The sequence below is a fragment of the Pseudomonas chlororaphis subsp. piscium genome, assembly GCF_003850345.1.
GTDB lineage: Bacteria > Pseudomonadota > Gammaproteobacteria > Pseudomonadales > Pseudomonadaceae > Aquipseudomonas > Aquipseudomonas piscium.
The window spans coordinates 2,009,710-2,240,395 of the sequence record NZ_CP027707.1 but is presented as its reverse complement, the minus strand read 5'-3'; the positions used below and the strand labels follow the sequence as shown (position 1 = coordinate 2,240,395).

Annotated in this window: 198 protein-coding genes, 6 tRNA genes and 1 other RNA gene (2 of these 205 running past the window's edge); 88 read left to right on the top strand and 117 right to left on the bottom strand. The window is 62.3% G+C overall.

Features of this window, described 5'->3' with window-relative positions:
- The 7 genes from purF to truA all read right to left on the bottom strand — a co-directional run.
- Positions 1–846: the 5' portion of an amidophosphoribosyltransferase gene (gene purF, locus C4K38_RS10230; protein WP_007921973.1), read on the bottom strand. 660 nt of this gene lie to the left of the window's left edge; only the first 846 of its 1,506 coding nucleotides appear in the window; it begins with the start codon at positions 844–846; the stop codon falls past the left edge of the window.
- Positions 847–887: 41 nt separating this feature from the next.
- Positions 888–1,445, bottom strand: coding sequence for a CvpA family protein (locus C4K38_RS10225; protein WP_053278199.1), 558 nt, complete (start codon positions 1,443–1,445; stop codon positions 888–890).
- A 98-nt stretch (positions 1,446–1,543) separates the two neighbouring features.
- Positions 1,544–2,209: an SPOR domain-containing protein gene (locus tag C4K38_RS10220; protein ID WP_053278198.1), complete on the bottom strand. Its 666-nt coding sequence runs from the start codon at positions 2,207–2,209 to the stop codon at positions 1,544–1,546.
- On the bottom strand, positions 2,193–3,500 hold the full coding sequence (gene folC, locus C4K38_RS10215; protein WP_053278197.1) for a bifunctional tetrahydrofolate synthase/dihydrofolate synthase: 1,308 nt from the start codon (positions 3,498–3,500) through the stop codon (positions 2,193–2,195). Before folC ends, C4K38_RS10220 begins: the two co-directional genes overlap by 17 nt.
- Entirely contained in the window at positions 3,497–4,417 is a 921-nt protein-coding gene (gene accD, locus C4K38_RS10210) for an acetyl-CoA carboxylase, carboxyltransferase subunit beta (protein WP_025804169.1), read from the bottom strand. Before accD ends, folC begins: the two co-directional genes overlap by 4 nt.
- Before the next feature lie 268 nt (positions 4,418–4,685).
- Positions 4,686–5,309, bottom strand: coding sequence for a phosphoribosylanthranilate isomerase (locus C4K38_RS10205; protein WP_053278196.1), 624 nt, complete (start codon positions 5,307–5,309; stop codon positions 4,686–4,688).
- A gap of 64 nt (positions 5,310–5,373) precedes the next feature.
- A complete protein-coding gene (truA, locus tag C4K38_RS10200) occupies positions 5,374–6,198 on the bottom strand; it encodes a tRNA pseudouridine(38-40) synthase TruA (RefSeq protein WP_053278195.1) in 825 nt (274 codons plus the stop codon).
- A gap of 229 nt (positions 6,199–6,427) precedes the next feature.
- On the opposite strand from truA, the gene C4K38_RS10195 reads away from it, so the two are divergent.
- Positions 6,428–7,087 carry a M24 family metallopeptidase gene (locus C4K38_RS10195; protein WP_053278194.1) on the top strand — a complete coding sequence of 220 codons (660 nt, stop codon included), beginning with the start codon at positions 6,428–6,430 and terminating at the stop codon, positions 7,085–7,087.
- A 78-nt stretch (positions 7,088–7,165) separates the two neighbouring features.
- Here C4K38_RS10195 and C4K38_RS10190 read toward each other — a convergent pair whose 3' ends face one another.
- The 6 genes from C4K38_RS10190 to leuC all read right to left on the bottom strand — a co-directional run bounded on the left by C4K38_RS10190 (position 7,166) and on the right by leuC (position 15,718).
- Complete coding sequence (locus C4K38_RS10190; RefSeq protein ID WP_053278193.1) at positions 7,166–9,769, bottom strand: motility hub landmark protein FimV; 2,604 nt, start codon at positions 9,767–9,769, stop codon at positions 7,166–7,168.
- Positions 9,770–9,971: 202 nt separating this feature from the next.
- Positions 9,972–10,982 carry an aspartate-semialdehyde dehydrogenase gene (locus C4K38_RS10185; protein WP_053278192.1) on the bottom strand — a complete coding sequence of 337 codons (1,011 nt, stop codon included), beginning with the start codon at positions 10,980–10,982 and terminating at the stop codon, positions 9,972–9,974.
- A 184-nt stretch (positions 10,983–11,166) separates the two neighbouring features.
- Positions 11,167–12,279, bottom strand: coding sequence for an aspartate-semialdehyde dehydrogenase (gene asd / locus C4K38_RS10180; protein ID WP_007921989.1), 1,113 nt, complete (start codon positions 12,277–12,279; stop codon positions 11,167–11,169).
- Positions 12,280–12,333: 54 nt separating this feature from the next.
- Complete coding sequence (gene leuB, locus C4K38_RS10175) at positions 12,334–13,416, bottom strand: 3-isopropylmalate dehydrogenase (RefSeq protein ID WP_025804174.1); 1,083 nt, start codon at positions 13,414–13,416, stop codon at positions 12,334–12,336.
- Between the two features lie 228 nt (positions 13,417–13,644).
- Positions 13,645–14,289 carry a 3-isopropylmalate dehydratase small subunit gene (gene leuD, locus C4K38_RS10170; RefSeq protein ID WP_007921993.1) on the bottom strand — a complete coding sequence of 215 codons (645 nt, stop codon included), beginning with the start codon at positions 14,287–14,289 and terminating at the stop codon, positions 13,645–13,647.
- Between the two features lie 10 nt (positions 14,290–14,299).
- On the bottom strand, positions 14,300–15,718 hold the full coding sequence (gene leuC / locus C4K38_RS10165; RefSeq protein WP_053278191.1) for a 3-isopropylmalate dehydratase large subunit: 1,419 nt from the start codon (positions 15,716–15,718) through the stop codon (positions 14,300–14,302).
- A 145-nt stretch (positions 15,719–15,863) separates the two neighbouring features.
- Here leuC and C4K38_RS10160 point away from each other — a divergent pair, with 145 nt between their 5' ends.
- The 3 genes from C4K38_RS10160 to C4K38_RS10150 all read left to right on the top strand — a co-directional run bounded on the left by C4K38_RS10160 (position 15,864) and on the right by C4K38_RS10150 (position 21,914).
- Positions 15,864–16,754, top strand: a complete 891-nt coding sequence (locus C4K38_RS10160; RefSeq protein WP_053278190.1) for a LysR family transcriptional regulator — start codon at positions 15,864–15,866, stop codon at positions 16,752–16,754.
- 81 nt (positions 16,755–16,835) lie between these two features.
- On the top strand, positions 16,836–20,114 hold the full coding sequence (locus C4K38_RS10155) for an EAL domain-containing protein (protein WP_053278189.1): 3,279 nt from the start codon (positions 16,836–16,838) through the stop codon (positions 20,112–20,114).
- A 108-nt stretch (positions 20,115–20,222) separates the two neighbouring features.
- Positions 20,223–21,914 (top strand): molecular chaperone HscC, encoded by a 1,692-nt coding sequence (locus C4K38_RS10150; RefSeq protein WP_053278188.1) that lies wholly within the window; start codon positions 20,223–20,225, stop codon positions 21,912–21,914.
- On the opposite strand, the gene C4K38_RS10145 is transcribed toward C4K38_RS10150, so the two are convergent.
- The 13 genes from C4K38_RS10145 to uvrB form a co-directional block, all read right to left on the bottom strand.
- Positions 21,911–24,595 carry a DUF805 domain-containing protein gene (locus C4K38_RS10145; protein ID WP_053278187.1) on the bottom strand — a complete coding sequence of 895 codons (2,685 nt, stop codon included), beginning with the start codon at positions 24,593–24,595 and terminating at the stop codon, positions 21,911–21,913. The two genes, C4K38_RS10150 and C4K38_RS10145, sit on opposite strands and share 4 nt — an antisense overlap.
- A complete protein-coding gene (locus tag C4K38_RS10140; protein WP_053278186.1) occupies positions 24,592–25,290 on the bottom strand; it encodes a DUF1266 domain-containing protein in 699 nt (232 codons plus the stop codon). The genes C4K38_RS10145 and C4K38_RS10140 overlap by 4 nt, the downstream gene beginning before the upstream one ends.
- A gap of 186 nt (positions 25,291–25,476) precedes the next feature.
- Positions 25,477–25,923 (bottom strand): Hsp20 family protein, encoded by a 447-nt coding sequence (locus C4K38_RS10135; RefSeq protein ID WP_007922004.1) that lies wholly within the window; start codon positions 25,921–25,923, stop codon positions 25,477–25,479.
- A 119-nt stretch (positions 25,924–26,042) separates the two neighbouring features.
- Complete coding sequence (locus C4K38_RS10130; protein WP_025804183.1) at positions 26,043–27,002, bottom strand: tRNA dihydrouridine synthase; 960 nt, start codon at positions 27,000–27,002, stop codon at positions 26,043–26,045.
- A gap of 119 nt (positions 27,003–27,121) precedes the next feature.
- Positions 27,122–27,559, bottom strand: a complete 438-nt coding sequence (locus C4K38_RS10125) for an acyl-CoA thioesterase (RefSeq protein ID WP_007922008.1) — start codon at positions 27,557–27,559, stop codon at positions 27,122–27,124.
- A gap of 48 nt (positions 27,560–27,607) precedes the next feature.
- Positions 27,608–28,441 (bottom strand): alpha/beta fold hydrolase, encoded by an 834-nt coding sequence (locus C4K38_RS10120; protein ID WP_053278185.1) that lies wholly within the window; start codon positions 28,439–28,441, stop codon positions 27,608–27,610.
- A 29-nt stretch (positions 28,442–28,470) separates the two neighbouring features.
- Complete coding sequence (locus tag C4K38_RS10115) at positions 28,471–29,010, bottom strand: TetR/AcrR family transcriptional regulator (RefSeq protein ID WP_053278184.1); 540 nt, start codon at positions 29,008–29,010, stop codon at positions 28,471–28,473.
- Between the two features lie 182 nt (positions 29,011–29,192).
- Positions 29,193–29,268 (bottom strand) — tRNA-Glu (locus tag C4K38_RS10110).
- 80 nt (positions 29,269–29,348) lie between these two features.
- A tRNA-Ala gene (locus C4K38_RS10105) sits at positions 29,349–29,424 on the bottom strand.
- Between the two features lie 53 nt (positions 29,425–29,477).
- A tRNA-Glu gene (locus C4K38_RS10100) sits at positions 29,478–29,553 on the bottom strand.
- Positions 29,554–29,632: 79 nt separating this feature from the next.
- Positions 29,633–29,708, bottom strand: a tRNA-Ala gene (locus C4K38_RS10095).
- Between the two features lie 237 nt (positions 29,709–29,945).
- Positions 29,946–31,427 (bottom strand): glutamate--tRNA ligase, encoded by a 1,482-nt coding sequence (gene gltX / locus C4K38_RS10090; RefSeq protein WP_025804186.1) that lies wholly within the window; start codon positions 31,425–31,427, stop codon positions 29,946–29,948.
- Between the two features lie 301 nt (positions 31,428–31,728).
- Positions 31,729–33,744: an excinuclease ABC subunit UvrB gene (uvrB, locus tag C4K38_RS10085; protein ID WP_007923725.1), complete on the bottom strand. Its 2,016-nt coding sequence runs from the start codon at positions 33,742–33,744 to the stop codon at positions 31,729–31,731.
- 336 nt (positions 33,745–34,080) lie between these two features.
- Between uvrB and C4K38_RS10080 the strand changes: the two genes are divergently transcribed.
- Both C4K38_RS10080 and C4K38_RS10075 read left to right on the top strand, forming a co-directional pair.
- On the top strand, positions 34,081–35,277 hold the full coding sequence (locus C4K38_RS10080; RefSeq protein WP_053278183.1) for an amino acid aminotransferase: 1,197 nt from the start codon (positions 34,081–34,083) through the stop codon (positions 35,275–35,277).
- Between the two features lie 120 nt (positions 35,278–35,397).
- Positions 35,398–35,592 carry a hypothetical protein gene (locus tag C4K38_RS10075; RefSeq protein ID WP_053278182.1) on the top strand — a complete coding sequence of 65 codons (195 nt, stop codon included), beginning with the start codon at positions 35,398–35,400 and terminating at the stop codon, positions 35,590–35,592.
- A 6-nt stretch (positions 35,593–35,598) separates the two neighbouring features.
- Here the strand turns inward: C4K38_RS10075 and C4K38_RS10070 are convergent, their stop codons facing one another.
- On the bottom strand, positions 35,599–35,832 hold the full coding sequence (locus tag C4K38_RS10070; protein ID WP_053278181.1) for a hypothetical protein: 234 nt from the start codon (positions 35,830–35,832) through the stop codon (positions 35,599–35,601).
- A 270-nt stretch (positions 35,833–36,102) separates the two neighbouring features.
- Between C4K38_RS10070 and C4K38_RS10065 the strand changes: the two genes are divergently transcribed.
- Both C4K38_RS10065 and C4K38_RS10060 read left to right on the top strand, forming a co-directional pair.
- Positions 36,103–36,178: transfer RNA gene (locus tag C4K38_RS10065), tRNA-Asn, on the top strand.
- A 563-nt stretch (positions 36,179–36,741) separates the two neighbouring features.
- A complete protein-coding gene (locus tag C4K38_RS10060; RefSeq protein ID WP_053278180.1) occupies positions 36,742–37,899 on the top strand; it encodes an MFS transporter in 1,158 nt (385 codons plus the stop codon).
- 47 nt (positions 37,900–37,946) lie between these two features.
- Here the strand turns inward: C4K38_RS10060 and C4K38_RS10055 are convergent, their stop codons facing one another.
- Entirely contained in the window at positions 37,947–39,485 is a 1,539-nt protein-coding gene (locus tag C4K38_RS10055; RefSeq protein ID WP_053278179.1) for a nucleobase:cation symporter-2 family protein, read from the bottom strand.
- Positions 39,486–39,722: 237 nt separating this feature from the next.
- Between C4K38_RS10055 and C4K38_RS10050 the strand changes: the two genes are divergently transcribed.
- Both C4K38_RS10050 and C4K38_RS10045 read left to right on the top strand, forming a co-directional pair.
- Positions 39,723–40,142 (top strand): hypothetical protein, encoded by a 420-nt coding sequence (locus tag C4K38_RS10050; protein WP_053278178.1) that lies wholly within the window; start codon positions 39,723–39,725, stop codon positions 40,140–40,142.
- 61 nt (positions 40,143–40,203) lie between these two features.
- Positions 40,204–40,626, top strand: a complete 423-nt coding sequence (locus tag C4K38_RS10045) for a DUF4952 domain-containing protein (RefSeq protein WP_053278177.1) — start codon at positions 40,204–40,206, stop codon at positions 40,624–40,626.
- A 12-nt stretch (positions 40,627–40,638) separates the two neighbouring features.
- On the opposite strand, the gene C4K38_RS10040 is transcribed toward C4K38_RS10045, so the two are convergent.
- Both C4K38_RS10040 and C4K38_RS10035 read right to left on the bottom strand, forming a co-directional pair.
- A complete protein-coding gene (locus C4K38_RS10040; RefSeq protein WP_053278176.1) occupies positions 40,639–41,475 on the bottom strand; it encodes an arylamine N-acetyltransferase family protein in 837 nt (278 codons plus the stop codon).
- A gap of 292 nt (positions 41,476–41,767) precedes the next feature.
- Entirely contained in the window at positions 41,768–43,330 is a 1,563-nt protein-coding gene (locus tag C4K38_RS10035; protein WP_053278175.1) for a sensor domain-containing diguanylate cyclase, read from the bottom strand.
- A gap of 265 nt (positions 43,331–43,595) precedes the next feature.
- Between C4K38_RS10035 and C4K38_RS10030 the strand changes: the two genes are divergently transcribed.
- Positions 43,596–44,084 carry a hypothetical protein gene (locus C4K38_RS10030; protein ID WP_053278174.1) on the top strand — a complete coding sequence of 163 codons (489 nt, stop codon included), beginning with the start codon at positions 43,596–43,598 and terminating at the stop codon, positions 44,082–44,084.
- A 51-nt stretch (positions 44,085–44,135) separates the two neighbouring features.
- On the opposite strand, the gene C4K38_RS10025 is transcribed toward C4K38_RS10030, so the two are convergent.
- Positions 44,136–44,990, bottom strand: a complete 855-nt coding sequence (locus tag C4K38_RS10025; RefSeq protein WP_053278173.1) for a LysR family transcriptional regulator — start codon at positions 44,988–44,990, stop codon at positions 44,136–44,138.
- Between the two features lie 95 nt (positions 44,991–45,085).
- Between C4K38_RS10025 and C4K38_RS10020 the strand changes: the two genes are divergently transcribed.
- From C4K38_RS10020 to tal, 3 genes are all read left to right on the top strand, one after another.
- Positions 45,086–45,724, top strand: a complete 639-nt coding sequence (locus tag C4K38_RS10020) for an FMN-dependent NADH-azoreductase (protein ID WP_053278172.1) — start codon at positions 45,086–45,088, stop codon at positions 45,722–45,724.
- 227 nt (positions 45,725–45,951) lie between these two features.
- Entirely contained in the window at positions 45,952–46,953 is a 1,002-nt protein-coding gene (gene dusA / locus C4K38_RS10015; RefSeq protein WP_081001448.1) for a tRNA dihydrouridine(20/20a) synthase DusA, read from the top strand.
- Positions 46,954–47,141: 188 nt separating this feature from the next.
- Complete coding sequence (gene tal, locus C4K38_RS10010) at positions 47,142–48,068, top strand: transaldolase (RefSeq protein WP_025804199.1); 927 nt, start codon at positions 47,142–47,144, stop codon at positions 48,066–48,068.
- Between the two features lie 75 nt (positions 48,069–48,143).
- Here the strand turns inward: tal and rssC are convergent, their stop codons facing one another.
- A complete protein-coding gene (gene rssC, locus C4K38_RS10005; RefSeq protein WP_025804200.1) occupies positions 48,144–48,626 on the bottom strand; it encodes an anti-sigma factor antagonist RssC in 483 nt (160 codons plus the stop codon).
- On the bottom strand, positions 48,626–49,807 hold the full coding sequence (rssB, locus tag C4K38_RS10000) for a two-component system response regulator RssB (RefSeq protein ID WP_053278170.1): 1,182 nt from the start codon (positions 49,805–49,807) through the stop codon (positions 48,626–48,628). The genes rssC and rssB overlap by 1 nt, the downstream gene beginning before the upstream one ends.
- Before the next feature lie 278 nt (positions 49,808–50,085).
- On the opposite strand from rssB, the gene C4K38_RS09995 reads away from it, so the two are divergent.
- Positions 50,086–50,385, top strand: a complete 300-nt coding sequence (locus tag C4K38_RS09995) for a PilZ domain-containing protein (RefSeq protein WP_053278169.1) — start codon at positions 50,086–50,088, stop codon at positions 50,383–50,385.
- 59 nt (positions 50,386–50,444) lie between these two features.
- Here C4K38_RS09995 and C4K38_RS09990 read toward each other — a convergent pair whose 3' ends face one another.
- Positions 50,445–51,128, bottom strand: a complete 684-nt coding sequence (locus C4K38_RS09990) for an MlaA family lipoprotein (protein ID WP_053278168.1) — start codon at positions 51,126–51,128, stop codon at positions 50,445–50,447.
- A 202-nt stretch (positions 51,129–51,330) separates the two neighbouring features.
- Between C4K38_RS09990 and pcrP the strand changes: the two genes are divergently transcribed.
- The gene (gene pcrP, locus C4K38_RS09985) at positions 51,331–51,951 is read left to right on the top strand and encodes an HAD superfamily inactivated hydrolase PcrP (RefSeq protein WP_053278167.1); all 621 of its coding nucleotides are present in this window, start codon (positions 51,331–51,333) and stop codon (positions 51,949–51,951) included.
- A gap of 113 nt (positions 51,952–52,064) precedes the next feature.
- On the top strand, positions 52,065–52,328 hold the full coding sequence (locus tag C4K38_RS09980; RefSeq protein ID WP_007926964.1) for a DUF4404 family protein: 264 nt from the start codon (positions 52,065–52,067) through the stop codon (positions 52,326–52,328).
- 45 nt (positions 52,329–52,373) lie between these two features.
- On the opposite strand, the gene queF is transcribed toward C4K38_RS09980, so the two are convergent.
- Both queF and copI read right to left on the bottom strand, forming a co-directional pair.
- Positions 52,374–53,204, bottom strand: a complete 831-nt coding sequence (gene queF, locus C4K38_RS09975; RefSeq protein WP_053278166.1) for an NADPH-dependent 7-cyano-7-deazaguanine reductase QueF — start codon at positions 53,202–53,204, stop codon at positions 52,374–52,376.
- 68 nt (positions 53,205–53,272) lie between these two features.
- Complete coding sequence (gene copI, locus C4K38_RS09970) at positions 53,273–53,827, bottom strand: copper-resistant cuproprotein CopI (RefSeq protein ID WP_053278165.1); 555 nt, start codon at positions 53,825–53,827, stop codon at positions 53,273–53,275.
- A gap of 155 nt (positions 53,828–53,982) precedes the next feature.
- Here copI and C4K38_RS09965 point away from each other — a divergent pair, with 155 nt between their 5' ends.
- Complete coding sequence (locus C4K38_RS09965; protein WP_025804207.1) at positions 53,983–54,663, top strand: heavy metal response regulator transcription factor; 681 nt, start codon at positions 53,983–53,985, stop codon at positions 54,661–54,663.
- Entirely contained in the window at positions 54,663–56,024 is a 1,362-nt protein-coding gene (locus C4K38_RS09960) for a heavy metal sensor histidine kinase (RefSeq protein ID WP_053278164.1), read from the top strand. Before C4K38_RS09965 ends, C4K38_RS09960 begins: the two co-directional genes overlap by 1 nt.
- A 62-nt stretch (positions 56,025–56,086) precedes the next feature.
- Here C4K38_RS09960 and C4K38_RS09955 read toward each other — a convergent pair whose 3' ends face one another.
- The 3 genes from C4K38_RS09955 to C4K38_RS09945 all read right to left on the bottom strand — a co-directional run bounded on the left by C4K38_RS09955 (position 56,087) and on the right by C4K38_RS09945 (position 59,337).
- Complete coding sequence (locus C4K38_RS09955) at positions 56,087–57,331, bottom strand: lipoprotein-releasing ABC transporter permease subunit (RefSeq protein ID WP_053278163.1); 1,245 nt, start codon at positions 57,329–57,331, stop codon at positions 56,087–56,089.
- Positions 57,332–57,395: 64 nt separating this feature from the next.
- On the bottom strand, positions 57,396–58,079 hold the full coding sequence (gene lolD / locus C4K38_RS09950; RefSeq protein WP_164485326.1) for a lipoprotein-releasing ABC transporter ATP-binding protein LolD: 684 nt from the start codon (positions 58,077–58,079) through the stop codon (positions 57,396–57,398).
- Positions 58,080–58,086: 7 nt separating this feature from the next.
- Positions 58,087–59,337: a lipoprotein-releasing ABC transporter permease subunit gene (locus C4K38_RS09945; protein WP_025804210.1), complete on the bottom strand. Its 1,251-nt coding sequence runs from the start codon at positions 59,335–59,337 to the stop codon at positions 58,087–58,089.
- A gap of 94 nt (positions 59,338–59,431) precedes the next feature.
- Between C4K38_RS09945 and C4K38_RS09940 the strand changes: the two genes are divergently transcribed.
- Both C4K38_RS09940 and C4K38_RS09935 read left to right on the top strand, forming a co-directional pair.
- A complete protein-coding gene (locus C4K38_RS09940) occupies positions 59,432–60,019 on the top strand; it encodes a PilZ domain-containing protein (protein ID WP_053278162.1) in 588 nt (195 codons plus the stop codon).
- Between the two features lie 61 nt (positions 60,020–60,080).
- Entirely contained in the window at positions 60,081–60,803 is a 723-nt protein-coding gene (locus C4K38_RS09935; protein WP_025804212.1) for a glycerophosphodiester phosphodiesterase, read from the top strand.
- Positions 60,804–60,845: 42 nt separating this feature from the next.
- Here the strand turns inward: C4K38_RS09935 and sthA are convergent, their stop codons facing one another.
- On the bottom strand, positions 60,846–62,240 hold the full coding sequence (gene sthA / locus C4K38_RS09930; RefSeq protein ID WP_007926939.1) for a Si-specific NAD(P)(+) transhydrogenase: 1,395 nt from the start codon (positions 62,238–62,240) through the stop codon (positions 60,846–60,848).
- A gap of 201 nt (positions 62,241–62,441) precedes the next feature.
- On the bottom strand, positions 62,442–63,419 hold the full coding sequence (locus C4K38_RS09925) for an FAD:protein FMN transferase (RefSeq protein WP_053278345.1): 978 nt from the start codon (positions 63,417–63,419) through the stop codon (positions 62,442–62,444).
- Between the two features lie 373 nt (positions 63,420–63,792).
- Here C4K38_RS09925 and tcuC point away from each other — a divergent pair, with 373 nt between their 5' ends.
- Positions 63,793–65,091: an MFS transporter gene (gene tcuC, locus C4K38_RS09920; RefSeq protein WP_053278161.1), complete on the top strand. Its 1,299-nt coding sequence runs from the start codon at positions 63,793–63,795 to the stop codon at positions 65,089–65,091.
- Positions 65,092–65,236: 145 nt separating this feature from the next.
- Here tcuC and C4K38_RS09915 read toward each other — a convergent pair whose 3' ends face one another.
- Positions 65,237–66,700, bottom strand: a complete 1,464-nt coding sequence (locus tag C4K38_RS09915; protein WP_007921292.1) for a glyceraldehyde-3-phosphate dehydrogenase — start codon at positions 66,698–66,700, stop codon at positions 65,237–65,239.
- Between the two features lie 350 nt (positions 66,701–67,050).
- Between C4K38_RS09915 and mfd the strand changes: the two genes are divergently transcribed.
- Genes mfd through C4K38_RS09900 form a run of 3 tightly spaced genes read left to right on the top strand, consistent with a single transcriptional unit; the run spans position 67,051 to position 73,779 of the window.
- The gene (gene mfd, locus C4K38_RS09910) at positions 67,051–70,500 is read left to right on the top strand and encodes a transcription-repair coupling factor (protein ID WP_053278160.1); all 3,450 of its coding nucleotides are present in this window, start codon (positions 67,051–67,053) and stop codon (positions 70,498–70,500) included.
- A gap of 10 nt (positions 70,501–70,510) precedes the next feature.
- Entirely contained in the window at positions 70,511–71,074 is a 564-nt protein-coding gene (locus C4K38_RS09905) for a CsiV family protein (RefSeq protein ID WP_053278159.1), read from the top strand.
- Between the two features lie 11 nt (positions 71,075–71,085).
- A complete protein-coding gene (locus C4K38_RS09900; RefSeq protein ID WP_053278158.1) occupies positions 71,086–73,779 on the top strand; it encodes a DEAD/DEAH box helicase in 2,694 nt (897 codons plus the stop codon).
- 105 nt (positions 73,780–73,884) lie between these two features.
- Here C4K38_RS09900 and C4K38_RS09895 read toward each other — a convergent pair whose 3' ends face one another.
- The 3 genes from C4K38_RS09895 to C4K38_RS09885 form a co-directional block, all read right to left on the bottom strand.
- A complete protein-coding gene (locus tag C4K38_RS09895; protein ID WP_053278157.1) occupies positions 73,885–74,628 on the bottom strand; it encodes an S-methyl-5'-thioinosine phosphorylase in 744 nt (247 codons plus the stop codon).
- Between the two features lie 11 nt (positions 74,629–74,639).
- A complete protein-coding gene (nagZ, locus tag C4K38_RS09890; protein ID WP_169915215.1) occupies positions 74,640–75,638 on the bottom strand; it encodes a beta-N-acetylhexosaminidase in 999 nt (332 codons plus the stop codon).
- Between the two features lie 204 nt (positions 75,639–75,842).
- Complete coding sequence (locus tag C4K38_RS09885) at positions 75,843–76,550, bottom strand: TetR/AcrR family transcriptional regulator (protein ID WP_007921300.1); 708 nt, start codon at positions 76,548–76,550, stop codon at positions 75,843–75,845.
- A 252-nt stretch (positions 76,551–76,802) separates the two neighbouring features.
- Between C4K38_RS09885 and lexA the strand changes: the two genes are divergently transcribed.
- Positions 76,803–77,411: a transcriptional repressor LexA gene (lexA, locus tag C4K38_RS09880; RefSeq protein ID WP_007921301.1), complete on the top strand. Its 609-nt coding sequence runs from the start codon at positions 76,803–76,805 to the stop codon at positions 77,409–77,411.
- Positions 77,412–77,421: 10 nt separating this feature from the next.
- Entirely contained in the window at positions 77,422–77,895 is a 474-nt protein-coding gene (sulA, locus tag C4K38_RS09875) for an SOS-induced cell division inhibitor SulA (protein WP_007921302.1), read from the top strand.
- 104 nt (positions 77,896–77,999) lie between these two features.
- Here the strand turns inward: sulA and C4K38_RS09870 are convergent, their stop codons facing one another.
- From C4K38_RS09870 to C4K38_RS09830, 7 genes are all read right to left on the bottom strand, one after another.
- Positions 78,000–78,233: a hypothetical protein gene (locus C4K38_RS09870; RefSeq protein ID WP_044465990.1), complete on the bottom strand. Its 234-nt coding sequence runs from the start codon at positions 78,231–78,233 to the stop codon at positions 78,000–78,002.
- Positions 78,234–78,510: 277 nt separating this feature from the next.
- Positions 78,511–79,035: a DUF6586 family protein gene (locus tag C4K38_RS09860; RefSeq protein ID WP_025804223.1), complete on the bottom strand. Its 525-nt coding sequence runs from the start codon at positions 79,033–79,035 to the stop codon at positions 78,511–78,513.
- Between the two features lie 140 nt (positions 79,036–79,175).
- On the bottom strand, positions 79,176–81,788 hold the full coding sequence (gene topA, locus C4K38_RS09855; protein WP_025804224.1) for a type I DNA topoisomerase: 2,613 nt from the start codon (positions 81,786–81,788) through the stop codon (positions 79,176–79,178).
- Positions 81,789–81,902: 114 nt separating this feature from the next.
- The gene (locus C4K38_RS09850; protein WP_023968538.1) at positions 81,903–82,139 is read right to left on the bottom strand and encodes a DUF1653 domain-containing protein; all 237 of its coding nucleotides are present in this window, start codon (positions 82,137–82,139) and stop codon (positions 81,903–81,905) included.
- Positions 82,140–82,228: 89 nt separating this feature from the next.
- On the bottom strand, positions 82,229–83,404 hold the full coding sequence (fadA, locus tag C4K38_RS09845) for an acetyl-CoA C-acyltransferase FadA (protein WP_009047962.1): 1,176 nt from the start codon (positions 83,402–83,404) through the stop codon (positions 82,229–82,231).
- Between the two features lie 29 nt (positions 83,405–83,433).
- Positions 83,434–85,581, bottom strand: a complete 2,148-nt coding sequence (gene fadB / locus C4K38_RS09840; protein WP_053278156.1) for a fatty acid oxidation complex subunit alpha FadB — start codon at positions 85,579–85,581, stop codon at positions 83,434–83,436.
- A 566-nt stretch (positions 85,582–86,147) separates the two neighbouring features.
- Positions 86,148–86,585 (bottom strand): hypothetical protein, encoded by a 438-nt coding sequence (locus tag C4K38_RS09830; RefSeq protein WP_053278155.1) that lies wholly within the window; start codon positions 86,583–86,585, stop codon positions 86,148–86,150.
- A gap of 104 nt (positions 86,586–86,689) precedes the next feature.
- Here C4K38_RS09830 and C4K38_RS09825 point away from each other — a divergent pair, with 104 nt between their 5' ends.
- Positions 86,690–87,127, top strand: a complete 438-nt coding sequence (locus C4K38_RS09825; protein WP_007921319.1) for a universal stress protein — start codon at positions 86,690–86,692, stop codon at positions 87,125–87,127.
- An 87-nt stretch (positions 87,128–87,214) separates the two neighbouring features.
- On the opposite strand, the gene C4K38_RS09820 is transcribed toward C4K38_RS09825, so the two are convergent.
- Positions 87,215–89,134 carry an ATP-binding cassette domain-containing protein gene (locus C4K38_RS09820; RefSeq protein ID WP_053278154.1) on the bottom strand — a complete coding sequence of 640 codons (1,920 nt, stop codon included), beginning with the start codon at positions 89,132–89,134 and terminating at the stop codon, positions 87,215–87,217.
- Positions 89,135–89,347: 213 nt separating this feature from the next.
- On the opposite strand from C4K38_RS09820, the gene C4K38_RS09815 reads away from it, so the two are divergent.
- Positions 89,348–91,276 (top strand): transglycosylase SLT domain-containing protein, encoded by a 1,929-nt coding sequence (locus C4K38_RS09815; protein WP_053278153.1) that lies wholly within the window; start codon positions 89,348–89,350, stop codon positions 91,274–91,276.
- A 61-nt stretch (positions 91,277–91,337) separates the two neighbouring features.
- On the opposite strand, the gene C4K38_RS09810 is transcribed toward C4K38_RS09815, so the two are convergent.
- A complete protein-coding gene (locus tag C4K38_RS09810; protein ID WP_164487000.1) occupies positions 91,338–93,113 on the bottom strand; it encodes an ABC transporter transmembrane domain-containing protein in 1,776 nt (591 codons plus the stop codon).
- Positions 93,114–93,460: 347 nt separating this feature from the next.
- Between C4K38_RS09810 and C4K38_RS09805 the strand changes: the two genes are divergently transcribed.
- Positions 93,461–93,640, top strand: coding sequence for a PA1571 family protein (locus C4K38_RS09805; protein WP_007921326.1), 180 nt, complete (start codon positions 93,461–93,463; stop codon positions 93,638–93,640).
- Between the two features lie 81 nt (positions 93,641–93,721).
- On the opposite strand, the gene pdxB is transcribed toward C4K38_RS09805, so the two are convergent.
- Positions 93,722–94,867 (bottom strand): 4-phosphoerythronate dehydrogenase PdxB, encoded by a 1,146-nt coding sequence (gene pdxB / locus C4K38_RS09800; RefSeq protein ID WP_053278151.1) that lies wholly within the window; start codon positions 94,865–94,867, stop codon positions 93,722–93,724.
- A 179-nt stretch (positions 94,868–95,046) separates the two neighbouring features.
- Here pdxB and C4K38_RS09795 point away from each other — a divergent pair, with 179 nt between their 5' ends.
- Complete coding sequence (locus C4K38_RS09795) at positions 95,047–96,453, top strand: MATE family efflux transporter (RefSeq protein WP_053278150.1); 1,407 nt, start codon at positions 95,047–95,049, stop codon at positions 96,451–96,453.
- On the opposite strand, the gene tusA is transcribed toward C4K38_RS09795, so the two are convergent.
- Together tusA and rlmM are read right to left on the bottom strand one after the other, a co-directional pair.
- On the bottom strand, positions 96,450–96,701 hold the full coding sequence (gene tusA, locus C4K38_RS09790) for a sulfurtransferase TusA (protein ID WP_007921329.1): 252 nt from the start codon (positions 96,699–96,701) through the stop codon (positions 96,450–96,452). The genes C4K38_RS09795 and tusA overlap by 4 nt on opposite strands.
- Positions 96,702–96,780: 79 nt before the next feature.
- Positions 96,781–97,854 (bottom strand): 23S rRNA (cytidine(2498)-2'-O)-methyltransferase RlmM, encoded by a 1,074-nt coding sequence (rlmM, locus tag C4K38_RS09785; protein WP_023968531.1) that lies wholly within the window; start codon positions 97,852–97,854, stop codon positions 96,781–96,783.
- Between the two features lie 207 nt (positions 97,855–98,061).
- Between rlmM and acnA the strand changes: the two genes are divergently transcribed.
- The 3 genes from acnA (at position 98,062) to C4K38_RS09770 (ending at position 103,493) form a co-directional block, all read left to right on the top strand.
- Positions 98,062–100,803 carry an aconitate hydratase AcnA gene (gene acnA, locus C4K38_RS09780; RefSeq protein ID WP_053278149.1) on the top strand — a complete coding sequence of 914 codons (2,742 nt, stop codon included), beginning with the start codon at positions 98,062–98,064 and terminating at the stop codon, positions 100,801–100,803.
- 161 nt (positions 100,804–100,964) lie between these two features.
- Positions 100,965–101,756, top strand: a complete 792-nt coding sequence (locus C4K38_RS09775) for a CPBP family intramembrane glutamic endopeptidase (RefSeq protein ID WP_053278148.1) — start codon at positions 100,965–100,967, stop codon at positions 101,754–101,756.
- Positions 101,757–101,927: 171 nt separating this feature from the next.
- The gene (locus tag C4K38_RS09770; RefSeq protein ID WP_053278147.1) at positions 101,928–103,493 is read left to right on the top strand and encodes a methyl-accepting chemotaxis protein; all 1,566 of its coding nucleotides are present in this window, start codon (positions 101,928–101,930) and stop codon (positions 103,491–103,493) included.
- 166 nt (positions 103,494–103,659) lie between these two features.
- On the opposite strand, the gene C4K38_RS09765 is transcribed toward C4K38_RS09770, so the two are convergent.
- A complete protein-coding gene (locus C4K38_RS09765; RefSeq protein WP_053278146.1) occupies positions 103,660–104,358 on the bottom strand; it encodes an alpha/beta family hydrolase in 699 nt (232 codons plus the stop codon).
- A gap of 99 nt (positions 104,359–104,457) precedes the next feature.
- Between C4K38_RS09765 and ccoN (C4K38_RS09760) the strand changes: the two genes are divergently transcribed.
- From ccoN (C4K38_RS09760) to C4K38_RS09675, 18 genes are all read left to right on the top strand, one after another.
- The gene (ccoN, locus tag C4K38_RS09760; protein WP_025804237.1) at positions 104,458–105,882 is read left to right on the top strand and encodes a cytochrome-c oxidase, cbb3-type subunit I; all 1,425 of its coding nucleotides are present in this window, start codon (positions 104,458–104,460) and stop codon (positions 105,880–105,882) included.
- Positions 105,883–105,892: 10 nt separating this feature from the next.
- Positions 105,893–106,501: a cytochrome-c oxidase, cbb3-type subunit II gene (ccoO, locus tag C4K38_RS09755; protein WP_025804238.1), complete on the top strand. Its 609-nt coding sequence runs from the start codon at positions 105,893–105,895 to the stop codon at positions 106,499–106,501.
- A gap of 3 nt (positions 106,502–106,504) precedes the next feature.
- Positions 106,505–106,729 carry a cbb3-type cytochrome oxidase subunit 3 gene (locus C4K38_RS09750; RefSeq protein WP_023968526.1) on the top strand — a complete coding sequence of 75 codons (225 nt, stop codon included), beginning with the start codon at positions 106,505–106,507 and terminating at the stop codon, positions 106,727–106,729.
- Positions 106,726–107,679, top strand: a complete 954-nt coding sequence (gene ccoP, locus C4K38_RS09745; protein WP_053278145.1) for a cytochrome-c oxidase, cbb3-type subunit III — start codon at positions 106,726–106,728, stop codon at positions 107,677–107,679. Before C4K38_RS09750 ends, ccoP (C4K38_RS09745) begins: the two co-directional genes overlap by 4 nt.
- Positions 107,680–108,156: 477 nt before the next feature.
- Positions 108,157–109,599 carry a cytochrome-c oxidase, cbb3-type subunit I gene (ccoN, locus tag C4K38_RS09740; protein ID WP_053278144.1) on the top strand — a complete coding sequence of 481 codons (1,443 nt, stop codon included), beginning with the start codon at positions 108,157–108,159 and terminating at the stop codon, positions 109,597–109,599.
- On the top strand, positions 109,599–110,207 hold the full coding sequence (gene ccoO / locus C4K38_RS09735; RefSeq protein WP_009042961.1) for a cytochrome-c oxidase, cbb3-type subunit II: 609 nt from the start codon (positions 109,599–109,601) through the stop codon (positions 110,205–110,207). The genes ccoN (C4K38_RS09740) and ccoO (C4K38_RS09735) overlap by 1 nt, the downstream gene beginning before the upstream one ends.
- Before the next feature lie 5 nt (positions 110,208–110,212).
- Positions 110,213–110,398, top strand: coding sequence for a CcoQ/FixQ family Cbb3-type cytochrome c oxidase assembly chaperone (locus C4K38_RS09730; RefSeq protein WP_003175465.1), 186 nt, complete (start codon positions 110,213–110,215; stop codon positions 110,396–110,398).
- Positions 110,395–111,372 (top strand): cytochrome-c oxidase, cbb3-type subunit III, encoded by a 978-nt coding sequence (gene ccoP / locus C4K38_RS09725; protein WP_009047944.1) that lies wholly within the window; start codon positions 110,395–110,397, stop codon positions 111,370–111,372. The genes C4K38_RS09730 and ccoP (C4K38_RS09725) overlap by 4 nt, the downstream gene beginning before the upstream one ends.
- A gap of 164 nt (positions 111,373–111,536) precedes the next feature.
- Positions 111,537–111,791, top strand: coding sequence for a type II toxin-antitoxin system Phd/YefM family antitoxin (locus tag C4K38_RS09720; protein WP_053278143.1), 255 nt, complete (start codon positions 111,537–111,539; stop codon positions 111,789–111,791).
- The gene (locus tag C4K38_RS09715) at positions 111,791–112,201 is read left to right on the top strand and encodes a type II toxin-antitoxin system VapC family toxin (RefSeq protein ID WP_053278142.1); all 411 of its coding nucleotides are present in this window, start codon (positions 111,791–111,793) and stop codon (positions 112,199–112,201) included. The genes C4K38_RS09720 and C4K38_RS09715 overlap by 1 nt, the downstream gene beginning before the upstream one ends.
- A gap of 205 nt (positions 112,202–112,406) precedes the next feature.
- Complete coding sequence (gene ccoG / locus C4K38_RS09710) at positions 112,407–113,822, top strand: cytochrome c oxidase accessory protein CcoG (RefSeq protein WP_053278141.1); 1,416 nt, start codon at positions 112,407–112,409, stop codon at positions 113,820–113,822.
- Between the two features lie 11 nt (positions 113,823–113,833).
- The gene (locus tag C4K38_RS09705; protein WP_025804245.1) at positions 113,834–114,373 is read left to right on the top strand and encodes a FixH family protein; all 540 of its coding nucleotides are present in this window, start codon (positions 113,834–113,836) and stop codon (positions 114,371–114,373) included.
- A 68-nt stretch (positions 114,374–114,441) separates the two neighbouring features.
- Positions 114,442–116,892 carry a heavy metal translocating P-type ATPase gene (locus tag C4K38_RS09700; RefSeq protein WP_053278140.1) on the top strand — a complete coding sequence of 817 codons (2,451 nt, stop codon included), beginning with the start codon at positions 114,442–114,444 and terminating at the stop codon, positions 116,890–116,892.
- 24 nt (positions 116,893–116,916) lie between these two features.
- Positions 116,917–117,147 (top strand): cbb3-type cytochrome oxidase assembly protein CcoS, encoded by a 231-nt coding sequence (gene ccoS / locus C4K38_RS09695; RefSeq protein ID WP_025804247.1) that lies wholly within the window; start codon positions 116,917–116,919, stop codon positions 117,145–117,147.
- Positions 117,140–117,823: a sulfite exporter TauE/SafE family protein gene (locus C4K38_RS09690; protein WP_053278139.1), complete on the top strand. Its 684-nt coding sequence runs from the start codon at positions 117,140–117,142 to the stop codon at positions 117,821–117,823. The genes ccoS and C4K38_RS09690 overlap by 8 nt, the downstream gene beginning before the upstream one ends.
- Positions 117,824–117,979: 156 nt before the next feature.
- Positions 117,980–119,362 (top strand): oxygen-independent coproporphyrinogen III oxidase, encoded by a 1,383-nt coding sequence (gene hemN, locus C4K38_RS09685; protein WP_053278138.1) that lies wholly within the window; start codon positions 117,980–117,982, stop codon positions 119,360–119,362.
- 307 nt (positions 119,363–119,669) lie between these two features.
- On the top strand, positions 119,670–120,404 hold the full coding sequence (gene fnrA, locus C4K38_RS09680) for a Crp/Fnr family transcriptional regulator FnrA (protein ID WP_009047936.1): 735 nt from the start codon (positions 119,670–119,672) through the stop codon (positions 120,402–120,404).
- A gap of 84 nt (positions 120,405–120,488) precedes the next feature.
- Positions 120,489–121,037 (top strand): adenine phosphoribosyltransferase, encoded by a 549-nt coding sequence (locus C4K38_RS09675; protein WP_053278137.1) that lies wholly within the window; start codon positions 120,489–120,491, stop codon positions 121,035–121,037.
- 96 nt (positions 121,038–121,133) lie between these two features.
- On the opposite strand, the gene C4K38_RS09670 is transcribed toward C4K38_RS09675, so the two are convergent.
- The 4 genes from C4K38_RS09670 to dnaX all read right to left on the bottom strand — a co-directional run bounded on the left by C4K38_RS09670 (position 121,134) and on the right by dnaX (position 125,826).
- Complete coding sequence (locus C4K38_RS09670) at positions 121,134–122,282, bottom strand: acyl-CoA dehydrogenase family protein (protein ID WP_053278136.1); 1,149 nt, start codon at positions 122,280–122,282, stop codon at positions 121,134–121,136.
- Positions 122,283–122,415: 133 nt separating this feature from the next.
- Complete coding sequence (recR, locus tag C4K38_RS09665; protein WP_025804252.1) at positions 122,416–123,018, bottom strand: recombination mediator RecR; 603 nt, start codon at positions 123,016–123,018, stop codon at positions 122,416–122,418.
- Between the two features lie 294 nt (positions 123,019–123,312).
- On the bottom strand, positions 123,313–123,651 hold the full coding sequence (locus tag C4K38_RS09660) for a YbaB/EbfC family nucleoid-associated protein (protein WP_007922383.1): 339 nt from the start codon (positions 123,649–123,651) through the stop codon (positions 123,313–123,315).
- A gap of 66 nt (positions 123,652–123,717) precedes the next feature.
- Positions 123,718–125,826 (bottom strand): DNA polymerase III subunit gamma/tau, encoded by a 2,109-nt coding sequence (dnaX, locus tag C4K38_RS09655; RefSeq protein WP_053278135.1) that lies wholly within the window; start codon positions 125,824–125,826, stop codon positions 123,718–123,720.
- A 140-nt stretch (positions 125,827–125,966) separates the two neighbouring features.
- Between dnaX and C4K38_RS09650 the strand changes: the two genes are divergently transcribed.
- The gene (locus tag C4K38_RS09650; RefSeq protein WP_053278134.1) at positions 125,967–126,740 is read left to right on the top strand and encodes a substrate-binding periplasmic protein; all 774 of its coding nucleotides are present in this window, start codon (positions 125,967–125,969) and stop codon (positions 126,738–126,740) included.
- A 3-nt stretch (positions 126,741–126,743) separates the two neighbouring features.
- Here C4K38_RS09650 and C4K38_RS09645 read toward each other — a convergent pair whose 3' ends face one another.
- The gene (locus tag C4K38_RS09645; RefSeq protein WP_053278133.1) at positions 126,744–128,444 is read right to left on the bottom strand and encodes a putative bifunctional diguanylate cyclase/phosphodiesterase; all 1,701 of its coding nucleotides are present in this window, start codon (positions 128,442–128,444) and stop codon (positions 126,744–126,746) included.
- Between the two features lie 601 nt (positions 128,445–129,045).
- Here C4K38_RS09645 and C4K38_RS09640 point away from each other — a divergent pair.
- Together C4K38_RS09640 and C4K38_RS09635 are read left to right on the top strand one after the other, a co-directional pair.
- Positions 129,046–129,360 (top strand): helix-turn-helix domain-containing protein, encoded by a 315-nt coding sequence (locus tag C4K38_RS09640; protein WP_007922376.1) that lies wholly within the window; start codon positions 129,046–129,048, stop codon positions 129,358–129,360.
- Positions 129,361–129,502: 142 nt separating this feature from the next.
- Positions 129,503–129,877, top strand: coding sequence for a VOC family protein (locus C4K38_RS09635; protein ID WP_053278132.1), 375 nt, complete (start codon positions 129,503–129,505; stop codon positions 129,875–129,877).
- On the opposite strand, the gene C4K38_RS09630 is transcribed toward C4K38_RS09635, so the two are convergent.
- Entirely contained in the window at positions 129,811–130,794 is a 984-nt protein-coding gene (locus tag C4K38_RS09630) for a DMT family transporter (RefSeq protein ID WP_053278131.1), read from the bottom strand. The genes C4K38_RS09635 and C4K38_RS09630 overlap by 67 nt on opposite strands.
- A 102-nt stretch (positions 130,795–130,896) precedes the next feature.
- On the opposite strand from C4K38_RS09630, the gene C4K38_RS09625 reads away from it, so the two are divergent.
- The gene (locus C4K38_RS09625; RefSeq protein WP_053278130.1) at positions 130,897–131,763 is read left to right on the top strand and encodes a LysR family transcriptional regulator; all 867 of its coding nucleotides are present in this window, start codon (positions 130,897–130,899) and stop codon (positions 131,761–131,763) included.
- A 155-nt stretch (positions 131,764–131,918) separates the two neighbouring features.
- Here C4K38_RS09625 and C4K38_RS09620 read toward each other — a convergent pair whose 3' ends face one another.
- Both C4K38_RS09620 and ffs read right to left on the bottom strand, forming a co-directional pair.
- On the bottom strand, positions 131,919–132,686 hold the full coding sequence (locus tag C4K38_RS09620) for an OB-fold protein (protein WP_170181102.1): 768 nt from the start codon (positions 132,684–132,686) through the stop codon (positions 131,919–131,921).
- Positions 132,674–132,770, bottom strand: an RNA gene (gene ffs / locus C4K38_RS09615) — signal recognition particle sRNA small type. The genes C4K38_RS09620 and ffs overlap by 13 nt, the downstream gene beginning before the upstream one ends.
- 671 nt (positions 132,771–133,441) lie before the next feature.
- On the opposite strand from ffs, the gene C4K38_RS09610 reads away from it, so the two are divergent.
- Complete coding sequence (locus tag C4K38_RS09610) at positions 133,442–133,828, top strand: DUF6124 family protein (RefSeq protein ID WP_053278129.1); 387 nt, start codon at positions 133,442–133,444, stop codon at positions 133,826–133,828.
- Between the two features lie 112 nt (positions 133,829–133,940).
- Here C4K38_RS09610 and C4K38_RS09605 read toward each other — a convergent pair whose 3' ends face one another.
- The 5 genes from C4K38_RS09605 to C4K38_RS09585 form a co-directional block, all read right to left on the bottom strand.
- Positions 133,941–135,107: a zinc-binding metallopeptidase family protein gene (locus tag C4K38_RS09605; RefSeq protein WP_053278128.1), complete on the bottom strand. Its 1,167-nt coding sequence runs from the start codon at positions 135,105–135,107 to the stop codon at positions 133,941–133,943.
- A 289-nt stretch (positions 135,108–135,396) separates the two neighbouring features.
- A complete protein-coding gene (ligA, locus tag C4K38_RS09600; RefSeq protein WP_025804261.1) occupies positions 135,397–137,763 on the bottom strand; it encodes an NAD-dependent DNA ligase LigA in 2,367 nt (788 codons plus the stop codon).
- A 128-nt stretch (positions 137,764–137,891) separates the two neighbouring features.
- Complete coding sequence (zipA, locus tag C4K38_RS09595; protein WP_053278127.1) at positions 137,892–138,740, bottom strand: cell division protein ZipA; 849 nt, start codon at positions 138,738–138,740, stop codon at positions 137,892–137,894.
- A gap of 261 nt (positions 138,741–139,001) precedes the next feature.
- Positions 139,002–142,490 carry a chromosome segregation protein SMC gene (gene smc / locus C4K38_RS09590; RefSeq protein ID WP_053278126.1) on the bottom strand — a complete coding sequence of 1,163 codons (3,489 nt, stop codon included), beginning with the start codon at positions 142,488–142,490 and terminating at the stop codon, positions 139,002–139,004.
- A gap of 2 nt (positions 142,491–142,492) precedes the next feature.
- Positions 142,493–143,152, bottom strand: a complete 660-nt coding sequence (locus C4K38_RS09585) for a GntR family transcriptional regulator (RefSeq protein ID WP_009042939.1) — start codon at positions 143,150–143,152, stop codon at positions 142,493–142,495.
- A gap of 268 nt (positions 143,153–143,420) precedes the next feature.
- Between C4K38_RS09585 and xdhA the strand changes: the two genes are divergently transcribed.
- The 4 genes from xdhA to guaD all read left to right on the top strand — a co-directional run bounded on the left by xdhA (position 143,421) and on the right by guaD (position 149,554).
- The gene (gene xdhA, locus C4K38_RS09580; protein ID WP_053278125.1) at positions 143,421–144,875 is read left to right on the top strand and encodes a xanthine dehydrogenase small subunit; all 1,455 of its coding nucleotides are present in this window, start codon (positions 143,421–143,423) and stop codon (positions 144,873–144,875) included.
- Positions 144,868–147,267, top strand: a complete 2,400-nt coding sequence (xdhB, locus tag C4K38_RS09575) for a xanthine dehydrogenase molybdopterin binding subunit (protein WP_053278124.1) — start codon at positions 144,868–144,870, stop codon at positions 147,265–147,267. The genes xdhA and xdhB overlap by 8 nt, the downstream gene beginning before the upstream one ends.
- A 115-nt stretch (positions 147,268–147,382) precedes the next feature.
- Positions 147,383–148,225, top strand: coding sequence for a xanthine dehydrogenase accessory protein XdhC (gene xdhC / locus C4K38_RS09570; RefSeq protein WP_025804267.1), 843 nt, complete (start codon positions 147,383–147,385; stop codon positions 148,223–148,225).
- A gap of 24 nt (positions 148,226–148,249) precedes the next feature.
- Positions 148,250–149,554: a guanine deaminase gene (gene guaD / locus C4K38_RS09565; RefSeq protein ID WP_053278123.1), complete on the top strand. Its 1,305-nt coding sequence runs from the start codon at positions 148,250–148,252 to the stop codon at positions 149,552–149,554.
- A 93-nt stretch (positions 149,555–149,647) separates the two neighbouring features.
- On the opposite strand, the gene C4K38_RS09560 is transcribed toward guaD, so the two are convergent.
- On the bottom strand, positions 149,648–150,412 hold the full coding sequence (locus C4K38_RS09560) for a GntR family transcriptional regulator (RefSeq protein WP_007932193.1): 765 nt from the start codon (positions 150,410–150,412) through the stop codon (positions 149,648–149,650).
- 299 nt (positions 150,413–150,711) lie between these two features.
- Here C4K38_RS09560 and C4K38_RS09555 point away from each other — a divergent pair, with 299 nt between their 5' ends.
- The gene (locus tag C4K38_RS09555; protein WP_053278122.1) at positions 150,712–151,902 is read left to right on the top strand and encodes a benzoate/H(+) symporter BenE family transporter; all 1,191 of its coding nucleotides are present in this window, start codon (positions 150,712–150,714) and stop codon (positions 151,900–151,902) included.
- A 231-nt stretch (positions 151,903–152,133) separates the two neighbouring features.
- Here C4K38_RS09555 and C4K38_RS09550 read toward each other — a convergent pair whose 3' ends face one another.
- Positions 152,134–152,478 carry a YggL family protein gene (locus C4K38_RS09550; protein ID WP_007932191.1) on the bottom strand — a complete coding sequence of 115 codons (345 nt, stop codon included), beginning with the start codon at positions 152,476–152,478 and terminating at the stop codon, positions 152,134–152,136.
- Between the two features lie 233 nt (positions 152,479–152,711).
- On the opposite strand from C4K38_RS09550, the gene dacB reads away from it, so the two are divergent.
- A complete protein-coding gene (dacB, locus tag C4K38_RS09545; RefSeq protein WP_053278121.1) occupies positions 152,712–154,172 on the top strand; it encodes a D-alanyl-D-alanine carboxypeptidase/D-alanyl-D-alanine endopeptidase in 1,461 nt (486 codons plus the stop codon).
- A gap of 51 nt (positions 154,173–154,223) precedes the next feature.
- On the opposite strand, the gene C4K38_RS09540 is transcribed toward dacB, so the two are convergent.
- Positions 154,224–156,623 (bottom strand): sensor domain-containing diguanylate cyclase, encoded by a 2,400-nt coding sequence (locus C4K38_RS09540; protein WP_053278120.1) that lies wholly within the window; start codon positions 156,621–156,623, stop codon positions 154,224–154,226.
- 127 nt (positions 156,624–156,750) lie between these two features.
- Entirely contained in the window at positions 156,751–159,021 is a 2,271-nt protein-coding gene (rlmKL, locus tag C4K38_RS09535) for a bifunctional 23S rRNA (guanine(2069)-N(7))-methyltransferase RlmK/23S rRNA (guanine(2445)-N(2))-methyltransferase RlmL (protein ID WP_053278119.1), read from the bottom strand.
- 556 nt (positions 159,022–159,577) lie between these two features.
- Here rlmKL and rmf point away from each other — a divergent pair.
- Positions 159,578–159,793, top strand: coding sequence for a ribosome modulation factor (gene rmf, locus C4K38_RS09525; protein ID WP_002553055.1), 216 nt, complete (start codon positions 159,578–159,580; stop codon positions 159,791–159,793).
- Positions 159,794–159,920: 127 nt separating this feature from the next.
- Here rmf and C4K38_RS09520 read toward each other — a convergent pair whose 3' ends face one another.
- Positions 159,921–160,940 (bottom strand): quinone-dependent dihydroorotate dehydrogenase, encoded by a 1,020-nt coding sequence (locus C4K38_RS09520; RefSeq protein ID WP_053278118.1) that lies wholly within the window; start codon positions 160,938–160,940, stop codon positions 159,921–159,923.
- Positions 160,941–161,196: 256 nt separating this feature from the next.
- On the opposite strand from C4K38_RS09520, the gene C4K38_RS09515 reads away from it, so the two are divergent.
- From C4K38_RS09515 to cobA, 8 genes are all read left to right on the top strand, one after another.
- Positions 161,197–162,408, top strand: a complete 1,212-nt coding sequence (locus tag C4K38_RS09515) for a CmpA/NrtA family ABC transporter substrate-binding protein (protein WP_053278117.1) — start codon at positions 161,197–161,199, stop codon at positions 162,406–162,408.
- Between the two features lie 15 nt (positions 162,409–162,423).
- Positions 162,424–162,999, top strand: coding sequence for an ANTAR domain-containing response regulator (locus C4K38_RS09510; protein ID WP_007932173.1), 576 nt, complete (start codon positions 162,424–162,426; stop codon positions 162,997–162,999).
- Between the two features lie 332 nt (positions 163,000–163,331).
- Positions 163,332–164,543, top strand: a complete 1,212-nt coding sequence (locus C4K38_RS09505; protein ID WP_009047909.1) for a nitrate/nitrite transporter — start codon at positions 163,332–163,334, stop codon at positions 164,541–164,543.
- Between the two features lie 7 nt (positions 164,544–164,550).
- Complete coding sequence (locus C4K38_RS09500) at positions 164,551–166,221, top strand: bifunctional protein-serine/threonine kinase/phosphatase (protein WP_053278116.1); 1,671 nt, start codon at positions 164,551–164,553, stop codon at positions 166,219–166,221.
- Between the two features lie 462 nt (positions 166,222–166,683).
- A complete protein-coding gene (gene nirB, locus C4K38_RS09495; RefSeq protein WP_053278115.1) occupies positions 166,684–169,137 on the top strand; it encodes a nitrite reductase large subunit NirB in 2,454 nt (817 codons plus the stop codon).
- Positions 169,134–169,451: a nitrite reductase small subunit NirD gene (gene nirD, locus C4K38_RS09490; protein WP_009047906.1), complete on the top strand. Its 318-nt coding sequence runs from the start codon at positions 169,134–169,136 to the stop codon at positions 169,449–169,451. The genes nirB and nirD overlap by 4 nt, the downstream gene beginning before the upstream one ends.
- A complete protein-coding gene (locus C4K38_RS09485) occupies positions 169,451–172,168 on the top strand; it encodes a nitrate reductase (RefSeq protein WP_053278114.1) in 2,718 nt (905 codons plus the stop codon). Before nirD ends, C4K38_RS09485 begins: the two co-directional genes overlap by 1 nt.
- A gap of 10 nt (positions 172,169–172,178) precedes the next feature.
- A complete protein-coding gene (gene cobA / locus C4K38_RS09480; protein WP_053278113.1) occupies positions 172,179–172,940 on the top strand; it encodes a uroporphyrinogen-III C-methyltransferase in 762 nt (253 codons plus the stop codon).
- Between the two features lie 77 nt (positions 172,941–173,017).
- Here cobA and C4K38_RS09475 read toward each other — a convergent pair whose 3' ends face one another.
- The 8 genes from C4K38_RS09475 to ppsA form a co-directional block, all read right to left on the bottom strand.
- Entirely contained in the window at positions 173,018–174,004 is a 987-nt protein-coding gene (locus C4K38_RS09475) for an OmpA family protein (protein ID WP_007927525.1), read from the bottom strand.
- Between the two features lie 107 nt (positions 174,005–174,111).
- Positions 174,112–174,702 (bottom strand): RNA polymerase sigma factor SigX, encoded by a 591-nt coding sequence (gene sigX, locus C4K38_RS09470; protein ID WP_009042922.1) that lies wholly within the window; start codon positions 174,700–174,702, stop codon positions 174,112–174,114.
- Positions 174,703–174,790: 88 nt separating this feature from the next.
- Entirely contained in the window at positions 174,791–175,615 is an 825-nt protein-coding gene (locus C4K38_RS09465; RefSeq protein WP_025804281.1) for a mechanosensitive ion channel family protein, read from the bottom strand.
- Positions 175,616–175,617: 2 nt separating this feature from the next.
- On the bottom strand, positions 175,618–175,863 hold the full coding sequence (locus tag C4K38_RS09460; RefSeq protein ID WP_007927518.1) for a hypothetical protein: 246 nt from the start codon (positions 175,861–175,863) through the stop codon (positions 175,618–175,620).
- A gap of 63 nt (positions 175,864–175,926) precedes the next feature.
- On the bottom strand, positions 175,927–176,922 hold the full coding sequence (locus tag C4K38_RS09455) for a divalent cation transporter CmaX (RefSeq protein ID WP_053278112.1): 996 nt from the start codon (positions 176,920–176,922) through the stop codon (positions 175,927–175,929).
- Between the two features lie 25 nt (positions 176,923–176,947).
- Positions 176,948–177,439: a ribonuclease E activity regulator RraA gene (gene rraA / locus C4K38_RS09450; RefSeq protein ID WP_007927511.1), complete on the bottom strand. Its 492-nt coding sequence runs from the start codon at positions 177,437–177,439 to the stop codon at positions 176,948–176,950.
- A gap of 263 nt (positions 177,440–177,702) precedes the next feature.
- Positions 177,703–178,692 (bottom strand): alpha/beta fold hydrolase, encoded by a 990-nt coding sequence (locus C4K38_RS09445; RefSeq protein WP_053278111.1) that lies wholly within the window; start codon positions 178,690–178,692, stop codon positions 177,703–177,705.
- Between the two features lie 100 nt (positions 178,693–178,792).
- On the bottom strand, positions 178,793–181,168 hold the full coding sequence (gene ppsA, locus C4K38_RS09440) for a phosphoenolpyruvate synthase (RefSeq protein WP_053278110.1): 2,376 nt from the start codon (positions 181,166–181,168) through the stop codon (positions 178,793–178,795).
- Between the two features lie 174 nt (positions 181,169–181,342).
- On the opposite strand from ppsA, the gene ppsR reads away from it, so the two are divergent.
- Positions 181,343–182,161, top strand: coding sequence for a posphoenolpyruvate synthetase regulatory kinase/phosphorylase PpsR (gene ppsR, locus C4K38_RS09435; RefSeq protein ID WP_053278109.1), 819 nt, complete (start codon positions 181,343–181,345; stop codon positions 182,159–182,161).
- Positions 182,162–182,269: 108 nt separating this feature from the next.
- On the opposite strand, the gene prpD is transcribed toward ppsR, so the two are convergent.
- From prpD to C4K38_RS09400, 6 genes are all read right to left on the bottom strand, one after another.
- Positions 182,270–183,754: a 2-methylcitrate dehydratase gene (gene prpD / locus C4K38_RS09430; RefSeq protein ID WP_053278108.1), complete on the bottom strand. Its 1,485-nt coding sequence runs from the start codon at positions 183,752–183,754 to the stop codon at positions 182,270–182,272.
- A gap of 133 nt (positions 183,755–183,887) precedes the next feature.
- The gene (gene prpF, locus C4K38_RS09425; RefSeq protein WP_053278107.1) at positions 183,888–185,078 is read right to left on the bottom strand and encodes a 2-methylaconitate cis-trans isomerase PrpF; all 1,191 of its coding nucleotides are present in this window, start codon (positions 185,076–185,078) and stop codon (positions 183,888–183,890) included.
- 60 nt (positions 185,079–185,138) lie between these two features.
- On the bottom strand, positions 185,139–187,733 hold the full coding sequence (gene acnD, locus C4K38_RS09420; protein WP_053278106.1) for a Fe/S-dependent 2-methylisocitrate dehydratase AcnD: 2,595 nt from the start codon (positions 187,731–187,733) through the stop codon (positions 185,139–185,141).
- Between the two features lie 186 nt (positions 187,734–187,919).
- The gene (gene prpC / locus C4K38_RS09410; protein ID WP_053278105.1) at positions 187,920–189,047 is read right to left on the bottom strand and encodes a bifunctional 2-methylcitrate synthase/citrate synthase; all 1,128 of its coding nucleotides are present in this window, start codon (positions 189,045–189,047) and stop codon (positions 187,920–187,922) included.
- Positions 189,048–189,223: 176 nt separating this feature from the next.
- Positions 189,224–190,120, bottom strand: coding sequence for a methylisocitrate lyase (prpB, locus tag C4K38_RS09405; RefSeq protein WP_007930643.1), 897 nt, complete (start codon positions 190,118–190,120; stop codon positions 189,224–189,226).
- A complete protein-coding gene (locus tag C4K38_RS09400) occupies positions 190,117–190,839 on the bottom strand; it encodes a GntR family transcriptional regulator (protein ID WP_009047896.1) in 723 nt (240 codons plus the stop codon). The genes prpB and C4K38_RS09400 overlap by 4 nt, the downstream gene beginning before the upstream one ends.
- Before the next feature lie 269 nt (positions 190,840–191,108).
- Here C4K38_RS09400 and rloA point away from each other — a divergent pair, with 269 nt between their 5' ends.
- From rloA to pabB, 4 genes are all read left to right on the top strand, one after another.
- Positions 191,109–191,651 carry a retropepsin-like aspartic peptidase RloA gene (gene rloA / locus C4K38_RS09395; RefSeq protein WP_007930640.1) on the top strand — a complete coding sequence of 181 codons (543 nt, stop codon included), beginning with the start codon at positions 191,109–191,111 and terminating at the stop codon, positions 191,649–191,651.
- Between the two features lie 5 nt (positions 191,652–191,656).
- Positions 191,657–193,189 (top strand): osmotic stress tolerance membrane protein RloB, encoded by a 1,533-nt coding sequence (gene rloB / locus C4K38_RS09390; protein ID WP_053278104.1) that lies wholly within the window; start codon positions 191,657–191,659, stop codon positions 193,187–193,189.
- Complete coding sequence (locus tag C4K38_RS09385) at positions 193,189–194,175, top strand: alpha-L-glutamate ligase-like protein (RefSeq protein WP_009047893.1); 987 nt, start codon at positions 193,189–193,191, stop codon at positions 194,173–194,175. The genes rloB and C4K38_RS09385 overlap by 1 nt, the downstream gene beginning before the upstream one ends.
- A gap of 201 nt (positions 194,176–194,376) precedes the next feature.
- Positions 194,377–195,720, top strand: a complete 1,344-nt coding sequence (pabB, locus tag C4K38_RS09380; protein WP_053278343.1) for an aminodeoxychorismate synthase component I — start codon at positions 194,377–194,379, stop codon at positions 195,718–195,720.
- 111 nt (positions 195,721–195,831) lie between these two features.
- On the opposite strand, the gene thrH is transcribed toward pabB, so the two are convergent.
- The gene (thrH, locus tag C4K38_RS09375) at positions 195,832–196,449 is read right to left on the bottom strand and encodes a bifunctional phosphoserine phosphatase/homoserine phosphotransferase ThrH (RefSeq protein WP_009047891.1); all 618 of its coding nucleotides are present in this window, start codon (positions 196,447–196,449) and stop codon (positions 195,832–195,834) included.
- A gap of 168 nt (positions 196,450–196,617) precedes the next feature.
- Between thrH and C4K38_RS09370 the strand changes: the two genes are divergently transcribed.
- The 3 genes from C4K38_RS09370 (at position 196,618) to C4K38_RS09360 (ending at position 200,220) form a co-directional block, all read left to right on the top strand.
- Positions 196,618–197,352: a phosphoadenylyl-sulfate reductase gene (locus tag C4K38_RS09370; RefSeq protein ID WP_053278103.1), complete on the top strand. Its 735-nt coding sequence runs from the start codon at positions 196,618–196,620 to the stop codon at positions 197,350–197,352.
- Positions 197,353–197,888: 536 nt separating this feature from the next.
- Entirely contained in the window at positions 197,889–199,436 is a 1,548-nt protein-coding gene (locus C4K38_RS09365; protein WP_053278102.1) for an NCS1 family nucleobase:cation symporter-1, read from the top strand.
- Between the two features lie 55 nt (positions 199,437–199,491).
- Positions 199,492–200,220, top strand: a complete 729-nt coding sequence (locus tag C4K38_RS09360) for an aspartate/glutamate racemase family protein (protein WP_053278101.1) — start codon at positions 199,492–199,494, stop codon at positions 200,218–200,220.
- A 57-nt stretch (positions 200,221–200,277) separates the two neighbouring features.
- On the opposite strand, the gene C4K38_RS09355 is transcribed toward C4K38_RS09360, so the two are convergent.
- Positions 200,278–201,201: a LysR family transcriptional regulator gene (locus C4K38_RS09355; RefSeq protein ID WP_053278100.1), complete on the bottom strand. Its 924-nt coding sequence runs from the start codon at positions 201,199–201,201 to the stop codon at positions 200,278–200,280.
- A gap of 126 nt (positions 201,202–201,327) precedes the next feature.
- On the opposite strand from C4K38_RS09355, the gene C4K38_RS09350 reads away from it, so the two are divergent.
- Positions 201,328–202,074, top strand: a complete 747-nt coding sequence (locus C4K38_RS09350) for a 3-oxoacyl-ACP reductase family protein (protein ID WP_053278342.1) — start codon at positions 201,328–201,330, stop codon at positions 202,072–202,074.
- Between the two features lie 148 nt (positions 202,075–202,222).
- Here C4K38_RS09350 and C4K38_RS09345 read toward each other — a convergent pair whose 3' ends face one another.
- The 8 genes from C4K38_RS09345 to C4K38_RS09310 form a co-directional block, all read right to left on the bottom strand.
- Positions 202,223–202,918 carry an HAD-IA family hydrolase gene (locus C4K38_RS09345; RefSeq protein WP_053278099.1) on the bottom strand — a complete coding sequence of 232 codons (696 nt, stop codon included), beginning with the start codon at positions 202,916–202,918 and terminating at the stop codon, positions 202,223–202,225.
- Between the two features lie 188 nt (positions 202,919–203,106).
- Complete coding sequence (locus C4K38_RS09340) at positions 203,107–203,466, bottom strand: hypothetical protein (protein WP_053278098.1); 360 nt, start codon at positions 203,464–203,466, stop codon at positions 203,107–203,109.
- 227 nt (positions 203,467–203,693) lie between these two features.
- Positions 203,694–203,852, bottom strand: a complete 159-nt coding sequence (locus C4K38_RS32270) for a hypothetical protein (protein WP_164486003.1) — start codon at positions 203,850–203,852, stop codon at positions 203,694–203,696.
- Positions 203,853–203,967: 115 nt separating this feature from the next.
- Positions 203,968–204,381 (bottom strand): hypothetical protein, encoded by a 414-nt coding sequence (locus tag C4K38_RS09330; RefSeq protein ID WP_053278097.1) that lies wholly within the window; start codon positions 204,379–204,381, stop codon positions 203,968–203,970.
- Positions 204,382–204,793: 412 nt separating this feature from the next.
- A complete protein-coding gene (locus C4K38_RS09325; RefSeq protein ID WP_053278096.1) occupies positions 204,794–205,225 on the bottom strand; it encodes a hypothetical protein in 432 nt (143 codons plus the stop codon).
- A 173-nt stretch (positions 205,226–205,398) separates the two neighbouring features.
- Entirely contained in the window at positions 205,399–205,590 is a 192-nt protein-coding gene (locus C4K38_RS09320; RefSeq protein ID WP_053278095.1) for a hypothetical protein, read from the bottom strand.
- 225 nt (positions 205,591–205,815) lie between these two features.
- A complete protein-coding gene (locus tag C4K38_RS09315) occupies positions 205,816–206,289 on the bottom strand; it encodes a cupin domain-containing protein (protein WP_231998558.1) in 474 nt (157 codons plus the stop codon).
- A 307-nt stretch (positions 206,290–206,596) separates the two neighbouring features.
- Positions 206,597–206,686: transfer RNA gene (locus tag C4K38_RS09310), tRNA-Ser, on the bottom strand.
- Positions 206,687–207,004: 318 nt separating this feature from the next.
- Here C4K38_RS09310 and C4K38_RS09305 point away from each other — a divergent pair.
- The 3 genes from C4K38_RS09305 (at position 207,005) to C4K38_RS09295 (ending at position 209,734) form a co-directional block, all read left to right on the top strand.
- A complete protein-coding gene (locus tag C4K38_RS09305) occupies positions 207,005–207,694 on the top strand; it encodes a crotonase/enoyl-CoA hydratase family protein (RefSeq protein ID WP_025804305.1) in 690 nt (229 codons plus the stop codon).
- A gap of 214 nt (positions 207,695–207,908) precedes the next feature.
- Positions 207,909–208,631 (top strand): 1-acylglycerol-3-phosphate O-acyltransferase, encoded by a 723-nt coding sequence (locus tag C4K38_RS09300; RefSeq protein ID WP_053278094.1) that lies wholly within the window; start codon positions 207,909–207,911, stop codon positions 208,629–208,631.
- Positions 208,632–208,762: 131 nt separating this feature from the next.
- Positions 208,763–209,734: a magnesium and cobalt transport protein CorA gene (locus C4K38_RS09295; RefSeq protein WP_025804307.1), complete on the top strand. Its 972-nt coding sequence runs from the start codon at positions 208,763–208,765 to the stop codon at positions 209,732–209,734.
- 169 nt (positions 209,735–209,903) lie between these two features.
- Here C4K38_RS09295 and C4K38_RS09290 read toward each other — a convergent pair whose 3' ends face one another.
- The gene (locus tag C4K38_RS09290; RefSeq protein ID WP_197678038.1) at positions 209,904–210,359 is read right to left on the bottom strand and encodes an ester cyclase; all 456 of its coding nucleotides are present in this window, start codon (positions 210,357–210,359) and stop codon (positions 209,904–209,906) included.
- A 189-nt stretch (positions 210,360–210,548) separates the two neighbouring features.
- On the opposite strand from C4K38_RS09290, the gene C4K38_RS09285 reads away from it, so the two are divergent.
- Positions 210,549–211,517: a LysR substrate-binding domain-containing protein gene (locus tag C4K38_RS09285; protein ID WP_053278093.1), complete on the top strand. Its 969-nt coding sequence runs from the start codon at positions 210,549–210,551 to the stop codon at positions 211,515–211,517.
- Positions 211,518–211,608: 91 nt separating this feature from the next.
- Here the strand turns inward: C4K38_RS09285 and C4K38_RS09280 are convergent, their stop codons facing one another.
- The 3 genes from C4K38_RS09280 to C4K38_RS09270 form a co-directional block, all read right to left on the bottom strand.
- Positions 211,609–212,337: an amidotransferase gene (locus tag C4K38_RS09280; protein WP_053278092.1), complete on the bottom strand. Its 729-nt coding sequence runs from the start codon at positions 212,335–212,337 to the stop codon at positions 211,609–211,611.
- A gap of 104 nt (positions 212,338–212,441) precedes the next feature.
- Entirely contained in the window at positions 212,442–214,586 is a 2,145-nt protein-coding gene (locus C4K38_RS09275) for a 3-hydroxyacyl-CoA dehydrogenase NAD-binding domain-containing protein (RefSeq protein ID WP_053278091.1), read from the bottom strand.
- 25 nt (positions 214,587–214,611) lie between these two features.
- Complete coding sequence (locus C4K38_RS09270; protein ID WP_053278090.1) at positions 214,612–215,817, bottom strand: acetyl-CoA C-acetyltransferase; 1,206 nt, start codon at positions 215,815–215,817, stop codon at positions 214,612–214,614.
- A 687-nt stretch (positions 215,818–216,504) separates the two neighbouring features.
- Between C4K38_RS09270 and C4K38_RS09265 the strand changes: the two genes are divergently transcribed.
- Positions 216,505–217,317 (top strand): c-type cytochrome, encoded by an 813-nt coding sequence (locus C4K38_RS09265; RefSeq protein WP_053278088.1) that lies wholly within the window; start codon positions 216,505–216,507, stop codon positions 217,315–217,317.
- Between the two features lie 481 nt (positions 217,318–217,798).
- Here C4K38_RS09265 and C4K38_RS09260 read toward each other — a convergent pair whose 3' ends face one another.
- The 11 genes from C4K38_RS09260 to C4K38_RS09210 all read right to left on the bottom strand — a co-directional run bounded on the left by C4K38_RS09260 (position 217,799) and on the right by C4K38_RS09210 (position 225,804).
- Positions 217,799–218,140 (bottom strand): ribonuclease E inhibitor RraB, encoded by a 342-nt coding sequence (locus C4K38_RS09260; protein WP_053278087.1) that lies wholly within the window; start codon positions 218,138–218,140, stop codon positions 217,799–217,801.
- Positions 218,141–218,362: 222 nt separating this feature from the next.
- Positions 218,363–218,620 carry a hypothetical protein gene (locus C4K38_RS09255; RefSeq protein ID WP_028681983.1) on the bottom strand — a complete coding sequence of 86 codons (258 nt, stop codon included), beginning with the start codon at positions 218,618–218,620 and terminating at the stop codon, positions 218,363–218,365.
- Positions 218,621–218,733: 113 nt separating this feature from the next.
- The gene (locus C4K38_RS09250; RefSeq protein ID WP_053278086.1) at positions 218,734–219,342 is read right to left on the bottom strand and encodes an START domain-containing protein; all 609 of its coding nucleotides are present in this window, start codon (positions 219,340–219,342) and stop codon (positions 218,734–218,736) included.
- Between the two features lie 43 nt (positions 219,343–219,385).
- Positions 219,386–219,640 (bottom strand): YkgJ family cysteine cluster protein, encoded by a 255-nt coding sequence (locus C4K38_RS09245; protein ID WP_080710501.1) that lies wholly within the window; start codon positions 219,638–219,640, stop codon positions 219,386–219,388.
- Positions 219,641–219,808: 168 nt separating this feature from the next.
- Positions 219,809–220,321 carry a hypothetical protein gene (locus C4K38_RS09240; RefSeq protein WP_053278084.1) on the bottom strand — a complete coding sequence of 171 codons (513 nt, stop codon included), beginning with the start codon at positions 220,319–220,321 and terminating at the stop codon, positions 219,809–219,811.
- A 79-nt stretch (positions 220,322–220,400) separates the two neighbouring features.
- On the bottom strand, positions 220,401–221,840 hold the full coding sequence (locus tag C4K38_RS09235; RefSeq protein ID WP_009047866.1) for an aminotransferase-like domain-containing protein: 1,440 nt from the start codon (positions 221,838–221,840) through the stop codon (positions 220,401–220,403).
- A 201-nt stretch (positions 221,841–222,041) separates the two neighbouring features.
- A complete protein-coding gene (locus C4K38_RS09230) occupies positions 222,042–222,854 on the bottom strand; it encodes an OmpA family protein (RefSeq protein WP_053278083.1) in 813 nt (270 codons plus the stop codon).
- A complete protein-coding gene (locus C4K38_RS09225; protein WP_009042881.1) occupies positions 222,851–223,207 on the bottom strand; it encodes a DUF4398 domain-containing protein in 357 nt (118 codons plus the stop codon). The genes C4K38_RS09230 and C4K38_RS09225 overlap by 4 nt, the downstream gene beginning before the upstream one ends.
- 9 nt (positions 223,208–223,216) lie before the next feature.
- Positions 223,217–224,041, bottom strand: a complete 825-nt coding sequence (locus C4K38_RS09220) for a substrate-binding periplasmic protein (RefSeq protein ID WP_053278082.1) — start codon at positions 224,039–224,041, stop codon at positions 223,217–223,219.
- Between the two features lie 81 nt (positions 224,042–224,122).
- Positions 224,123–225,052: an electron transfer flavoprotein subunit alpha/FixB family protein gene (locus tag C4K38_RS09215; RefSeq protein ID WP_053278081.1), complete on the bottom strand. Its 930-nt coding sequence runs from the start codon at positions 225,050–225,052 to the stop codon at positions 224,123–224,125.
- 2 nt (positions 225,053–225,054) lie between these two features.
- On the bottom strand, positions 225,055–225,804 hold the full coding sequence (locus C4K38_RS09210) for an electron transfer flavoprotein subunit beta/FixA family protein (RefSeq protein ID WP_007928126.1): 750 nt from the start codon (positions 225,802–225,804) through the stop codon (positions 225,055–225,057).
- Between the two features lie 546 nt (positions 225,805–226,350).
- On the opposite strand from C4K38_RS09210, the gene C4K38_RS09205 reads away from it, so the two are divergent.
- Positions 226,351–228,015, top strand: coding sequence for an electron transfer flavoprotein-ubiquinone oxidoreductase (locus C4K38_RS09205; protein ID WP_038580822.1), 1,665 nt, complete (start codon positions 226,351–226,353; stop codon positions 228,013–228,015).
- Between the two features lie 176 nt (positions 228,016–228,191).
- Here the strand turns inward: C4K38_RS09205 and C4K38_RS09200 are convergent, their stop codons facing one another.
- Positions 228,192–229,082, bottom strand: a complete 891-nt coding sequence (locus tag C4K38_RS09200; protein WP_053278080.1) for an AraC family transcriptional regulator — start codon at positions 229,080–229,082, stop codon at positions 228,192–228,194.
- Between the two features lie 180 nt (positions 229,083–229,262).
- Here C4K38_RS09200 and C4K38_RS09195 point away from each other — a divergent pair, with 180 nt between their 5' ends.
- Positions 229,263–230,315: an NAD(P)-dependent alcohol dehydrogenase gene (locus tag C4K38_RS09195; protein ID WP_053278079.1), complete on the top strand. Its 1,053-nt coding sequence runs from the start codon at positions 229,263–229,265 to the stop codon at positions 230,313–230,315.
- 185 nt (positions 230,316–230,500) lie between these two features.
- Here the strand turns inward: C4K38_RS09195 and C4K38_RS09190 are convergent, their stop codons facing one another.
- On the bottom strand, positions 230,501–230,686 hold the 3' end of the coding sequence (locus C4K38_RS09190) for a GNAT family N-acetyltransferase (protein WP_053278078.1). It continues 294 nt past the right edge of the window; only the last 186 of its 480 coding nucleotides appear in the window; its start codon lies off the right edge, out of view; it ends in the stop codon at positions 230,501–230,503.

The following is a 230,686-nucleotide window of genomic DNA, read 5'->3' as shown; positions in this document are numbered from 1 at the left end:
GGCCAGCTTCTCGCCCATGCGCAGACGCGCCTTGTACACCGACACACCGTCGATGATCGAGTCCGGACGCGCCAGGTAGACGTGTTCGAAGATGCACGGAGTCAGTTTCGGATTGGTCGCGCACTGGCGGGTATGCAGCTTGCCGTCTTCAGTGATGTAGACCGCTTCGCCCGGCGCCAGGTCGCGGATCAGGGTGAAGCCCAGCACATCCAGGGACACGCTTTCGGAGGCGATCATGTACTCGACGCCTTCGTCGGTATGACGCTGACCGAACACGATCGGGCGAATACCATGAGGGTCGCGGAAGCCAACGATCCCATAACCAGTGACCATGGCCACTACCGCATAACCACCAACGCAACGGTTGTGCACGTCAGTCACGGCGGCGAACACGTCTTCTTCGGTCGGTTGCAGCTTGCCGCGCTGGGCCAGCTCGTGAGCGAAGACGTTGAGCAGGACTTCCGAATCGGAATTGGTGTTGACGTGGCGCAGGTCAGATTCATAGATCTCCTTGGCCAGCTGTTCAACATTGGTCAGGTTACCGTTATGTGCCAGGGTGATGCCGTAAGGCGAGTTGACGTAAAACGGTTGAGCTTCGGCCGAAGTCGAGCTGCCAGCGGTCGGATACCGCACATGGCCAATACCCATGTGACCGACCAGGCGCTGCATGTGCCGTTGATGGAAAACGTCACGGACCAGGCCGTTGTCCTTGCGCAGGAATAACCGGCCATCATGGCTGGTCACGATACCGGCAGCGTCCTGGCCGCGGTGCTGGAGGACGGTTAGCGCGTCATACAGCGCCTGATTGACGTTCGACTTACCGACGATACCGACGATGCCACACATGCGACGCAACCCCTACTTAATGAAACTGAACTGAACACATCTTACTGAGGCGTTTTGGCCGGTAAGAGTTGTTCCTTGAACGGTATTTCAGCGGGTACGCTGATACCGCTGGCCAGCCACTGACTGCTCCACCCCAATATGAGGTTTTTTGACCAGTCTGCAACCAATAGAAATTGTGGCACCAGTCGCGACTGCTGCCACCAGGAATCCTGTTGTACCGGTCCCAGGCTCAACAGCCCGACTGCCACGACCACCAGCAACGCGCCACGCGTCGCGCCGAAGGCCATGCCCAGAAATCGATCGGTCCCGGATAGCCCGGTGACGCGAACCAATTCGCCGATAAGATAATTGATCATTGCGCCCACGATTAAAGTGGCGACAAACATGATGGCACAGCCCGCGATCACGCGAGCCGAGGGAGTCTCGATGTATCCGCTGAGGTATTCGGACAGAGAGCCACCAAACATCCAGGCAACGACTCCTGCGACGATCCAGGTAAGCAGCGACAGCGCTTCTTTGACGAAGCCGCGGCTCAAACTGATCAAAGCGGAGATGGCGATGATTGCAACGATCGCCCAGTCAACCCAGGTAAATGGCACAGTGCAGCCTACAGACGGATAAGGCGGCGCATTTTAACAGAGCGCATGGCCGTCGGTAAGCTGCGATTCACTGTGCTTTGCAAATCAAGGTGATAGCCTTAACCACGCTCAGGCTGGAAGCGCACGACAAAGCCCTTGAGGTTCTGCTGACGGCTCAGCAAATCGCGCAGGCGGTCCGCCTCGGCCCGCTCGATCAACGGACCGACGAACACCCGATTTTTGCCATCGGCGGAACGGATATAGGCGTTGTAACCCTGGCTGCGCAGGGTTTTCTGCAGGTTTTCAGCACTTTCCCGACTGGACAGGCTGGCCAGTTGCACCGACCAACTGACCGACAGGCCATTCGCATCGACACGGCTTGGAGTCGCATCGGGCTTGGCCGGTGCCGCGGCAATCGGCTGGGCCGGAGCCGGTTTAGGCGTTGGTGCTGGCGGCGGAGCCACTGGCTTGCTCGCGGCGACTGGCGGCGACACCGGAGCCGGGGCTGGAGCAACTGGGGCGCTTGGAGCAATCGGCATCGAAGGCGCGACCTGCTTGGCCACCTCTTCATCGGTGGGTACCGGCTCCTGCGGATCGGGCACCACGACCGGCTCGACCTGCACCTGGGTTACCGCAGGTGCCTGAGGCACTGCTGGCGCTTCGACATTGACATGCCGCTGCTCATCTTCACGGGAAAACAGCATCGGCAGGAAAATCACCGCCAACGCCACCAGAACCAGGGCCCCAACCATTCGCTGCTTGTAGACGTTATCCAGCATAGCCATGTGCAGCTTCCTCCGTGGAGCGCCGGGCGAGCCACTCGAGCGCCTCGGCAACACAATAAAAAGATCCGAACAGCAGAATCTCGTCTTCGGCCGTAGCCTGCGCGCACTGCCCTTCCAGCGCAGCAGCCACACTCTCATAAGACGTTACCGAAGCCCCAAGGTTCTCCAGTGCCGCCTGCAAGTCCGCAACGGGACGCGCTCGAGCAGAATCCAGTGGCGCCACCGCCCAATGCTCGACACAGGCATCCAGACGAGCAACCACACCCTCCAGATCCTTGTCCGCCAACAGGCCGAATACCGCCAGGCGCTTGCCCGCCACTGGTCGGCGTATCAGGCGCTCGGCCAGATACTCCGCGGCATGGGGGTTGTGCCCGACATCCAACAGCAGGTTCAGGCGCTTGCCCTGCCATTCGAACTGACGGCGATCCAGGCGCCCGACCACTCGCGTCTGCCGCAAGGCTTCGGCGATGCGCTCGGCCTGCCAAGGCAGCCCCAGCAGCAAATAGGCCTGCAAGGCCAGCGCGGCGTTCTCCATGGGCAGATCGAGCAGCGGCAAGTCGCGCAGCTCGACGGCATTGCCCCGCGCATCGAGACCGCGCCACTGCCAGTTCACCTCAGTAATTCCCAGGTCGAAATCACGACCCCGCAGGAAGAACGGGCAGTTCAACTCACGCGCCTTATCCAGCAGGGGTTGAGGAGGATTCAGGTCACCGCAGAGCGCAGGCGCACCCTGGCGGAAAATGCCGGCCTTCTCGAAGGCCACGGATTCACGGGTGTCGCCCAGGTAATCGGCATGGTCGACGCCGATACTGGTGACCAGCGCCAGATCAGCATCCACCAGGTTGACCGCATCGAGGCGCCCGCCCAGGCCGACTTCCAGCACCACCGCATCGAGACCGGCACGCTGGAACAGCCAGAAGGCCGCCAAAGTGCCCATCTCGAAATAGGTCAGGGAAATTTCACCGCGCCCGGCTTCGACCGCGACAAAGGCCTCGCACAGCTCGGCATCGCTGGCTTCGACGCCATCGATCTGCACGCGCTCGTTGTAGCGCAGCAGATGGGGAGAATTGTAGACCCCGATCTTCAGCCCCTGGGCTCGCAGCAAGGAGGCCACGAACGCGCAGGTAGAACCCTTGCCGTTGGTACCGGTCACCGTGATAACCCGAGGCGCCAACCTGCCCAATCCCATGCGGGACGCTACTTCTTGCGAGCGCTCCAGCCCCATGTCGATGGCTGACGGATGCAACTGCTCAAGGTAGGCAAGCCAGTCGCCAAGGGTACGTTCGGTCATATGTTTGCAGGCACCGGTGGCACCACGATCGCCTCGACAGGTGCAGCCACGAATTCAGGCGTCGGCAGCCCCATCAGCTGGGCCAGCAGGTTGCCCAGGCGCGGACGCAGCTCCTGGCGCGGGATGATCATATCGATGGCGCCATGCTCCAGCAGGAACTCGCTGCGCTGGAAACCTTCCGGCAGTTTTTCACGCACGGTCTGCTCGATCACGCGAGGACCGGCAAAACCGACCAGGGCCTTGGGTTCAGCGACAATCACGTCACCCAGCATCGCCAGACTGGCGGAAACGCCACCGTAGACCGGGTCGGTCAACACGGAAATGAATGGCAGCCCTTCTTCACGCAGGCGCGCCAGCACCGCGGAAGTCTTGGCCATTTGCATCAGGGAGATCAGCGCCTCCTGCATCCGCGCACCGCCGGAAGCGGAGAAGCAGATCATAGGGCAACGTTTTTCCAGCGCGTAGTTGGCGGCACGCACAAAACGCTCGCCAACGATGGCGCCCATGGAGCCGCCCATGAAGGAGAACTCGAACGCCGACACCACCACCGGCATACCCAGCAGGGTACCGCTCATGGAAATCAGCGCGTCCTTTTCACCGGTCTGCTTCTGGGCCGCGGTCAGGCGATCCTTGTACTTCTTGCCGTCGCGGAATTTCAGACGGTCTACCGGCTCCAGGTCGGCGCCCAGTTCGGCACGGCCTTCAGCGTCGAGGAAAATGTCGATACGGGCGCGAGCGCCGATACGCATGTGATGGTTGCACTTGGGGCAAACGTCCAGGGTCTTTTCCAGCTCTGGACGATACAGCACCGCCTCGCAGGATGGGCACTTGTGCCACAGACCTTCAGGCACCGAGCTTTTCTTCACCTCGGAACGCATGATCGAAGGGATCAGTTTGTCTACTAACCAGTTGCTCATGCTTTCTTTCTCCAGTACCGGCGGCCCGAACGCTCTGGTTCGCGGCCCCGCGTATGCCCTTGAGCTAAATTCATGTGTGCGGCGATGATCTGTTCGCTACCGCGGTCAGCGCGAGCTTGACCTGCCTGTACCGAACGGCTCCTCAGCCATCCCGGCAACCCCCGGATAGAGCGGTTGCCACTTCGATTTCGGCCCGCCCAGCGACGGTGCCGGCCTGTTTTGTACAGTGGTGTTATGGACGGCGGCAGACTGCCAGCCGTCACATCGACTAACAGCTGCCGCGAACGGCCTGCATAAATGCGCGAATCTTTGCGTGATCCTTGATGCCCTTGCTCTGCTCCACCCCACCGCTGACATCCACCGCGTACGGGCGAACCTGTGCTATCGCCTGGCCGACATTCTCGGCAGTCAAGCCACCGGCAAGGATGATCGGCTTGCTCAAGCCTTGCGGTACTAGTGACCAATCGAAGGCTTCGCCGGTTCCACCCGGCACGCCCTCGACATAGGTATCGAGCAGGATGCCGCTGGCCCGCGCATAAACCGCGCAACCGCCGGCAATATCGTCGCCGGCCTTGACTCGCAACGCCTTGATGTAGGGCCGGTGATAGCCCTCGCAGTCCGCCGGTGTTTCATCGCCGTGAAACTGCAGCAGGTCCAGCGGCACCGCGTCGAGGATCTCGCCCAGCTCACAGCGGCTGGCATTGACGAACAGGCCCACGGTGGTCACGAACGGCGGCAACGCGGCAATGATCGCTCGCGCCTGCTGGACGTTCACCGCCCGCGGGCTCTTGGCGTAGAACACCAGCCCGATGGCATCGGCCCCGGCCTCGACCGCCGCCAACGCATCCTCAATGCGGGTAATCCCACAAATTTTGCTGCGAACGGCTGACATGTCGTTTAAACCTCAGGGCAAATCCGGGGAAAGTCCCGGATGGTAGCAAATGCTTTTCCGGGCGTCAGCCGTCAAGTTCCGAGAAGCCGGTAAGGAAATGTGGCCCGATGTATCGCTCGGGCAACTCGAACTCATCGTGATACTCGACCTGTACCAGATACAGCCCGAAAGGATGCGCCGTCACCCCGCCTGTGCGGCGAATCCTGCTCTCCAGCACTTCCCTGGCCCATTCGACCGGACGCTCGCCCGCGCCGATGGTCATCAACACCCCGGCGATATTGCGCACCATGTGATGCAGGAACGCGCTGGCGCGGATATCCAGGACAATCATCTTGCCGTGCTGGGTGACCCGCAGATGGTGAATCTCCTTGATCGGCGACTTGGCCTGGCACTGTCCGGCGCGGAATGCGCTGAAATCATGGGTACCCACCAGATGCTGGGCCGCCTCGGCCATCCGCTCGACATCCAGCGGACGATGATTCCAGGTGATCTCCTCGTTCAGGTGCGCCGGACGGATCTGGTCGTTGTAGATCACGTAGCGATAGCGGCGGGCAATCGCCTTGAACCGCGCATGAAAATGCGCCGGCATGACCTTGGCCCAGCTCACGCTGATGTCGTGGGGCAGGTTGATATTGGCCCCCATCACCCACGCCTTCATCGAACGCTCGGCCTGGGTATCGAAGTGCACCACCTGCCCGCAGGCGTGCACGCCGGCGTCGGTACGCCCGGCGCAAGACAGCAGCACCGGCGAGTCCGCCACTCGGGACAGCGCCTTTTCGAGGGTTTCCTGGACACTTGGGACACCGGAAGCCTGACGCTGCCAGCCGCGATAACGCGAGCCCTTGTATTCGACACCCAACGCGATTCTGAAAAAGCCTGCGGCCGCCATTTCGGCGGCCGCGTTATCTATATTTGCCAAGAACTTACAGCCTGCTGATATGCGCAAAGGTGGCCATTATAAGGCGCGCGCAAGCAGACGCCATGCACGGCCCGCTTTTAGTTGAGGTTTGCTGATATGCGCCGGCGAGCGTAAACAGGATTGCGTGAAAACCAGGACAAACGCTATATAGGTCAATATATAGCGACAAGCATGAATCCACTCGACCGGGACCTGACCAATGACCGCCATCAACAAGGAGGCCGTGGGCCTTGCCTACAGCCTGCAAGGCATGCTCCACGCCAAGCACAAGACCTGGGAAGCCATCACGCAGATAGCCGCACGCATCCAGCCAGGCATGCTCGAATCCCAGGCTCGCGCATCGGGGCTGGAGGTGCTTGCAGAGCTGGGCATGGACAGGATCTGGCATCCGGCGCTGGTGCGCTTTGGCGAAAACACCCTGAAGACCTTCAAGCAACGCTCCGAAGGCGATCCGGCACTGGGTGACAACGACATCTTCTTTATCGACCTGGGGGTGGTCTGGGACCGCCACGAAGGCGATTGCGGCGCCACCTTCGTCACCGGCAACGATCCCGAGATGCACGCCTGCGCCGCGGCAGCCCAAACCCTGTTCGAACGGGTCCGCGATCACTGGAGCGAGCACAAGGTGGCCGGTCCCGCCCTGTATCGCTATGCCGAAGAACAGGCGAGCGCCATGGGCTGGGTGCTGAACCTGGAGATCAAGGGGCATCGGGTCAGCGACTTCCCCCACGCCATCTATCGAGCGGGCGACCTGGGCAACTTCGAGGCGTGCCCCAACGTCGGCCTGTGGATCCTGGAAATCCAGATCGCCCACCCTACCCGGCCGTTCGGTGCCTTCTACGAAGACCTGCTGGCCTAACCGTACAAGCCCTGCCATTGGCCCGGAAGCAAAAACGGCAGCCTCGATGGCTGCCGTTTTTTTGCTGCTAGCGCAGACTCAGACCAGACGCGCGAGCATTTCCTTGGCTTCGCTTTTCTGACCGTCATTACCTTCGCTGATGACTTCGCCGAGAATATCCCGCGCGCCATCGTTATCGCCCATGTCGATGTAGGCCTGGGCCAGATCGAGCTTGGTCGCCACTTCGTCGGCGCCGGAAAGGAAATCGAAATCCCCTTCGTCGGCACTGCCCGCAGCGTCTTCCGCGGTAAAGGTCGGCTCGGCCAGCGCCGGCTGTTCGAGGCTTTGCGACAAGCGATCCAGCTCGGCGTTGACATCGTCCAGCTCGGACGCGAAAGCATCCTTGGCAGCGGGCTGCGCATCCATCTCGTCCGCCAGGGACAAGTCGAAGTCCGCAGGCAGTTCAAGATCGTCGAGCGCAGCTTCGGTCACCGTAGGCACCTCGACAGCCGGCAGATCCTTCAGGTCGTCATCCAGGCTGAGAAGGAAATCCTCATCGGCTTGCGCAGCGGCAGGCAGATCCTCTCCCAGATCCAGGTCGAAATCCGACAGGTCGTCCAGGCTTTCCTTGGCTTCGGTTTGCTGCTGCAACACCGACTCGAAACTCAGGTCGTCATCCAGCGGGAATTCGTCCAGCTCGGGCTCAACTTGAGCAGGAGCAGCCGGAGCCGCCAGCGACGCCGGAGAGGCCGCCTCCAGATCGTCCAGGCTCAGATCGAAATCGGTATCCAGGTCGTCGACAGCCGGTGCCGGCGTAGGCTCCTGTGGCTCATCGAGCAGCAGTTCCTTGACGTATTGAGCATCCAGCGCCGCCGCCGCAGCTGCCGCGCCGAGACCCGCAGCCGCCACCGCGGCCATCGCCGGGAAACGGCTTTTCAGCTGCTCGACTTCAGCGTGGTTCTTGCCATTGGCCACCAACTGACGCTCCTCAGCCACAAAGGCGCTGCGATCGCCCTGATGACCGTAGACTTCCATCAGTTTCAAGCGCAACTCGCTACGCTGCGGCTCCAGCTTGACGGCTTCCTCCAAAATCGCCGCCGCCTGGTTCAGGCGACCGCCATTGATATGGGACTGGGCCTGATCCAGCACATCGGCCGGATGCTCGACTGCGGCAGCCACCGGTGCCGCGGCCACCACAGGCGCCACGACTGGAGCTGGAGCTGGAGCTGGAGCTGGAGCTGGAGCGAGCTTGACGCTCGGCGGTGGAACTTCAAGGCCTTCGAAGCTGCTTTCCGGCAGATCCAGATCCTTGGACAGCTCAGCCTCTTCGGACAGGGCACGAGCCATGCGCAGATGTTTTTCCGCTTCCAGCTGAGCCTTGCGGCGACGAGCCAGCAACAGCAGCAGCAACAGCACCAAGATCGCCCCGCCACCCGCCAGACCCAGGAGGATCGGGTTGGTTAGCAGGTCGTTGAATTTGTCTTCATCGGACGCCGGCGTTTGCGCCTGGGCCGGTGCCGCTTCAGCCGGGGTCTCGCCCGGAGCTGCCGCAGGATCGGTCACTGGCGCCGCCGGGGTCGCCGGCTGCTCGGCCAGTTGCGCCGGCATGGCCGCGGTCGGTTGTGCTGGCGCCACGGCACCCGCCCCTTCCGCCTGCAACTTGGCCAACTGGTCGTTCTTCAATTCGATCAGGCGTTGCAGCTTGTCCAGTTGGCTCTGCAGGTCCGTCATGCGGCTTTTCAGCTCGGCGTTGTCACGCCGGGCCGCATCGAGGCTTTCCTGAGTCACCGCCAGCTTGTTGCTCAGCGCCTGGCTGTCGCCAGCCGCACCCTTGCCCCGCGCCTTGCCCGACTCGGCAGACACCAGGCTCAGACTATCCTTGACCGCGCCTTGCGCAGGTACCTTGTCCGCACCGGCACGCCGGGTACCGTCCAGTTGCTGCTGAGCTCCGCGTGGTGCCAGGCGACGCCCCTGACGCCAGGCCGTATTCTGCGCGGCAACCTCGGCGATCGCTTGCGGCTGCGGCAGGCTGGTGCTCTGCACGGCATCGGGCAGGCGCAATACCTGCCCGGTTTTCAGCCGGTTGATGTTGCCATCGATAAAGGCATCTGGATTCAGCGCCTGGATGGCCAGCATGGTTTGCTGGACCGAACCGCCATTGCGGGCCTTGGCTGCGATTTCCCAGAGGGTGTCGCGGGCCGAGGTGGTGTATTGGGTAGGCTTGCCGGCGCCGGTGACCGGCGCGGCAACCGCTGGAGCCGGCGCCGCGGATTGCGCGGCCGCTTCAGCGGTTTGCGGGGAAAACTTGGAAGGATCGAGCAGCACGCTGTAGTCGCGCAGCAGGCGACCATTGGGCCACATCACCTGCACCAGGAACTTGACCATCGGCTCGGAGAGCGGCTGGCTCGAAGTGACCCGCAGCACACTCTTGCCGCTGGCATTGAGCACAGGGGTAAAGCTCAGGTCATTGAGAAAGGCCTGGCGATCGACGCCCGCCTTGGCGAAATCTTCAGGCGAGGCCAGGCTCGGCACCACCTCGGCGGCGGTGAGATCCTTGACGTCCAGCAACTCGATTTCTGCAACCAGTGGCTGGTTCAGAGTCGACTTCAGGGTCAGCTCCCCGAGCCCAAGCGCCTGCGCCATACCGGAGGACAGCGCCGATGCGGCCGCTATTGCTAACACCAGTTTGCGAACTTGAACCATAGCCTCATCCTTTGTTTGAACATTCCTCGGCCAGCGAGAAGGTGTTGTAGCGCTGCCGTAAGGCATTGCGTGCGGCCTGAAGGGCCGTTTCGCGCGATTATGTCTGCATGCCTTGGAAGAGCGCGACGGCAGCTCACCTCCAGCAACCAGCCAAGCATAGCGCCCAGCTAGAATCATTCTGCAAATTGTTGCCAAGTATCTTTTACAGAAGGTCTTTTATCAACAACTCAGCCAGCTGCACCGCGTTAAGGGCGGCCCCTTTGCGTACGTTATCTGACGTCAGCCAGAGATTAAGTTCCGCCGGGTCGTCGATCCCCGCACGCACCCGACCAACGTAGACCACATCCTGTCCCACTGCATCGCCCACTGCGGTCGGGTAGTCCCCCGCCTCCACCAGTTCGATGCCTGGAGCCGCTTCAAGCGCGGCATTGACCGCTTCCAGGTCGATTGCCGTGGCTGACTGCAGAGTCACGCTATAGCTATCGCCAAAAAACACCGGGGCTTGAACGCAAGTGACAGAAATCTTTAATAAAGGCTGCGCCAGTACCTCGCGCAACTCCCGGACCAGACGTTTTTCCAACAAGGTGTGACCCTGCTCGTCGGGCGTGCCGACCTGCGCCAACAGGTTGAACGCCATCTGCCGGTCGAAGAATCGCGGTTCCAATGGGCGGGCATTGAGCAGTTCGGCCGTCTGCCGCGCCAGCTCGGTTACCGCTTCACGGCCCTGGGTGGACACCGCCAGGCTGGCGGTCAGGTTGACCCGCTGGATCTCGAACAGGGCCTGCAACGGCGCCAGGACCACTGCCAGCGAGGTGGCTGCGGCGCTGGGGCTGCTGAGTTGAACGGGCTTCTTCAGGCCTGCCAGCTCGCGCTCGTTGGCTTCCGGCACCAGATTCGGCGCCTGGGCCGAAGGCAATGCGCCCGACAGGTCGATCACCGCGCAATTGGCCGCCGTCGCCCGCGGGGCGAAGCTCAGGGTCACCGCCGGGCCGGCAGCGAAAAACGCCAGCTGCACCTTGCTGAAGTCGAACTCGTCGACCTCGCGCACCCGCACATTCTTTCCACGAAACGGCACCGAGTGCCCCGCCGACTCGCTGCTGGCCAGCAAGTGCAGGTTGGCGATCGGGAAATCGCGTTCTTCGAGAATCTGGACGAGGGTTTCGCCGACAGTACCGGTGGCACCGATCACGGCGATATCGAAGGACTGGTTCATGGTGCTACCTCTGGCGAAACGGGGGGAGCGGCACTTTACCCGGCGCTTGGGGGCGAGGCAATTTATCAGACCTGACACATCAGACTTTTCGCAAACATGCTCATAGCCAGTAATCAGGAGCGGCTCCGACATAAAAAAGCCCGCGCCTCTTGCAAGGCGCGGGCTCTTTCAACATCTCAAGCGATCAACGCTCGAGCAGGATCCGCAGCATGCGGCGCAGCGGCTCGGCGGCGCCCCACAGCAGCTGGTCGCCGACGGTGAACGCGCCGAGGAACTGCGAGCCCATGTTCAGCTTGCGCAGACGGCCCACCGGGATGTTCAGGGTGCCGGTGACCTTGGTCGGGCTCAGCTCCTGCATGCTGATGTCGCGCTGGTTCGGTACCAGTTTGACCCAAGGGTTGTGCTGGCTGATCAGCCCTTCGATATCGGCGATCGGCACGTCCTTGTTCAGCTTGATGGTCAGCGCCTGGCTGTGGCAGCGCATGGCGCCGATGCGCACGCAGATGCCGTCGACCGGGATCGGGCTCTTGAAGCGACCGAGGATCTTGTTGGTCTCGGCCTGGGCCTTCCATTCTTCGCGGCTCTGGCCGTTCGGCAGTTCCTTGTCGATCCACGGGATCAGGCTGCCGGCCAGCGGTACGCCGAAGTTCTCGGTCGGGTAGGCATCGCTGCGCATGGCTTCGGCGACCTTGCGGTCGATGTCGAGGATGGCGCTGGCCGGGTTGGCCAGGTCATCCGCCACGGCGGCGTGGGTCGCGCCCATCTGCTTGATCAGTTCGCGCATGTTCTGCGCGCCGGCACCGGAGGCCGCCTGGTAGGTCATGGCGCTCATCCATTCCACCAGACCGGCTTCGAACAGGCCGCCCAGGCCCATCAGCATCAGGCTGACGGTGCAGTTGCCGCCGATGTAGTTCTTGGTGCCGGAGTCCAGCTGCTGGTCGATGACCTTGCGGTTCACCGGGTCGAGGATGATCACCGCGTCATCCTGCATGCGCAGGCTGGAAGCGGCATCGATCCAGTAACCCTGCCAGCCGGCTTCGCGCAGCTTGGGGAAGACTTCGCTGGTGTAGTCGCCACCCTGGCAGGTCAGAATCACGTCGAGGGTCTTCAGCTCTTCAATGCTGTAAGCGTCCTTGAGCGGAGCAATGTCCTTGCCCACGGACGGGCCTTGGCCACCGACATTGGAAGTGGTGAAAAACACCGGCTCGATAAGATCGAAGTCCTGCTCTTCCAGCATCCGCTGCATGAGCACGGAACCGACCATACCGCGCCAACCGATCAGACCTACACGTTTCATCGCAACTACACCTATACAAAAGTGGGCCACCGTCTGAGCGGTGGGCCCGAAAGATTACAGATTCCGCAGCGCGGCGACTACTGCATCGCCCATTTCCTGCGTACCCACCTTGGTGCAACCGGCCGACCAGATGTCGCCGGTGCGCAATCCCTGGTCCAGTACCAGGCTCACGGCCTGTTCGATGGCATCCGCCGCGTCGTTCAGGTTGAAGCTGTAACGCAACATCATCGATACCGACAGAATGGTCGCCAGCGGGTTGGCGATGCCCTGCCCGGCGATGTCCGGCGCCGAACCGTGGCATGGCTCGTACATGCCCTTGTTGTTGGCATCCAGCGACGCCGACGGCAGCATGCCGATGGAACCGGTGAGCATCGACGCTTCGTCGGAAAGGATGTCGCCGAACATGTTGTCGGTGACGATCACGTCGAACTGCTTCGGCGCACGCACCAGTTGCATGGCGGCGTTGTCGACGTACATGTGGCTCAGTTCGACATCCGGGTAATCCTTGGCCACCTGCTCGACCACTTCGCGCCACAGTTGGCTGGACGCCAGGACGTTGGCCTTATCCACCGAGCAGAGCTTCTTGCCGCGCACACGGGCCATGTCGAAACCGACGCGGGCGATGCGGCGGATTTCACTCTCGCTGTACGGCAGGGTGTCGTAGGACTGGCGCTCGCCGTTTTCCAGCTCGCGGGTGCCACGTGGCGCGCCGAAGTAGATACCGCCGGTCAGCTCGCGAACGATGAGGATGTCCAGGCCCGACACGATTTCCGGCTTGAGGCTGGAAGCGTCGGCCAGTTGCGGGTAGAGGATCGCCGGACGCAGGTTGCCGAACAGGCCCAACTGCGCGCGGATCTTCAGCAGGCCGCGCTCAGGACGGATATCACGCTCGATCTTGTCCCATTTCGGGCCGCCCACGGCGCCCAGCAGCACCGCGTCGGCTGCCCGCGCACGGTCCAGGGTCTCGTCGGCCAGCGGCACGCCGTGCTTGTCGATGGCCGCACCACCGATCACGTCATGGCTCAGCTCGAAGCCCAGGCTGTACTTGTCGTTGGCCAACTCCAGCACCTTGACCGCCTCGGCCATGATTTCCGGGCCAATACCGTCACCTGGGAGAATCAGAATCTGCTTGCTCATGCTTTCCTCATTTGCTCTGTCGGTGTGCTGATGGGCACGCCCGGAAAAATGCTGTTGCCTGGCCCGCGGCGCCCGTTCATCTGTAAAGAACGAAGCGCTGGCCCGAATATCAAGCCGCCATGGCTTTTTTTGGCGGTTCCGGCGAGCAAAAAGCTCGCTCCTACAGGTTTTGTGTCCTCTCCTGCCGGAGCGAGCTTGCTCGCGATCAATGCATCACTTTAACGCCGATCAGGCGTCGCGAAACAACCACGGCTGGCTGGCACGATGCTTGGCCTCGAAGGCGGCAATCGCGTCGCCGTCCTGCAAGGTCAGGCCGATATCGTCCAGACCGTTGAGCAGGCAATGCTTGCGGAACGCATCGATCTCGAATTTCAACACCTTGCCATCGGGACGGGTCACGGTCTGGGCCTGCAGATCGATCTGCAGTTGGTAGCCCGGATTGGCCTCGACCTGCTGGAACAGCTCATCGACTTCAGCATCGCTGAGGATGATCGGCAGCAAGCCGTTCTTGAAGCTGTTGTTGAAGAAGATGTCGGCGTAGCTCGGCGCAATGATGCTGCGAAAACCATATTCTTCCAACGCCCAGGGGGCGTGCTCGCGGCTGGAGCCGCAACCGAAGTTTTCCCGGGCCAGCAACACGCTGGCGCCCTGGTAGCGCTCGGCGTTGAGCACGAAATCCTTGTTCAGCGGACGCTTGGAGTTGTCCTGGTACGGCTGGCCGACATCCAGGTAGCGCCACTCGTCGAACAGGTTCGGGCCGAAGCCGGTGCGCTTGATCGACTTGAGGAACTGCTTGGGAATGATCTGATCGGTGTCGACGTTGGCACGATCCAAAGGCGCGACAAGACCGGTGTGCTGGGTGAAAGCTTTCATGCTGCGCTCCTTAGATCAATTCACGGACGTCGACGAAACGACCGTTGACGGCGGCGGCCGCGGCCATGGCCGGGCTGACCAGGTGAGTACGCCCACCGGCGCCCTGACGACCTTCGAAGTTGCGGTTCGAGGTCGAAGCGCAATGCTCGCCGGACTCCAAACGGTCCGGGTTCATCGCCAGGCACATCGAGCAGCCCGGCTCGCGCCATTCGAAGCCCGCTTCGAGGAAGATCTTGTCCAGGCCTTCCGACTCCGCCTGGGCCTTCACCAGGCCCGAACCCGGGACCACGATGGCCTGCTTGATGGTCGAGGCCACCTTGCGGCCCTTGGCGATGACCGCCGCGGCACGCAGGTCTTCGATCCGCGAGTTGGTGCAGGAACCGATAAATACCCGGTCCAACTGGATGTCGGTGATCGCCTGGTTGGCGGTCAAACCCATGTATTTCAAGGCGCGGACGATGGAGTCGCGCTTGACCAGGTCCATTTCCTTGGCCGGGTCCGGCACGTTCTGATCGACGGCCAGCACCATCTCGGGCGAAGTGCCCCAGCTGACTTGCGGCTTGATCTGCGCGGCATCCAGCTCGACCAGGGTGTCGAACTTGGCGTCGGCGTCGGACACCAGGTCTTTCCAGGCTTCGACAGCGAGGTCCCATTCCGCGCCCTTGGGTGCGAACGGACGACCCTTGACGTATTCCACGGTCTTTTCGTCCGCCGCCACCAGGCCCACGCGGGCGCCGGCTTCGATGGACATGTTGCAGATGGTCATGCGGCCTTCGACGGACAGGTCGCGAATCGCGCTGCCGGCGAACTCGATGGCATGGCCGTTACCGCCGGCGGTGCCGATCTTGCCGATCACGGCCAGGACGATATCCTTGGCGGTCACGCCAAATGGCAACTTGCCCTCGACCCGCACCAGCATGTTTTTCATTTTCTTGGCGACCAGGCACTGGGTGGCGAGCACGTGCTCGACCTCGGAGGTGCCGATGCCGTGCGCCAGGGCGCCAAAGGCACCGTGAGTCGAGGTGTGGGAGTCGCCGCAGACCACGGTCATGCCCGGCAAGGTGGCGCCCTGCTCCGGGCCGATGACGTGAACGATGCCCTGGCGCACGTCGTTCATCTTGAATTCGACGATGCCGTATTCGTCACAGTTGTCGTCGAGGGTCTGAACCTGCAAACGCGAGACCTGGTCGGCGATGGCGCTGATGCCGCCCTTACGCTCCGGTGTGGTCGGTACGTTGTGGTCCGGGGTCGCGATATTGGCATCGATGCGCCAAGGCTTGCGCCCGGCCAGACGCAGGCCTTCGAAGGCTTGCGGCGAGGTCACTTCGTGGATGATGTGACGATCGATATAGATCAGCGCCGAACCATCGTCGCGCTGCTTGACCAAATGCGAATCCCAGAGCTTGTCGTAGAGCGTTTTGCCGGCCATCAGACGGTTCCTCATCATTTTCTATGCCACGGGTCTCTGACACCGGTCAATAACCCCTTGGCTTGTGAGGCTGATGCTATGGCGTTACATTAAATAACTCAAATTCATATTTTTTATACTTTGGATAACCGACTGGAATACGACCATGGACCTGGCCAACCTCAATGCCTTTATCGCGATTGCCGAAACCGGCAGCTTCTCCGGGGCCGGCGAGCGCCTGCACCTGACCCAGCCGGCCATCAGCAAGCGCATTGCCGGCCTTGAGCAACAACTCAATGTGCGGCTGTTCGATCGCCTGGGCCGCGAAGTGGGCCTGACCGAGGCCGGGCGCGCCCTGCTGCCGCGGGCCTATCAGATCCTCAACGTGCTGGACGACACCCGTCGGGCGCTGACCAACCTGACCGGCGAAGTCAGCGGCCGCCTGACCCTGGCCACCAGCCACCATATCGGCCTGCACCGCTTGCCGCCCTTGCTGCGCGCCTTTACCCGGCGTTACCCGGACGTGGCCCTGGACATCCAGTTTCTCGACTCGGAAGTGGCCTACGAAGAGATCCTCCACGGTCGCGCCGAGCTGGCGGTGATCACCCTGGCCCCCGAGCCCCATACGCTGGTCAAGGCCACGCCGGTGTGGGACGACCCACTGGACTTCGTCGCCGCCCCCGAGCACCCGCTGGTGAGCAACGGCACGGTCAGCCTGGCCGATATCGCCCTGCATCCGGCGGTATTTCCCGGCGGCAACACCTTTACTCACCATATTGTCCAGCGCCTGTTCGAGGCCCAGGGCCTGACCCCGAACATCGCCATGAGCACTAACTACCTGGAAACCATCAAGATGATGGTGTCCATCGGCCTGGCCTGGAGCGTACTGCCCCGCACCATGCTCGACGATCAGGTGGCGCGCATTCCTTTACCGGGCATACAGCTCACTCGCCAGCTAGGCTATATCCTGCATACCGAACGGACGCTGTCGAATGCTGCGCGGGCTTTCATGGCCTTACTGGATGCACAAGTCGATTGGCCAGGGACCAAGGCGTAAGCGTCCCGGAATGACTTATGCCCCCCCGTTGATTGCCTGAACCCGCGCCCAACGCTCTTTTCAGCCCAGGGCCCGCTGCTCATGCCAAAACCCGCTGACCGTCTACCGCCCATGCCGCGCATTCACGCGCTCGACCCTAAACAGTCGGAGCAAAGCTGGGAGAGCGCCCCGCAGCTGCTCGCCGCGCTCAATGGCGCACGGCTGGGCGCCTGGTACTGGGACATCGAAAGCGGGCAAATCAGCTGGTCGCGGGGCACCCAGGCGCTGTTTGGCTTCGATCCGCGCCAGACGCTGCCCAAAGACCTGGAATACCTCGACCTGCTGCCCGAGGAAGATCGCGCCAAAACCATTCGAGCCTTCCATTCGGTGCTGGCCGGCGCGCCGCTGGAGCAGGCGATGCATCACCGCATCCGCTGGCCCGACGGCAGCCTGCACTGGCTGGAAATCAATGGCAGCGTGCTGCCGGACAAACACGGCAAGCCCCGAATGATCGGGGTGATTCGCGAAATCACCCATCAACGCCAGCGGGAACAGGCCCTCAGCAGCTCGGAAAAACGCTTTGCCACGCTGTTTCACCTGTGCCCGAACATGGTGCTGCTGACCCGCCTGGAAGATGGCCTGATCAGCGAAGCCAACCAGTACTTCGAAATCCTCTTCGGCTGGCCGGTGCAGCACGTCATCGGCCGCACCACCCTCGAACTGGGCCTGTGGGTCGACCCGGAACAACGGGCGCAAATGGTCAAGGCAGTACAGAAGCGCGGCCAGGCCGCCACCCTCGAGGTGCAACTGCGCGCCAGCAATGGGCAGATTCACGACGGCATTCTCAGCGCCCAGAAAGTCGAGCTGGAAGGCCAGGCCTACCTGCTCAGCACCTTTCTCGACACCAGCGAACGCAAGCTCGCCGAACAGGCCCTCAAGGACAGCCAGGAACGCCTCGATCTGGCCCTGGACTCGGCCCAGCTCGGCACCTGGGACTGGCACATTCCCAGCGGCATGCTCTATGGCTCGGCCCGCGCCGCACAGCTGCATGGCCTGGAGCCGATACCCTTCCACGAGTCCTTCGATGCGTTTTTCGAGGGTGTGCCCGACGAAGAACGCGACAGCATGCGCAACGCCTACCGCAGCCTGCGCGAAGGCCCGGCGGGCAATTATCAGCTGACCTACCGCGTACAGCTGGCCGACGGTTCGTCACGCTTTTTGGAAAGCCGCGCCCGCCTCTACCGCGACGAGCAGGGCCATCCGCTGCGCATGGCCGGGACCTTGCTGGACATCACCGAACAGGTCGAACGCGAGCAGCGCCTGGTGACGTCCGAGGAGAAATTCGCCAGCCTGTTCCAGGTCAGCCCGGACCCGATCTGCGTCACACTCCAGGAAACCGGACAGTTCATCGAGATCAACTCCAGCTTCACCCAGACCTTCGGCTGGACCCTCGACGAAGTGCTCAACCGCAGCGCCGACCAGATCGGCCTCTGGGACGACTCCGCGCAGCGCCTGCAGCGGGTCGAGCAGGTGATCCGCGAACAGGCGCTGAACAACGTCGCGGTGATGGTCCGGCACAAGGACGGGCAACCCCTGACCTGCATCATTTCCAGCCGGCAGATCACCGTCGACAAACAGCCCTGCATTGTCACCACGCTGCGCGACATCACCCAGCAGCAACGCTCCGAGGCCGCGCTCAAGGCCAGCGAAGAGAAGTTCGCCAAGGCATTCCACTCCAGCCCCGACGCCATCACCATCACTGAGCGCGACACCGGGCGTTACCTGGAGGTCAACGATGGCTTCTGCCGGTTGACCGGTTACCGCGCCGAAGAAGTGATCGGCCGCACCGTGTATCAGGTCGGTATCTGGGCCGAGGAAAAACAGCGCTCGATCCTGCTCGCCGAGCTGCAGATCAAAGGCCGGGTCAATCACCTGGAAATGCTCGGCCGCAACAAGCGCGGAGACATCCTGACGGTCGAGGTGTCGGTCGAACCCATCACCCTCAATGAAACCGCCTGCCTGCTGCTCACCGCGCGGGACGTCAGCCTGCTGAAAAACGCCCAGGCGCAGATTCGCCACCTGGCCTACCACGACCCGCTGACCAACCTGCCCAACCGCGCCCTGCTGATGGATCGCCTGAGCCAGCAGATCGCCCTGCTCAAGCGCCACAACCTGCGCGGCGCCCTGCTGTTCCTCGACCTGGACCATTTCAAGCACATCAACGATTCCCTCGGTCACCCGGTGGGCGATACCGTGCTGAAGATCGTCACCGCGCGGCTCGAAGCCAGCGTGCGCATGGAAGACACCGTGGCGCGCCTGGGCGGCGACGAGTTCGTGGTCCTGCTCAGCGGCCTGGAAGGTAGCCGCAGCGAAGTCAGCGATCAGGTGCGGGAACTGGCCGACACCCTGCGTGAACTGCTGTCCGAGCCGATGTTCCTCGACGGCCAGCGCCTGCAGGTGACCCCGAGCATAGGCGTGGCCCTGATTCCCGATCACGGCTCGACCCCCACCGACCTGCTCAAGCGCGCCGATATCGCGCTGTACCGGGCCAAGGACTCCGGGCGCAACACCACCCAGATGTTCCACAACACCATGCAGAAAGCCGCCAGCGAGCGCCTGCGCATGGAAACCGACCTGCGCCTGGCCCTGTCCCGGGGCGAGTTCAGCCTGCACTTCCAGCCCCAGGTCGATGCCCGCGACAACCGCATCGTCGGCGCTGAAGCCCTGGTGCGCTGGCACCACCCCGAACTGGGGGCGCAATCGCCCACCGAGTTCATCAAGGTCCTGGAAGACAGCGGCCTGATCCTCGAGGTCGGCACCTGGATTCTCGACGAAGCCTGCCAGGCCTTCAGCCAGCTGATCACCGAAGGCCTGGTGAACCCGCTCGATTTCAGCCTGTGCGTGAACATCAGCCCGCGGCAGTTCCGCCAGAACGACTTCGTCGAGCGCATAGAGCGCAGCCTGAGCCATTACCAGTTGCCGTCTTCGCTGCTGAAGCTGGAAATCACCGAAGGCATCGTGATCCAGAACCTGGAAGACACCATCAGCAAGATGCGGCGCCTGAAAAAACTCGGCGTGAGTTTCGCCATGGACGACTTCGGCACCGGTTATTCGTCGCTGACCTACCTCAAGCGCTTGCCGGTGGATGCGCTGAAGATCGACCAGTCTTTCGTTCGCGACGCGACCCACGACCCCAACGACGCGGAGATAGTGCGCGCCATCGTCGCCATGGCCCGCAGCCTGGACTTGAACGTGATCGCCGAAGGCGTGGAAACCGCGGAGCAGCTCGAGTTCCTGCAAGGCCTGGGCTGCCACCTGTATCAGGGTTACCTGCACAGCCGACCGTTGCCGCTGGAGGGTTTGAAAGCCCTGCTGGCCTGAACGGACGAACATGCAATCTCCGGCCTGACAGATCAACCGGGCAGCAATTGCCAGGGTTTGGCGCAACCTGTAGGGTCGCGTTTTTTGTGACGCCCCACGAGATCGATCATGCAGGATGCAACCCTCCCCCGCCCGGCCCTGCTGGGCATTGACCTTGGCACCACCAACAGCCTGATCGCCGTCTGGCAGGACGGCCGCGCCCAGTTGATCCCCAACGCCCTCGGCGATGTCCTCACCCCATCGGTGGTCAGCCTCGATGAAGACGACAGCATCCTGGTGGGCAAAGCCGCGCGGGCCCGCCTGACAACCCACCCGGAACGCACGGTCGCCGCCTTCAAGCGCTTCATGGGCAGCGACAAGCGCCTCGAACTGGGCGGCCGGCCGTTCAGCCCGGAAGAACTCTCGGCGCTGGTGATCGGCTCGCTCAAACAGGATGCCGAAGCCTTTCTCGGCCATCCGGTGCAGGAAGCGGTGATTTCGGTGCCGGCCTACTTCAGCGACGAACAACGCAAGCGCACGTTATTCGCCGCCGAACTGGCAGGCCTGACAGTGTCGCGACTGATCAACGAGCCGACCGCGGCCGCCATGGCCTACGGGCTGCATGAACAGAAGTTCGAACGCACGCTGATCTTCGACCTGGGCGGCGGCACCTTCGACGTCACGGTGCTGGAATACGCACTGCCGTTGATTGAAGTGCACGCCTCCACCGGCGACAACTTCCTGGGCGGCGAGGACTTTACCGAGGCCCTGCTGCAGGCCTGCCTCAAGGACTGGCAACTCACCCCGGAGCAGATCGACGCCCAGGGCATGGCCAGCCTGGGTGACGCCCTGGAACAGCTCAAGTGCAAACTCGCCGACGGCACTCAGTCACTGAGCTGGCGTCATGGCGACCGGTCATATGCATGGACCCTGGACGAAACGCTGGCGCTGAAGATCTGGGAGCCGCTACTGGCCCGCTTGCGCGCGCCCATCGAACAGGCCCTGCGCGATGCCCGCCTCAAGCCCCGCGACCTCGACAGCCTGGTGCTGGTGGGCGGCGCCACCCGGATGCCGGCGGTGCAGCAAATGGTCGCCACGCTCTTCGGACGCCTGCCTTACCGCCACCTCGATCCGGATACGATTGTCGCACTGGGCGCGGCCACCCAGGCCGCCTGCAAGGCCCGGGACGGGGCCATCGAAGAATTGATCCTGACTGACGTCTGCCCCTACACCCTGGGGATTTCGACCAGTCGCGGCGAACAGGTCAGCGGGGCCTTTTCGCCGATCATCGAGCGCAACACGGTGATCCCGACGTCACGGGTGCAGCAGTTCTACACCACTCACCCACATCAGGCGTTTATCCGCATTGCGGTGTACCAGGGCGAGCGGCCCTGGGTGCGGGACAATATTTTCATCGATTCCTTCGACGTGCCCCTGACGCCCAGCGAACAGATCCAATCCCTGGACGTACGCTTCAGCTATGACATCAACGGCCTGCTCGAAGTCGACGTCACCCTGCTGGCCAGCGGCGAACGTCATAGCCACAGCATCGACCGCAGCCCCACCGGGCTCGATGCGCAATCCCGACAAGCTAGCCATGAGCGGCTGACCGCGCTGAAAATCCACCCCCGCGACGCCCTGCCCAACCGCACGCTGCTGGCACGGCTGGAACGGGCGTGGATGCAAAGCCTGGGCGACGAGCGCGAGCGCATCGCCGACTGGTTGGACACCTTCACCGCCGTGCTCGGCGGCCAGCAACCGGCGGAGATTGCCAGCCATCGGACCCAACTGAACAAGGCGCTGGATCAACTGCGTCTCTAGCCGTTGAGCCGCCGTAAGCTGGCCTGCAAACCACCGGGCAGCGCATCCTCACCGGCGCTGTCCGGCGGTACGCCATAGCGGTTGGGCAGTTTGTCGCCAGGAAAGGCGAACAGGATCAGCGACAGAAACGGAAAGAACGCCGACAGACAGCCCAGCACCAGCAAGGTCGGAATGCCACGGCCTATATCATGCAGACGGCGCAGAACCACCCCGAGCAAAAACACGGTGCCGAGCAACGACACCACGATCGCGGACAGCGACGTGCCGCTGAATAACGCAGCCACCGGGGTGACCAGCACAGTGCCCAGTACCTGCCAGAAGAACGCCCCACGCCCCAGCCGCGTGCCCAGCCGCCAGAACGCCGCGGCGGGTGTCGGACGGCTGTCGCCCTTGGCCAGCAGCAGAGGTTCGCTCCAGGACAGCAACGCACTGAAGGCAAAGCGCAGGCCGAGTCCGTGTTCCGGGTTGTCCTTGGCCCGCTGCATGCGCAGCAGCACTTTCTGCCGCGGCACACCGGCACTGCCGTAACGCACCAGCCCCTTGAGCACATCGAGGGCCAGGTAAAAGGCCTCGCTGTCGATCCCTTCGTCTTCGGCCAGCGTCTGCTGCGGCGGCCGTGGCGGCTCGCCCTTGATCAGGCCGTGGCGGAAGCCGTCGAACCAGTCCTGGGGATTGGTGATTTCGGTAATCCGGTCGAGCAGATATCGACGCTGCTGCGCATCGATCACCGGGTCGTGATAGAGCACGCCACTCAGGAGCATGCGCCCGAGCAAATCGTCCGCGAAGGCCGGCAGGTCACCGCGCAGGCATGCGAACAGGCGCTCGTTGCTCAACAACCGCGCACTGTCGAGCGCTTCCTGGACGCCAAGCAACTGTCGGTCGAGCAAGGCATGCACCGGATCGTCCAATTGCAGCCAGCCGAGCAAAGCGCTCAGGTCACCCTGTTCGCGCTGTAACTGGGCAAGCTGCGGTTGCAGCCGGCTGAGCGGATGGGACGGATTGAGCGCCAGGCGCTCCAGGCACTGCGGGTCGATCAATTGCCACCAGCGTTCCGGCTGCTCCAGCAATGCCATCAGGAACAGCGTATGGGCGTACCAGTGCCAGACCGCCTCTCCCGTCCCTGGTGGCGGCAACACTACGCCGCGCTGGCTCAGTTCAAGCAGCAAGTTCAGCTCCGACACATCGCTAGCGGAATCTGTATCGCCCAATTCGAAAGACTCGGCGATACGCTCCAGGGCGGCGTCACCGTAAGGACGCAATCGGCGCAGCCACAAACGGCAGATCTGGTGCGGCTCACCGGTCGTCAGCGCGGCGGCCAGTTGCGCTGAAGCAGCCCCCTCATCGATGAAGGCTTTCATCGCCAACGGAATCGGCGCCTGGCTCAACCAGCGCAGGTGCTGCCCGGCCTGGTCCTTGAACCCGCTCAGCACCAGAGCTTCGAGGGCATCCAGCGGCTGCGGCTCGTCCAGCACCTGTTGCAACAGCTCTGCTGCGCCACGGTGCAAGGCCCAGGCATGCCGGTACAGGCGCAACAACCGGGTATCGGTGTTCTGGCCAAGCAACTGCGCCAGCAAGGGCAACTCGTCGCCGGTCATCCGCCAATCGATAAAGGCCCGCGCCAACCCCTGCAGCTCGAGCCGGCCAACGCCGAGCCAGCGGATCAGCGTCTCGGGACGTTGTGAAGGGCTGCCATATTCCTGGGTGACGTGGGCGAGATCGGTGGACCAGTCGCTGAAGTTCTCCAGACGATCAAAGGCCTGAATCAGCAGCGGCAAAAAGTCCGGCTGACGTTTGGCGCACAACGCCAACAATTGGCTCTCAGCCTTGGGATGACGATGCTCCTGCCAAAGCCGGACCCAGCAAGGCAACGCCTGATCGTCCAGCCCCAGCAGGCTGTTCTGGCACGCCAACAGGTAAAGCCAGTCCACATCATCCGGCGCTTCGCGCTGCTGTTCGACGCACAACTGCAGCAGCCCCGGACCACCGATACCGGCCTGGGTGAATTGCACCAGCAAGCGCTTGATGAAGAGCGCATCGTTCGGTAACGGCAGGCAGGTGTGCTGGCTGGCGAAACCTTCGTATTCGTGGAGCGGTCGCCGGTCGAAGATGAAGTCGAGACTGCGCGCGTACCACAGGCTTTCGGTCTGCGCCGGTTCCGACCAGCTCCCCATCAGCGCCGTATCGAATGGGTCCGGGGTCTTGATCCGGTTCAGATAGTCCTCGACATGCCGGGCCTGGTCGAAACCCAGCTCCAGCAACTGATGCTCCCAGCCCATGCGCTGGGCCAGCAGGCCCGCGCAACGGTAGGAAAGCGGCCCGGCGTTGGCCGTCTGCTGGAACAACTCCCAGCGCAGGTCATCGAGCAGGCCGAGCGGCAGTTGATCCAGTGTCTTGATAAAGGCCTGCCAGGCATCCGGATTGAAGCGGCGCGCCGGATCACTCAGCAGCGCATCAAAATCGAGGATCGCCTGTGAGGGCTCCGGCTCGCTCTCCTGCGACTCCTCAAGCTCCTGCTCGTTGTCTCGCACCAGCCGCAGAGCGCTTTCGTAAGCCTGGCGCAGCGCCTGGAAGCCTTCGGGATCGGTCTCCGGGTGATGCTCCGGCAGACGGGCACGATAGGCATTGCGAATCAGCGTTTCATCGGTGGTAGGGTCGATGCCCAGCTTTATCCAGCAACTCATGACCAGTCGAACTCCTCTAGCGACGCCGGACGCTGCGGCAAGTCGAGATCCAGGTGCCAAGGCAAGTCAGCCAGACAATCCGGCATGTTTTGAGCGAGCCCCCGGGCAATCATCTGGCTATTGGGGTTCTCCCCCTGTCGATCCAGCTCGTAAGCCAGTTCATCATCGCTATTGCCCAGGCAACCCCAGAACGCGCGGCCAACCAGGAATCCGTTGAAATAGGCGAACCAGCTGCCGTAGTGGTATTGCGCCCTGACCGCCAGCCGGCCGTGCAGCCACAGGCTCTCGGCCAGATCGATCCACTGGTTGCGCACGCCACAACGCAAGAGAAACCCCATGCGCCCGTAATCCCAGGCCAGGATCCCACCCGGGCCGCAAGCGCCAAAGGTACGGCTGGCGAACTCATGGAGGATGCGTTCACGGGGTTCGAGCGTCTCGAGCAGGGCCTGCCATTCGCTCGGCAGGCAACGCTGCCAGGCGCGATACGCATCGTCGAGGTGGGTGGCATGACCGTTGTCAGTCATCTTTTCCAGCATGTCCAGCAACTGCCGTCGGTCACTGATGCCCCAACTGCCTTGCAGGTCGATGGATTCCGAGCCGGGGTAGAACGCGGGGTTGTCGTATCCGGCGCGAGGGTTGAGCGCAACCATCGGCGCAGAGAGGCTCCACAGCCAGCGCTGTTGTATCTCGTCCATGAAAAGGGCTCCAGGCCGACCGGAGAGGAATGGGGGGTCGGCAAAACTGCGGCGGATTGTAGAGAAAGCGCCACAACGCGGCAAAGGCGAACGATGATTTTCTCGGGCATAAAAAAGGCCCCGACTTGTCGGGGCCTTTTTCAGCGACTCAGCGCTCGATCAAACGCCTGTGTGGCGGCGCATGGATCAATGCTGCAGCGCTGGCTTCTGCGTCCCGTTGATCGGGATGCGCTTGGCTTTCGCCTCTTCCGGGATCACCCGCAACAGGTCGATGCTCAACAGACCGTTGCTCAGGCCGGCGGCCTTGATCTCGATGTGATCGGCCAGGCGGAAGGACAGCTTGAATGCACGCTGGGCAATGCCCTGGTGCAGGAAGGTGACGCCTTCGTTCGCGTCACGCTTGCCGCCACTGATGGTCAGCACGCCCTTCTCGACTTGCAGCTCCAGGTCTTCTTCCTGGAAACCGGCGGCGGCCACGACGATGCGGTACTGGTCGTCACCGTGCTTTTCGACGTTGTAGGGCGGATAGGTGCTGCCTGGCTCATTGCGCAGGGCGGTTTCGAACAGGTCGTTGAAACGGTCGAAACCCACCGAGGAACGGAACAGTGGCGCGAGGGAAAATGCAGTACTCATGGTTCAAATCTCCTGAAAACAATCAGCAAGTTTTTTATCTCCGCGACCCGAATTCGGCATCGCGTAACCCTTAGATAGGGACCGCCGATTGCATTTCAAGAGACTTTTCGCAGATTTTTTCAGGCCGCCTCGGCCACCGGCAAACCCAGCAAACGCGAGACTTGATCCGGCTCGGTTTCGCGGCGCAGGACGGTGAACAGCTCAACCGCCTCGGGATAGTTGCGGGTCAGCATCGCCAGCCACTGCTTCAGGCGGCCCGGCGATTGGCGAGCGGTCATCTGCGCCTTGGCTTGCAGCCAGAAGTCCTGGATCAGCGGCATCAGCTCGGCCCAGGTCATCTCGACCACCTCTTCCCCGGCCCGCGCGGCGGCGATTTGCCGGGCCAGGTCCGGACGCGACACCAGGCCACGACCGAGCATGATGTCTTCCACGCCGCTGATTTCGCGGCAGCGGCGCCAGTCGTCGACGCTCCAGATATCGCCGTTGGCGAACACCGGCACCTTGACCACGTCTTGCACCCGTGGAATCCACTCCCAGTGCGCCGGCGGCTTGTAGCCGTCGACCTTGGTCCGCGCATGCACCACGATATGTTCCGCGCCACCTTCGGCCAACGCCGTGGCGCACACCAGCGAGCCATCCGGGCTGTCGAAGCCGAGGCGCATCTTGGCGGTCACCGGAATGTGCGCAGGCACGGCACGCCGCACATGCTCGACGATCTGGTTGAGCAGCTCCGGCTCCTTGAGCAGCACCGCGCCGCCACGGGACTTGTTGACAGTCTTGGCCGGGCAGCCGAAGTTCAGGTCGATGACTTCGGAGCCGAGCTCACAGGCCAGCGCAGCGTTTTCCGCCAGGCACACCGGGTCGGAACCCAGCAGTTGCACACGCAGCGGCACGCCGGAGGCAGTCCGGGCGCCATTCAACAACTCGGGGCCGAACTTGTGGAAATAGGCCGGCGTGAGCAACTGGTCGTTGACCCGGATGAACTCGGTCACGCACCAGTCGATACCACCGACCCGGGTCAGCACATCCCGCAGGATGTCATCGACCAACCCTTCCATGGGCGCCAAAGCAATTTGCATGAATCACACTCAACGTAAAACGCGGAAAAAAACGTGCGGCAGTTTACTGGGTTTCGCTGGGGAGCAGGTATTTCAGCGGGTGGATGGTCACCGGCGGCGATGAAGCCATCGCCGAAGGTTCAGCTCGCGCCTTGCAACGCCGGTCCATAACCCTCGAGAAACTCCGCCGGCATGCGCTTGGGCTTGCCGCTGGACAGCTCGATGCAGACAAAGGTGGTCTGGGCCCGCAGCAAGGTGGCGCCATCGCTCGGACGCACCAGCTGGAAGCGCCGCGACATCTTCAGGCGCTGGTCCCAATCGACGATCCAGGTCGCCAGTTGCAGTTCGTCGCCTTCATAGGCCGCCGCCAGGTAGTCGATTTCATGGCGCACCACCGCCATGGCCCGATCCAGGCGGCGGTACTCGCTCAGGTCCAGACCCAGGCGCTGGGAATGACGCCAGGCGCAACGTTCGAGCCAGGTGACATACACCGCGTTGTTGGCATGCCCCAAGCCGTCGATGTCTTCGGCACCCACCTGCAGATCGATGATAAATGGCGTTGCCAGATCCCAGCCCATACCCCACTCCCGGTCAGATTATTCGACCGGGGCAGTGTAACGGATTGCTCAGGCGGATTGGCGCGCTTGCAGGCTGTGGCCGGCCAACAGCGTCAGCACCCCCTGGATCACCCGCGGGTCGGCCAATACGCGCTGATGACCGCCCTCCTTCAGGCGCAGCAAGCGGCTGTCGAACCAGGCCTCGTGGATCAGCTCGGATTCCTTGACCGGGACAAAGTTGTCGTCTTCGGCATGCACGATCAACCCGGGCATATCCAGCTGGTAGTGCGCGACATCCAGGGCCGCGGCGCGCATGCCGACATCCTGCTCCACCTGGCGGATAAAGGCCGAGCGCGCCTTTGGTGGCAGGCGCACATAACGGGCGAAGCCGCGCAACACGCCGAGTATCCGCGCCGGGGCGGCGATGCTGACCAGGGTCTCGGTGCGCAAGCCCAGTTGCACTGCCAGCATGGCGCTGGCGCCGCCCATGGAATGGCCGATGACCGCGCGCAGCGGCGGCAACTCCGCGGCGGCTTCAAGCATGGCCCGGGCAAACAGCATCACATTGGCCTCGTGACCGGGAGAACGTCCGTGAGCGGGACCATCCAGCGCCACAACGCTGTAACCGGCGCCCACCAGCGCATCGATCAAGCTGGCGAACTGCGTGGGACGCCCTTCCCAGCCATGCATCAGCAGCACCGCCGGCCCCTGGCCCCAGCGCAATGCCGAGAGCCCGAAACGCAGGGTGATGCGCTCCGAACGCGCCAGCAGCGGCAGCTCCCAGTCACGCGGCAGGCGCTCGCGCGGCGTCATGAATGCCAGTCGCATCTTGCTGGCGACCAGCTTAGGTGCGACCCAGCCCAAGGTGCCGTTAACGCCACGAACCCAACTTAACGTGCTCATCACTTCTCTCCTCAGGCCTGGGCCTCAGGTCATAGCACCGCCGACTTGGCAGCACGCAGTAAACGGTCCGACAGCTCACCGGCTCCCAGGGCCCGAGCCAGGGACAAGCCGCCCACCATCAGGGCCAGGTCGGCCAGGGCCTTGTCGATGTCTTCAGGGGTGGTCGCCAACTGAGCCAGCATCAGCTCGATGTGTTCACTCAGGACTTTGCGGAAATCGTCCGGCAGGCGCCCCATCTCACCGACCGACGCGGGAATCGGGCAGGCCTGCTCGGTGGAATCGCGGTGCTTGCGCGACAGGTAGAACGCCGCCACCAGCGCCCGCCGCTCTTCGCCGGTCAACGACGCATCCATATCGGCAATCAGGCCCCGGCGATGGGCCAGCAATTGACTGAACGCTTCCAGCATCAGGGCGTCCTTGCTTTCGAAATGCGCGTAGAAGCCACCGACCGTCAGGCCCGCGGCACCCATCACTTCGCCCACGCTCGGCTCGGCCGGGCCACGTTGCACCAGCGCGGAGCTGGCGGCCTGGAGAATGCGTTCGCGGGTTTGAGCTTTTTTATCGTTCATCGTTGCCTCCGAATATTACGATCAAAATATTATTCTCATAATAAATTTTAGCAAGTCGTTAGTGTGACCGCCGGTCAGAAGAACAGTGTGGGGAGAAAGGGAGAATTGGCCAAACGCCAGACAAACAAAAGGGCCATTCAATAATTGAATGACCCTTATAAATCCCGCAGAGCGGGTAATCGTGGCGTCCCCTAGGGGACTCGAACCCCTGTTACCGCCGTGAAAGGGCGGTGTCCTAGGCCACTAGACGAAGGGGACACAAACCCTTCTATACAACTGATCAGTGCTGAGAGCTGATCGATTCAAGGCCGGTGTGGCCAGGCCTTGAACTGTAAAATTGGTGGAGCTAGACGGGATCGAACCGTCGACCTCTTGCATGCCATGCAAGCGCTCTCCCAGCTGAGCTATAGCCCCAGATTTTTCGCCTCGCGGCGGAGCGACATCTTGTAACATCGCTTCTGTAAAACTGGCGTCCCCTAGGGGACTCGAACCCCTGTTACCGCCGTGAAAGGGCGGTGTCCTAGGCCACTAGACGAAGGGGACGCAAACCCTTCTGTACAACTGACCAGCGCTGAGAACTGATCGATTCAAGGCCGGTGTGGCCAGACCTTGAACTGTAAATTGGTGGAGCTAGACGGGATCGAACCGTCGACCTCTTGCATGCCATGCAAGCGCTCTCCCAGCTGAGCTATAGCCCCTCATCGTTGATGTCATCGCTGAGGACGGGGCGAATCTTAAGGGCGTATCGGAAGGCTGTCAAATTTTTTTTCAGCTTTTTTTAAAAAAATTTGCCGGCATAACAATCACTTACCGCCCTCCCCCGTAAATCCGGGGCTTTTGCGGACCGTTGCGCCCTCCAGCAACGACCGCAATTTCCCTGTTTGCGCAGGTCCGCGGGAGCCAGCATGCCGGCTCCCGCGAATCAGAGTGCTGAATCAGGCGATGGCGCCCAGCAGCTTTTCCCACTCTTTGTTTTCTTTCTTCGACACGCCACCCAGCAGGTCGATGGCCTGGCGCAGGCGGAAACGGGTCAGGTCCGGCCCCAGAATTTCCATGGCGTCGAGCACCGAGACCGAACTGGCCTGACCGGTGATCGCAGCGAACATCAGCGGCATGGCATCACGCAGCTTCAGTTCCAGGGATTCGACCACGGCCTGGATGGTCGCGGTGATGCTGTCCTTTTCCCACTGACGCAGGCTTTCCAGCTTCCACAGGATCAGTTGCATCAGCTGCCGTACCTGGTCGCCCGAAAGCTTCTTCGATTCGAACAGCTTGGCATCCGGGGTCACGCCACCGGCGAAGAAGAACCCGGCCAGCGGTGCGATCTGGCTGAAGGTTTCCACCCGGCCTTGCACGTGCGGCGCGATCTTCATCATGTACTCGGGGTTCAGCGCCCAGGTCTGCACGCGGCTGGCGAATTCTTCCACCGGTAGGTCGCGCAGCCACTGGCCATTGAGCCACGACAGTTTCTCGATATCGAAGATCGGCCCGCCCAGGGAGACGCGCGACAGGTCGAAGTTGTCGACCATTTCCTGCAGCGAGAACTTCTCGCGCTCGTCCGGCATCGACCAGCCCATGCGGCCCAGGTAGTTGAGCATGGCTTCCGGCATGAAGCCCATGCGCTCGTAGAAGGTCACGGAAGTCGGGTTCTTGCGCTTGGACAGCTTGCTCTTGTCCGGGTTACGCAGCAGCGGCATGTAGCACAGCTGCGGCTGCTCCCAGCCGAAATACTCGTAGAGCAGAATCAGTTTCGGCGCCGAAGGCAGCCATTCTTCGCCACGCAACACGTGGGTGATGCCCATCAGGTGGTCGTCGACCACGTTGGCCAGGAAGTAGGTCGGCAGGCCATCGGTCTTCATCAGCACCTGCATGTCCATGCGATCCCACGGGATCTCGACATCGCCACGCAGCATGTCCGGCACCACGCAGACGCCTTCGCTCGGCACCTTCATGCGGATCACGTGGGGTTCGCCAGCGGCCAGGCGACGGGCGACCTCTTCCTTGGACAGCAGCAGCGCGCGGCCGTCGTAACGCGGTGTCTCACCACGAGCCATCTGCTCGGCGCGCATCTGGTCCAGCTCTTCGGCGGTGCAGAAGCACGGGAAGGCATGGCCCATGTCGACCAGCTGCTGGGTGTACTTCTGGTAGATCTCGCTGCGCTCGCTCTGCCGGTAAGGGCCGTGCGGGCCGCCCACGTCCGGGCCTTCGCTCCAGTTGATGCCCAACCAGCGCAAGGCGTCGAAAATCTGCTGCTCGGACTCGCGGGTCGAACGCAGTTGATCGGTGTCTTCGATGCGCAGGATGAACTCACCGCCATGCTGCTTGGCGAAGCAGTAGTTGAACAAGGCGATGTAAGCGGTACCTACGTGGGGATCCCCGGTAGGCGATGGCGCGATGCGCGTGCGGACGGTGGTCATGGCATGTCTCGGAAAGAATATGAAAAGCAAAGATCAAACAAGAGGCGAATGGTAACAGGCGATACCGGCCCCGCTCCAGTGAGCAGGGCATTTAAGCCAAGGTCGAGGCTACTCGGGTCGCCCGGGCCGCTGAACCACCGATTGTCCGCCCGTGGCATTTACCACTGGGTGTCAGCATGCTGGCAATTCTGCTGAGCAAGGCGCTACCGGCGGGGATCAAGGCCGGAGAAGCCCATTAATGGCTTGCGACGCCGGCTGGACTGCGTCGCGGAGCATGAAACGAATCTGTAGCGGTTGCAGATCAGACCGTCAGCAAACGCTCGCGCAGCTTGCCGATTTCGTCGCGCATCTGTGCCGCGGCTTCGAACTCCAGGTCGCGGGCCAGCTGGTACATCTTCTCTTCGAGCTGGCGAATGCGCTTGGTGATCTCGCTGGGCGAACGCAGTTCGTTTTCGTAGCGGGCATTTTCCTCGGCGGCCTTGGCCATGCCCTTGCGCTTCTTGCTGCGCGAACCGGGCACCGTGGCGCCTTCCATGATGTCGGCGACGTCCTTGAACACGCCCTTGGGGGTGATGCCATTGGCCAGGTTGAAGGCGATCTGCTTGTCACGACGGCGCTCGGTCTCGCCGATCGCCCGCTCCATGGAGCCGGTGATGCGGTCGGCGTAGAGAATCGCCCGGCCGTTGAGGTTACGCGCGGCACGACCGATGGTCTGGATCAGCGAGCGCTCGGAACGCAGGAAACCTTCCTTGTCCGCATCGAGAATCGCCACCAGCGACACTTCCGGCATATCCAGGCCTTCGCGCAGCAGGTTGATCCCCACCAGCACATCGAAGGTGCCCAGGCGCAGGTCGCGGATGATCTCGACCCGCTCCACGGTGTCGATGTCCGAGTGCAGATAACGCACGCGTACACCGTGATCGGCGAGGTAATCGGTCAGGTCCTCGGCCATGCGCTTGGTCAGGGTGGTCACCAGCACCCGCTCTTCCACGGCCACGCGTTTGGTGATTTCCGACAGCAGGTCATCGACCTGGGTCAGCGCTGGGCGCACTTCCACCTGCGGGTCCACCAGGCCGGTCGGGCGCACCACCTGCTCGACCACGCGGCCGGCATGTTCGGCTTCATAGTTGCCCGGCGTGGCGGAGACGAAGATGGTCTGCGGACTGACCCCTTCCCATTCGTCGAAGCGCATCGGCCGATTGTCCAGCGCCGAGGGTAGGCGGAAGCCGTACTCCACCAGGGTTTCCTTGCGGGAACGGTCGCCTTTGTACATGGCGCCGACCTGCGGCACGCTGACGTGGGATTCGTCGATCACCAGCAAGGCGTCCGCCGGCAGGTAGTCGTACAGGGTTGGCGGCGCCGCCCCGGCAGGACGCCCGGACAGGTAGCGCGAGTAGTTTTCGATGCCGTTGCAGTAACCCAGCTCGAGGATCATCTCCAGGTCGAAGCGGGTGCGCTGCTCCAGGCGCTGGGCTTCCACCAGCTTGTTGTTGCTGCGCAGGTATTCCAAACGCTCCTGCAACTCGACCTTGATCCCCTCGATGGCGTCCAGCAGGGTTTCCCGCGGCGTCACATAGTGGCTCTTGGGGTAGAAGGTAAAGCGCGGCAGCTTGCGGATGACTTCGCCAGTCAGCGGGTCGAAGGCGGAAATGCTCTCCACCTCGTCATCGAACAGCTCGATGCGGATCGCTTCCAGGTCGGATTCCGCCGGATAGATATCGATCACATCGCCGCGTACCCGGAAGGTGGCGCGGGCAAAATCCATGTCGTTGCGGGTGTATTGCAGGTCGGCCAGGCGGCGCAGCAAGGCGCGCTGATCGAGCTTGTCGCCGCGATCAACGTGCAACACCATCTTCAGATAGGTTTCCGGGCTGCCCAGGCCGTAGATGCAGGACACCGTGGTGACGATGATCGCGTCCTTGCGTTCCAGCAGCGCCTTGGTCGCCGACAGGCGCATCTGCTCGATATGGTCGTTGATCGAGGCGTCCTTCTCGATAAAGGTGTCGGAGGACGGTACATAGGCTTCCGGCTGGTAGTAGTCGTAGTAGGAAACGAAGTACTCCACCGCGTTGTTCGGGAAGAACGCCTTGAACTCGCCGTACAGCTGCGCGGCCAGGGTCTTGTTCGGCGCCAGCACCAGGGTCGGACGCTGCACCTGGGCGATCACGTTGGCGATGCTGAAGGTCTTGCCCGAGCCGGTCACACCGAGCAGTGTCTGGTGCGCCAACCCGGCCTCGATACCCTCGACCATCAGGCGGATGGCTTCCGGCTGGTCGCCGGCGGGCTGGAAGCGGGTAACTAGCTGGAATTCAGACATAACGTACCTCTGGGTTCACTCCAGCGCGACGCCGCCGCACAGGAACGAGAAAGACCGCAAACGACGAGTGTCGCAGGGAAAATACTGGATTGTGCTGGATGTGGAGGCAAATTCCACAGCTTTCAAGGTAAAGGTCCCAAGCCCCTCTACGACTTTGCTGTTGCAATAAGACTAACGGTCGAAAAATAAACCGAAAAACTTGCCGGAAAAGCCCTTTCAGCTGTCGCCGCGCACAGCGATGTGCCTCTATACTAGCTCCCCGTTTGTGCACCGCTCTAGTGCATTCGGCTGGAGCGCGACACGTCCCTCCACACTCCATTCAGAGCCGCCGTAATAATGAGCCTGTTCTCCGCTGTCGAAATGGCACCACGCGATCCTATCCTGGGCCTCAACGAAGCATTCAACGCCGATACCCGTACCAATAAGGTCAACCTGGGGGTCGGTGTTTACTGCAACGAGGAGGGGCGAATTCCACTCCTGCGCGCCGTTGTCGAAGCCGAGACGATCCGCGCCGCTCAACATGCCTCCCGTGGCTACCTGCCGATCGACGGTATCGCCGCCTACGACCAGGCCGTGCAGAAGCTGCTGTTCGGCAACGACTCGCCGCTGCTGGCCGCCGGTCGCGTGGTCACCACCCAGGCCGTCGGCGGTACCGGCGCGCTGAAGATCGGCGCCGACTTCCTCAAGCAGCTGCTGCCTGACGCGGTCGTGGCCATCAGCGATCCAAGCTGGGAAAACCACCGCGCGCTGTTCGAAACCGCCGGCTTCCCGGTGCAGAACTACCGTTACTACGACGCCGCCACCCACGACGTGAACCGCGTCGGCCTGCTGGAAGACCTGAATGCGCTACCAGCCCAGTCGATCGTGGTCCTGCACGCCTGCTGCCACAACCCGACCGGCGTCGACCTGAGCCCGGAAGACTGGAAAAACGTACTGCAGGTGATCAAGGCGAAAAACCTGGTGCCGTTCCTCGACATGGCCTACCAGGGCTTTGGTGACGGCATCGCCGAAGACGCCGCCGCCGTGCGCCTGTTCGCCGAATCGGGCCTGACCTTCTTCGTCTCCAGCTCGTTCTCCAAGTCCTTCTCGCTGTACGGCGAGCGCGTTGGCGCCCTGTCGATCGTCAGCGAGTCGAAAGAAGAAAGCGCGCGCGTGCTGTCGCAAGTCAAACGCGTGATCCGCACCAACTACTCCAACCCGCCGACCCACGGCGCAAGCATCGTCGCCGCCGTGCTCAACAGCCCGGAACTGCGCGCCCAGTGGGAAGCCGAACTGGCCGAAATGCGCCTGCGGATCCGCGGCATGCGCCTGCAGATGGTCGACCTGCTGGCCAAGGGCGCGCCACAGCGCGACTTCAGCTTCGTCGCCCGTCAGCGCGGCATGTTCTCCTACTCCGGCCTGACCGTCGAACAAGTGACGCGCCTGCGCAACGAGTTCGGCATCTACGCCCTGGACACCGGCCGCATCTGCGTGGCCGCGCTGAACCAGAGCAACATCGACGTCGTGACCAAGGCCATCATCCAGGTGATCTGAGCCACGCGCGGTGAATGAAAAGGGGGGAAGCCTGAAGGCTTCCCCCCTTTTTTGTGGGCCGCCCTCGCCGGCCCGATGCCCACTAGACTGAACCCATCTTCCCCATATCGAGAATTTCCCATGAGACACGACGACCTGCGCGCCGACCGCGACGAACTGGAGCACTTCCCCCGCCCGCCGAAACGCGAAAAGAACCTGGTCCTGCAAATTGCCCTGGGAGTGTTTTTCGGCGGCCTGGCGCTGTGGCTGGTGCAACTGGCCGTCACCTCGCTGGCCGCGAAGTTCATGCTGGGCACCTTCACCTTCGGCGGTTAAGCCCGCTCAACCGGCCAGTTCAGCGCCGCGCTGGCTGGCGGCATCATCGAAGGCCACATACAGCGACTCGGCGACCTGACTCTTGATGGCCTTGGTGCTTTCCAGCCCCAGGACAAAACCCTCGGCCTTGCCACCCGCACGGTTCAATTCAGCGGCCGATCCGGCCTGGGTAATGGCGTCCCACAGTTTCATGGCCTGGGGACCGACGCCTTTGGGTAGGCTGATCTGCTCGATGCTCATAAAACCTCCTCAGACAGAGGCGACAGGGCAAGCACTACGGCGGATAAAAACTTGAACAGGGTCATAAGCGTTACCTTTTCGGCTGGAAGCCGGGAGCGCGTGAAACCACTGCCGGGGCGCCATGGTAGACCTGTGCCGCGGTTCCGGTAACCGCCTACGGCCAAATAGCCGCGGATTGGCGTCATGACCAGGACCAAGCAAGCCCACCCAAGCGAAACTTTGTTTTTGGATGCTTGACTTCTCCTTTTTAATCAGTAAGATACGCCGCATTCCGCGATAGCTCAGTTGGTAGAGCAAGTGACTGTTAATCACTGGGTCCCTGGTTCGAGTCCAGGTCGTGGAGCCATATTCCTACACTGATTGGCCAGCAACACTTTCAGGAGCGCCCTGCTCCTGCGGCGAATCAGTTCAGCGTCACCCTCCCCCAAGATCGATTCACCGCATGCCAGACCAGCATGTGGATACGCGTTTGTGCCGCGCCCGACTCTAGCCTGCCTCCGATTGCCTGATGCCAGCACCTCAAGTAGGCTGTGCCCCTTCTCACGCCAGCCGTCACGACCCATGTTTCTCCCCGCACAGTCCCATCACAGTTCTCTCTCGATGAGCCCATCGCAGACCTTCGCGGTGTCGCAATCCGACTGCGCGATCAATCGACGCCGCCGCAGCGTGCTGTTCGCCTTCACCTTCTCCCCTCACGCCTGAACCCCAGCGTTGCGCCCGAACCCGGCGCGGACCTGATGCCGCCGCGGACCTTGTCTGCCGCGCATCGATCCATCCAGCGCTTTGCACCGCAGCATCCTGACCCGGCCTACGCCTGCGTATGCCGAACCGGAACCCTGCCCGAACCAAAGCGCCGCGCCACAGCAAACCGTCTTTGAGCGCCCGATCCATCGGGCGCAGGTGTCTTTTATGAACAAAACCCTGTTGGCCGCGCTGATCCTCGGCATCTCGATTGTCGGCCTGAGCATCGGCTCCACCGTGCCGGTCATTGCCTTGCGCCTGTATCAGGCCGGCGCCTCGAACACCCAGATCGGCATCATGTCGGCCCTCCCCGCCGCCGGCATGATGCTGTCGGCTTTCCTGGTGAACGGCCTGTGCCAGAGGCTCAGCCGCCGGCAGATCTACCTGCTGTGCTTCAGCCTGTGCGCCCTCAGCATCGGCGCCCTGGAAATCCCCGGGATCAGCCTGACCGGCCTGGGGCTGGCGCGGATCGTCATGGGCTTCGGCGCCGGACTGATCATCATTCTGGGAGAAACCTGGGTCAACGAGATGGCCGCGGACACCGTGCGCGGGCGAGTGATTGCGGTCTACACCACCTGCTTCACGGTGTTCCAAATGATTGGCCCCGGCCTGGTGGCCCTGCTCGGCACCGAGGGTCCGGCAGTGATCGCCAGCGTCAGCGCGGGCTACCTGCTGGCCATTGCGGTGATCTGGCTGACCCTGCCACGCCAGCGCCCTGTCGCCGGACATGCCGAGAACCAGAGCTTCTCGGTACTGGGTTTTATCCGGGTGGCGCCGGCGCTGTGCGTGGGCATCCTGTTCTTCGCCTTCTTCGATACGGTGATTCTCTCGCTGTTTCCGGTCTACGCCGCGACTCACGGCTACGCCATCAAGCTCGCGGCGCTGATGGTCAGCATCATTCTGCTGGGGGATGCGGCGTTCCAGTTTCCCCTGGGCTGGCTGTCGGACAAGGCCGGACGCGCCGCCATCTACCTGGGCTGCGGCGTGGCGTCGTTGGTGATCGGCCTGGGGCTGCCACTGTTGATGAACTACCCGGCGCTGCTCTGGCCGAGCCTGGTGATACTCGGCGCGGCGGCCGGCGGGGTGTATACCCTGGCGATCATCCTGATCGGCCAGGCGTTCAGCGGCCCCGACCTGGTCACGGCTAACGCCAGCGCAGGATTGTTGTGGGGGATCGGCAGCCTGCTGGGCCCACTGCTCAGCGGTGCAGCCATGAGCGGTGGCGCCCACGGCCTGCCTTTGACGCTGTCGGTGGCGGCCGCCGTGGTGGTGGTGTTCGCCTTGTCGCTGGTCCGGCAAGGACTGCCGGACCGGGTCACGGAGTAGCTAGCCGCCAGGCCTGGACCGATTGCGTCCAGCCTGGCGACTCAGCCCTAGACCTTGCTGATTTCGACCGCGCCCGTGGCATGGGCCGAGGGCTGATGGGCAGCTGGAGAATGCTCGCCATGGGACGTATCCACCACCGGGATCTCGTTACCCTCGGCATCGTGCAGCTTGCCGCCGCTGAAATAATCACCCTCGCGCAACACCGCCAGGTCCTGGTAGCGCAGGGTGCGCTCGGACGCCACGGCGAACACCGATTGCTGGTCCGAGTTGCCCAGGGTGAAGTGGTTGAAGGTCAGGTTCAGCACGATGGCCATGATCGCCGACGAGCTGATGCCGGAATGGAAGATGGTGGCGAACCAGCTCGGGAAGTGGTCGTAGAAGTTCGGCGCGGCGATGGGAATCATGCCGAAGCCGATCGAGGTGGCGACAATGATCAGGTTGACGTTGTTGCGGTAGTCGACCTTGGACAGGGTCCGGATACCGCTGGCTGCCACGGTGCCGAACAGCACGATACCGGCACCGCCGAGCACCGAGGTCGGCACCGCGGCAATCACCCGCCCCATGAACGGCAGCAGGCCGAGGATCACCAGGAACACCCCGCCGGTAGCCACCACGTAGCGGCTCTTGATCCCGGTCACCGCCACCAGCCCGACGTTCTGGGCAAAGGCGCTCTGGGTGAAGGAACCGAAGATTGGCGCGATCATGCTCGACAGCATGTCGGCGCGCAGGCCGTTGCCCAGGCGCTTGGAGTCGACCTTGGTATCGATGATCTCACCCACCGCAAGGATGTCGGCCGAGGTCTCCACCAGGGTCACCATGACCACGATGCACATCGACAGGATGGCGGCGACATGGAAGGTCGGCATGCCGAAATGAAACGGCGCTGGAAAGCCGAACATCGGCCCCTGGGTGACCATGGAGAAATCGGCCATGTCCAGGAACACCGCGATGATCGTCCCCACCACCATCGCCAGCAGGATCGACAGGCGGGAGATGGTCGCGCTGCCGATCTTGCTCAGCAGCAACACCAGGACCAGGGTGATCGCCGCCAGGCCGATATTGGCCATGCTGCCGAAGTTTTCCGCATGGCTGTTGCCACCCATGGCCCAGCGCGCGGCCACTGGCATCAGGGTCAGACCGATGGTGGTGATCACAATGCCCGTGACCAGCGGCGGAAAGAACTGGGTGATGCGTGAAAATACCGGAGTGATCAGCAGACCGATCAACGAGGCGGCGATCACCGCCCCGAGGATCGACTGGAAGCCTCCTTCGCCCCCACTGCTGACAATCGCCACCATGGTCGCCACACCCGAGAAGGACACACCTTGGACCAGCGGCAGCTGACAACCGAAAAACGGCAGGCCGAGGGTTTGCAGGAGAGTCGCCAGGCCGCCGGCGAACAACGACGCCGCGATCAGCAAGCCGATGTCCGCCGGTGCCAGGCCGGCAGCCTGGCCGACGATCAAAGGCACCGCAACGATACCGCCATACATGGTCAAAACATGCTGCAGGCCGTAGGCCATATTCGCGCCAAGACCCAGGTTTTCATCTTCAGGCCGTTGCGGTGAAACGGAGGGCGTTTTCATGGTTGGGGGGTTCCCTGGTTTTTGTTATGGGGCACACTGTATTCAACAGTAGAGACAAATGTCTATAGAGTTGTATACACTTTATTCGGTGCCGCCCAACCTCATAAACTCGCGACATCCGATAGCCATCCCCTGCCTTTCACCTCCCGAACACCGCGCCAGACACCCTGATAGAATCCCCGCCTCCAAGGGCGCCCACCCAGGCAACACCCTTCGTCTACGCACGGAAGCGCTTGAATGAATCATCTATGGCAAACCTTTATCCTCGCCTATGGCAGCTTCCGCACAGTCATAGTGCTACAGGGCTTCGCGATTGCAGTATTCGGTGCCTGTTTCGCCGATAGCCTGTGGCAAGGGTTCTGGTTTGCCCTTGGGGCATTCGCCTTGTTCGTCAGCGGTGGCCTGCTGTTTGGCTTTCTGCCCATGGCACTGGCGTTTACCCCGCTGTACGCCCTGCTCTGCGCCAAGGGCCTAGCCAATTGGCTCAGCAGCCTGCTGCTGGGATTGACGATTGCTGGAGTACTCTGCCTCCACCCAGCCTTGCGCTTGCTGATGCCGTTCTGGCTGCTGGACAGTGCGTTGATTGCGCTGCTGACTCACTGGACGTATCGGCGCCAGCTGAAGGATGGTTATGAGCGGATACCTTTGTGGCGCTGACCCTGAGCTGCCTGAGGGCTTTGCTCAACAACAGACTGCTCAGCCAGGAAGGAATCGCCACGTGAACAGATGCCTGTCGATCCTGATCGGCCCTGCGTTGTTGATGCTGGCGTCCAGCGCCCAGGCCGCGCCGGTCTGCGGCGATTTCCTGGCACAAATCGGCAATAAACCCGCCTATATCGAGTTCCTCGAGTGTCACGCCGAACCCGAGCTGCAGACCAAGCCGCTGCGCGCCACCTATCGCCTGGCGGGGCGTGATGCCCAGGCCGCCGAACGCTACCTGGGCGAGCAGTTCCGGATGCCACCCCTGCGGCACTCCTGCTGCGTCTGGGATGCGCCGCCAGGCTTCTACCGCGACCCGCGCAGCCAGCTGGGCTACAGCCTGTTCATGGGGTCGGCGGAAACCTTCGTCGATCGCCGCGAAGCCTGGGGAGATATCGACTATTTCTATCTGACTATCGACCTCGACACCGAGGAACCCTGAAGCCCGGGGCAATCAGGCCGGTTGCGGCAGCGCGAGCAATTCGCCGAGGGCTTCACGCAGCCGCGGATGCTGCGGGACCCGAATGGCAAACTCGTTCTGCAACAGAGCAATCAGCTCGTCGGGGTCGGTGATCTGCCGCCGCTCGCTGTCCTGGCCCAGGCGATGCACGGCGTAGCTGCCGTTGTGAAGGGTCCGGCGCAGGCCTGCGCCCGTCAGCGCGACCTTCAATTGACCGAGAAACGGCGAGTTCTTGTGGGTCGACACGAACCAGTTACCCATTTCGTAATCCACGGCTTCCTGCCGCTGCAGGTCGAATACATACATCGCCCGCCATTCGCCGGCGACCTTGGCGCGCAGGGTGTAACTGCCGTCACGCTCGGTGATGCGATAGGGCTCATGGGGCGTGGCCTGCTCGTCCTCGGTATCGAGCAGCAGCGGCGCGGCGGGCACCATGCCGCCAAAGCCCACATCCGAGACATAACGCACGCCATCCAGGGTCAGCAGCACCAGGCGGTGAGCGCGCGCGGACCAGGCATCTTCCGGCCCGCCCATCACCACCCGCCCGGTAATGCCGCGCGCCTCGTAGCCTAGGTGCTGCAACAGCACCTGGTACATCTGGTTGAGTTCGTAGCAATAGCCGCCACGGCCCTCATGCAGGACCTTGTGTTCCACCGAGGCCAGGTCGATCGGCACCGGCACGCGCAACAGGGTCGACAGGCTTTCGAAGGCGAAGGTGCTGGTATGGCGCAACTGCAGCTCGCGCAGGGTCGCCAGGGTCGGCGGCGGCGCGCTGTCGTAGCCGAGCCGTTGTAGGTAAAGCGCGAAGTTCATCAGGTGGGGCTGACTCATGGAGTTGTCCTTATGCATGAGGTGTCGCGTATCGGCGCTATGTATAAGCCATAAAAGCCCCGAACCGACAATTGATTTGGCCAATATCCCTGCTCGAAACAGCCCGTTAATGGGCCGCCTTCACTGCCGGAAAAACCGGCCATATCAACCAGAAGGCGTGCAACGCAATCCTGCATCTGGAGGCGAAGCAGGCAGGAATCGTGCGTCATGAACCGGAGTGAGGCAATGTCTCGAACACCAGCTGGATTACCCGGATTAGAACCGAGTACCCGGAGGCATAGGCAACAGGCTGTCAGCGATCCGAGCGAGCCAACGGCTGGCTGACGCTCTCGATCGCCACCTGATTGCGCCCGGATTTCTTGGCCTGATACAGCGCGGCATCGGCGTGCTTGAGAAAGGCTTCGCTGCTGTCGCTCCCACTCGGCACGAAGCAGTAGCAACCCAGGCTGAGGGTGACCCGGCCGAAGGGCGAGCCGGTATGCGGGATGTTTTTCTCCATGAGGCTGCGACGGATCTGCTCGGCCATGGCGAGAGCGCCCGGCATCTCGGTGTCGGGCAACAGGACCACGAATTCCTCCCCGCCATAACGCACCGCCAAGTCGGCCTTGCGCTGGCAGCAATCCCTCAGCACTTGCGCCACCTCGGCCAGGCACCGGTCCCCGGCGACATGGCCGTAGGTGTCGTTGTAGCGCTTGAAGAAATCGATATCGAGCATGATCAGGCTCAGCGGGCTCGCCTGCCGCCCTCCGCGCCCGAACTCGGTCTCCAGCGCCCGCTCGAACAGCCGGCGATTGGCCAGGCCGGTCAGGCTGTCATGGGTCGCGATCACTTCCAGCGCCGCCTGCGCGGTCCGCAGGTCAGCCTCGATGCGCTCGCCGTTGCGCACCTGATGCACGAAGACCCAGCCGAACAGACCGATTCCCATAACCACCAGGGCGACAATGGCGCTGGACTGGTAGGCGCTGGCATACCAGTCCTTGAGGACCGCATCCTTCGAGCTGGCTGCGCCGACCACCAGCGGGTAAGCCTCCAGCTGGCGATAGCCGTAGAGCCGCATCTTGTTGTCGACCAGCGAACGAATCATCGCCGTACCCGAGGGAGACTCAGGCAAGTACCTGCTGAAAATCTCCCCGCGCGCCAGGGACGCGCCGATCTGCCGCTCCTCCAGCGGGCGCCGCGCCAGCAAGGTGCCATCGGACAGGGCAAGGAACATGGTGCCGTTGTCATCGATGTCGAAGCTTTTGAAGAACTGGTCGAAATAGGCCAGCCTGATGCCGGCCATCAACACGCCCTCGAAATTGCCCTGCCTGTCATTCAAGCGCCGCGACAGCGGAATGATCCACTCGCCGCTTTCCCGACTGCGGATCGCCGGGCCGACGTGAGCCAGCAAGGAGGTGTTCTGCTGATGGAAGCGGAAGTAGTCCCGGTCGACCACCCCCTCTCCAAGCGGTATCTGATTGGACGAGGTGACGACCCAGTGCCCCGTCTGATCAAACAAGTACAGGCTATGCAGTTGCTTGAGCGCCAGTGCCCTCTGCGCAAAGATCTTCTGTAGGAAAGGCTTTTGCACCGAGCCGTAACCATCCTTCTGAATCCAGTCGGCCAGGCTGGCCAGCACCAGATCGGCCTCGACGAAGGTATCTTCGGCCTGCTGCGCCATGGCCCGGGCCAGGTTCGACGAGGCGACCTGCGCCCGCGCCATATCGTAGTGATAGGACTGCGCCAGCTGCAGATAAAGCAGGCCGCACAGGCACAGGCAAACCATCGAAATGAATACCACCGCGGCCTTGAGCAGCGGGAGTCGCTTCAAGGTTCGGTCGGAAGAATGGTGAGGATCGTGAATCGGGATAGGCAAAGCATCATCCTGGCAGGGTAAGGCATGCTATGCAGCCGGGCGCCGTTAGTGGCCAATCCTAAGAGGTAATACCGGACAATTCAGGGTGGCACCTTCTGAAAATGTAGAGCATTTTTCTGATGCCCATCAGGGATATATAAGAAACACCTCGTCACAATACAAGCATCGTTATCCTGCAGGTGGTCATGAATCGCTGGTCACCGTCCGCCAAGGTAAAGTACCTTCCGAGACTACACTTACCCTCACATCACGATAGGAAGTCGGAATGAGTAAGGTCGATGAACTCGCCGCAAGGCTGAAACAAAAACAGGACAGCTGGGCCAAGGAAGACATCTCGGCAGACAAGGCTATCGAGCTGTGGCCTGCACAGGTCTATGAGATGTACCACCAGGTCGAGACCTGGCTGACTCCACTTTCAGAGGTCGGCCTGAATATCCGGCGCGTCCCCACTCGCGTATTCGAGAGCCACTCATCAGGCGCCACTTTCAACTACGCCATCGATCAGCTGCTGATCGAGGGCAACCATAAAAGCATCCTCCTCGATCCCATCGCCCGCTTCACCAGCGATGGCGCCGGGCGTGTCGAAATCCATGGCAAAGGCCCGGAACGCTACATGCTGCGCAACGGCAGCGAGCATGGTGAGGGACACTGGCTGATCCAGACGGTTCCCGGCTCGGACAAAACCAGGCCAGACCCGCTCGAGCTCAATGAAGACACCCTGTTGTCGGTAATCCAGGAAGGCCTGGATCTCTGACCTCCGCTCAAGCGACTGCCCCTCGGGCAGTCGCCCCGCTGAAGCCGGCAGCTAGACCCGCCGCGCCGCACAATAGGCCACTATCACCTGGGACAACGCAGCCACTATGCCCTGATCCGCGTCCCTGGCCGTGAACAGTCGGAACTCCGCATCAGGCAACGCCGGCAAACCATGCTCAGCCCCTAACACCGCAAGCCCCTGCCCCAACTGACTGGTGGCTATCGGCGCCACCGCGAACCCGGACAGGGCCGCTGTGCGCAACGCCGCGTTGCTCGGGCAAAGCATTGCCGTGCGCTGGGCAATTCCCGCTTGCGCCAGGCGCTGCAGGGCCACCGCCCGATAAGGGCATGGCTCGGGAAACAGCGCCAGCGGCAAGGGTGTCGGCAAGCGGCCGACCAGGTATGCGGAGCTGGCCCATACCAGTGGCTCCTGCCATAACAGCAGGCCCGGCTCACGGGTTTCACACAGCGAACCTATGACCACCTCAAGAGCACCCTGCTGCATGCGCTCCAACAGCGTGCCGGGAATATTCACCTGGATATCGATTTCCATGCCCGGGTACTGCGCCGCGAACTCCTGCAAAAGGCGCAGCAGGCGGGGCTCGACAAAGTCCTCGGACATGCCGATCCGCACCCGGCCGTGAAACGGCGAACGCGTCAACTCGGCCCAGGCATCGCGGTTCAAGGCGAGGATGGCTCGGGCATAGGCCATCAGGCGCTCGCCATCGGCGGTCAAGTGCTGGGAGCGCGTGGTACGGGTCAGCAGCGGCTTGCCGACCTGCTCTTCCAGGCGCCGCAGATGCCCGCTGACCGCCGACTGTGTCAGGTGCAGCCGTTCAGCGGCACGGCTGAAGCCTTCCTCGTCCACCACCGTCACAAAGGTCTTGAGCAACAGAACATCGAACATATAGAGATACGTGATTAATCAGCTATTTATTTACGATTTATATTCCGTTAAGCGCTATGTTGCAATGCCCGGCATTCCTCCTCCGAGATGCCCCCATGACCCGCCTGCTGCATATCCAATGCTCCCCCCGCAAAGAGCGCTCCGCCTCGCAACAAATCGCCCGCGGTTTTATCGACCGCTACCAGACCCACCATCCCCACACCGAAGTCAGCACCCTGGACCTGTGGAGCCTGGACCTGCCGGAGTTCGACCAGCACGCCCTGGACGCCAAATACGCCGGACTGCAAGGCATAGCCCTGTCCCCCGACCAGCAAGACGCCTGGAACACCCTCGAAACCCTCGCCGCCCACCTGCACAACGCCGACCTGCTGGTACTCTCCGTGCCCCTGTGGAACTACAGCATCCCCTACAAGCTCAAGCACTTCATCGACCTGGTCACGCAGAAAGACATCCTCTTCAGCTTCAGCGCCGAACACGGCCTGCGCGGCCTGCTGCACAACAAAACCGCGGTCGTCGCCTACGCCCGCGGCCTCGACTTCTCAGCGCAATCCGCCACACCGGCGGAACGCTTTGACTTCCAGAAGCCCTACGTCGAGGCCTGGCTGAAGTTCGTCGCAGTCACCCAGGTGCACGCGCTGATCGTGGAAAAGACCATCCTGGGGTATGAGGTGGATCAAGCGGCGCGGCAAGAGGCTGGGAATCGGGCTCGGGAGCTGGCGGACAGCCTCAAGTGATGCAAATGCAGCGAAAATTCGCCTAACCGCGCCGTTATCGAACCACACAAAAAAAGCGGGCGACCTTAAGGCCGCCCGCTTTTTTATTACCCTGCCGCTGCTCATACAACCAACCGAAATATAGGGACCAAAGACCATTCATCCTCCTGGTACGCTCGCCCTTCCAACCCCGGAACGCCATTCCTGATAAACTTCCCCTCCTTCGCCTCACCCATCCAGATTGCCCAATGCTCTTATCTTCTGCTCCAACTGACTCGCCAGTCCTTTCTCGCCGCTTCTCCGTGGCGCCCATGATGGACTGGACGGATAGGCACTGCCGCTTCTTCCTGCGTCTGCTGTCCAAGCACGCCCTGCTCTACACCGAGATGGTCACCACCGGTGCGTTGCTCAATGGCGATCATGAGCGCTTTCTGCGTCATGACGAGTCCGAGCATCCCTTGGCGTTGCAGTTGGGTGGCAGTACGCCGGCGGATCTGGCGGCTTGTGCGCGGATGGCGCAGGAGCATGGTTACGACGAGGTGAACCTCAACGTTGGCTGTCCGAGCGATCGGGTGCAGAACAACATGATCGGCGCCTGCCTGATGGGACATCCGGGGTTGGTGGCCGATTGTGTGAAGGCGATGCGCGATGCGGTGAGCATTCCGGTAACGGTCAAGCATCGGATCGGCATCAATGGCCGCGACAGTTATGCAGAACTGTGCGATTTCGTCGGCCAGGTGCGCGAGGCTGGTTGCACCAGTTTTACCGTGCATGCGCGGATCGCGATTCTTGAGGGGCTGTCGCCGAAGGAAAACCGTGACATTCCTCCCCTGCGTTATGACGTGGCGGCACGGTTGAAGACGGACTTCCCTGAGTTGGAGATCATCCTCAACGGCGGCATCAAGACCCTGGAAGCCTGCCACGAGCACTTGCAGACCTTCGACGGGGTGATGCTGGGCCGCGAGGCCTATCACAACCCCTACCTGCTGGCGGAGGTGGATCAACAGTTGTTCGGCAGCACGGCACCGGTGATTTCCCGGGCCGAGGCGCTGGCGCAATTGCGGCCTTATATCGCCAGGCACCTGGCCACAGGCGGCGCCATGCACCATATCACTCGCCATGTACTGGGGCTGGGCACCGGTTTTCCGGGGGCACGCAAGTTCCGTCAGCTGCTCTCGGTGGACATCCACAAGGCCAAGGATCCGCTGGCGCTGCTGGATCAGGCAGGACAGTTGCTCGAAGGCCGTTAACGGTCACGCGGGTTGAACCTGACGGGTGTTTTGGCATCGTAGTAGACGGATAACGCCCCAGCATTCAAACACCTGTTTTCAGGTTGTTGCCCTTGGGGCTGGTTTAGGCATCCGGTTACGTATTCACGCCCTTGAGCGGTTGTCAGCGCTCGGGTAATGTCAACAGACCCACAGGACAGAGCACTCTCATGACTTCCAAGCTGGAACAACTCAAGCAGTTCACCACCGTGGTTGCCGATACCGGCGACTTCGACGCTATCGCCCGGGTCAAACCGGTAGACGCCACCACCAACCCTTCCCTGCTGCTCAAGGCCGCGGCCATTCCGGGTTACGCCGAGCTGCTGAACGCCAGTGTCAGCGACGTCAAGGGCGATATCGGCCTGGCCAGCGACCGTTTTGGCGTCGCGGTGGGCAAAGAAATTCTGAAAGTGATCCCGGGCCGCATTTCCACCGAAGTGGATGCACGTCTGTCGTTCGACACCGACGCCATGCTCAAGCGCGCCCATCGCCTGATCGAGCTGTACGACAAGGCCGGCATCGGCCGTGACCGCGTACTGATCAAGATCGCCTCCACCTGGGAAGGCATCCGCGCCGCCGAGCAACTGGAACGCGAAGGCATCCAGACCAACCTGACCCTGCTGTTCTCCTTCGCCCAGGCAATCGCCTGCGCCGAGGCCGGCGTGTTCCTGATCTCGCCGTTCGTGGGCCGTATCTACGACTGGTACAAGAAGGCCAGCGGCAACGATTATACCGGTGCCGACGATCCAGGCGTGCAGTCGGTGACCCGCATCTACAACTACTACAAGGCCAATGACTACAAGACCGTGGTCATGGGCGCCAGCTTCCGCAACCTGAACCAGATCGAGCAACTGGCCGGCTGCGACCGCCTGACCATCAGCCCCGACCTGATCGAGAAACTGGCCGCCGACACCGGCAAGCTGGAGCGCAAACTGGCTCCGGGCCACGCTGGCGAAGCCCGCCAGAGCCTGAACGAAGCACAGTTCCGCTGGGCCTCCAACGAAGACGCCATGGCCACCGAGAAACTGGCCGAAGGCATCCGTCAGTTCGCCCGCGACCAGGAAAAACTCGAGGCGCTGCTGGCCGCCAAGCTCTGATCGAGCGAGCACCAACGCAAAAAGGGCGAACCCTCGCGGGTCCGCCCTTTTTTATGCGCTGACGCTTTTATCGGATCAGTGACGCTCCAGGGCGTTCACCAGATCGTGGAAAGCCTCGCGGTTGGAGTCGTTCAAGCCCATGAGGATCTTGTGCGCTTCCAGCACCTTGAGCCGCACCACTTCTTCCGACTGATCCTGGGATGGCAGGTCGGTCAGGCATTCCGGGCATGGGATCGGACGGTCAACGATGTTGAACACCTGATCGAAGCCCATGGACTGCAGCAGTCGGGTGATGTCTTCGTGGGTGGTGACGACGGTCGGCAACAGGCCGACCTTCTGCCGCGACAGGATCGACAGCTTGGCCAGCAGGCCCAGAGTGGTGCTGTCGATGCTGCGGGTTTCGGTCAGGTCGATCACGATCGCCGAGAAGTTCAGCGCCGTGAAGATCCGCTCAATAGTCGCATCCAGCGCCGAACACAGGGTCAGGCGCACTTCACCGACAAACTTCAGGACGAAGGTGCCGTCCTGCTCGGCGAATTGGATTCTACCGGTACTCATTAAAGATTCCTGCTCAACACCAACAGGGCGATATCATCCGGCATCTCCCCTAGCGTGGCCAATCCAAAAACCTGCCGCAGACCATCCAGGCTGCCGCCTGCCGTTCTCACCCGTTCAGGTAAGGCGGCTTCTTTTTCTTTGAGTGTGGGTTCCGGCAAAAGGTCCAGAATGCCATCAGACATCAGCGTCAAACTGAAGGTTGGAGGCAGTTCCAGAATGTGGTCTTCATAGGTGGCTTCATTGAACAAGCCCACCGGCAGACCGCGCCCTTCCAGGTAACGCACACTGTCTGGCGTGTACAACACAGGCAATGGCAGGTGTCCGCCAATGCTATAGGTCAACAAGCCCGTCTCCTCGTCGATGACGCCACCGACCATTGTCACGTGTTTACCCAGCTTACAGCTGATCAGGCCACGGTTGATATGGCCAAGGACTTCCGAGGGTTTGAATTCCGGCAAAGTGCCATTGCGCTTGGACTCGAACAGCAAGCGCGTGGTCATGAACTTGAGCAGTACCGTGACAAAGGCCGATGACGCGCCATGTCCGGAAACATCCGCCAGGTAAAAGGCTACGCGGCGCTCGTCGACACGGAAGTAGTCGACAAAATCGCCGGACAGGTACAACGACGGGATGATCTGGTGCGCGAACTTGAACTGATCGATAGTCCAGGGGCTCACCGGCAGCATGTTCATCTGCACCTGGCGCCCGGCGTTCTGGTCTTCCTGCAACAGGCTCAGGCTGGCTTCGAGCTCGCGGTTGGCGGCTTCCAGCTTCTCCCGGTAGCGCTGGTTTTCCAGCAGCAGCCGCGCACGATCCAGGGCCCGGCGCACCGAGTGCTCCAGCACAGCGAGGTCTTCCAACGGTTTGATCAGGTAGTCCGCCGCGCCCAGGCGCAGGGCCTCGACAGCGTCGTTCATCACACCGGCACCGGAGACCACGATGACCGGGATTTGCGGCTCGATGTCGGTTACCTGACGGATAAGTTCGAGGCCGCCCATCTGCGGCATGCGCAGATCGCAGATCACCAGGTCGGGCTTTTCCTGCTCGAACACCTGAAGTCCCTGCTGGCCGTTACTGGCCTGCAGGACGCTGAAGCCACTGTCTTCCAAATAGGCCGCGAGGCTCGCGCGCACTACTTCGTCGTCATCGATTATCAGCAGCGTGGCACTGGTTTTTGGCATGTGGGCAAACGGCGCCAGAATTAGGTTGGCGTAGGTGGCTGGGCACAATGCCTTGGCACACACTACTGGATTCGCTTTCTAGCCACTCTGGAAATGGAGCCAGGGCCCGCAGCCCTGCACGCTCGACCAATCAGAGGTGCCCTTCTAAGGCGCAGACGGTACTCCCATCCGCGGGGCGTTTCAAGCTCATGCCGATGGTCGCTGGACGTCTTTACACCTCAAATCACCGGGAGTTATAAGAACAGACAAATCCGCAACTTAAACGCAGGATGGAGCCTATGAGCCCAAACGATCGTGACTACAGTGAAAAGCGCGATTACATCCGCATGCGGGTGGATGCAGAGGTCACTTTGATCCACCAGGGCCAGGTGATTCCAGCCGTCTGCATCGACCTTTCCAGCAGTGGCATGCAGGTTCAGGCCCCACGCTCATTCAAGGTCGGCGACCAGCTCAGCGTGCGTATCGATTCCGAGCACGCCGCCCTCAGGGGACTGGAAGCGGACACCGAAGTGGTCTGGGTCACCGAGTTGGAAGGCAACGGCCAGAAACTTGGCCTTACAATCCTGAAGATGAACTGATTCTGAAACCCATGAAAAAGGCGGCCTCGGGGCCGCCTTTTTCATGACTGGGTCAAGGCTTAAAAATCGTCTTCGACCTTGCCGTCCTTGACCTTGAATTCGCGGTTCTGCAGGTAGGCATTGCGAATGAAGGTGTACTTGTCGCCACTGATCAGCTTCTCGCTCGACAGAAGGCTGGCGCGGGTGTCGACGACCTCCAGGGCAAATACGCTGTTACGTACCGGCACGTCGTTCACATAACGGTAACCGTCGGTGAAGCTGTCCACATACTTGGCCGGTGCGTCACGCAGGGTGCTCGGACCGAAGAACGGCAGCATCACGTAAGGACCGCTGCCGACGCCCCAGTAACCCAGGGTCTGGCCGAAGTCTTCATCGTTACGTTGCAAGCCCATCTTGGTGCTCACATCGAAGAAACCCGCCACACCGATGGTGGTGTTCATCAGCAGCCGCGCAGTGTCGACGGCAGCGGCATGGGGCTTGGCTTGCAGGATATCGTTGGCCAGGTTGCCGACATCGCCGATGTTACGGAAGAAGTTGTGAATGCCGTCTTCGAGAAATTGCGGCGTTACTGCCTGATAACCTTGTGCCAGAGGCTTCAACGCATAGGTGTCGATGGTGTCGTTGAAGGTGAAGATCGGGCGGTTGATGCTTTCCCACGGATCCTCTTCCGCGGCATGGGCCAAAACTGGCACCAACAGCATGCCGGCACACATAAGCTGAGCGAAACGATTGCTCCAGCGCATAGCAAAAACTCCTTGAATTATACTGTCGCGGGCGCTATGCCCTGGCGGTAAGCGAGCTAGTATAAGTCGGATATATCCATTTATGCAGCACTGGCACAGTGGTTCCCCCTCTCGCCCCTCGTTTGCAGGGCCTATTCACAGGGATGTCACCCAACGGTCATCTGCCGTCGATACTCTTGCAAGGTATTTCAGGGACGTCACGATGCCTCACGCCGAAGCCTTGCCTGTATCCGCCCCCACCTTGACCGCTGTGCTCTTTGGCCTCAGCGGTTGCCTGGTGGATTTCGGCGCGCGGATGCGCCTGCACAGCGCCGATCACCCGATCCTGGAACAGGCGCACGCCACCCACGGTGCCCTGGACATTCTGCACAGCCTGCAACATCAGGGCGTACCTTGTGCCTGGCTCGACGAGTTGCCCGCCACGCTCAGCCAGAGCCTGGCGAGTTCCCTACCCAACTGGGTCACCCCCTCCCCCAACACAGGCTCCCGCTGGCCAGCTCCCGACGCTTGCTGGCAAGCGCTGATGGCCCTGAATGTCAGCCGGCTGGACGGCTGCGTGCTGGTCAGCGGCGAACCGCGCCTGTTGCAATCGGGCCTCAACGCCGGCCTGTGGACCATCGGCCTGGCGTCCTGCGGCTCGCTCTGCGGCATGAGCCCGGCGCAATGGCAGGCACTGAGCCAGCAGGAGTGCGAGCTCAAGCGTGGCAAGGCGACCCTGCATCTATTCAGCCTTGGCGTGCACTCGGTGATCGACCATCTGGGCGAGCTGCCGACCTGCCTGGCCGACATCGGCCAGCGTCGCCTGAAGGGTGAAAAACCCTGACTTGATCAAGATCATGCACATTGCCCGTGAGTGGATTACGCTAAGGTTCAGACATGGACCTTTAGCGAATCGGCGCGGTCCATGGCTGTGACTATCAATGAAGGGAGAACGCCATGCCTGCCCGCGAACTGCAAGAACAGCTCAATACCCTGCGCGAGCAATTGGAGCAGAACCCACCGCTTTCGGAAGCAGAACGCGCCAATCTGCAGGAATTGATGCAACAGATCGAGCTCGAGCTCAAACTGGAAAACGCCACCCAGGACACCAGCCTGGCCGACGGGGTCAACCTCGCCGTCGAACGCTTCGAGCTTGAACACCCCGCCATTGCCGGAACCTTGCGCAACATCGTGCAAACCCTCGGCAACATGGGGATTTAACCCCTTACAGACAAAAAAGCCCCGCTACCAGAGCGGGGCTTTTCATTACTGGCGAACCAGTCGGAAGTTGGCGAAACTCGCGGTTTCGGTGCTGCGATACGGGTTGATGTCCAGACCGCCACGACGCACATAACGCGCATACACCGTCAGCTTCTCCGGCTGCAGCAAACGCTGCAGGTCGAGGAAAATCCGCTCCACGCATTGCTCGTGGAAGTCCGAGTGCTGACGGAAGCTCACCAGGTAGGCCAGTAGGCTGGCGTGATCCAGCGCCGGGCCACGGTACTCCACCACCACACTGCCCCAGTCCGGCTGGCTGGTAACCGGGCAATTGGATTTGAGCAGATGGCTGTGCACGCTCTCTTCGACGATCCGCGACCTGTCGCACTGCAGCAGCTCCGGACGTGGATGCTCATAGCTGCTGACGCTGATATCCAGCTCATCGATGCAGGTCCCCGGCAAGGCCACCACACCCTCCGCCTCCACTTCGCCCAGGCTGCGGATCCGCACGCCCACCGGCTTGCCGGCCGCCGCCGAGAGGTCGGCACGCAAGGTTTCTTCCAGGCTCTGACGGTCCGCGAAAGGCGTCTGGTTCAGCGAGTTGAGGTACAGCTTGAACGACTTCGACTCGATGATGTTCGGTGAGTCCGCCGGAATGCTGAACTCGGCGATGGCCACCACCGGCTTGCCGGAGGGCAGCAACCAGGACAATTCGAAGCAGTTCCAGAAGTCCACGCCTTTATAAGGCAGGGTGTCGGCGCTCAGGCCCAGCTCGGCCCATTTTGCCGCCCGCGGGATCGGGAACAGCAAGGACGGCGTGTAGGTGGAGACGTATTCACTGGACTTGCCCAGCGGCGAATGTTCGGCTGCGGGATGCATGGCGGAAACCTGACTGAAGAATCAGGCGATTCTATCAGTCTTTGCCTCCGCCTTTGAGCCCCAGGCGCTTACTGGCTGACGGTCAGCTTGCCGACCATGCCCGCCTGATAGTGCCCCGGGATATTGCAGGCGAACTCCAGGCTGCCGGCCTTGCTGAAGGTCCAGGTCAGCTCGGCGGTCTTGCCCGGCTCCACCAGCACGCTGTTCGGGTCGTCGTGCTTCATGCCAGGCATCGCGCCATGTCCCATGGCGGCGTGATCCATGGCCCCGGTGGGCATGTCTTTGACCGCGGTGGGCGTGAGCATTCCGCTCTGCTGCATCTTCAGCATTTCCTGCTGGTGCTTGGCATGCATGGCCGCATCTCCGAGGTTGAACTCGTGCAGCATCTGCCCCTTGTTGATCAACACGAAACGCACGGTCTCGCCAGCCTTGATATCCAGGGTCTTGGGACTGAACGACATGTCGCCCATGACCAGTTCCACCGTACGTGTCGCCTTGGAGGCCGAAGCCGCCTGACCGAAATCGTAGCTCTGCGCCGGCGATGCCCAGGCCGGCACATTCAACGCCAGCAGGCACGCGGCCAACGTCAATGAACGAGGTAAAACACCCTTAGGCAAAAACATAATCGCACTCCAACAAGATGAGGTTCAGCTTGTGTGAAACTCTAAGGCCGCACCGCTGCCAGCCAGCTGACTGCTAGATTACAACTTTGTCAGCTTGTACCGTGCGGCCGCCACCCACGGTATAAAGCCCGCGTTCCATTTGCCATGAGCCGCCCATGAAACTGCTGATCGTCGAAGACCAACCGAAAACCGGCCAATACCTGCGCCAGGGCCTGAGCGAGGCCGGCTTCAATGCCGAGCTGGTGGCCGATGGCACCACTGGCCAACACCTGGCGCTGACCGGCGACTACTCCCTGTTGATTCTCGACGTGATGCTGCCGGGCCGCGATGGCTGGCAGATCCTGCAAGCCGTACGCAGCGCCGGACTGGAGATACCGGTGCTGTTCCTCACCGCGCGCGATGCGGTGGAAGACCGGGTTCATGGTCTGGAACTGGGCGCCGACGATTACCTGGTCAAGCCTTTCGCCTTCTCCGAACTGCTGGCCCGGGTCCGCAGCCTGCTGCGCCGCGGCAGCTCCACGCCCCAGGAAACCACCCTGCAACTGGCGGACCTGCGCCTGGACCTGATTCGCCGGCGAGTCGAGCGCAGCGGCCAGCGCATCGACCTCACCGCCAAGGAGTTCTCGCTGCTGGAAATGCTCCTGCGGCGCCAGGGCGAAGTGCTGCCCAAGACGCTGATCGCCTCGCAGGTCTGGGACATGAACTTCGACAGCGACACCAACGTCATCGAGGTGGCGATCCGCCGTTTGCGCCTGAAGATCGATGACGATTACCCGAACAAACTGATCCACACCGTGCGCGGCATGGGCTACGTGCTCGAAGAGCGCCAGGCCTGATGCGCCGCTTGACCCTGAGCGGCCGCCTGGCCCTGTTGTTCGCTGGCTGCACCGCGGTGGTTTCGCTGCTCGCCGGGGTACTGTTCAGCCGTGCCAGCGAAGCGCACTTCATCGAACTCGACCAGCAACTGCTGGAAGGCAAGCTGATCGCCATGCGCAGCGCGCTGCAGGGTGCCGACGACCCACAGCGTTTTGCCGAACGCAAGACGCAGTTGCAGGATGAACTCAGCCATCAACCGGACCTGACGCTGCGGGTCACAGGCGCGGACGGCACCGTCTGGTTCGACAGTGCCAAGGCGCTACCGGCCGCCCCGGCCCAGCCGACCGGGCTGCACAGCCTGCAACACAAGGGTACCGCCTACCGCATCTACAGCGCGGCCCTGGAGCCTGGCCAAGCCGGCTCGCCAGAGCTGACCCTGATGCTAGACATCACTCATCACCAACACTTCCTGCAACGCATGCAGCATTTGATCTGGCTGACCGTCGGCCTTTCGGCCCTGGCCACTGCGCTGCTCGGGGCCTGGGCCGCGCGCAGCGGCCTGCGTCCGCTACGGCGGATGAGCGAGGTGGCCGCGGGTGTTTCCGCCAGCTCGCTGACCCAGCGTCTGCCGGAGCAGCAGATGCCCGGCGAACTGGCGGAACTGGCCCACGCCTTCAATGCCATGCTCGGGCGCCTGGACGACTCCTTCCAGCGCCTCTCCGCGTTCTCGGCGGACATCGCCCATGAACTGCGCACCCCGCTGTCGAACCTGCTGACCCACACCCAGGTCACCCTCACCCGCCCACGGGCGCTGGAAGACTATCGCGAAGCCCTGCACAGCAACCTCGAAGAGCTGCAGTGGATGGCCCAACTGGTCAACGACATGCTCTACCTGGCCAAGGCCGACCACGGCCTGCTGACGCCGAAACGTGAAGCCCTGGAGCTGGGTGACGAAACCGACATGCTGCTGGAGTTCTATACGCCGCTAGCCGAAGACGCCGGCATCGCCCTGGGGCGCGAAGGCAGCGCGAAAATCCAGGGTGACCGCAGCATGTTGCGCCGCGCCCTTTCCAACCTGCTGGACAATGCCCTGCGCTTCACCCCGGCCGGCGGCGAAGTGAGGGTGCGGCTTGGCGAGACCGCCAAGGGTTCATACCTGCGGGTGGAAAACACCGGCGAAGGCATTCCGCCTGAACGCTTGCCACGGCTGTTCGACCGCTTCTACCGCGCCGACCCGGCGCGCCATGAAGGCAGCAGTGAACATGCGGGCTTGGGGCTGGCCATCACCCAATCGATCATCCGTGCCCATGGCGGGCAGATTAGTTGCGAATCGGCGCAGGGCCGGACGAGCTTTGTGATTGAGTTGCCGAGGCAGGACTAGCGGAGGGCTGGCGAGCAAGCTCCCCGGAGGAGCGAGCTTGCTCGCGATGGCGGTCTTGGGTCTTACGAGTAACGCAACGCCGTCGCCGGCTCGACCTTGGCCGCGCGCCAGGCCGGATACAGGGTCGCCAGGAAGCTCAGGACAAAACCCGCGGTACAGATCAGGGCCACGTCGCCGCCCTGCAGCTCGGAAGGCAGGTTGCTGACGAAGTACACGTCGGAGCTGAAGATGTGCTGGCCGCTGACCCGCTCCAGCCACCCCACCAGCGCGCTGACGTTCAACGCCGCGATCACCCCCAGCACACCGCCGATCAAGGTCCCGACGATACCAATCACCGTGCCCTGGACCATGAAGATCGCCATGATCTGCCGTGGCGTGGCGCCGATGGTGCGCAGGATCGCGATGTCCGCGCCCTTGTCGTTCACTACCATGATCAGCGTGGCGATGATGTTGAACGCCGCCACGGCGACGATCATCAGCAGCAACAGGCCGATCATGGTCTTTTCCATCTTCATCGCGCTGAACAGGCTGCCCTGGGTGTGGGTCCAGTCATCGGCCTTGAAGTCAGCCCCCAGGCCGGCCGCGATATCGCTGGAAACCTTGGGCGCGGCGTACAGGTCCTTGACCGCCAGGCGCACACTCTGCACCTGGTTCGGCTGCCAATGCTGCATCTCGGCCGCGTCGGCCACATGGATCAAGCCCATGGAACCGTCAAGCTCGGCACCGACCTTGAACACCCCGACCACGTTCAAACGCTGCATGCGCGGAGTGATGCCACCCGGCGCGGAGCTGATTTCCGGCACGATCAGGGTCAGCTTGTCGCCGACATTCAGGCGGAAGCGCCGTGCCGTGATCTCCCCGATCACCACCCCGAACTCGCCCGGTTTCAAGGCATCCAGACGGCCCTGCACGATGTGCTGGGCAACGATGGAGACCTTGCCTTCCTGGGCCGGGTCGATGCCGCTGATCTGGATCGGCTGCATCGAGCCCTTGTAGGAAAGCATGCCTTCCATCTCGGTGAACGGCACCGCGGCCGTCACCTCGGGATTTTTCATCGCCGCGGCGGCCACCGGCTGCCAGTCGTCGATCGGCTTGACGCCGACGATGGTGGCGTGGGGCACCATGCCGAGGATGCGCGAACTCATTTCGCGCTGGAAACCGTTCATCACCGACAACACCACGATCATCGCCAGCACGCCCAGGGCGAGGCCGATCATCGAGGTCATGGAGATGAAGGAAACAAAGCGATTGCGGCGCTTGGCGCGGGTATAGCGCGTGCCGATAAAGATCGATAACGGTCTGAACATTCGCTGGGGCACCGTATGGAAATTAAAGACCCGATGCCTGCTTCAGGCACCGGGTTGCAGCCAGTCAGATGGGCGTCAGGAAACCTTCCTGCAGGTGCAGGACGCGATCCATCTGGCGAGCCAGGTTCATGTCGTGGGTCACCACCAGGAACGCGGTACGCATCGAGGTGCTGAGTTCCAGCATCAAGTCCTGAATGCCTTGGGCGGTGTGGGAGTCGAGGTTGCCGGTCGGCTCGTCGAGCATCACCAGCCCCGGCTTGTTGACCAGGGCGCGAGCGATGGCCACACGCTGGCGTTCGCCACCGGACAGCTCGGCTGGTTTGTGCTCCAAACGATGGGCCAGACCTACCCGCTCCAGCAAGGCCGTGGCCCGCTGACGGGCTTCCGGGATCGCGGTCTTGCCAATCAGCAGCGGCATGCAGACGTTTTCCAGGGCGGTGAATTCCGGCAGCAAGTGGTGGAACTGGTAGACGAAACCGAGGGAGCGGTTGCGCAACAGGCCGCGGCCCTTCTCGCTCAATGCCGAAAGCTCTTCACCGTCGAGCCAGACGCTACCCTTGGTTGGCGTGTCGAGACCGCCCAGCAGGTTGAGCAAGGTACTTTTGCCCGAACCGGAGGTGCCGACGATCGCCACGCGCTCGCCCGGGTGCAACTCCAATTGCAGGCCGGACAACACCACCACCGATTCCGGACCTTCCTCGTAGGACTTGCCCAGGTCGCGGCAGCTCAGAATTGCTTTTTCACTCATGCCCAACTCACTCATAACGTAGCGCCTCCGCAGGCTGGGTGCGCGCGGCACGCCAGGCTGGATACAGGGTGGCGAGGAAACTCAGGACCAGTGCCGCGCCGCAGACCATCAACACGTCTTCGGCCATCAGTTGCGATGGCAGGTAGTCGATGAAGTACACGTCGGCATTGAGGAATTTGTGCCCGATCAGGCCTTCGAGGGCCGAAATCGCCGCGCTGACGTTCAACGCCGCGAACATCCCGACCACGGCGCCGATCAAGGTACCGATCACACCGATCACCGTGCCCTGGACCATGAAGGTCGCCATGATGGTAGCCGGCGTCGCGCCCAGGGTGCGCAGGATCGCGATATCGCCCTTCTTGTCGTTCACCACCATCACCAGGGTGGAGATGATGTTGAAGGCGGCCACGGCGACGATCAGCAGCAACAGCAGGCCGATCATGGCTTTTTCCATGCGGATGGCCTGGTACAGGTTGCCGTGGGTACGGGTCCAGTCACGGGCGTAGTACTGGTTCTCGCCCAACTGCTCGGCAATTTCCCAGGCAGTGCGTGGCGCCTGGAACAGGTCGTCGAACTTCAGGCGCAGGCCCTGGACCTGATCCGGCTTCCAGCGGTGCAGGCGGCCCAGGTCGTCGAGGTTGGTCAGGCCCAGATAGCCGTCCAGCTCGCCGGCGCCGACATGGAAGATGCCGACCACGGTAAAACGCTTCATGCGCGGGAACATCCCGGCCGGGGTCACCGTGACCTCGGGCGCGACGAAGGTCAGCTTGTCGCCCAGGCCAACCCCCAGCTTGGTCGCCGCCTTGTCGCCGATCACGATGCCGAAGCTGCCGGGCGCCAGGTCGTCCAGCTTGCCCTGCTTCATGAAGTTATCGATGATCGAAACCTGGCGTTCCTTGGCCGGATCGATGGCGTTGAGCAGGACTTTCTGCACCTGACCGTTATTGGTCAGCAACCCCTGCATCTGGGTGAACGGCGCAACCGCCAGCACCTTGGGGTTCTGCTTGACCTTGTCGGCCAGGCCTTGCCAGTCGCTGATCGGCTCACCGGACTCGATGGTCGCGTGGGGCACCATGCCCAGCACGCGGGTGCGCATCTCATGATCAAAGCCATTCATCACCGACAACACGACGATCATCACGACCACGCCAAGGGCGAGGCCGATCATCGAGGTCAGGGAAATGAATGACACGAAATGATTGCGGCGCTTTGCACGGGTATAACGCGTGCCAATGAATACGAAGAGAGGTCTGAACATGTCGGGGCTTGTTCGGAGGAAAAGAAGACGTCCTTGTGGCGGGTCCAGGTAAGCAGCTTTACACTCAGACCACCGCCGCTACCATGGGTTCGCCATGTCGACATTAGATGAAGAAGATCGCCGCGAATACTACCGTATCGAGGACACGATCGCACTGGAAATTAGCCCCTTGTCCGCCCACGAAGCGGCGAGCAAGGAAGTGTTGCAGGATGCGTCGCCGCTGTTCAACCTGCTCAGCGAGCTGCATCTGAGCGAATTCGAATCGCAGCACCTGCTGCGCCAGGTCAGCGAGCGCGACCGGACCCTGGCCAACTACCTCAAGACCATGAACAAGCGCATCGACCTGCTCAGCCAGGTAGTGGCGCAGACCGTGCTCGGCAAGTTCGGCGAGCCGCAGCGGGTGATTCTCTCCGAGGGCGGCATCGAGTTCGAACATCATCTGTCCTACCCTGCCGGCACCCACCTGGCCGTCAAGCTGCTGCTGATGCCCCAGGCCTTGGGCCTGTTGCTGCGGGCCAAGGTCACCCACTGTGAAACCCGCAGTTTCGGCACCTTCGAAATCGGCACCGAGTTCGAAGCATTGACCGATGCCCAACGCCAGCTGCTGGCTCGCTATATCCTGCAGAAGCAGGCCCAGGAACGTCGCCAGGCCCGAGAGCAGAACGACCCCGCAGCCGACTGACCTGTGGCACCATCGCGCAGCACTGACCATCTAATGGAAAATTTCCATGTAAGGAGCAATCGTGACCCTGATTTATGGCCACCGCGGCGCTAAAGGCGAAGCACCGGAAAACACCCTGACCAGCTTCCAGCAGTGCCTCAAGCATGGCGTGCGCCGTTGCGAACTGGACCTGCACCTGTCCATGGACGGCGAGCTGATGGTGATCCACGACCCGACCCTCAAGCGCACCACCGACCGCCGCGGCAAGGTGGTCGAACACAGCGCCGAGGAACTGGTGACCTACGACGCCCGCAAGGGTGGCCCGGGCTGGGTCAAGCCCTGCCCGATCCCGCGCCTGGAAGAACTGTTCGAAAAGTGCGACTTCGAGCACTGGCAGCTGGAGGTCAAGAGTGCCTCGCGCACCCGTGCCGCCACTACGGTGTTGGCGATTCGCGAAATGGCGCAGCGCTTCGGCCTGCTGGACAAGGTCACCGTCACCTCCAGCTCACGGGAAGTGCTCAAGGCAGCAGTCGAGCTGACCCCGGACCTGTCGCGCGGGCTGGTTGCCGAATACGCCTGGCTCGACCCGTTGAAGGTCGCGCAAAGCTACGGCTGCGAGATGCTGGCATTGAACTGGACACTCTGCACCCCGGAGCGGCTGCAGCGGGCGCAGCGTCAGGGCTTGCATGTGTCGGTGTGGACAGTCAACGAGCCCGCGCTGATGCGCAGGCTCGCCGACTTCGGCGTAGACAGCCTGATTACAGACTTTCCCGGTTTGGCCAGCGCCACGCTCGAGAGTTACTGAAATCGGTCTCCCCGGCCGGCTCAGGCCACCGGCCGGAGTCGCTCAAAAAAGCCGGTTGAGGCCGTCGTAAGCGGCTACCCGATAGGCTTCGGCCATGGTCGGGTAGTTGAACGTGGTGTTGACGAAGTACTTCAGGGTATTGAGTTCGCCCGGCTGGTTCATGATCGCCTGACCGATGTGCACGATTTCCGAAGCCTGGTAGCCGAAGCAGTGCACGCCCAGGACTTCCAGGGTTTCGCGGTGGAACAGGATCTTCAGCATGCCTTGCGGCTCACCGGCGATCTGCGCGCGGGCCATGCTCTTGAAGAAGGCCTTGCCCACTTCGTACGGCACCTTGGCCTGGGTCAGCTCCTGCTCGTTCTTGCCGATCGAGCTGATCTCCGGAATGGTGTAGATCCCGGTCGGTACATCGTTGACGAAGCGCCAGCTGCCGTTGTCGACGATGCTGCCGGCGGCCGAACGACCCTGGTCATGGGCGGCACTGGCCAGGCTCGGCCAGCCGATCACGTCACCGGCGCCGTAGATGTTCGGCACGCAGGTGCGGTAGTTCTCGTCCACCTCGATCTGGCCACGGCTGTTGACCTTGACCCCGATGTTTTCCATGCCCAGCCGATCGGTGTTGCCGGTCCGGCCATTGCACCAGAGCAAGGCGTCGGCCTTGATCTTCTTGCCCGACTTGAGGTGCAGGATCACGCCATTGTCGAGGCCTTCGACGCGGTCGTATTCCTCGTTGTGGCGCACGGTGATGTTGTTGTTGCTGAAGTGGTAGCTCAGCGCCTGGGAGATCTCGGAATCCAGGAAGCTCAGCAACTGGCCGCGGTTGTCCACCAGCTCGACCAGTACCCCCAGGCCACTGAAGATCGAGGCGTATTCACAGCCGATCACGCCAGCGCCGTAAACGATGAGTTTGCGCGGGGTGTGGCCGAGGCTGAGGATGGTGTCGCTATCGTAGATGCGCGGGTGGTGGAAATCGATATCGGCCGGGCGATACGGACGCGAGCCGGTGGCGATGATGATGTGCTTGGCCACCAGTTTCTCGACCACACCGTTGGCGCAGACCACTTCGATGGTCTGCTCGTCGGCGAAGCTGCCGGTGCCGAAGAACACGTCGACCCGGTTACGCGCGTAGTAGCCGGTGCGCGAGGCCACCTGCTTGGAGATGACCTTCTCGGCGCTTTTCAGTACGTCGGGGAATGAGAACCAGCGCGGCTCGCCGATGGCCCGGAACATCGGGTTGGTGTTGAACTGCATGATCTGCCGGACCGAGTGACGCAAGGCCTTGGACGGGATGGTGCCCAGGTGGGTGCAGTTACCGCCGACCTGGCGACGGCTATCGACCATCGCTACCTTGCGTCCTGCTTTCGCGGCGTTCATCGCCGCACCTTCTCCAGCGGGGCCTGAACCCAGCACCACTACGTCGTAGTTGTAGACAGCCATGCGTACTCCTCAGAACAGGCCGCGGCACCCGATGTGGCGCCTGCGGCTAAATCATGTCGCGGCCAGCGGCATGAAGGATCAATTTGGCTCGGTTACGAACCCGGGCACAGTCTATAGAAGCGTCAACGCCGCGCACATTAACCCTTGGTCGCGTCGCCGGCTACTTTTGCCTGCGACATCGCGCCGCGGCACCGCGCAAGATTACTGCTTTTGTCCGGCAAACAGGCGATCAAACGCGCGATTGCTGCGTGTGACGAAGCCTGTATCGGCGCGAATCACAAAAAATGCGGCGATATCGTGTTTTTCTGCGTAGTCCCAACCGCGCTCGGGGCCAAGGATCAACAACAGGGTCGACAGACCATCGGCCATCACGGCCGCGGGATGAATCACCGTGACCGAGGCCAGCCCATGCTCGACAGGCCTGCCGGTACGGGCGTCGAAGGTGTGGGAATAACGCTGCCCGTCGCGCTGGAAATAATTGCGGTAGTCGCCGGAAGTCGAAACCCCATAACCGTCGACAGCTATGACCCGCTCGGCCACCTGTCGATCGTCCCGCGGCTCCTCCAGGGCTATGCGCCAGGCCGAACCGTCGGGTTTCCTGCCGACTGCCTTGAGCTCGCCCGTGGCTTCGGCCAGGTAACTGTCAATGCCCATTTCCGCGAGCCTGGCGGCAATCCGGTCCACCGCATAACCGGCGGCGATGCTGTTGAAGTCCACCTCGACCGCGGCGTCCTTGCACAGCCGGTCGCCCTCGATGCGCAGATGGGTATAGCCGACTCGTTGCCGCGCCTGCGCCAGTGCCTCATCGCTCGGCACCATCTCCCCGCGCCCCTGCGGGCCGAAGCCCCAGAGATTGAGCAAGGGCTCGACCGTCAGATCGAAGGAGCCCTGGCTGTCCCGCGACAATTGCTGGCCCACCTCGATCAAGCGCAAGACCGCCACCGGCATCGCCTGGCAGCTATTGGCCGGCAGATCGTTGAAACGTTCGATGTCCGAGTCGCTGCGATAGGTCGACATCTGCCGGTCGACCTCCGCGAGTATCTGCTCGACCTGGGTCTGCACCTCGCTCGGCGCGGCCTGGCCTGCCCGCCTCACGTACTTGATCGAGTAGGTGCTGCCCATGGTCGGGCCGCCGAAACTTTCCAGCGAATCGCCCCGATCACATCCAGCCAGGGCCATGACCAAGACAACAGGAAGCCACCCTCGAACCCAAGATCCACCCAGCAAAGCTTCGCCTCCCGACAATCGATTTCCCCCTCGGCTTCGTCCGACCAGGGCGGGCCATTATGCGGCAGCCACCGCGGATTTGATGCAGGTCTAACCCTGCCCATCGCGAGCTCGCTCCTGCGGGTTTATTCGGCGAGTTGACTGGCAATAAATCCCAAGCCTTCCATCTACTTAGCAAGCAAGCTAAGAGTTTTTGTTGCCTCGGCAGATCCATACACATATTGTTACAAACTGTCTGGCCCGCGGCTTAGCCGTCCCAGACCGTGCAACCAGGACGGATAACGACCAGGGATCGCTAACAAAATAGCCAAAGTGAGTGAATAAAATGTCCACGACCACGGGCAAAGGCAAGGCGATCTTTCGCGTTGTCAGCGGCAACTTTCTGGAGATGTTCGACTTCATGGTCTACGGCTTCTACGCCACGGCCATCGCCAAGACCTTCTTCCCTGCCGACAGTGCTTTCGCGTCATTGATGCTGTCGCTGGCGACCTTCGGCGCCGGCTTCCTGATGCGCCCTCTGGGCGCGATCTTTCTCGGCGCCTATATCGACCGCCATGGTCGGCGCCGGGGCCTGATCATCACCCTGCTGCTCATGGCAGCGGGCACCGTGCTGATCGCCTGCGTCCCGGGTTATGCCACCCTCGGCGTCGCCGCGCCGTTGCTGGTGCTGCTCGGCCGCTTGTTGCAGGGCTTCTCTGCCGGGGTGGAGCTAGGGGGCGTCTCGGTTTACCTGGCGGAAATCTCCACCCCGGGCCGCAAAGGCTTCTTCGTCAGCTGGCAATCGGCAAGCCAACAGGCCGCCGTGGTCTTCGCCGGCCTGCTGGGCGTGGGCCTGAACCACTGGCTGAGCCCGGAGCAAATGGGCGACTGGGGCTGGCGCGTGCCGTTCCTGGTGGGCTGCATGATAGTGCCGGCGATCTTCATGATCCGTCGCTCGCTGGAAGAAACCCCAGAGTTCCAGGCACGCAAACACCGCCCTACCCTGCAGGAAATCATCCGCTCCATCGGCCAGAACTTCGGCATCGTCCTGGCCGGCATGGCGCTGGTGGTGATGACCACCGTGTCCTTCTACCTGATCACCGCCTACACCCCGACCTTCGGCAAGGCCGAACTACAGCTGTCGGACCTGGACGCTCTGCTGGTCACCGTGTGCATCGGCCTGTCGAACTTCTTCTGGCTGCCGGTGATGGGCGCCGTCTCGGACAAGGTCGGGCGCAAGCCGCTGCTGCTGGCGGCGACCGTCCTGGCGATCCTGACGGCTTACCCGGCACTGTCCTGGCTGGCGGCCAACCCGAGCTTCAGTCACCTGTTGATCGTCGAGCTGTGGCTGTCCTTCCTCTATGGCTCTTACAACGGCGCCATGGTGGTGGCCCTCACCGAGATCATGCCGGTTGAAGTACGCACCACCGGTTTCTCCCTGGCCTACAGCCTGGCGACCGCCACCTTTGGCGGCTTCACGCCGGCGGCCTGCACCTACCTGATCCATGTGCTGGACAACAAGGCGGCGCCGGGCATCTGGCTCAGCGGCGCGGCGGTGCTGGGCCTGATCGCAACCCTGGTGCTGTTCCGCGGCAATCGCCACGAACTGCGCAGTGCACAAGCAGCGGTAGCCGATGGCGCCTGACAGGACGCTATCGCGGGCAACCTCATGCTTCTGTAGGAGCGAGGCTTGCCCGCGATAACACCCAAGCAGATACAAGCGCACCCAAGCAAACGCCACAAACAAAAACGCCCCGACAAGTCGGGGCGTTTTCATGTGCGGCTAAGGCTTAGCGCGGGAACGCAGGCGGGTTCACACCAGCCATGTCTTCCATCACGCGAACCACCTGGCAGCTGTAACCGAATTCGTTGTCGTACCAGACGTACAGCACAACGCGGTTATCCTGGGTGATGGTCGCTTCAGCGTCCACCACACCGGCGTGGCGCGAGCCGACGAAGTCGGTGGAAACCACTTCCTGGGAATTGACGAAGTCGATTTGCTTGTGCAGATCGGAGTGCAGCGCCATGTAGCGCAGGTACTCGTTCATCTCTTCACGGGTAGCGGCTTTCTCAAGGTTCAGGTTGAGAATGGCCATCGACACGTTTGGCGTCGGAACGCGGATCGCGTTACCGGTCAGCTTGCCGGCCAGCTCAGGCAGGGCCTTGGCAGCAGCGGTAGCAGCACCGGTCTCGGTGATGACCATGTTCAGCGCGGCGCTACGGCCACGACGATCGCCCTTGTGGAAATTGTCGATCAGGTTCTGGTCGTTGGTATACGAGTGAACGGTTTCGACGTGACCGTTGACGATGCCGAACTTGTCGTTCACTGCCTTGAGCACCGGCACGATGGCGTTGGTGGTGCAGGAAGCGGCGGACACGATCTTGTCGTCAGCGGTGATTTCAGCGTGGTTGATACCGTGAACGATGTTCTTCAGCTTGCCTTTGCCAGGCGCGGTCAGAACGACGCGGTCGATACCCGGGCAGGCCAGGTGCTGACCCAGGCCATCGGCGTCACGCCATACACCGGTGTTGTCCACCAGCAGCGCGTCTTTGATGCCGTACTGGGTGTAGTCCACCTCGGTCGGGTTCTTCGCGTAGATAACCTGGATCAGGTTGCCGTTGGCGGTGATGGTGTTGTTGGCTTCGTCGATGGTGATGGTGCCGTTGAACGAACCGTGCACCGAGTCGCGACGCAGCAGGCTGGCGCGCTTGGTCAGGTCGTTTTCGGCGCCTTTGCGCACCACGATGGCACGCAGGCGCAGGCCATCGCCACCACCGGTTTTCTCGATCAGGATGCGCGCCAGCAGACGGCCGATACGACCGAAGCCGTACAGGACCACGTCGGTGCCTTTGCGGGGCGAAGCGTTCTGCTGGCCAACCACGTCAGCCAGCTCTTCGCGAACGAATTGCTCGGCGGTGCGGCCATTGCCTTCGTTGCGGAATTTGAACGCCAACTTGCCCAGGTCCACCGAGGCAGCGCCGAGCTTGAGCTCGCTCATAGCCTTGAGCAGTGGGAATGTTTCGTGGACGGAGAGTTCGCTATCGTCGGAAGAACGATGGCGAGCAAAGCGGTGAGCTTTGAGAATCGCGATGACAGACTGGTTGATCAGGCTGCGGCCATAGATCGAACTCACCACATTGTTATTGCGGTAGAGCTGACCGATAAGCGGAATCATCGCTTCTGCGAGCGCTTCACGGTCGATCCATTCACCAAGACACTGGTCGGGCTTCTGAGTCACGGGAACCTTCCACATGTAGGGGCTGAAAAAAGGGGCTACATTATGCCGCCGAGTCCCCTGCGTAGCAATGCGCGCCTGTCGCGCAGAACGTAACAAAACGCCATCCGGAAAAATCACGCCCCGCTCCAGCCCAGTAAATACGCGGGTTTCAGAAAGGCCTCATTTTGCGCGGCAACCCAGCGTTGTCTGTAACCCTCCGTAACACCGCGCCGATTCGGCACTACATTTCCCACCAAAAAACGTGTTTTTTTGTCATAACCACTACATTTTCCACAACCGCGTAATAGACACATCAGCAACTGACAGCCGGTACGCCGGACCGCTACAATTACCGACTTTGTCGCAACGCTGGAGCTCAACCTTCCGTGCCCGTTCTGCGTCTACCGCAACTCCCTGCCGCCGCCGGCAAACAACACTGGGGCAACCTGCCCGGTGCCGCCCTCAGCCTGGCCATTGCCGAGGCTGCCAGCGCCGCCAAGCGCTTCACCCTACTGCTGACCGCCGACAGCCAAAGTGCCGAACGGCTGGAGCAGGAGCTGAGTTTCTTCGCCCCGGATTTGCCCGTGCTGCACTTCCCGGACTGGGAAACCCTGCCCTACGACCTGTTCTCGCCGCACCAGGACATCATCTCCCAGCGAATCGCCAGCCTGTACCGGCTGCCGGAGCTGGAGCACGGTGTGCTGGTGGTGCCGATCACCACCGCACTGCACCGCCTGGCGCCGACCAAGTTCCTGCTGGGCAGCAGCCTGGTGCTGGACATCGGCCAGAAGCTGGATGTCGAACAGATGCGTACCCGCCTGGAAGCCAGCGGTTATCGCTGTGTCGACACGGTCTACGAGCACGGCGAGTTCGCGGTGCGCGGCGCCTTGATCGACCTGTTCCCGATGGGCAGCAAACTGCCTTATCGCATCGACCTGTTCGACGATGAAATCGAGACCCTGCGCACCTTCGATCCGGAAAACCAGCGCTCCATCGACAAGGTCGATTCGGTGCGCCTGCTGCCGGCGAAAGAATTCCCACTGCAGAAAGAGGCCGTCACCCGGTTCAAGGCCCGTTTCCGCGAGCGCTTCGACGTCGACTTCCGCCGCTGCCCGATCTTCCAGGACCTGAGCAGCGGGATCACCCCGGCCGGCATCGAGTATTACCTGCCGCTGTTCTTCGAAGACACTTCGACCCTGTTCGACTACCTGCCCCAGGACACCCAGGTGTTCTCCCTGCCGGGCATCGAACAGGCGGCCGAGAACTTCTGGAACGACGTGCGCAACCGTTACGAAGAACGCCGCGTCGATCCGTCCCGTCCTTTATTGCCGCCCGCCGAATTGTTCCTGCCGGTGGAAGACTGCTTCGCCCGCCTGAAAAGCTGGCCACGGGTGGTCGCCAGCCAGCAGGACATCGAGGCCGGTGGTGGTCGCGAGCGCTTCCCGGCGCAGGCCCTGCCCAACCTCGCCATCGAAGCCAAGGCCAACCAGCCGCTGGCGGCCCTGGCGAACTTCCTCGACGAGTTCTCCGGACGCGTGCTGTTCACCGCCGAATCCGCCGGGCGCCGCGAGGTGCTGCTGGAGTTGCTGGAACGCCTGAAGCTGCGACCGAAGACCGTCGACAGCTGGCCGGACTTCGTCGCCGGCAAGGACCGCCTGGCGATCACCATCGCGCCGCTGGACGAAGGCTTGCTGCTGGACGATCCGGCCCTCGCGCTGGTGGCCGAAAGCCCGCTGTTCGGCCAACGCGTGATGCAGCGTCGGCGCCGGGAAAAACGCGCCGACGCCAACAACGATGCGGTGATCAAGAACCTCACCGAGCTGCGCGAAGGCGCGCCGGTGGTGCATATCGATCACGGCGTAGGCCGCTACCTGGGCCTGTCGATCCTGGAAATCGACAACCAGGCCGCCGAATTCCTCACCCTGGAATACGCCGAGGGCGCCAAGCTCTATGTGCCGGTGGCCAACCTGCACCTGATCGCCCGCTACACCGGTAGCGACGACGCCCTGGCGCCGTTGCACCGCCTGGGTTCGGAAACCTGGCAGAAAGCCAAGCGCAAGGCCGCCGAACAGGTGCGCGATGTCGCTGCCGAGCTGCTGGACATCTACGCTCGCCGCGCGGCCCGCGAAGGTTATGCCTTCGCCGACCCGAAAGCCGATTACGCCACCTTCAGCGCCGGCTTCCCGTTCGAAGAAACCCCCGACCAGCAAACCACCATCGAAGCGGTGCGTGAGGACATGCTCGCGGCCAAGCCGATGGATCGCCTGGTCTGCGGCGACGTCGGCTTCGGCAAGACCGAAGTGGCGATGCGCGCCGCCTTCATTGCCGTGCACGGCGGCAGGCAAGTGGCGATCCTGGTGCCCACCACCCTGCTCGCCCAGCAGCACTACAACAGCTTCCGCGACCGCTTCGCCGACTGGCCGGTGAGCGTGGAAGTGATGAGCCGCTTCAAGTCCGCCAAGGAAGTGAATGCCGCGGTGGCCGACCTGGCCGAAGGCAAGATCGACATCGTCATCGGCACCCACAAGCTGTTGCAGGACGATGTGAAGATCAAGAACCTCGGGCTGGTGATCATCGACGAAGAACACCGCTTCGGCGTGCGCCAGAAAGAGCAGCTCAAGGCCCTGCGCAGCGAGGTCGACATCCTGACCCTGACCGCCACGCCGATTCCGCGCACGCTGAACATGGCAGTGTCGGGCATGCGCGACCTGTCGATCATCGCCACGCCGCCGGCCCGACGCCTGTCGGTGCGCACCTTCGTCATGGAGCAGAACAAGAGCACGGTCAAAGAGGCCCTGCTCCGCGAGCTGCTGCGCGGCGGCCAGGTCTACTACCTGCACAACGATGTGAAGACCATCGAGAAATGCGCCGCCGACCTCGCCGAACTGGTGCCGGAAGCGCGCATCGGCATCGGCCACGGGCAGATGCGCGAACGCGAACTCGAACAGGTGATGAGCGACTTCTACCACAAGCGCTTCAACGTGCTGATCGCCTCGACCATCATCGAGACCGGCATCGACGTGCCGAGCGCCAACACCATCATCATCGAGCGCGCCGACAAGTTCGGCCTGGCCCAGTTGCACCAGTTGCGCGGCCGGGTCGGTCGCAGTCACCACCAGGCCTACGCCTACCTGCTGACGCCACCGCGCCAGCAAATCACCCCGGACGCGGAAAAGCGCCTGGAGGCGATCGCCAATACCCAGGACCTCGGCGCCGGCTTCGTGCTCGCCACCAACGACCTGGAAATCCGCGGCGCCGGCGAACTGCTGGGCGACGGCCAAAGCGGTCAGATCCAGGCGGTGGGCTTCACCCTTTATATGGAGATGCTCGAACGCGCGGTGAAAGCCATCCGCAAGGGCGAGCAGCCGAACCTCGACCAGCCCCTGGGCGGCGGTCCGGAAATCAACCTGCGCCTGCCGGCGCTGATCCCCGAAGACTACCTGCCGGATGTGCATGCGCGGCTGATCCTCTACAAGCGCATCGCCTCGGCCACCGACGAGGACGGCCTGAAAGACCTGCAAGTGGAGATGATCGACCGCTTCGGCCTGCTGCCGGAACCGACCAAGAACCTGGTACGCCTGACCCTGCTGAAACTGCAGGCCGAGCAACTGGGCATCAAGAAGGTCGACGGCGGCCCGCAAGGCGGCCGTCTCGAGTTCGCCGCCGATACCCCGGTGGACCCGCTGGCGCTGATCAAACTCATCCAGGGCCAACCCAATCGCTACAAATTTGAAGGCGCCACGCTGTTCAAATTCATGGTGCCGATGGAACGTCCGGAAGAACGCTTCAACACATTGGAGGCGCTGTTCGAGCGCCTCACCCCGAAAACTGCTTGAAGGACGCCCCATGCGCCTGTTTCGTTCACTGACCTTGCTCCTGACCCTGGTCGCTCCCTCGGCGTTTGCCGACATGTATCAGGTCGAAATGATTCTGGTGCGGCAGAATGCGGTTCCCACCATCGTCAGCCGCGCCGCCCCCGAAGACTGGGCCGCCGGCGCCCAACGCCTGGGTGCCGACAGCCAGCGCACCCCGGCACTGGGCGGCGTGGTCGAGAAACTCACCGCCAGCGGCGACTACAGCGTGCTGATGCACAAGGCCTGGCAGCAGGTGCTGGACGAAAACCCGGTGAAAATCGCGGTCAGCGAGGGCCGGGAACAGTTCGGCCAGTTCCCGATCGAGGGCACCCTGACCCTCAAGCTCGGGCGCTTCACCGATGTGGATGCGCAGTTCTGGGTCAACCAGATCGACGGTAACGGCCTGGTGACCGCCAGCGAACGCCTGAAGCAGGAAAGCCACACCAAGAACGGCCAGCTCAACTACCTCGACAACGGTCACCTGGCCCTGCTGATCAAGATCACCTCGCTGTCGGCCCCTGCGCCGCGCGAGGCGCCTCCTGAAATCGTGGACTGACAGAAGTCCCTATGCCCCCGACCCTGACCAAACCCCTGGCACCTTCCTGGGTCAGCCGATTCAAGGAACAAGCCCTGGAGCGTGGCCGCCGCTACGCCCTGGAGAACCGCGTCAGGATCGTCCAGGCCGGCGACAGCGTCATCACCGCCAGCTGCGAAGGCTCGGGGGGCAACGTCTATCGACAGACCATCAGCCTGCGCGAGTCGGCCAAGAACACCTTGCTGATGGTCGACGCCTCCTGTACCTGCCCGGTGCGCAGCAACTGCAAACACATTGCCGCGGTGCTGCTGAAAATCGAGGAAACCCTGGCCTACCCGGCGGCGGCGAAAGATGCCGAGCTGCTGGAAAAACTCCAGGCCGTGCTGGAAAACCGCAGCCCCGCCCCGCTGCCGCAACAGATCGTGGACAACGTGCAGCCGGTACCCCGGCTGTGGCTGGCCAGCATCGAGTTCAGCGCCTTCGAACCGCGCAACGGCAAGATGCAGCGCTATATCCAGCACCGTGCTGCGCTGTCGTTCAGCTACCTGGAGGAATACGTCAGCGGGCAGAAAAACGCCGACGTGGTGATTCGCCAGGAACACCAGACCCTGCGCATCAAGCGCCAGCCGGAAGTCGAGCAACGCTATCGCGAACAACTGCGGGCGCTGGGTTTCAAGATCGCCACCCGGCAGAGCAAGGCCCTGCCGGAAAGCGCCGGCGAGCTGTATGAAATGGTCAACGACAGCGCCTGGCTGACCTTCACCCTCAACGAATTGCCCAAGCTGCGCAGCCAGGGTTGGGAGCTGCAGATCGACGACGACTTCGGCTTCGACCTGACCGCCGTGGACGACTGGTACGCCACGGTGGACGAAGCCCCGGGGCGTGACTGGTTCGACCTGGAACTGGGCATCATCGTCAACGGCGAGCGCCTGAGCCTGCTGCCGATCCTGCTCAACCTGATGCGCTCCCACACCGAGATCCTCAATCCGGAACGCCTGGCCAGACGCCGGGACGACGAGTTGATCCTGGTGAACATTCCCGGGCGCCCCAACTCGCCCAACGGCCCCCTGCAGGTGGCGCTGCCCTACGGCCGACTGAAACCGGTATTGGCCACCCTCGGTGAGTTCTATCTGCAGGAACCCGGCGAAACCACGCTGCGCCTGAGCAGCGCCGACGCGACCCGCCTCAATCCGCTGGAAGACCTGCCCCTGCTCTGGGAGGGCGGCGAACATATCCGCTCCTTCGCCCAACGGCTGCGGGATATCAAGGACTACTCCGCCCCCGCGCCGGACGGCCTGAACGCCACCTTGCGCCCCTATCAGCTCGAAGGCCTGAGCTGGATGCAGTCCCTGCGCCAGCTGGAAGTCGGCGGCATCCTGGCCGACGACATGGGCCTGGGCAAAACCCTGCAAACCCTGGCCCACGTGCTCAGCGAAAAGAACGCCGGGCGCCTGGACCGGCCGTGCATGGTGGTGATGCCCACCAGCCTGATCCCCAACTGGCTCGACGAGGCGGCGCACTTCACGCCGCAACTCAAGGTCCTGGCCCTGTATGGCGCCGGTCGCAAGAAGCACTTCGCCCGGCTGACCGACTACGACCTGATCCTGACCACCTACGCGCTGCTGCCCAAGGATGTCGAGCAGCTCGCCGCCCTGCCCCTGCATGTCCTGGTGCTGGATGAGGCGCAATACATCAAGAACCCGTCGAGCAAGGCAGCCCAGGCCGCGCGCGAGCTCAATGCCCGGCAGCGCCTGTGCCTGAGCGGCACGCCGCTGGAGAATCACCTGGGCGAGCTGTGGTCACTGTTCCATTTCCTGCTGCCCGGCTGGCTGGGGGACGTGAAGAGCTTCAATCGCGACTACCGCGTACCGATCGAAAAGCACGCCAGCGAAGTGCGCCTGCAGCACCTCAACGGGCGGATCAAGCCCTTCCTGTTGCGTCGCACCAAGGAACAGGTGGCCACCGAGCTGCCGCCCAAGACCGAGATCATCCACTGGGTGGAGCTCAATGAAGCCCAGCGCGATGTGTACGAAACCATGCGCCTGGCCATGGACAAGAAAGTCCGCGACGAAATCACCCGCAAAGGCGTGGCCCGCAGCCAGATCATCATTCTTGAAGCGCTGCTGAAACTGCGCCAGGTATGTTGCGACCTGCGCCTGGTCAACGAAGACGCGGTGCCGACGCGAGGCAGCTCCTCCGGCAAGCTCGACAGCCTGATGGAAATGCTCGAGGAGTTGTTCGACGAGGGCCGGCGCATCTTGCTGTTCTCGCAATTCACCTCGATGCTGAGCCTGATCGAGGCCGAGCTGAAGCGGCGCAACGTCGCCTATGCCCTGCTGACCGGGCAGACCCGCGACCGCCGCACGCCGGTCAGGGACTTCCAGAGCGGCAAACTACAGATCTTCCTGATCAGCCTGAAAGCCGGCGGTGTCGGCCTCAACCTGACCGAAGCCGACACCGTGATCCACTACGACCCCTGGTGGAACCCGGCCACGGAAAACCAGGCCACCGACCGCGCCTATCGGATCGGCCAGGAGAAGCCAGTATTCGTCTACAAGCTGATTGCCCGCGGCACGGTGGAAGAAAAAATCCAGCACCTGCAGCAGGAGAAGTCCGACCTGGCGGCGGGAGTGCTGGATGGGCGCAAGGCTGGGGACTGGAAGCTGCAGAGCGAAGACATCGAAGCCCTCTTCGCCCCGCTGCCCGACAAGAAAGGCGGACGCTGATCTGTTGCCGCTGGCGCAGCCTGCGATCGGCTGCGCAGCAGGCGTGAATAGCGCGGATTCAGGTTTTACGAGCGCTACGCGCTCGATCGCAGCCTTCGGCAGCGGCTACAGGTTTGCCGCGAGGACTCGCGCCAGTGTCGACTTCACCTTGCCCATGCCGTCCTGCAACGCCTGCTCGATCTCGGCCATGGTAATCACAGTCACGGACTTGCCCGCCGCCGGGTTCACCACCAGCGCCAGACAGGCGTAGTCCAGTTCCAGCTCACGGGCCAGCGCCGCTTCCGGCATGCCGGTCATGCCGACGATGTCGCAGCCGTCACGCTCCAGGCGGGCGATCTCCGCCACGGTTTCCAGGCGCGGGCCCTGGGTGCAGGCGTACACACCCTGGCTGCCGAATTCGCAGCCTTCGGCCTCCAGTGCAGCGATCAACTGCTGGCGCAGCGACTCGCTGTAGGGATAGCTGAAGTCGATGTGGGTGACCTGCTCCAGATCGTCGGCAAAATAGGTGTGCTCGCGACCGCTGGTGTAGTCGATCAGTTGATGCGGCACGCAGAAATGCCCGGAGCCCATCGCCGGATGAATGCCACCCACCGCGTTGACCGCCAGAATCGCCTCGGCGCCAGCCTGCTTCAGCGCCCAGAGATTGGCCCGATAGTTCACCTGATGCGGCGGGAAGCGATGCGGATGACCATGGCGCGCCAGAAACAGCACCTCGCGCCCAGCGTATTCACCCTTCTGGATATCCGCCGACGGAGCGCCATAAGGCGTGTCCAGGGGCAAGGATTGGTGAGTGCTCAGGCCTTCGAGCCGGGTCAGGCCGGTACCGCCGATAATCGCGTAAACCGTCATCGCAAAAGTCCTTAATCGATCAGCTGGGCATCCTTGAGTGCGCCAAGCGCCGCCAGCCAGCGCGGATCCTGGCGATAGTCGGTGCAAGCGAACGCCTGGCCACGCATCCGCGCGATACGCGCCGATGGCGTCACCTTCAGACGCTGGGCCGCGCTCAAGGCCAGCTCGGCCGCCGCCCGGTCGTTACACACCAGGCCCATGTCACAACCGGCCGACAGCGCCGCCTCGATCCGACTCGCGGCATCGCCCACCACGTGAGCACCGGCCATCGACAGGTCGTCACTGAAGATGACGCCGTCGAATTGCAATTCACCGCGCAGGATCTCTTGCAGCCAACGGCGGGAGAACCCGGCCGGCTGGGCATCGACCTGAGGGTAGATGACGTGGGCCGGCATCACCGCCGCCAATTGCTTGCTCAGGCGCGCGAAAGGCACCAGGTCCTTGGCGCGAATCTCGTCGAGGCTGCGCTCGTCGTTGGGGATCGCCACGTGGGAGTCCGCCTCGGCCCAGCCGTGCCCGGGGAAATGCTTGCCCGTGGCCGCCATGCCGGCGCTGTTCATGCCACGGATAAAGGCACCTGCCAGCAACGCGGCGCGCTCGGGGTCGCCCTCGAAGGAACGGGTGCCCACCACGGCGCTGCGCTGGTGATCGAGATCCAGCACCGGCGCGAAGCTCAGGTCCAGGCCGACGGCCAGCACTTCGGTGGCCATGATCCAGCCGCACTGCTCGGCCAGGTACTCGGCATTCGGATTGTCGGCGATGGCACGCATGGCCGGCAGACGCACGAAACCCTGGCGCAGGCGTTGCACGCGGCCGCCCTCCTGGTCCACCGCCAGCAGCAGGTCCGGGCGAATCGCACGAATGGACGCACTCAGCTCACGCACCTGTCGCGGATGCTCAATATTCCGGGCAAAGATGATCAGCCCACCCACTTCGGGCTGGCGCAGGAGTTGGCGATCTTCGGCCGTCAGCCAGGTACCGGCGACATCCACCATCAAGGAGCCTTGCAGGCCTGTGGTCATAGCAATTCCTTAGTAACGAAGTGCGCGCACGGCATCGCGGAGGGTGCTGGTGTGGCGCGGACGCACGAGTCCATTGCCGGCGGCAAAGCCCGGCAAGCGACGATCGGCGAAAGATGTGAAAGGAGGTAGGAAACGAGAGTCGACATGGGCGGCTAGCTTAGCGGATGTAAGCTGCCGCGCCCACCCGGACGGTCAGGCCTTGGCGACCGCCGGAGTCGATTTGCTGCGCGGCTTGAGCTGCGCAGTGGCCATGGCATCGTCGGTGACGCCGGTTTCGGCGCGCATGCCGGCCGCGAGGAACGGCACCATCAGGCGCATCACCTGTTCGATCGAGGTATTGACCCCGAAGTCGGTCTCGGCAATCGCACGCAAGGCCTTGATCCCCGACATGCTGAACGCCGCCGCTCCCAGCATGAAGTGCACACGCCAGAACAGTTCGATCGGTGGAATGCGTGGCGCGGCTTCGTTGACCAGCAGCATGTAGCGGCGGAATACCTTGCCGTACATGTCTTCCAGATAACGCCGCAGGTGCCCCTGGCTCTGGCTGAAGGCCAGGCCCAGAAGGCGCATGAAGATGGACAGGTCGTTGCCGCTGCGAGGCTGGACCACCAGGGCCTGCTCGACGAGGATTTCCAGCAGTTCTTCGAGGCTTGGCTTGCTGTCCGGCTTGGCCGAACGCCGCTCCAGCTCCCGATCGAGGCTGACGCAGAACGGCCCGAGGAAGCGCGAGAACACCGCCTGGATCAGGGCCTTCTTGGAACCGAAATGATAATTCACCGCCGCCAGGTTGACCCCGGCCTTGCTGGTGATCAGCCGCAATGAGGTTTCGGCAAAACCTTTTTCCGCGAACAACTGCTCGGCAGCATCGAGAATGCGTTCAACGGTTTCCGACTGGGCCATGGCTACTCCGCCTGACAAACACTTGTTTGAAACATACGTTTCAGCCCCAGCCTTGTCAAGCCTGCCTGTCCGTTTTGCGGCCGGCCAGTCAGTTATTTAACCATACCTACCGCTTCCTGTAGCCAGCCACGCGACACCAGGCATGCGCAGCGACAACCCGACCGTCCAGCGGCGATTGGAAAAAGGAGGATTGCCAAGCGCTATTCACTGTATATAATTCCAGTCACTGTATAAAAAGACAGAGCGATCGACATGCTAAAACTGACGCCACGCCAAGCTGAGATTCTGGCTTTTATCAAACGCTGCCTCGAAGACAACGGCTACCCACCGACCCGCGCGGAAATCGCCCAGGAACTGGGTTTCAAGTCGCCCAACGCCGCCGAAGAACACCTCAAGGCGCTGGCCCGCAAGGGTGCGATCGAAATGACTCCAGGCGCCTCCCGCGGCATTCGCATCCCGGGGTTCGAAGCCAAGCCCGACGATTCCAGCCTGCCCATCATCGGCCGGGTTGCCGCCGGCGCGCCGATTCTCGCCGAGCAGCACATCGAAGAGTCCTGCAACATCAATCCGGCCTTCTTCCATCCACGCGCGGACTACCTGCTGCGGGTTCACGGCATGAGCATGAAGGACATCGGCATCTTCGATGGCGACCTGCTGGCCGTGCACACCACTCGCGAGGCCCGCAATGGCCAGGTCGTCGTCGCCCGCATCGGCGATGAAGTCACCGTGAAACGCTTCAAGCGCGAAGGCAGCAAAGTCTGGCTGATTGCCGAAAACCCTGAGTTCGCCCCTATCGAAGTCAACCTGAAAGATCAGGACCTGGTGATCGAAGGCTTGAGTGTCGGCGTCATTCGCCGCTAAAGGAGGCTCTATGCAGTTCCCTCACACACCACAGCATGCACAACTGCCACTGTTCGAAGCCTTCATGGCCCAACCCCTGGCGCCTATCCTCAAAGAGGTAGTCGAATCGCCCTGGAGCAACGAACCGGAAGCCTTCAGTGAACTGTCGTTACGCGGTGCCGCCGGGAACTGCCTGAGCCTGCTAGCGCCTATCCTCAGGGAACTGAGCCAGGATCAGGACGCGCGCTGGCTGACATTGATTGCCCCACCGGCAAGCCTGACCCAGGCTTGGCTGCGAGATGCCGGCCTGAACCGCGAACGGATTCTGCTGCTGCACCCACGCGGCGCCCAAAGCGCGCAACAACTGGCTTGCGAGGCCCTGCGCCTGGGACGCAGCCACACCGTTGTCAGCTGGCTCAACCCGTTGAACAGCAGCGCCCGTCAACAGCTCATCAGCGCAGCCCGCACGGGCGACGCACAAAGCCTGAATATTCGTCTGGGCTGACCGCTAGAAGCGTCGATGGATACGCTTGAATGACACAAGGCTTCTCCAGGATTGAGAAGCCGAAAGGAGGCGACGAACGACAGCAAAAAAACCGACAAACGGACTCAATGAAGAACCCGTGGCCCCTCTTCTTTCTCCAATTCGCCTTCAACCAGGCGACCCGCCATCTGCACACCCACACTCAACATGGCCTTGGCCACCTCGACATGCTGGCCTTGCAAGAAGGCTTTGGCATCCTCTGAAAAGTCCAGAGTGACCAGAGAACCCTCGTCCTCGGCCCTGCGCAGCTCAATACGACCGTCTGGCAATTCGACAATTTCTAGAAAGGACGTTGGCATAAAGGTCTGTTCTCCACGAAAGGCCGGGATTATATCAGTCATCACCCCGACCTCGCGCGGGCCCAAAGGGTTTTCTTTATTGGCCTGACGTTACAAACATACATTTGTCATCAGAAATTCGGCCCGTCATCAAAACTGGCGACGGCTTCCTTACCGGAAAACGGCGTAATGGCCTGCTTCTTGTTGATGACCGCGCTGACCAGGGAGTTCGGGGACATCTGGATGCAGTTATTGAACGCCTACTCACCCTGGAATGATGGGTTGTACTAGCGGCGGCTCAACACTCATTCAGCCCGTCACGGAAGCGAATAGCCAAAGCCTTGAGGTTCTGACGCCATTGCTCCAGCTCTTCCCGGCTCAGCTCTGGCTCCTGCTCTTCTTCGTCGAGGTTCACCGCGACGATCAGGGGCTGGGTGACATCGCCCTTGGGTTTATGCGGCACTCGCGGTGGCTGGAACATCGCCGAATGGGCAGCCAGCAGCTTCGCCAGCCAAGTCTCAGGGTTATGGGCCAGCTCTACGAGCTCGGCCAACTCAGGGATGGCAATGCTTTCCAGCACCTCGCGGGTCAGCAGCAACTCCGCGCGGGGCGCATTGGCCTGTGGGAGGCGATAGAAGCCAGCAATTTCATGGCACAAGCCAAGCAGCGCGCCGTACAGGTGAAACAACACCGACTCTCGCCCTGCCTGCACCAGCGCCTGCGCATTCATTGCCCCGCCCGCTTCGGCTCGCGCCAGGGCTTCCAGCGACAGGCCGGCGAAGTAAATTTTCTGGTTGGTACGGGTATAGAGTTCGTGGGCCATGACGGCAATCTCCACAACGAATAGATAACAGCAGGCTGGCCGTACAGTGTCGTGGAACACTCCAGCCCACCGCAAGCAAAAGAAAGGCCGCGTACCCTTGAGAAGTTTACGCGGCCTGTCAGAAGCATCCAATGCGGACGTTAACGCTTGTCTTCGACTTTCCAGCTACCAGCGTCGTAGAACGCACGCCAGCCGGTCGGCTTGCCGTCGACTTCGGTCTGCACGTACTGCTCCTTGGTCTTGCGGCTGTAGCGGATCACCGCCGGACGACCCTCCGGGTCCTTCTTCGGCGCTTCGCAGAGGAAGTGATACTTCGGATCGATCTCGTCCTTGTGCGGGATCAGCTCGAGCACCAACGGTGCGCGGGTCTCACGGTTTTTCGGGAACTGGCTGGCCGCCAGGAACAGGCCCGATGCCCCGTCGCGCAGGATGTAGGTGTCGTTGACCTTCTCGCATTTCAGCTCGGGCATCTTCACCGGGTCCATCTTCGGCGGCGCCGCGTCACCGCTCTTGAGCAGCTTGCGGGTGTTCTTGCAGGTCGGGTTGGTGCACCCGAAGAACTTGCCGAAACGACCGGTCTTGAGCTGCATCTCGCTGCCGCACTTGTCGCATTCCAGGCTCGGACCTTCGTAGCCCTTGATGCGGTAGCTGCCCTCTTCGATCTCGTAGCCCGCGCAATCCGGGTTGTTACCGCAGATGTGCAGCTTGCGTTTCTCGTCCAGCAGATAGGCGTCCATCGCCGTGCTGCAGATCGGGCAACGGTGCTTGCCGCGCAGTACCAGCGATTCGGACTCGCCCTCGTCGTCCGCGGCGATCTCGTCGCCCGGCACCAGGTTCACGGTAGCCTTGCAGCGTTCTTTCGGCGGCAGGCTGTAACCCGAGCAACCGAGGAACACACCGGTGGACGCTGTGCGAATCTGCATCGGACGACCACAGGTGAGGCACGGGATATCGGTCATCACCGGCTGGTTGGCGCGCATGCCGCTGTCACTGCCTTCGGCCACTTCGAGCTTCTTCTTGAAGTCGCCGTAGAACTCGTCGAGGACATTTTTCCAGTCGCGCTCGCCCTGGGCCACGTCATCGAGGTGCTCTTCCATGCCGGCGGTGAAGCCGTAGTCCATCAGGTTGGAAAAGCTCTCGGACAGACGCTCGGTGACGATGTCGCCCATCTTTTCCGAATAGAAGCGACGGTTGTGCAGCGCCACGTAGCCACGATCCTGGATGGTGGAAATGATCGCCGCGTAGGTCGAAGGACGACCGATGCCACGTTTTTCCATTTCCTTGACCAGGCTGGCTTCGGAGTAACGCGCCGGCGGCTTGGTGAAGTGCTGGCTCGGGTCGAGCTTGATTAGTTTCAGCACATCGCCCTGCGCCATGTCCGGCAGGACATCATCATCGCCCGGCTTGCTCATCTGCGGCATGACCCTGGTGTAACCGTCGAACTTGAGGATACGGCCCTTGGCACGCAACTCGAAGCCACCAGCGGCGACGCTGACGGTGGTCGACAGGTATTGCGCCGGCAGCATCTGGCAGGCCACGAACTGGCGCCAGATCAACTCGTAGAGGCGCTCAGCATCACGTTCCATGCCCGACAGCTTGCTTGGATGAGTGTTCACATCGGACGGACGAATCGCTTCGTGCGCCTCCTGGGCCCCTTCCTTGCTGCTGTAGAAGTTCGGCGAGGACGGCAGGTATTTGTTGCCGAACTCTTCTTCGATATAGGTCCGCGCCATCGTCAGGGCATCAGCCGAGAGGTTGGTCGAGTCGGTACGCATATAGGTGATGTAGCCGGCTTCATACAGACGCTGGGCCATCATCATGGTTTTCTTCACCCCGAAGCCCAGGCGGTTGCTCGCAGCCTGTTGCAGGGTGGAAGTAATGAAAGGAGCCGACGGCTTGCTGCTGGTCGGTTTGTCTTCACGCTTGGCGATGGTGTAGGTCGAAGCCTTGAGCTTCTCCAGCGCCGCCATGGCCTGGGCTTCGTTCAGCGGCTTGAAGGCCTCGCCGTTTTCACGGGCCACTTCGAAACGCACATTGGCGCCCTTGGCGGTGCCGAGGTCGGCGTGAACTTCCCAGTACTCTTCAGGGATGAAGGCACGAATCTCGCGCTCACGCTCCACCACCAGCTTCACCGCCACCGACTGCACGCGACCGGCAGACAGGCCACGGGCGATTTTGGCCCACAGCAGCGGCGAAACCATGTAGCCCACCACGCGATCGAGGAAGCGACGCGCCTGCTGAGCATTGACCCGATCGATATCCAGCTCGCCCGGCTGGGAGAAGGCTTCCTGGATCGCCTTCTTGGTGATTTCGTTGAACACCACGCGCTTGTAGCGGCTGTCATCCCCACCAATGGCTTCCCGCAGGTGCCAGGCAATAGCCTCCCCTTCGCGGTCCAAGTCCGTTGCGAGATAGATAGTGTCAGCATCCTTGGCGAGCCGGCGCAGCTCTTCGATGACTTTTTCCTTGCCTGGAAGGATCTCGTACTTGGCTTTCCAGCCGTGGTCCGGATCGACTCCCATGCGCGAGACCAGCTGCTTGCGCGCCTTCTCCTTGGCCGACAGCGCCGGTGCTTCACCAGCAGCCGCCTTGCCACGCTTGGCGGCAGGCTCTTTGGCGGCGCTCGCCGAACCGCTGGTGGGCAGGTCTCGGATATGGCCGATACTCGACTTCACCACGTATTGGTTACCCAAGTACTTGTTGATGGTCTTGGCCTTAGCCGGGGATTCCACAATGACCAGCGATTTGCCCATGGATCGGAAAATTCCTGAATTCGAGAAGTGAGAGGCGGTTGGCGCCTGACGCGGCACCGCTATATATAGTGGCAACAAGGTGAGGTCAAGCGCAGGGTTCTGCGCGACCTCGGCTTATGGCCGTGAAAAAAGACTGGGTTCGGCCTGCACCAAAGCAAAGCGTGGCACCTGCTCGCCGTCAACTTCGACCGACTCCAGGAACATGCTCAAGGGACGCACCCAAAAGCCGTAATCGCCATACAGGGCTTGATAGAACACCACTTCCTCTTCCGTCTCGGAATGCCGCGCCACGCTGAAAACGCGGTACTGCGGTCCCTTGTAATGCTGATAGAGCCCGGGTTGTAATTGCATGTTCTGGCCCTCGCGCAAAATAAAAAATAATAAATCTTCAGAAAAACAAAAACCGGGGCACTGGGCCCCGGCTTCCGTCAACGCAACGCTTAAACGCGTTCGAAGACGGTGGCAATACCCTGACCGAGGCCAATGCACATGGTGGACACGCCAAAGGTGCCGCCATTCTGCTTCATGACATTGAGCAAGGTGCCGGAGATACGCGCACCGGAACAACCGAACGGGTGACCCAGGGCAATCGCGCCGCCGTGCAGGTTAACCTTCTCGTCCATCTTGTCGAGCACTTTCAAATCTTTCAGCACTGGCAGAGCCTGCGCCGCGAAAGCTTCGTTGAGCTCGAAGAAGTCGATATCGGCAATTCCCAGACCCGCGCGCTTCAATGCTTTCTGCGTGGCCGGTACTGGACCATAGCCCATGATCGCCGGATCCACACCCGCCACCGCCATCGAGCGGATCACCGCCAGCGGCTGGATGCCCAGGTCCTGGGCACGCTGCGCCGACATCACGATCATGCATGAAGCACCATCGGTGATCTGCGACGAAGTACCGGCAGTCACGGTACCGCCCTTCGGATTGAAGGCCGGCTTGAGGGCCGCCAGGCTTTCCAGGGTGGTCTCGGGACGAATGGTTTCGTCGTAGTCGAACAGTTTCAGGAAACCATTCTCGTCATAGCCCTGCATCGGGATGATTTCGTCCTTGAACTTGCCTTCCACCGTCGCTTTGTGGGCGAGCTGATGGGAACGCACGCCAAAGGCGTCCTGCTGTTCGCGAGTGATGCCGTGCATCTTGCCGAGCATTTCTGCGGTCAGGCCCATCATGCCCGAGGCTTTCGCCGCGTACAGGGACATGTGCGGGTTCGGGTCGACACCGTGCATCATGCTCACGTGGCCCATATGCTCGACGCCGCCAACCACGAATACGTCACCGTTGCCGGTCATGATTGCCTGGGCGGCGGTGTGCAGCGCGCTCATCGACGAGCCACACAGACGGCTGACGGTCTGGCCGGCCGAAGTGTGCGGGATCTGGGTCATCAGCGACGCCATGCGCGCGATGTTCCAGCCCTGCTCCAGGGTCTGGTTCACACAGCCCCAGATCACGTCCTCGACTTCCGCCGGATCGACCTTGGAGTTGCGTTCCAGCAATTTGCTGATCAGGTGCGCCGACATGTCTTCGGCGCGGGTGTTGCGGTGCATGCCGCCCTTGGAGCGGCCCATCGGAGTACGACCGAAGTCGACAATCACGACGTCTCTAGGATTCAAGCTCATATATTCACTCTCGCTCTAGTAGGGGGCGCTTAACCGAAGAAGCTCTGGCCATTCTTGGCCATCTCGCGCAGCTTCGCGGTCGGGTGGTACAGCGCGCCCAGATCGGCGTACTGGTCGGCCAGGGCAACGAACTCGGCAACACCGATCGAATCGATGTAGCGCAGCGCACCGCCACGGAATGGAGGGAAACCAATACCGTACACCAGGCCCATATCGGCTTCGGCCGCGGTCTCGACGATGCCGTCTTCCAGGCAACGAACGGTTTCCAGGCACAGCGGGATCATCATCCAGTTGATGATGTCCTCGTCAGTGACTTCACGCTGCTCGTACACGATAGGCTTGAGCACTTCCAGCACCGACGGGTCGGCCACTTTCTTCTGCTTGCCTTTCTTGTCGGCCTCGTAGGCGTAGAAGCCCTTGCCGTTCTTCTGGCCCAGGCGCTTGGCTTCGTAGAGCACGTCGATTGCCGAACGACGGTCATCTTTCATGCGATCCGGGAAACCTTCGGCCATCACGTCACGACCGTGGTGGCCGGTGTCGATACCAACCACGTCCATCAGGTAGGCCGGGCCCATCGGCCAGCCGAACTTTTCCATGATCTTGTCGATGCGCACGAAGTCCACACCGGCGCTGACCAGCTTGGCGAAACCGCCGAAGTACGGGAACAGCACACGGTTGACCAGGAAGCCCGGGCAGTCGTTGACCACGATCGGGTTCTTGCCCATTTTCTTGGCGTAGGCAACGGTGGTGGCCACGGCCAGCTCGCTGGACTTCTCGCCACGGATGACTTCGACCAGCGGCATCATGTGCACCGGGTTGAAGAAGTGCATGCCGACGAAGTTTTCCGGACGCTTGAGGGCCTTGGCCAGCAGGCTGATGGAAATGGTCGAGGTGTTGGAAGCGAGGATGGTGTCCTCTTTGACCTGGTCTTCGACTTCGGCCAGAACCGCTTGCTTGACCTTAGGGTTCTCGACGACCGCTTCGACCACCAGGTCGACGTGGCCGAAGTCACCGTAGGACAGCGTAGGACGAATGCCGTTGAGCACTTCGGCCATCTTCGCCGCGGTCATGCGGCCTTTATCGACACGGCCGACCAGCAGCTTGGCGGCTTCCGCCAGGCCCTGCTCGATACCGTGTTCGTTGATGTCTTTCATCAGGATCGGCGTGCCTTTGGACGCCGACTGGTAGGCGATACCGCCACCCATGATGCCGGCACCGAGTACGGCGGCCTGCTTCACGTCCTGGGCGATTTCGTCGTAGGCCTTGGCCTTTTTCTTCAGCTCCTGGTCGTTCAGGAACAGGCCGATCAGGCTCTGCGCGGCAGAGGTCTTGGCCAGCTTGACGAAGCCTGCAGCCTCGACTTCCAGCGCCTTGTCACGACCAAAGTTGGCGGCTTTCTGGATGGTCTTGATGGCTTCGACCGGCGCCGGGTAGTTCGGGCCAGCCTGGCCAGCGACAAAACCCTTGGCGGTTTCGAAGGACATCATCTGTTCGATGGCGTTGAGCTTGAGCTTTTCCAGCTTCGGCTGACGCTTGGCCTTGTAGTCGAACTCGCCGGAGATGGCGCGCTTGACGGTAGCCAGAGCCGCTTCATGCAGTTTTTCCGGGGCGACGACAGCATCGACCGCACCGACTTTCAGTGCGTCTTCGGCACGGTTTTCCTTGCCGGCGGCAATCCACTCGATGGCGTTGTCGGCACCGATGATGCGTGGCAGGCGAACGGTACCGCCGAAGCCCGGGTAGATGCCCAGCTTGACTTCCGGCAGGCCGATCTTGGCGCTGGAGGACATGACGCGATAGTCAGCTGCCAGGCACATTTCCAGACCGCCGCCCAGCGCGATGCCATTGATCGCGGCAACAGTCGGAACGTTGAGGTCTTCGAAATCGCTGAAAATCTTGTTGGCTTCGAGGTTGCCTGCGACAAGCTCTGCATCCGGCAGCTTGAAGTTATCGACAAATTCGGTGATGTCGGCGCCGACGATGAAGACGTCCTTGCCACTGCTGACGATCACACCCTTGACCGACGCATCTGCCTTGATGGCGTCTACGGCCGAACGCAATTCGTTCAGGGTAAGACGGTTGAACTTGTTGACGGACTCACCCTTGAGGTCGAAATTCAATTCGACGATGCCACTTTCAAGAGCCTTAACCGTGATGGCTTTACCTTCGTAAATCATCAACTGATCTCCACGATATGGAAGCTGAACAGTACACGTCGGACGCTAACTTCTGACTCGGCAGCGACGTTTCCATCGATGCTACGCCAATCCGCCAGGCACACCCGCCAACGCGATAGTCGGGATTCTGGAAGAGCCGTCTGGTAATACAAACGCTCAATTCATACGCCCGTTTGATTTGGGTACGCCACATTCAGGCAAAATCCGACAATTGTCAATCGCCCAAAAGGTTGTTTAAAACACGACTTCTTAGTCACTTCAGACGGGCACGCACCATCAACAAGCCTGCTCATCCCAGGACATTCATAGAATCAATCTTTAGAAAAGTCGCCCTAATGCGTGGCACCCATAACCGATTCGCGGCTACGCTGGCACAACCCTGGAGCAAAAATATGGACGCCTGGCCGAAAACCAGGCGTAAGATCAGCGACAACCCGATCCCCTGCCACTCAGAACCAAGGGATCAGAAGGATTTACCGGCCTGCCTGGCCAACCCAGCCCGACCCTGTCGGGCTTTTTATTGCCTGCCTTTCAATAACCCGCGCCATTGCAACGCAGGTCATGTTTCACGCCAGCGCCTTGAGCACCGCGGCAATGTCTTGCAAAACACTGGCTTCGCCACGTTCGCCCCAATACAAGACGATCATCTGCCGGTCGGCCTCGACCTTGAACACATTGGCCGGTAGCGTGCGAAAGTGCTCGAGCAAGGTCGGGTCCGCACAGGCTTCCCGCCATTGGTTGACCCAGATGCCCGGCGCGCTTTGCCAGTAGGCCCAGCAGGCCGGCTGTGCGCCGCGCCGCGGCCGATGGTATTGCGCACAGGGGCTTGGAGGCTGCGGATCCATCCAGTGCGGCCACTCCTGAGGCGCCAGTTGCATACCCAGGCCCATGCGGCGCGCCTCCATGCGCAAGGCGATCTGCCCGCTCTGGCGGCGCGACGGGCGCAACCAGGCCAGCGGGCTCAACACCACCGCGAGGATTGACACCACTATCCAGACCGTCATATCTGTACTCCCGATTCTTGATGAGCCGATTGATCCAGGTCGGAACCAATCCGCTTGAAACCAGCCATACTTGAAGCTATTGCAATCCTCAGGAGGAGCACCTCATGCCCTACCACCATATTCTGGTCGCCGTAGATCTAACCGAAGAGTGCGATCCTGTTATCCACCGGGCTCGCGAGCTGTCGGTCAGCAACAGCGCCAAATTGTCCCTGGTGCATATTGTCGAGCCGATGGCCATGGCGTTCGGCGGCGACGTGCCGATGGACCTGTCCCAATTGCAACAGCAGCAGTTCGACCAGGCCAAAGAGCGTCTCGATCGCCTCATCACCAAATACCCTGAGCTGTCCAAGGAATACAGCCACCTGACCTATGGCCAGCCACGCCAGGAAATCCACCACCTGGCCAAGGAACAGGAATGCGACCTGATCGTGGTCGGCAGCCATGGCCGCCACGGCCTGGCCCTGCTACTGGGTTCGACCGCCAACGACGTGCTGCACGGCGCCCCTTGCGACGTACTGGCCGTACACCTGGTCAAACGCTGAGCCTGCCACCGGAAGAATTCTCCGCCCGCACCGGCCCTGCAAAAAGCCCGACATGAATGTCGGGCTTTTTTATTGACGCCAGGTCACTCAGGCATCCAGCTCGGCCCAGCGCTCGACCATCACGTCCAGTTCAGCGTTGAGCTGTTCCAGTTGGGCGATGACCGCCGTGGTCTCGGCCGCAGGACGCTGATAGAAGCCGGCGTCGGCCATCTCCGCTTCCACGCTGGCGATCTGCTGTTCCATGGCTTCGATCTGGCCAGGCAGTGCCTCGAGTTCCCGCTGCAACTTGTAGCTGAGCTTCTTCTTGGCCGCAGGCGCTTCCTGTGCCGCAGCAGGTTCCGCCGCGACAGGGGCAACCACCGCCGAATTCAGCTCGGCCTTGCCGGACTTGTTTTCGGTCACGCCCAGCAGGCGTGGCGAACCGCCCTGGCGCAGCCAGTCCTGATAACCACCGACATATTCGCGAACCTTGCCTTCGCCTTCGAACACCAGGGTGCTGGTCACCACGTTATCGAGGAATGCCCGGTCGTGGCTGACCATCAGCACGGTGCCCTGGAAGGTCAGCAGCACTTCTTCCAGCAGCTCGAGGGTTTCCACATCCAGGTCGTTGGTCGGTTCGTCGAGCACCAGCAGGTTGGCCGGCTTGCTGAACAGCTTGGCCAGCAACAGCCGGGCACGCTCGCCACCGGACAGCGCCTTGACCGGCGTGCGGGCACGCTGCGGGCTGAACAGGAAATCCCCCAGGTAGCTGAGCACGTGACGGCTCTGGCCATCGATATCGATAAAGTCGCGACCTTCGGCGACGTTGTCGATCACGGTCTTTTCCAGGTCCAACTGGTGACGCAGCTGGTCGAAGTAGGCCACGTCGATGCGCGTACCCTCCTCGACCTTGCCACTGCTCGGCACCAGGCCGCCCAGCATCAGCTTGAGCAGTGTGGTCTTGCCGGTGCCGTTGGCGCCGAGCAGGCCGATACGGTCGCCGCGCTGCAGGACCATGGAGAAATTCTTGACCAGGAACGGCCCGCCCGGATGAGCGAAGCTCACGTCTTCGAGCACCATTACCTGCTTGCCGGACTTGTCCGCGGTTTCCAGCTGGATATTGGCCTTGCCGGTACGCTCACGACGCTCGCTGCGCTCGACCCGCAGGGCCTTGAGGGCGCGCACGCGGCCTTCGTTACGGGTACGGCGGGCCTTGATGCCTTGGCGAATCCAGACTTCTTCCTGGGCCAGGCGCTTGTCGAACAACGCGTTGGCCGTCTCTTCGGCCGCCAGCATCGCTTCCTTGTGCACCAGGAAACTGGCGTAGTCGCCGTTCCAGTCGATCAGCCCACCACGGTCCAGTTCGAGAATCCGGGTCGCCAGGTTCTGCAGGAAGGAACGGTCGTGGGTAATAAAGAGGACGGCACCCTGGAAGTCCTTCAAGGCTTCTTCCAGCCAGGCGATGGCACCGATATCCAGGTGGTTGGTCGGTTCGTCGAGCAGCAGCAGGTCCGGTTCGGACACCAGGGCCTGGGCCAGCAGGACGCGACGACGCCAGCCACCGGACAACTCGGCGAGGGTCTTGTCGGCCGGCAGTTGCAGGCGGCTCAGAGTGCTGTCCACCAGCGTCTGCAAGCGCCAGCCGTCACGGGCTTCGAGGTCATGCTGGACGTGCATGAGCTTTTCCAGATCGGCATCGGTGACGATGTTCTGGCTCAGGTGGTGATACTGCGCCAGCAGTTCGCCAACGCCATCGAGGCCCTGGGCGACGACGTCAAACACCGTCCGCTCGTCGGCCACTGGCAATTCCTGCGGCAACTCGCCGATTTTCAGACCGGGCGCACGCCATACGGAACCGTCGTCGGGCTTCTGATCGCCCTTGACCAGCTTCATCATGCTGGATTTGCCAGTACCGTTGCGGCCGATGATGCACACCCGCTCACCACGGGCGATCTGCCAGGACACCTTGTCCAACAACGGCATAGCGCCGAACGCAAGGGACACATCGCTGAATTTGAGCAGGGTCATGAGCTTCTCCAAAAACCGGGCGCGCATTCTACCTGAGTTGAGGCCTCAGAAGGCCGGCATTTTCACTCCTGAAGCACCCTGAACAACATTTGCAGCGAACTGGCGACAAGAGGCCGGCAAAGCTTTCACCCGCTGTTGGCAAAAGGCTAAGCTAGGGAATAATCAGTGTTGGCCTTGTCGGCACTTGTCATGATTTCTCTGCCCGGATGTCTCATGCGCAGTCGCCTTTTCAGTCTTTTATCCTGCCTGCTTCTTTCTGCCTCTGCCGTGCACACCGCTCAGGCCGCGGACCTTTCCCTCCAGCGTCAGTATTACGATGAAGCCAAGCGCGCCCTGGCCAAGGGTGACTCCGGTCCGTACTTCCGCTACAGCCAGGTCCTGGCCGACTACCCGCTCGAGCCCTATCTGGCCTATGACGAACTGACCGCCCGGTTAAAGACCGCCAGCAACGCCGAGATCGAAAAGTTTCTCCGTGAACACGGCGACCTGCCCCAGGCCAACTGGATGAAACTGCGCTGGTTGCGCTGGCTGGCCGAACGCGGCGACTGGGCCACCTTCGTCAAGTACTACGACCCCAAGCTCAACTTCACCGAGCTGGACTGCCTGAACGCGCAATACCAACTGGGCCACAACCTCAAGGCCGAAGGTTACGCCGCCACCGACAAGCTCTGGCTCAGCGGCAAATCCCTGCCCGCGACCTGCGATGCGCTGTTCGCCCAGTGGGCCGCCGAAGGCCAGCTGACCGAACAGAAACGCTGGCAGCGCGCCAAATTGGCCGCCGAGGCCCGCAACTATCCACTGGCCAACAGCCTGGTCAAAAGCATGACCACCCTCGCCCCTCAAGGCCGGTTGCTGGTAGACGTTGCCCAGAAGCCCGAGCTGCTCAGCCAGCCGTCGCGCTTCACCCCGGCCAGCGAAGCCATGTCCGACGTGGTCGGCCTGGGTCTGCGCCGCCTGGCCCGCCAGGATCCGGACAGGGCCATGGCCCTGCTCGACGGTTATGCCAGCAGCATGCACTTCTCCCGTGACGAAAAAGTGGCGATTGCCCGGGAAATCGGCCTGACCCTGGCGCGGCGCTTCGACAGCCGCGGCCTTGAAGTGATGACCAAATACGATCCCGAGCTGCGCGACAACACGGTTTCCGAATGGCGCCTGCGCCTGCTGCTGCGCCTGGCTCGCTGGGAGGATGCCTACCAGCTGACCCGCAAACTGCCCCAGGACCTGGCGACCACCAACCGCTGGCGCTACTGGCAAGCACGCAGCCTGGAACTGGCCCAGCCGCAGAACCCTCAGGCCCAGACCCTCTACAAAGGCCTGGCCAACGAACGCGACTTCTATGGTTTCCTCGCGGCCGACCGCACCCAACTGCCTTATCAGTTGAACAACAAACCGCTGGTGCTCAGCCAGCAGGTAATCAACAAGGTGCGCAATACGCCGGGTGTGCGGCGCGCCCTGGAGTTCCATGCCCGCGGCCAGATCGTCGATGGCCGGCGTGAGTGGTACCACGTCAGCCGTCACTTCAGCCGTGACGAGATGGTCGCCCAGGCCAAGCTGGCCTACGACCTGAAATGGTACTTCCCGGCCATCCGCACCATCAGCCAGGCGAAGTACTGGGACGACCTGGACATCCGTTTCCCGATGGCCCACCGCGACACCTTGGTGCGCGAAGCCAAGGTCCGTGGCCTGCACTCGAGCTGGGTATTCGCGATCACCCGCCAGGAAAGCGCGTTCATGGACGACGCTCGTTCGGGCGTCGGCGCGGCCGGTCTGATGCAGCTGATGCCCGGCACCGCGAAGGAAACCGCGCGCAAGTTCAGCATCCCGCTGGCCTCGCCGCAGCAAGTGCTGAACCCGGACAAGAACATCCAGCTCGGCGCCGCCTACCTGAGCCAGGTGCACAGCCAGTTCAACGGTAACCGGGTACTCGCTTCCGCCGCCTACAACGCCGGCCCTGGGCGCGTACGCCAATGGCTCAAGGGTGCCGACCACCTGAGCTTCGACGTCTGGGTGGAGAGCATTCCATTCGACGAAACCCGCCAGTACGTGCAGAACGTGCTGTCCTATTCGGTGATCTACGGCCAGAAACTCAATTCGCCACAGCCATTGGTGGATTGGCATGAGCGGTATTTCGACGATCAGTAAGCGATAACGCCCTATAAAAAATGCCCGCAGCGATGCGGGCATTTTTGTTTCCAGCGCGAGGTCAGGGCACAGACCGGCCGTCGCTGAACTGCAACGCCGCCAGACGCGCATACAGCGGATTGCTGGCGATCAACTCCTGGTGGGTACCCACCGCCACCAACCGACCCTGATCCATCACCGCGATCCGGTCGGCATTTTTCACCGTGGCCAGGCGATGGGCGATCACCAGGGTGGTGCGATTCTTCATTAGGCTCGGCAAGGCCTGCTGGATCAGATGCTCGCTCTGCGCATCCAGGGCGCTGGTGGCTTCATCCAGCAACAGGATCGGCGCATCCACCAGCAGCGCCCGGGCAATCGCCAGGCGCTGGCGCTGACCGCCGGAAAGTCCCAGCCCCGCATCGCCGAGATGGGTCTGATAACCCTTGGGCATTTTCTCGATGAAGTCGTGAGCGTAGGCGATCCTTGCCGCCTCCCTGACCTGCTCCGAGGTGGCCGAGGGTTTGCCATAACGAATGTTCTCCTCAATGCTACCGAAGAACAGCGCCGGGCTTTGCGACACCAGGGCAAAACAACGACGCACATCCTGCGGATCGAGCTGGGTCAAGGGCACGCCATCGAGCAGGATGCGCCCCTGCTCCGGGTCATAGAAACGCAGCAGCAGATCATAGATGGTCGACTTGCCCGCCCCCGACGGCCCGACCAGCGCCAAGGTTTCCCCCTCGTGGATAGTCAAGCTCAAGCCATCGACGGCATAACTGTCCGGACGCGACGGATAAGAGAAGCGCAGGTTCTCCAGCACCAGCTCGCCCCGTACCCGCTCGGGCAAGGTGGCCAGGCCATCGCTCGGCGGCTGGATGAGGTTTTCCGAACGCAGCAACTCGGCAATCCGCTCCGCCGCGCCGGCGGCCCGTTGCAGCTCGCCGATCACTTCGCTCAGGGTGCCGAAGGCACTGCCGACGATCAGGCTGTAGAAGACAAAGGCCGCCAGCTCGCCACTGGAAATGCGCCCGGCGATCACATCCATGCCGCCGACCCAGAGCATCACCCCGACCGCCCCCAGCACCAGCACGATCACCAGGGTAATCAGCCAGGCACGCTGGACGATACGCCGGCGCGCGGTGTTGAACGCCTCCTCCACCGTCAGGGCAAAACGTTGCTCATCCTGGGGCTGGTGGTTATAGGCCTGGACGGTCTTGATCTGGCCCAGGGTTTCCGCCACATAGCTGCCGACATCGGCGATACGGTCCTGGCTCAAGCGCGACAGGCTGCGTACCCGACGGCCAAAAATCAGGATCGGCACCAACACCAGAGGCAAGGCGATCACCACGATGCTGGTGAGCTTGGGGTTGGTGACAAACAGCAACACGATGCCGCCGATCACCATCAGCGCATTACGCAAGAACAGCGAGAGAGACGAGCCGATCACCGATTGCAGCAAGGTGGTGTCGGCGGTCAGCCGCGACTGGATCTCCGAGCTGCGGTTATTCTCATAGAAGCCCGGGTGCAGGTAGATCAGATGATTGAACACCTGCCGACGGATGTCCGCCACGCAGCGCTCGCCGATCCACGACACCAGGTAGAAACGCACGAACGTCCCCACCGCCAGCCCCATCACCAGCAGCAGAAACAGGCCGATGGACTGGTTGAGCAGGTCCGGTGATCCGGTCATGAAACCCTGGTCCACCAACAGGCGGATGCCCTGCCCCATGGACAGGGTGATACCCGCGGTCACCACCAGCGCCAGCAACGCCCCCAGGGCCTGCCAGCGATAAGGCGCGATGAAACGACTGGCCAGGCGAATCGCCCGGCGTTGACGCGAAGAAAGCATGAAGTTCATCCGGAAGCACACCTGGGAACCGCCCCGCCCCATCCACCGCTGGGTGATCCAGCACAGTCATGAGGCGCAGCCCTGTTTGTCGGAACCGATTTCCTGGAACCTGTTTTCCTGGAACCTTCTTTTCCTGGAACTTCGGTAAATCACAATGAGTCAGGTTAATTATGTCCGCTGATACTGGAGCCTAGATGCTATTGGTCTAAGGTCCGAGTGGAAGTCCACAGGCATTTCTGTTGGACTGAGGACTGCACCGGATAGAAAACGCCGTAGTGGGATCTTGCAGGGAGTTGTCACAGCTTGGTCACCTGGCGGTTTTAAAGTAAGCGCACAACCTGATGAGGAGACAGGCCATGTCCTTGCAAAACAGCAGCAATGACAAGATTGAAGTGATTCGTACCCACCCCGACCAGTCTCTGGGATGCGCCATCATCGACGCTCAGGGTCGCGAAGTACCGATCACCGAAGACATGATCCAGAACGCCTGCCGCGAACTGGAAAAGCGACTGGTCAAGCCTGCGCAGCAAGATTGACACATAGCCTCACGTCCTCTTGACCCGGCCCTGAAGCCGGGTTTTTTATGCCTGCCGGAAACGACCCGGTTCCAGACCCGATCAGCGAACCGACACCGCCCCCAGGGCCGATACGATTTGCTGCAAGCCTGGCGCTTCGCCCTGGATACGCACGGCCAGCCCATCGATTTCACGTCGCGGCGGATAGCCCTTGCGCAACGCATCGAAGGCCGCGCGCTGCTCGGCCACGCTGCCCACCAGGCTGCGGCGGAAATCCGCATCGTCGCGCCGCGGGTCGTAGACCGCCCGACAGATCATCGCCAGGGACCAGGCCGGATCGCTATTGGCATCGAGGCTCACTTCCGACAGCCATGGCCGGGGCAGCAGGTCGCGCAAATGAATCGCTTGCGGCTGGCCGAGGTAATCGCAGAGCGCCTGATAGATCTGCGCCGTCCCGCGTTGCCGGCCATCGAGGCTGTAACCGGCGATATGCGGCGTGGCCAGCACGCACAGGTCGGCCAGGGCCACATCGACCTGGGGCTCGCCCTCCCAGACATCCAGCACCGCCTGCAGGTCTTCACGCTCGAGCAGTACTTCGCGCAAGGCGCTGTTATCCACCACCGCGCCACGGCTGGCGTTGATCAGCCAGGCGCCGGGGCGCAGCTGTCGCAGGCGTGGCTTGTCCAGCAGGTGCCAGGTCGGCAGCTCGCCGGCCTTGGTCAAGGGGGTGTGCAGGCTGATGACATCGCACTGGTCGAGGATCTGTTCCAGGCTGACGTAGTCGCCACCTTCCGCCACCTGCCGTGGCGGATCGCAGACCAGGACCTTCCAGCCCAGGCCGCGCAACACCTCGATCAGCCGCCCACCGACCTCACCCGCGCCCACCACGCCGTACGTGCGTTGCGTCAGGTCGGCGCCTTCGATTTCCGCCAGGGTCAGCAGGCTGCCCAGCACATAGTCGACCACCCCGCGCGCATTGCAGCCCGGCGCGCTGGACCAGCGAATGCCCGCCTCGTGGAAGTACTCGAGGTCCAGGTGATCGGTACCAATGGTGCAGGTCCCGACAAACCGCACCTGACTGCCCTCGAGCAGGGCGCGGCTGACCTGGGTCACCGAACGCACCAGCAGCACATCGGCGCCCTCGATGGCGGCGCGGTCGATGGCCCGCCCCGGGAAACGGCGGATCTCGCCGAAGCCGGCAAAAAAGGCATCGAGCAGGGGAATATTTTCGTCGGCAACAATCAGCATGGCAGGCTCCTTTCGCGGAGCCGCAGTTTAGGCGTAGAAGGCCGTGTTGGGCCAGCGAGCAATCCACCTCGCCGCCCTCCGCCAGCACTTACAAATCGACAACAGAGGTTTTTTCCTGACTCATCCGTCAATGCGTAGAATACGCCGCCCTGCGCATCAACCCTGTGGACGCTTCGCCTGTGAATTCCGTGACCGATACCCCTGCCACCTCCCTCAACCGCCCGGCCCGGGTGCGCCTTGAACTGCGCAGCCTGCTGGCCCTGTCCTTGCCGATCATGATCGCGCAGCTGGCGACCACGGCCATGGGCTTCGTCGATGCGGTGATGGCCGGGCGGTTCAGCCCACGGGACCTGGCGGCGGTGGCGCTGGGCAACTCAATCTGGATACCGGTATTCCTGTTGATGACCGGCACCCTGCTGGCCACCACGCCCAAGGTGGCCCAGCGGGTCGGCGCCGGCACCTATGGCGAGATCGGCCCGATCGTGCGCCAGGCACTGTGGCTGGCCCTGGCGGTCGGCCTGGGCGCCAGCCTGATTCTGCTCAGTGCCGAGCCGGTGCTGCACCTGATGAAGGTCGACCCGACGCTGATCGGCCCCTGCATGGAATACCTGCACGGCATCGCCAGCGGCCTGCCGGCGGTGGCGCTGTATTACGTGCTGCGTTGCTGCAGCGATGCCCTGGGCCGCACCCGACCGAGCATGGTCATCGGCCTGTTCGGCCTGGCCCTGAACATCCCCATCAACTACGTGTTCATCTATGGCCACCTTGGCGTGCCGGCCATGGGCGGCGTCGGTTGCGGCTGGGCCACGGCCATCGTGATGTGGGCAATGATGCTGGCCATGGCCGGCTGGACCCGCTGGGCCCCGGCCTACCAGAGCAGCCAGCTGTTCAAGCGTTTCGACTGGCCGCAGTGGGCAGTGATCAAGCGCCTGCTGAGCGTCGGCCTGCCGATCGGCATCGCGGTGTTCGCCGAGTCGAGCATCTTCGCGGTGATCGCCCTGCTGATCGGCAGCCTCGGCGCCACGGTGGTGGCCGGGCACCAGATCGCCCTGAATATCAGCTCCCTGCTGTTCATGATTCCGTATTCCCTGGGCATGGCGGTCACCGTGCGGGTCGGCCAGGCCCTGGGCGCCGGCAACCCGCATCAGGCGCGCTTCGCCGCTGGCGTCGGCCTGGGCGCGGCGCTGGCCTTCGCCCTGTTCTCCGCGAGCCTGATCCTGCTGCTGCGTGAATCCATCGCCTCGATCTACACCCCGGACACCGCGGTGATCCAGGTGGCTGCGATGCTGATCGTGTACGCCGCGCTCTACCAGTTCTCCGACGCGATCCAGGTGATCTGCGCAGGCGCCCTGCGTGGCTATCAGGACACCCGGGTGACCATGGTCCTGACGCTGCTCGCCTACTGGGGCATAGGTTTACCGGTGGGTTATGTGCTGGGGTTGACCGACTGGTTCGGCCCTGCCAGCGGTCCGAGCGGGCTGTGGGAAGGTTTGATCGCCGGCCTGAGCTGCGCGGCGCTGATGCTGTCGATCCGCCTGGCGCGCAGCGCGCGCAAGCGAATCCGCATCAGCCAGGCGGCGGGTTAACCGGACTTCTTGCGAATCCAGTACAGATAGGTGCCGGCCTCTTCCTGCTGGGCGACCAGCTCATGGTCGAGGAACACGCAGAACTTGGGGATGTCGCGGCGGGTCGAGGGATCGGTGGCGATCACCTTGAGCAGGCCGCCGGGCTGCAGGTCGCGAATATGCTGGTGCAGCATCATGACCGGCTCCGGGCAATTGAGCCCGGTGGCATCCAGCGTGCCGTCGACCGGCGTATCGATGATTTGACTCATAACTCACTCCTGAAACTGGCCGGCATTGTCGCGCAATGCCGGCATCGACGCTATCTGTGACATTGCGCCGCAACCGCGCTCAACGGGCCTTGGGCTTCTTTTCATCCAGCCGGCGCAGGTGGCAGGTCACTTCTTCACGGTCGTGGTACAGCTGCTTGCAGCCGATGGCCACCCGAATGCCACGGGCCTTGAAGCCGTCCTCGATCCGCTCGAGCAAACGCTTCACTTCCGCGTAACGCTGCTTCATCGGCAGCTTCAGGTTGACCACCGCTTCACGACAATGCCCCTCGCCGATCCAGGTTTCCAGCAAGGCGGCGTTGCGCGCCGGCTTCTCGACGATGTCGCAGACCATCCAGTCCACCGGCTGCTTGGGCTTGAAGGTGAAACCGTCGGCCATCAGGTGCTGCACCAGGCCGGTGTCCATCAGGCTTTCGGCCATCGGCCCGTTGTCAACAGCGGTGACCAGCATGCCGCGGTTGACCAGTTGCCAGGTCCAGCCACCCGGGGCGGCGCCCAGGTCGACGCCGGTCATGTCGCCGTGCAGGCGCTCGTCCCACTGCTCGCGAGGAATGAAGTGATGCCAGGCCTCCTCCAGCTTCAGGGTCGAGCGGCTGGGTGCTTCACGGGGGAACTTCAAGCGCGGAATGCCCATCGGCCACATGGCAGAATTGCCGGCATCGGCCAGGCCGACGAAAACCTCACGGCCGCTTTTGAAGGTCAGCAGCAAGCGCGGCTTGCCGGCATCGTCCACCAGCTTGCCGGCCGCCGTCAGGGCCTTGCGCAGCGGTGCTTCGAATTTCTTGCAGAAGTTCGACAGCTCTTTGCCGTCATTGGTATCCAGCACTTCCAGCCACAGGCTGCCGCAGGTCGGGAAGCTCGCCAGATGGGCCAGGATCACGCTGATACGGTCGGTTTCCGGCAGATCGACGAAAACGCCCCGCGCCCATTGCCGCGGGAAGATCAGCTCGGCGAAACGCAGCTCGCGCATCAGGCGCTCGGCGCCGTCTTCTTCGCTGCACACAAACTCGGCACAGGCGGTGCTCGGCTTGGCCTTGGCATACCCGGCCACGTTCAGGCGCGCGGCATGGTCGGCGATCTCGGAGCAGACTTCGCCTTCGAAGCCCGGCCGGCAGTGCATAAAGAGGGTGTTCATCGAATCTCCTGGGCAATTGGCAATCAATCATGCGCAAACCCGCTGTTGCAAAGCCTGTCACGAAAACCGGCGCATGATAGCCGAGTTCGGAACCTTGGACTTGTCCATAGAGTCCAGTTATTAGCCAGCTACTGAAAACAGGGCTAGCTTAAGAGCTCTGCCCTTCCCGTCAGGTCCGTAGCCGTGCGGACCAAAAGGAGTGATTCAATGCCGTCCCTCGATAGCCTGAAAACCCTTAAAACATTAAAAATCGACGACAAGACCTACCACTACTTCAGCCTGCCGGAAGCCGCCAAGCGCCTTGGCGATCTCGACAAGCTGCCGATGTCGTTGAAAGTCCTGCTGGAAAACCTGCTGCGCTGGGAAGACGAAAAGACCGTCACCGGCGCCGACCTCAAGGCCCTCGCCGCCTGGCTCAAGGAGCGCCGCTCGGATCGCGAGATCCAGTACCGCCCGGCGCGGGTGCTGATGCAAGACTTCACCGGCGTGCCGGCGGTGGTCGACCTGGCGGCCATGCGCGCGGCCATGGCCAAGGCCGGCGGCGACCCGCAACGCATCAACCCGCTGTCGCCGGTGGACCTGGTGATCGACCACTCGGTGATGGTCGACAAGTTCGCCAGCAGCACCGCCTTCGAACAGAACGTCGACATTGAAATGCAGCGCAACGGCGAACGTTATGCCTTCCTGCGCTGGGGCCAGAGCGCCTTCGACAACTTCAGCGTGGTGCCGCCGGGCACCGGCATCTGCCACCAGGTCAACCTGGAATACCTGGGCCGCACGGTCTGGACCAAGGACGAAGACGGCCGCACCTATGCCTTCCCCGACACTCTGGTGGGCACCGACTCCCACACCACCATGATCAACGGCCTCGGCGTGCTCGGCTGGGGCGTGGGCGGTATCGAGGCCGAGGCGGCGATGCTCGGCCAGCCGGTGTCGATGCTGATCCCGGAAGTCATAGGCTTCAAACTGACCGGCAAGCTCAAGGAAGGCATCACCGCCACCGATCTGGTGCTGACCGTCACCCAGATGCTGCGCAAGAAAGGCGTGGTCGGCAAATTCGTCGAGTTCTATGGCGACGGCCTGGCCGACCTGCCGCTGGCCGACCGCGCCACTATCGCCAACATGGCCCCGGAATACGGCGCCACCTGCGGCTTCTTCCCGGTGGATGACGTCACCCTGGAATACCTGCGCCTGTCCGGCCGCCCGGACGCCGTGGTGAAGCTGGTGGAGGCCTATAGCAAGACCCAGGGCCTGTGGCGCCTGCCGGGCCAGGAGCCGGTGTTCACCGACAGCCTGGCGCTGGACATGGGCACGGTGGAAGCCAGCCTGGCCGGGCCGAAGCGGCCGCAGGACCGGGTCTCCCTGCCCAACGTCGGCCAGGCCTTCACTGACTTTCTCGATCTGCAGTTCAAGCCCACCAGCAAGGAAGAAGGCCGCCTGGAAAGCGAAGGAGGTGGTGGCGTGGCCGTAGGCAGCGCCGACCTGATAGGTGAAATCGATTACGCCCACAACGGCCAGACCTATCGCCTGAAAAACGGTGCGGTGGTGATCGCCGCTATCACCTCTTGCACCAACACCTCCAACCCCAGCGTAATGATGGCTGCCGGCCTGGTGGCGAAAAAGGCCGTGGAAAAAGGCCTGAAGCGCAAACCCTGGGTGAAGAGTTCGCTGGCCCCGGGTTCGAAAGTGGTCACCGACTACTACCAGGCCGCGGGGCTGACCCCATACCTCAACGCCCTGGGTTTCGACCTGGTGGGTTATGGCTGCACCACCTGTATCGGCAACTCCGGGCCCTTGCCGGAGCCGATCGAGAAAGCCATCCAGAAAGCCGACCTGACCGTCGCCTCGGTGCTGTCCGGCAACCGCAACTTCGAAGGCCGCGTGCACCCGCTGGTGAAAACCAACTGGCTGGCCTCGCCGCCGCTGGTGGTGGCCTACGCCCTGGCCGGCAGCGTGCGCATCGATATCAGCCGCGAGCCGCTGGGCGAAGACAAGGACGGCAAGCCGGTCTACCTGCGCGACATCTGGCCGAGCACCCAGGAAATCGCCGAGGCCGTCGCCCAGGTCAACACCCGGATGTTTCACAAGGAATACGCCGAGGTGTTCGCCGGCGACGCCCAGTGGCAAGCCATCGAAGTGCCGCAGGCCGCGACCTACGTGTGGCAGGCGGATTCCACCTATATCCAGCATCCACCCTTCTTCGACGACATCGCCGGCCCCCTGCCGGTGATCGAGGATATCAAGGGTGCGCGGGTCCTGGCGCTGCTGGGCGACTCGGTGACCACCGACCACATTTCCCCGGCCGGCAACATCAAGGCCGACAGCCCGGCCGGCCGCTACCTGCGCGAACAAGGCGTGGAACCGCGGGACTTCAACTCCTACGGCTCGCGTCGCGGCAACCATCAGGTGATGATGCGCGGCACCTTCGCCAACATCCGCATCCGCAACGAAATGCTCGGTGGCGAAGAAGGCGGCAACACTCTCTATATCCCCACCGGCGAGAAACTGGCGATCTATGACGCGGCCATGCGTTACCAGCAAGCGGGCACGCCATTGGTGGTGATCGCCGGCCAGGAATACGGCACCGGCTCCAGCCGCGACTGGGCCGCCAAGGGCACCAACCTGCTGGGGGTCAAGGCGGTGATCGCCGAGAGCTTCGAGCGCATCCACCGCTCCAACCTGGTGGGCATGGGCGTGCTGCCGCTGCAGTTCAAGCTCGACCAGAACCGCAAGAGCCTGAACCTCACCGGCAAGGAAACCCTGGATATCCAGGGCCTGACCGGCGTCGAACTGACGCCGCGGATGAACCTGACCCTGGTGATCACCCGCGAGGATGGCAGCCAGGAAAAGGTCGAGGTGCTGTGCCGCATCGACACCCTGAACGAAGTGGAATACTTCAAGTCCGGCGGGATCCTGCACTACGTCCTGCGACAGCTGATCGCCGCGTAACGCCATACCGCAAAACCAACACCGCCTCCGGGCGGTGTTTTTGTTTCACTTATTCATCGCCCCCGCCTCGTTATACTGGCCCCCCGTTCGTTCTATCCAGTAACCGCTGACGCAGGTGGCGCGAGCGGCTGATTCCATTCTTTTCGCAACAAGGATTTCACATGACTGTTCTGCCATGGATGTACCTGGCACTTCTCTCCATTGGTTACGCCCTGGCCCTGAGCTACGGCCAACTGGGCCTGCTGGCGGCGGTTTCCGTCGCCTTGCTGCTATGCGCGGGCTTTGCCGTGCGCCAGCAGAAAAGCCCTTACGCGCGCTACCTGGGGCACGGCCTGTTCGTGGTACTGGCCCTGGCGCTGGCCATGCACTGGCTGCCCGGTTTCTACAATGGCCGGGCGATCGGCCCGGAACGTTTCACCGCCGATGCCGTGCCGTTTTCCATGTACCTGAACCAGGACAAGCCGCTGATCGGCTTCTGGCTGTTGCTGGTCTGCCCCTGGATCATCGGCCGGCGTTCGCTGCGCCTGCCCCTCTACACCACCGCCCTGGCCTTGACCCTGACCGCACTGGCGGCCCTGGGCGGCGCGGTGTTGCTGGGCATCATCAACTGGGCGCCGAAATGGCCGGATCAAGCCTGGCTATGGGTGCTGAACAACCTGCTGCTGGTCACCCTGGTGGAAGAAGCGCTGTTTCGTGGCTACATTCAGGGCGGCCTGAGCCGTCGCTTCAAGCACCTGCCCTATGGTGAAAACCTGGCGCTGATGTGCGCGGCCCTGCTGTTCGGCCTGATGCATGTGGGCGCCGGCTGGCAATGGTGGCTGCTGGCGAGTATCGCCGGGGTCGGTTATGGCCTGGCCTACCGCTTTGGCGGCCTGGGCGCCGCGGTGGCCACCCATTTCGGTTTGAACCTGCTGCATTTCGGGCTGTTTACCTACCCGATGCTGGCAGGCTGACCCTTGCGAAGCCGGGGTTCCCTGAACGGGCCTCGGCTTCGCCGCTTCCCCTCACCTCTCCTTGCAGAATCAGGTCTGTGTCAATGAAGCACTTCTCAAATTCCAGAAAAAAACTTCAATAATTGGCGAAGACCGCCGACAACCTATCAAAGCCTTGCGGATAGAAAAACCATGCGTAACAACCAGCCCGTCACCCAGCGCGAACGTACCTTTCCGACTCAGCAACGGTTGATCTCCACTACCGATGCCAAAGGCGTGATCACCTACTGCAACGATGCCTTCGTTGAAATCAGCGGGTTTTCTCGTGAGGAACTGGTCCGCGCACCGCACAACCTGGTCCGTCACCCCGACGTTCCGGCCGCGGTGTTCGCGCATATGTGGGCCACCCTGAAACAAGGCTTGCCATGGATGGGCATTGTCAAGAATCGCTGCAAGACCGGTGACCACTACTGGGTCAACGCCTACGTGACACCGGTCTTCGAAGGTCAGCAAGTGGTCGGCTACGAGTCGGTGCGGGTCAAGCCCACCGCCGAGCAGATCCGCCGGGCCGAAGCGCTTTACCAACGCATCAACCAGGGCAAGTCGGCGATTCCGAAACGCGATAAATGGCTGCCGATACTCCAGGACTGGCTGCCGTTCATCCTGGTCAGCCAGTTGAGCTTCCTGATTGGCGCCTGGCTCAACTCCTCCTGGGGCTTTGCTCTCGCCGCCGGCCTTTCCGTGCCGCTCGGCCTGCTCGGGCTGAGCTGGCAACAGCGCGGCCTCAAGCGCTTGCTGCGCCTGGCCGAGCAGACCACCTCCGACCCGCTGATCGCCCAGATGTACACCGACAGCCGTGGCGCCCAGGCGCGCCTGGAGATGTCGATCCTCAGCCAGGAAGCCCGCCTGAAAACCTGCCTGACCCGTCTGCAGGACACCGCCGAGCACCTCAACGAGCAGGCACGGCAGTCCGACACCCTGGCGCACAACAGCTCCAGCGGCCTGGAACGCCAGCGCGTGGAGACCGAACAGGTGGCCACCGCGGTCAACCAGATGGCCGCCACCACCCAGGAAGTGGCCAGCCACGTGCAGCGCACCGCCGATGCGACCCAGGAAGCCAATCGCCTCACCGGCCGCGGTCGCGACATCGCCGGGGAGACCCGCGAAGCGATCCAGCGCCTGTCGGTGGTGGTGGGCGAAACCGGCCTGACCGTGACCCAGCTGGCCAAGGACAGCGACGAAATCGGCGGCGTGGTCGACGTGATCAAGGGCATCGCCGACCAGACCAACCTGCTGGCGTTGAACGCGGCCATCGAAGCGGCTCGCGCCGGGGAAATGGGTCGCGGCTTCGCGGTGGTGGCCGACGAGGTTCGCCAACTGGCGCAACGCACCAGCGAATCCACCGGCCAGATCCACACCCTGATCGCCAAGCTCCAGCAAACCGCCAGCACGGCGGTGCAGACCATGGACGCCGGGCATCGTCAGGCCGAGGAAGGCGTGGCCCGGGTACTGGAAGCCGACCAGGCGCTGGTGGGTATCAGCGAAGCGGTGGCCAACATCACCGACATGACCACCCAGATCGCTGCCGCCACCGAAGAGCAAAGCGCCGTGGCCGAAGAGATCAGCCGCAACATCAGCACCATCGCCCAACTGGCCGACCAGACCTCTGAGCAGGCCCTGAACTCGGCACAGCTCAGCGAAGAACTGACTCGCACCGCCAACACGCAGTACTCGTTGGTCGAACGCTTCAACCGCTAAGCCGCAAAACAAAAAACCCGGAAGGCCAGCCTTCCGGGTTTTTTATTGCCTGTTTTCAAGCCCCGCTCGCCCTGTAGGAGCGAAGCTTGCTCGCGATTGTTTTTCAAGGCGACAACGGTGGCGACTGCCAGGCCGCATCGCGAGCAAGCTTCGCTCCTACAGGTATTCAGCTATTCAAACCGCGTAACAGATCAGCAACCTTCCGCGCGGCTGCCTCCAGGTGCTGCTCATGGGTGAAGCCTGAGGCCTTGAGCGGTTTCAGGTCATGGTCGGCGGCCGCCAGCCAGAACAGCTCGATAGCCGGTGCCAGCACATAAGCTTCGACCGCCTCGCGGTTACCCAGGGCATCGCGCTCACCCTGGACGATCAGGGTCGTGGTGCGCAATTCGGCCAGGTGGGCGACCCGTGGTTTCTCCGGCTTGCCGGCGGCATAAAACGGATAACCCAGGCACACCAGCGCATCGGCGCCCAGCTCGTCGGCCAGCAAACTGGCCATGCGCCCGCCCATGGACTTGCCGCCGATGGCCAATTGCCCAGCGACATGAGGTCGCACCTGGGCATACACCTCGCGCCAGCACTCCAGCAGCTTCGGCGCCGGGTTAGGCGGCCGTTTGCCACCATCGAGGCGACGCTGGGCCATGTAGGGAAACTCGAAGCGCAGAACGTTGACCCCATGCGCCGCAAGGCGTGCGGCCATGTCGCTCATGAAAGCGCTGTCCATCGGCGCGCCGGCGCCATGGGCCAGGATCAGGGTCAGGGGTTCGCCGGCCAGCGGCTCCTGCGCGACATCCCAGAGCCAGCCCCGTTCCCGCACGCACTGCGCCCATTGATCCCCGTCAATAACAGCCCCTTGCCGTTTGCCCATGCTTACCTCGCTTTTAGTCTGCCTATAACTCCAGAAGAAGTGAGCGCGCCTTGCCGTGCGCAGTCGCTTTCACTTCAGCTGAACCGTGGATGGGGAACCATGAACACTTCTATCAGTACCGCCTACAACTACAAGGTGGTCCGCCAATTCGCCATTATGACGGTGGTGTGGGGCATCGTCGGCATGGGGCTCGGGGTTTTTCTCGCTGCCCAGTTGGTCTGGCCCGAACTCAACTTCAACCTGCCCTGGACCAGTTTCGGTCGCCTGCGCCCGTTGCACACCAACGCGGTGATCTTCGCCTTTGGTGGCTGCGCACTGTTCGCCAGCTCCTTCTACTCGGTGCAACGCACCTGCCAGACCCAGCTGTTCGCGCCGAAAATCGCCGCGTTCTGCTTCTGGGGCTGGCAGCTTGTCATCCTCTTGGCGGCCATCAGCCTGCCGCTGGGCTACACCAGCTCCAAGGAATACGCCGAGCTGGAATGGCCGATCGACATCCTCATCACCATCGTCTGGGTGGCCTACGCCATCGTGTTCTTCGGCACGGTGATGAAGCGCAACACCAAGCACATCTACGTCGGTAACTGGTTCTTCGGCGGTTTCATCATCACCGTGGCCATCCTGCATATCGTCAACAACCTGGAACTGCCGGTCAGCCTGACCAAGTCCTACTCGGTGTATGCCGGTGCGACCGACGCCATGGTGCAATGGTGGTACGGCCACAACGCGGTGGGCTTCTTCCTGACCGCGGGCTTCCTGGGGATGATGTACTACTTCGTGCCCAAGCAGGCCGAGCGTCCGGTGTATTCCTATCGCCTGTCCATCGTGCACTTCTGGGCACTGATCACCCTGTACATCTGGGCCGGCCCGCACCACCTGCACTACACCGCCCTGCCGGACTGGGCCCAGTCCCTGGGCATGGTGATGTCGCTGATCCTCCTGGCACCGAGCTGGGGCGGCATGATCAACGGCATGATGACCCTCTCGGGGGCCTGGCATAAGCTGCGCACCGATCCGATCCTGCGGTTCTTGGTGGTATCCCTGGCGTTCTACGGCATGTCGACCTTCGAAGGTCCGATGATGGCGATCAAGACCGTCAACGCCCTCTCCCACTACACCGACTGGACCATCGGCCACGTACACGCCGGCGCTCTGGGTTGGGTAGCGATGATCTCCATCGGCGCCCTGTACCACATGATCCCGAAAGTCTTCGGTCGTCAGCAGATGCACAGCATCGGCCTGATCAACGCGCACTTCTGGCTCGCCACCATCGGCACCGTGCTCTACATCGCCTCGATGTGGGTCAACGGCATCGCCCAGGGCCTGATGTGGCGCGCCGTCAACGAAGACGGGACGCTGACCTACTCCTTCGTCGAAACCCTGGTGGCCAGCCACCCGGGCTTTATCGTGCGCTTCGTCGGTGGCGCGATCTTCCTCTTCGGCATGCTGCTGATGGCCTACAACACCTGGCGCACCGTACGCGCGGCCCAGCCTGCCGAAATCACCGCCGCTGCGCAGATGGCCTGAGGAGTCCGCCATGAAACACGAAGTCATCGAGAAAAACGTCGGCCTGCTGATGCTGCTGATGGTGTTTGCCGTGAGCATCGGCGGTCTGACCCAGATCGTCCCGCTGTTCTTCCAGGACGTCACCAACAAGCCGGTGGACGGCATGAAGCCCTACACCGCCCTGCAGCTGGAAGGCCGCGATATCTACATCCGCGAAGGCTGCGTCGGCTGCCACTCGCAGATGATCCGTCCGTTCCGCGCCGAGACCGAACGCTACGGCCACTACTCGGTCGCCGGTGAAAGCGTCTGGGACCACCCGTTCCTGTGGGGCTCCAAGCGTACCGGTCCGGACCTGGCCCGGGTCGGCGCCCGCTACTCCGACGACTGGCACCGCGCGCACCTGTACAACCCGCGCAACGTGGTGCCCGAGTCGAAGATGCCGGCCTACCCATGGCTGGTCACCCAGCAGGTCGACAGCAGCCACACCGAGACCAAGCTGCGTGCCATGCGCACCCTCGGCGTGCCGTACAACGACGAGGATATCGCCGGTGCCGTCGCCTCCCTCAAGGGCAAGACCGAGATGGACGCCCTGGTCGCCTACCTGCAAGTGCTTGGCACTGCGATCAAGAGCAAGAGGTGAGCCATGGGTCTTGAACTCGATAGCGGCATGATCCGCGGGCTCGGCACGCTGGTGGTGATGATTGCCTTCATCGGCCTGTCGATCTGGGTCTTCAACGCCAAGCGCAACCCGGAGTTCGCCCAGGCGCGCCTGCTGCCCTTTGCCGACGAACCTTCGCCGGAAGTGCCCGGCAATCCATCTGATGACGCTCAATCCGAAGAGCATGCGACAAGGAGCATTCGGCCATGACCACCTTCTGGAGTACGTACATCTGCGTACTGACCATAGGCAGCCTGATCGGCCTGACCTGGCTGTTGATCGGCACGCGCAAGGGCGAGACCAAGGGCAGCGTCGACCAGACCATGGGGCACGCGTTCGATGGCATCGAGGAGTACGACAACCCCCTGCCGCAATGGTGGTTCCTGCTGTTCGCCGGCACCCTGGTGTTTTCCGTCGGCTACCTGATCCTCTACCCGGGCCTGGGCAACTGGAAAGGTATCCTGCCGGGCTACGAGGACGGCTGGACCCAGACCAAGGAATGGGAAAAGGAAATGAACAAGGCAGACGCCAAGTTCGGCCCGATCTTCGCCAAGTTCGCCGCCATGCCCGTGGAAGAAGTGGCCAAGGACCCGCAGGCGCTGAAAATGGGCGGACGCCTGTTCGCCTCCAACTGCTCGGTGTGCCACGGCTCGGACGCCAAGGGCGCCTTCGGCTTCCCTAACCTCGCCGACAACAACTGGCGCTGGGGCGGCAACGCCGACACCATCAAGGCCACCATCATGGGCGGTCGCATGGCGGCCATGCCGGCCTGGGGCGAAGTGCTGGGCGAGGACGGGGTGAAGAACGTCGCGGCCTATGTGCGTCATGAACTCGCCGGCCTGCCGTTGCCTGCCGACAGCAGCGCCGACCTCGTCGCTGGCAAACAAGCCTTCAGCACCACCTGCGTCGCCTGTCACGGCGCCAACGGCCAAGGCACGGAAATCATGGGCGCGCCGAACCTGACGCAACCGGCGGGCTTCATCTACGGCACCAGCCTGACCCAACTGCAACAGACCATTCGCCACGGTCGCCAGGGCCACATGCCGGCGCAGAACGAACTGCTCGGCAACGACAAGGTCCAGTTGCTCGCAGCCTACGTCTACAGCCTGTCCCACAACGCGGCCAACCAGCCGCAGACTGAAACCTCAAGCGAGCAATAACCGCTCCCTCCACTGCCGCATCGCTCGATGCGGCAGTTCCCTGCCTCTGCGCGACCAAGTGTCGCACCCTCTCTACTCCCTGCCTTTCAACTCTCCGAATTCGGGTCTAAGCTGCTTCGCAGTGGACTGGCACTGGCCGGTCACAGACCAGAAGTAGCCGCTCCATTCGAAGCCGTCGTTCGAGGACAGGCCGCAAAGGCTGGTTTATACCGGCTGTCGCGCCACTTACCGTCTGTCGCTCGTTCAAGGGCTTTCCACACACCCGGTTACAACTGACCTGTACCCCTCGCCTTTTTCATCCGCTGCGACATTTTGTCCGAGGCTGATTTTGTCCTTACTCCGCGCATGGAAAGGCCGCAGAATCAGCTTTTGAAAGCATTGACCCAGGTCATGGCGCGTTGCAATGACCCCCTGCTTTCTCCATACTTGCGGCCGATTTTTACTCCTAATAAAACACCCAAACCGTGGAACCTTAGAATGAGCACAGCAATCAGTCCGACTGCTTATAACTATAAGGTAGTCCGCCAGTTCGCCATCATGACGGTGGTCTGGGGGATCCTTGGCATGGGGCTCGGTGTCTTCATCGCCTCGCAACTGGTCTGGCCGGAGTTGAACTTCGGTCTGCCATGGACGACCTTTGGACGCCTGCGCCCGCTGCACACCAACCTGGTGATTTTCGCCTTCGGTGGATGTGCGTTGTTTGCCACTTCTTACTACGTCGTGCAGCGAACCTGCCAAACGCGACTGATTTCCGACAGCCTGGCGGCCTTCACCTTCTGGGGTTGGCAAGCCGTGATCGTCGGCGCGATCGTTACCTTGCCGCTGGGTTACACCACCACCAAGGAATACGCGGAACTGGAATGGCCTCTGGCTATCCTGCTGGCCATCGTCTGGGTCACCTACGGTCTGGTGTTCTTCGGCACCATCGTCAAGCGCAAGACCAAGCACATCTATGTGGGTAACTGGTTCTACGGTGCCTTCATCGTGGTCACCGCGATGCTGCACATCGTCAACCACGCTTCCCTGCCGGTCAGCCTCTTCAAGTCCTACTCGGCCTACTCGGGCGCGACCGACGCCATGATCCAGTGGTGGTACGGCCACAACGCCGTAGGTTTCTTCCTGACCACCGGCTTCCTGGGGATGATGTACTACTTCGTGCCGAAACAGGCCGAGCGTCCGATCTACTCCTATCGCCTGTCCATCGTGCACTTCTGGGCGCTGATCACCCTGTACATCTGGGCTGGTCCGCACCACCTGCACTACACCGCGCTGCCGGACTGGGCACAGTCCCTGGGCATGGCCATGTCGATCATCCTGCTGGCGCCAAGCTGGGGCGGCATGATCAACGGCATGATGACCCTGTCGGGCGCCTGGCATAAGCTGCGCACCGACCCGATCCTGCGCTTCCTGGTGGTGTCCCTGGCGTTCTACGGCATGTCGACCTTCGAAGGTCCGATGATGGCGATCAAGACCGTCAACTCGCTGTCGCACTACACCGACTGGACCATCGGCCACGTACACGCCGGCGCTCTGGGTTGGGTAGCGATGATCTCGATCGGCGCCCTGTACCACATGATCCCGAAAGTCTTCGGTCGTCAGCAGATGCACAGCATCGGCCTGATCAACACCCACTTCTGGCTGGCTACCATTGGTACCGTGCTGTACATCGCCTCGATGTGGGTCAACGGCATCACCCAGGGCCTGATGTGGCGTGCAATCAACGATGACGGCACCCTCACCTACTCCTTCGTCGAAGCCCTGCAGGCCAGCCATCCTGGTTTCATCGTGCGTGCCCTGGGCGGTGCGTTCTTTGCCGCCGGCATGCTGTTCATGGCGTACAACGTGTTCCGTACCGTTCGCGCCTCGAACCCGGCTGACGCCGACGCCGCCGCTCAGATCTCTGTAGTTGGAGCTCACTGATGAAGCATGAAGCAGTAGAGAAGAATATCGGCCTGCTGGCCTTCTTCATGGTCATCGCCGTCAGCATCGGCGGCCTGACCCAGATCGTCCCGCTGTTCTTCCAGGACGTCACCAACAAGCCGGTGGAAGGCATGAAGCCGCGCACCGCCCTGGAACTGGAAGGCCGCGACGTCTATATCGCCAACGGCTGTGTCGGCTGCCACTCGCAGATGATCCGTCCGTTCCGTGCCGAAACCGAACGCTACGGCCACTACTCGGTCGCCGGTGAAAGCGTCTGGGACCACCCGTTCCTGTGGGGTTCCAAGCGTACCGGTCCGGACCTGGCTCGCGTTGGCGGCCGTTACTCCGATGACTGGCAGCGTGCGCACCTGTACAACCCGCGCAACGTTGTACCTGAGTCGAAAATGCCGGCTTACCCGTTCCTCGTAGAAAACAAGCTCGACGGCAAAGACACCGCGAAAAAAATGGAAGTCTTGCGCACGCTCGGCGTCCCTTACACCGACGAAGACATCGCCGGTGCCAAGGATGCCGTGAAGGGCAAAACCGAAATGGACGCGCTGGTGGCCTATCTGCAAGGCCTGGGCACCATCATCAAAAGCAAACGGTGATTTAGATGGATATCGGGATGATTCGTGGCCTGGGCACCGTAGTGGTGATGGTGGCCTTCATCGGCCTGGCGCTGTGGGTGTTCAGCCCCAAGCGCAAGTCCGAGTTCGAAGACGCCACCTTGCTGCCGTTCGCGGATGATCCCGAAGCCATCAAGCACGTCGAGCAAGCTTCTAGGAGTAACAAAGAATGACTACGTTCTGGAGTCTGTACGTCACAGTCCTCAGTCTGGGTACCATTTTCGCCCTGACCTGGCTGCTGCTGTCGACCCGCAAGGGCCAGCGCGCCGAGCAGACCGACGAGACGGTCGGCCACTCCTTCGACGGGATCGAGGAGTACGACAACCCGCTGCCGAAATGGTGGTTCATGTTGTTCGTCGGCACCATCGTCTTCGCCCTGGGTTACCTGGTGCTGTACCCGGGCCTGGGTAACTGGAAAGGCATCCTGCCAGGCTACAACTACCTGGATACCGAAAAGCAGACCCCCTTCGCCAACGGCCAGACCGGCTGGACCGGCGTGCACGAGTGGGAAAAGGAAATGGCCAAGTCGGACGCCAAGTTCGGTCCGATCTTCGCCAAGTTCGCCTCCATGCCGATCGAAGAAGTCGCCAAGGACCCGCAAGCCCTGAAGATGGGTGGCCGCCTGTTCGCCTCCAACTGCTCGGTCTGCCACGGTTCCGACGCCAAGGGTGCCTATGGCTTCCCGAACCTGACCGACGCCGACTGGCGCTGGGGCGGCGAGCCGGAAACCATCAAGACCACCATCATGGGCGGTCGTCACGCGGTGATGCCGGCCTGGGCCGAAGTCATCGGCGAGCAAGGCGTCAGCGATGTGGCGGCGTATGTGCTGACCAACCTCGATGGCCGCAAGCTGCCGGAAAGCGCCAAGGCCGATCCGGCCAACGGCCAGAAGATCTTCGCCGCCAACTGCGTGGCGTGCCACGGTCCGGCCGGTAAAGGTACCCCAGCCATGGGCGCACCTGACCTGACCCACCCGGGCGCGTTCATCTACGGCTCGAGCTTCGCCCAACTGCAGCAGACCATCCGTTACGGCCGTCAGGGCCAGATGCCTGCCCAGGAACAGCTGCAAGGTAACGACAAGGTTCACCTGCTGGCCGCTTACGTCTACAGCCTGTCCCACAGTGACAAGCCGGCGGACGCCGAGTAAGGCAGACACCTTCGGGTAATAAAAAGGCCCCACCAATGGACATTGGCGGGGCCTTTTTATTTTCCTCTCCCCTTACGTCCGTCGCTCCGCCCCCGCTTGAGATTGCCCCCTCCACGCCTAGAGTAGTAACGTTGCTACATGAAACTTTTGTCGAGGGTATGACTATGGCTACCATCACCATCTCCAGTCGCGAATTCAATCAGGACACAAGTGGTGCCAAAAAAGCCTCAAGAAACGGCCCGGTCATCATCACCGACCGTGGCAGGCCCGCCCATGTGCTGCTAAGCATTGAGGACTACGAAAAACTGAGTGGCCTGAACACCAGCATCGTCGACATGCTGGCCATGCCCGAAGCGCCTGAAATCGATTTCGAAACAGAGCGCGCCACCATCATTCCTCGCGAGATCGATCTGTCCTGATGTTTTTGCTCGATACCAATGTTGTATCCGAATTACGCAAGCCCAACGCTGATCGCCAGGTAGTGGCCTGGGCTCAGACCGTGGCGCCAACCAGCCTGTTTTTGTCAGTCATAACGTTATTGGAACTGGAAACCGGCATCCTGCGGTTAGAACGCCGTGATCACACCCAAGGGGCGCTGCTGCGCGCCTGGCTGGAACTGCGCGTGATGCCCGCTTTCGACGGACGAATCCTGGCCATTGACCACGCTATCGCCATGCGCTGCGCCCGATTGCATGTTCCGGATCGCAGCAATGAATGCGATGCCTTGATTGCGGCGACCGCCCTGGAACATGGGCTGACAGTCGTTACCCGCAATATCGCCGACTTCCAGTCCAGCGGTGTGCGACTGCTCAACCCATGGAACGATTGAACGCGGTCGCGGCGAAAAGCGTCCATAATTCACAAGTCAATTGATTCAAGTCATTACACCATCAATTGATTTCCCCCAACGCGACCAAAGGTCGCACCCTTGAGCTAGAGCGACAGGCGTATCATTGCGCCACTGCAACACCCCTATTTGATCGCGGTCGGCACGTACTGACCGGGGCATTTCTCCACTGCCGTGGGATGCAATGATGAGCAACCAGATTCCGGTACATGACGTTACCCCTCCTGCCAAGAATTCGAACAACAGCGTAGACCTCTACGCCTCTCGGGAAAAAATCTACACACGCGCCTTCACCGGCCTCTTCCGCAACTTGCGGATGGTTGGCGGCGCGGCCCTGTTCCTGCTGTATTTCGGTACGGTGTGGCTCAACTGGGGTGGCCACCAGGCCGTCTGGTGGAACCTGCCGGAGCGCAAGTTCTTCATCTTCGGCGCCACCTTCTGGCCCCAGGATTTCATCCTGCTGTCGGGGCTTTTGATCATCGCCGCCTTCGGCCTGTTCTTCATCACTGTGTACGCCGGGCGCGTCTGGTGCGGCTATACCTGCCCGCAAAGCGTCTGGACCTGGATTTTCATGTGGTGCGAGAAGGTCACCGAAGGCGACCGCAACCAGCGCATCAAGCTCGACAAGGCGTCGATGAGCGCCAACAAGTTCCTGCGCAAGTTCAGCAAACACAGCCTCTGGCTGCTGATCGGCTTTGTCACCGGAATGACCTTCGTCGGCTACTTCTCGCCGATCCGCGAACTGGTCATCGACTTCTTCACTGGCCAGGCCGATGGCTGGTCGTACTTCTGGGTCGGCTTCTTCACCCTCGCCACCTATGGCAACGCCGGCTGGCTGCGCGAACAGGTGTGCATCTACATGTGCCCCTACGCCCGCTTCCAGAGCGTGATGTTCGACAAGGACACCCTGATCGTGTCCTACGACCCGCGTCGCGGCGAAGGTCGCGGCCCGCGCAAGAAAGGCGCCGACTACAAGGCCATGGGCCTGGGCGACTGCATCGACTGCACCATGTGCGTGCAGGTCTGCCCGACCGGCATCGACATCCGTGACGGCCTGCAGATCGAATGCATCGGCTGCGCCGCCTGTATCGACGCCTGCGACAACATCATGGACAAGATGGACTACCCGCGCGGCCTGATCAGCTACACCACCGAACACAACCTGTCCGGGCAGAAAACCCATAAACTGCGTCCACGCCTGATCGGCTATGCGCTGGTGCTGCTGGCGATGATCAGCCTGCTGGTCACCGCCTTCTTCATGCGCTCGCTGGTGGGCTTCGATGTCAGCAAGGACCGCGTGCTCTATCGCGAGAACGCCGAAGGCCGGATCGAGAACGTCTACAGCCTGAAGATCATGAACAAGGACCAGCGCGACCATACCTATGTGCTGGACGCCGCCGGCCTGCCGGACCTCAAGCTGCAAGGCCGACGCGAGATCAAGGTGGCGGCCGGCGATATCGTCAGCATGCCGGTCGAGCTGTCGAGCTCGCCGGAGCAACTGCCGTCGAGCACCAACGAGGTGAAATTCATCCTCAAGGACGCCGACGACGAAAGCGTCCACATTGAAGCCAAGAGCCGGTTCATCGGCCCACAAATTCGTTAAGAGAAGTCATCATGCCCGCAGCGACCGCCACAAGCCCCTGGTACAAGCACCTCTGGCCCTGGATCATCATCGGTATCCTGGCCTGCTCGGTGACCTTGACCCTGTCCATGGTGACCATCGCGGTGAACAACCCGGACAACCTGGTCAACGACAACTACTACGAGGCCGGCAAAGGCATCAACCGCTCCCTGGACCGCGAACTGCTGGCCCAGACCCTGCAAATGCGCGCCAGCGTGCACCTGGACGACCTCACCGGCGAAGTCGACCTGCGCCTGAGCGGCAACAGCGCGCCCGCCACCTTGGAACTGAACCTGATCTCGCCGACCCAGCCGGAAAAGGACCGCAAGATCACCCTCGCCCGTAGCGAGACCGAACAAGGCCGCTACATTGGCCAACTGAGCGACAAGGTCGATGGCCGCCGTTTTGTCGAGCTGCTGGGGGTCGAGGGCGACAAGACCTGGCGTATGTTCGAAGAAGAACAGGTCAGCCACGACAAGGACCTGCTGCTGGGTGACGAACCGCTGCAAGGCGCGGAACACCTGGACAAGTAAGCGCCTCCGAGTATCGCCGGCAGGCCGCCTGCTGGCGATGAGGTCCGCCCACAGAACAAAGACCCGCGATGACCACGCCACTGCCCTGCTACCACTGCGCCCTGCCCGTTCCTAGCGGCAGCCGCTTCACCGCCATCGTGCTCGGCGCCCCCCGCGAGTTCTGCTGCCCGGGTTGCCAGGCGGTGGCCGAAGCCATAGTCGCCGGCGGCCTGGAAAGCTACTACAGCCATCGCAGCGAAGCCTCGGCCAACCCACAAGCCCTGCCGGTGCAACTGGTGGACGAACTGGCACTGTACGACCGGGCGGATGTGCAGCAACCCTTCGTCCGACATGAGGGCGAGCTGGCCGAAACCACCCTGCTGATGGAGGGCATCAGCTGCGCCGCCTGCGGCTGGCTGATCGAGAAACACCTGCGCAGCCTGCCCGCGGTGGCCGAGGCGCGGCTGAACCTGTCCAACCATCGCCTGCACGTGCGCTGGGCCGACAGCCAGTTACCGCTGAGCCAGGTACTCAGCGAACTGCGCCTGATCGGCTACGCCGCGCACCCCTACCAGGCCGACCGTGCCTCCGAGCAACTGGCCAGCGAAAACCGCCTGGCCCTGCGTCAGCTGGGCGTGGCCGGGCTGCTGTGGTTCCAGGCGATGATGGCGACCATGGCCACTTGGCCGGAATTCAATATCGACCTGAGCCCCGAGCTGCACACCATCCTGCGCTGGGTCGCGCTGTTTCTCACCACACCGATCGTGTTCTACAGCTGCGCGCCGTTTTTCAAGGGCGCCCTGCGCGACCTGCGCACCCGCCACCTGACCATGGACGTCTCCGTGTCCCTGGCGATTGGCGCCGCCTATATCGCCGGGATCTGGACTTCGATCACCGGTGTCGGCGAGCTGTACTTCGATGCCGTGGGCATGTTCGCCCTGTTCCTGCTGGCCGGGCGCTACCTGGAACGCCGCGCCCGCGAACGCACTGCCGCCGCCACCGCACAACTGGTCAACCTGCTGCCGGCCTCGTGTCTGCGCCTGGGCGCCGACGGCCAGAGCGAACGCATCTTGCTCAGCGAACTGCGCCTGGGCGACAAGGTGCTGGTGCATCCCGGCGCCATCCTGCCGGCCGACGGCAAGATCCTCGATGGCCAGTCGAGCATCGACGAATCCCTGCTCACCGGCGAATACCTGCCGCAACCGCGCAGCATCGGCGATGCGGTCACCGCCGGCACCCTCAACGTCGAGGGCGCGCTGACCGTGGAAGTCCTGGCCTTGGGGCAGGACACTCGCCTGTCGGCCATCGTGCGCCTGCTGGACCGGGCCCAGGCGGAAAAACCGCGCCTGGCGGAGATCGCCGACCGCGCCGCCCAGTGGTTCCTGCTGTTCTCCCTGATCGCCGCGGCCGCCATCGGCCTGCTCTGGTGGCAACTGGACTCCTCCCGGGCCTTCTGGATCGTCCTGGCCATGCTGGTCGCCACCTGCCCCTGCGCCCTGTCCCTGGCCACCCCGACCGCGCTGACGGCCGCCACCGGTACCCTGCACAAACTCGGCCTGCTGCTGACCCGCGGCCATGTGCTCGAAGGCCTGAACCAGATCGACACGGTGATTTTCGACAAGACCGGCACCCTCACCGAAGGGCGCCTGGCCCTGCGCTCGATTCTCCCCCTGGGAGACCTCGACAGCCAGCAGTGCCTGGGCCTGGCTGCCGCCCTGGAAAACCGCTCCGAACATCCGATTGCCCGGGCCTTCGGCCGTGCGCCGCTAGCCGCAGAAGAAGTCCTGAGCATGCCCGGGCTGGGCCTGGAAGGCCTGGTGGGTGAGCAACGCCTGCGCATCGGCCAACCCGCCTTCGTCTGCGAGCTCAGCGCCTGTGCGGTCCCGGCGATACCGGACGGAGCCGGCCAATGGCTGTTGCTGGGCGATACCCAAGGGCCGCTGGCCTGGTTTGTCCTCGACGATCGCCTGCGCAGCGACGCGCCGGCGCTGCTGGCCGCCTGCAAGTCGCGGGGCTGGAACACCCTGCTGCTCTCGGGCGATAGCTCGCCGATGGTCGCCAGCGTCGCCGCCGAACTGGGCATCGACGAAGCCCGCGGCGGCCTGCGTCCGGACGACAAGCTGCAAGTGTTGCAACAACTGCATCGCCAAGGCCGCAAAGTGCTGATGCTCGGCGACGGGGTCAACGATGTGCCGGTGCTGGCCGCCGCCGATATCAGCGTGGCCATGGGCTCGGCCACCGACCTGGCCAAGACCAGCGCCGATGCGGTGCTGCTGTCCAATCGCCTGGATGCGCTGGTGCAGGCCTTCAGCCTGGCCCGCCGCACACGCCGGATAATCGTCGAGAACCTGCTGTGGGCCGGGCTGTACAATGGCCTCATGCTGCCGTTCGCCGCCCTCGGCTGGATCACTCCGGTTTGGGCCGCCATCGGCATGTCCATCAGTTCGTTGACCGTGGTGCTCAATGCCCTGCGCCTGACTCGCCTGCCGCGTCAGCCCCAGGCCGAGGCCACGCCCCACACTCGCCCGCTGCCGGCCTGAGCCGCGCGGGCATGGAGCCTACCCATGCCAGCTCTCTACGTGATGATCCCGGCGGCGTTGCTGATCGTGGCCATCGCCATCTACATCTTCTTCTGGGCGGTCGACAGCGGTCAGTACGACGACCTCGACGGCCCCGCCCATAGCATTCTGTTCGACGACCAGGACCCCAAGCACACCGCCGCGGTCGACGAGGCCCAGGGCCAGCCGACGGCCGAGCAGCCGCCGCACAAAGACCAGGCGCCACCCCATGCTTGAGCTGGCGCCACTGCTGGTTTCCGCCGTGATCCTCGGCCTGCTCGGCGGTGGTCACTGCCTGGGCATGTGCGGCGGCCTGATGGGCGCCTTGACCCTGGCCATTCCCCAGGAACAACGCAGCCGGCGTTTTCGCCTGCTGCTGGCCTACAACCTGGGGCGCATCCTCAGTTACGCCACCGCGGGCCTGCTGATCGGCCTGGCCGGCTGGGCGGTGGCCAGCAGCCCGGCGGCCATGGCCATGCGTGTCCTGGCCGGCCTGCTGCTGATCGCCATGGGCCTGTACCTGGCCGGCTGGTGGAGCGGCCTGACCCGTATCGAGAGCCTCGGACGCGGCCTGTGGCGCCACATACAGCCCGTGGCCAACCGCCTGCTGCCAGTGTCGAGCCTACCGCGCGCCTTGCTGCTGGGCGCACTCTGGGGCTGGCTGCCGTGCGGCCTGGTCTACAGCACCCTGTTGTGGTCCGCCAGCCAGGGCAATGCCCTCGACAGCGCCCTGCTGATGCTGGCCTTCGGCCTGGGGACCTGGCCGGTGCTGCTGGCGACCGGCCTGGCGGCGGAACGGGTCACCGCGTTGCTGCGTCGGCGCAGCGTGCGCATGGCCGGTGGCCTGCTGGTAATCCTGTTCGGCATCTGGACCTTGCCCGGTCCACATCAGCATTGGTTGATGGGGCACTGAGGCAATCCTTCCCGATGTATTCGGCCCTTGGCAGAGACGACAAAAGGCCCGCCTGGCGGGCACCACCCACCCGCCACCCTTGATGCAAATCAAGATAGCCCGGGCGCTAACCCCCTAGACTCGCGAACACTGCCTGCCTACCGGGGGAATTCCCGCATGCTCGACGCCATTCGTTGGGACACCGATCTGATCCGCCGTTACGACCTGGCGGGACCGCGCTACACCTCCTACCCCACCGCTGTGCAATTCCACAGCCAGGTGGGCACCTTCGACCTGCTCCACGCCCTGCGCGAAAGCCGCAAGGCGCTGCGCCCGCTGTCGCTGTACGTGCACGTGCCGTTCTGCGCGAACATCTGCTACTACTGCGCCTGCAACAAGGTCATCACCAAGGACCGCGGGCGCGCCCTGCCCTACCTGCAACGCCTGGAACAGGAAATCCAGCTGATCGCCTGCCACCTCGACCCCGGGCAGAAGGTCGAGCAACTGCACTTCGGCGGCGGCACCCCGACCTTCCTCAGCCATGACGAGCTGCGGCAGTTGATGGGCCACCTGCGCCAGCACTTCAACCTGCTGGACGACGATTCGGGCGACTATGGTATCGAGATCGACCCCCGCGAAGCCGACTGGTCGACCATGGGCCTGCTGCGTGAGTTGGGTTTCAACCGGGTCAGCATCGGCTTGCAGGACCTCGACCCGGCGGTACAGCGCGCGGTCAACCGCCTGCAGAGCCTGGAAGAAACCCGCGCGGTGATCGAAGCGGCACGCACCCTGCAATTTCGTTCGATCAACATCGACCTGATCTACGGCCTGCCGAAACAGACGCCGGACAACTTCGCCCGCACCGTCGAGGAAGTCATCAACCTGCAACCGGACCGGCTCTCGGTGTTCAACTACGCCCACCTGCCGGAGCGCTTTATGCCGCAACGGCGGATCAACAGCCACGAGCTGCCGGCCCCGGCGGAAAAGCTGCAGATGCTGCAGCGCACCATTGAACAACTGACGGCCGCGGGTTACCGCTACATCGGCATGGACCATTTCGCCCTGCCCGACGACGAGCTGGCAATCGCCCAGGAAGAGTCGACCCTGCAACGCAACTTCCAGGGCTACACCACCCACGGCCACTGCGACCTGATCGGCCTGGGCGTCTCGGCTATCAGCCAGATCGGCGACCTGTACTGCCAGAACAGCAGCGACCTGACCCAGTACCAGAACCTGCTGGGCGGCGCGCAACTGGCCACCAGCCGTGGCCTGGTGTGCAATCAGGACGACCGCGTCAGACGCGCGGTGATCCAGCAGTTGATCTGCAACTTCAGCCTCGACTTCGAGGCCATCGAGCAGCAGTTCAACATCGACTTTCGAGGCTACTTCGGCGAGCTGTGGCCACAACTGCAAGCCATGGCCGAAGACGGCCTGATCAAGCTGAGCAACGAAGGCATTGAAGTGCTGCCGGCCGGGCGCCTGCTGGTGCGTTCGGTGTGCATGGTGTTCGACACGTATCTGGAGCAACAGAATCGACAGCGTTTTTCCCGGGTCATCTAGGGCCTCATGAGCCGCGACCTGACCGTTCGGCGCGGCAACTTGTCGCAGATGACAGGCAAAAACTGTCTGGAGAGACAGGACGTAAGCGAGCCTGATACTTGACGCCGAGACAATCGGCGAGTGCAAGTGACGGTCAGCGCTGGAAATACCTTGAATGGACTGCACGAGCGCATTTTCCCGGAGTGGCCTGGAGGCTACAAACGGACAGCTTTACGACTAAGCGCCAATACGCCACGGACTGGCCGGAACCTCCTCCCGTGAGTTACCCTTACGGCTTATGTGTGTTTTCCCACAAGGATTCTATTGAATGTCCGAGCCAGTAAAACTGCGCGCTCACAACCAGGCCCATTGCAAGGATTGCAGCCTGGCCCCCCTCTGCCTGCCACTTTCTCTGAATCTGGAAGACATGGATGCGCTGGACGAAATCGTTAAACGCGGCCGCCCCCTGAAAAAAGGCGAGTTCCTGTTTCGCCAGGGCGACGCATTCGACTCCGTCTATGCTGTGCGCTCCGGTGCGCTGAAGACTTTCAGTCTCAGCGACAGCGGCGAAGAACAGATCACCGGCTTCCACCTGCCCAGCGAACTGGTCGGCCTGTCCGGCATGGACACCGAGATCCACCCGGTCTCCGCCCAGGCCCTGGAAACCACGTCGGTCTGTGAAATCCCCTTCGAACGCCTCGACGAACTGGCCCTGCAGTTGCCACAACTGCGCCGCCAGCTGATGCGGGTAATGAGCCGCGAGATCCGCGACGACCAGCAGATGATGTTGTTGCTGTCGAAAAAGACCGCCGACGAGCGCATCGCCACCTTCCTGGTCAACCTGTCGGCGCGCTTCCGTGCCCGCGGCTTCTCGGCCAATCAGTTCCGCTTGAGCATGTCGCGCAACGAGATCGGTAACTATCTGGGCCTGGCGGTGGAAACCGTGTCCCGGGTGTTCACCCGCTTCCAGCAGAACGCGTTGATCGCCGCTGAAGGCAAAGAGGTGCACATTCTCGACCCGATCCAGCTGTGCGCCCTCGCCGGCGGCTCCCTGGAAGGCTGAGGCAGAGCCTCCCGACCGAGCCAAGCGGCTCGGTCGGGGCTATACTGGCGCGCTCCACTTCATGCCCGCCAGGACACCGCCACGATGGCCTTCGACTCCTTCGACATCAAATCCCTGATCCGCCCAGTCATCGACTTCCCCAAGCCCGGCGTGATCTTCCGTGACATCACCCCGCTGTTCCAGTCGCCCAAGGCCTTGCGCCTGGTCGCCGACACCTTTGCCCAGCGTTATGTCGAAGAAGACTTCACTCACATCGGCGCCATGGACGCCCGCGGCTTCCTGATCGGCTCGATCATCGCCTACCAGTTGAACAAACCGCTGATCCTGTTCCGCAAGCAAGGCAAGCTGCCGGCCGATGTGCTTGCCGAGGGTTATCAGACCGAATACGGCGAAGCCTTCCTGGAAGTGCATGCCGACAGCCTGTGCGAAGGCGATTCGGTGCTGATGTTCGATGACCTGATCGCCACCGGCGGCACCCTGATCGCCGCGGCCAACCTGGTGCGCCGCATGGGGGCAAAAGTCTACGAGGCCGCCGCCATCATCGACCTGCCGGAACTGGGCGGTTCGCAGCGCCTGCAAGACATGGGCATTCCAACCTTCTGCCTGACGCAGTTTTCGTTGAGCGAGCGGTAAATCGCTGCCATTTGGCTTGCCAGGGCCGGCGCTATCGCGAGCAATCGAGCGTCGACCGGCTGCTCCTACAGATAGCGCCCCACTCCTCTGGCAGGCCTACAGCCCCATCTGCTTACTGATGATTTCGTTCATCACTTCCCGGGTGCCGCCGCCGATGGACAGGATGCGGTTGTCGCGGTACAGCCGCTCCACCAGGCTCTCACGCATGTAGCCCAGCCCACCGAGAATCTGCACCGCATCGTGGGTGATGCGGTCGGCCGTGTCGGTGGCGAAGTTCTTGGCCATGGAGATCTCCTTGATCACACTCTGGCCCGCCGCCATCTTCGCCGCCTGGCGATAGGTGAACTCGCGGGACACCTCCAGCGCGGTCGCCATCTCCGCCAGACGATGCTTGATCACCTGGAACTTGCCGATGGGCTTGCCGAACGCCTCGCGCTCCCGGGCCCACTTCAGGCTCTCCTCCAACGCCAGCTGCGCGGTCATGTTGGCCATCAGGGCCAGCGCCAGACGCTCGCTCTGGAAGTTGCCCATGATGCAGGCGAAGCCCATGTTCTCGACGCCGATCAAGTGGCTGACCGGCACCCGGCAATCGTCGAAAAACAGCTCGGCGGTATCGGACGCCCACCAGCCCATCTTCTTCAGTTGCCGGCCGACGGTGAAGCCCGGCGTGCCCTTGTCGATCAGCAGCAGGCTGATGCCGCCGAAACCAGGCTCGCCGGTACGCACCGCCACCGTGTAGAAATCGGCGCGCACGCCACTGGTGATAAAGGTCTTGCTGCCGCTGACGCGGTAGAAATCGCCGTCACGCAGCGCCCGGGTCTGCAGATTGGCCACGTCCGAACCGCCACCGGGCTCGGTGACCGCCAGGGCGCTGATCTTCTCGCCCGCCAATACCTGCGGCACCACCCGGTCGCGGACCTCGGGGCGCGCCCATTTGACGACCGGCGGCAAACCGATGTCCAGCGAGCCCAGGCCCGCCACCAGGCCGCCGGAGCCACAGCGCATCAGCTCCTCGCTGGCGGCGATCTTGGCGAACAGATCGCCCTCATGGCTGCCACCCAGGGCCTCGGGATAGCCGATGCCCAGGATGCCGGCCGCGCCGGCCTTGAGGTAGAGTTCGCGGGGGAAGCCTTGCGCCTCCTCCCACTGATCGATGTCCGGGAGGATTTCCCGCTCGACGAAACGCCGAACGCTGTCGCGGACCAACTGATGGCTAGGGTCGAAGTATTCCTGGCAGGCAGACATCGGCAAGCTCCTCTGAAGGTTGAGGAAACTTACCTAGCGCTTGCTTGGTTTTCAAGAAGAGTCGCGTTTAAGCGATGGAACGCGGCCAGCGAGCAAGCCGTCCCCGCAGGGGCGAGCTTGCTGGCCGAAACGCTTACAGGCTGATCGGCTTGCGCCCGGCAAACGAGTGCGCCAGGGTGCCGCCGTCCACCAGCTCCAGCTCGCCGCCCAGAGGCACGCCATGGGCGATACGCGAGGTGATCAGACCCTTGTTGCTCAACAGCTGGGCAATGTAATGAGCGGTCGCCTCGCCTTCCACCGTCGGGTTGGTGGCCAGGATCACCTCGGTGAAGCTGCCTTGCTCTTCGATCCGCGCCAGCAGCTGGGGAATGCCGATGGCTTCCGGGCCCAGGCCGTCGAGAGGCGACAGGTGGCCCTTGAGCACGAAGTAACGACCGCGATAACCGGTCTGTTCCACCGCGTAGACGTCCATCGGCCCCTCGACCACGCACAACAGCGTGTCGTCACGCCGTGGATCGGCGCATTGCGGGCACAGATCGTCCTCGGTCAGGGTGCGGCACAGGCGGCAGTGGCCGACGCCCTCCATGGCCTGGCTCAGCGCCTGGGCCAGTCGCGTACCGCCGCTGCGGTCGCGCTCCAGCAGCTGCAAGGCCATGCGCTGGGCGGTTTTCTGACCCACGCCCGGCAAAGTACGCAGGGCATCGATCAGTTGGCGAATCAGGGGGCTGAAGCTCATGGGTAAAGGTCCGACAAAACGACGAGACGCGGTTTATACCCGCGCCTCCGATTAGCGTCAAATGCTCAGTCCATACAGACTACAGACTATCGTACAGCGCTCGGCGTTCGCTGTTTCTCCTCCCGCAGCCGCTGCCGCAGGCTGCAACCGCGGCCATCCAGCTAGACTCCGTCGCCTGAATGACGACCGCTCCGCGCTCGATCGCAGCCTGCGGCAGCGGCTACAGGCGCCACAAACAAAAATGCCAGGCGCGATGCCTGGCATTTTCGAGTCCGACCGATGCGCTGGCGCGAATCAGAACGGCAGTTTCATACCCGGAGGCAGTTGCATGCCAGCGGTCACGCCGGACATCTTGTCCTGGCTGTTGGCTTCGATCTTGCGCACGGCGTCGTTGACGGCGGCGGCGAACAGATCTTCCAGCACTTCGCGGTCATCTTCGCTGACGCCTTCCAGCAGGCTTGGGTCGATGCTCACACGCTTGATGTCGTGACGACCGGTCATGACCACGGTGACCATATCGCCACCCGCCTTGCCGGTGACTTCGGCGTTGGCCAGTTCTTCCTGCATCTTGGCCATCTTTTCCTGCATCTGCTGCGCCTGCTTCATCAGGCCGGCCATGCCACCTTTCATCATGGGAATCACCTCAAAGTACTTGGATAAAAACAGCGCCCGGCCTCAAGGCCCGGCGCCCTTCAGTTATTAACCCTGGCTGACCAGGGCCTCGACAGGTTCAATAGTATCGTGACGGACCACCGCGCCGAACTCCCGCACCATCTGCTGGATGAACGGATCGCCGTGGATCGACTCCTCGGCTTCCCGCTGGCGATTGGCACGACGGCGCGACGCCGCCTGGGCCGGGGTTTCCTGCTCGGGCTTGATCAGCTCGATGCTCACCGTCAGCGTGCGCTGGTGGTACTGGTTCAGGGCGTCGTTCAGACGGCGCTGCTGGGTGGCGTTGAACAGGGCGCTGTGGGCCGGGTCCAGGTGCAGCAACCAGTTGTCGCCCTCGGCGGCGATCAAGGTGCAGTTGGCGGCGATGCTCGCCGTCATCCCGGAAATCGGCAGTTTCGGGAACAGCTCCAGCCACTCCAGCGCCAGGCCGGTGGCCGGCTGGGCAGCCGGCAACGGCTCGGGTTCCGGCTCGGGATCAGCGGCGTGTTCGCTGGCCAGTTCGTCCAGGTAGCTGTAGGCCGAATCCATGTCCGGCTCGATGTAGTCTTCGTCCAGCGGCGGTTCGTCGTCCAGGTCGATACCCGGTGTCGCGGCATCGACCTCGGCAACGCTGGGCTCCGGCACCGGGGCGCTGACCCATTCCGGCGCATCCGGCACCACGCTGTCCGGGGTCGGGGTCGGCATCGGGGTCAGCTCAGGCTGTTCCGCGGCGGTCTCCAGCACGGGCTCGACGGCTGGCTGCTGCTCGACAATTGGTTCAACCGGGTCGTTCCACGGCAGGTCGACCACCTCCTCGGCGACGACAGGCGCTGCCTGCGGCGGCGTCTCGACCACCGGTTGCGGCGCAGGCGCCACGGGCGCTACAGGAGCAGGTGCGGGTACTGCGACAGGGGCAACCGCCGGAGCAGCCTCGACCACCGGTGCCGCAACCGGTGCGGGAGCAGCAACTACCGGCGCAGCAACCGCTGCGCCAGCCACGGATTGGGCGGAATCAACTGTGGCCTGGCTGATCCCCACTGGCTTTAGCGGCTGTCTCGGCGCGTCTGCCGAGTCCGCTGGCCGGAAGGCCAGCATCCGCAGCAGGACCATCTCGAAACCACCCCGCGGGTCCGGCGCCAGCGGCAGGTCGCGCCGGCCGATCAGGCCCATCTGGTAATAGAACTGCACATCTTCGGCCGGCAACGCCTGGGCCAGAGCCAGCACCCGGTCGCGGTCGCCATGCCCGTTGTCGACACCGTCCGGCAAGGCCTGGGCAATGGCCACACGGTGCAGGACGTTGAGAATCTCCGACAGCACGCCGTTCCAGTCCGGGCCTTGTTCAGCCAGGTGGCGTACGGCCTCCAGCAAGGCCTTGGCATCGCCGTTGATCAGCGCATGCAGAACGTCGTAGACCTGGCCGTGATCGAGAGTACCGAGCATCGCCCGCACATCGGCGGCCATGACCTTGCCTTCGCCGAAGGCGATGGCCTGGTCGGTGAGGCTCATGGCATCGCGCATCGACCCATCGGCGGCGCGGCCCAACAGCCACAGTGCGTCGTCTTCGAACGGCACGTTCTCGACGCCTAGCACATGGGTCAGGTGCTCGACCACCCGCTCCGGGGTCATGTTCTTCAGGGAGAACTGCAGGCAGCGCGAAAGAATCGTTGCCGGAAGTTTCTGCGGATCGGTGGTCGCCAGAATGAATTTGACGTAGGGCGGCGGCTCTTCCAGGGTCTTCAACAAGGCGTTGAACGAGTGGCTGGACAGCATGTGCACTTCGTCGATCAGGTAGACCTTGAAGCGCCCGCGGCTCGGCGCGTACTGCACGTTGTCCAGCAGCTCGCGGGTGTCCTCGACCTTGGTCCGGCTCGCGGCGTCGATCTCGATCAGGTCGACGAAGCGCCCTTCGTCGATCTCGCGGCATACCGAGCAGGTGCCACAGGGCGTGGAAGTGATACCTGTTTCACAGTTCAGGCATTTGGCAATGATCCGCGCGATGGTGGTCTTGCCCACCCCGCGGGTGCCGGTAAACAGATAGGCATGGTGCAGCCGCTGGCTGTCCAAGGCATTGATCAGAGCCTTGAGCACATGGGTCTGGCCGACCATTTCGCGGAACGAGCGCGGACGCCATTTACGTGCAAGAACCTGATAACTCATCGAAAACCGTCGCGACTGGGAAGCGGAAGCCCGTAATGCTAGCGGAGCAAGGGCGAAATTGCATCCGGTGCGCTCGTCTAATCTGGCTAAGCTGCTCTTTGTAAGGCTCGTCAGTGGCCTTTTTCCTGCATGGAGACTCTATGCGTTTAGCCTTGGGCGCCTTTTTGCTGGTTGCCATGGAGGGTTTTGCCGCAGAACCGGCCCTGCGCTTTTCGATCGCCGACAGTTGGGCCATGCCCGTGGTACAGATCGAACGCGGCCGTCCCACCCAGGGCATTCTCCACGACATGATGGCCAGCCTCGCCACCCAGGTCGGCAACCCGGCCGAATTCCACGTCCTGGCCCGGGCCCGCGTGCAGGCGGCCATGGACCACAAGGAAATCGATATCCGCTGCTATGCCGCCCAGTCCTGGCTGCCCAACCCGTCCGGCGATTACGTCTGGAGTATCCCGCTGTTCATCCAGCGCGACCTGCTGATCAGCCGCGAGCAGCCCACGCTCCCGGTCACTCCCAAGGAGCTACCGACGCAACCCATCGGCACCGTCCTCAGCTATGTCTACCCTTCCCTGCAACCCTTGTTCGACAGCCGCCAGTTGATCCGCGACGACGCGCGCAATCAGGAACAGGTGCTGCAAAAACTCTGGGCCGGCCGCTACCGCTATGCGGTGAGCAACCAATGGACGCTGGACTGGTTCAATCAGACCCTGCCGCCCGAGCAGCAACTGCACGGCGTGGCCGTCCTGCAGGAACAGGCGGTCGGCTGCGTCATCCGCAACGATCCGGCACTGCCGGTACAGCGAGTGCTGCGCACCTTGTTGCGGATGAAAATGTCAGGAGAGATCGACGACATCATCGGCCTGTACACCGGCCACAGGCCGACCGAGAGCGCTCCGCAGAGCTATGAGACACCGTAGGCGTCAACCGGCCTCGTCCTGCGGGCACCATTCCAGCGGCGGCAAGAAGGTCGCCACCCAGCCCGGCACCTCGCTGGCCGGCATGGGCGGGGCGATGAAATAGCCTTGCGCCACGTCACAGCCCAGCGACATCAGCAACTCGCCGTGCTCCAGGGTTTCCAGGCCTTCGGCCACCACCTGCCGGTCAAACGCCCGGGCCAGGCCGATCAAGGCCTGGGTCAGCGCCAGATCGCCCTTGTCGTGCAGCATGTCGCTCACGAACATGCGGTCGATCTTGATGGTCTGGGTGCGCAAGCGCTTGAGGTAGCTCAGCGACGAATGCCCGGTGCCGAAATCCCCCAGGGAGAACTGCACCCCCATCGCCTGGCAGGCTTCGAGGCAAGCGCTGACGTGCTGGATATTCTCCACCGCCACCGCCTCGACGATTTCCAGGTCCAGCAACTGCGGGGCAATCTGCGGATGGCGCTCGAGCACCGCCTTGAGCCGGTCAACAAAATCCGCCCGCTGGAAATGCCGGGCGGCGATATTGATGCTGATCGGCCAGCGCTGTCCGGCCAGTTGCCACTGCCGCAACTGGGCCATGACCTGCTCCATCACCCACTCGCCGATATCGACGATCAGGTCGGTCTCCTCCACCAGCGGCAGGAACTCCCGAGGCGCGACCATGCCCCGCTGCGGATGCTGCCAACGCAGCAACGCCTCGAAACCCACCACCTCGCCGCTGCGCATATTGACCTTGGGCTGAAAGTGCAGGCACAGCTCGCCGGCCGCCAGCGCCTGCCGGACCCGCTCCACGGTCTGATGGGTGGCCTTGACCTCGCGGTCCCGCGATACATCGAACAGGTGAAAGCGATTGCGCCCGCTCTGCTTGGCCACGTACATCGCCTGGTCGGCATGGCGCAGCAAGGTGTCGGCATCGTCGTTGTCGGCGGGGAACAGCGTCACGCCGATGCTGGCGCAGACGTTGATCTCCTTGTCCTGGATCAGATAGGGCGTGGAGATCACTCCCAGTACCCGGTGCAGCGCCGCCCGCAACTCACGAATGTCACGCACATGGCGCAGGATCAGCACGAACTCGTCCCCGGCCAGGCGCGCCACCACGTCTTCGCCGCGAATGATCGAGCGCAGGCGTGCCGCGACCTCCACCAACAACAAGTCGCCGCTGGCGTGCCCATAGCCATCGTTGACCGCCTTGAAGCCGTCGAGATCGAGCATGCACACCGCCAGTGCAATGTTCTCTTTGCGCGAGTAATCCAGCGCCTGGTTGAGCAGATCGGAAAGGAAGGAACGGTTGGGCAAACCGGTCAGCACATCGTGGCCGACACGCCATTGCAGGGAGTGCAGCAAGCGCCGTTTTTCACTGATATCGAAACGAATTGCCACATACCGCTGGACCCGGCCAGTGGCCTCATCGAGCAAGGGCACAACGGTGCTGTCGACCCAATACAAGGTCCCGTCCTTGGCCCGGTTGCAGATCTCGCCCTTCCAGACCTGGCCCAGGGCAATGGTGCGCCACATGTTGCTGAAAAATTCGGGGGAGTGCAGGCCGGAGCCGAGGATCCGGTGATTGGAACCCAGCAGCTCTTCGCGGCTGTAGCCGGAAATCGAACAGAACTGGTCGTTGACGTAAGTGATCCGGCCGGTCAGGTCGGTCTCGGAAAAAATAGCGGCTGCATCCACGGCCCTGCGGTATTTCTCATCCATGAGTCTGGCTCACTGTCGCTAGCGGTTAAACCGCTCGACCAAGGCACGAGGCCCGGAAGAGATGTTTGGGCGTTCATCCTCAATATTTTCGCAATCCCAGGCAGGCTTAGGCTGCTGGTCCGAAAATATCTGCTCAACAGAGGTGACCGGCACATTCAGACGCACGTTAAAACTCCATAGACAGCATTCGACAATGCCAGCCCAAACAAGCCGGCAAGAGGCCGACTCACGGAAAATGGCGCACCGTCTCGCCCCACCTGACACAATTGCAACCGTACAGCGACCGACACCGTCATTGACCTTCGAATCGACGAAGATCAACTAAAATCAGTTAAGGATCAGCCGAATTTGGCGGGTGGGACACTGGCAATCATCAGCGAGACGTTCGCGCCTGCGCCATACCCTCGATTCTGGTGAACAAGGAAAATGCAATGAGTTCTTGTTTCATCAGTTCATCTTCTGAAACTAGATCACCAAATGCCTGTCCGAAGCGACGATTCTACGAATTGCATCACATTTTGCAAGGCAAGGTGATGAATCATGGCGTTGCCTAATGCAAAGATTTATCGTTAAGTTCTTGATTCTAAATGGGAATTGAGCGATGCAAATTTCAAGTTTGGGTCCAGCCATCAGACGTTACCGCAAGGTAGCGGGGCTTACTCAGGCTGAACTAGGCGAAAAAACCGGTTTTGACCCTAAAACCATCAGCCGCTTCGAAACCGGCACCTACACCCCCAGTGTGGAAGCCCTGTTCCTGCTGGCCGATGTATTGGGGGTGAAGCTGAAAGCCTTTTTCGCAGATCTGGGCGACGAAGACGAACAGCGGGCGTATCTGTTCGGTGTCATTCACAAAGCCACCCCGAAGGACCTGGGAAAGCTGATAGCAGCGGTAGACCTGGCCTTGTCCAAGCCTTAGAGCCGAGCAACACGAAGAGGAGGCAGCCCTATCGAAGCCGATAGCCTGCCTCCTCTTTATTTCCCCCGGATGACTCCTGACAGGAACTGACAGCCACGCCCCATAAACTGGCGTGCACAGCCCAACCTTTCCAGGAGTCCAGATGATCGCCACCAGCACTTACCTTCTGTTTTACGTCGACAGCCCCGCCACCAGCGCCAACTTTTACAGCCGCCTGCTGGACCGGCCACCGGTCGAGCTGTCGCCGACCTTCGCCCTGTTCATCCTCGATTCGGGGCTCAAGCTCGGCCTCTGGTCCAGGCAGGATGTCGAGCCGGCCACCCAGGTCGTCGGCGGTGGTGGCGAACTGGCCCTGGCCGTGGCCGATAACCAGACCGTCGACCGGCTGCACGGCCAATGGGTCGAATCCGGCGCGAGCATCGCCCAGGCCCCGACCAGCCTGGACTTCGGCTACACCTTCGTCGCCCTGGACCCGGACGAGCATCGACTCAGGGTGTTCTGCCCGGCCCTGGAGTGAACGGGAGCCACGCCGACAGCACCCCGCAGCACAGAGCGGCGCCGCGCCCAGCGCCCCTCCAGCTGCATCGCCATCACACTGCCGAGGACGATCGCCGCCCCCACGACCACCGCGCCATGCACCCGCTCATGCAGGACCAGCGCCGCCAACAGCATGGCGATCGGTGGTATCAGGTACATGGCGATGGATGCCCGGCTGACCTCGACCCGTGCCAGCACATAAGCCCACGCCAGGTAAGCCAACGCACTGGGAAACAGCCCCAGCAGCAACACCGCCAGGTTCACCCGCCACGGCGCCTGGACCACCGCGACCGCCAGCCCCGGCCAATACAGGCTCAACAGCAAGGTGCCGGCCCAGACCATGTAGCAGACGGTGGTCAACAGGTCGTAACGCCCCGAATAACGCCGCTGCAACACGAAGTACAACCCCCAGGAGAAGGCCGCCAGCAGCACCAGCAATCCCTGAGGCTTAATCGACGCCACGCCCTGGTCGCCCCAGACCACCACGACCGCCCCCAGCAACCCCAGCCCGACACAACCCCAGCGCCAGCTGCTGACTGGCTCCCTCAACCAGAAAAACGCAATCAGGGTGCTGAAGATCGGCGCGGACTGCGCCAGCACACTGGACGCCCCCGCGCTCAACCCCTGCTGGCCATAGTTGAGGCTGATGTGATGCAGGGTGATGGCAAAAAAGCCCAGCACCAGCAACCAGGGCAGATCGCGCCAGCGTGGCAGGGCGATTCTTTTCACCAGGGCGATGGCCCCCATGAACAGCGAGGCGATCAGAAAGCGCAGCAACGCCAGATGGCCAGGCTCGTAACCCTCCAGACCGATGTGGATACCCACCGGGGAATAGGCCCAACACAGAATGACCGCGGCGGTCGCCAGGACCAGTTTCAACGCAGGTGAGATGTTCAAGGGACAGACACTCAGCAGCACAAGGAAGGTCTTCAGTCTCTCGCCCACCACAACTCACCACAATTAACGGATACTGAGACCAGACCTCACTGGAAATGAGCAATGGAACTGAGCCAGCTGAAGATGGTGAAAGCGGTCGCCCGCACCGGCAGCATTGCCCGGGCGGCGGAACAACTGCATTGCGTGCCCTCCAACATCACCAACCGCCTCAAGCAACTGGAAGGCGAACTGGGCACCAATCTGTTTATCCGCGTGGGTCGCGGGCTGAAAATCAGTCCGGATGGGGAGATCTTTCTGGGTTACAGCGAGCGCATCCTGGCCCTGGTGGACGAGGCCAAACGCGCCGTCGATCGCCAGGCCGAACCCAGCGGCATCCTGCGCATCGGCGCCATCGAATCCTGTGCCGGCGGACGCCTGCCGCCGCTGCTGGCGGAATTCCACCAGCGCTTTCCCCAGGTCACCCTGGAGTTGGTAACTGGCACCTGGTCGCAACTGTTCGAAGAGCTGCAACACCACCGGATCGACGGCGCGCTGGTTGCAGTCGACACGCCCCACCCAAAACTGGAGCGCACCGCCCTCTACAGCGAGCCCCTGGTGCTGGTCGCCAGCGCCGACGCCGCACCCGTACTGAACCCACGAGACCTGCAAGACCAGACCCTGTTCATGTGGCCCGGCGGCTGCCCTTACCGCCGCGCCCTGGAGCACTGGCTGAACGCTCACGACGTGACCGCGACCATCATCGGCTACGCCAGCTGGGGCACCATCATCAACTGCGTCAGCGCCGGCGCCGGCATGACCCTGGCCCCGGAAGGCGTGCTCGACCGCTACACCCTGTCCGCGGACCTGACGCGCCACCGCTTCGCCGACCTGCAACCGATCGACATTCGTTTTGTCTGGAACAAGGAAATAGAACGCTACACCGCACGGGACGCGTTTGCGCAGTTGTTGCAGGAGCGATTGGGAAAATGAAACGAGCGACTGGGCTTTGAATACACCCTTGTAATGTTGACCTGGATAGACGTCGACTGACGTTTTTCCGTCAAATACAGAATGAGCAAAGGCCGAATGCAAAAAAGGGGTCCATTTTTAATGACCCCCCCTTCTTATGGAGCCTGTTAAATAAATCAGAGCAGCGAGCAAGAATCCGACATCGGGACTTTCGCCACATCGCCTTTACCTGTGCAAAGCAAGATAACCTTCGAACCTTTTTTGAGACTGACCAACTGCTCAGCATCAGACTTTTCAAAGGCAAATTGCGGCTCCATGAACTGATTCACACCACCGCGCAACGTTACATAAGGCTGCCCCATGAAGTTGGTGTTGATATCTGCAACAGTGCCCGACACCTTGAACTTCTTACCCTTGAACTGCTGGTCAGCCGCGACCGTGTTTGCATCATAAGCCGAGGCAATAGCAGAGGCAGTTACGACAGGCATCGCCGCCAATTCAGCGACTACCTTAGCCTTTTCAGCAGCAGCCTGCTCTACACGATGCTGCTCAAGCGCCGCAGCTTCGGCTTGCTTTTGCTCAGGAGACTTCATTGCGTTGGAAACCATCCCGATAACCACCAGGCAACCAAAGATGATGCCTACCCACTTAAATAATTTCTTCACGCCCTTCTCCCTACCCTTTTGAATAACTTCCGTAACAACATCCATGCCATGACACAAATTGCGTATCAAAGCGGCGAGGATTCTCCCCAATAGCAGGAAGGGAAGCAAGGCAAAGGGCCATGAAAGGCTTAACAGGTAATGAAGGAGTAAAAATATCAGAACGGAGAGTAAACGCAGATCATCAATATCGTGCGTTGCTACAAAAGAACGAAAGAGGGATATAAACAGAGGGGCGACTACAAATCGCTTGGGCGTTATGGAGGCAACCCCACCAGCCACACCCCGGCACACAATGTCACCGCTGCGGCTGCTCCCTTCCAGGCCTGACCGGGTTCACGGCTGATCGTTGCGAGGGGACCAATGGGGTCACCATAACGACGCTCACCTGACGGCGAGCCGCGCCATTGTACCTATCTGCGGCGAAGTTACAACCGCTCCGTAAAGATTAAAAAATCTGAACAGCTTCAAGTACTTGGATCATTACCCCTCTCCCCCGCCCAGTCGCCGATTCCTGTAGCCGCTGCCGCAGGCTGTGCTCGGTCGCGTAGCGGCCGCAATCGCGGGTGACACCGTGTTTCGGTGGCGCGCAATCAAATGGCTGGCGACTGCTTCGCAGTCGATCGCAGCCTGCGGCAGCGGCTACAGGGGACCACGCATGAGCTGAATGGCAGTTTTGCGGCGAGCCGGCAGTCGATTTTTCGCTTTGTTTTGTAAGGGGTTTCCTAGAAACTCTGGAACGCCTTTGGGCCGGTTGTACCCCTGAATTTGATCGGGCAGTCTGCGTGGGTCGTTGCAGTTTCAACGACCCGGATGTGGAAGTCTGGAAAAGTCATTGGTACAGCGCTCAACAGCGACTGCTGACGTTTTGCGTCCGCAGGTCCGTGTTATGGCGACCATGCGTGGGGCACCTTCGGGTGCGCCGGGTTTTGGGTACCAAGGACTCCCCGGTCTTCCACACCCACGCATGGCTGCCACCCTCTCGTGTGGAAGCGAGATTGGCGGCTTTCATCTTTCAGAGAGTCGTAGGTACCCACATGAAAAAGCTCGTCCCCGATCCGCCACTCACTACCCCGCGCCGACTACGCGATCCTGAACTGGATGCGGCGAATATCTCCCTGCTCCTGTCGCTCAACGACCAGAAGCAACCACTGCTCACACAGCTCAAAGAAACCCGCAGCCAGCCGTTCGGCCTGCGCGACGCCCAGCAGCGCCCGCTGTTCGCGGTGCAGGCCGGGGTAAATGCCGAAGAAGCCTTGATGCATGTTTCGCTGCTGCTCAAATGCGCCGAAGAAGTCTCGGATGAAATCACCGAACAGGGCAGCGGCATCGAACGCGGGTTGATCTGGTCCATGGTGCATTCCGTGGAGATGGCTCGCGCGGCGGTTGATGCGCTGCTCGATGGCGTGCGCACAGCTCGCTGACCGCCCCTGGTAGGAGCGAAGCTTGCTCGCGATAGCATCGCCGCGGTCTTCTGCCGGACCGAGTCGCCTGCATCGCGAGCAAGCTTCGCTCCTACAGAAGCAGTTGGCGGTGTCAGGCTTGTTCGAGCACTTCGTCGGCCTTGCCGCCGGCTTGCTGGATCACCAGGTGGATGAAGTGCAGCTTGGCGATTACTGCCGGTGGCAGGATGAAGGGATAGAAGTCCGGCTGGCCCATGCTGCGTGACAATTCGTTGAGCATGCCCGCCAGTTCGATCCAGGCGTTGACGAAAGAGAGGAACGCCGGGCCGCCTGGGTGCTGTGGGTCATACAGAGTATCGAGTGGGAACGGCTGGTAGTCGAAGTCCATTTCCCGGGCACTCATGCCGAAGCCCAACGCGGTATCGACCGCGTCCATCATGTGCAGGTAATGGGCCCAGGTTTCCGCCCAGTCTTCCCAGGGGTGCATGGTGGCGTAGGCGCTGACGTAGGCCTGCGACCAATCGTTCGGCGCGCCCTGTTGATAATGCCGGTCCAGGGCCTCGGCGTAGCTCGCACGCTCGTCGCCGAACAGTGCGCGACAGGGTTCCAGCCAATGGCTGTTGGCGATCAGGCGGTCCCAGTAGTAATGCCCCACCTCATGCCGGAAGTGGCCGAGCAAGGTGCGATAGGGTTCGCGCATCTGTACCCGCACCTGCTCGCGATAGGCGTCATCGGCTTCCTTGATGTCGAGGGTGATCAGGCCGTTGGCGTGGCCGGTCATCGGCGCCTTACCCTGCCGATCGACACCGAGGAAATCGAAAGCCAGGCCAGCCGCTTCATCCTCGGTCTTGGCGATCAGCGGCAACCCCAGGCTCACCAGTTGCGCCACCAGACGGCGCTTGGCGATTTCCACCTTGCGCCAGCGTTCGGGATTTTCCGGTACGCCAAGATCGGGAATGGTCCGGTTCAGCCGGCACGCCACACACAAGGTGTCGGCGCCATAAGCCGGCAGCAGCCAGTTACAGGCCGCCGGGGTATCGAGGTTGTCGCAGCGCCGGAACAGCCCCGCCTGCGGGTCGACATCCAGCAGCCAGGTATCGACCTCCGACCCCGGCTGCAGCGACGACAGGCGACTCTGCTCAGGCTGATAACCCAAGGCCGCCGAACAGGCCAGGCACTGACTATTGCGAAAGAACAGCGACTGCCCGCAGCGACACGGCCAGACTTTGCTGTTGCGGCTGTTCTCGCGGACAAAGGGCGCGGCGATACGGGAACTGAGCTGCTCGAAAAAGCGGTACATGGCGATCTCTCCCTGGGCTTGCCAAGACTAGATCATGGGGACGGGACTATTGTTCCATCGCCTAGATGGTGATCCGCTTTTCTGTAGGAGCGAGCTTGCTCGCGAAGCGATTTCCCTGCCGCCTGCTGTGCAAGCCGGGAGATTTTTCGCGAGCAAGCTCGCTCCTACAGAGGAATGCGATTCCATGTAGCCGCTGCCGCAGGCTGCGATCGACCGCGTAGCAGGCGTTGCGCCGCCAGGCGCAGAAGGTCCTGCGGACCTTGCGCAGCCTTCGGCAGCGGCTACAGGGTTATGCCGAGATACCGTGCTGGCCGAGGAAGGCCACGAAGGCCTCTTCATCCAGCACCTTGAGGCCCAGCTCGTTGGCCTTGGCCAGCTTCGAGCCGGCGCCAGGGCCGGCCACCACACAGTGGGTCTTGGCCGAAACGGAGCCGGCGACCTTGGCGCCCAGGCTTTCCAGTTTGTCCTTGGCCACGTCGCGACTCATCAGTTCCAGGGAACCGGTGAGCACCCAGGTCTGGCCGGCCAGCGGCAGCCCTTCCACCACCTTCTTCTCGCTCTGCCAGTGCATGCCGAAGGCTTGCAACTGCGCTTCGATGGCCAGCGCCCGCTCGGCGTTTTCCGCGATATCGAAGAACTCGCGCACGGCCTTGGCCTGCTTCTCCGGCAGGGTCTGGCGCATGTCCAGCCAGTCCGCCTTGACCACACCATCGAGGGTGACGAACTTGTCCGCCAGCTTCTGCGCGGCGCCCGGCCCAACCGACGGGATGTTCAGCTTGTCGAGCATGCCGCCCAGGGTGGTGCTGGCGGCGAACTCGGCGCCGAGGTCGCCCTGATCCTGCAGCTCAAGAGCGCACTGCTGCGGATCGAGCAAGGCACCGATCACCTCTTGGTTGTGGCTGTCCTCGAAGAAGCTGTGAATCTCGTGAGCCACTTCCAGGCCGATATCCGGCAGGTAGGTCAGCACTTCCGGCAAGGCTTGCTGTACGCGCTCCAGAGAGGCCAGGGAGCGCGCCAGGACCTTGGCCGTCTCCTCGCCCACATCGGGAATGCCCAGGGCGTAGATGAAGCGCGCCAGGCCCGGCTTCTTACTGTCTTCGATGGCCTTGAGCAGCTTGTTGCTGGAGACCTCGGCGAAGCCTTCCAGGTCGATGATCTGCTCGTACTTGAGCTTGTAGAGGTCGGCCGGCGAACCGATGAGCTTTTCGTCCACCAGCTGCTCGATGGTCTTGTCGCCCAGCCCTTCGATATCCATCGCCCGACGGGAAACGAAGTGAATGATCGCCTGCTTGAGCTGAGCGCCACAGGCCAGGCGACCGACGCAGCGGTACACCGCGCCCTCGCTGATGGTTTCCTTGCCCTTGCTGCGCTTGATCAGTTGCGTGCGCTCGACATGGGAACCGCACACCGGGCAGGTCTGCGGGATATGCACCGGGCGTGCATCCTGTGGCCGGCGCTCGGCCACCACCTGCACCACTTGCGGAATTACATCGCCCGCGCGGCGGATGATCACGGTGTCGCCAATCATCAGGCCCAGGCGCGCCACTTCGTCCATGTTGTGCAAGGTCGCGTTGGAGACGGTGACACCCGCCACCTTGACCGGCTTCAGACGCGCCACTGGGGTCACCGCGCCGGTACGACCAACCTGGAATTCCACATCCAGCAGCTCGGTCAGCTCTTCCATCGCCGGGAACTTGTGGGCAATTGCCCAACGCGGCTCACGGGCCCGGAAGCCCAGTTCACGCTGCGAGGCAACGCTGTTGACCTTGAACACCACGCCGTCGATTTCATAGGGCAAGCCATTACGGCGCTCGCCGATATCGCGGTAGTAATCCAGGCATTCGTCGATGCCCTTGGCCAGTTTCAGCTCGCGACTGACGGGCATGCCCCAGTGCTTGAGCTGCTCCAGGTTGCCGATATGGGTGTCGGCAATGTCAGCGGTGACCTGGCCAATCCCGTAGCAGCAGAATTCCAGCGGACGGCTGGCGGTGATCTTCGAGTCCAGCTGGCGCAAGCTGCCAGCCGCGGCGTTACGCGGGTTGGCGAAGGTCTTGCCGCCAACCTCCAGCTGCGCGGCATTGAGCCGCTCGAAACCGGCCTTGGACATGTAGACCTCGCCGCGCACCTCCAGGGTCGCCGGCCAGCCGCTGCCGTGCAGCTTCAGCGGAATGTTGCGCACGGTGCGCACGTTGACGCTGATGTCTTCGCCGGTGGTGCCGTCGCCGCGGGTCGCGCCACGCACCAGCACACCGTCCAGATACAGCAGGCTGACCGCCAGGCCATCGAGCTTCGGCTCGCAGCTGTATTCCACCGCCGCCCCACCACCGAACAGATCGCCCACCGGCAGGTCGAGCCCCTCGGTCACCCGGCGATCGAACTCGCGCATGTCGGTTTCTTCGAAGGCGTTGCCCAGGCTGAGCATGGGGATTTCGTGGCGCACCTGGGTGAAGGCCGAGAGCGCCGCGCTGCCCACGCGCTGGGTGGGCGAATCGCTGCTGACCAGCTCCGGATGCTCGGCTTCCAGCGCCTTGAGTTCGTGGAACAGGCGATCGTATTCGGCGTCGGGAATGCTCGGCTCGTCGAGTACGTGGTAGCGGTAGTTGTGCTGATCCAGCTCAGCGCGCAGCTCAAGAATGCGGGTTTCGACGGCGGTCATGATGTTCTCTCAAAAAGCAAAAGAGCAGCCTAGGCTGCTCAATATTTGTCTGGAGGGTCTTGCGACCCTGTCGCGAGCCTGCTCCGGCAGGCCAAGGGTTATGCCGGAGCGGCTGGCTCGCGAAGCGCTCAGCGCTTCTGGGTCAGGGCGCGACGCTCGAATTCGACGATGCGCTGACGGTAGTGTTCGATGGTCTGGGCGGTCAGCACGCTGCGCTGGTCGTCCTTCAGTTCGCCGTTCAGTTCCTGGGACAGCTTGCGCGCCGCGGCCACCATCACGTCGAAAGCCTGCTTCGGATGACGCGGGCCTGGCAGGCCGAGGAAGAAGCTCACGGCCGGGGTGCTGAAGTGGTCGATGTCGTCCAGGTCGAACACGCCTGGCTTGACCGCGTTGGCCATGGAGAACAGTACTTCGCCATTGCCGGCCATGCTTTCGTGACGGTGGAAAATATCCATCTCGCCAAAACGCAGGCCGCTTTCCAGGATGTTCTGCAACAGCGCCGGGCCCTTGAAGCCGCCGGAGTCACGGCAGATCACGCTGATCACCAGCACTTCTTCGGCTTGCGGCTGGTCCTTGTCGGCGTAACCGGAAGCCTTGGTTTCATCCGGGAAGTCGTCGTCACGGCTGCTGAAGCTCGGGCCGCCGTCCAGATCCAGGTTGAGGTTCAGGTCGCCCTGCTGTGGCTCGCTGGCACGCTTGCCACGCTTGGAACCGGATTCACGCGGCTCGCGCACTGGCGCGCTCATCGACGGCAGGTCGTGCTCATCGAGTTGCGGTTCCTTATGGGTATCCAGCACGCGGGGCGGGCCCAGCAGTTCGGCACTGCTGTCGTCGTCCGGCAGGTTGGACAGGCTACGATCCAGACGGAATTTCAACTTTCCTTTGCCGCCGCGCATACGGCGCCAGCCATCAAAAAGAATACCGGCAATGACAATGATGCCGATGACGATCAGCCACTCGCGCAGACCGATTTCCATGTAATCCCGTGCCTCTATGAAAAATGCTGAAAAATAAGAGGTTTAGCAAACTGCAAACCGCTTTAAAACGTGGCGCCAACTCTATGTTCTGACTGGCGTTTTGCCCACGTATAGGAAAAATTGACATTAAACTAGCACGACCAAAGACAACTTTACACCGTCTGTCGCAACGGCTTCATTCAATATGTCGATCAGCCAGTACTCGGCACAGGTAAAAACCTCTTACTTGTCACTTACATACCGGCTTTGGTCGCCCGGATATCAGGCGTCCACCATCGCCATCGCCTCCTCGACATCCACCGCTACCAGGCGCGAACAGCCGGGCTCGTGCATCGTCACGCCCATCAATTGATCGGCCATTTCCATGGCGATCTTGTTGTGGGTGATATAGATGAACTGCACCGTCTGCGACATCTCTTTAACCAGCCTTGCGTAGCGTCCAACGTTAGCGTCATCCAGCGGGGCGTCAACTTCGTCGAGCATGCAGAACGGCGCCGGGTTCAACTTGAAGATGGCAAATACCAGCGCCAGGGCCGTCAATGCTTTCTCACCACCGGACAACAAATGAATGGTGCTGTTCTTCTTCCCTGGCGGACGCGCCATGATCGTTACCCCTGTATCGAGTAGATCTTCGCCCGTCAGTTCCAAATAAGCGCTGCCGCCACCGAAAACTTTTGGAAAGAGCGCCTGTAAACCGCCGTTAATCTGATCAAAGGTATCCTTGAAACGATTACGGGTTTCCTTGTCGATCTTGCGAATCACGTTTTCCAGGGTTTCCAGGGCTTCCACCAGATCGGCGTCCTGGGCATCCAGATAACGCTTGCGCTCGGACTGCTGCTGGTACTCATCGATGGCCGCGAGGTTGATCGCCCCCAGGCGCTGAATGCGCGCGGCAATCCGCTCGAGTTCTTCCTCGGCTTCTTTCTCGCTGGCCTGTTCGGTCAGCGTGGCGAGCACGCCCTGCAAGTCGTAGCCGTCTTCCAGCAATTGGTCCTGCAAGGTCTTGCGGCGCACGCTCAAGGCCTGCCACTCCATACGCTGCTGTTCGAGCTGGCCACGGATCAATTGCGATTGCTGCTCGGCCTGGGTCCGACGTTTTTCCGCGTCGCGCAATTCGCGGTCGGCATCTTCCATGGCGATCTGCGCGCTCTTGAGCTCGACGTCGACGGTCATGCGTTTTTCCAGCAATTCCTCGAGCTTCAGGCGCAGCTCTTCCAGCGGTGCGGCGCCCTCCTCCAGGTTCAGGCTGAGCTGTTCGCGCTTCTCCGTCAGACGCTCCGATTGCAGCTCCAGGCGTTCCAGGGCCTGACGGGTGGAGTCGTGCTGGGCCTTGAGCGAACCCAGGCGTACCGCCAACTGGTGAGCGTGATCCTTGTGCTGGCGCGCCTCCTGGCGCACCCGGTCCAGGCGCTCGCGCAAACTGTCGCGCTGGGCCAGCAGCAATTCGCGCTGCTCGGTGTCCAGGGCCATGCTGTCGAGGGCTTCCTGCAGTTGCAGACGGGCTTCGCCCACCTGCTCGTGTTCCACGGCGCGCTGCTCGCCCAGCTCCGCCACTTCTTCATCCAGGCGGGTACGGCGCAGGGCCAGTTGCTCGGCCTTGGCCTTGCCGGCGGAAAGCTTGGCTTTCAATTCACCCTGCTGACGAGCCTCGTCCTGCAGCAGGCGGCGCAGGTGTTCGCGACCGTTCTCCTGCTGCCGCTGCTGGGCACGCAGGTTCTGCAAGTGGGTTTCCAGGTCTTCCACGCTGGCTTCGCGCTCGTCGCGCTCCTGGCTCAGCTGCTCGATTTCCTGGTTGCGCGCGAGCATGCCGCTTTCCGCTTCGCTGGCACGACGCACCCGCAGAAAATGCCGGCCGACCCAGAAACCGTCGCGGCTGATCAGGCTCTCACCGGCCGCCAATTGGCCACGCAGAGCCAGGGCCTGCTCAAGGCTTTCCACCGGCTTGACCTGGCCCAGCCAGGGCGCCAGATCGACCTGGGCATCGACCTTGTCCAACAGGCTGCCGGGTATCCGCGCGCCCTCGCCCGCCAGCTGGAGCAGGCGCAGGTCGCCCTGCTCGAACCCGGCCAGGTCGAACCCGGCAAAGTCGTCGACCAGCACCGCTTGCAGGTCGGCGCCGAGCACGGTTTCCACCGCCAGCTCCCAACCCGCCTCGACCTTCAAGCCTTCGGCCAGACGCGGACGCTCGGCCAGCTGTTGCTCGCGCAGCCACTCCGCCGCGCCGGTCCCCGGATTGAGCGCCGCCTGCTGCAAGGCCTCCAGCGAAGCCAGGCGACCATTGAGACGCTGTAGTTCGCCCTGGGCCTGCTGCTGGGCCTGAGTCGCCTGATGCAGCTCCTGACGCAACTGTTCCAGGCGTTCGACCTGACCGTCTTCGCTGGCCTGCAAGTCTTCCAGGGTCGCTTCGCTGGCCGCGAGTTGTTCGTTGAGTTCGAGGATTGCCGCGTCTTCCGGATCGGCGGCCAGCAACGCACGCTCCTCCACCAGACGCCGCTGGCGCTCGCCCAGACGCTCCATGCTGCCTTCGAGCTGCTGGATACGCGACTGCTGCACCTCGGCCTGGCGCCGCGGCTCGGCGGACTTGAGGTTGAATCCGTCCCACTGCTCCTGCCAGCCGTGCATGGTGGTTTCGGCTTCTTCCAGGGCCGCGGCAGCCTCTTCGGCGGCGGCGCTGCTGACTTCCTGCTCGGGCTCGAGCATTTCCAGCTCTTCGCCGAGGGTGGCAAGCAAGGTACGGTCGTGACCCAGGTGGGATTCGGTTTCCAGGCGCGCGCGCTCGGCCTCGCGCAGGTCGTCCTGCAACTGGCGCAAACGCTGTTGGCCGTGCTGGATGCTCTGCTCGACCCGGGCGATATCGCCGCCGACCGAATAGAAGCGCCCCTGCACCAGATTGAAGCGCTCGGACAGTTCATGGTGCCCGTCACGCAAGCGCTCGATAGCAGCATCGGCATTGCGTTGCTCCGCCACCAGGGCTTCGAAGCCGACTTCCTGGTTGCCGATGATCGATTCGCGCTGCCCGACCTGCTCGTTAAGCTCCTGCCAGCGCAGTGCCGACAGCTGGGCCTTGAGCTGACGCTCCTCGGCTTTGTATTCCTGGTACTTCTCGGCAGCCTGGGCCTGGCGATGCAGGCGTTCGAGCTGGCGCTCCAGCTCTTCGCGCAGGTCGGTCAGGCGCGCCAGGTTTTCGTGAGTACGGCGGATGCGGTTTTCGGTTTCCCGGCGGCGCTCCTTGTACTTGGAAATCCCCGCCGCTTCTTCGATGAAGTTGCGCAGGTCTTCCGGCTTGGCTTCGATCAGCTTGGAGATCATGCCCTGCTCGATGATCGAGTAGCTGCGTGGCCCCAGGCCGGTACCGAGGAAGATATCGGTAATGTCGCGACGGCGGCACTTGGTGCCGTTGAGGAAATAGCTGTTCTGGCTGTCGCGGGTAACCTTGCGGCGGATGGAGATTTCCGCGTAGGCCGCGTACTCGCCGATCAGGGTGCCGTCGGAGTTGTCGAAGACCAGCTCGATGCTGGCCTGGCTTACCGGCTTGCGGCTGGTGGAGCCGTTGAAGATGACGTCGGTCATCGACTCGCCGCGCAGGTTCTTGGCCGAGCTCTCGCCCATCACCCAACGCACGGCGTCGATGATGTTCGACTTGCCGCAACCATTGGGCCCGACCACCGCCGCCATGTTACTGGGGAAGTTCACCGTGGTCGGGTCGACGAAGGATTTGAACCCCGCCAGCTTGATGCACTTGAGCCGCACGCTCAGGCAACCGTCAAGGCAGCGACTACCAGATCGCAACTGCGCCGGGCATAGGCCGTCAGCACCAGGCGGATGGTCGGCAGGTCACGGGCCAGCACGGCGGCCAGCAGTTGCTCGAACAGGTCGAGGAATTCGCTCATTTCCGCCTTGCGCTGCTCCAAGGCCAGGAAATAGGCACGGCTCATCGCCGGCTGCAGGTTCTCGACGGTTTCCTGCAGGTACGGGTTGTCGGCAAACGGATAGGCGGCGCGCATCACGTTGAAGCTGTCTTCGACGAAGCTGCGGATGTCCTGGCGCTCGTAGGCGGCGATCAGCCGTTGCTGGATCTGCAGGAATGGCGCCATGTCGGCCTGCAGTTCCCAGCCGTTGGCCACCGAGTTGCCCAGCAGGATGTACAGCTCGCTCATCAGGGTGCACAGGCTCTGCACCTTGTGCGGGGTGAGTTCGGTCACATGGGCGCCGCGACGCGGCAGGATCGCGATCAGGTGACGGCGCTCGAGGATCAGCAGGGCCTCGCGGACCGAGCCGCGGCTGACGTTGAGGGCCAGCGTGACCTTCTGTTCCTGAATCCGCTCCCCAGGCTTGAGCTCGCCGCGAATGATGCGTTCGGCGAGGTGGTGAGCGATTTGCTCGGCGAGGCTGTCCGGCGCCTTGAACGTCATGGTTTTCCTTCAAACTCTTAGATCGGTACAAGCGGCGCAGTGTAGCGCAATTGCTACCTCATCGCGGAGTGCCCAAGAGCCTGAATTTGGCACGGAATAAGCAAAAAGCACTGCGGCCCGGGAGGGTCAATACTGTTTGAAAGCGCTTGTTGATCGGCAAAAAGCAATTTCCTGACCCTTAAGTCAGAAATTCATTGACCGAAAAGTCAGACATGACTAAATTCGGCCCCAGTCGGTTAACAACAATAATGAGTCTGCGAGGCCTTCCGTGATCCAGTTTTTACTCAACCAGGAACTCCGTAGCGAGCACAGCCTGGACCCGAATCTGACGGTGCTCAATTATCTGCGCGAGCATCTGGGCAAGCCCGGCACCAAGGAAGGCTGCGCCAGTGGCGACTGTGGCGCCTGCACCGTGGTGGTCGGCGAATTGCAGACCGACGACACGGGCGCGGAGCACATCCGTTATCGCAGCCTCAACTCGTGCCTGACCTTCGTCTCGTCGCTGCACGGCAAACAGCTGATCAGCGTCGAAGACCTCAAGCACCAGGGCCAGTTGCACAGCGTGCAGAAGGCCATGGTCGAGTGCCACGGTTCGCAGTGCGGCTTCTGCACGCCGGGCTTCGTCATGTCGCTGTTCGCCATGCAGAAGAACTCCGAGCAACCCGACTCGCACAAGGCCCATGAAGCCCTGGCCGGCAACCTGTGCCGCTGCACCGGCTACCGCCCGATCCTCGCCGCCGCCGAGCAGGCCTGCTGCGGCAAACAGCCGGACCAGTTCGACGCCCGCGAAGCCGAGACCATCGCGCGCCTGAAAGCCATCGCCCCCAGCGAGACCGGTGAGCTGAACAGCGGCGACAAACGCTGCCTGGTACCACTGACCCTGTCCGACTTGGCCGACCTGTATGACGCCTATCCGCAAGCCCGACTGCTGGCCGGCGGCACCGACCTGGCGCTGGAAGTCACCCAGTTCCACCGCCCGCTGCCGGTGATGATCTACGTCGGCAACGTCGCCGAGATGAAACGCGTCGAACGCTTCGACGATCGCCTGGAAATCGGCGCCGCCACCGCCCTCTCCGATTGCTACGACGCCCTCAAGGCCGAATACCCGGACTTCGGCGAACTGCTGCAACGCTTCGCCTCGCTGCAGATCCGCAACCAGGGCACCCTGGGCGGCAACATTGGCAATGCCTCGCCCATCGGCGACTCTCCACCCTTGCTGATCGCCCTGGGCGCGCAGATCGTCCTGTGCAAGGGCAACAGCCGCCGCACCCTGGCCCTGGAAGGCTATTTCATCGACTACCGCGTCACCGCGCGCCAGGAAAGCGAGTTCATCGAGAAGATCATCGTGCCGCGGGCCAGCGCCCAGCAGCTGTTCCGCGCCTACAAGGTGTCCAAGCGCCTGGACGATGATATTTCCGCGGTCTGCGCAGCCTTCAACCTGCGCATCGAGAATGGCGTGATCGCCGACGCTCGCGTGGCCTTCGGCGGCATGGCCGCCACCCCGAAACGCGCCAAGCACTGTGAAGCCGCGCTGCTCGGCGCGCCCTGGAGCGAGGCCACCGTCGAGCGTGCCTGCGCCGCCCTGGGCGAGGACTTCACCCCGCTTTCGGACTTCCGCGCCAGCAAGGAATACCGCCTGCTCAGCGCCCAGAACCTGCTGCGCAAATACTTTATCGAACTGCAAACACCGCACATCGAGACCCGGGTGACCGCTTATGTCTAATCATCACAAAGTCGAGAAGACCCAAGCCGAACTGAGCGCCCTGTTTCAGCAGGACCTGGCCACCGGCGTCGGACGCAGCGTCAAGCACGACAGCGCCGTCAAGCACGTGTCCGGCGAAGCGGTGTACATCGATGACCGGCTGGAATTCCCCAACCAGTTGCATGTGTATGCGCGCCTCTCGGACCGGGCCCACGCGAAGATCCTCAGCATCGACACCGCGCCCTGCTACGCCTTCGACGGCGTGCGCATCGTCATCACTCACAAGGACATCCCGGGGCTGAAAGACATCGGCCCGCTGCTGCCCGGCGACCCGCTGCTGGCCATCGACGATGTGCAGTTCGTCGGTCAGCCGGTGCTGGCCGTGGCCGCCCGCGACCTGGAAACCGCGCGCAAGGCGGCCATGGCCGCGGTCATCGAATACGAGGACCTGGAGCCGGTGCTGGACGTGGTCGAAGCCCTGCGCAAGCGCCACTTCGTCCTCGACAGCCACACTCACCAGCGCGGTGACTCGGCCAAGGCCCTGGCCAGCGCCGAGCATCGTATCCAGGGCACCCTGCACATCGGCGGCCAGGAACACTTCTACCTGGAGACCCAGATCTCCTCGGTGATGCCCACCGAAGACGGCGGCATGATCGTCTACTGCTCGACCCAGAACCCCACCGAAGTGCAGAAGCTGGTGGCCGAGGTGCTGGACGTGTCGATGAACAAGATCGTAGTCGACATGCGCCGCATGGGCGGTGGTTTCGGCGGCAAGGAAACCCAGGCCGCCAGCCCGGCATGCCTGTGCGCGGTGATCGCGCACCTCACCGGCCAGCCGACCAAGATGCGCCTGCCGCGGGTCGAAGACATGCTGATGACCGGCAAACGCCACCCCTTCTATATCGAGTACGACGTCGGCTTCGACAGCACCGGGCGCCTGCATGGCATCCAGCTGGAGCTGGCCGGCAACTGCGGTTGCTCGCCGGACCTGTCGGCCTCGATCGTCGACCGGGCGATGTTCCACGCCGACAACTCGTACTACCTGGGCGACGCCACCATCAACGGCCATCGCTGCAAGACCAACACCGCGTCGAACACCGCCTACCGCGGCTTCGGTGGCCCGCAAGGCATGGTCGCCATCGAGGAAGTGATGGACGCCATCGCCCGCCATCTCGCCCTCGACCCGCTGGCCGTGCGCAAGGCCAACTACTACGGCAAGACCGAACGCAACATCACCCACTACTACCAGACCGTCGAGCACAACATGCTCGAAGAAATGACCGCCGAACTGGAAGCCAGCAGCCAGTACGCCGAGCGCCGCGAAACGATTCGCCGCTACAACGCCAACAGCCCGATCCTGAAAAAGGGCCTGGCGCTGACCCCGGTGAAATTCGGCATTTCCTTCACTGCCAGCTTCCTCAACCAGGCCGGCGCGCTGGTGCACGTCTACACCGACGGCAGCATCCACCTCAACCACGGTGGCACGGAAATGGGCCAGGGCCTGAACACCAAGGTGGCGCAGGTAGTGGCCGAGGTGTTCCAGGTGGAAATCGATCGGGTGCAGATCACCGCGACCAACACCGACAAGGTGCCCAACACCTCGCCGACCGCCGCTTCCAGCGGTGCCGACCTGAACGGCAAGGCTGCGCAGAACGCAGCGGAAATCATCAAGAAACGCCTGGTGGAGTTTGCCGCCCGGCAGTACAAGGTCAGCGAGGAAGATGTGGAATTCCACAACGGCCATGTGCGGGTCCGCGACCAGATCCTGAGTTTCGAGGAACTGATCCAGCAGGCCTATTTCGCCCAGGTCTCGCTGTCCAGCACCGGCTTCTACAAGACCCCAAAAATCTACTACGACCGTGCCCAGGCCCGTGGCCGGCCGTTCTACTACTACGCCTACGGCGCCGCCTGCGCCGAGGTGATAGTCGACACCCTGACCGGCGAGTACAAGATGCTGCGCACCGACATCCTGCATGACGTCGGCGCCTCGCTGAACCCGGCCATCGACATCGGCCAGGTGGAAGGCGGCTTTATCCAGGGCATGGGCTGGCTGACCATGGAAGAACTGGTGTGGAACGCCAAGGGCAAGCTGATGACCAACGGCCCGGCCAGCTACAAGATTCCCGCGGTGGCCGACATGCCGCTGGACCTGCGGGTCAAGCTGGTGGAAAACCGCAAGAATCCGGAAGACACGGTGTTCCACTCCAAGGCCGTGGGCGAGCCGCCGTTCATGCTCGGCATCGCCGTCTGGTGCGCGATCAAGGACGCCGTGGCCAGCCTTGGCGATTACCGGCACCAGCCAAGGATCGACGCGCCAGCCACGCCGGAGCGGGTGTTGTGGGGCTGCGAGCAGATGCGCCAGCTGAAGGTGACCAAGGCCGTCGAGGCCGAGTCTGAACTGGCGCCGCTCTAGAACGAGGTGCGCCCATCGCGGGCAAGCCTCGCTCCTACAGACCCGTGCAGATATGTGGGAGTGAGGCTTGCCCGCGATGACGGCCGAACAGACAACAGCGATGTTGAGGTGAAACATGTACAACTGGATCAGCGCCCTCGCCGACCTGCAAACCCGCGGTGAACCCTGCGTGCTGGTGACCATCATCGAAGAGCTGGGTTCGACGCCACGCAATGCCGGCTCGAAAATGGTCATCAGCGCCACCCAGAGTTTCGACACCATCGGCGGCGGCCACCTGGAATACAAGGCCATGCAGATCGCCCGCGAGATGCTCGCCAGCGGCAAGCAGGACACCCATCTGGAGCGCTTCAGCCTGGGCGCCAGCCTCGGCCAGTGCTGCGGCGGCGTGACGGTGTTGCTGTTCGAACCCATGGGCCAGGTCCAGGCGCAGATTGCGGTGTTCGGCGCCGGCCATGTCGGCCGCGCCCTGGTGCCGCTGCTGGCCAGCCTGCCGTGCAAGGTGCGCTGGATCGACTCGCGGGAACAGGAGTTCCCCGAACAGATCCCCCAGGGCGTGCGCAAGATCGTCAGCGAAGAGCCCGTCGATGAAATCGACGACCTGCCCGCCGGCAGCTACTGCATCGTCATGACCCATAATCACCAGCTCGACCTGGAGCTCACCGCCGCGATTCTCAAGCGCAACGACTTCGCCTACTTCGGCCTGATCGGCTCGAAAACCAAACGGGTGAAGTTCGAACACCGCCTGCGCGAACGCGGCTTCGACAACAGCCTGCTGCAACGCATGCGCTGCCCGATGGGGCTGGGCGAAGTCAAAGGCAAGCTGCCTGTGGAAATCGCCATCTCCATCGCCGGCGAAATCATCGCCACCTATAACGCCAATTTCGGCCAGCACAGCGTCCGCGCCGAACCCATTGCCAAACTGCTGCCGGCCTCGCGCCGCAGCCATGCCGCCCATTAAAAAGCCACGAACCGAGACTGCCTCATGCCTCTGACTCGCAAAGCCTACCGTGCCGCCATCCTGCACAGCATCGCCGACCCCGCCGAGGTCGGCATCGAAGCCTCCTACGAGTATTTCGAGGATGGCCTGCTGGTGGTCGACAACGGCCAGATCAGTGCCCTTGGCCACGCCAGCGAATTGCTCGCCAGTTTGCCCGCCGATACCGAGGTCACTCACTACCAGGATGCGCTGATCACCCCAGGCTTTATCGACACCCATATCCACCTGCCGCAGACCGGCATGGTCGGCGCCTACGGCGAGCAGTTGCTGGACTGGCTCAACACTTACACCTTCCCTTGTGAAAGCCAGTTCGCCGACCAGGCCCATGCCGAGGAAGTGGCGGAGATTTTCATCAAGGAGCTGCTGCGCAACGGCACCACCACCGCCCTGGTCTTCGGCAGCGTGCACCCGCAATCGGTGAACGCCTTTTTCGCAGCGGCCGAGAAGCTCGACCTGCGGATGATCGCCGGCAAGGTGATGATGGACCGCAACGCTCCCGACTACCTGACCGACACCGCCGAATCCAGCTACCTGGAAAGCAAGGCGCTGATCGAGCGCTGGCACGGCAAGGGTCGCCTGCACTACGCGGTGACGCCGCGTTTCGCCCCGACCAGCACCCCGGAACAACTGACCCTGGCCGGGCAACTGCTCGGTGAATACCCCGACCTGTACATGCAGACCCACATCAGCGAGAACCTGCAGGAAGTCGAATGGGTCAAGGAGCTGTTCCCGGAGCGCAAGGGCTACCTGGATGTGTACGACCACTACCAGTTGCTGGGTGAGCGCTCGGTGTTCGCCCACGGCGTGCACCTGTGCGACGACGAATGCGCGCGCCTGGCGCAGACCGGTTCGGCCGTGGCCTTCTGCCCGACCTCGAACCTGTTCCTCGGCAGCGGCCTGTTCAACCTGCCGATGGCCGAGAAGCACAAGCTGAATGTCGGCCTGGGTACCGACGTCGGCGGTGGCACCAGCTTCTCGCTGCTGCAGACCCTGAACGAAGCCTACAAGGTCATGCAGCTGCAGGGCGCGCGCCTGAGCCCGTTCAAGTCGCTGTATCTGGCCACCCTCGGCGGCGCCCGCGCACTGCGCCTGGAAGAGCGGATCGGCACCCTGCAGCCGGGCACCGACGCCGACTTCCTGGTGCTCGACTACAACGCCACGCCGCTGCTGAGCTATCGCCTGAAACAGTCCAAGAGCATCGCCGAGACGCTGTTCGTCCTGATGACCCTGGGCGACGACCGCACCGTGGCGCAGACCTATGCCGCGGGCAATCTGGTGCACCAGCGCTAAGTTTTCCCAGGCATAAAAAATCCCCCGTGATCCTTGGATTCCGGGGGATTTTTTGTGCCCTTCAGGCCGTCATCGCGGGCCCGCTGCGATGTCTCAGAGCTTGGCGGGAGAGCGGCCCGGCTTCTTGGTTTGCAGCAGGTGCGAGAACACCGCGTGCAGGTCGTCCGAGGCGCTTTCTTCGTCGAGGTTGAGCTTGCTGTCGATATGATCCATGTGATGCATCATCAGGGTCACCGCCAGCTCCGCGTCACGGGCCTCGATAGCGTCGATCAGCTGGGTGTGCTCATCGTAGGAACAGTGCGAGCGGTTGCCGCTTTCGTACTGGGCGATGATCAGCGAGGTCTGGGATACCAGGCTGCGCTGGAAGCTGATCAGCGGGGCATTCTTCGCCGCTTCGGCGAGCTTCAGGTGGAACTCGCCCGACAGACGGATACCGGCGCCGCGATCGCCACGGGAGAAACTGTCGCGCTCGTCATTGACCATCTGCCGCAGCTCGGCAAGCTGCTCGGCCGTGGCGTGCTGCACCGCCAGCTCGGTGATCGCCCGCTCCACCAGCCGGCGCGCCATGAACACCTGGCGGGCTTCTTCGACACTCGGGCTGGCCACGACCGCACCGCGATTGGGTCGCAGCAGCACCACGCCTTCATGGGCCAGGCGCGACAGCGCACGACGAATGATGGTACGGCTGACCCCGAAAATTTCCCCCAGCGCCTCTTCGCTCAACTTGGTGCCGGGCGCCAGGCGCTGTTCGAGGATGGCCTCGAAGATATGCGCGTAGACAATATCGTCCTGGGTCCCGCTGCGACCGGCCTTGCCTGCTCGCGGTTGTTTCTTGAGGGGTTGCAACTGTTCGTTCATGGGCACTCGAGTCGGGAGAACTGCGGCGAATTGACCGTGACTGTAATACGGCACAGTGGGTCGCTGACAAGTATCGCGTAAAAACAATGGCACATTGTACACAACCCATAGGGTTTATTCGCAATAACTGTATGGTCCACAGGCTGTGACAACGACTGTACGGCCATTTGCCGCCCTGGCTGTATTGCAATGAATAGTTACTTTTACGTTTAGGCTTGGCCCCTGCTTTCGTCACCCAACGCCCCTGCGCCGGGCTTTCGGGTGGCAGATATCTTCATCAGAACAAGGAACAGTGCTCCATGTCCGACGCCTCCCTCGCGCCGTTACGCCCCCTGGCCGATACTTCGCCCTCGGCCGTAGTCGCCGGCTTCATCGCCATGATGACCGGCTACACCAGCTCCCTGGTGCTGATGTTCCAGGCCGGACAAGCCGCGGGGCTGACCAGCGGGCAGATTTCCTCCTGGATCTGGGCCATCTCCATCGGCATGGCCGTGTGCAGCATCGGCCTGTCCTTGCGTTACCGCACCCCGATCACCGTCGCCTGGTCGACCCCCGGCGCCGCGCTGCTGATCACCAGCCTGTCCGGCGTGAGCTACGGCGAAGCCATCGGCGCCTATATCACCTGCGCGGTGCTGGTGACCATCTGTGGCCTGACCGGCAGCTTCGAACGCCTGGTCAAGCGCATTCCGGCCTCCCTCGCCGCGGCGCTGCTGGCGGGCATCCTGTTCAAGATCGGCAGCGAGATCTTCGTCGCGGCGCAGCACCGCACCGGCCTGGTGCTGGGCATGTTCTTCAGCTATTTGCTGGTCAAGCGCCTGTCGCCACGCTACGCGGTGCTCGCCGCGCTGCTGATCGGCACCGCGCTGGCCGGGGTGATGGGCCTGCTGGACTTCAGCGAATTTCACCTGGAAGTCGCCACGCCGGTCTGGACCACCCCGCACTTCTCCCTGGCGGCGACCATCAGCATCGGCATCCCGCTGTTCGTGGTGGCCATGACCTCGCAAAACATGCCCGGGGTCGCGGTGCTGCGCGCCGACGGCTACAACGTCCCGGCCTCGCCACTGGTCACCACCACCGGTATCGCCTCCCTGCTGCTGGCGCCGTTCGGCTCCCACGGCATCAACCTGGCGGCCATCAGCGCGGCGATCTGCACTGGCCCTCATGCCCACGAGGACCGCAACAAACGCTACACCGCGGCAGTCTGGTGCGGGATTTTCTACGGCATTGCCGGGATCTTCGGCGCCACCCTGGCGGCCTTGTTCGCGGCACTGCCCAAGGAGCTGGTGCTGTCGATCGCCGCCCTGGCGCTGTTCGGCTCGATCATCAACGGCCTGAGCATCGCCATGAGCCAGGTGAAGGAACGCGAGGCGGCACTGATCACCTTTATGGTGACCGCCTCGGGCCTGACCCTGTTTTCCGTCGGCTCGGCATTCTGGGGAATAGTGGCCGGCGTGCTGACCCTGGTGATCCTGAACTGGAACCAGGAATGAGCCTGTAGCCGCTGCCGCAGGCCGCGATCGCGACCGAAGGGCGCGCAAGGTCTCAAGATCGCCGAAGCCCTTCGGGCTTATCGCAGCCTACGGCAGCGGCTACAACCCGCCCACGCGAAATCCCGGGAAACAGGCCCGAGGCATATAAAGGTTCTGTGGGGAATAAACAGATAAAGGCTGTACAGCGACAGCCGTGAGTCGGCAGCCCGGACGGGCCACCGACTCAGCACATCAGGCTACCGGATTGATCGAGTTTTCCGGGTACCAGACGTCCAGCAGCGGGCTGACTTCTACGCTGGTCAGCTCGGTGCGGGCCTTGAGCCAGGCTTCGACCTTGGCACGTTGCTCTTCGCTGACCGAACCGCGTTTGCTCAGGCAAACCAGGCCGAAGTCATCGCCACCAACATAGCCGAGGCCGTTGGCTTCCATCGCTTCTTTCAGGAACGCGTCGAGGAAAGCGTCAATAGCCTCTTCGGCCAGATCTTCTTTGAAATCCAGGTTCAGCTCAAAACCCAGCTCCTGAAATTCATCTACGCACAGTTTTTTGCGCAGACGGCGGGAACGGTTAGTGGCCATGGAACAATCCTCATAAGTAATATCGGGCGGCACTTTACCAGTTTAAGCAACCGATTGCCTGACTCTATGAGGGCTTCAGCCTGCCATTGGGAAAAAAATAGCGGATTAGCTCGCCGCGGCACGGCACAAGCCGCTATACCTTGGGGCATAATGCCGACACTTTCGTGACCACTGAGGGAATTTATCGTCATGCCCTCGTCTTTTCTCCCCTCGGCTGTAGGGTTTTACTTCACATGATCAAATCTTTGCGTCCACTTTTTCTTGCCGGTCTTCTTCTGCCCCTGGCCATTTCTGTTTCCGCCGCCCCCGTCAACACCACCCTTTCGCCCAAGGTTCAGCAGGCCCTCAAGGCCAGCAAACTGCAAGACAACGCCCTGTCGCTGGTGATGATTCCGCTCAACGGCCCGGGTACGGCCACGGTCTACAACGCCGACGTGTCGGTCAACCCGGCCTCCACCATGAAACTGGTCACCACCTACGCCGCCCTGGAAATGCTCGGCCCGACCCACCAGTGGAAAACCGAGTTCTACACCGACGGCACCCTGAGCGGCGGCATCCTCAACGGCAACCTGTACCTCAAGGGCGGCGGCGACCCCAAGCTGAACATGGAAAAACTCTGGTTGCTGATGCGCGACCTGCGGGCCAACGGCGTGCAGCAAGTGACCGGCGACCTGGTGCTGGACCGCAACTTCTTCGTGCAACCGCAACTGCCGCAGTTCAACGACGACGGCAATGACGAGAACAAGCCGTTCCTGGTCAAGCCCGACTCGCTGCTGGTCAACCTCAAGGCCCTGCGCTTCGTGGCGCGCAATGACTCGGGCAAGGTGCTGATTTCCGTCGAACCGCCGATTGCCAGCATTCGCATCGACAATCAGGTCAAGGCCATCGGCGGCAAACAGTGCACCGGCAACGTTCGCTATAACCCGGTCCCGCAGGCGGACGGCGGCGTGACCGTGACCGTCAACGGCCAGTTGGGCGACGGCTGCAGCTCCCAGACCTACCTGTCGCTGCTCGACCACGCGACCTACACCGCCGGCGCCGTACGCGCCATCTGGAAGGAACTGGGCGGCAGCATCCAGGGCAAGGACCGCCTGGCCGCCGTTCCAGCCAGCGCCAAGGTGCTGGCCCGGGCCTTCTCGCCGGACCTGGCGGAAATCATCCGCGACATCAACAAATACAGTAACAACACCATGGCCCAGCAGTTGTTCCTCAGCCTCGGCGCGCAATACCGCACCGAAGCCGATGGCGACGATGCCAAGGCGGCGCAACGTGTGGTGCGTCAGTGGCTGGCCAAGAAAGGCATCACCGCGCCGCATCTGGTGATGGAGAACGGTTCGGGCCTGTCCCGCGCCGAACGGGTCAGCGCCCGGGAAATGGCCTCCATGCTGCAAGCGGCCTGGAGAAGCCCGTACTCGGCGGAGTTCATCAGCTCGATGCCGATCGCCGGCATGGACGGCACCATGCGCAAGCGCCTGAAGCGCACCGCGATGTCCGGTGAAGCCCACGTGAAGACCGGGACCCTGAACACCGTGCGCGCCATCGCCGGCTACAGCCGCGACAGCAACGGCAACACCTGGGCCGTGGTGGCGATCCTCAACGATCCGAAGCCCTGGGGCGCGTCCTCGGTGCTCGATCAGGTGCTGCTGGATCTGTATCGCCAGCCGAAACTGGCAGACACCGCCTCGACCCTGTAAGCCGTCACTCGCAGATGGCGCGGCAACCCCGCGCCTCTGCCCTCTCCCGCCTCAAACCATCTCGGCCTCGACCCGGTCGCGCCCTGCCTGCTTGGCCGCATAGACCCCGGAATCCGCCCGCAGCAACAGCCCGTCGGCCCCTTCGTGCTCCCGCCAGCTGGCGATGCCGAAACTGGCCGTGACAACGCCCACGCCATCGATCGGCGAACTGCGCAGCCCACGCCACAGCTCCTCGGCCAGGACATAGGCCTGCCGGCCATCGGTATCCGGGCACAGCACCATGAACTCTTCGCCGCCCAACCGGCAAAACACATCCGTGCGCCGCAGACGAAGGCTGATGCGCTCACAGACACCGCGCAGCACCATGTCGCCGATGGCATGCCCATGCTGGTCGTTGATCCGCTTGAAGTGATCGATATCCAGCATGATCACCGCCAGATTGCCCACCCCGCGCTCGACCCGCGCCATTTCGGTCTGCAGGCGCTCCTGGAAATAGCGGCGGTTGTGGATACCAGTCAGCGAGTCGGTGACCGACAGGGCCCGCAACTCTTCCTCGACCCGCTTGAGGTCGGAGATGTCCGACAGATAGCCATGCCACAGCACCCCGCCCCCTGCCAGCCTTTCCGGGGTCGCCTCGCCGCGCACCCAGCGCAGGCCGCGTTGCGGTAGCTGCACCCGGTATTCCTCGCGCCAGGGGCTGAGTCTCTTTGCCGATGTCCAGATCGAGGTACGCACCCTGGCCACATCGCCGGGGTGAATACGCTCGAACACCGGCTCGGCGTCCAACTGCAGCTGTTGCGGCTCGATCTCGTAAATATCGCGGATGCCGTCACTGACGTAAGGGAAACTGGCATGGCCTTGGACATCCACCTGGAACTGGTAGATACCGCCAGGCACATGGGCACTGAGTTTTTTCAGCAGGCGATCGCGGGCCGCCAGCGCCTCATGGACCCGCTTGCGCTCGGTGATGTCGATGCAGATGGCCAGGTGCCCGACCCATAGCCCGTGATCGTCCAGTACCGGGGTGGCCAGCATGTTCACCACCAGATGGCTGCCATCCTGGCGCACCAGGGTCCACTCGCGGGTTTCATCGCCACTTTCTTCGGAACCGTCCACCAGCATCGCCTGGCACATCGGGATCTGCCGGTCGTAACGCTGGCTGAGCGCCTGCGCACGCACATTCAGCTCCGCGGGCAGATGCAGGCTTTCCAGGGTCAGATGGCCCACTACCTCGGCGCTCTTATAGCCGAGCATGCGTTCGGCCCCGGCATTGAAGGTGCTGATCACGCCGCGCAGGTCCGTGGCGATGATCGCCACCTGGGTCGCCGCATTGAGCACGCTGCGCAGTTGCCCATGGGTGCCGCGCAACTCCTGCTCCCTGACCCGCAGCTCTTCGGTGCGCTGTTCCACCAGCCGCAGCGCCCGCTGCCGCTGGCTGACCAGGACATACAGCAAGGCACTGAGCAGCAGACTCAGCAGAGTGCCGAGGATCACCTGGCTGGACACCGAAGAATGGTTGGCCTGGAGAAACAACGCGCTGGGGCGGATGTTCACCCGGTAATCATGGTCGGCCAGGCTCAGCACCCGGCTCACCGCCAGCGGGCTGTCCCCCGGGCCGTTGCTCGACTCATAGAGCTTGCCGTACGACTCGGCGGTCGACAGGTCGATGATCTGCACGAACAGGTTGTCCTGACTCTGCTCGGGCAGGCCATCGACCACCAGTTGGCGCATGCTGATCACCGCGATCACATAACCGTAAGGCTCGGGAGTCGACATGGCCACATCGGCGCGCAGGCTGACGGGGCTCGCGAGGATGATGCCGCGCGCATAGGAAGGCTCGACCCCCACCAAGCGCACCGGCTGCGAAACCGCCACGCCGCCGCGCAACCGCGCCCGCTCGAGGGTGTCGCGACGCATCGGCTGGGCCAGCAGGTCGAACCCCAGGGGCGAGCCCAGCGGGCTTTGGGTCTGGCTGTAGAGCACCGGGATGTACTCATCGCGCTCGACAGCTCGCTGCAGCTTGCCCTCGGCATTCAGGTCGGCAATGAAATAATTCGGCGCCCCCTGTTCCTGCGCCATGCGCTCGAACGATGCACGCTCGGTACCACTGACGCGCGGCGCCCAGGCGTAGGCCTGGGTGCGATGCAAGAGAGGTTTGGTGTAGCCGTCGAAGTCCTGGCGCGAGACCTCGCCGGAATTGATGAAGAAGCGCTTGAGACCATCCAGGCGCTGCTCCTGATCTTCGAAGCGCTCTTCGATGCGGCTATAACGTTCGCTGGCCAACAACTGGAAGCGTTGGCGCAACTGCTGCTGATACAGATTGAGGGTCGACCAGGCCAGCAGCCCGGTCAATACACAGCCAAACAGCAATACCAGTAACGCGACCAGCCAGGCCGACACGTCTTCGCTGATGAAGCCCAAGATTTTCGGGCGTACCGAGTGCAACGACATAAGCAGAACTCATAACGCCAGCGAACGTGAGCGTCACATGGGCTTGCATTGAGTTATAGCTATTAGCCACTAATTTGGCTAGAGCAAAGAGCCTTGAAAATCAAGGCTCTGTGGATCCAATCGAGCTTCAGCGGGCGGTGATTTTCCAGGCCCGGTGGATCTTGCCGTTACGGGCAAAATCCGGGTCGATGGTCTTGGCGGTAATCTCCTCGACGGTGTAACGTGCCGCCAGGTTTTCCTCGAGCTGGAACTTGCGGAAGTTGTTGGAGAAATACAGCACGCCACCGCTGGCCAACCGGGCCATGGCCAGGTCGAGCAGTTGCACGTGGTCACGCTGCACGTCGAACACCCCTTCCATGCGCTTGGAGTTGGAGAAGGTCGGCGGATCGATGAAGATCAGGTCGAACTCATCGCGGCAAGTCTCCAGCCAGGCCATGACATCGCCCTGCTCCAGACGGTTCTTGTCGGAGAAACCGTTGAGCGACAGGTTGCGCCGCGCCCAGTCCAGATAGGTTTTCGACAGGTCGACGCTGGTGGTGCTGCGCGCCCCGCCCTTGGCCGCGTGCACACTGGCGGTGGCGGTGTAGCAGAACAGGTTGAGGAAACGCTTGCCGGCGGCTTCTTTCTGAATCCGCAGGCGCATCGGCCGGTGGTCGAGGAACAGCCCGGTGTCAAGATAGTCGGTGAGGTTGACCAGCAGCTTCACGCCGCCTTCGCTGACCTCGGTGAACTTGCCCTGGGCGCTCTGGCGTTCGTACTGCTTGGTGCCGCTCTGGCGCTCGCGACGCTTGATCACCACCCGGTTCTTGTCGACGTTCAACGCCTGCGGAATGGCCGCCAGGGCATCGAACAGACGGGCCTGGGCTTTTTCCGGGTCGATGGATTTCGGCGCGGCGTATTCCTGCACGTGCACCCAGTCGTGGTACAGGTCGATGGCCAGGGAGTATTCCGGCATGTCGGCATCGTAGACGCGATAGCACTCGATGCCTTCGCGCTTGGCCCACTTGCCCAGCAACTTGAGGTTCTTCTGCAGGCGGTTGGCGAACATCTGCCCGCCTTCGCTCAGGCGCGCCTGCTCGACCACGGGGGCTGGAGCTGGCACCGGTTTGATCGGGTTGCCGTTCTTGTTGTACTGGCGCTCCTGCGGAACCAGCGGCGCTTTGTCGGCCTCGGCCTGTTCGCGCTCGATCTGCCGTTGTTCAGGAGTACGACGCTCGCCGGTGACGAACTGATCCGGCTGCACCTTGATCAGCAGCAGCTTGCACGGCAAGGCGCCGTTCCAGAACGAATACTGCTTGTGGCTGCGGATGCCCATGCGCTTGCCCAGGTCCGGCGCGCCGGTGAACACCGCCGCCTCCCAACCCAGACAGGCCTGACGCAGGCGCTCGCCCAGGTTCTGGTAGAGATACAGCAGGCTGGCTTCGTCACCCAGGCGCTCGCCGTAGGGCGGGTTGCTGATCACCAGGCCTTTCTGGTTCTGGTCGGGGCGCGGCTCGAAGGTCGCCACTTCGCCCTGGTAGATCTTGATCCACTCACTGAGGCCGGCGCGCTCGACGTTGTTGCGCCCTGGCTGGATCAGCCGCGGGTCGGCTTCATAACCGCGAATCCACAGCGGCGGCTTGGCCAGGCCGGCCTGGGCCCGTGCCTGGGCTTCTTCGTGCAGCTTGCGCCACAGGGCCGGGACGTGACCGAGCCAGGCGGTGAAGCCCCATTGCTCGCGCTTGAGGTTGGGGGCGATGTCGGCGGCGATCATCGCCGCCTCGACCAGGAAGGTGCCCACGCCGCACATCGGGTCGGCCAGGGCGCCGCCATTGGCCGCGATGCGTGGCCAGCCGGAACGGATCAGGATCGCCGCCGCGAGGTTTTCCTTCAGCGGCGCCGCGCCCTGCTGCAGGCGATAGCCGCGCTGGTGCAGGCTGTGGCCGGACAGGTCGAGGGAAAGGATGGCTTCGCCGCGGTCCAGGCGCAGGTGAATGCGCAGGTCCGGGTTGAGCTTGTCGATGGACGGACGCTCGCCGGTCGGCGTGCGCAGCCGGTCGACGATGGCATCCTTGACCTTCAAGGCGCCGAAGTGGGTGTTGTCAATGCCCGAGCCATGGCCGCTGAACTCCACCGCCAGGGTGCCGTCCGCCAGCATGTGGTCCTGCCAGTCGACGTCGTGCACGCCGTGATAGAGGTCTTCGGCGTCCTTCATCGGGAAGCGCTTGAGCACCAGCAGTACCCGGTTGGCCAGACGCGACCAGAGGCACAGACGGTAGGCGGTCTCCATGTCGGCCATGCCGCGCACGGCCGAGGTATGTTCGCGCGCGTCTTCAAGGCCAAGCCCGGCGGCTTCCTCGATGAGCAGGCCTTCAAGGCCTTTGGGACAGGTGAGGAAGAGTTCGTAGCGATCCGACATGGGAGTTCAGGGCCTTTAGCAATAAGTGAACGGACAACGCATCGTCCGCCCGGTTTTCAATCAAGCGCTTTTCTTGAAGAGCGCTCGCGTGGCACGAATCTGTGCCGTCCCGCCCCTGCTGTTCAGCTCGCCGCTAGCGGTGACCACTGGGGTCAAAAGAGCTTAGATGCCGGGGCAGATAATAAAGTCAGTGAAACAAAAGGTCATAACTCGACCTTTCATCGAATAATACCTGAGTGCAACGGGATGGAATTCTCACTAAAGCATTAAGCCCATCATCCAGTAAGAGGCTGATCAGAGCGAGGTTTGCCTGATTGACCCGATGAAAAACAGGCCGTTCTTATGGCCTCAACATCATTATCGTTACGTCCTTATGACAAAACGATCATTCCCACGTTGTGACGCATTGGTTAGAAATCAACTCAGGTTGGCGCCGCAATGACGCCAACGCCACGCTCGCGACGCCGGCAGCGAGCACCAACGGCAGAAGCATTCTGCCCGGCCTCAAACGAGGTCGACGGGACATAAGACAGTCAACAAGTGAGGGAAACACCCTATGAGAAGACTTAAGCGTGATCCGTTGGAAAGAGCATTTTTGCGCGGATATCAGTATGGCGTTCATGGCAAGTCCCGTGAGCTTTGCCCATTTACTCTACCGTCGGTACGCCAAGCCTGGATCAATGGCTGGCGCGAAGGACGCGGCGACAACTGGGACGGTATGACCGGCACTGCGGGAATCCACAGACTCAACGAACTTCACGCCGTCGGCTAAAACAGGGCACACATTCCGACACCAAAATCTGAATACGTAACGACTTAACCACGCACGTCCCATCCGGACGGCGGGCTGCGGCCCAGGGGCTCCTTTCAGGAGCCCTTTTTATTGGCCGCGCAAAAACTCAGCGCAACGCCGCGATCGCGTCCACCGATTCGCGAATCAGCGCCGGGCCCTTGTAGATGAAGCCCGAATACAACTGCACCAGGCTGGCGCCGGCGGCGATCTTTTCCGCCGCATGCTTGCCTTCGGTGATACCGCCCACCGCGATGATCGGCAAACGCCCGGCCAGCTCGCCCGCCAGCACCTTCACGGCGTGGGTGCTCTTGTCGCGCACCGGCGCGCCGGACAGGCCGCCCGCCTCGTCACCATGCTCCATGCCTTCGACACCGACACGGCTCAGGGTGGTGTTGGTGGCGATGACCGCATCCATCCCGGTCTCGATCAGGGCCCGCGCCACTTCGGCGGTTTCTTCGTCGGTCATGTCCGGGGCGATCTTGATCGCCAGCGGTACCCGCTTGCCATGCTGCACCGCCAGCTCCTGCTGACGCTGGCTGAGGGCGCCGAGCAGCTGCTTGAGCGACTCGCCGAACTGCAGGCTGCGCAGGCCCGGGGTGTTGGGCGAACTGACGTTGACCGTCACGTAGCTGGCATGGGCATACACCTTGTCCAGGCAGATCAGGTAGTCATCCACCGCGCGCTCGACTGGGGTGTCGAAGTTCTTGCCGATGTTGATCCCCAGCACGCCCTTGTACTTGGCGGCCGCCACCCGGGCCAGCAACTGATCGACGCCCAGGTTGTTGAAGCCCATGCGGTTGATGATGGCTTCGGCTTCCGGCAGGCGGAAGATCCGTGGCTTGGGGTTGCCCGGCTGTGGACGCGGGGTGATGGTGCCGATTTCGACGAAACCGAAACCCAATTGGGCAAAACCGTCGATGGCCGCACCGTTCTTGTCCAGGCCAGCCGCGAGGCCGACCGGGTTCGGGAAGTCCAGGCCCATGACCTTCACCGGCATCTGCGCCGGCGCCTTGCACAGCAAGCCATTGAGGCCCAAACGCCCGCCCGCACCGATCAGGTCCAGGGACAGATCATGGGAGGTTTCCGGGGAGAGTTTGAACAACAGCTGGCGGGCCAGGGTATACATGGGCGGGCTTGACTCGGTGGCGGCGAAATGAGGCGGCGATTATAGCCGGGCATGGGGCTCGCAGGCGAGGCACGCGGCGAAATCAGCGGTGAATGGCATATGCCTTGCACCACAACCGGCATCAGCACCCAGGCCAATGGCGGCGTGGGTCGAAAGACAAAGGCGTCGTTACCCCGCCGGCTCTGCCTGGCGTGCGGGTGCGACGTTTTTTTATGGAAGCTTTTTATGGCCGCTTTTTTATGGAGGACGCCACCCCATGAATGAACACCCCGTCAGCCCGCTGGCCTGGGTCAACGGCAGCGATGCCCCGGAAAAGACCGCGATCAACCTCGGCTTCATGGCCTTGAGCGACTGCGCCTCGGTGGTGGTCGCCGCCACCCAGGGCTTCGCCCAGCCTTACGGCCTGACCCTGAACCTCAAGCGCCAGGCGTCCTGGGCCAACCTGCGGGACAAGCTGGTGAGTGGCGAGCTGGATGCCGCCCACAGCCTGTACGGTCTGATCTACGCCGTGCACCTGGGCATCGGCGGGGTCAACGCCAGCGACATGGCGGTGCTGATGGGCCTGAACCAGAACGGCCAGAGCATCAACCTCTCGCGGGAACTGCAGGCCCTGAACGTGACCAGTCCTGAAGCGCTTCATCGGCATGTGCACCAAAGCCGGGCAAGGCTGACCTTCGCCCAGACCTTCCCCACCGGCACCCACGCCATGTGGCTGTATTACTGGCTGGCCGCCCAGGGCATCCACCCGTTGCAGGATGTCGACAGCGTGGTGGTGCCGCCGCCGCAAATGGTCGCGCACCTGCAGGCCGGGCGCATCGACGGCTTTTGCGTGGGCGAGCCCTGGAGCGCCAGCGCGGTGAACCAGGACCTGGGCTTCACCCTGGCCACCAGCCAGGCGATCTGGCCCGACCACCCGGAAAAAGTCCTCGGCTGCACCCGCGCCTTCGTCGAGCAGTACCCGAACACCGCGCGGGCCTTGGTCATGGCGATCCTCGAGGCCAGCCGCTTCATCGAGCAGAGCCGCGAGAACCGCCAGAGCACCGCGCAACTGCTGAGCGCCAGCGACTACCTCGATGCACCGCTGGACTGCATCGAGCCGCGTCTGCTCGGCGAGTATGCCGACGGCCTCGGCAACCGCTGGCAGGACCCGCACGCGCTACGCTTTCATAATGAAGGCGCGGTCAACCTGCCGTATCTGTCCGACGGCATGTGGTTCATGACCCAGTTCCGCCGCTGGGGCTTGCTGCGCGAAGACCCGGACTACCTGGGCATCGCGCGCCAGGTGCAGCAACTCGAGCTCTATCGTGAAGCCGCCACCGCCGTCGGTGTCGCGTCCTGGGGCCAGGACATGCGCAGCAGCCAGTTGATCGACGGCAAGCGGTGGGACGGTTCGGACCCGGCCGCCTATGCCCGCAGCTTCCCGCTGCACGCCATGAGCGACAGCTCCCCTCTTCTCGCCAGCCGCTGACAGGAGCCCGAGACCATGTTGCGTATCCTGCTGATCAACGACACCGCCAAGAAGGTCGGTCGGCTCAAGGCGGCCCTGATGGAAGCCGGTTTCGAGGTGATCGACGAGTCGGGCCTGACCATCGACCTGCCGACGCGCGTCGAAACGGTGCGTCCGGACGTGATCCTGATCGATACCGAGTCACCGAGCCGCGATGTGATGGAGCAAGTGGTATTGGTCAGCCGCGACCAGCCACGGCCAATCGTGATGTTCACCGACGAGCACGACCCCGACGTGATGCGCCACGCCATCAAGTCCGGGGTCAGTGCCTACATAGTCGAAGGCATCCAGGCCCAGCGCCTGCAACCCATTCTCGATGTGGCCATGGCCCGCTTCGAGAGCGACCAGGCCCTGCGCGCGCAACTGCAGGCCCGCGACCAGCAGTTGGCCGAGCGCAAGCGCATCGAGCTGGCCAAGGGCCTGTTGATGAAGATGAAAGACTGCAACGAAGAACAGGCCTACACCCTGATGCGCCGCCAGGCCATGAGCCGGCAGCAGAAGCTGATCCAGGTGGCGGAACAGATCATCGCCATGAGCGAGTTGCTGGGCTGAAAGCTCGCGGTGCCGGTGCGGGCCCCATCGCGGGCAAGCCTCGCTCCTACGGAAACTCACAATCTTCTTCTGTAGGAGCGAGGCTTGCCCGCGATCAGGAACACCGGGACTGCAACTCTTGGCACAAATCTGGCTATGTAATCGACACAGGTAACCAACGGCGGTTGCCCCACCTACGACAAAGACGTCGCACACCCTTCTCGCCCTAGCGAAACGGGTTGCGGCGTTTTTTCGTTTTGGCCCCACAGCCCGGGGCCGGTGGAGCGGCCGTAATGGCGCCCCACGCAAAAGCTCATGACTCCTTTCGAGATTCTTAACAGCTGAGGTGCGCGATGAATTCAAGCTTCTGGAAATCCGGCCACACCCCGACATTGTTCGCGGCCTTCCTCTACTTCGACCTGAGCTTCATGGTCTGGTACCTGCTTGGCCCGCTGGCCGTGCAGATCGCCGCCGACCTGCAACTGACCACCCAGCAGCGCGGGCTGATGGTGGCCACGCCGATCCTGGCCGGCGCGGTGCTACGCTTCGCCATGGGCCTGCTGGCCGATCGCCTGTCGCCCAAGACCGCCGGGCTGATCGGCCAGGTGATTGTCATCGGCGCGCTGTTCTGCGCCTGGAAGCTGGGCATCCACAGCTATGAACAGGCCTTGCTGCTGGGGCTGTTCCTGGGCATGGCCGGCGCCTCGTTCGCCGTGGCCCTGCCGCTGGCTTCGCAATGGTATCCGCCACAGCACCAGGGCAAGGCGATGGGCATCGCCGGGGCCGGCAACTCTGGCACGGTATTCGCGGCCCTGTTCGCCCCCTTGCTGGCCGGCGCCTTCGGCTGGAGCAACGTGTTCGGCTTCGCCCTGATCCCGTTGGTCCTGACCCTGGTGCTGTTCGCCTGGCTGGCCAAGAACGCCCCGGAACGGCCCAAGGCCAAATCCATGGCCGACTACTTCAAGGCCCTGGGCGACCGCGACAGCTGGTGGTTCATGTTCTTCTACAGCGTGACCTTCGGCGGCTTCATCGGCCTGGCCAGCGCCCTGCCCGGCTACTTCAACGACCAGTACGGCCTGAGCCCGGTCACCGCCGGCTACTACACCGCCGCCTGCGTGTTCGGTGGCAGCCTGATGCGGCCGCTGGGCGGCGCCCTGGCCGATCGTTTCGGCGGCATTCGCACCCTGCTGGTGATGTACAGCGTCGCGGCGGTGTGCATCGCCGCGGTCGGTTTCAACCTGCCAAGCTCCTACGCGGCCCTGGCCCTGTTCGTGTGCACCATGCTCGGCCTGGGTGCCGGTAACGGCGCGGTGTTCCAACTGGTGCCCCAACGTTTCCGCCGCGAGATCGGGGTGATGACCGGGCTGATCGGCATGGCCGGCGGCATTGGCGGTTTCGCCCTGGCCGCGGGCATGGGCGCGATCAAGCAAAGCACCGGCAGCTATCAACTGGCCCTGTGGCTGTTCGCCAGCCTGGGCGTGCTGGCCTGGTTCGGCCTGCACGGAGTGAAACGCCGCTGGCGGACCACCTGGGGCTCCGCTGCCGTCACCGCGGCGCGGGTCTGAGCAGCCCATGAGCCTGCGACTGAGCCACGCCCAGGCCAGCGCCATCGGGCCGCGCACGGAAAACCAGGACGCCTTGCGCCTGGTCACTCCGGCGCCGACCCTGGCCGCCAGCAAGGGCCTGCTGTTTGCCATCGCCGACGGCGTCAGCCAATGCGCCGACGGCGGCCTGGCCGCGCGCTCGACCTTGCAGGCACTGGCACTGGACTACTACGCCACCCCGGAAACCTGGGCCGTGGCCCAAGCCCTGGAGCGCCTGCTGCTGGCACAGAATCGCTGGTTGCAGGCCAACGGCGGCGGCCAGCCGCTGCTGACTACCGTCAGCGCCCTGGTGCTGCGCGGCCGACGTTTTACCCTGGCCCATGTCGGCGATTGCCGGGTCTATCGCTGGCACGCCGATCAGTTGCAACGGATCAGCGACGATCACGTCTGGGACCAGCCCGGCATGCAGCACGTGCTCAAGCGTGCCTTGGGCCTGGACCAGCATCTGGTGGTGGACTTCCTCGATGGCGAGCTGCGGGAAAACGAAAGTTTCCTGATGCTCAGCGACGGGGTCTGGGCCACCCTGGGCGACACCGCCATCGCCGCGATCCTGCGCGACCAGCCCGACCTCGACAGTGCGGTGCAGACCCTGGTCAGCGCCGCGCACCTGGCCGGCAGCCAGGACAATGCCAGCGCCCTGCTGGTGCGGGTCGAGGCCCTGGGCGAAAGCTCCATCGGCGATGCCCTGATTCACTTGCAGCAATGGCCACTGCCGCCGGCTCTCAAGCCGGGCCAGCACTTCGAAGGCTGGCAGGTCGCCGAGGTGGTCGGGCAGAGCCAGCAATCCCTGCTGTACCGCGTGCTCGATGCGCAACAACAACCCTGGCTGCTGAAAACCCTGCCCGGCCATCTGCACGACGATCACCAGGCCGGGCAATCGCTGCTGTCAGAGGAGTGGTTCCTGCGTCGGGTGGCCGGCCGGCACTTTCCCGAAGTGCATGCCGCGACCGCCCGCCAGCATCTGTATTACGTGATGCGCGAATACCCGGGGCAGACCCTGGCCGATTATCTGCGACAACATGGCCCCTTGCCGCTGGCGCAGTGGCAGGACCTGGCCGAGCGTCTGCTGCGGGCCGTGGGTCTGCTGCACCGCCGGCAGATCCTGCACCGCGACATCAAGCCGGACAACCTGCTGCTCGGGGACGACGGCGAGCTGCGCCTGCTGGACTTCGGCCTGGCCTATTGCCCCGGCTTGTCCGAGGACCAGGCGCACCTGCTGCCCGGCACCCCGAGCTATATCGCCCCAGAGGCTTTCAGCGGCGTGGCGCCGACACCGCGGCAGGACCTGTACGCAGTGGGCGTGACCCTCTACCACTTGCTGACCGGGCATTTTCCCTACGGCGAAATCGAAGCCTTCCAGCGCCCGCGCTTCACCACCCCGGTCAGCGCCAGCCGTTATCGCCCGGACCTGCCGGACTGGCTCGAAGAGAGCCTGGAGCGCGCGGTACAGGCCGATCCGGCCCAGCGTTATGAAACCGCCGAAGAGTGGTTGCTGGTGCTGGAACAGGGCGAACGCCGCAGCCTCAGCGTGCGCCCCAGGCCGCTGCTGGAACGCGAGCCCTTGAAGGTCTGGCGCACCCTGGCGCTGGTCTCGCTGTTGCTCAACCTGCTGTTGCTGTACCTGTTCCTGCATCACTGATAGCACCCGTAACCCTGTAGCCGCTGTCGAGCCCCAGCGAGGCTGCGCTCGACCGCATAGCGGGCGCCAATCCAAACGACCGTGCAGGTCAGGCACACCGAGCTGGCAGGTTTACGGGGCTGCGCCCCGATCGCAGCCTCGCCGGGGCTCGGCAGCGGCTACAGGTTGCTCCAGAAACGGGCAAGACGCTTTGAATCGGTGCAGAAAATCCTCCTCCCAGGCCTGAGACAGGCTTTCAGCCCCGCTAAAACCGCCATTGGCGGAACTTGGCACAACCACTGCATTAACTCTCCCAACAGCACATACGACCCGGCCTTCAACGACGAAGGATGGGTTTTCCCGAGAGAACGGGACCGGACAAAGGCGTCCTGCCAGGCAACTGGCGGGACGCCTTTTTTGTTTGCGCAACCTTTATCGAGCCAGGCCCGGCATGCCCGACGGCCTGTCTACGCGGAGAGCGAAATGAAGAAACTCAAACTGGTGATGATCGGCAACGGCATGGCCGGGGTTCGCACCCTGGAAGAGCTGCTCAAGCTGAGCAATGAGCTGTACGACATCACAGTCTTTGGCGCGGAACCCCACACCAACTACAACCGCATCCTGCTCTCCCCCGTACTGGCCGGCGAACAGACTTTCGAAGAGATCGTACTCAACGACCTGAGCTGGTACCTGGACAACAACATCAAGCTGCTGCTCAACCGTAAGGTGGTGCAGATCGACCGGGTCAAGCGCCGGGTGATCGCCGAAGACGGCAGCGAAGCCGAGTACGACCGCCTGCTGATCGCCACCGGCTCGACCCCGTTCATCCTGCCGATTCCCGGCAACGACCTGCAGGGCGTGATCGGCTACCGAGATATCGCCGACACCCAGGCGATGATTGACACCGCCAAGACCCACAAGCACGCGGCGGTCATCGGCGGCGGCCTGCTCGGCCTGGAAGCCGCCAACGGCCTGATGCTGCGTGGCATGGACGTGACCGTGGTGCACATCGGCGAATGGCTGCTGGAGCGCCAGCTGGACAAGACCAGCGGCCAGCTGCTGCAAACCGCCCTGGAAAGCCGTGGCCTGAAATTCCGCCTGAGCGAACAGACCCAGGCCCTGCACGACGCGGGCAATGGCCGGGTCGGCTCGGTGCAGTTCAAGAACGGCGACATCATCCCCGCCGACCTGGTGGTAATGGCCGCGGGCATCCGGCCCAATACCGAGCTGGCGGAAAAAGCCGGCCTGCCTTGCAGCCGCGGGATCCTGGTCAACGACACCCTGCAGACCTACGACCCGCGCATCTACGCCATTGGCGAATGCGCCAGCCACCGTGGTATCGCCTACGGCCTGGTGGCGCCGCTGTTCGAGCAGGCCAAGGTCTGCGCCAACCACCTGGCGCAACTGGGCTTCGCCCGCTACCAGGGCTCGGTGACCTCGACCAAGTTGAAAGTCACCGGTATCGACCTGTTCTCCGCCGGCGACTTCATGGGCGGCGAAGGCACCGAGACCATCACCCTCTCCGACCCCATCGGCGGCGTGTACAAGAAGCTGGTGATCAAGGATGACGTCCTGGTCGGCGCCTGCCTGTACGGCGACACCGCCGACGGCGGCTGGTACTTCCGGCAGATCCGCGAGAACCACGCCATCGGCGAGATCCGCGACCACCTGATGTTCGGCGAGAACGCCTTGGGCGACGTCGGCCACCAGGGCCAGGACAAGGCTATGAGCATGGCCGACAGCGCCGAAGTCTGCGGCTGCAACGGCGTGTGCAAAGGCACCATTGTCAAGGCGATCCAGGAGCATGGCCTGTTCAGCGTCGACGAGGTCAAGAAGCACACCAAGGCCGCCAGCTCCTGCGGTTCCTGTGCCGGCCTGGTGGAACAGATCCTGATCAACACCGTGGGCGGCGCGGCCGACGTCAAGCCGAAAAGCGAGAAGGCCATCTGCGGCTGCAGCGACCTCAACCACGGGCAGATCCGCCAAGCGATCCGCGAACAGCACCTGCTGACCATAGCTGGCGCCATGAGCTACCTGAACTGGCGCACGCCCAACGGCTGCGCCACCTGCCGCCCGGCGCTGAACTACTACCTGATCTCCACCTGGCCGGGCGAGGCCAAGGACGATCCGCAATCGCGCCTGATCAACGAACGGGCCCACGCCAATATCCAGAAAGACGGCACCTATTCGGTGGTGCCGCGGATGTGGGGCGGCGTCACCACGCCTTCCGAACTGCGGCGCATCGCCGACGTGGCGGACAAGTACCAGGTACCGATGGTCAAGGTCACCGGCGGCCAGCGCATCGACCTTCTGGGTATCAAGAAGCAGGACCTGCCCGGGGTCTGGAAGGACCTGGACATGCCCTCCGGCCATGCCTACGGCAAGTCCATCCGCACCGTGAAAACCTGCGTCGGCAGCGAGTTCTGCCGCTTCGGCACGCAGAACTCCACCCAGCTGGGCATCGAACTGGAACACGACCTGTTCAACATGTGGTCGCCGCACAAGGTCAAGCTGGCGGTCTCCGGCTGCCCGCGCAACTGCGCCGAGGCCGGGATCAAGGACGTCGGCATCATCGGCGTCGACTCGGGCTGGGAGATGTACATCGGTGGCAATGGCGGGATCAAGACCGAGGTCGCGGAGTTCTTCGTCAAACTGAAAACCGCCGACGAGGTGCGCGAATACAACGGTGCTTTCCTGCAGCTGTACCGCGAGGAAGCCTTCTACCTGGAGCGCACCGTGCACTACTTGCAACGGGTCGGCATGGCGCATATCAAGCAAGCCATCATCGAAGACCCACAGCGGCGCAAGGCCCTCAACGAGCGCCTGCAATTCGCCCTGTCCTTCGAACAGGACCCTTGGAAGGAGCGCCTGGAACAGCCGCAGCTGAAAAAAGAGTTCGAGCCGATCCGCGTCAAGCAGCTGGAGGTGCAGCCATGAACTGGCTGGATATCTGCGCCCTGGACGAAATCAACGCCCTGGGCTCGCGCATCGTCAACGGCCCCAAGGGCGACATCGCGATCTTTCGCACCAGCGACGACGAGGTCTTCGCCCTCGACGACCGCTGCCCGCACAAGGGCGGGCCGCTGTCCCAGGGGCTGATCTACGGCAAGAAGGTCGCCTGCCCGCTGCACAACTGGCAGATCGACCTGGAGTCCGGCGAGGCGCAGGCACCGGATATCGGCTGCGCCCACCACCATCTGGCGCGGGTGGAAAACGGCCGCGTGCTGCTGGCCCTGCGGGATGCCGGCTGATGAACCACCAAACGACCGCCTCGACCTGCTGTTACTGCGGCGTTGGCTGTGGCGTGCTGATCGAGCACGACGGCGAACGCATCCTCGGCGTCAGTGGCGACCCGAGCCACCCGGCCAATCACGGCAAACTGTGCAGCAAGGGTTCCACCCTGCACCTGACCGGCGACCTCGCGGCCCGCGCCCTGTACCCGGAATTGCGCCTGGGCAAGGCCCTGGCCCGCAGCCGCACCGACTGGGACACCGCGCTGGAGCATGCGGCCAACCTATTTGCCGAAACCATCGCCGAACACGGCCCGGACAGCGTGGCCTTCTATATCTCCGGGCAATTGCTCACCGAGGACTACTACACCTTCAATAAGCTGGCCCGGGCCCTGGTGGGCACCAACAACATCGACAGCAATTCGCGGCTGTGCATGTCTTCGGCGGTGGTCGGCTATAAACGCAGCCTGGGCGCCGACGCCCCACCCTGCAACTACGAAGACCTCGAACTGAGCGACTGCGTGATGATCGTCGGCAGCAACATGGCCTACGCCCATCCGGTGCTGTTCCGCCGCCTGGAACAGGCCAAACGCCTGCGCCCGCAGATGAAGGTGATCGTCATCGACCCACGGCGCACCGACACTTGCGACCTGGCCGACCTGCACCTGGCGATCCTGCCCGGCACCGATGTCGCGCTGTTCCACGGCATCCTGCATCTGCTGCTGTGGCAGGATTGGATCGATCGCGACTTCATCCAGGCGCACACCGAAGGCCTGGCCGAGCTGAAGAACCTGGTCCACGACTACAGCCCGCACATGGTCGCGCAGCTGTGCGGCATCAGCGTCGAGCAGTTGCGCCAGTGCGCCGAATGGGTCGGCACCGCGCCGAGCTTCCTGTCGCTGTGGTGCATGGGGCTGAACCAGTCCAGTGCTGGCAGCGCGAAAAACAGCGCGCTGATCAACCTGCACCTGGCCACCGGGCAGATCGGTCGCCCCGGGGCTGGCCCTTTCTCCCTCACCGGCCAGCCGAATGCCATGGGTGGCCGGGAAACCGGCAGCCTGTCGAACCTGCTGCCGGGGCACCGGGACGCCGCCAACCCGGAGCATCGGGCTGAGGTCGCGGCCTATTGGGGCGTCGAGCAATTGCCGGCCAACCCCGGCCTGACCGCGATCGAGCTGTTCGAACAGCTGCGCGGCGGCAAGATCAAGGCACTGTGGATCGCCTGCACCAACCCGGCACAGTCGTTGCCTGACCAGAACGCGGTGCGGGAAGCCTTGCTGAATTGCCCGTTCGTGGTCCTGCAGGAAGCCTTCCGCACCACCGAGACCGCGGCCTTTGCCGACCTGCTGCTGCCCGCCGCCAGCTGGGGCGAGAAGGAAGGCAGCGTGACCAACTCGGAACGGCGCATCTCCCATGTGCGTCGCGCCGTGGCCGCTCCAGGCGAAGCACGTCCGGACTGGGCCATCACCCTGGACTTTGCCCGGCGCCTGGAACAGCGCCTGCGCCCGCAACAACCCAGCCTGTTCGCCCTGGATACGCCTGCCCAGCTGTTCGATGAATACAAACTGCTGACCCGCGGCCGCGACCTGGACCTTTCCGGCATCAGTCACGCGCTGATCGACCAACTGGGCCCGCAGCAATGGCCCTTCCCCGCCGGCGCCGAACAAGGGACACCGCGGCTGTACGTTGACGGCCGCTTCCCCACCGCCAGCGGGCGGGCACAGTTCGTCAGCGACCCGTATCGCGCGGCCAAGGAACAGCGTGATGCACGTTTCCCCCTGACCCTGATCACCGGCCGCCTGCGAGATCAATGGCACGGCATGAGCCGCACCGGCACCGCGGCCCAGCTGTTTGGGCATGTCAGCGAAGCCGTCCTCAGCCTGCACCCGGACGAGCTGCGGCGGCAGAACCTGCAAGCGGGTGACCTGGTGTCGCTGAAAAGCCGTCGCGGCAGCGTGATAGTCGCCGTGGCGGACGACGACAGCGTGCGTCCGGGCCAGGCTTTTCTGCCGATGCATTGGGGCGATCGGTTTCTCAAGGGTGGCGTCAATGCCGTGACCCAACCAGCATTCGACCCACTGTCCAAGCAGCCGGAACTCAAGCACAGCGGTGTACGCCTGGAGCCGGTGCAGCTGCCGTGGCAGCTGTTCGCCCTGATCGAAGGCGACGTGCAGCGGCACTTCGAAGCTCTGCGTCCGCTCTGCGAAAACTTCGCCTACGTCAGCCTGAGCCTGGCCGGTCGCGAACGCCCGGCCCTGCTGCTGCGGGTGGCCAACGCCGAGGCGCCGGCACCACAGCTGCTCAAGGACATCGACCAGTTGCTGGGGCTCAACGAAGGCCCGGTGCTGGCCTATGACGATCCACGGCGCTCCATCGGCAAGCGGGTACGCATCGAACAGGGACGGATCACCGCCATTCGCCTGGCCGGTGAAACCCTGGCCCAGCACTGGCTGCAGAACCTGTGGCTGGAGGGCAAGGCCGATGAGCAACTGCGCCGCTGGCTGCTGGCGCCAATGAGCGCACCGCCAGGGGCGGCCGGGTTGATCGCCGTGAGTGGCAAGACCTTGTGCAACTGCAAGAACGTCAGCCAGAACGCGGTCTGCGCCGGGATCTCCCGCGGCCTGGACCTCAATGGCCTGAAACAGGAACTGGGCTGCGGCACTCAATGCGGCTCCTGCGTCCCCGAAATCAAACGTCTGCTGGCCAGCTCGGCACAGCCCGTCGCAATCCCCCTGTGAGGAAACGAATATGAGCGCAAAAGTCTGGCTGGTGGGTGCGGGCCCTGGCGATCCTGAACTGCTGACCCTCAAGGCCGTGCGAGCCCTGGGCGACGCCGATGTGGTGCTGATCGACGACCTGGTGAATCCGGCGGTGCTGGAGCACTGCCCCCGGGCACGGGTCATTGCCGTAGGTAAACGCGGTGGCTGTCGTTCGACGCCCCAGGCGTTCATTCACCGGCTGATGCTGCGCTACGCCCGTCATGGCAAGTGCGTGGTACGCCTCAAGGGCGGCGATCCGTGCATCTTCGGCCGTGGCGGTGAAGAAGCGCAGTGGCTGCAGGAACGTGGTGTCGAGGTGGAGCTGGTGAACGGCATCACCGCCGGCCTGGCGGGGGCTACCCAGTGCGGGATCCCGCTGACCCTGCGCGGTGTCGCCCGTGGCGTCACCCTGCTGACGGCCCATACCCAGGACGACAGCAGCCTGAATTGGCAGGCTCTGGCGCAAAGCGGTACGACGCTGGTGATCTATATGGGAGTGGCCAAACTGGGCGAGATACGCGAACAGCTGATCGCTGGCGGCCTGGCGCCGCATACCCCGGTGGCCATGATTGAAAACGCGTCCCTGCCCGAGCAGCGCCTGTGCCGGAGCGATCTGCAGGCCATGCAGGACGATGCCCACGCCTTCCAACTGAAAAGCCCGGCCATCCTGGTCGTCGGAGAGGTGGCCGCTTGCGGCGCACAACTGCCAGCCCTTTCCGAGGCGGCCCTGGCGGCAGCACTCTCGGCCTGACTCCAGGCCTTTTCATCAAATCGCAGGCAAAGAAAAACCCGGCCTAGGCCGGGTTTTTCAAAGCTGCAAGCTACAGATTACTGAGCTTGTTGAGCTTGTGCTTCAACCTGCGCTTCTACGCGACGGTTTACAGCGCGGCCAGCTTCAGTTGCGTTGTCAGCAACTGGGCGGGACTCACCGTAACCAACGGATTGAACGCGGCTCGACTCAACACCGTACTGGCTGGTCAGAACTTGCTTAACGGCGTTTGCACGACGCTCAGACAGTTTCTGGTTGTAAGCGTCAGGACCGACGGAGTCAGTGTGACCTTCAACAACGGTGGTGGTTTGTGGGTACTGCTTCATGAAGTCAGCGAGGTTCTTGATGTCAGCGTAGCTGTTAGGCTTAACGACCGACTTGTCGAAGTCGAACTTCACGTCCAGCTCAACACGAACAACTTCAGCAACCGGAGCTTCTGGTTCTGGAGTTGGCTCTGGAACTGGAGCAGGAGCTGGAGCAACCTTGCCAGCGTTGCCGCCGAAGTTCACACCCAGACCAACCAGAGCGGAGTAGTCCCACTTGCCGTTGTCCATTGCGTAGTCGGCTTCAACGCCGGCACGAGCGAACAGGTTGTCGGTGAAGTAGTACTTAACGCCGGTACCGATGATAGCCAGGGTCGACTGGTCGCGACCGCTGTGGCCGTCAGCCAGGACGTTGGTACGGCTCTGGTGACCGAAACCACCCGAAACGTATGGACGCAGGGAGTCCACGCCAGCTTGACCGAAGTGGTAGGTAGCCAGCAGGCTGCCGGTGTCACCTTTGATCTTCTGGTTGCCAGTGCCGTCGTTCGAACGGGTGTGGTTGGTTTTGTCGTAGTTCAGGTCCAACGACAGGTCATCGGTCAGGAAGTAGCCGATGCGAGCGCCTGGGTTGAAGCCGTCTTCGATGTGCTTAACGCTGTCGTTGTACTGTTTTTTGTAAAACAGTTCACCCTCGACCGCGCCTTGGCCTTGCGCCAGAACGCCGAACGAAGTCACGGCAACAATAGAACCAATGGCAATGCCCAAGGTGTTTTTCAGTTTCATCCGTTAAATCCCCATCTGGTGATTGTAAAGCAGTCCCACATACCGGGGGACAACTCGGCGGTAAGTCTATCAGAACTTACCTAGACGTAAGAGATATTTGCGCCGAACTAAGTTTCAGCAATGCCTGCAAATTTCTCACGCAATTTATCAAGCGCACGCTTGTACCGCATTTTCGTAGCACTCAAACCCATGTGCATGATGTCTGCGATCTCCTGGAACTCCAGCTCTGCGACAAATCGTAGCACCAGAATTTCCCGATCAATCGGGTTCACATGCACCAACCAGCGGTCAAGTCCGCCCTTTTCCTCAGGTTTCGGCGCCTTATCTTCAGACGCTTCCTCGAGGGGATCAAGACTTAACGCATCCATCAAGCGACGCTTGCGCCGTTCTTTCCGATACTGCGTGATGCATTCGTTGTACGTGATGCTATAGAGCCATGTCTTGAACTTCGATTTCCCCTCGAAGTTCTTCAGGCCATACAGCACCTTCAACATCACCTCCTGACAGACATCATCAGCATCACGATCGTTCCCTAAATAACGTGCACAAACGTTGAAGAGGGTTCGCTGATAGCGTCGCATCAACTCTTCATACGCACGCGTTACGTGAAACAGCTCCGTGTGCGAGCGCGCAACCAACTCCTCGTCAGAGAGCTCACGGGGGTCATAGCGCGTGGATAGCGATTGGGCTTTATTCAAAACGAGTCGGGCCGACAGTCAGGTCAATGTCCACCGCAGCCCAGACAAGGGCATTTTGCGGCGGCATACATTAGCAGGGTTTGCCGGGTTAGCGGCTACTTACATGCTGTTCCAGCAGGATCCGATTGGAGAGAGAGACCAGCTCGCCCTCATCGGTCAGCAGTGTAGTCTTAACCGTGCCGATCTCCTCGATCTGCCCTTCGACCTCGCCAATTCGCACTTGTTGCCCAACCTGATACAGCTCACGCACATAGATTCCCGCAAGAATCTGACCGGCAATATCCCGGCTTCCCAACCCCATGGCCAAGGCAACAGCCAGACCAACGGTAATCAAAACGATCACGATCACATGGTTGAGCAGGTCGGTTTTGACCTCCAACTGACTGATCGCAACGGAAATACTGATGATGATCACCAGCCCCTGGGCGATTCGCCCCAGGCCACTGGCGTAATCCAGACCGACCCCTTCGGCCGCTCCACGCACCAGCCCATTGGCCAGTTGCGCCAGCAATACCCCCACCAACAGCACCAGCGCGGCCCCGAAAACCTTCGGTACATACAGCGCCAGCATGTCGAGCGTAGCCGAAACCCGCTCCAGGCCAAGGGATTCTGCAGCAGAAACCAGAAAAATCAGTAATACGAACCAATACACGATTTTACCGATCAAGGTAGAAATCGGCACCTGCAGGCCCGCACGGGACAGCAGTTTGGTCAAACCGGTACCGCCCATCAAGCGGTCCAGGCCCAGCTTGGCGAGCAATTTCGAAAGCAGGGTATCAAGCAGCTTGGCGACCACGAAACCCAGCAGCAGCACGACCAGCGCGCCAAACAGGTTGGGAATGAAGTTCGCTACCTTGGTCCACAACGCAGTCATCGCAGTGACGAGGCTCTGAGTCCAGAGATCAAGTTCCATATTCAATCAGCCTTATCAGCAGTGCGAGCAGTAGGTTTACGACGGGAAACCGGCGAGATATGGGCCGATCCGTTATTCAGAGCAATCATCAGCGCCGGCAACCAGCGGCCGAGCAGGCTGAACAGATCCCCCGCCCCCACCTGCCGGTTGGCGGTTTTCAGCACGCGGCCCAGGCACGCATCGTCGTCCCGGGTGGACGGTGTGGCCTTGAGCATGTCACGTAACGACTGTTCAAACGGATCGTGCATACGCACCTCTCGATATGTCTGTGAAAGACGCGATCAAAATTCCTCGGGTCACATAGTTCATGATCAGACCCAGCGCAAACGTCGGAATAACCACCATTGTCCCAGCGCCACCAGCACCATCAACAGGCAGGCCACCAGAAACCCGTAGGGGCTGCTGGAAAGCGGAATGCCTCCCACGTTGATCCCCAGCAAGCCGGCCAGAAAACTCATCGGCAGAAAGATCCCGGTGATGATCCCGAAGCGAAACATGATGCGGTTCATGCGTACGCTCAGGCGTCGGTCTTCGGCCTCCAGCACAAGCCCCACGCGCTCTCGGGTCAACTCAAGCTCTTCCAGGTAGCGGGTCAGGCTGTTGTTCAATTCGTTCCAGTAATCGCCATCGTCATCGGCGAACCAAGGCAGCCTGATGCGGCTGAGCTGACCAAAAATATCCCGCTGCGGAGCGAGGAAACGCTTGAGTCCGGCAGCCCGTCGACGAATCTGCAGAATGTTGCTGTGCTCGGGGGTATACCGTTCGTCGGCATCCAGTTTTTCTTCCTCGGCATCGACCACTTCCGACAGGTCGCTGACCAGGTCCTGCACCTTATGGGTCAGGTACTCAGCCATATAAAGGATGAGTTCGGAGGCGGTTTTCGGTCCCTTGCCCTCGCCCAGTTGCACCAGCAGCTCATCGGTCGCGCGCAATGGTCGCAGGCGCAGAGAGATCACTCGCTGGGCCGAACCGAAGATGCGTACCGAAACCATGTCTTCCGGCTCCGCGCCGGGGTTGAGGTTGATGCCGCGTAAAAACAGCAGGAACTCGGAATCCGGCAGCGCCAACAGGCGCGGCCGGGTGTTTTCTTCGAGTAGGAGGTCACAGCTGAACTCGCTCAGACCACTGGATTTACGCAGCCAGGTCTGGGTTTGCGGATGACTGCGATCCCAATGCAGCCAGAGGCTCTCATGGGCTTGCAGTTGCAGGTCGTCCAGTTCAGTTCGGGCAATCGCACGCGCACCACCTTTACCGTCCAGCACCAGGGCATGTACCAGCCCCCATTGCGCGTTGTCTTCCTCGAACATCCTCATCCCTTGCTTGGTCGACTGCTTATTCAGGCATTTTCAGCGGGCTTGGCGAAACGATCACGCCATTGTTGTCGGCATAGACATATTCGCCCGGACGGAACGTCACCCCGGCAAAAGTCACCACCACGTTGAGATCGCCAATGCCGCGCTTGTCGGTTTTCATCGGGTGGCTGGCCAGCGCCTGCACGCCCAGGTCGGTTTGCGCGATGACATCGACGTCACGGATGCAGCCGTAGATCACCAGCCCTTCCCAACCGTTCTTGGCGGCCTTCTCGGCCAGCATGTCGCCCAGCAGCGCGCGACGCAGGGAGCCGCCACCGTCGACCACCAGTACCTTGCCATGGCCCTTGAGCTCGACCTGTTCCTTGACCAGCGAGTTATCTTCGAAGCATTTGATGGTCACGATTTCGCCGCCGAAGGAGTCGCGGCCACCGAAATTGCTGAACATCGGTTCAACCACCTGTACCAGGTCCGGGTAGGCATCGCACAGGTCGGGAGTGAGGTAATGATTCATCGAGAAACTCCTGTAATGGAAAGAACACGTCGCGGTGTCGGAATTCGCAGGGTTCATGCTGAGTGATACGAGGGCAGACGGCGAATGTTTAATATTTCAGCCAGCCCTCACCCCTCATGCGACCACCATACGCCAATTTCAGCAGGCTCGGCGGCACGGACAGAATGCCTGACCGGCGACCGAATGTGACCAGAACCGCAAAATTCGTCATATCTTAGCCGCAAGCGCACCGAAACGAAATGCCCCTGTCAGAGCCTTCGAACTCAACTCGCGGCAGCCAGTTCGGTGCCCGACGCCAACAACGGGCTCTGCTGATCCTTCAACCAACGCGCCACCAAAGGCCAGACTTCGGCCTGGGCTGCCTTGCTTACCAGCATCTCGACGTGGCCGAAATTGCCGCTGAACCCTTGTTCGCGCCCCAGACAGACAAACTGTTTGTGCTCGGAACTCAACTGGTCAAACAACTTGCGGCAGGCCCAGGTCGGATCTTGGTGATCACCGGCCGCGCTCACTGCCAATACCGGCAGCGAAACATCGGACAAACCGGCCCACCAGTCCTTCTGCCCATCTCCGAAACGCCCGAACAGCCCGTACCAACGCATGCCTTCCAGGGCCAGGCCAATGGGCTCGTCTTCAGGGCCGCGCTTGAGTCGCGAGCCGGACAACTGGGCAAAACGCTTGAGAATGAAACGACCGCCCCATTCCACCGCCGGGATTTTCAATGGCCAATAGGTGCGGCTGACCTGACAACCAAACAGCGCCGCCGACGCCACTGCCGGCTCTCCCAGATACTGGCCGCCCAAGGCCGCCGCCAGGGTAATGCCACCCAGGGAATGGCCGACCCAGTGCGGAACCTGGCCGCTTTGTTCCCGCACGAAGGCACCGATGGCGGGCAGATCGTATTGCGCATAGTCGGCGACGCGATTCTTGCGGTAGTCGGCATTGCGTCGCGACAGACCGTGACCGCGCATCTCGGGGATCCATACATCGAAGCCCATGCGTGCCAGATACGCGCCCAGGCCGATGCCCTTGGGCGAATACCAGAAACGCCGGTTGGAGAAGCTGCCGTGCAGCAGGATCACCGGCACGCCACGGGATTCGGGCTCGTCCGCCATCCCCAGGCGGGTGACGGCCAGCTCGACCGAGGCATCCGGGCTGTTGCCGGGCTTCAGGCGGTAGACGTCTTCACTCAGGTCGCCTCGACGTTCGGCACTGATCAAGGCGACGGGAAATAGGTTGCTGCTGCTTTGCATAATGCTCTTGCACAAAAAAGGGCGGCATCCAGATGGAGCCCGCCCTACTTGAATCTCAAAGCACCGGCCAGCCCGAAGGCTGGCCGGTGCCTCATTCCGCTTAGACCGCACCCTGCCCCTCGGCCAGGAAGAACCAGGTTTCCAGTACGGAATCCGGGTTCAGCGAGACGCTTTCGATGCCCTGTTCCATCAGCCACTTGGCCAGGTCCGGGTGGTCGGACGGGCCCTGGCCGCAAATACCGATGTATTTGCCAGCCTTGTTGCAGGCGGCGATGGCGTTGGCCAGCAGCTTCTTGACCGCCGGATTACGCTCGTCGAACAGGTGCGCGATGATGCCCGAATCGCGGTCCAGGCCCAGGGTCAGCTGGGTCAGGTCGTTGGAACCGATGGAGAAGCCGTCGAAGAACTCGAGGAACTCTTCGGCCAGGATCGCGTTGGAAGGCAGCTCGCACATCATGATCACGCGCAGGCCGTTTTCACCGCGCTTGAGACCGTTTTCGGCCAGCAGATCCACCACCTGGCTGGCTTCGCCCAGGGTACGGACGAACGGCACCATGATCTCGACGTTGGTCAGGCCCATGTCGTTGCGCACACGCTTGAGGGCGCGGCACTCGAGTTCGAAGCAGTCACGGAAGGATTCGCTGATGTAACGCGAAGCACCGCGGAAGCCCAGCATCGGGTTTTCTTCTTCCGGCTCGTAGAGCTTGCCACCGATCAGGTTGGCGTATTCGTTGGACTTGAAGTCCGACAGACGCACGATGACTTTTTTCGGCCAGAAGGCCGCGGCCAGGGTGCTGATGCCTTCAACCAGCTTGTCGACATAGAAACCGACCGGATCGTTGTAACCGGCGATACGCTTGTCGACGCTGTCCTTGATTTCATGGGGCAGGCCAGCGTAGTTCAGCAGCGCCTTGGGGTGCACGCCGATCATGCGGTTGATGATGAATTCCAGGCGGGCCAGGCCCACACCGGCGTTCGGCAACTGGGCGAAGTCGAAGGCACGGTCCGGGTTGCCGACGTTCATCATGATCTTGAACGGCAGCTCCGGCATGGCGTCGACGGAGTTTTTCTTCACGTCGAAGCCCAGTTCACCTTCGAAGATGAAACCGGTGTCGCCTTCAGCGCAGGATACGGTCACGCCCTGGCCATCTTTCAACAGCTGGGTAGCGTTGCCACAACCGACAACCGCTGGAATACCCAGCTCGCGAGCGATGATCGCGGCATGGCAGGTACGACCGCCACGGTTGGTGACGATGGCGCTCGCACGCTTCATCACCGGTTCCCAGTCCGGGTCGGTCATGTCGGACACCAGCACGTCGCCGGCCTGGACCTTGTCCATCTCCGACACGTCCTTGATGATCCGCACCTTACCGGCGCCGATGCGCTGGCCGATGGCGCGACCTTCCACCAGCACGGTGCCGGTTTCCTTCAACAGGTAACGTTCCATGACGTTGGCCTGGGTGCGGCTCTTCACGGTTTCCGGACGGGCCTGGACGATGTACAGCTTGCCGTCGTCGCCGTCTTTGGCCCACTCGATGTCCATCGGGCACTTGTAGTGCTTCTCGATGATCATCGCCTGCTTGGCCAGTTCGCTGACTTCGGCGTCGGTCAGGCAGAAACGCGCGCGATCGGCCTTGTCGACGTCGACGGTCTTGACCGAGCGACCGGCCTTGGCCTCGTCGCCGTAGATCATCTTGATCGCCTTGCTGCCCAGGTTGCGGCGCAGGATGGCCGGGCGACCGGCTTGCAGGGTGCCCTTGTGAACGTAGAACTCGTCCGGGTTCACCGCACCTTGAACGACGGTTTCACCCAGGCCGTAGGCGCCGGTGATGAACACCACGTCACGGAAACCCGACTCGGTGTCGAGGGTGAACATTACGCCGGCGGTACCGGTTTCCGAACGCACCATGCGCTGCACGCCGGCAGACAGGGCGACCAGCTTGTGGTCGAAGCCCTGGTGCACGCGGTAGGAAATGGCGCGATCGTTGAACAGGGAAGCGAAGACTTCCTTGGCGGCGCGAATGACGTTCTCGACGCCACGGATATTGAGGAAGGTTTCCTGCTGGCCGGCGAAGGAGGCGTCCGGCAGGTCTTCGGCTGTGGCCGAGGAACGCACGGCCACGGCCATGTCAGGGTTGCCCGCGGACAGCTTGGCGAACGCGGTGCGGATTTCGCTATTCAGTTGCTCGGGAAACTCAGCTTCCATGATCCATTGACGGATCTGGGCACCGGTCTTGGCCAGGGCATTCACGTCATCGACGTCCAGGGCGTCGAGCGCGGCGTGGATCTGGTCGTTAAGACCGCTCAATTCGAGAAAATCACGATAGGCTTGAGCCGTCGTGGCAAAGCCTCCAGGGACCGATACACCGGCGCCTGCAAGGTTACTGATCATCTCGCCCAGGGATGCGTTCTTGCCCCCCACATGCTCTACATCATGGACGCCGAGCTTATCGAGGGAAACTACGTACTCTACCAAGGTGATCTCTCCACTAACTGTGTTGGAAAAGCTCAGAAGCCGGCTGCTCGGGGGAGCGCTTGCCAGCTGTATGGCCTGGACCTGGAAAATAAGTGAGAATGCGGGCCATTGGAGGCCGGCAAATCGCGCCTATCATATCCAAGATTCGTCACTAGCTTAAGGCCCAAGGTGCAAATGAAACGATCTGCTTTCTTTATCTCCGACGGTACCGGCATCACCGCTGAAACCCTCGGCCAGAGCCTCCTGGCGCAGTTCGAAAACATTACCTTCAGCAAACTCACGCGGCCGTACATCGACAGCGTAGATAAAGCGCGGGCCATGGTACAACAAATCAACATCGCCGCCGAAAAGGACGGATTTCGCCCGATTATCTTCGACACCATCGTCAATCAGGACATCCGTGAGATCCTCGCGACGTCCAATGGTTTCATGATCGACATTTTCTCGACCTTCCTCGCCCCCCTGGAGCTGGAATTGAGCGAGCACTCGTCGTATTCGGTCGGCAAGTCCCATTCCATTGGCGGCAACTCCAACTATATGGAGCGGATCGAGGCGGTGAACTTCGCCCTCGACAACGACGACGGCGCCCGTACCCACTACTACGACAAGGCCGACCTGATCCTGGTCGGCGTGTCGCGCTGCGGCAAGACCCCGACCTGCCTGTACATGGCCATGCAGTTCGGCATCCGCGCCGCCAACTACCCGCTGACCGAAGACGACATGGAACGCCTGCAGCTGCCGACCGCCCTGCGCGCCCACCAGCACAAGCTGTTCGGCCTGACCATCGACCCCGACCGGCTTACCGCCATCCGTAACGAGCGCAAGCCCAACAGCCGTTATTCGAGCTATGCCCAGTGCGAGTTCGAAGTGCGCGAGGTGGAAAACCTGTTCCGCCGCGAGAACATTCCGCACATCAACTCCACCCATTTCTCGGTGGAAGAGATCTCGGCGAAGATCCTGGTGGAAAAAGGCGTCGAACGGCGCTTCAAGTAGCGCTATCTGACCAATAGAAGGCTATTGCGAGCAAGCTCGCACCTACAGGGTTTACAAGATCTTGTAGGAGCGAGCTTGTCGCGATCGGACCAACGGTCCACCCTGCCCTCAGATCACCAACAGATCCACGAACCGGTGCACCGCCGTAGCTTCCAGTCGCGCCTGGTCCTTGCACAGGGCAAAGATCTGCGCCGAACGCTGGGCCGTGAAGCGGGTGACCAGGTTGGCCTTGAACTTGTCCTCCAGCAGCGGAATGCCTTCGGCACGACGTCGGCGATGGCCGATCGGGTATTCCACCACCACCTGCTCGGTGCTCGAGCCGTCCTTGAAAAACACCTGTAGCGCATTGGCGATGGAGCGCTTGTCGGCCTCCAGGTATTCGCGGGTGTAGCGCGGCTCCTCGACGACCTGCATCTTCTCGCGCAACTGATCGATGATCGGGTGGGCGGCATGGAAGTCGTCTTCATAGTGCTCGGCCACCAGGTTGCCGAACGCCAGCGGCACGGCGGTCATGTACTGGATGCAGTGGTCGCGGTCAGCGGCGTTGGCCAGCGGGCCGACCTTGGAAATGATACGGATCGCCGACTCATGGGTGGTGATGACGATCCTGTCGATCTGGTCCAGGCGATCCTTGACCTGTGGATGCAGGGTCACCGCGGCCTCGCAGGCGGTCTGCGCATGGAACTCGGCCGGGAAGCTGATCTTGAACAGCACGTTTTCCATCACATAGCTGCCGTACTGCTGCGACAGGCTGAAGCGGCGCTTGTCTTCGGGCTTGAGCGCCAGGTCCTTGTTGGTGTGGCTGAACAGCACATCGTAGAAACCCCACTGCGGCGCGCTCAGCACTCCCGGAATGCCCATCTCGCCACGCAGGGCGATATCCGCCAGGCGCACGCCACGGCTGGAGGCGTCCCCCGCCGCCCAGGACTTGCGCGAACCAGCGTTCGGCGCATGACGGTAGGTACGCAGCGCCTGGCCATCGACAAAGGCATGGGACAGCGCCGCCAGCAGCTGTTCGCGGTTGGCCCCCATCAGCTTGGCGGTGACCGCGGTCGAGGCGACTTTCACCAGCAGGACATGGTCGAGGCCGACCCGGTTGAAGGAGTTTTCCAGGGCAATCACCCCCTGGATCTCATGGGCCATGATCATGGCCTCGAGCACCACGCGCATGGTCAGCGGCGCCTCGCCGTTGGCCACGCGTTTTTGCGACAGGTGATCGGCCACGGCGAGGATGCCGCCGAGGTTGTCGGAAGGATGGCCCCACTCAGCGGCGAGCCAGGTGTCGTTGTAGTCCAGCCAACGGACGATGCAGCCGATATCCCAGGCTGCCTTGACCGGGTCCAGGCGAAAACTGGTGCCCGGCACTCGTGCGCCAAAGGGTACGACCGTGCCCTCGACCATGGGCCCCAGGTGCTTGGTGCACTCGGGAAAGCGCAGGGCCAGCAGGCCGCAGCCGAGGGTGTCCATCAGACAGTTGCGGGCGGTATCCAGAGCCTCGTGGGACTCGATCCGGTAGTTCAGAACGTAATCGGCGATGTCCTGCAGGACCTGGTCGTAATCGGGGCGTTCGTTCAGATCAACGTTGGCGCTCACGGGCAGTTCACTCCATCAAGGGTTAGGTGTGGGTTGCATCCTCAAGGTCAGGCTGATCGGGTTATGTCTATTTATTTTATCCGCCCCCTGTAGAAGCGCCGGCCGGCGGTCCCCTACAGGTAGCGGTTTTTCCTTAGAAAGCGTCGCCAGGCACACGCACCCAGCCTTCCATCAAGACCCGTGCGCTGCGGCTCATGATGGCCTTGGTCACGCTCCATTCGCCGTTGTCCTGCACGGCTTCGGCGCCGACGCGCAAGGTCCCCGACGGGTGACCGAAACGCACCGCGCTGCGCTCACCGCCGCCGGCCGCCAGGTTGACCAGGGTCCCGGGGATCGCCGCCGCCGTGCCGATGGCCACCGCGGCGGTGCCCATCATCGCGTGGTGCAGCTTGCCCATGGACAATGCGCGCACCAGCAGATCGACATCCGCAACCTTCACCGCCTTGCCGCTGGAAGCCTGGTAGTCCGCGGGCGGCGCGACAAAGGCAACCTTGGGCGTGTGCTGGCGCTTGGCCGCTTCGTCCAGGTGCTGGATCAGCCCCATGCGCAGCGCGCCGTGGGCGCGGATGGTCTCGAACATCGCCAGCGCCTTGGGGTCGCCATTGATATCGCCCTGCAGCTCGGTACCGCTGTAGCCGATGTCGCGGGCATTGATGAAGATGGTCGGGATCCCTGCATTGATCATGGTGGCCTTGAAAGTCCCGACGCCCGGCACCTCCAGGTCGTCCACCAGATTACCGGTGGAGAACATCGAGCCACCGGCGCCCTCCTCCTCGGCTGCCGGATCCATGAACTCCAGCTGCACCTCGGCCGCCGGGAAGGTCACGCCATCCAGTTCGAAATCACCGGTTTCCTGCACCGCGCCGTTGGTCATCGGCACATGGGCGATGATGGTCTTGCCGATATTGGCCTGCCAGATACGCACCACCGCCACGCCGTTCTGCGGGATGCGCTCGGCATCCACCAGGCCGCTGCTGATGGCGAAGGAACCGACCGCCGCCGACAGGTTGCCGCAGTTGCCGCTCCAATCGACAAAAGGCTTGTCGATAGACACCTGGCCAAACAGGTAATCCACGTCGTGACCGGGCTTGATGCTTTTCGACAGGATCACCGTCTTGCTGGTGCTGGACGTGGCGCCGCCCATGCCGTCGATCTGCTTGTCGTACGGGTCGGGGCTGCCGATCACCCGCAACAGCAACGCATCGCGGGCCGCGCCCGGCAGCTGCGCCGCCTCGGGCAGGTCTTGCAGGCTGAAGAACACGCCCTTGCTGGTGCCGCCACGCATGTAGGTGGCGGGAATCTTGATTTGCGCTACGAAAGCCATGAATTTCGGTCCTGATAAAGACCGAGGGCGGCGCCTTGCGGCCCGCCCCCGGTACGTCACTTAACTGGCGACAGCCGATTCGAGGAAGTCCTGGGCAAAGCGCTGCAACACGCCGCCCGCTTCGTAGATCGACACCTCTTCGGCGGTGTCGAGGCGGCAGGTCACCGGCACCTCGATGCGCTCGCCGTTCTTGCGCTGGATCACCAGGGTCAGGGTGGCGCGCGGCTTGCGCTCGCCCACCACATCGAAGGTTTCGGTACCGTCGATGCCCAGGGTCTTGCGGTCGGTGCCCGGCTTGAACTCCAGCGGCAGCACGCCCATGCCCACCAGGTTGGTGCGGTGGATACGTTCGAAGCCTTCGGCGGCGATGGCTTCCACCCCGGCCAGGCGCACGCCCTTGGCCGCCCAGTCACGGGACGAACCCTGGCCGTAGTCGGCACCGGCGATGATGATCAGCGGCTGCTTGCGCTGCATATAGGTCTCGATGGCTTCCCACATCCGGGTGACCTGGCCTTCCGGCTCGATCCGTGCCAGCGAACCCTGCGTGACCTTGCCGCCTTCCTGGACCATTTCGTTGAACAGTTTCGGGTTGGCGAAGGTCGCGCGCTGCGCGGTCAGATGGTCGCCCCGGTGGGTCGCGTAAGAGTTGAAATCCTCTTCCGGCAGGCCCATTTTCGCCAGGTACTCGCCCGCCGCGCTGTCGAGCATGATGGCGTTGGACGGCGACAGGTGATCGGTAGTGATGTTGTCCGGCAGCACCGCCAGCGGACGCATGCCGGTCAGGCTGCGCGCGCCGGCCAGGGCGCCTTCCCAGTACGGCGGACGACGGATGTAGGTGCTCATCTCGCGCCAGTCGTACAACGGCTCGACCTTGGGCCCGGTGTCTTCATGAATGGCGAACATCGGGATGTACACCTTGCGGAACTGCTCGGGCTTCACCGAAGCCTTGACCACCGCGTCGATCTCTTCGTCGCTCGGCCAGATGTCCTTGAGGCGGATTTCCTTGCCATTAGCGTCCAGGCCCAGCACGTCCTTCTCGATGTCGAAGCGGATGGTCCCGGCAATCGCATAGGCCACCACCAGCGGCGGCGAAGCGAGGAACGCCTGCTTGGCATAGGGGTGGATGCGCCCGTCGAAGTTGCGGTTGCCCGACAGCACCGCGGTGGCATACAGGTCGCGGTCGATGATCTCTTTCTGGATCACCGGGTCCAGCGCGCCGGACATGCCGTTGCAGGTGGTGCAGGCGAAAGCCACGACGCCAAAGCCCAATTGCTCCAGCTCGTGGGTCAGGCCGGCTTCGTCCAGGTACATGGCCACCGTCTTGGAACCCGGCGCCAGCGACGACTTGACCCAGGGTTTGCGGGTCAGGCCGAGCTTGTTGGCATTGCGCGCCAGCAGGCCGGCGGCAATCACGTTGCGCGGGTTGCTGGTGTTGGTGCAACTGGTGATGGCCGCGATGATCACCGCACCATCGGGCATTTGCCCCGGCACCTCTTCCCACTGGCCGGCGATGCCCTTGGCCGCCAGGTCGCTGGTCGCCACCCGGGCGTGGGGGTTGCTCGGGCCCGCCATGTTGCGCACCACCGAGGACAGGTCGAACTGCAAGCCGCGCTCGTACTGCGCACCTTTCAGGCTGTCGGCCCACAGGCCGGCCTGCTTGGCATAGGTCTCGACCAGTTGCACTTGCTCGTCTTCACGGCCGGTGAGCTTGAGGTAGTCGATGGTTTGCTGGTCGATGTAGAACATCGCCGCGGTGGCACCGTATTCCGGGGCCATGTTGGAGATGGTCGCGCGGTCGCCCAGGGTCAGCGCCGCGGCGCCTGCGCCGAAGAACTCCAGGTAAGCGCCCACCACCTTCTGCTTGCGCAGGAACTCGGTCAGCGCCAGCACCATATCGGTGGCGGTGATGCCCGGTTGCAGCTTGCCGGTCAGCTCGACGCCGACGATTTCCGGCAGGCGCATCCAGGACGCCCGGCCGAGCATCACGCTTTCGGCTTCCAGGCCGCCGACGCCGATGGCGATCACGCCCAGGGCATCCACGTGCGGGGTGTGGCTGTCGGTGCCAACGCAGGTATCGGGAAAGGCTACGCCATCGCGCGCCTGGATCACCGGCGACATTTTCTCCAGGTTGATCTGGTGCATGATGCCGTTACCCGGCGGGATCACGTCGACGTTCTTGAAGGCTTTCTTGGTCCAGTTGATGAAGTGGAAACGGTCTTCGTTGCGCCGGTCTTCCACGGCGCGGTTCTTGGCGAACGCATCCGGGTCGAAGCCGCCGCATTCCACCGCCAGCGAGTGGTCGACGATCAACTGGGTCGGCACCACCGGGTTGACCTGGGCTGGGTCGCCGCCCTGGTCGGCGATGGCATCGCGCAGGCCAGCCAAATCCACCAGGGCGGTCTGGCCAAGAATATCGTGGCACACCACGCGGGCCGGAAACCACGGGAAGTCGAGATCGCGCTTGCGCTCGATCAGTTGCTTCAGGGAATCGGTCAGGGTCGCCGGATCGCAACGACGCACCAGGTTTTCCGCGAGCACGCGCGAGGTGTACGGCAGGGTGTCGTAGGCGCCGGGCTGGATCGCCTCGACGGCCGCGCGGGTGTCAAAGTAGTCCAGTCGGGTACCGGGTAACGGTTTACGAAATTCTGTGTTCATCGTCAGGACTCGGTCACGGTGATTGCAAAAGGTGGTGCTGCTGAAACCGCTCTCCGGTAGGAGCGAAGCTTGCTCGCGATAGCGGTTTGACGGTCGACATCGATGTTGAATGTCAGTCCGTCTTCGCGGGCAAGCCTTGCTCCTACAGGGCTCCGGGTTTAGCCAGGGCGTTCAGGCAGCCACCATTCAGCGACGTTCGATTGGCACGAACTTGCGCTGTTCGACGCCGACGTACTCGGCGCTTGGACGAATGATGCGGTTGTTGGCGCGCTGTTCGAACACGTGGGCCGCCCAGCCGGTCAGGCGCGAGCAGACGAAGATCGGGGTGAACAGCTTGGTCGGGATGCCCATGAAGTGGTACGCCGAGGCATGGTAGAAGTCGGCGTTGGGGAACAGCTTCTTCTGCTCCCACATGGTCTTGTCGATGGCTTCGGAAACCGGGAACAACACCTTGTCGCCCACTTCATCGGCGAGCTTTTTCGACCAACCCTTGATCACCTCGTTGCGCGGGTCGTTGTCTTTGTAGATCGCATGGCCGAAGCCCATGATCTTGTCCTTGCGCTCGAGCATGCCGAGGGTGCCCTTGATCGCCTCTTCCGGCGAAGAAAAACGCTCGATCATCTCCATCGCCGCCTCGTTAGCGCCGCCGTGCAGCGGGCCGCGCAGCGAACCGATGGCCGCGGTGACGCAGGAGAACAGGTCGGACAGGGTCGAGGCACAGACCCGGGCGGTGAAGGTCGAAGCGTTGAACTCGTGCTCGGCGTAGAGGATCAGCGACACGTTCATCACCTTGACGTGCAGCTCGCTCGGCTTCTTGTCGTGCAGCAGGTGCAGGAAGTGGCTACCGATGCACGGCTCGTCGGTCACGCAGTCGATGCGCTTGCCGTCGTGGCTGAAGCGGTACCAGTAGCACATGATCGCCGGGAACGCGGCCAGCAGGCGGTCGGTGACGTCGCGCTGCTGGGAGAAATCCTGTTCCGGCTCGATATTGCCGAGGAACGAGCAGCCGGTGCGCATCACATCCATCGGATGGGCGTCGGCCGGAATGCGCTCCAGCACTTCTTTCAGCGCCTGCGGCAGGTCGCGCAGCTTGCTCAGCTTCTGGGCGTAGGCGTCCAGTTGCGCCTGGGTCGGCAGCTCGCCGTACAGCAGCAGGTAGGCCACTTCCTCGAACTGCGCGTCGGCCGCCAGTTCGCGGACGTCGTAACCCCGGTAGGTCAACCCGGCACCGGCCTGGCCCACGGTCGACAAGGCAGTCTGTCCGGCCACCTGGCCACGCAGGCCAGCGCCACTCAATACTTTTGCTTCGGCCATTGCTCTCTCCAATCTTGAATTTGTTAGGGAATCGGCAACTTCATGGGTCGGGACTCACCCCGACACCGCAGGAACGAAGCGGCTCGCGACGCTGATCGGCCCACCCCGGTGTATCAGGGGCTGCGCGTTATCGTTAACGTCCATCGCGGGCAAGCCTCGCTCCTACAAAGGTTGGTTCAGCTTTTCTTCTGGGCGAACAGCGCATCGAGCTTCTGCTCGAAGGTGTGGTAGTCGATGCGGTCGTACAGCTCCATGCGGGTCTGCATGGTATCGATCACGTTCTGCTGGGTGCCATCGCGACGGATCGCGGTGTAGACGTTTTCCGCCGCCTTGTTCATGGCGCGGAACGCCGACAGTGGGTACAGCACCAGGGAAACATCCACGGATTTCAGTTGTTCGGTGGTGTACAGCGGCGTGGCACCGAACTCGGTGATGTTGGCCAGGATCGGCGCTTTCACCCGGCTGGCGAAGATCTTGTACATCTCCAGCTCAGTGATGGCTTCCGGGAACACCATGTCGGCGCCGGCCTCGATGCAGGCGGCGGCGCGGTCCAGGGCCGACTCCAGCCCCTCCACCGCCAGGGCGTCGGTACGGGCCATGATCACGAAGCTGTCGTCGGTGCGGGCATCCACCGCGGCCTTGATGCGGTCGACCATTTCCTGCTGGGAAACGATCTCTTTGTTCGGACGGTGGCCGCAGCGCTTGGCGCCGACCTGGTCCTCGATGTGAATCGCCGCCGCGCCGAACTTGATCATCGACTTGACGGTGCGCGCCACGTTGAACGCCGACGAACCGAAACCGGTGTCCACGTCCACCAGCAGCGGCAGGTCGCAGACGTCGGTGATGCGGCGCACGTCGGTCAGCACGTCGTCGAGCCCGGTGATGCCCAGGTCCGGCACGCCGAGGGAGCCGGCCGCCACCCCGCCACCGGACAGGTAGATCGCCTTGAACCCGGCGCGCTTGGCCAGCAGCGCATGGTTGGCATTGATGGCGCCGACCACCTGCAAAGGTCGTTCGCTGGCGACCGCATCGCGGAAGCGCTGGCCTGGAGTGCTCTTGTTGTTGGAACTCATGACTCACCTCGTGGAGTGGCTGTCTGCTTGGCGCCGTCCTGGTAATGACGGGCAATGTTGCGTTTGGAAGCGCCGATGTGACGGCGCATCAACAACTCGGCCAGTTCGCCGTCGCGATCGGCAATGGCATCGAGAATCCGGTGGTGCTCGGCGAACGCCTGGTGCGGGCGGTTGGGCGTGGCGGAAAACTGGATGCGGTACATGCGCACCAGTTGGTACAGCTCGCCGCAGAGCATCTGCGTGAGGGTGCGGTTGCCGGCGCCCTGGATGATCCGGTAATGAAAGTCGAAATCGCCTTCCTGCTGGTAGTAGCCGACACCGGCCTGGAACGCCGCGTCACGCTCGTGGGTATCGAGGACCCGGCGCAACTCGTCGATTTCCTCGTTGGTCATGCGCTCGGCGGCCAGGCGGCAGGCCATGCCTTCCAGGGACTCGCGGATTTCATAAAGCTCGATCAGCTCGGCATGGCTCAGGGACACCACCCGCGCCCCGACATGGGGCACCCGCACCAGCAGGCGCTGGCCTTCCAGGCGGTGGATCGCCTCGCGCAGCGGGCCGCGGCTGATGCCGTAGGTGCGCGCCAGTTCCGGCTCGGAAATCTTGCTGCCCGGGGCGATCTCGCCCTTGACGATGGCCGCCTGAATGCGTCTGAAGACGTTTTCGGACAAGGTTTCCGAATCGTCCTGCGTCACGGCGGGGGGATCGAGCTGATCCAGCATATTGTCGACACCTTGAAAATCAATGCGACAAAAACTAGCCAATACAGCTCATGCAGTCAAAGGAAAAATAGATATTGTCGACAATCGTCTAATAACCCTTTGCACCAAACCGGCACAAAAGCCCCCGCCCCTCCGCTGGCGCCATAAAACCAGCATGCTAGAATGCCGCCCGCATTTGCCTGTCATATTAATAAGGCAGCACACGAGGGAGCTTGCGCAGCAATGCCAGTCGCCTTGAACTGAAGAACCCATGCAACGCACCAGGATCTATGAGACTCAAGGCCTTCTCCATACTGTTCTGCCTGCTCGGCCTGCCGGGCCTGAGTGCCGCCGCTGGCAAGACCGTTTACGGTCTGAATGAATACGCCAGACTGTCCGGGATCGACCTGGAAGTCGCCGCCAAGCTCGACACCGGCGCCAAGACCGCCTCCCTCAGCGCCCGCGACATCAAGCGCTTCAAGCGCAATGGCGAATCCTGGGTACGCTTCTACCTGGCCATCGACGCCGCCCATTCCCACCCCATCGAACGTCCGCTGGCCCGCGTCAGCAAGATCAAGCGCCGCGCTGGCGACTACGACCCCGATGAGGAAAACAACAAGAAGTACACCGCGCGCCCGGTCATCGAGCTGGATATCTGCATGGGCGGAGCCCTGCGCAGCATAGAAGTGAACTTGACCGACCGCAGTGCATTCCAATACCCGCTCTTGATCGGCTCCGAAGCACTCAAGCGCTTCGACGCACTGGTCGACCCCAGTCTTAAATACGCTGCTGGCAAACCTGCCTGCGCCACCGACGCTCATACCGCAGAGTAATTCCAATGCGCTCTCTTACCCTCCATCTGAAAATGCTGATCGCCATCCTGGTGGTGCTGGGCATTTCGGTCACGGCCTATCAGATTTTCGTGCTCGGCATCCCGGTGACCGAAGACGCCACCGACGACTTGTGGAACATCGACGCCAAGGTCGAATTCGTCGCCAACGCCAAAGACCCGATCAAGATCCAGATGTTCGTGCCGCCATTGAGCCGCGACTACGTCAGCCTGAACGAGAGCTTCATCTCCAATAACTACGGGGTGGCGGTGAACCGCGTCGACGGCAACCGCAAGGTCACCTGGTCGGCACGCCGCGCCAAGGGCAACCAGACCCTCTACTACCGCCTGGTCCTGACCAAGCGCTACACCGCGGAAAAAGCCAAGATCAAGGGCCCGACCTTCCGCGACAGCATCGCCGTCGAAGGCCCGGAAAAGATCGCCGCCGAAGCCCTGCTCGCGCCGATCCGCCAGCACTCGGCCGACGTCGAGACCTTCATCAGCGAAGCCATCAAGCGGGTCAACAACAGTAGCGACGACAACGCCAAGATGCTCCTGGCGGGCGATCCGTCGCCAGCGAACAAGGCCAAGATCGTCGACCTGCTGCTATCCATCGCCCACGTACCGATGGAGAAGGTCCATACCATCCGCCTGATGGCCGACCAGCCACAGGCCCCGGAACTGTGGCTGCGCAGCTTCAACGGTACCGACTGGCTGTACTTCAACCCGGAAACCGGCGAACAGGGCCTGCCCAGCGACCGCCTGCTGTGGTGGATCGGTGACGACAACCTGATCACCGTCGATGGCGGCAAGAAAGCCACCGTCACCTTCAGCCTGAACAACAGCGAAATGAACGCCATTCGCCTGGCCAAGCTGACCGACGAGAACACCGACGCCAACTTCCTCGAATACTCGCTGTACGGCCTGCCGCTGCAGACCCAGCAGACCTTCATGATCATGGTGATGATCCCGATCGGCGTGCTGGTGATCCTGGTGCTGCGCAACCTGATCGGCCTGCAGACCCTGGGTACCTTCACCCCGGTGCTGATCGCCCTGGCCTTCCGCGAAACCCAGCTGGGCTTCGGCATCGTGCTGTTCACGGTGATCACCGCGCTCGGGCTGTCGCTCAGGTCCTACCTGGAACACCTGAAGCTGCAGATGCTGCCGAGGCTGTCGGTGGTACTGACCTTCGTCGTGGTGCTGATCGCCGCCATCAGCCTGTTCAGCCACAAGCTCGGCCTGGAACGCGGCCTGTCGGTCGCCCTGTTCCCGATGGTGATCCTGACCATGACCATCGAACGCCTGTCGATCACCTGGGAAGAACGTGGCGCCGGCCATGCGATGAAAGTCGCCATTGGCACGCTGTTCGCCGCCTCCCTGGCCCACCTGATCATGAGCGTGCCGGAGCTGATCTACTTCGTCTTCACCTTCCCGGCGATGCTGCTGATCCTGGTGGGCTTCATGCTGGCGATGGGTCGCTACCGCGGCTACCGCCTGACCGAGCTCATGCGTTTCAAAGCCTTCGTCAAGGCTGATTCGTAATGTTCGGCCTGTGGAAGACCTGGAAGGCCCTGGAAGCCCGGGGCATCATGGGGATCAATCGGCGTAACGCGGACTACGTGCTCAAGTACAACAAGCGCAGCCTGTACCCGATCGTCGACGACAAGATCATCACCAAGGAACGCGCGATCAAGGCCGGCATCCATGTGCCGGAACTGTACGGCGTGATCTCCACCGAGAAGGAAATCGACAAGCTCGGCGAGATCATCGGCGGGCGCAACGACTTCGTGATCAAGCCGGCCCAGGGCGCCGGCGGCGACGGCATCATCGTGATCGCCGACCGTTTCGAGGGTCGCTATCGCACGGTGTCGGGAAAGATCATCAGTCATGAAGAAATCGAGCACCATATCTCCAGCATCCTCACCGGCCTCTATTCCCTGGGCGGCCACCGCGACCGGGCGCTGATCGAATACCGGGTGACCCCGGACCAGATCTTCAAGAGCATCAGCTACGAAGGCGTGCCGGACATCCGCATCATCGTACTCATGGGCTACCCGGTGATGGCCATGCTGCGCCTGCCGACCCGCCAGTCCGGCGGCAAGGCCAACCTGCACCAGGGCGCCATCGGTGTCGGTGTCGACCTGGCCACCGGCCTGACCCTGCGCGGCACCTGGCTGAACAACATCATCGCCAAGCACCCGGACACCACCAATGCGGTGGACGGCGTGCAACTGCCCTACTGGGACGGCTTCATGAAGCTGGCGGCCGGCTGTTACGAGCTGTGCGGCCTGGGCTACATCGGGGTCGACATGGTGCTGGACCAGGAAAAGGGCCCGCTGATCCTCGAGCTCAACGCCCGCCCCGGCCTGAACATCCAGATCGCCAACGACTGCGGCCTGACCCAGCGCACCCATGCGGTCGAAGCGCACCTGGCAGAGCTGAAAGCCCGCGGTATCAGCGAAACCGTCGAGCAGCGCGTGCAATTTGCCCAGGACCTGTTCGGCCATATCCCGGCGGTGGAAGGCTGATCCACGGCAAAACCTATCGCGGGCAAGCCTCGCTCCTACAAGATGCCGACCTGTAGGAGCGAGGCTTGCCCGCGATAGCCAATCTTCACCCCCCTCTCAGCCTGTCGCCAATCTGCTCATCCCCGACATCCCCACTAGGAGCAAATCCTTGAGGGGACTACAATCGCCAGCCGCGCTCCTCCGATGGCTGATCCGCCCCGCATGTTGACCTGCTCCGTACACCCGCTGCCCTACCGCACCAACCCCGCCGAGTATTTCGCGGCGATCCGTCATGCCCCGGGCGCCGTCCTGCTCGACAGCGGCCGGCCCAGTGCCGAACGCGGCCGCTACGACCTGCTCAGCGCCTGGCCACGGGCCCAGCTGGCCGTCCTCAAGAACGAAAGCGGCGAAGATTTCCTGCAGCGCCTGCGGCTCAACCTGGACCAACTGGGCCAGGCCGCGATCCCAGCGCCTTACCAGTTGCCTTTCGCCGGCGGGCTGATCGGCTACCTGAGCTACGACTTCGGACGCCATCTGGAACGCCTGCCCAGCCAGGCCCTGGACGACCTGCAACTGCCCGATGCGCGCTTCGGCCTCTACGACTGGGCGCTGATCAGCGACCATCAGCAGTGCACCAGCCAACTGGTGTTCCACCCCGCCCTCACCGCCGCCGAACGCCAGCGCCTGATCACCCTGTTCAGCCAGGCGCCGGCCAACACCCACGATAGCTTCAAGCTCAGCGAGCCGATGCGTCCCGACCTCAGCGCCGCGCAGTATCAGCAGGCGTTCGAGCGTATCCAGGCGTACATCCAGGCCGGCGACTGCTATCAGGTCAACTTCGCCCAGCGCTTTCGCGCGCCCTGCGTCGGCGATCCGTGGAGCGCCTACTGCGCGCTGCGGGCGGCCTGCCCAACGCCTTTTTCCGGGTTCCAGAGCCTGCCGGAAGGTGGCGCGGTGCTCAGCCTGTCGCCGGAGCGCTTCGTGCGGATCAGTGAGCGCCAGGTGGAAACCCGGCCGATCAAGGGCACCCGCCCACGCAGCCAGGATGCCGCCGAAGATGCGGCGAACGCCGCCGAGCTGCTGGCCAGCCCCAAGGACCGTGCGGAAAACCTGATGATCGTCGACCTGCTGCGCAACGACCTGGGCCGTACCTGCCGCATCGGCTCGGTGCGGGTGCCGGAGCTGTTCAGCCTGGAGAGCTACCCGAACGTGCACCATCTGGTGAGCAGCGTCACCGGCGAGCTGGCGGACGACAAGGATGCCCTGGACCTGATCGCCGGCAGCTTCCCCGGCGGCTCGATCACCGGCGCGCCGAAGATCCGCGCCATGCAGATCATCGACGAGCTGGAGCCGACCCGGCGCGGGCTGTATTGCGGTTCGCTGTTGTACCTGGACGTGCGTGGCGAGATGGACAGCTCGATCGCCATCCGCAGCCTGCTGGTCAAGGACGGGCAGGTCTGCTGCTGGGGCGGTGGCGGGATTGTCGCGGATTCGGACTGGCAGGCCGAGTATCAGGAGTCCATCACCAAGGTGAAGGTGCTGCTGGAGACCTTGCAGAGCCTCTGATCTGTAGCCGCTGCCGCAGGCTGCGAACGGCCGGCACGGCCGCGGCGCACTCACTGGTGCCGAGGACCTGCGGTCCTATCGCAGCCTGCGGCAGCGGCTACAGCGATACCTTTACAGGCTCAACTCACGGTTCGAAGCCTTGAGGAACTCCTGCTTCAACTCGGCAAAGCTGTGCACCGCCGGGAACTGCGGAAACTCGCGAATCACGTTATCCGGGGCATGGAACAGAATGCCGGCATCGGCCTCGCCGAGCATGCTGGTGTCGTTGTACGAATCCCCCGCCGCGATCACCCGGTAGTACAGGCTCTTGAAGGCCAGCACCGACTGGCGCTTGGGGTCTTTCTGGCGCAGTTGGTAACCGGTCACCCGGCCGCTGTCGTCGGTGACCAGGCGATGGCACAGCAGCGTGGGGAAGCCCAGCTGGCGCATCAGCGGCTGGGAAAACTCATAGAAGGTGTCGGAAAGAATCACCACCTGGAAACGCTCGCGCAGCCAGTCGACGAACTCGATGGCGCCGTCCAGCGGCTTGAGGGTGGCGATCACTTCCTGAATGTCGGAGAGCTTCAGGCCGTGCTCGTCGAGAATCCGCAGGCGCTGCTTCATCAGCACATCGTAATCGGGGATATCCCGAGTGGTCGCCTTTAGGGATTCAATCCCGGTTTTTTCGGCAAAGGCAATCCAGATTTCCGGGACCAGTACACCTTCCAGGTCGAGACAGGCAATTTCCACAAGACACTCCCATTTGTATTGGTTATTCGAGCGAGCAAAAGGACTGCCGAACTCTAGCGATTCGCCCTGGCCCACGCAACGTAAGGAGCGCGCCAGGCGGGGGCGGATTTGTTACCATCGCCAGTATCTAGAGCGCTCAGCGCCACCGACCTGCAGGAAACCGCCCTGATGAGCCCATCGTTCAATGTCGCTGAACTCGCCGCGACCTATGCCCAAAAATCCGCCCAGGACATTCTCAAACTGGCCTTTGCCGAGTTTGGCGATGACCTGTGGATCTCTTTCAGTGGTGCCGAGGATGTGGTGCTGGTGGACATGGCCTGGAAGCTGAACAAGAACGTCAAGGTCTTCAGCCTCGACACCGGTCGCCTGCACCCGGAAACCTACAGGTTCATCGAGCAGGTACGCGAGCACTACAAGATCGACATCGAGGTGGTTTCGCCGGACCGCGCCAAGCTCGACCCCTTCGTCAAAGAGAAAGGCCTGTTCAGCTTCTACAAGGACGGCCACGGCGAGTGCTGCGGCATCCGCAAGATCGAGCCGCTGCGCCGCAAGCTGTCCACCGTCCGCGCCTGGGCCACCGGCCAGCGGCGCGACCAGAGCCCGGGCACCCGCAGCCAGGTGGCGGTGCTGGAGATCGACAGCGCCTTCTCCACCCCGGAACGCACCCTGTACAAGTTCAACCCGCTGGCGCAGATGACCAGCGAAGAGATCTGGGGTTACATCCGCATGCTCGAGCTGCCGTACAACAGCCTGCACGAGCGCGGCTTCATCAGCATCGGCTGCGAGCCTTGCACCCGCCCGGTGCTGCCGAACCAGCACGAGCGCGAAGGCCGCTGGTGGTGGGAAGAAGCCACACAGAAGGAATGCGGCCTGCACGCCGGCAATATCATCAGCAAGGGCTAAGCCCCCTAATTCCCTTTCCCCTGGTCTGTAGGAGCGCAGCGGTGTGCCAGGTACGCCGTCTCGCGAGCAAGCTTCGCTCCTACAGAAGCCCCTCCTCTCGGTAAAATCTTGTACACATAAGTGTCACCACAGGTGCCATTTTTGTGTGCACTTTATGCCTCTACGCCCCAAAAAGTTACACCCTTCTCCCTGGGCCATCCTCCACCGCGCTCACACCCCACCCCCTCGAAAAATAAATACCTGTTCGAACGGTCAATTTATAATTTCGCAATTTCAGTCATTTAAAAATTATTAAGAACAAACCGAAATTATCGGTCGCTTGCTTAGATTGGGATCTGGCACGGAAGTGGCTTAAGTCGCCTCGCATATTGTATACAACTTAAATAAAAAATACATACACTTCATATCCGCAAGCCGGGTTCCCGAATCCGCCTGCTGATGCCCAGAACCCAGTGATTCCCGGACCCGCGCCGAAGACTGCCGAGCCTTGCGCTCAAGCACAGTCAGCGCCGGTCCGCGATCAGGAGCCAGCCGGAATGCGTACAAGCCTTGCCAATGACATCGCACTGGATTTGCCCTCCTCCCACGTCCACGCCAACCTCGATCCCAGCATCGCCTACGGCCCCGTCGCCACGGTCGACCTCAGCCCGCGCCTGCACAACCGCGACCTGGCGCCAACCAAGGTCGAAGGCCGGCGCTGGGGCGGCTACAGCATCTTTGCGCTGTGGACCAATGACGTGCACAACATCGCCAATTACTCCTTCGCCATCGGCCTGTATGCCCTGGGCCTGGGCGGCTGGCAGATCCTCCTGTCCCTGGGGATCGGCGCGGCGCTGGTGTACTTCTTCATGAACCTGTCCGGCTATATGGGCCAGAAGACCGGCGTGCCCTTTCCGGTGATCAGCCGTATCAGCTTCGGTATCCATGGCGCGCAGATTCCGGCGCTGATCCGCGCGGTGATCGCCATCGCCTGGTTCGGCATCCAGACCTACCTGGCTTCGGTGGTGTTTCGCGTGTTGCTCACGGCCATCCACCCCGGCTTCGCCGACTATGACCACAACTCGATCCTCGGCCTGTCGAGCCTGGGCTGGGTGTGTTTCGTGGCGATCTGGCTGGTCCAGTTGGCGATCCTCGCCTACGGCATGGAAATGGTCCGACGTTACGAAGCCTTCGCCGGCCCGGTGATCCTGGTGACCGTTGCCGCCCTCGCCGCCTGGATGTTCACCCAGGCCAACGCCCGCATCGCCTGGTCGATCCACGAGCCGCTGAGCGGTGGCGAGATGTGGCGCCAGATCTTCGCCGGCGGTGCGCTGTGGCTGGCGATCTACGGCACGTTGGTGCTCAACTTCTGCGACTTCGCCCGCTCCTCGCCCTGCCGCCGGACCATCAAGGTCGGCAATTTCTGGGGGCTGCCGGTGAACATCCTGGTGTTCGCGACCATCACCGTATTGCTCTGTGGCGCGCAGTTCCAGATCAACGGCAAGATCATCGAAAGCCCGACCGAAATCATCGCCTCGATCCCCAACACCTTCTTTCTGGTGCTCGGCTGCCTGGCGTTCCTGATCGTCACCGTGGCGGTGAACATCATGGCCAACTTCGTCGCCCCGGCCTTCGTGCTCAGCAACCTGGCGCCGAAGTACCTGACCTTTCGCCGCGCCGGGCTGATCAGCGCGACCATCGCGGTGCTGATCCTGCCGTGGAACCTCTACAACAGCCCGCTGGTGATTGTGTACTTCCTGTCCGGGCTCGGCGCCCTGCTGGGGCCGCTGTACGGGGTGATCATGGTCGACTACTGGCTGCTGCGCAAAGGCCGGATCAACGTGCCCGAGCTGTACAGCGAAAACCCGCAAGGCGCGTATTTCTACAGCCGCGGGGTCAACCTGCGAGCGGTGGCAGCGTTCATTCCGTCGGCGCTGATCGCCATCGTCCTGGCCCTGGTGCCGGGGTTTGCCAGCGTCTCGCCCTTCTCCTGGCTGATCGGCGCCGGCATTGCCGGCCTGCTGTACCTGATCATCGCCAAACGCCAGCCGCACTATGCGGATGTCAGCGGCGAATCCATCGCGGTCGACAACGTCTGTCACTAACCTTGAACGGCCCGCGTGCGGCGGGCCTCGAATGTCTCACCGATAAGGACAGCCCATGCGAATTCTCGTGGTCAACGTCAATACCACCGACTCCATCACCCAGGCCATCGCCCGCCAGGCCCAGGCTGTGGCGGCGCCCGGCACTGAAATCATCGGCCTGACCCCACACTTCGGCGCCGACTCCATCGAAGGCAACTTCGAAAGCTACCTGGCCGCCATCGCCGTCATGGACCGCGTGCTGTCCTACGACCAGCCCTACGACGCGGTGATCCAGGCCGGTTATGGCGAGCACGGCCGCGAAGGCCTGCAGGAGCTGCTCAATGTGCCCGTGGTGGACATCACCGACGCCGGCGCCAGCACCGCGATGTTCCTCGGCCACGCCTACTCGGTAGTGACGACCCTGGATCGTACCGTGCCGCTGATCAAGGACCGCCTGAAACTCTCCGGCCTGTACGACCGCTGCGCCTCGGTGCGGGCCAGCGGGCTGGCGGTGCTGGAGCTGGAAGAAGACCCGGCGCGCGCCGTGGAAGCCATAGTGCGCCAGGCCGAGCTGGCGGTCAGCGCAGACAAGGCCGAGGTGATCTGCCTGGGCTGTGGCGGCATGGCCGGCCTCGACGAGCAGATCCGCCAGCGCACCGGTGTACCGGTGGTGGACGGCGTGACCGCGGCAGTGACCATTGCCGAATCCCTGGTGCGCCTCGGGCTGTCCACCTCCAAGGTACGCACCTACGCCACGCCGCGGCCGAAGACCATCATCGGCTGGCCTGGGCGCTTCGGGCGCTGAGCCATCGCCTGTCACGAGCAAGCCCGCGCCTCCAGGGAAGCGGGTTTGCGCACCTCTTCAAACCGCGCTGAAGTGTTGCTCCAGGCCCAGCTCGGCGAACTGCTCGATCACGAAGTCGACGAAAGCCCGGGTCTTGCCCGGCAGGAGTTTGTGCTCGGCGTAGTAGATCGAGATGTTGCCGTCGTCGACGTACCAGTCCGGCAAGACCCGCTGCAGAGTGCCGGCGTCCAAGTAACCGACGGCGAACGGCATGCTCACCAGAGCCACCCCCAGGCCCTGGGCAGCGGTGGCGCAAGCCGCTTCCGAATCGCTCATGGTCATCCGCGCCTTCAGGTTCAGCGGGCTTTGCTGCCGGTTGCGGCTGGTCAGGGACCAGGAGCGTACCCGCCCGGTCTGCGGCGAGCGGATCAGGATGCCTTCACAGTGTTGTAGATCCTCGGGCTGCTCGACCGCCGCGCAGCGCGCCAGATACTCAGGCGAGGCCACCAGGATGCGGTGAGCCGGGGTCAGTCGTCGCGCCACCACCCCTTGGGGCAGTTCGAAGCCGCCGCCGATCGCCGCGTCGAAACCCTGGCCGATCAGGTCCACCTGGCGATTATCGAAATGCCAGTCCGGGCTGATCTCCGGAAAACGCCGCAGGAACTCGCCGAGCATGGGCACTATGTACAGCCGCCCGAACACCGTGCCCATGCTGACTTTCAGGGTGCCCGCCGGGCGCCCTTCGGCGCTGGCCAGGTTGGCCACGGCGTTCTGGATGGTGTGCAGGCTGGCGCTGACCTCGCCGAGAAACAGCTTGCCGGCTTCGGTCAGGGTCAGGCTGCGGGTGCTGCGCTGGAACAGCCTGACTCCGAGCCGGGCCTCGAGCTTGGCCACGCTTTTACCTACCGCGGCGGGGGTCAGGCTCAAGCGTCGCGCAGCTTCGGCAAAACTGCCGACTTCGGCGCTGCGCACGAAGCATTCGATGCTGCTGAAGGTTTCCATGGCGCCTCACTATAAACTTCTGGTTTACACAGACTATAGCGATTCCTATCTACACAGCACCTAATCCGAGGTCGATACTCGACTCCAACCACAAGGCAGCCCGCCTTGGACTTTTTGGAGAACGACATGACCACTCAATCCCTCAGCGGCAAAGTAGCCCTGGTTCAAGGCGGTTCCCGCGGCATCGGCGCGGCCATCGTGCAGCGCCTGGCAGCCGAAGGCGCCGCCGTGGCCTTCACCTACGTCAGCTCCACCGCCAAGGCCCAGGCCTTGCAAGACAGCATCACCCAGGCCGGTGGCAAGGCCCTGGCGATCCTGGCCGACAGCGCCGATGCCGCGGCCATCCGCCAGGCGGTCGACAGCACGGTGGAAACCTTTGGCCGCCTGGACATCCTGGTCAACAACGCTGCCATCCTGGCCGTCGGCCCGCTGGAAGACTTCAAGCTGGAAGACTTCGACCGGACCCTGGCCATCAACATCCGCAGCGTGTTCGTCGCCACCCAGGAAGCGGCCCGGCACATGGGCGAAGGCTCGCGCATCATCAACATCGGCAGCACCAACGCCGAACGCATGCCCTTTGCCGGCGGCGGCACCTACGCCATGAGCAAGTCGGCCCTGGTCGGCCTGACCAAAGGCCTGTCGCGCGACCTCGGCCCACGGGGCATCACCATCAACAATGTGCAGCCCGGCCCGGTCGATACCGACATGAATCCGGCCCACGGCGATTTCGCAGAGAGCCTGATCCCGATGATGGCCATCGGACGCTACGGCCACGCGGAAGAAATCGCCAGCTTCGTGGCTTACCTGGCAGGCCCGGAAGCGGGTTACATCACCGGCGCCAGCCTGAGCATCGATGGTGGCTTCAGCGCCTGATCCAAGCCCCAAGAAAAACGCCGGGCCACCTTCATCAGGTGGCCCGGCGTTTTTTTGTTACAGCTCGATCGACTCCACAGGAAGCGCCGCACTTGAGACCGCTGAAGCCCTGTCGGGCTTATCGCAGCCTGCAGCAGCGGCTACAGGCTCAGCTCCATTGCAGCAGCGGCAAGCCGCAGGCCGCCGGCTGGAACCCCTTCAGCGAACGCAGAATGGCATCGGCATGGGCGTATTTGGCGTCCGCCATCGCCGGGTCGGGAATGGCGATCGCGGTCATCCCCGCCGCCTTCGCCGCGGTGACACCGAAGGGCGAGTCCTCGAACACCAGGCAATCCTCGGGGGCGACACCCAGGCGCCGCGCGGCGGTAAGGAAGATGTCCGGCGCCGGCTTGGCCGCACCCACTTCCGGGTCGTCGGCGGTGACTATGGTGTCGAACAGCGCGAACCAGTCGCCGTGCAAGGTGGTTTTCTGGGCGAAAGACTGGCGCGAAGAACTGGTGCCCACGGCGATCGGCACATTATTGGCCTTGAGGTGTTGCACCAGCTCCTGCGCCCCCGGCATCGCCAGCGCACGGGGAAAACGCTCGCGCATCAGCGGCTCGCGAATCACCAGGAACTCCTCCGCCGTGATCGGCAGGTCCAGGGCCTCGACCACGTAGCGGGCCAGGTCCGCGGCGCCACGACCAATGATGTTCTGCTTGATCGTCCAATCGAAGGTGCGGCCGTAACGATCGGCGATGAGTTGGGTCACCTCGGTGTAGATGCCTTCGGTGTCCAGCAGCAAACCGTCCATATCGAAAATCACGGCCTTGATCGGGCCCACATCATTCAACTGTGCATTCATCGCATCTGATCCGTTAACAAAAAACATCCCGGGGAGCGGCTCAGGTACGGCCAGTTTTTTGCCCGATTAAAGGGTTCAGCAGCATAGCCGCGGCGGATGACGGGGAGCAACCTCGGGCCAGCGTGCAGACAGACGAAAGCCCGGGCAGGCCGGGCTCGAACGTCGGCATCATGAATGAACAAAGCAAGCTAGCGCCCCGCGCGTCCGCTGCCACCACCGGGACCACCGGTGCCACCACCCGCGCTGCCGGTTCCGCCGCCGGCACCGCCGCCACCCATGATGGAACCATTGACGCCGGTGGAGCCCATGCCGCCTTGGCTGGAGGAGCCGCGCGGATTGTCGGCCCGTGAACGGCTGTCCGTGACGCCTATTCCATTCCCGCCCAGGGCCCCTGGTCGCAGCATCAGATCGTTGCTGGAACCGCTCTCGAAAGAGCGCCCGGAAGTATTGGTTGAAGCCCGTCCGTCAGCGGATTCTGCCAGGCTGGAGAAGAAGAAAATCGATACCAGAGCGACCAGCACCAGGCTCAGCAGTTTTGCGCGGCTCATGACGAGCCTCCCGGAGCGCTGCGACGCTTGCCCCTGACCGCCTTACGCTGCGGCGCGGATCGAGACAGCTCCTGCTCGGCGTTGGCGTCCGGGAGGATCTGTTCGGGACTCAGCGCATCCGTGGGGGAAGGCAGCGGATATTCGGGAGTGTCATCCCGGTCGAGATGTTTCGGATCATGCTTCATATGCACCTCACACCGGCCATGCCGGCGTGCTGGAAGCAGACTTCACGGGCCCTTTTCCTCCGACTCGTCTGCCTCATCGTCATCGCTCAGCGGGACCAGAGCGTCATCCATCAGCGAGCCCGGGTCTTCATTGCCCGGATCGTTGACCTGGGGCACGCCCGAGGAATCGTCTTCTTTCTTGCCAGCAGTTTCCGAAGTCATGGCAAACCTCGTCGATACAGTGTGTCCATCATTGAATTCGAGGGGCTGGAGCGATATTCGTTCCCATAAAAAAGCCCGGCACAAGGCCGGGCTTTTTTTGCGCACCGCAACAGAATCAGTCGTGCTTGTGCTTGTGTTTATTCTTGTGCTTTCCGCCGCCGGAGTGACGACCATCGTCCCCCATGCTGCTGCCCAAAGCACCACCGGCCGCGCCACCCAGGCCTGCGCCAATGGTCGAGCCCGTTTTGCCGCCCAGCTTGTTGCCGATCACCGAACCGCCGGCCGAACCCAGGCCGCCACCGATGGCCGCTTCGGTCCGGCTGCCTTTACGGGCACCGACCGCACTGCCGGCAGCGCCGCCAATACCCGCACCCACCGCGGCACCTGTGCTGCCGCCAATCTGTTGTCCAACCACGTTGCCCAGCGCGCCACCCAAACCGCCGCCGACCGCAGCAGTGCCATCACCGGCAGCCATCGCACCTTGAGCAGCCAGAAGCCCCAAAACCAGAGCAGGCAGTGTTAAACGCATGATGTAAACCTCGAAAAAGATGCTGGAGAGTCATTCTATAGCGGTGTCTGACTAAAGCTGAGCGGCGACAGCGCAACGCTGTAATCCTTTTAGTCAAAGTGTTGGACCGTTTTTGCGCAAAGAGTTTTCACCCAGGCAAAAAAAAGCCCGCTGGGGAGACGGGCTAATAGGATTTGCTTTAACGGATGAGTCGAGCCTACGCACTCACTTGTGAAGAAATTGTGAAAACAACGCCTCTCACAAATAAGCGGGACAAGGGCATGTTTCCACACCCGCTCCCGGCTGAAGCAAACTCATGCACGAAGAACCAGTGCCATTGAAGAACACCCCGGAGCATGGGGGCGGCCAATGGCATGGGGTTCCGCGCGGGGTATCAAGCAAATTGCCTTGTTCAGGAGTTCCAGCGACAGGCTTACTGGATGCTACGGATGCTGCCTTTGTTGCCTTTGACAGTGACCGATACCTTCTTGAAGACGAAGTAGTTCTCTTCACTGACTTCATAACGTGGCGCAACGATCAGGTCGGCACCGGAAGCCTTGACCGCCTTGTAGGCTGCGGCCGATTTCACCGCACTGACCGGATCCAGCATGCCCAGGCCGCCACCGGTATCGCCACCGTAAGTCACGCCATCGGCGAACTGGGTGTCACCACCGAACTTGAGCACACCGAACAGAATGTTCACCGAGGATTGCCCCGAGATGGCCTCGCCTACCGCAACGTCTGCCTTGAGGTCAGCCTTGACCTGGCTGTCGATCGGGGCGGCGGGTTGGCTGATGTTGTAGCTGGTGCAACCGCTGGCAGCGATGAGGGTCGACAGGGCAATGAATTTGAAAGCCTTCTTCACTGGTTCTATTTCCTTATACCTGATCAAAAACAGTATCCGACGGGATGTCGGCCCCACACGAAATGTGAGGAGGCGGACCTATCTCAAAGCCTTCTGGATAGTTCTGAAACAATCAATTTCGAGACTTTCAGGCCGAAAAAACCCCGCTGCGAGGCGGGGTTTCATGCTGCAAGTCAGCGCCTCGTCGTGGGCGCCACTTTTGGGAAAAACTTTGTCTGAGTCACCTTGGGTAACGCGCTGGATCTGGTCTTGCCTGCCACCGACGCCTTGGCCGGAGGCTCACTGTCAAACGCTGCCTGACCGCAGCGCACCAGGTTGTTGATTGGGAACTCATCCCCGTTGTCCTCGATAAAAGGATCGCTCATCTCCCTGCTCCCTCCAACAACCGGACGATACCGGCAAACACCTGATTGCCTAAAAAATATCGGCCGTCACGGCGTTTCAGACTAGACGGTCATTTAAGGACTTGCAGTTCACAAGAGAAAAGACCGACGAATGGCCCAAGCCGGAATTCTTCGTCCAAGGGTGTGGATCGTCGTTGAAAAAGGAGCTGACGGCCTGCATCAGCTCCTTTTCCGGCTGCGTTTCGCCTAGACCTTACGAGCGTAGTTGCTGGCCCCGAACCAGTCGACCACCACCACGGTTTCATCCCCCACCACCCAGGCGTCATGACCTTTAGGCAGGGAGGTGATATCACCCGGTCCGGCGATGATTTCGGTGCCGTCATCCATCAGGATCGCCAGCTTGCCGGCCACGTGATACTGAAAGTGCGGCGCCTGGCAACTCGGTGTCTGCGCCAGCGGCCGGATATCGTTCGACCAGCGCCAGCCCGGCTTGAAAGTGAAGCGCCCCACTTCGCAATGACCGATCTTCAGGATCTCTGCCTTGCCATTGGAAAACTCGCGGGTCTCATCCGGTTCGGAGAAGGATTTATGCTCGGTGACCTGTTCGTGCGTGGACATGATCGTGCCCTCGATTGAGTAGCTGCAAAGCCTGCCGACGCCGGCAATATCACCCCGCGCCCGCAGACCGCCAGCATCGCCCCACTCGATGCGCATGATCATTTTAGACCTGAAAGCGTGGGGAGCCTGCCTGATATCGGCGGAAAACCTCAGCTTCAAGGCGATCCTTTACCACCTGGTTTCCCATGGGCAACAAAGCCAAAGACAACTCAGGTATCCCGCGTGATCGATACCTTGCTGGAGCTGCTTTGGTTTTTGCGAACTCACAATGATTTTCACCGTTGCGGGGCAACGACGTTCAGCGAAAAGCGCTCGACGCAGCAGGTCAAACTGCCGCCATGAACAGGCCCCAGAAAGCACAAAACCCCTGACTTCTCGAGGAAGTCAGGGGTTTTGCGTAGATCGAATATGGCGGTTGAGGAGGGATTCGAACCCTCGATACAGTTTCCTGTATACACACTTTCCAGGCGTGCTCCTTAAGCCACTCGGACACCCAACCGTGTCTCGTCAAACCGATTCAGTCTGTCGAGGCGCGCTAATGTAGTCGAAAGCTTTTCTGATGGCAAAGGTTTTTTTCAGAATTTTCATGCGCTTAAGACATTTCTTCGGATTCCTGCGCTGCGCTGGCATCTGCGCCATGGCAAACCGGCCAATCTCTGGCCTGGCTGGCAGCTATATAGAAGGGCCGATACGCGCCCCAGGTGGCCGGCTACGCTTGTCAGGCCAGAAAGGGCTGACTCACCAGTCAGTCACAGCGCTTTACCTGACCTGTGACGGTGGGTAACGTCTGCCCCACTTCAATACAAGGAATTGCGTCATGAGTGAGTTGATTTCTTACCACCTCGAAGACGGTATCGCGACCCTGACCTTGAGCAATGGCAAGGTCAATGCCATTTCCCCGGACGTGATTGCCGCCTTCAATGCCGCGCTGGATCGGGCAGTCACCGATCGCGCGGTGGTGATCATCACCGGGCAGCCCGGCATTCTGTCGGGCGGCTACGACCTGAAGGTGATGACCGCTGGCCCTAAAGAAGCCGTGAGCCTGGTGACCTCGGGTTCGACCCTGGCCCGTCGCCTGCTGTCGCACCCCTTCCCCGTCATCGTCGCCTGCCCCGGGCACGCCGTGGCCAAGGGCGCATTCCTGCTGCTGTCCGCGGACTACCGCATCGGTGTCGAAGGCCCGTTCAGCATCGGCCTGAACGAAGTGCAGATCGGCATGACCATGCACCACGCCGGCATCGAGCTGGCCCGTGACCGTCTGCGCAAATCCGCGCTGCACCGCTCGGTGATCAACGGCGAGATGTTCGACCCGCAAGGTGCGGTGGATGCCGGCTTCCTCGACAAGGTGGTGAGCGCCGAGGAATTGCAAGGCGCCGCCCTGGCCGCCGCGCACCAGTTGAAGAAGATCAACATGACCGCGCACAAGAACACCAAGCTGAAAGTGCGCAAGGCGCTGCTGGAAGCCCTGGACAACGCGATCATCCTCGATCAGGAACACCTGGGCTAAGCCCAGGCCCGCTGCACATCGGCCCGGCCCCTGCGCCGGGCTTTTTTATGCCCGCTCCGCGAGAAAGACTGGTGCGATGCTCTAGCTCGCCGCTGAGCAAAGAGTTGGAAACATGCGCTTAAACATCGGCCATCTTCCCCTTCTATACAGGTAATTGCCGAAAACAGTGCACATCCGTACACTGCGCCACCTTTTGTCCCCGGTGGGCCTGTAGATGCTGTATCTGTTTCGTATGTTATTGATGGGCCTGCATTTTGTTGCAGCGGGGATTCTCGGCGTAGTGCTGGGGCTGTGCCGCCCGTTCAATCCGGATAACAGCCGCCTGTGCGCGCGCCTGTACGCCTTGCCTGCCATGTGCATTCTGCGCCTGCGGGTCAAGGCCGAAGTCGGGCCGCTGATGGACAAGCCCGAGAGCTGCGTGATCATCGCCAACCACCAGTCCAACTACGACCTGTTCGTGTTCGGCAACGTGGTGCCCCACCGCACCGTGTGCATCGGCAAAAAGAGCCTGAAATGGGTGCCGCTGTTCGGCCAGCTGTTCTGGCTGGCGGGCAACGTGCTGATCGACCGCGGCAACGCGCACAAGGCGCGCCGCTCGATGCTGACCACCACCCACACCCTGCAACACAAGGACACCTCGATCTGGGTCTTCCCGGAAGGCACCCGCAACCTCGGCGAAGACCTGCTGCCGTTCAAGAAAGGCGCCTTCCAGATGGCCATCGCCGCCGGCGTGCCGATCGTCCCGGTGTGCGCCAGCAGCTACATCCGCCACATGCGTCTCAACCGCTGGCACAGCGGCAAGATATTGATCCGCTCGCTGCCGGCGATCCCCACCGCCGGACTGAGCCTGGACGACATGCCGAGGCTGATCGAGCAATGCCGCGAACAGATGCGCGAGTGCATCGAGTCGATGGACCGCCAGCTACAGACCGCCTGAAAACAGCCCGCCGCGTGCGGGCTTTTTTATTGCCGGCGAACTCCGCCCAACAGGCTGACTCTGATCAGTCATAGGGCTAAGCTGCACTGAGTCTCACTCCTCATTTCGATAAGAAGAAGCGAACAGGAACCATGGGTAGAGTTGTTGCCGCCGCAGTCTACAGCGCGGGTAAAAGAGTCACGGATATCACCCTCGACGAAGGTGCGGCCTGGGCCGCCAAACCTGGGCACTTCGTCTGGATCGGCCTCGAAGAACCCAACGCCCAGGAACTGGCCAATCTGCAACGCCAGTTCAACCTGCACGAACTGGCCATCGAGGACGCCCTGGAAAAACACAGCCGGCCGAAACTCGAAACCTTCGGTGACGCGCTGTTTATCGTCACCTACTCGCCGGTGCGCGAAAACGGCAAGCTGGAATTCATCGAGACCCACATCTTTGCCGGCAAGGGCTACATCATTACTGCCCGCAATGGTCACTCCAAATCCTATGCGTTCGTCCGCCAGCGCTGCGAGGCACGACCGTTGCTGCTGGAGCACGGCGAAGACTTCGTGCTCTACGCGCTGCTGGATTTCGTCACCGAAAACTACCAGCCGGTCAGCGAGGCGATCCATGCCGAGATCGACGCACTGGAGCACAGCGTGCTGTGCAGCTCCCTCAACGAGCGGGATATCCAGCACCTCCACAGCCTGCGCCGCGATGTGCTGCGCCTGCGGCGCCACGTAGCGCCGATGGTGGAGATCAGCGAAGAGCTGCAGAAGCTCAGCTTCCCCTTTATCGACAAGAACATGCGCCCGTACTTTCGCGACGTGCAGATCCACGTCACCCGGCAGATGGAAGACCTGGCGACCTTGCGCGACATCGCCAGCCAGACCATCGAGATCGGCGTGCTGCTGGAGGCCTCGCGACAAAGCGTGGTGCAACGCAAGTTCGCCGCCTGGGCGGCGATCCTGGCGTTCCCGACGGCGGTGGCGGGGATCTACGGCATGAACTTCGACAACATGCCCGAACTGAAGATGCACTACGGCTACTTCGGCGTGCTGGCGTTCCTGGTGCTGGGCTGTACGGGGTTGTGGGCGAGCTTCAAGCGCTCGGGGTGGCTGTGAATCAAGTAAGCAATCACTGTAGAACGATAAGCTGGTGCTGGGCGCAATGAGCCCAGCCCAGTCCATGTCCAGCATCAGGCAAACATGAACTGGGCATATCGCTTTATCTTTTTTGCGGAACGACCAAATTCCATGCCTTCATTTTGCAAATGTATGGCAGCTACACTTTTCAAGTGTATTCAATAATTCCAAGCTGCCTGGCCATGAACAATTCATTGCGTTCTACAATCTCTTCAACGATCTTGCCTGAATCGTTGAAGCGAAAGTAAGTTAATGCCGTCCAAGTTACATCCTTACCTTGCACATCGAAACCGTGCCATGTGTTCGACCCACGCGCGTGATGTGTCAGATGAACAACGACCACATCATCAGCGATAACCTCTTTGCTAAATGTAGTGGTGATTGACTCATATCGCTCCAGCACATTTTCACGCAAGGCACGCTTGAAGTTGCTAACGCCACGAATGGGGGCATCGCAGTCGGGCCTACGTACAATGACATCGGCATCGAAGTACTCAGACACTCGTTCTGCATCTTTGCCATCTACGCAATATTGAAAATAATTTTTTACGACTTCCAGGTTTTTAGCGCTCACTTGGAAACTCCTCTCATGGTTAAAAGCCATAAACACTCCCTAGTTGAGCAAAGTGCCGAGAAGTACTTGTGATCAAGGCATAAATCACGCGTACCACATCGCATCGCATCAAAGTGTCAACCAAAGCAGAATGATCATGTCCGAAGTTATTCTAAGGAGGGTTTTGTTATCCGTAAATTCACATTATATTTAGTGTGATATCAGAAATCGGAATACCAAATGAAACTCGACAGGCTTGAACGATGGGCGACGGTAAGGCATTTCCGCTTAGCGATTGCACTGGTTGAGTACGGCAGCATCTTGCATGCGGCGCGCGCACTTCACCTTTCGCAACCCACGGCTACCAAGCTGCTGCAGGATCTGGAGGAAGCGGTTGGTGCCCCGCTCTTCATCCGGGGCCGTCGAGGCGTGACGCCTACGGAGCTTGGACAAGCCTTCGTCGATCGTAGCCGGATGGTCCTCGCCCAGATCGACCATGTTTCGCATGCAATTGACGCTCTGGGCAGAGGGTATGCCGGGCGGGTCGCTATAGGTTGTGTGCTCACAGGATCGAGTTACCTCGTACCCGCGGCGATCGCGCGGCTCAGGTCATCCCGCCCTGACATCCGGATCAAAATTGTTGATGGGGTGAGTGCTGAGCTCATCCCTCGGCTCATATCGGGCGAACTTGATTTCCTGATTGGAAGGCTGTCCGACGTTAGTACAAGCGCGGTTGTGGCCCAGGAGGCTCTATTCAGCGAGAACGCAATTATTGTTGCGAGGCGGGATCACCCACTCGCTCAGCAGCCCAACGTCAAGCTTGAACAACTCGCTCGCGAGGCGTGGCTGCTCCCACATACGGAAACAACCTTGCGCAAGCAATTCGATAATATTTTTTACCGGGAAAATATCGATCCGCCCCATGCCACCATCGAAACGGTGTCCATGTTTAATATTCTTTGGTTACTCAGGCAGACGGATCTTCTTGGCATTTTGCCGCAGTCGGTGGCGTTTGATCCGGCATACCGCACCGAGATTGTTCGTCTGCCCGCTTTCGAACCACTGGTATTGGAGCAAATCGGCGTCTCTCGACTTTCCGGCGTCGGATTATCCCCGGCCGCCGCCGCCCTGGTGGAGGCCCTAAGGGAGATCATGCGCAGTACTTCGGAAGTTTTAGCAGGTTTGCAGGGCCTCAACCCTCAAGATTGAAAACGCGCCCCAGACCCGCAACGAAGCAGCTCGCTCACAAGGGCTTTGAAGCCCTTGTAGAAGCGAGTCAGCTCGCGATGTTGCTATGGATTCAGACCGACCCGGCCTGCGGCTTGTGCGCCACAAAACGCATCATCCACTCGGCAACGGTGCTGCCGTGATGGTCCCGTTCCAGGCTGGCGATGCCCTTTTGATAGACCTGTTCGCCCAGGTGCTGCTGGCGCAGGTCCAGCAAGGCCCGCGAATAGTCGTGAATGAACTCCGGGTGACCCTGGAAGCACAGCACCTGGTCATTGATGTGATAGGCGGCGAACGGGCAGAAATCGCTCGAAGCGATCACCGTGGCGTTTTCCGGCAAGGCAGTCACCTGGTCCTGGTGGCTGATCAGCAGCGTCAGCTCTTCCACCACCGGGCTCATCCACGGCGCCTTGGCCGCCAGTTTGTAGTTGTGGGTACCCACGCCCCAGCCCTGAGTCGCGCGCTCGCTCTTGCCGCCCAGCAGCAACGCCAGCAACTGATGGCCAAAGCAGATGCCCAGCAACTTGTCGCCGCGCTTATAACGCTCCAGCAGGTAAGTCTTGAGGGTCTGAATCCAGGGGTCGGTACCGAAGGAGTCGGCCTTGCTTCCCGTGACCAGATAGGCGTCGAAGCTCTGGTCGTCGCTCGGGTAGTGGCCCTGCATCACGTTGTAGACGGTAAATTCGGCAGCGAGCGGCTGCTGTGAAAACAGGCGCTGAAACATCTGCCCGTAACCCTGATATTGATCGACCAATTCTGGACGCAGGATGTCGGTTTCCAGAATGCAGATGCGTAGCGACATAAAAAATACCTGACACGTGATGGGAATAATGAACACCCCAGAGCCTGCCTTGAAACGCCCAGCCAAGGCAAGCCCCGCGATGCATCACTTTGTTCCCTTCAGTCTCAGAACAACAGGCCCTTGGCAGCTTTCTCCAGCAGCAGCGCCGGCGGCGCGAAACGCTCGCCATATTGCTCGGCCAGGTACTGGGCACGGGCGATAAAGTCCTTCAGGCCATACTGGTTGATGAACTGCAAGGCACCGCCAGTCCAGGCCGCGAAGCCGATACCGAAGATCGAACCGATGTTGGCATCGGCCGTCGAGCGCAGCACGCCCTCCTCCACACAACGCACGGTTTCGATGGCCTGCACGAACAACAGGCGATCGCGCACGTCCTGTGGCGAAATCTGCCCGTCGGCTTTCTCGAAGCGGGTTTTCAGCTGCGGCCACAAATGTTTCTGCACCCCGACCGGATAGTCGTAGAAACCGCCGCCCGCCGCCTTGCCTGGGCGCTTGTATTCATTGAGCAGCAAGTCGACCACGGCAAAGGCCGGATGCTCCACCAGCGGCTTGCCTTCGGCCTGCAGATCCTTGGCGGTCTGTTGGCGGATATGGCTCAGCAGGCTCAGGGAAACCTCGTCGCAGATCGCCAGCGGGCCGATCGGCATCCCCGCCTTGCGCGCCTCGGTCTCGATCATCGGCGCGGCCACACCCTCGCCGAGCATGGCGATGCCTTCGTTGGTGAAGGTGCCGAACACCCGCGAAGTGAAAAAGCCGCGGCTGTCGTTGACCACGATCGGGGTCTTCTTGATCTGCTGGACGAAGTCGAAACCCCGCGCCAGGGTTTCATCGCTGGTCTGCTCGCCCTTGATGATTTCCACCAGGGGCATTTTCTCCACCGGGCTGAAGAAATGCAGGCCGATGAACTTGCCTTGATCCGGCACCGCCTTGGCCAGGCCGCTGATGGGCAAGGTCGAGGTGTTCGAGGCGATCACCGCCTGCGCCCCCACCACTTGCTGCGCCGCCGCCGAGACCCTGGCCTTGAGTTCGCGATCCTCGAACACCGCCTCTATGATCAGGTCGCAACCGGCCAGGTCGGCGTCCTGCTCGGTGGTGCGGATTCGCGCCAGCGTGGCGTCACGCTGCTCGGCGCTCAACTGGCCACGGGCGACCTTCTTCTCCAGCAGCGCCGCCGAATGGGCTTTGCCCTTCTCGGCCGCCGCCAGGCTGATGTCCTTGAGCACCACTTCGATGCCAGCCACGGCGCTGACATAAGCGATCCCGGCGCCCATCATCCCGGCACCGAGTACCCCGACCTTCCTGGTCACATAGGGCGCAAAGCCTTGGGGGCGGGAGCCACCGGCATTGATCTCGTTGAGCTGGAACCAGAAGGTGCCGATCAAGTTTTTTGCCACCTGGCCGGTGGTCAGCTCAGTGAAATAGCGGGTTTCGATCAACTGCGCAGTATCGAAATCGACCTGGGCACCCTCCACTGCCGCACAGAGAATCTTCTCCGGCGCCGGCAGGCAGCCTTGAGTCTTGCTGCGCAGGATCGACGGCGCGATGGCCAGCATCTGCGCGACTTTCGGGTGCGACGGCGTGCCACCGGGGATCTGATAGCCGGTCACGTCCCAGCGCTGTTTGACCGCCGGGTTGGCGACAATCCACGCCCTGGCCTTGGCCAGCAGGTCGTCGCGGTCGCTGGCCAGTTGGTCGATCAGGCCGGCTTGCAGCGCCTGCTGCGGCCGCACCTTCTTGCCTTCCAGCAGATACGGCAGGGCTTTTTCCAGCCCCAGCAAACGCACCATGCGCACCACCCCGCCACCGCCCGGCAGCAAGCCGAGGGTCACTTCCGGCAGGCCGACCTGCAGCGACGGGTCGTCCAGCGCCACCCGGTGATGGCAAGCCAGGCAGATCTCCCAGCCGCCGCCCAGGGCCGCGCCGTTGATCGCCGCTACCACGGGTTTGCCCAGGGTCTCCAGGGCCCGCAGCTGGCCCTTGAGGGTCAGCACCATGTCATAGAAGGCCTGGGCTTCGGCCTTGCCGACCTTGATCAACTCATTGAGGTCGCCGCCGGCGAAGAAGGTCTTTTTCGCCGAAGTGATGATCACTCCGGCAATCGATTCCTGCTCGGCTTTCAGGCGGGCCACGCAGGCGGCCATGGCCTCGCGGTACACCGCGTTCATGGTGTTGGCGCTCTGGCCCGGCATGTCGATGGTCAGAACGACGATCTGGTCCTGACCCTTTTCGTAACGGATGGCTTCGGTCATGAAAGTGTTTCCTTGAAGTCAGGGCTCAGAGGCGTTCGATGATGGTGGCGATACCCATGCCGCCGCCGACGCAGAGGGTCGCCAGGCCGTAGCGCTGGCGCCGCGCTTCCAGTTCGTCGAGCAGGGTGCCGAGGATCGCGCAGCCGGTGGCGCCCAGCGGGTGGCCCATGGCGATGGAGCCGCCATTGACGTTGACCTTGCCAGGGTCGATGGCCATGTCCTTGATGAACTTCAGCACCACCGAGGCGAAGGCCTCGTTGACCTCGAACAGGTCGATGTCCTCGACCCGCAGCCCGGCCTTGGCCAGCGCCTTGCGCGTGGCCGGCGCCGGCCCGGTGAGCATGATGGTCGGATCGGTGCTGGTGACCGCCGTGGCGACAATCCGCGCCCGTGGCTTGAGGCCCAGTGCCTGACCCTTGGCTTCGGAACCGATCAGCATCAGCGCCGCGCCATCGACTATCCCTGAGCTGTTGCCCGGGGTGTGCACGTGATGGATGCACTCGACATGGCTGTAGACCCGCAAGGCGGTGGCGTCGAAACCCATCTGGCCGATCATCTCGAAGCTGGGCTTGAGCTTGCCCAGGCCTTCGAGGGTGGAATCGGCGCGAATGAATTCATCGTGGTCCAGCAGGACGATGCCGTTCTGGTCCTGCACCGGCACCAGGGACTTGCTGAAAGCCCCCGCCGCCCTGGCCCGCGCGGCCTTTTGCTGGGATTGCAGGGCAAAGCTGTCGACATCCTCGCGGCTGAAGCCTTCCAGGGTGGCGATCAGGTCCGCGCCTATACCTTGCGGGGTGAAATGGCTGTGCATGTTGGTTTGCGGGTCGAGCACCCAGGCGCCGCCGTCGCTGCCCATGGGCACCCGCGACATCGACTCGACGCCGCCGACCACCACCAGGTCCTCGAAGCCGGAACGCACTTTCATCGCCCCCAGGTTCACCGCCTCAAGGCCCGAGGCGCAAAAACGGTTGATCTGCACCCCGGCCACGCTGACGTCCCAGTCAGCGACCAGCGCCGCAGTCTTGGCGATGTCGGCCCCCTGGTCGCCAATCGGCGTCACGCAGCCGAGCACGATATCGTCGACCTGGCTGGTGTCGAGTTCGCTACGCCGCTGCAGGGCATCGAGCAGCCCGGCCAGCAGGTTCACCGGCTTGACGCTGTGCAGGGCGCCGTCGGCCTTGCCTTTGCCACGGGGGGTGCGTAATGCATCGAATATCAAAGCCTGGGTCATGACGTCCTCGAACCGCTGTGCAGATGAATGATGACAGGGCTCCCACTTTTGGCCCCGAGGGCCCCGGATTCAATGACCGATGCGCTCACTGACCTTGACGGTCACGCTCAGACGAACGGTAGTGAGCTAATGGATTCCGCCTGCCGCATAACGGAACTGTCTAGACAAAGGGCGGGCAAGAAGATGGCAATAGGCCTCATGCGTTTTTAAAAGCATTCGCCTATTAGTTGATATGAAATGGATCTAAGCCAAGGGTTACAAGGACCCTAAGGTAGGAACTGTAGGCAGTGAATCGTTGCAGCCGGGTCTTGCCGGTGCACGCGTAAGAAAAGGGACACATCGCCTGACCATAGTGAAGCGGCAGGCATGCAGTTGATGTTCAGGAATAACAACAAAAGGCATTCAGCCATGTTCAAGCATTCGAAAGTCCGTCAAGCGGGGCTCATTCTGTTCGCAACCACCTTGCTTCTGATCTTGCCGAACCTCACCAAAGTGATCGGCTAGAGGCGTGGCCATCCCGTCACGCAATCGAATCTTTGTGCTCCGGTTCGCTACCGGGGCAGGCACTTGTGTGCCACTCTTTCTGACGCCGCGGCCACGCTGAATCAGGGCGTCGTCGCGCTTATCAGAAAACTGGAGACAGGCCGTACGCGGCGCTCTCCACCCCAGCGACGGAACAGCGATCAATTGAAATCTCTTATCCTCCTGTGCAGCGCCCTGCTGCTCACCACGCCTGTGTATGCCGCGCAGTTGACCCTGGAACTGGGGGCCGACAGCCACACCTGGCAGACTGAAGAACTGCTCAAGCACCCTCTGGCCCGGACCGTCACCGTCAAGGATGACGTGTCGTACAAACGCGACATGAATTACCGCGCGGTACCGATCTCGGCCCTGCTCACTGGGGTCAAGGCCGACGACCATCTGCAGGCCGTCGCCCTGGACGGTTTCGCCGCCGAGTTGCCCGCCGCCCCCCTGCTCAACCAGGACGGCGCCCAGGCCTGGCTGGCCATCGAAGACCCGGCCAAGCCCTGGCCCCCCCTGGCTGAAGGCAAGCACAGCGCCGGGCCTTTCTACCTGGTGTGGACCAACCCCCAGGCCGGCCATATCAGCCCCGAGCAATGGCCGTTCGAAGTGGCCAGTATCAAGCGCCTGGCGCCGGTGGCCGAACGTTTCCCAGCCCTGCGCCCGGACCCCAAGCTGGCGGCCGGCGATCCGGTAAACCAGGGCTTCGCCCTGTTCCAGAAGAACTGCCTGGCCTGCCATCGCCTCAACGGCGCCGGCGACTCGCAGTTCGGCCCGGACCTGAATATCCCCTACAGTCCCACCGAGTACTTCGGTGCGGACTTCCTCAAGCGTTACATCCGTGACCCTCAGAGCCTGCGCCGCTGGCCGCAGGCGAAGATGCCGGCTTTCGCAAGCAGCGTATTGCCGGATGCCGAGCTGGAGTTGCTGGTGGGGTATCTGAAGCATATGGCGGGGCGTAAGCAGGTGGCGCAGTAAGGCGGGCGTTCGGGTTGCTCTTCAGAACGTTATCGCGGGCAAGCCTCGCTCCTACAGTCGAGCGCATTCCCCGGCAGCCGCTCCATTGCACGCAATGCAATGGCTATCGACGGCATAGCCAGACTTGATTTCACCGCTTGGGCAAAACTGCGCAGAATTCGCTGCAACAGCGCAGATGACTTCAGCACCACCACGGTGCGCAGTCGACGCCCCACCCTTCATGGCGCCAATGGCGGCCGGGCCTGGAATGTCCCCGACCGGTTTCCTCTCCTACCGGTCTTCCCTTTTGGCCACCCTCAGCAGGTGGCCTTTTTTTGCCCGCCTCTGTAGGAGCGAGGCTTGCCCGCGATAAGGCCGACGCGGTTTTGCCGAAATTTCGCGTATCACACGCAAGCTGCGCTCCCGCAGATCCCGGTGGCAGAAACGAAATCGGCCGACCCGAGGGTCAGCCGATGCTGAGTCTTGACGCTATTCATATGCACTAAACGAGTCGCCCTCGAACCTCCTGCTTCACGCCCCAACCCTCGATGATCCCGCCCAGGGGCGCGACCACCGCTTCAAAGTCCTGTTCAAAATCGCCGATGCCGCCGTAGGTGGCATACATCACCTTGCTCAGCTCCAGGTACCAGGCGCCGTCATCGCGCACGCTGACCTGGGCATTCAAGGATTCACCGCGGAACTGCCCTGCCGCCCTGCGTGCCCGCTCCTCGTCCGGGAAAATGGCGTAGAACTCGATGGGATGGAATTGTGAAAAGTCGAAACCGCCTTCTTTCATGCGGCGCAGCACGCTGCTGCTGATGTCTTCTTGATAGGCTGTGCTCATGAAACGTCCTCCTCAAACCGATGGATAGACTTTCCGTACTCCCTTGCCTGTCACCGCACGGTGCAGGCTTGCAGCGAGAAGATCGCCGCCAGGAAACAAGCATGTAGCTGACAAGACCAGACCTTAGCGATTCATTCGCTGATCTCGAATGCAGAGTAGCGCCAAGACGCAGGCGCTGCCAAGGTCTGGGTTCAAGCTCGGTAGGGCTTTGCGCATTAAAGATTAAATCGGAGCAATGCTGAGGATTTGAATGCTGTTCTGATCTTTCAGGCTCTTGAGCGTAGGGTCATCGGTACGCCCTTCCAGATCGTTGAGGTCAAGCTCGGCCGGAACCGGCAGAAGCTTTGCGCGAATCAATTGTGCCGCCTCCTCCATGCTGGGCTGCTGCTCACAGTCGAATTGCTCCACTGACTGGACACCATGATCGTCAACGAAAGTGACTTGCCACTTTTGCATCAGTGCCTCCTTGATGAAGCCCATGGATGGACTCACAAGATGTCGACCCTGAAGAACCAATAATCGTTCAAACCAGGGGCCCGGCGGCACCATTAAAAAAGGCTGCCCTGGGGCAGCCTTTTCGCAACGATCGGCGCTTATGGCTTCTCGGCGCGCGCCTTCAATGCCTTGAGGGTGTTGAACGGCGCATCCACGACAAACTTGTTGGCCAGCCAGGACGGCACGCTGCCGCCCGGCTCGGTGTGCACCTGATAGGTCACTTCGACCTGGTCCGCGCCCTTGGGCACGAATTTCCAGAAGCCTTGGACCTGGGCGACACGCACGAAACCTTTCTCGTCGGGAACATAGGTCGGTACCCCTTCGAGCTTGCGGGTCAGGCTGCCGTCGGTCGCTTCGCTGGTGGTGATGTGCAGCACCGAATCACGCGGGGTGACCGGCCATGGAGTGTTGAACTGGGTGTAGGTCCAGCTCTGCTCACCTTCGTGCTTGAGCAACTTCTGCGACTTGCATTCGTGAATCCAGGTACAGGCGCCCGTCACGTCATCCTGCAGCGCGCGCAGCTTGGCCACACTGGTTTTCATGGTGGTCACGCCCCGGTAGGCCTTGTATTTGGAACCGGCCACTTCACTCAAGGAGACCTTGATACCGTCCTCATCCTTGGCCGTTTGCCAATCTTCAGCGTGGGCGGTTGCCGAGAGCAGAACGGTCAACCCACAGAGCACAGCAATTCGATGCAGCGAACCCATTGTCTTATTCCTTATTGTTGAAGTTCCGTTCATTGAAAACACTTCACGCCGCCGTCATTTGCTCCCACCAGCCCAACAGGCGGATAGCTTCTTCCCGGCTGCCGCCGCAGACCTCGACATCGGCCTGGAACGCACCACAGACGGCGGGCCGTTCGGGTTGGCCGAACAAACCGCACAGCAGTTCGACAGAAAGATGGATGCAACGTTCTCCGGCCGGTTTGCCATTGGGCATTCCGGGAATCGGGGTACTGATGGAAGGGGCAATGCAACAGGCGCCACAGCCTTCACGGCAGTTCATGACGACAAGCTCCTCGCGACGGGCAAAGTATTGAAATGACGCGGACTAGAGTAACCGCTAAAACAGCCGTTTGAAATTGGCCACCTGCTGGTTTTTGCTCTCAGGCTCGCGTGACTGACCAGTCTCCGACAAAGCGTCAGGGCCGCGGGTCACAGTCAGGGTGAGGGTTTACTGCTTGAACTCGAAATCCAGCGCTGCGCCTTCCACGTCGCGCCGCTCGTCATTACGCAGCTGCAGCTGCATTTCGTTGCTCAGCAGGCGGCCATTGAGCTGGAATGGACTGTCGTCCTTGGGTTTCTCACCGAACATCGGCGGCAACAACGGAGTGCGCTTGGGTTGATTGACCGAGCCGATCGGCTGCAATTGCTTGACCATTTCCGGCGGCAGGCTCAGATCCACCTTGGCCGAAGGCAAAGGCATCTTCACGATTTCGCTGGCAGACTTGGACTTGGAGGCAATCGGCGCGCGCCTTTGCGGTGCCCTGGCCTTAGGTTTGGCCTTGCTGGCAACTGTCGCCTTCTTTACCGGCGCGGCTTTCTTGGCTGCTGCGGTTTTCTGCGACTTATTAGCGGTGGCGCTTGCCGCGACCTTTTCCTGGGCCGGAGCCGCGAAAACGCTGGCCGTGCAGAAAGCACTCAAGACACTGACCAATACCCAGGCAACAGGAAAAATCGCTTTCATAGGGAAACAACAGGATCGGCGGCAAAGAGCCATATGCTCGCCTGTTGACCGCGCGAAAACAAGCGCGGTAACCGATCCTTCAAAAACCGCCCGCGGCCTCCTGGCACAGCTGGCTGGCCAGCATGCCCAGGGTCATCAATGCCCGCTCGGCCTCGCGATTCCACGGCGTGCCGCAGTTGAGGCGAATGCAGTGGTTGAACTGCTCGGTATTACTGAAGATCAGCCCCGGCGCGATACTGATGCCCTGCTGCAATGCCCGGACGTGCAATTCCTGGGTATTGACCCGCCCCGGCAGGCTAACCCAGAGAATGAAACCGCCGTTCGGACGGGTAATCTGCGTGCCTTCCGGGAAGTACTGCTGCACCGCCAGTTGAAAGGCGCTGAGGTTCTTGCGGTACTCCTGGCGGATGAAGCGCAAATGCCGGTCGTAACCGCCGTTCTCCAGGTAGGCCGCAACGCCCATCTGGGTGACGCTGCAGGCCGAGTGGGTGCTGAAGGTCTGCAAGCGCTGGATTTCCTGCTGGTACTTGCCGGCAATCATCCAGCCGATGCGCACGCCCGGTGATAGGGTCTTGGAAAAGCTCGAGCAATAGATCACCCGATCCAGCCGGTCATAGGCTTTCAGCGCCTTGGTACGACCGACCTCAAACATCAGTTCGCCGTAAATGTCGTCTTCGACCACCTGGATATCGAAATCCGAGGCCAGGCGCAGCAGTTGTTTCTGCCGCTCTTCCGGCATGGTGCCGCCCAGCGGATTGCTCAGGCGCGTGGTCAACACCAGGGCCTTGATCGACCATTGGTTGGCCGCCAGTTGCAACGCCTCCAGGCTCATGCCGGTGGAAGGGTCGCTGGGAATCTCGATGACCTTGAGCCCCAGCAGGTCGGCCAGTTGCAGCAGGCCATAGTAAGTCGGCGACTCCGCGGCGATCAGGTCGCCCGGGCGGGTCAGCACGCGCAACGACATCTGCAAGGCATCCACGCAGCCGTGGGTGATCACCACTTCGGACGGGTCGACCACCACGCCAGCGTCGCGCATGCGGATCGCCACCTGGCGGCGCAACGGTTCGAAACCGGGGCTGAACATGTAGCTGAAGGCCCGCGGACTGTGAAAACGGGTGACCTTGGCCAGTTGCTGGTGCAGCGCCCGCACCGGCAGGTAATCGACACTGGGCACCGCAGCGCCCAGTGGAAACACACCTTCACGGCGCGACTCCACCAGTACCTGATGAATGATGCTGCTGCGTGTTACCAGGCCGGGGCGTTCGACCCGGGCGATGTCCGGGGTCGGTGCGGTCAGCGCCGGGGTCTGATGCACGTAATAACCCGACTGCGGACGGGCGCGGATCAGCCCCTGATCCTCGAGATTGGCGTAGGCCTGGAGCACCGTGGCGTGGCTGACGTTGAGCTGGGAACTCATCTTGCGTACCGAGGGTACGCGCTCCCCGGGCTGGTACACACCACGACGGATATCTTCAGCCAGCTGCTGAGCGATACGTTGATAAAGCAAAAGATTGGTCATGACGCTGCACTCGATTTCACCGGCATTTTATTCTTGTGGATGACGATACCGGAACAGTTCATAAGTGTACTGGGACAGTTGCCACAATAGTCGACCATACAGGGCAGTGTCAGCAAAAACTGTACTGTTTTGTGTGCCAATCGTCAGGCACAAAAAAACCCGGCTCCATAGGGAAACCGGGTTGTTTTGACCATCCACGTCTTAGCGCGCGGCGCCCAGCTGGCCTTTCTCGTCGGAGAAGACGATTTCCACCCGACGGTTCTGCGCTCGCCCACGCTCCGAGGCGTTGGCCTCGACCGGGTACTCATCACCATAACCTTCGACCTGGACCCGCTTCTCCTCGACCCCCAGGTCCACCAGGATATCGGCCACGGCCTGCGCCCGGTCACGGGACAGTTTCAGATTGCTCTGCTTGTCGCCGGTGTTGTCCGTGTAGCCCTCGATCCGCACCACGCGCTTGGGGTTCAGCTGGAGAAATTGCACAACCTTCAACACTGTGCGGTTGGCCGAGCTTTTCAGCTCCGCTTCGCCGGTGTCGAACAACACATCGCCCAGGGTCATCACCAGCCCGCGATCGGTCTGGGTCGTGGCCAGGTTGATGATCTGCTCTTCCAGCCACTTGCCCTGTTGCTGCACGCTCAGCAGCTTGGCCTCGCGCAGGGCCAGTTGCAGGCGCTGGCGTTCGAGTTCGAGCTTGGCCGCCTGCTCCTGGTTCAGCGCCTGGTTGGTGTGCTCGCGGGCGATTTCGCTGTAGCGCTGGCTGAGGTAGGCGTAGTGCACCACATCCGAACCGCTGCCCCAGTAGCTGGACAGGCGATCGGCCCGGGCCAGGGACTCACCGGCACGGATCACATCCTTGGGCGCGATGCGCAGCACGTTGGAGTCTTCCTTGACCTTCTGGAAGTCTTCGCCGGCCTGTTCCAGCGCTGCTTCACTGCGCTGCCCGGCGCAGCCGTAGAGGCCGGTGCAGGCGATCAGCAGCATGCCACCCAATACTCGAGTCATACGAATCATTGGGCATCTCCCAACTGCTTGCGCAGGCGAGTGATGCGGGTCTGGACGAGGTTCAGCTGTTCCTGGCTTTTCAGGGTCAGGACTCGCGCTTCGGCCAGGCGTGCATCCAGTTCCGCCTGTTCGGCACGCATGCGCGCGTGCTTGAACGACTCTTCCTGCATGTTGCGTTGGGCGCGGGCGAACTTGTCCTCGGCCAGTTTCATTTCCGGCACATCCTCTGCCGTGGCCCCCACGGCCTTGGCCTGAGCCAGGGTTTGTTCGGTCAGGCGCATTTGTTCATTCGGCGCCGGATCGGCTGCGCAACCCGCCAGAGCCAGGACGGCCAGGGCAGCGAAAAGAGGTCGAATACTCACTAGAAATCCCTACTGTTTGGGGGTGCTGACAGGTTGCTGCAACTGTGCCTTCCAACGCTCGAGATTGCGCTGCAGCACGGCTTCCGTCAGACCGGACGCGGGCAATTCTGTCATCTTTTTCGCCAACTGTCCGCGCAACCATGGGTCGTTGCAGGCGGAGTTGTGCGAGACGGCCAGGAACAGGCCAGGTTTGTCGGCAGGTTGCGGGAATGCTAGCAGATCGTTAGCCATACCCAGCGACTGGGACAGGGCCGTGCCGGCGTAGCGTCCGGCCAGTACGTACTCCACCTCCCCCAGCAGCAGTTTCTGGAACGCCTGGGTCAGGTTCGGCATACGGGTCAGGCTCAATTGCTCCTTGGCGAAGGCTTCGAAGGACGGCGTCAGGCGTGCCCTTTCCGACAATGCGCCAGTATGCCCATGCAGGTCTGACGGCTGGCTGTAGCTCAGCGTCGAGCCCTTGCGGGTCCAGACCAGGAAATCGTTCTCCAGCAGCGGCGGATGAATGTAGTCCAGTGCTTCCAGCTCACTCACCGTCAGCGGCGCGTCGGCCAGCATGTCCATGCGCCCACTGCGCACTTCGTCCAGGGCGGCGGAGCGCTTGCCGGCATACAACAGCTCGACCTTGACCCCCAGCTCCTGCGCCACGTGCTGCAGCAGCTCGGCGCTGGCGCCAATCAGGTGACTGGGGTCCTGCGGGTCGCGCCACAGATACGGCGGGGCATCCGGACTGCCGGTCACCACCAGGCGCTCGCATTTACCGGCGGCCATCGACGGCAACGGCATCAGTGTCAGTCCCAGCAGCACTGACAGGCCACCCAGGCGGCGCAGATCCATGGCGAAATTCTCCCACTCCAATTCCAGACAATAAAAAAGCCCGGCCAAAAGACCGGGCTCTTTATAAGTGAAGCCGCTGGATTAGACCAGCTTCTCCAGCTCAGGTACGGCTTCGAACAAGTCCGCCACCAGGCCGTAATCGGCCACCTGGAAGATCGGCGCTTCTTCGTCCTTGTTGATCGCAACGATCACCTTGGAGTCTTTCATGCCGGCCAGGTGCTGGATCGCGCCGGAGATACCGACGGCGATGTACAGCTGTGGCGCAACGATCTTGCCGGTCTGGCCGACCTGCATGTCGTTGGGTACGAAACCTGCGTCGACCGCGGCGCGCGAAGCACCCACGGCAGCGCCCAGCTTGTCGGCCAGGGCGTACAGGTGTTTGAAGTTGTCGCCGTTTTGCATGCCGCGGCCGCCGGAAATGACGATCTTGGCAGCGGTCAGTTCAGGACGGTCGGACTTGGCCAGCTCTTCGCCGACAAAGCTCGATTTGCCTGCATCGTGAGCGGCAGCAACCGCTTCGACAGCGGCCGAACCACCTTCGGCGGCAACCGGGTCGAAACCGGTGGCGCGCACGGTGATGACCTTCACGGCAGCGTTCGATTGCACGGTGGCGATGGCGTTACCGGCATAGATCGGACGCTTGAAGGTGTCGGCGCTTTCTACCGAGATGATCTCGGAGATCTGGTCGACGTCCAGTTGCGCGGCAACGCGTGGCAGGATGTTTTTACCGTTGGAAGTGGCGGCGGCCAGGATGTGACTGTAGCCCTTGCCCAGTTCGGCAACCAGCGGAGCAACGTTTTCCGGCAGCTGGTGCGCGTAGGCAGCGTTGTCAGCGGACAGGACTTTGCTCACGCCAGCGATTTTCGCAGCGGCTTCAGCCACGGCGCCAACGCCCTGGCCGGCAACCAGAACGTGGATGTCGCCGCCAATTTTGGCAGCGGCGGCAACGGTGTTCAGGGTGGCCGGAGCCAGCACCTTGTTGTCGTGTTCAGCGATTACCAAGATAGTCATGATCAGATTACCTTCGCTTCGTTTTTCAGTTTCTCGACCAGTTCAGCGACCGACTTGACCTTGATACCCGCGCTGCGTGCAGCCGGCGCTTCGACTTTCAGGGTCTTGTTGGTAGAGGCGGTGGAAACGCCCAAAGCATCAGGAGTCAGCACTTCAAGCGGCTTCTTCTTGGCTTTCATGATGTTTGGCAGAGACGCGTAGCGCGGCTCGTTCAAACGCAGGTCGGTGGTGACGATCGCCGGCAGGTTCAGCGAAACGGTTTGCAGACCGCCGTCGATTTCACGGGTCACGGCAACCTTGTCGCCCGACACTTCGACCTTGGAGGCGAAGGTGCCTTGAGCGTAACCGCTCAGGGCAGCCAGCATCTGGCCGGTCTGGTTGTTGTCGCTGTCGATGGCTTGCTTGCCAAGGATCACCAACTGAGGCTGTTCCTTGTCGACCACGGCCTTGAGCAGCTTGGCCACGGCCAGGGAGTTCAGTTCATCAGCGGACTCGACGAGGATGGCACGATCAGCACCCAGCGCCAGGGCGGTACGCAGTTGCTCTTGAGCAGTAGCGGGACCGATGGAGACGACGACGATTTCAGTCGCTACGCCTTTTTCTTTCAGGCGTACGGCTTCTTCCACTGCGATTTCGCAGAAAGGGTTCATCGACATCTTGACGTTGGCGAGGTCGACGCCGGAATTGTCCGCCTTGACGCGAACCTTGACGTTGTAATCGACAACGCGTTTGACAGCTACAAGAACCTTCATGGATTCCTCGTTACTCTCCGGTGAAAAGAAAGTCGCCTAGGCGAACCTGGCGGTTGATGCTCATCGGGTACAAGGGCACCTCTAAAAACGCTGGCATTGACCCTTGCAACAGCAGACAGATGACCCTGCTCACGGGATGATGACCGTTCGTCAGTGGCGACTGGCCGGTCATTCTTTAGCGCGGCGTGTAAACTGCACGTTGCGTCACCTTGTACTGCCTTCGCCCTGTCTTTAGAGGTGCTCTTGAAACCAACAGTCAGCCTACGGCGAGCGCAAAACCGACCGTATCTTGACCGGAACGCCTATTCTGGTCAATACGCCAAAATGGCCAGTCATAAGCCGCGCTTCTTTGATTTACATGGGCTGCAGCAAATTCAAACAAACGTTTGTATTGGACGCTAAGAGTGGTGTAGATATAATGCGCCGCCTAGAGAGAAAGGCGGGTCGTTCATTGTCCACTCCCCTGTCCGGCGGAGAAAACCATCGATGCGACACCCAACCTCCAATTAGAAAAAAACCGTTGAGCCTTGAGTAGGAGATAGCCTAGTGGAACGCGAATACATGGAATTCGACGTGGTCATCGTCGGTGCCGGCCCCGCTGGCTTGTCCGCCGCCTGCCGACTGAAGCAGAAGGCCGCCGAAGCCGGTAAGGAAATCAGCGTCTGCGTGGTCGAGAAAGGCTCCGAAGTCGGTGCTCACATTCTTTCCGGCGCCGTGTTCGAACCGCGCGCCCTGAACGAGCTGTTCCCGGACTGGAAGGAACTCGGCGCCCCGCTGAACACCCCGGTCAAGCGCGATGACATCTATGTCCTGAAAAACGCCGACAGCGCGACCAAAGTTCCTGACTTCTTTGTGCCCAAGACCATGCACAACGAGGGCAACTACATCATCTCCCTGGGCAACCTGTGCCGCTGGCTGGCCCAGCAGGCCGAGAACCTGGGTGTGGAAATCTACCCGGGCTTCGCCGCCCAGGAAGCGCTGTTCGACGAGAACGGCGTGGTCCGCGGGATCATCACCGGCGACCTGGGTGTCGACCGCGAAGGCAATCCGAAGGAAGGCCTGTACACCCCCGGCATGGAACTGCGTGGCAAGTACACCCTGTTCGCCGAAGGCTGCCGCGGCCACATCGGCAAGCAGCTGATCAAGCGCTTCAACCTGGACAGTGACGCCGACGCCCAGCACTACGGCATCGGCCTCAAGGAAATCTGGGAAGTCGACCCGGCCAAGCATCAGCCAGGCCTGGTGGTCCACACCGCTGGCTGGCCGCTGGACATCATGGGCACCGAGAACACCGGCGGCTCCTTCCTTTATCACCTGGAAAACAACCAGGTGGTGGTCGGCCTGATCGTCGACCTGTCCTACAGCAACACCTACCTGTCGCCGTTCGACGAATTCCAGCGCCTCAAGCATCACCCGGTGCTCAAGCAGTACCTCGAAGGCGGCAAGCGTGTCAGCTACGGCGCGCGGGCCATCTGCAAAGGCGGCCTGAACTCGCTGCCGAAGATGGTGTTCAAGGGCGGCGCGCTGATCGGCTGCGACCTGGGCACCCTGAACTTCGCCAAGATCAAGGGCAGCCACACCGCCATGAAGTCCGGCATGCTCGCAGCTGACGCCGTGGCCGATGCGCTGTTCGCTGGCTCCGAAGGCGCCGACGAGCTGAACACCTATGTAGAAGCATTCAAGTCCAGCTGGCTGTACGAAGAACTGTTCGCCAGCCGCAACTTCGGCCCGGCGATCCACAAGTACGGCGCCATCGTCGGCGGCGGTTTCAACTGGGTCGACCAGAACATCTTCGGCGGCAAACTGCCGTTCACCCTGCACGACACCAAGCCGGACTATGCCTGCCTGAAGCTGGCCGCGGACTGCAAGAAGATCGACTACCCGAAACCGGACGGAAAGCTCAGCTTCGACAAACTCAGCTCGGTGTTCATCTCGGGTACCAACCATGAAGAAGAACAGCCTTGCCACCTGAAGCTGACCGATCCGAGCATCCCGATCGGCAAGAACCTGCCGCTGTACGACGAGCCTGCTCAACGCTACTGCCCGGCCGGGGTGTATGAAGTGATCACCAAGGAAGACGGCGAGAAGCGCTTCCAGATCAACGCCCAGAACTGCGTGCACTGCAAGACCTGCGACATCAAGGACCCGGCGCAGAACATCACCTGGGTCGCGCCGGAAGGCGCGGGCGGCCCGACTTACCCGAACATGTAAGGCGTACGCTTGAAAAAAGGCTCCCGAACGGGGGCCTTTTTTATTGCCAGTACCACTGCCCTGCTTCTGTAGGAGCACAGCTTGCGTGCGATGAAATCACTGCGGTGCGTCTGCCGGACCGCGTCGCTATTATCGCGGGCAGCCTCGCTCCTACAGAAGAGTGTCGCTCCACGCCATCACGCCGCACGCTCATCCCCCGGATTGCGCTCGAAGTAACGCTTGTACTCACGACTGAACTGCGAGGTGCTCTGGTACCCCACCCGATGCGCCACCTGGGCCACGCCCAGCCCTTCCCCCAGCAGCAACTGCTGCGCCTTGAGCAAGCGCAGGCGCTTGAGGTACTGCACCGGCGACAGCAGCGTGCTGCGCTTGAAGTGCTCATGAAAGGTCGAGGCGCTCATGTTCGCGCAACGGGCCAGGGTCTCGACGTTCAGCGGCTCGGTGTAATGCTCGTGCAAGTGATTGAGCGAGGCGGAAATCCGGGCGAACTGCCCGTGCTGCTCCACCAGCGCACGCAGCACATCGGCCTGCGGCCCACGCAAGACGGTGAACATCAATTCGCGCAAGCGCGCCTGGCCCATCACCTTGCACTCCAGAGGATCGTGCAGGCAGTGCAGCAGGCGCTCCACGCAACCGCGCATCGTGTCGTCGAGCACCACCGAGGTCATGGACTCCGGGGTCTGCGCCTGGGCACTGCGCCCTGCGGCGCCCCCCATTGCCAGCACCAACTCGCCCAACAACGCCCGGTCGAGGGCGATGGACACCCCGAGCAAGGGCGCATCGGGCATGGCGAAGGTCTCGCACTCGAAGGGCACCGACAGCGCCTGGATCAGGTAATGCCCGGCGCCGTACTCCAGGGTCCGCGGGCCCAGGTACGCCAGTTTGCTGCCCTGGACGATGATCATCAGGCTCGGCTCATAGATCTGCGGGCCACGGGCCACATCGCAACTGGCCCGCAGCACCTTGACCTCGGGCAGCTCCGTGGGGACGAAACCGTCGCGGGTCGCAAGAGGCTGGATCAGGGACACCAGGGTGGCGTTGGCATCGAGATGACGGGTCAACAACATGGGGAAAACTTCACGAAAAAAGGGATGAAAACATCATCGCAGGTCTGAACGCCAATGCCGCGGGCAAATGGCCGATGGCGGAGGAATAGGCATGACATGGCGAGGAATCGCCATGTTCGCGTCAGGCAGCGGCGCCGAGAATGGCCCGCCTCACCTGTCAGTGCTTTTGCGAGGTTCATCATGTACACAGCCATCGGTTACGCCGCCCAGTCAGCCACCACGCCCCTCTCCCCCATGAGCTTTCAGCGACGCAGCCCGCGCCCCGACGACGTGGCCATCGAGATTCTCTACTGCGGCGTCTGCCACTCCGATATCCACCAGGCCCGCAATGAATGGGGCATCGCCGTGTACCCGCTGATGCCGGGCCACGAGATCGTCGGCAAGGTCACCGCCGTCGGTGCCCAAGTGACCAAGCATAAGGTCGGCGATCTGGTCGGCGTCGGCTGCATGGTCGACTCCTGCCGGCATTGCGAAGCCTGCGCCGCCAACCTGGAACAGTACTGCCTGGAAGGCCCGACCATGACCTACGCCACCCCGGACCGGGTCGACGGCAGCAACACCATGGGCGGGTACTCCGACAGCATCGTGGTCAGCGAGCACTTTGTCGTGCGCATCCCCGAGAAGCTCGACCTGGCCAGCGCCGCGCCGATCCTCTGCGCGGGCATCACCACCTACTCGCCGCTCAAGCATTACGGGGTGAAGGCCGGCGACAAGGTGGGCATTCTCGGCATGGGCGGCCTCGGTCACATGGGCATCAAGTTCGCCAAGGCTCTGGGCGCGGAAGTGACCCTGTTCACCCGTTCGGCGAGCAAGGCCGAGGAAGGTCGTCGCCAGGGCGCCGATCATGTGATCGTCTCCACCGATGCCGAACAGATGAAAGCCGCGGCCGGCCGCTTCGACTTCCTGCTGGACACCATTCCGGTGCAACACGACCTCAACCCCTACCTGGATACCCTGCGCTTCGACGGCGTACATATTCTGGTCGGCCTGATCGAACCGGTGGACCCGCCCGTGCACGCGGCCAAGCTGGTGCTGGGGCGTCGCGTGCTGGCCGGCTCGCTGATCGGTGGCGTCGCCGAAACCCAGGAAGTGCTGGATTTCTGCGCCGAGCACAACATCACCTGCGACATCGAGATGCTCGACATCCGCCAGATCAACGAGGCTTACGCGCGGATGATCGCCGGCGATGTGAAGTACCGCTTCGTCATCGACATGGCCACCCTCAAGCAATAAACGCGACCCCGTAGGAGCGAGGCTTGCCCGCGATGGCGGTAAGTCTGAAAAAACGCTATCGCGGGCAAGCCTCGCTCCTACAGAGGAAGAAGCCTCAGCCGCCAAGTCCGGCGCAAACGCCAGAAATAGGTCATGCGCTGTGCAGCCTCGCCAGCGCTACAGCCTGCTGTCATGGAGCGGTGGGTTCAGCCTTGGGCGAACGCGCGCAGCACATCGCCATCCATGCGGTACCTCACCCACTCTTCCTGCGGCTGGGCGCCCAGGGATTTGTAGAACTGGATCGCCGGTTCGTTCCACTCCAGCACGCTCCACTCGAAGCGCCCGCAACCGTTGTCGCAGGCGATCCGCGCCAGGTGTCGCAGCAACTGTTT

Excerpts from the sequence above, each read along its gene's own strand:
- dnaX (WP_053278135.1), bottom strand. The coding sequence starts at position 125,826 with ATGAGTTATCAGGTTCTTGCACGTAAATGGCGTCCGCGCTCGTTCCGC.
- C4K38_RS09360 (WP_053278101.1), top strand. The coding sequence starts at position 199,492 with ATGCGAATTCTCGTGGTCAACGTCAATACCACCGACTCCATCACCCAG.
- C4K38_RS09805 (WP_007921326.1), top strand. The coding sequence starts at position 93,461 with ATGTCCTTGCAAAACAGCAGCAATGACAAGATTGAAGTGATTCGTACC.
- C4K38_RS10125 (WP_007922008.1), bottom strand. The coding sequence starts at position 27,559 with ATGGGCTGGGATCTGGCAACGCCATTTATCATCGATCTGCAGGTGGGT.
- C4K38_RS09345 (WP_053278099.1), bottom strand. The coding sequence starts at position 202,918 with ATGAATGCACAGTTGAATGATGTGGGCCCGATCAAGGCCGTGATTTTC.
- queF (WP_053278166.1), bottom strand. The coding sequence starts at position 53,204 with ATGCATCCCGCAGCCGAACATTCGCCGCTGGGCAAGTCCAGTGAATAC.
- acnA (WP_053278149.1), top strand. The coding sequence starts at position 98,062 with ATGCCGTCCCTCGATAGCCTGAAAACCCTTAAAACATTAAAAATCGAC.
- C4K38_RS09670 (WP_053278136.1), bottom strand. The coding sequence starts at position 122,282 with ATGTCTGCCTGCCAGGAATACTTCGACCCTAGCCATCAGTTGGTCCGC.
- ccoO (WP_025804238.1), top strand. The coding sequence starts at position 105,893 with ATGAAACACGAAGTCATCGAGAAAAACGTCGGCCTGCTGATGCTGCTG.
- sthA (WP_007926939.1), bottom strand. The coding sequence starts at position 62,240 with ATGGCTGTCTACAACTACGACGTAGTGGTGCTGGGTTCAGGCCCCGCT.
- C4K38_RS10060 (WP_053278180.1), top strand. The coding sequence starts at position 36,742 with ATGAACAAAACCCTGTTGGCCGCGCTGATCCTCGGCATCTCGATTGTC.
- C4K38_RS09940 (WP_053278162.1), top strand. The coding sequence starts at position 59,432 with ATGTCGACATTAGATGAAGAAGATCGCCGCGAATACTACCGTATCGAG.
- C4K38_RS09820 (WP_053278154.1), bottom strand. The coding sequence starts at position 89,134 with ATGACCCTGCTCAAATTCAGCGATGTGTCCCTTGCGTTCGGCGCTATG.
- C4K38_RS09315 (WP_231998558.1), bottom strand. The coding sequence starts at position 206,289 with ATGATCATGCGCATCGAGTGGGGCGATGCTGGCGGTCTGCGGGCGCGG.
- recR (WP_025804252.1), bottom strand. The coding sequence starts at position 123,018 with ATGAGCTTCAGCCCCCTGATTCGCCAACTGATCGATGCCCTGCGTACT.
- C4K38_RS09765 (WP_053278146.1), bottom strand. The coding sequence starts at position 104,358 with ATGGGCAAACGGCAAGGGGCTGTTATTGACGGGGATCAATGGGCGCAG.
- C4K38_RS10135 (WP_007922004.1), bottom strand. The coding sequence starts at position 25,923 with ATGAGTACTGCATTTTCCCTCGCGCCACTGTTCCGTTCCTCGGTGGGT.
- C4K38_RS10130 (WP_025804183.1), bottom strand. The coding sequence starts at position 27,002 with ATGCAAATTGCTTTGGCGCCCATGGAAGGGTTGGTCGATGACATCCTG.
- leuB (WP_025804174.1), bottom strand. The coding sequence starts at position 13,416 with ATGAGCAAGCAGATTCTGATTCTCCCAGGTGACGGTATTGGCCCGGAA.
- C4K38_RS10190 (WP_053278193.1), bottom strand. The coding sequence starts at position 9,769 with ATGGTTCAAGTTCGCAAACTGGTGTTAGCAATAGCGGCCGCATCGGCG.
- C4K38_RS09215 (WP_053278081.1), bottom strand. The coding sequence starts at position 225,052 with ATGACTATCTTGGTAATCGCTGAACACGACAACAAGGTGCTGGCTCCG.
- uvrB (WP_007923725.1), bottom strand. The coding sequence starts at position 33,744 with ATGTCTGAATTCCAGCTAGTTACCCGCTTCCAGCCCGCCGGCGACCAG.
- tal (WP_025804199.1), top strand. The coding sequence starts at position 47,142 with ATGACTTCCAAGCTGGAACAACTCAAGCAGTTCACCACCGTGGTTGCC.
- C4K38_RS09250 (WP_053278086.1), bottom strand. The coding sequence starts at position 219,342 with ATGGGTTCGCTGCATCGAATTGCTGTGCTCTGTGGGTTGACCGTTCTG.
- C4K38_RS09245 (WP_080710501.1), bottom strand. The coding sequence starts at position 219,640 with ATGAACTGCCGTGAAGGCTGTGGCGCCTGTTGCATTGCCCCTTCCATC.
- leuC (WP_053278191.1), bottom strand. The coding sequence starts at position 15,718 with ATGGCCGGCAAAACGCTCTACGACAAGCTCTGGGATTCGCATTTGGTC.
- C4K38_RS09220 (WP_053278082.1), bottom strand. The coding sequence starts at position 224,041 with ATGGATCTGCGCCGCCTGGGTGGCCTGTCAGTGCTGCTGGGACTGACA.
- C4K38_RS10140 (WP_053278186.1), bottom strand. The coding sequence starts at position 25,290 with ATGGACGAGATACAACAGCGCTGGCTGTGGAGCCTCTCTGCGCCGATG.
- C4K38_RS09290 (WP_197678038.1), bottom strand. The coding sequence starts at position 210,359 with ATGGCTTTTAACCATGAGAGGAGTTTCCAAGTGAGCGCTAAAAACCTG.
- C4K38_RS09510 (WP_007932173.1), top strand. The coding sequence starts at position 162,424 with ATGTTGCGTATCCTGCTGATCAACGACACCGCCAAGAAGGTCGGTCGG.
- C4K38_RS10145 (WP_053278187.1), bottom strand. The coding sequence starts at position 24,595 with ATGAGTTGCTGGATAAAGCTGGGCATCGACCCTACCACCGATGAAACG.
- copI (WP_053278165.1), bottom strand. The coding sequence starts at position 53,827 with ATGTTTTTGCCTAAGGGTGTTTTACCTCGTTCATTGACGTTGGCCGCG.
- C4K38_RS09260 (WP_053278087.1), bottom strand. The coding sequence starts at position 218,140 with ATGAGCACAGCCTATCAAGAAGACATCAGCAGCAGCGTGCTGCGCCGC.
- C4K38_RS09610 (WP_053278129.1), top strand. The coding sequence starts at position 133,442 with ATGAAAAAGCTCGTCCCCGATCCGCCACTCACTACCCCGCGCCGACTA.
- C4K38_RS09980 (WP_007926964.1), top strand. The coding sequence starts at position 52,065 with ATGCCTGCCCGCGAACTGCAAGAACAGCTCAATACCCTGCGCGAGCAA.
- prpC (WP_053278105.1), bottom strand. The coding sequence starts at position 189,047 with ATGGCCGAAGCAAAAGTATTGAGTGGCGCTGGCCTGCGTGGCCAGGTG.
- C4K38_RS09320 (WP_053278095.1), bottom strand. The coding sequence starts at position 205,590 with ATGAGCGATCCTTTTATCGAGGACAACGGGGATGAGTTCCCAATCAAC.
- C4K38_RS09905 (WP_053278159.1), top strand. The coding sequence starts at position 70,511 with ATGCGCCTGTTTCGTTCACTGACCTTGCTCCTGACCCTGGTCGCTCCC.
- C4K38_RS09275 (WP_053278091.1), bottom strand. The coding sequence starts at position 214,586 with ATGACCGAAGCCATCCGTTACGAAAAGGGTCAGGACCAGATCGTCGTT.
- sulA (WP_007921302.1), top strand. The coding sequence starts at position 77,422 with ATGCAGTTCCCTCACACACCACAGCATGCACAACTGCCACTGTTCGAA.
- C4K38_RS09235 (WP_009047866.1), bottom strand. The coding sequence starts at position 221,840 with ATGACCAATCTTTTGCTTTATCAACGTATCGCTCAGCAGCTGGCTGAA.
- ccoG (WP_053278141.1), top strand. The coding sequence starts at position 112,407 with ATGAGCAACCAGATTCCGGTACATGACGTTACCCCTCCTGCCAAGAAT.
- rssB (WP_053278170.1), bottom strand. The coding sequence starts at position 49,807 with ATGCCAAAAACCAGTGCCACGCTGCTGATAATCGATGACGACGAAGTA.
- C4K38_RS09475 (WP_007927525.1), bottom strand. The coding sequence starts at position 174,004 with ATGAAACTGAAAAACACCTTGGGCATTGCCATTGGTTCTATTGTTGCC.
- C4K38_RS09705 (WP_025804245.1), top strand. The coding sequence starts at position 113,834 with ATGCCCGCAGCGACCGCCACAAGCCCCTGGTACAAGCACCTCTGGCCC.
- accD (WP_025804169.1), bottom strand. The coding sequence starts at position 4,417 with ATGAGCAACTGGTTAGTAGACAAACTGATCCCTTCGATCATGCGTTCC.
- ccoO (WP_009042961.1), top strand. The coding sequence starts at position 109,599 with ATGAAGCATGAAGCAGTAGAGAAGAATATCGGCCTGCTGGCCTTCTTC.
- C4K38_RS09640 (WP_007922376.1), top strand. The coding sequence starts at position 129,046 with ATGCAAATTTCAAGTTTGGGTCCAGCCATCAGACGTTACCGCAAGGTA.
- C4K38_RS09830 (WP_053278155.1), bottom strand. The coding sequence starts at position 86,585 with ATGACGGTCTGGATAGTGGTGTCAATCCTCGCGGTGGTGTTGAGCCCG.
- ccoP (WP_053278145.1), top strand. The coding sequence starts at position 106,726 with ATGACCACCTTCTGGAGTACGTACATCTGCGTACTGACCATAGGCAGC.
- rloB (WP_053278104.1), top strand. The coding sequence starts at position 191,657 with ATGCGCTCTCTTACCCTCCATCTGAAAATGCTGATCGCCATCCTGGTG.
- C4K38_RS09945 (WP_025804210.1), bottom strand. The coding sequence starts at position 59,337 with ATGTTCAGACCTCTCTTCGTATTCATTGGCACGCGTTATACCCGTGCA.
- C4K38_RS09955 (WP_053278163.1), bottom strand. The coding sequence starts at position 57,331 with ATGTTCAGACCGTTATCGATCTTTATCGGCACGCGCTATACCCGCGCC.
- C4K38_RS09240 (WP_053278084.1), bottom strand. The coding sequence starts at position 220,321 with ATGAAAGCGATTTTTCCTGTTGCCTGGGTATTGGTCAGTGTCTTGAGT.
- rraA (WP_007927511.1), bottom strand. The coding sequence starts at position 177,439 with ATGAATCATTACCTCACTCCCGACCTGTGCGATGCCTACCCGGACCTG.
- rssC (WP_025804200.1), bottom strand. The coding sequence starts at position 48,626 with ATGAGTACCGGTAGAATCCAATTCGCCGAGCAGGACGGCACCTTCGTC.
- prpB (WP_007930643.1), bottom strand. The coding sequence starts at position 190,120 with ATGAGTTCCAACAACAAGAGCACTCCAGGCCAGCGCTTCCGCGATGCG.
- C4K38_RS09690 (WP_053278139.1), top strand. The coding sequence starts at position 117,140 with ATGCTTGAGCTGGCGCCACTGCTGGTTTCCGCCGTGATCCTCGGCCTG.
- fadB (WP_053278156.1), bottom strand. The coding sequence starts at position 85,581 with ATGATTTACGAAGGTAAAGCCATCACGGTTAAGGCTCTTGAAAGTGGC.
- C4K38_RS10150 (WP_053278188.1), top strand. The coding sequence starts at position 20,223 with ATGCAGGATGCAACCCTCCCCCGCCCGGCCCTGCTGGGCATTGACCTT.
- asd (WP_007921989.1), bottom strand. The coding sequence starts at position 12,279 with ATGAAACGTGTAGGTCTGATCGGTTGGCGCGGTATGGTCGGTTCCGTG.
- C4K38_RS10025 (WP_053278173.1), bottom strand. The coding sequence starts at position 44,990 with ATGTTCGATGTTCTGTTGCTCAAGACCTTTGTGACGGTGGTGGACGAG.
- C4K38_RS09485 (WP_053278114.1), top strand. The coding sequence starts at position 169,451 with ATGAACCACCAAACGACCGCCTCGACCTGCTGTTACTGCGGCGTTGGC.
- fnrA (WP_009047936.1), top strand. The coding sequence starts at position 119,670 with ATGTCCGAGCCAGTAAAACTGCGCGCTCACAACCAGGCCCATTGCAAG.
- C4K38_RS09960 (WP_053278164.1), top strand. The coding sequence starts at position 54,663 with ATGCGCCGCTTGACCCTGAGCGGCCGCCTGGCCCTGTTGTTCGCTGGC.
- dacB (WP_053278121.1), top strand. The coding sequence starts at position 152,712 with ATGATCAAATCTTTGCGTCCACTTTTTCTTGCCGGTCTTCTTCTGCCC.
- pcrP (WP_053278167.1), top strand. The coding sequence starts at position 51,331 with ATGCCTCACGCCGAAGCCTTGCCTGTATCCGCCCCCACCTTGACCGCT.
- C4K38_RS09730 (WP_003175465.1), top strand. The coding sequence starts at position 110,213 with ATGGATATCGGGATGATTCGTGGCCTGGGCACCGTAGTGGTGATGGTG.
- folC (WP_053278197.1), bottom strand. The coding sequence starts at position 3,500 with ATGACCGAACGTACCCTTGGCGACTGGCTTGCCTACCTTGAGCAGTTG.
- C4K38_RS09775 (WP_053278148.1), top strand. The coding sequence starts at position 100,965 with ATGACTGTTCTGCCATGGATGTACCTGGCACTTCTCTCCATTGGTTAC.
- fadA (WP_009047962.1), bottom strand. The coding sequence starts at position 83,404 with ATGAGCTTGAATCCTAGAGACGTCGTGATTGTCGACTTCGGTCGTACT.
- C4K38_RS09715 (WP_053278142.1), top strand. The coding sequence starts at position 111,791 with ATGTTTTTGCTCGATACCAATGTTGTATCCGAATTACGCAAGCCCAAC.
- C4K38_RS09990 (WP_053278168.1), bottom strand. The coding sequence starts at position 51,128 with ATGCGCTGGAGCAATCGTTTCGCTCAGCTTATGTGTGCCGGCATGCTG.
- C4K38_RS10120 (WP_053278185.1), bottom strand. The coding sequence starts at position 28,441 with ATGAGCACGTTAAGTTGGGTTCGTGGCGTTAACGGCACCTTGGGCTGG.
- C4K38_RS09445 (WP_053278111.1), bottom strand. The coding sequence starts at position 178,692 with ATGCAAAGCAGCAGCAACCTATTTCCCGTCGCCTTGATCAGTGCCGAA.
- C4K38_RS09995 (WP_053278169.1), top strand. The coding sequence starts at position 50,086 with ATGAGCCCAAACGATCGTGACTACAGTGAAAAGCGCGATTACATCCGC.
- C4K38_RS09330 (WP_053278097.1), bottom strand. The coding sequence starts at position 204,381 with ATGCGTTTAACACTGCCTGCTCTGGTTTTGGGGCTTCTGGCTGCTCAA.
- C4K38_RS10185 (WP_053278192.1), bottom strand. The coding sequence starts at position 10,982 with ATGAACCAGTCCTTCGATATCGCCGTGATCGGTGCCACCGGTACTGTC.
- C4K38_RS09700 (WP_053278140.1), top strand. The coding sequence starts at position 114,442 with ATGACCACGCCACTGCCCTGCTACCACTGCGCCCTGCCCGTTCCTAGC.
- C4K38_RS09900 (WP_053278158.1), top strand. The coding sequence starts at position 71,086 with ATGCCCCCGACCCTGACCAAACCCCTGGCACCTTCCTGGGTCAGCCGA.
- C4K38_RS10160 (WP_053278190.1), top strand. The coding sequence starts at position 15,864 with ATGGACCTGGCCAACCTCAATGCCTTTATCGCGATTGCCGAAACCGGC.
- prpF (WP_053278107.1), bottom strand. The coding sequence starts at position 185,078 with ATGGCTTTCGTAGCGCAAATCAAGATTCCCGCCACCTACATGCGTGGC.
- C4K38_RS09635 (WP_053278132.1), top strand. The coding sequence starts at position 129,503 with ATGATCGCCACCAGCACTTACCTTCTGTTTTACGTCGACAGCCCCGCC.
- C4K38_RS09295 (WP_025804307.1), top strand. The coding sequence starts at position 208,763 with ATGGGTAGAGTTGTTGCCGCCGCAGTCTACAGCGCGGGTAAAAGAGTC.
- C4K38_RS09720 (WP_053278143.1), top strand. The coding sequence starts at position 111,537 with ATGGCTACCATCACCATCTCCAGTCGCGAATTCAATCAGGACACAAGT.
- ccoN (WP_053278144.1), top strand. The coding sequence starts at position 108,157 with ATGAGCACAGCAATCAGTCCGACTGCTTATAACTATAAGGTAGTCCGC.
- pdxB (WP_053278151.1), bottom strand. The coding sequence starts at position 94,867 with ATGCTGATTGTTGCCGACGAAAATATTCCCCTGCTCGATGCCTTTTTT.
- C4K38_RS09305 (WP_025804305.1), top strand. The coding sequence starts at position 207,005 with ATGAGTGAGTTGATTTCTTACCACCTCGAAGACGGTATCGCGACCCTG.
- C4K38_RS09520 (WP_053278118.1), bottom strand. The coding sequence starts at position 160,940 with ATGTATACCCTGGCCCGCCAGCTGTTGTTCAAACTCTCCCCGGAAACC.
- C4K38_RS09660 (WP_007922383.1), bottom strand. The coding sequence starts at position 123,651 with ATGATGAAAGGTGGCATGGCCGGCCTGATGAAGCAGGCGCAGCAGATG.
- C4K38_RS10050 (WP_053278178.1), top strand. The coding sequence starts at position 39,723 with ATGAATCATCTATGGCAAACCTTTATCCTCGCCTATGGCAGCTTCCGC.
- dusA (WP_081001448.1), top strand. The coding sequence starts at position 45,952 with ATGCTCTTATCTTCTGCTCCAACTGACTCGCCAGTCCTTTCTCGCCGC.
- cobA (WP_053278113.1), top strand. The coding sequence starts at position 172,179 with ATGAGCGCAAAAGTCTGGCTGGTGGGTGCGGGCCCTGGCGATCCTGAA.
- C4K38_RS10070 (WP_053278181.1), bottom strand. The coding sequence starts at position 35,832 with ATGAGCATCGAGCAGATCAGCCTACCCAAAGGCGTCGGTCCCCAGGCC.
- C4K38_RS09460 (WP_007927518.1), bottom strand. The coding sequence starts at position 175,863 with ATGCACGATCCGTTTGAACAGTCGTTACGTGACATGCTCAAGGCCACA.
- C4K38_RS09815 (WP_053278153.1), top strand. The coding sequence starts at position 89,348 with ATGCGCAGTCGCCTTTTCAGTCTTTTATCCTGCCTGCTTCTTTCTGCC.
- C4K38_RS09770 (WP_053278147.1), top strand. The coding sequence starts at position 101,928 with ATGCGTAACAACCAGCCCGTCACCCAGCGCGAACGTACCTTTCCGACT.
- C4K38_RS10040 (WP_053278176.1), bottom strand. The coding sequence starts at position 41,475 with ATGAGTCAGCCCCACCTGATGAACTTCGCGCTTTACCTACAACGGCTC.
- ppsR (WP_053278109.1), top strand. The coding sequence starts at position 181,343 with ATGAAACGATCTGCTTTCTTTATCTCCGACGGTACCGGCATCACCGCT.
- C4K38_RS09625 (WP_053278130.1), top strand. The coding sequence starts at position 130,897 with ATGGAACTGAGCCAGCTGAAGATGGTGAAAGCGGTCGCCCGCACCGGC.
- topA (WP_025804224.1), bottom strand. The coding sequence starts at position 81,788 with ATGGGCAAATCGCTGGTCATTGTGGAATCCCCGGCTAAGGCCAAGACC.
- C4K38_RS09365 (WP_053278102.1), top strand. The coding sequence starts at position 197,889 with ATGCGTACAAGCCTTGCCAATGACATCGCACTGGATTTGCCCTCCTCC.
- C4K38_RS10115 (WP_053278184.1), bottom strand. The coding sequence starts at position 29,010 with ATGAACGATAAAAAAGCTCAAACCCGCGAACGCATTCTCCAGGCCGCC.
- C4K38_RS09965 (WP_025804207.1), top strand. The coding sequence starts at position 53,983 with ATGAAACTGCTGATCGTCGAAGACCAACCGAAAACCGGCCAATACCTG.
- C4K38_RS10195 (WP_053278194.1), top strand. The coding sequence starts at position 6,428 with ATGACCGCCATCAACAAGGAGGCCGTGGGCCTTGCCTACAGCCTGCAA.
- C4K38_RS09560 (WP_007932193.1), bottom strand. The coding sequence starts at position 150,412 with ATGAACGAACAGTTGCAACCCCTCAAGAAACAACCGCGAGCAGGCAAG.
- pabB (WP_053278343.1), top strand. The coding sequence starts at position 194,377 with ATGTTGACCTGCTCCGTACACCCGCTGCCCTACCGCACCAACCCCGCC.
- C4K38_RS09340 (WP_053278098.1), bottom strand. The coding sequence starts at position 203,466 with ATGAGCCGCGCAAAACTGCTGAGCCTGGTGCTGGTCGCTCTGGTATCG.
- gltX (WP_025804186.1), bottom strand. The coding sequence starts at position 31,427 with ATGACCACCGTCCGCACGCGCATCGCGCCATCGCCTACCGGGGATCCC.
- C4K38_RS09810 (WP_164487000.1), bottom strand. The coding sequence starts at position 93,113 with ATGAACTTCATGCTTTCTTCGCGTCAACGCCGGGCGATTCGCCTGGCC.
- nirD (WP_009047906.1), top strand. The coding sequence starts at position 169,134 with ATGAACTGGCTGGATATCTGCGCCCTGGACGAAATCAACGCCCTGGGC.
- acnD (WP_053278106.1), bottom strand. The coding sequence starts at position 187,733 with ATGAACACAGAATTTCGTAAACCGTTACCCGGTACCCGACTGGACTAC.
- C4K38_RS10155 (WP_053278189.1), top strand. The coding sequence starts at position 16,836 with ATGCCAAAACCCGCTGACCGTCTACCGCCCATGCCGCGCATTCACGCG.
- ccoP (WP_009047944.1), top strand. The coding sequence starts at position 110,395 with ATGACTACGTTCTGGAGTCTGTACGTCACAGTCCTCAGTCTGGGTACC.
- C4K38_RS09400 (WP_009047896.1), bottom strand. The coding sequence starts at position 190,839 with ATGCTGGATCAGCTCGATCCCCCCGCCGTGACGCAGGACGATTCGGAA.
- C4K38_RS09860 (WP_025804223.1), bottom strand. The coding sequence starts at position 79,035 with ATGGCCCACGAACTCTATACCCGTACCAACCAGAAAATTTACTTCGCC.
- C4K38_RS09550 (WP_007932191.1), bottom strand. The coding sequence starts at position 152,478 with ATGGCCACTAACCGTTCCCGCCGTCTGCGCAAAAAACTGTGCGTAGAT.
- C4K38_RS09355 (WP_053278100.1), bottom strand. The coding sequence starts at position 201,201 with ATGGAAACCTTCAGCAGCATCGAATGCTTCGTGCGCAGCGCCGAAGTC.
- C4K38_RS09605 (WP_053278128.1), bottom strand. The coding sequence starts at position 135,107 with ATGTACCGCTTTTTCGAGCAGCTCAGTTCCCGTATCGCCGCGCCCTTT.
- tcuC (WP_053278161.1), top strand. The coding sequence starts at position 63,793 with ATGTCCACGACCACGGGCAAAGGCAAGGCGATCTTTCGCGTTGTCAGC.
- C4K38_RS09505 (WP_009047909.1), top strand. The coding sequence starts at position 163,332 with ATGAATTCAAGCTTCTGGAAATCCGGCCACACCCCGACATTGTTCGCG.
- xdhB (WP_053278124.1), top strand. The coding sequence starts at position 144,868 with ATGTCTAATCATCACAAAGTCGAGAAGACCCAAGCCGAACTGAGCGCC.
- C4K38_RS09270 (WP_053278090.1), bottom strand. The coding sequence starts at position 215,817 with ATGACCCAGGCTTTGATATTCGATGCATTACGCACCCCCCGTGGCAAA.
- C4K38_RS10205 (WP_053278196.1), bottom strand. The coding sequence starts at position 5,309 with ATGTCAGCCGTTCGCAGCAAAATTTGTGGGATTACCCGCATTGAGGAT.
- hemN (WP_053278138.1), top strand. The coding sequence starts at position 117,980 with ATGCTCGACGCCATTCGTTGGGACACCGATCTGATCCGCCGTTACGAC.
- C4K38_RS09650 (WP_053278134.1), top strand. The coding sequence starts at position 125,967 with ATGCGTTTAGCCTTGGGCGCCTTTTTGCTGGTTGCCATGGAGGGTTTT.
- C4K38_RS09255 (WP_028681983.1), bottom strand. The coding sequence starts at position 218,620 with ATGGGCTTCATCAAGGAGGCACTGATGCAAAAGTGGCAAGTCACTTTC.
- C4K38_RS09350 (WP_053278342.1), top strand. The coding sequence starts at position 201,328 with ATGACCACTCAATCCCTCAGCGGCAAAGTAGCCCTGGTTCAAGGCGGT.
- guaD (WP_053278123.1), top strand. The coding sequence starts at position 148,250 with ATGCCTCTGACTCGCAAAGCCTACCGTGCCGCCATCCTGCACAGCATC.
- C4K38_RS09230 (WP_053278083.1), bottom strand. The coding sequence starts at position 222,854 with ATGATTCGTATGACTCGAGTATTGGGTGGCATGCTGCTGATCGCCTGC.
- C4K38_RS09675 (WP_053278137.1), top strand. The coding sequence starts at position 120,489 with ATGGCCTTCGACTCCTTCGACATCAAATCCCTGATCCGCCCAGTCATC.
- C4K38_RS09210 (WP_007928126.1), bottom strand. The coding sequence starts at position 225,804 with ATGAAGGTTCTTGTAGCTGTCAAACGCGTTGTCGATTACAACGTCAAG.
- C4K38_RS09285 (WP_053278093.1), top strand. The coding sequence starts at position 210,549 with ATGAAACTCGACAGGCTTGAACGATGGGCGACGGTAAGGCATTTCCGC.
- C4K38_RS09885 (WP_007921300.1), bottom strand. The coding sequence starts at position 76,550 with ATGGCCCAGTCGGAAACCGTTGAACGCATTCTCGATGCTGCCGAGCAG.
- lolD (WP_164485326.1), bottom strand. The coding sequence starts at position 58,079 with ATGAGTGAAAAAGCAATTCTGAGCTGCCGCGACCTGGGCAAGTCCTAC.
- lexA (WP_007921301.1), top strand. The coding sequence starts at position 76,803 with ATGCTAAAACTGACGCCACGCCAAGCTGAGATTCTGGCTTTTATCAAA.
- C4K38_RS09585 (WP_009042939.1), bottom strand. The coding sequence starts at position 143,152 with ATGACGTTCAAGGCGCCGGACAGCCTCGCCGAGCAAATCGCTCACCAC.
- C4K38_RS09195 (WP_053278079.1), top strand. The coding sequence starts at position 229,263 with ATGTACACAGCCATCGGTTACGCCGCCCAGTCAGCCACCACGCCCCTC.
- C4K38_RS09850 (WP_023968538.1), bottom strand. The coding sequence starts at position 82,139 with ATGCAATTACAACCCGGGCTCTATCAGCATTACAAGGGACCGCAGTAC.
- truA (WP_053278195.1), bottom strand. The coding sequence starts at position 6,198 with ATGGCGGCCGCAGGCTTTTTCAGAATCGCGTTGGGTGTCGAATACAAG.
- C4K38_RS09465 (WP_025804281.1), bottom strand. The coding sequence starts at position 175,615 with ATGGAACTTGATCTCTGGACTCAGAGCCTCGTCACTGCGATGACTGCG.
- rloA (WP_007930640.1), top strand. The coding sequence starts at position 191,109 with ATGAGACTCAAGGCCTTCTCCATACTGTTCTGCCTGCTCGGCCTGCCG.
- nirB (WP_053278115.1), top strand. The coding sequence starts at position 166,684 with ATGAAGAAACTCAAACTGGTGATGATCGGCAACGGCATGGCCGGGGTT.
- C4K38_RS32270 (WP_164486003.1), bottom strand. The coding sequence starts at position 203,852 with ATGACTTCGGAAACTGCTGGCAAGAAAGAAGACGATTCCTCGGGCGTG.
- rlmM (WP_023968531.1), bottom strand. The coding sequence starts at position 97,854 with ATGAACACCCTCTTTATGCACTGCCGGCCGGGCTTCGAAGGCGAAGTC.
- rmf (WP_002553055.1), top strand. The coding sequence starts at position 159,578 with ATGAGAAGACTTAAGCGTGATCCGTTGGAAAGAGCATTTTTGCGCGGA.
- C4K38_RS09925 (WP_053278345.1), bottom strand. The coding sequence starts at position 63,419 with ATGGCCCTGGCTGGATGTGATCGGGGCGATTCGCTGGAAAGTTTCGGC.
- ccoS (WP_025804247.1), top strand. The coding sequence starts at position 116,917 with ATGCCAGCTCTCTACGTGATGATCCCGGCGGCGTTGCTGATCGTGGCC.
- C4K38_RS10020 (WP_053278172.1), top strand. The coding sequence starts at position 45,086 with ATGACCCGCCTGCTGCATATCCAATGCTCCCCCCGCAAAGAGCGCTCC.
- C4K38_RS09455 (WP_053278112.1), bottom strand. The coding sequence starts at position 176,922 with ATGTTCGAGGAAGACAACGCGCAATGGGGGCTGGTACATGCCCTGGTG.
- C4K38_RS09895 (WP_053278157.1), bottom strand. The coding sequence starts at position 74,628 with ATGACGGTTTACGCGATTATCGGCGGTACCGGCCTGACCCGGCTCGAA.
- C4K38_RS09825 (WP_007921319.1), top strand. The coding sequence starts at position 86,690 with ATGCCCTACCACCATATTCTGGTCGCCGTAGATCTAACCGAAGAGTGC.
- C4K38_RS09200 (WP_053278080.1), bottom strand. The coding sequence starts at position 229,082 with ATGTTGTTGACCCGTCATCTCGATGCCAACGCCACCCTGGTGTCCCTG.
- C4K38_RS09555 (WP_053278122.1), top strand. The coding sequence starts at position 150,712 with ATGTCCGACGCCTCCCTCGCGCCGTTACGCCCCCTGGCCGATACTTCG.
- ligA (WP_025804261.1), bottom strand. The coding sequence starts at position 137,763 with ATGACCGCCGTCGAAACCCGCATTCTTGAGCTGCGCGCTGAGCTGGAT.
- C4K38_RS09515 (WP_053278117.1), top strand. The coding sequence starts at position 161,197 with ATGAATGAACACCCCGTCAGCCCGCTGGCCTGGGTCAACGGCAGCGAT.
- C4K38_RS09280 (WP_053278092.1), bottom strand. The coding sequence starts at position 212,337 with ATGTCGCTACGCATCTGCATTCTGGAAACCGACATCCTGCGTCCAGAA.
- C4K38_RS10030 (WP_053278174.1), top strand. The coding sequence starts at position 43,596 with ATGAGTAAGGTCGATGAACTCGCCGCAAGGCTGAAACAAAAACAGGAC.
- C4K38_RS09370 (WP_053278103.1), top strand. The coding sequence starts at position 196,618 with ATGAGCCCATCGTTCAATGTCGCTGAACTCGCCGCGACCTATGCCCAA.
- leuD (WP_007921993.1), bottom strand. The coding sequence starts at position 14,289 with ATGAAAGCTTTCACCCAGCACACCGGTCTTGTCGCGCCTTTGGATCGT.
- C4K38_RS10075 (WP_053278182.1), top strand. The coding sequence starts at position 35,398 with ATGAGACACGACGACCTGCGCGCCGACCGCGACGAACTGGAGCACTTC.
- C4K38_RS09870 (WP_044465990.1), bottom strand. The coding sequence starts at position 78,233 with ATGCCAACGTCCTTTCTAGAAATTGTCGAATTGCCAGACGGTCGTATT.
- C4K38_RS09300 (WP_053278094.1), top strand. The coding sequence starts at position 207,909 with ATGCTGTATCTGTTTCGTATGTTATTGATGGGCCTGCATTTTGTTGCA.
- C4K38_RS09500 (WP_053278116.1), top strand. The coding sequence starts at position 164,551 with ATGAGCCTGCGACTGAGCCACGCCCAGGCCAGCGCCATCGGGCCGCGC.
- C4K38_RS09540 (WP_053278120.1), bottom strand. The coding sequence starts at position 156,623 with ATGTCGTTGCACTCGGTACGCCCGAAAATCTTGGGCTTCATCAGCGAA.
- zipA (WP_053278127.1), bottom strand. The coding sequence starts at position 138,740 with ATGGAAATCGGTCTGCGCGAGTGGCTGATCGTCATCGGCATCATTGTC.
- C4K38_RS10080 (WP_053278183.1), top strand. The coding sequence starts at position 34,081 with ATGAGCCTGTTCTCCGCTGTCGAAATGGCACCACGCGATCCTATCCTG.
- C4K38_RS09915 (WP_007921292.1), bottom strand. The coding sequence starts at position 66,700 with ATGTGGAAGGTTCCCGTGACTCAGAAGCCCGACCAGTGTCTTGGTGAA.
- rlmKL (WP_053278119.1), bottom strand. The coding sequence starts at position 159,021 with ATGTCGGATCGCTACGAACTCTTCCTCACCTGTCCCAAAGGCCTTGAA.
- xdhC (WP_025804267.1), top strand. The coding sequence starts at position 147,383 with ATGTACAACTGGATCAGCGCCCTCGCCGACCTGCAAACCCGCGGTGAA.
- ccoN (WP_025804237.1), top strand. The coding sequence starts at position 104,458 with ATGAACACTTCTATCAGTACCGCCTACAACTACAAGGTGGTCCGCCAA.
- C4K38_RS09385 (WP_009047893.1), top strand. The coding sequence starts at position 193,189 with ATGTTCGGCCTGTGGAAGACCTGGAAGGCCCTGGAAGCCCGGGGCATC.
- C4K38_RS10220 (WP_053278198.1), bottom strand. The coding sequence starts at position 2,209 with ATGGCTATGCTGGATAACGTCTACAAGCAGCGAATGGTTGGGGCCCTG.
- C4K38_RS09645 (WP_053278133.1), bottom strand. The coding sequence starts at position 128,444 with ATGGATGAGAAATACCGCAGGGCCGTGGATGCAGCCGCTATTTTTTCC.
- C4K38_RS10055 (WP_053278179.1), bottom strand. The coding sequence starts at position 39,485 with ATGAAAACGCCCTCCGTTTCACCGCAACGGCCTGAAGATGAAAACCTG.
- C4K38_RS09750 (WP_023968526.1), top strand. The coding sequence starts at position 106,505 with ATGGGTCTTGAACTCGATAGCGGCATGATCCGCGGGCTCGGCACGCTG.
- tusA (WP_007921329.1), bottom strand. The coding sequence starts at position 96,701 with ATGAGTCAAATCATCGATACGCCGGTCGACGGCACGCTGGATGCCACC.